Genomic DNA, 222512 nt, shown 5'->3' on the forward strand with positions numbered 1-222512 from the left:
TATCCAGGCCATTCATCAGGGGCAGATCGAGGCCGCCGAATCCATCGGCATGCGCGGCGCCATGATCATGCGCCGGGTGGTCTTGCCCCAGGCCATGCGCATTGCCCTGCCGCCCTACGGCAACACCCTGGTGATGATGCTCAAGGACTCGTCTCTGGTGTCCACCATCACCGTGGCCGAGATGACCCGGGCCGGGCAACTGATCGCGTCCTCGACCTTCGAGAACATGACCGTCTACACCCTGGTGGCCTTGCTCTACCTGGCCTTGAGCCTGCCGCTGTCCTTTGCCCTGCGCCTCCTGGAAGCGCGCATCAGCACCCGGAGAAAGCCATGATCCAGATCAAGGGCGTACATAAGAGCTTTGGCAGCGTGGCGGTGCTCGAAGGCATCGACCTGCAGGTGCAGAGCGGTGAAGTGGTGTGCCTGATCGGTCCCTCGGGGTCCGGCAAGTCGACCCTGCTGCGCTGCATCAACGGTTTGGAAAGCTATGAACGAGGCGACATCCTGGTCAGTGGCGCGCGGGTCGATCGCCATGCCAAGAGCATCCATGAATTGCGCACCCGGGTGGCCATGGTGTTCCAGCGCTTCAACCTGTTCCCCCATCGCACCGCTTTACAGAACGTCACCGAGGGGCCGATCTACGTCAAGAAGCAGGACCCCAAGCAGGCCCGGCTGCGCGCCGAGGCCCTGCTGGAAAAAGTCGGCCTGGGCCATCGCATGCACGCTTATCCGGATGAACTGTCCGGCGGCCAGCAACAGCGGGTGGCCATTGCCCGGGCCCTGGCCATGGACCCGGAAGCGATCCTGTTCGACGAGCCGACCTCGGCCCTGGATCCGGAACTGGTGGGGGAGGTGCTGGCAGTGATGCGCAAGCTGGCCGACGAGGGCATGACCATGATCGTGGTCACCCATGAAATGGGCTTTGCCCAGGACGTGGCGGATCAGGTGTGCTTCCTCCACAGCGGACGCATCGTCGAGGCCGGCCCGGCCCGGACTGTGCTCAGCACCCCGAGCCATCCGCGCACTCAGGATTTCCTGCGACGCCTGCTCAACCAGGGTGCGGAGGTGCAGGCATGAACGCCCCCCACACCTTGGCAATGCCGCCCTCGCTGTGGGCGGCCACGGCCATGCCGGCCGAGCACACCCCGGCGCTGGCCGAGGACCGGGAGGTCGATGTGGCGATTGTCGGTGCCGGCTACACCGGGTTGGTGAGCGCTCTGCGCCTGGCCCAGAGCGGTGCCAGGGTCTGCCTGCTGGATGCCGGCGAGCCCGGCTGGGGCGCCTCCGGGCGCAACGGCGGGCAGGTGATCCCCGGGCTCAAGTTCGACCCCGAGCAGTTGCTGGCCAAGTTCGGCCCGGTGCAGGGCGACGCGCTGATCGAGGCGGTAGGTTCGGCGGCCGATGAAGTGTTCGAGCTGATCAAGGAGCACGGCATTCGCTGCGACGCCACCCGCAAGGGCTGGATCCAGCCGGCGTTTTCCGGCGCCGCGATGCACACCCTTGAGCAGCGCGCCGAGCAGTGGCGCCAGCGCGGCGTGGCCGTGGAGTTGCTGGACAAAGCTGCGGTGAGCCAGCGCATCGGCAGCCCGCAGTACCTGGGCGGCTGGGTCGACCCGCGGGCCGGCAGCCTGCACCCCTTGAATTACGCCCGGGGCCTGGCCCGGGTGGCCCTGGGATTAGGGGTGAGCATTCACGGCCAGAGCCGGGTCCGGCAACTGCAGCGCGATGGCGGGCGATGGACCCTGGAGACCGAGCGCGGCGCCCGGGTGCGAGCCTCGAAGGTGCTGCTGGCGACCAATGGCTACACCGACGACCTGTGGCCGGGGCTGCGCCAGACGGTGATCGCCGCCAACAGTTTCATCATCGCCACCCGGCCGCTGCCTGCCGAGCTGCGCCAGAGCATTTTGCCGGGCGGCGAGGTGTGCTCCGATGCCCGGCGCCTATTGCTGTACTTCAAGCAGGATGCCCAGGGGCGCTTGCTGCTGGGTGGGCGCGGGCCGTTTTCCGAGCCGCGTCGGGATGCCGACTGGAACCACCTGGAGCGCTCGTTGCTGAACCTGTTTCCGCAGCTTGCAGGCATCCCTATCGAGTACCGCTGGAGTGGGCGCGTGGCCCTGACCCCGAGCTTTCTGCCGCAGTTGCACGAGCCTGCGCCCGGGCTGTCGATCCTGCTGGGCTACAACGGTCGTGGGATTGCCTTGTCGACCCTGCTGGGCAAGCACTTGGCGATGCGCCTGGTAGAGGCCGGGCAGGGCTTCCCGTTCCCGGTCACGCCGCTGCGGCCAATTCCGCTGCACGGCTCGCAACGCTTGTACCTGGGCGCCGGCATTGCCTGGTACCGCCTGCTCGATGCCCTGGGCTGATCAGCTCGGGCAGCTCTGCTCGCCGTTGTCCAGGCCTTGCTTGTAGCTCTGGCTGTGGAGGCGGGCCTTGCCGTTGTGCCAGGTCAGGGTCAGCACATACAGCGAGTCGTAGTCGTTGGAGGCCCAGTCTTCGGTGATCGGGCGTTTTTCGCCAACGGCCTGTTCGGCGACCTTGTTGATCAACTCTGGCAAATAGCCGTGGGACCAGGCGGTGTAGATGATCGCGTTGTGATAACGGTCATGCAGCAATTCGTCGGCCAGGTCGCTGGTGTCGTTGGCGGCGAAGTCGATGTTCACCGGCAGGCCGAGCTTGATGGCGCTGGGGCTGATGGTCATCAACGGGCGGATGTAGCTGTAGGAGTTGTCCAGTTCGCCTTCCTCGACATTGCGTGTCGGGTCGGCGGCGAACACGTACTGGGCCTTGCCGAACTTCTCCGGCAGCAGTGAAGCCAGGTCGATGGCCCGGTTCAGCCCCTGGCAATTGAGCTGGCCAAGACCGCCGGCGGGTTTTTCGGCGTGGCGCAGGAACACCAGGGTCTGGGTGCCGTCCGCCGGTTGTGCACGACTGACGCTGGACTCCAAAGACAGGCACAGGGCGCTGGCCAGCAGCAGGGCCGGCAGCAGCAGGTAGGAGCGCTGCTTGAGGCGATGGGCAAGGCGATAGGGCAGGGGCATGGGCGTGTCATTCTTCGAGGCAATGAGTGGCGGCTGACAAACCGGCGTTCCCTGTCATTGAGCCTGTGGGCAGGCTGTGCTTTCTGAGTCCCTGAATGGCGTTTGGTTCGATTGACCGGCAGGTTAACCGCTGCATGTTGCCGATTTAAGAATCCCGGGCGGATAATCCCCAGCCGTTGCCTGCGTGTTGCGCAGTTCCCCTTTGCCTGTCACTGGAAGCCTGTCATGACCGACCTGTCCGCTTTTGCCGTTACCCAGAAATGGCCCGCGAATTACCCAGAGTGGATCCAGCTGTATTCGTTGCCGACCCCCAACGGGGTCAAGGTCTCGATCATGCTCGAAGAGATTGGCCTGCCTTACGAGGCGCACCGGGTGAGTTTCGAGACCCAGGACCAGATGACCCCGGAGTTTCTCTCGGTAAGCCCGAACAACAAGATTCCGGCGATCCTCGATCCCCATGGGCCGGGGGATCAGCCTCTGGCGTTGTTCGAGTCGGGGGCGATCCTGATCTACCTGGCGGACAAGAGCGGGCAGTTGCTGGCCCAGGAATCTGCCGCGCGCTATGAAACCATTCAGTGGCTGATGTTCCAGATGGGCGGCATCGGGCCGATGTTCGGGCAACTGGGGTTCTTCAACAAGTTTGCCGGCAAGGATTACGAGGACAAGCGCCCGCGTGATCGTTATGTGGCGGAGTCCAAGCGTCTGCTGGGGGTGCTGGACAAGCATCTGCAAGGGCGTGAGTGGATCATGGGCGAGCGTTACACCATCGCCGATATCGCCACCTTCCCGTGGATTCGCAACCTGATCGGGTTTTATGAGGCGGGGGAGTTGGTGGGGATTGACGGGTTTCCCGATGTGCAGCGGGTGCTGGCGAAGTTTTTGGCGCGGCCGGCGGTGGTGAGGGGGTTGGAGATTCCCAAGGCTGTTTGATCGAGGGCATGCCCGCTGCTGCGGTAGCCGTTTCTGGCGATTCTGCCTTCGCGGCGGCGGGCGCTACATGTTTTGTATTGGCGGTCAGGGCAGCTTATGGTTGCGCTCTTACCGCGAGTCGCTTCGGGGGGCCAAGTAAGTGAAGGCCTCTGCCCCCGCATCCGCCCCCCCAACCACAGTAAACTCCCCCTCCACCCGCCACCCTGCACAGGACCGCGCATGAGCTCCCTTGATTTCAAACAGGTCGACGTCTTCAGTTCCCAGCCTTTCAAGGGCAACCCCGTGGCCGTGGTGTTCGGCGCCGACGCGCTCGATGACCCGCAGATGGCAACCTTCGCCAACTGGACCAACCTCAGCGAAACCACCTTCATTCTCAACCCCCGGGACCCCCGTGCCGACTACCGCCTGCGGATCTTCACCACCCTCCAGGAGCTGCCTTTCGCCGGCCACCCGACCCTGGGCAGTTGCCATGCCTGGCTGGAATCCGGCGGGGTGCCCCGGGGCGAGGAGATCATCCAGGAATGCGAAGTGGGCCTGGTGCGGATCCGCCGCCAGGGGGATCAACTGGCGTTTCTGGCGCCGCCACTGCTGCGCGCCGGCCCGGTAGACGCCGAGTTGCTGGAGCAGGTACGCCTGGGCCTGGGGCTGGCCCAGGGGGCCATAGTCGCTGCCCAGTGGGTCGACAACGGCGCCGGCTGGCTGGCGGTGATGCTCGGTGAGCGCCAGCAGGTACTCGACCTGCAACCCGACTACCCACAACTCACCGGCCTGGCAGTGGGGGTGATCGCTCCCTGTGACCCGCAGCGTGACGCCACCGACGCCCAGTTCGAAGTGCGGGCCTTTATTGCCGGCGATGGCATGCCCGAAGACCCCGCCACCGGCAGCCTGAATGCCGGCATCGCCCAATGGTTGCTGGGCGCCGGCCTGGCCCCGGACCGCTACAGCGTCAGCCAGGGCCTGAGCATGGGGCGTGCGGGGCGTATCGAGGTGGCGCGGATTGGCGACGAAGTCTGGATCGGCGGCACGGCGCTGACGTGCATCGAAGGACGCTTGGGACATCTCCCGGCTAAGGCTCAAGGAGGCAGCCACCCATCCTCGCCCACTGTGCCGGGCCAGCCATGATCCTGCTGGGCCTTGGTGCCGGCGAAGACGCCGGCCAGCGCAAGCAGGCACCACGCCTGGTCGGTGGGGCTGGGGTGGTGTCCTGCAAGGAGCTGCTGGCCTTGGCCCGGTCACACTGGCCCGTAGGCAAACAGGCGCCGCAAGTGCTGTCGCCTGGGCGCGAAAGAGTGAAGCCCGGCATGCTGCTGACAGGCCTGCTGGGCTGCTTGGTCTTCGTTCCACTGCTCTGTTTTGCAGACACCGCGCCTGTCAAGCAACAGCCCCATGCCGCGGCCTTGCCTGGAAAGCAACCGGGCAGCGAATCCGCAGCCTCTGCGAACCCGGCGCACCCCCCCGGCGCGAAGGCGATTGCCATACAGGCCACGTGCAACCTGCCGCGCACGCCGTCGCCGGGCAAAGTCGTTGAAATATATTGGACCCAGGGCCCGGACGATGAGCCTGTCGTGGGGGGCGAGGCAGACCATTACGTCGACCTCAACCTGATCGTTCGAACCCTGGGCTACCCGTCTGGCGAATGCATCGAGGCGACCATTCAAGCTGAAAACGACGCCGATGAAATTGTCGACACGATCAAGCAAATCGTGCTCAGGGGCCCGGTCGACGACCAAGGCATGGCCTACTTCAAAACACCCCTGAAGAGCTACACCCTCAACCTCCAGGGCAGCGAACCGGAATAGAAGGGGGCAGGGGCCGCTTGCAGCTTGCCGCTGTTCCTCTGCTCCTGTTGCGTCAGATGGTCGCAGGTGCGCCTCGCCGAACGCCTGGAACCACGCAAACACGGGGCTTTGTGGCGATTGTTACGGCTTTGGCAAGGCTCTCTTGAGGCGCACGGGTTTGTACCGCGGCGGCCGGGGGCATAAGCTTTGGGCCTTTTTTCGACATAGCTCGTGTTCGCCCGCGCTCAGCCTTAGGAAAAATCATGTCCAGCCAGTTCCCAGAAGCCCGTCCTCGTCGCCTGCGTCGCTCCGAACAATTGCGCAGCCTGTTCCAGGAAACCGAGTTCACCCTCAACGACCTGGTGCTGCCGATTTTCGTCGAGGAAGAGATCGACGACTTCGTGCCGATCAAGAGCATGCCCGGGGTGATGCGCATTCCCGAGTCGAAGCTGGCCGGGGAGATCGAGCGCTACGCCCGCGCCGGAATCAAGTCGGTGATGACCTTCGGTGTGTCCCACCACCTGGACTGCGACGGTAGCGATACCTGGAAGGAAAACGGCCTGGTCTCGCGGATGTCGCGCATTGCCAAGGACGCTGTGCCGGAAATGATCGTGATGTCCGACACCTGCTTCTGCGAGTACACCGACCACGGCCATTGCGGGGTGATGCACGGCCATGAGGTGGACAACGATCAGACCCTGGCCAACCTCGGCAAGCAGGCGGTCGCCGCGGCTCGCGCTGGCGCCGATGTGATCGCGCCGTCGGCGGCCATGGACGGCCAGGTCCAGGCCATCCGCCGCGCGCTGGACGCCGCCGGGTTCACCCAGACGCCGATCATGGCCTATTCCACCAAGTTCGCCTCGGCGCTCTACGGTCCGTTCCGTGAAGCCGGCGGCAGTGCGCTCAAGGGCGACCGCAAGAGCTACCAGATGAACCCGATGAACCGCCGCGAAGCGGTGCGCGAGTCTCTGCTGGACGAGCAGGAAGGCGCCGACTCGCTGATGGTCAAGCCTGCCGGGGCCTACCTGGACATCATCCGCGACATCCGCGAGGCTTCGCGCCTGCCGGTGGCGGCGTACCAGGTCAGCGGCGAGTACGCGATGATCAAGTTCGGCGCCCAGGCCGGGGCCATCGACGAGCAGCGGGTGGTGCGCGAGAGCCTGGGGTCGATCAAGCGTGCCGGCGCCGACCTGATCTTCACCTACTTCGCCATGGACCTGGCCCTGGCCGGGATCTGATTAGGCCCCGCAGTACCGCCACGAACGTCGTCCGGCGTTCGTGGCTATTGCCAAGACTTCCGCCTCTACATGACAATGCGATTCATTATCAAATATGAATCCTTACTGTCATGCCCGCCGACGACTTATCCCTGCGCTGTGCCGTCACCGACCTCTACACCCATCACCATGGCTGGTTGCAGGGCTGGTTGCGCCAGCGCCTGGGCAATGCCTTCGATGCCGCTGACCTGGCCCAGGACACCTTCGTGCGGGTGCTCAAGGCGCGCAACGCAGTGGAGATCCGTGAGCCGCGGCCCTACCTGTCGCGCATCGCCCGGGGCCTGCTGATCGATCTGTTTCGCCGCCGTTCTCTGGAACAGGCCTACCTCGAAGCCCTGGCCCTGGTGCCCGAGGGCGAGCACCCGTCGCCGGAGGAGCAGAGCGTGCTGTTCCAGGCGCTGATGGAAATCGACCGGCTGCTGGATGGCCTGGGGCCCAAGGTGAAACAGGCTTTCCTGCTGTCCCAGTGCGACGGCCTGACCTACGAGCAGATCGCCGAACGCCTGCAGATTTCCGTGCGCAGCGTGAGCAACTACATGGCCAAGGCTATGGAGCATTGCTGCCTGATGCAGATGCGGATGCAGCTGTCATGAGTTTCGCCGGCCTGCAACTGAGCGTCGGCGAGCGCCAGGCCATCAGCGGCGCGGCCCGTTGGTACGCGCAATTGCGCTCCGGCAGCGCCAGCGAGCAGGAGCAGGCAGCCTGGCGCGAATGGCTGGCCGCCGACCCCTTGCACCGCCAGGCGTGGGAGCGCATGCAGCAACTGGGCGAGCAGATGTCGGCGCTGCCCGGCGGCCTGGCCGGTTCCACCTTGCGCGGGGCAGGGCGCTCGCGCCGCGAGCTGATGCGCAACCTGGTGGTGCTGGCCTCGGCCGGTTCCCTGGGCTGGCTGGGCTGGCGCAGCGACAGCGCCCAGCAACTGCTGGCAGACTACCGGACCCGGATCGGCGAGCGCCGGCAAGTGCGCCTGGCGGACGGCACTTCGCTACTGCTCAATACCAACACCTCGATCAACGTGCAGTTCGACAGCCAGCAACGCAAGGTGCAGCTGTTGTGGGGCGAGATGCTGGTCAGCACCGCTGCCGATTCCTTGCAGCGGCCGTTCCGGGTTTTCACCCGGGACGCCGAGGTGCTGGCCCTGGGCACTCGCTTCGTGCTGCGCAGCGATGAGCGTGAGGAGCAGGTGGCGGTGCTGGAGCACGCGGTGCAGGTCAGCCTGGGCGCAGGCCTTGCGCCGCGTCGGGTCGAGGCCGGCCAGCAATTGGCGTTCAGCGCCGGGGGCTTTGCCGCGCTGCGGCCCAACGATGCCGCAGTGGGTGCCTGGCGCCAGGGCAGCATCATCGCCATCGACCGGCCCCTGGGGGAATTGCTGGCCGACCTGTCGCGCTACCGCCACGGGGTTGTACAGTGCGATCCGCAGATTGCCGGGCTGAAGATTTCCGGGGCCTTCCCCATCGATGACACCGACCGCGCCCTGGCGGCGCTGGAAAGCGGTTTCTCCCTGCAGATCAAGCGCTATACCCGCTACTGGGTACGGGTTTCCGATAGCCGCGTGGGTTGAATCCGCGGGGCGAAAAAAATCAATGGTCTTTGCATGTTTGCCCCTCCTGGTCCGGCTTATCCCCCAGTGGATTCATTTTCGTTAGCGGGGAAGGCAAAGCATGTCTGATGTTCACAAGTCGAAGTTGGCCCAGGCGATCAAGGTCGGGCTTTGGGGCGCACTGGCGGTCTACGGTGCGGCACTGCTGCCGTTGACCGCAGTGGCGGCCAGCGAACAGACCGCGGTGCGCCGCTTCGATATTGCCGCCGGTGACCTGACCGAGGTGCTCAGCCGTTACGCCAGCGCTGCCGGCGCGGCAATTTCCTTCGATGCCCGGCAGACCGCCGGCCTGCGTTCGGCGGGGCTCAAGGGTGAATACGGGGTACAGGAAGGCTTTGCGCGGATTCTCGCCGGCAGCGGCTGGCAGGCCGAGCCGCAGAGCAACGGCAGCTTCGTGCTGCGCCCCGTGCCCCAGGGCAGCGGCGCTTTGGAGTTGGGCACCACCCAGGTGCAGGGCCAGGAGCTGGGGGCCACCACCGAGTATTCTGGTTCCTACACCACCGGCGCTGTCACCATCGGCAAGGGCCAGCACTCGCTCAAGGAAACCCCGCAGTCGGTGACCGTGATCACCCGCAAGATGCTCGATGATCAGAACCTCAACACCATTGACCAGGTGATGGAGAAAACCCCGGGTATCACCCTTTACGACTCGCCCATGGGCGGCAAGTATTTCTACTCCCGGGGCTTTCGCATGACCGGCCAGTACCAGTACGACGGCGTGCCCCTGGACATGGGTAGCAGCTACGTACAGGCCGATAGCTTCAGCAGCGACATGGCCTTCTATGACCGGGTGGAGATCCTGCGTGGCGCCGCCGGCATGCTCAAGGGCGCGGGCGGCACTGCCGGCTCGGTGAACTTCGTGCGCAAGCGCGGCCAGGCCACGCCGCACACTGAACTGACGATGTCCGCCGGCAGCTGGGACAACTACCGGGCCCAGGTGGACACCGGCGGGCCGTTGAACGATGCCGGTACCGTCCGCGGCCGGGCGGTGGTGACCCAGCAGACCCGGCAGTACTTCTACGACCTGGGCGAGCGCAAGGACCAGGTCTACTACGGCGCCCTGGATTTCGACCTCAGCGACGCCACCACCCTGGGCCTGGGCATGGCCTATGAAGACGTCGACTCGCGCCCGTGCTGGGGCGGCCTGCCGCGCTACAGCGACGGCAGCGACCTCAAGCTGGGCCGTTCCACCTGCCTGAACACCGCCTGGAACAACTCGCGCAGCAAGCGCGCGACCTATTTCGCCGACCTGCGCCAGCAACTCAACGACGACTGGGCGCTGAAGGTGGCCGGGGTCTACACCCGCAATACCCAGGACATCGAGTACGCCTTCCCCAGCGGTTCGGTGCCGGTGGGGGCCAGCCGTTCCAGCACCCTGATGCTGGGCAGCATCTACGACTACGACCAGGTGGACTACGGCTTCGATGCCTATGTCGACGGGCACTTCCAGGCCTTTGGCCAGGAGCACGAGCTGACCTTCGGCGCCAACGCCAGCCGCTCGATCAAGGACGACTTCTACGCCGTGGCCGGCTTGCCCCAGCGGCAGAACGTGCTGGACCCCGATCACCACCTGCCCAAGCCGGACGCGGGCCTCTACGAAACCAACGCCACCCGCGGCGGCCCGTCGGACACGCGAATCCAGCAACAGGGCCTGTACTCGACCTTGCGCCTGAAACTTGCCGATCCGCTGACCCTGGTGATGGGCGGCCGGGTCAGTTGGTACAAGTCGCAAAGCGATTCGGTTTCCTACTGGTTCAACACCCGCACCCCGCAACGCACCTCGGCCAAGGAAACCGGCGAGGTCACGCCCTTTGCCGGCCTGCTGTATGACCTCAACGAAAACCTGACGGCCTACGTCAGCTATTCCAGCATCTTCACCCCCCAGGGCAGCTATCAGACCTTGAGTGGTGCGCCGCTCAAGCCGCTGGTGGGCAAGAGCTACGAAGCTGGGATCAAGGGCGAATGGTTAGACGGGCGCCTGAACACCGCCTTCAGCCTGTTCCGCACGATTCAGCAGGACCAGGCCCAGGACGACCCGGCCTGCCCCGACAGCAGTTGCTCGATGAGCTCGGGCAAGGTTCGCGCCCAGGGGTTTGAAGCCGAGGTCAGTGGCGAGCCGGTCGAGCGCCTGCAACTGCTGGCCGGCTACACCTATACCCAGACCAAGACCCTGGAAGACGCCGACAGTGCCACCGACGGCCAGCCGTTCAACTCCTACGTGCCGCGCCATCTGTTGCGGGTGTGGAGCGACTACGCCCTGGACGGCGCGCTGGAGCGCTTCACCCTGGGGGCCGGGGTCAATGCACAGAGCGACAACTACCGGGTCTCGCCCTCCAGCGGCAAACACATTTCCCAGGCCGGCTATGCGATCTGGAACGGCCGCATCGGCTATCGCATCGACGACACCTGGTCCCTGGCGCTGAACGGCAACAACCTGTTCGACAAGCGCTACTACACCACCATCGGCACCGAGAACTTCGGCAACTTCTATGGTGAACCGCGCAACTTCACGCTGTCAGTCAAGGCCAGCTTCTAAATCGGGCTGCAGGCACGCTGCGAGCCAGGGCCGGGATGCTACGGCGCTCAGCCCTGGAGGGGCTGGCCTGCTTGGCCTGCTGGCACCGCTGCTGGTGCCAGCAGGCCAAGCAGGTGCTGCAACTGCGGTGAGTGGTTGTCCTGGCGCCAGTTCAGGTACAGGCCCAGGCTGCTGTCGGTGGTGCCGGCCATGGGCCGCAGCGGACGAAACGCCACCTTGTCCTGCCGCACCGAGCGGGCCATGGATTCAGGCACCAGGGCTACGCCGAAGCCGCAGGCCACCAGGCCGACCAGGGTGTGGATCTGCGCCGCTTCCTGGACCACCCGCGGGATGAAACCGGCATCGGCACACAGGGCCAGCAACTGGTCGTGATAACCGCTGCCCAGGTCCCTGGGGGTAAAGACGAAGTCCTGGGTGGCAAAATCCTTCAGGTCCACCGCACCTGCCTGGGCCCCGGGATGTTCGACGGGCAGGGCCAGGACGATCGGCTCGGCGAGGATGCGCCGGGAAACGATGGTCGGCTCCGGCAGTGGCAGGTGGCGCATCAAGGCGATATCCACTTCACCGCTGAACAGGGCCTGGGCCTGGCTGGCAGACGGCAGTTCCCGCAGCTGCAGGTGGACCTTGGGCCGTTCTTCACGAAACTGCCGCAGGGCGTCCAGCAGCGTCGGGTAGCAGGCGATGGAAATCGAGCTGACCGTCAGCGTGCCGGCCATGCCCAGGCTGACGTTGCGCGCCTGCTCGATGCCTTGCGCCAGGTGCTCCAGGGTGTCTCGGGCGGTCGCCAGGAAGGCCGTGCCGGCCGCGGTCAGCGCGACCCCGCGGCGGTTGCGGTCGAACAGGCCAAAACCGAGCCTTGCCTCCAGCCGGCTGATGGCCTGGCTCAACGGCGGCTGGGCCATGTGCAGCCGCGCAGCGGCCCGGTGAAAGTGCAGCTCTTCAGCGACGACGATGAACTGGCGCAGCAGGCGCGTCTCGACCATGGCGGGGGTCCTTGTCAGTTAGGGCCGAGGCTGGCGGGGTGGCGTGCTCGGGAGCAATGGACTCTAAACCTTTGGGTGCAAGGTTTCACCGGTTTGTGACTGATATTAAAAAGCGCTCACAGCGGCCTCTATTTAGTATTAAGCCAATGACTTTCCTGTTGTTACTCTCTTGCGCAAACGGAGGGTCCAGCATGAATTTCACCGGTAGAACCGCCATCATCACTGGCGCCGCACGGGGCCTGGGCCTGAGTTACGCCAGGGCCCTGGCCGCATGTGGCGCCCAGGTCGTGATCAGTGACCTGGGCACTGATCAGCAGGGAGGCGGTGCCGACCCCGGGGTGGTCGAGGCGGCTGTCCGCACCTTGCGCGCCGAGGGTGCCCGGGTGGTCGGCCACAGTGCCAGCCTGGCCGACGAGGCCGGCTGCCAGGCCCTGGTGGCGCTGGCGCTGGAGTCATTTGGCGGCGTCGACATGCTGATTCACAACGCAGGCTGGGTCGGCTACCAGTCGCTTGAGCAGAGCGATGCCGGGTTTATCCAGAGCATGCTCGACATCAACCTCTACGCGCCGGTGTGGCTGTGCAAGCAGGCCTGGCCGCACCTCAAGCGCTCGCCGGCGCCCCGGGTGCTGCTGACCACCTCGGACCGGGCCCTGTACCTGCGCCATGCCCAACCGGGGTTGCTGGCCTATGCCGCGGGTAAGATGGCCCAGGTCGGCCTGATGAATGCCCTGGGCAAGGAGGGCGCTGAGCACGGGATTCTGGTGAACGCGGTGTCGCCGGTGGCCAAGACCCGCATGTGGGGCGTGACCGAGGCGCCCCAGGAACTCAAGCCGGAATGGGTCACCCCGGGGGTGCTGTTTCTGCTCAGCGAGCTCTGCCATGACAGCGGCTACATCCTGCGGGCCAGCAACGGCCAGTTCAGCGCCACGCGCTTCGAGGAAAACCCCGGCGTCGACTATCCCCGGGACCTGGCGCGGATCAAGGCGGCGACCGTGGCCGAGTTCGCCGAGCGTTGGCCAAGTATCAAGGAGCATTGAAAGGGCTGATCAGGGCCGCAGGTCGCGCTCCTGGAAATAGCGCTCCAGCACCCCAGGGTCGGCCGAACGCTCGGCCAGGGCCACGTAGGTGTCCGGGCGCAGCAGGTAGAAGGCATTGCGCACCAGCCCGGCCGCACCATGGGCCGGGCGCCAGTCGAACACCTGCAATGCCACCCGCTGTTCACTGCACCAGGTGCGCAGGGCGTCGCTGGTGACCCCGTACACGTGCACTTGCCAACCGAGGTGGGCGAGGCTGTCGAAGTTGTCGTGCTCGCCGTCCCGCACCCAGGGCAGGCGGTCGCCACCGTGCACGTGCCCGGCGCTGCCGCCGCTCAGGGGCATGCCCCGGTAGTTGAGGGTGATCTGCGACACGGTGCGAAAGAGAAATTCCCGGGCGCTGTCGAAGGCGGCGATCTTCGGCAGCAGCAGGGGCGCCAGGCGCGTGCGCAACAGGTAGGCCACCGGGCCTTCGGCGGTGGCGAAGCTGAACACCCGGTCAGTGGTGGACACCAGGCGTCGGGCGAACTCCATGCGTTCACTGGCGTAGCTGTCCAGCAGGCTGTCCTCGGCCTTGCGCGCGAGAACGGCGGCGAGCTTCCAGGCCAGGTTGATGGCGTCGCCGATCCCGGTGTTCATGCCCTGGCCGCCGGCGGGGCTGTGCACATGGGCGGCATCGCCGAGCAGAAACACCCGACCCTGGCGAAAATGCTCGGCCACCCGGTGGTGCACCCGGTAGCTGGAGAACCAGTTGACCTGGCTGACCTCGACCTTGAGCTGGCGCATGGCGCGCTGGCTGACGTCTTCGAAGCGCAGGTTTTCCGGGTGCTCGGCCCGCTCGTCGCGCACCGTGCCGATCAGCCGTGCGCGGCCCCTGTCGGCCAGGGGGAAGACCGCGAGAAAATCCGCTTCGTCCAGGTCCACATGCAACTGGCCATCGATGGGCGGGCCGCTGGCCTCGACGTCCGCGACGTAGAACACCTGCTGGTAGGTGCCGCCGGGGAAGCCGGTGCCCAGGGTCTTGCGCACCGTGGAGCGGGCGCCGTCGCAGCCGGCCAGGTAGAACGCCTGGCACAGTTCCTCGCGCCCATCGGCGCCGCGCAGCCGGGCGCTGGTCAGGTTGCCGTGGTCGGTGAAGGCCAGCAGTTCGGTGTTGCGCTCCACCCGGGTGCCGAGCTGCTCCAGGCGCTCGATCAGCAGTTGCTCGTGTTCATCCTGGGGAAAGATCTGCAGGAAAGGGTAGGGCGTCAGGCCTTCGCCGATGGCATTGAACGGCAGGTGCGCGGCGCGCTCGCCCTTGACCCAGAGGTTGACCGCCGGCACATGGTGGCCGCGCTGGACGATGGCCTCGGTCAGGTCCAGCTGGCGGTACAGCTCCAGGGTCCGGGCCTGTACCGCCAGGGCCCGGGAGGTGGTGCCGGGGCCGGCGGTCTTGTCGATGATCCGCACCTTGACCCCTTGCTGGCGCAGCCACAGCGCCAGTACCAGGCCGGTGGGCCCGGCACCGATGATCAGTACGTCGCTGCAGTTCATGTCCTTGCCCTCGATTGCAGATCAATCTCATGCCTCTGGCTGCGGGCCAGGCTGGCGCGGGGGTTCAGCGCTGGGCGAAGGCCAGGTTCAGGCCGAGCCCGGCGAAGCTGGCGGCAAAGCTGCGGCGCAGCCAGTTCTGCACCCGGGGCGATTCGATCACCGCACGGCGGAACAGGTTGGCCAGCAGTCCGTAGAGCACGAACACGCAGAAGGTCATGGCCATGAACACGGCGCTGAGCAGGAGCATCTGCGGGACCGGGTCACTGCCGTCATGGGCGATGAACTGGGGCAGGAAGGCGAGGAAGAAGATCGTCAGCTTGGGGTTGAGGATATTCAGCAGGCAGGCCTTGGTCATCAGCGCGCCGGCGCTGCGGCTGACCGCGTTGCTGTCCACGGCGAAGGCAGAGCGATCGCGCCAGGTGGCGTAGGCCAGGTACAGCAGGTAGGCGACCCCGGCAAACTTCAGGCCCTGGAACGCCAGGGCGCTGGTGTGCAGGATCGCCGACAGGCCGAGGATCGACGCCAGCAGGTGCGGCACTATCCCCGCGGTGCAGCCGATGGCGGTGAACAGGCTGGCGCGCTGCCCGGCCACCAGGGCGGCGGAAATGGTCAGGATTACGCCGCTGCCGGGAATCAGCACGACGATCAGGCTGGTGATCAAGAAGTCCAGGGTCAGCATTGCAAGGCGCTCCAGTCCGAGAGGGCGACCAGTGTAGGCCGGGGAAACCCTCACAGCATAGAAGAGCCGAGGTGCCTGTGTCGGCTTTGCTGCATCGCGGGTTCAGGCCCGGGCGTCCCGCGGGAAGAGCAGGCAGGGGGCATCCCGCGGGCTGCGGGGCGCTGCGATCATGGCGGGGCCCGTTGCTGGAAATCGCTGCGGCTGAACATGGCGGCTATTCTCGGGTCGGATGACCAGCGGCTGAATGCCGTTCGCACGCTGTCTTGCGGCGAGCGGCCGCCGATTGTCTCTGCACCCCAATGGGGTGTCGTCGCTGCCACGCCGTTGCGAGGCGTGAACCAGGACAGGTTTGAACCTTGGCCATTGGGAGCCCTATGTATTTGTGTCGACTGTTGATGATGACCGCGCTGGTGCTCCTGGCCGGTTGTGCCGGCCAACGCGTCAGCCAGGCTCCGCCGGTACCGGCGGCCGAGGTCCAGGCCCGAGTCCTGCGCCTGTTGCCGCCCACGGTGGCCGATCGCCCGGGCTGGGCCCGGGATATCCAGGTGGCCTTCAGTGCCCAGGGCCTGGAGCCGACCCCAGGCAACCTGTGCGCGGTGCTGGCGGTGACCGAGCAAGAGTCGACCTTCCAGGTCGACCCGGTGGTGCCGGGGCTGGGGCGCATTGCCCGGGAAGAGATCGACCGCCGCGCCGCCAAGGTGCATGTGCCGGCGCTGTTGGTGAGCGCGGCGCTGCAGGTGCATGCCAGTGATGGCCAGTCCTACAGCCAGCGCCTGGCCAAGGCCCGCACCGAGAAGGAGTTGAGCGCGATCTTCGATGACTTCATCGGCCAGGTGCCCATGGGCAAGACCCTGTTCGGCGGGTTCAACCCGGTGCACACCGGCGGGCCGATGCAAGTCGGCATCGCGTTCGCCGAGCAGCATGCCGAGGGTTATCCGTACCCGCTGCAGGGGTCGATCCGTCATGAGGTCTTCAGCCGCCGCGGCGGCATGTATTTCGGCATCGCCCATCTGCTGGGGTACCCGGTGAACTACCCGCAGCCGCTGTATCGCTTCGCCGACTTCAACGCCGGCTGGTACGCCAGCCGCAACGCCGCGTTCCAGAGTGCCGTGAGCCGGGTCAGCGGGATTCGCCTGGCGCTGGATGGCGACTTGATCCGCTACGACTCGATCATGCCCGGCAGCACCGAGTTGGCGGTGCGCACCCTGGGCCGGCAACTGGGCCTGCGCAACCCGAGTATTCGCCAGCAGCTGGAGAAGGGCGACAGCCCGGAGTTCGAGGATACGCCACTGTATCGCCAGGTGTTTGCCCTGGCCGACCAGGCCGCAGGCAAGACTGTGCCGCGTCAACAATTGCCCGGCATCGAACTCAAGAGCCCGAAGATCACCCGCCAACTGACCACGGCCTGGTTTGCCAAAAGGGTGGATGAGCGTTACCAGCGCTGCATGGCAAAAAACCAGAAGTGAATCCTGCTGCAGCGCGCAATGAAAAAAGCCCGGTGGCTTGGACCGGGCTTCTTTTCGGCAACGACGCTTGGGTGGCTCATGCGCGGTTTTGCATCAAGCGATCCGAGCCGCCTTCAGCCACGCGACGTTCGATCAGACGATCAGAACCGCCCTCAGCTACGCGACGTTCGATCAGGCGATCAGAACCGCCTTCAGCTACGCGGCGTTCGATCAGGCGATCGGAACCGCCTTCAGCTACGCGACGTTCGATCAGGCGATCGGAACCGCCTTCAGCTACGCGACGTTCGATCAGGCGATCAGAACCGCCTTCGGCCACGCGGCTTTCAATCAGGCGATCCGAGCCGCCTTCGGTGATCACCGGGTAGGCGCTGGTGGCGGCAAATGCGTTGACGGCGAAGGCCGAGAAAACCAGGCTGAGGAAAAGTTGGCGTTTCATGCTGGGGTGCTCCGGGGGTCGCTGTTGTCGGGAATGGAGCCGATCCTACGCCGCGCCAGTTTTTTGAGAACTGCATTGGCTCGATGGTGAATATCGACGTCGCTGATAGCGTCGCCAAGGCCTTTTGCAGAGCCCTTGCGCGCCATCCACCAGGGGTTCGGCGAGGCTTGTCGCAGGCCGGCCGACGAGATCGGCAGCGATACAAAGTCTCCTGCAGCAGGCTTGTCAGCCTGCTGCGGTCCGTGCCAGGATGCGCGATGAATTTTTTCCGCTGCCGTACTCGCCTCCATCATCACCGGACCTCATCCCAGGGGCCGTGGTCGCGTATGCGCATCGAGCCGTCAGTGACCCGCTCCGGCAATCACTGACCGTCGAGACACCACCAAGGCGCCCTGCAAGGCGCCTTTTTTTTGCCTGTCACACACCAGAGGAAACACCCATGACCATGCTTCGTGGCACCCGAATGATCAGCGGCGAACAAGCCGCCACCCTGCGTATCCTGGAAGGAAGGTTCCGGAGCTGGCTTCATCGAAGCGGGCGCTGAAGAAGTCATAGTCCCGGCGCTGTGGGGCCAGGACACCTTTATCGAAAAGGCCGGCGGCAGCGAAGTCATCGGCCAGATGTGGGCCTTCAACGACAAGGCCGGGCGGGCCTGCTGCCTGATCCCGGAAGCCACCGCGCTGTTCCAGGAAACCGCTGCCGAACTGCTCGCCGGGCGCGAACAGGCGAGCTTTTTCTATGTCGCCCGCTGCTACCGCTATGAGCGCCCGCAAGCCGGGCGTTACCGCGAGTTCACCCAGCTGGGCCTGGAGATCCTCGGACCTGATCCGCAGCAGGCGCTGGAGCAGGCGCGGGCGTTGTGTGTCGGTTTTCTCGATGCCCTGGGGCTGGAATACGAGCTCAACCTGGGGGTCAAGCGCGGGCTGACCTACTACCTCAATGGCGAGGGTTTTGAGGCCCGCTGCCCGCAACTCGGAGCGCAGCAGCAAGTGGTGGGGGCCGGCGCCTATCGCCAGGGTGCGGGCTTCGGCATCGGCCTGGAACGCCTGTTGCTGGCGCTGCAAGCCCAGGGCGCCTAGGGCATTGCGCGAGCCCAATAAAAAGCCCGGCTGAATAGCCGGGCTTTTTATTGGTTGCCGATCAGTGGCGGCGACGCACGAACTTGCGCCACAGCCAGACCCACAGCAGGGCCAGGGGGAAGGCCAGGATCACGAAGGGCAGTACATAGCTGCCTTTCTCCAGGGCTTCGGCAGTGCCGTCGGCCATGTTGTCCAGCAGGTTGCTGAAGGCGAGCTTGAGGTTGGAGCCGCGCTCGGCGTTGTCGCTGGGGGTGAAGTTCAGGGTCAGGCGGTTGGTGTCCAGGCGTCGCTGCTGGCCGGCGGCGACCTGGGCCAGGGCCTGCAGTTCGTTTTCGATGACCGCCTGTTCCTTGCTCAGGGCAATCAGGTCGCTGACGCTGATGTCCTTGCGCGCCGCCAGTTCATCCAGGCGTCGCTGCTGGCTCTTGAGTCGTTCCTGCTGGCGCTGCACATCGGCCACGGAGTCGGCCAGGTCTTCGGCGGTGGTGATGCGCTCGCCCAGTTGGGCACCCTCGGCGGCCAGGCCGACCATCGGCTCGACCCCGCTGGGAGCGATGCGCAGGATCACCTGGGCGCGGTAGGGGCCCTGCTCCAGGCGCAGGATGTTGCAGGGGCCGAACTTGGCGCTTTCACAGGCTTGGCGGGTTTGCTCCAGGCGCGGAGCGATCTGTGCGGCGGGCAGCGACAGGCCCAGCTCGTGCTCGTAGGCCAGCAGCGCGCCGGCCTTGCCCTGGGCGCCGCCCATCGCCATGCCAGAGCTGTTGTCATGGCTGGGTGAACAGGCGCCGAGGGCGAGGCTGCCGAGCAGGATGAGGGGCAGCCGGCGTAGCCGCGAGGAGTGATCGTCCTGATACCGCATGGAGGTTCCTTGATTGCATGGGTCTGTGGCTGAATGCCAGGGCGCCTATCTTACCGGGCTTTGGCGCGCCACCCCATGCCGTCTCGGGCTTATTGGCGATAATTTCTCGGGTTGATACTGATGGCTGCGCAGGGCCTGAGGCGCTACACCTCTGCGGGTTGGCATCTGTCATGCCAGTTCATTGCCAGGAGCGTTTCATGGATGTCGTGTCGATCCCCGAAGGCTTTACCCCCTTGTCCCGCAGCAGCCCGCTGCTGGAGCTGATCGGGCCGGTCTATGGCTGCGGCAGTGGCCGTGAACTGCGCCTGGGCCTGCGCGCCGATGCTCGTCACGCCAACGGCCGCGGTACGGTGCACGGCGGCATCATCGCCACCCTGGCGGACATCGGCATGGGCTACGCCATGGCCTTTGCCAGCGACCCGCCGTTGCCGCTGATCACCGCCAGCATGACCCTCGACTACCTGGGCGCGGTGCAGGTGGGGGAGTGGATGGAGGTGCGCCTGGAACATGCCAGGCGCGGCCGGCAGATGGCCTTTGCCACGGTGCTGTTGCAGGTCGGCGAGCGTGAAGTGGCCCGCGCCAGTGGGGTGTTCGCCGTGCCCTTGCCGCGGGACTGAAGCCCGCGCTCACGAGGGATGGAGCTGCTTCCAGTCCAGCCCGAAGCGCGCCAGGTATTTGCGCAGCCGGTCGGCGTCGTTGGGGTTGGACTTGCCCAGGCGCGACACCCCGAACAACCGTCGACCGGCCTGCGACAGGCTGTCGGCGCGGCGGCATTCGGCAAGCACCGCCTTGAGTTGCAGGCGGTCGAACAGGTCCAGTTCCACCTCGTCGCCCAGCAGTGCCTGCAGTTCGTCCTCTTCGTTCTCCAGGCCCCAGGCATGGCGCAGGCGCTGGATCTCTTCCTCGGCCTGGGCCTGGTCGATGCGCCCGCTGTCGGCCAGGGTGGCCATGCGGGTGATGGACGCCGACAGCTCGCGGAAGTTGCCCAGCCACGCCGCCTCGCTGGAGCTGGCGAAGGCCAGGTAGCGGCGACGGGCTTCCAGGTTGAAGCGCACCAGTTGCCCTTGCTCGCGGGCATGGCGCTCCAGCTCGAAATCGATGTTCGGCTCGATGTCTTCGCGGCGTCCTGCAAGCCCCGGCAGGTCGAAGGTCCAGAGGTTGATCCGGGCAAACAGGTCTTCGCGGAACAAGCCCTGGGCAACTCGCCCGCGCAGGTCGCGGTGGGTGCCGGCGATGATCAGGAAGTCGCTCTCGACCTCCTTGTCCGAGCCCATGGGGAAGAAGCGCTTTTCTTCGATGGCCTTGAGCAGCATCGCCTGTTCGTCCAGCCCCAGTTCGCCGATCTCGTCGAGGAACAGCATGCCGCCGTCCGCCGCCCGCAACAGGCCGTCCCGGGCATTCTGCGCACCGGTGAAGGCGCCCTTGATATGCCCGAACAGCGCCGACATGGCGCCGTCGCCCCGCAGGGTGGCGCAGTTGACCTCGACAAAACGCCCCTGCACCTGATGCCGGCCGCGCTTGAGTTCATAGATGCGCCGGGCCAGGAACGACTTGCCGGCCCCGGTGGGGCCGATCAGCAGCATCGGTGCCTTGGAGCGCACGGCGACGCGTTCGATCTGTTCGATGGAGCGGTTGAACGCCGGGTTGCGAGTGGCAATCCCCGACTTGAGGAAGGCCAGGCCTTCCAGGCGCTTGTGGGCAAAGCGCGAGGCGATGCGGTCGTAGCGCGACAGGTCGAGGTCGATCAGCGCGTGGGTACCGGTGGCGTGTTCCCCCGGGTCGCGGCGCCGCGCCGGTGAGGTCTGGATCAGCCGCGCCGGCAGGTAGCGCGCCTCGGTCAGGAGGAACCAGCAGATCTGCGCCACGTGGGTGCCGGTGGTGATGTGCACCAGGTAATCCTCGCGCTCGGTATCGAACGGGTAGGCGCTGGTGAAGTCGTGCAGGGCGCCGTACACCTCCTCGAAATCCCAGGGGTTGTTCAGGCCCATGGGGTGCAGGCGCACCTCGGTCTCCGGCGATACCTGGCGGATGTCATCGGCAATCCGCCCGGCCAGGCTGATGTCCCGGGCGTCGACGCCGTGGATCAGTTCCAGGCGGTGGATCAGCACATCCTGCTGTTGGCACAGGCCGACGCTGGGCCGCCAGTGGCTCCAGCGATTGGCACCCTTGCCGACGCGATCGAGGGTGGCGCCGACAAAACCTATGGCCACCGTGGGCTTGCTCGACATGTTTATACCTGAAGATAAATAGCGATAAGCAAAGATATAAAAATATCGAGGTGCTTGTCTTCAAAACTTGTTCAAGAACAATCGATAAAAAATAAAAACCTTTAAAATCAAATAGTTAATAAATATTTTTGTGAAAAAATAAAACCTGGCACAGCGGCTGCAATGTATCTGGCAACGAACAAGACAACAGAGCGAGACGCCAAGATGGCCAACATCCAGCTGTTCAACAGCCAACAGGCAAAAGCGCCGGCGAGCAACACCCTGAACGCTTCCAAGGCCTCGGCCTATGGCTACAACGCCAAGCATCGCCTGGCCCAGCTGGCGGTCACCGGTTGCCTGAACTCGACCTTCTACACCTCGCCTGAAGGCCAGTTGGAAGCGGTGCTGCAATTGGTCAGCGAACTGGACAGCCGCTTTGTCGCCCAGGCCGCCCGTTACGCTCGGCAGCAAGGCCACATGAAGGACATGCCGGCGCTGCTGCTGGCAGCACTGACGGCGCAACGCTCGTCCCTGGTGCCGGAGCTGTTCGCCCAGGTGGTGGACAACGGCAAGATGCTGCGCAACTTCGTGCAGATCCTGCGCAGCGGCGTAACCGGACGCAAGTCCCTGGGTTCGCAGCCCAAGCGCCTGGTGCAGAGCTGGTTGAACAACGCCACCGAGCGTCAGCTGTTGCAGGCCTCGGTGGGTAACCAGCCGTCCCTGGCGGACGTGGTGAAGATGGTTCACCCCAAGCCAAGTGAGGCCTGGCGCGAAGCCTTCTTTGCCTGGTTGATCGGCAAGCCGGTGGATGTGCAGGCGCTGCCGCAACTGACCCGCGAACTGCTGGCGTTTCGCAGCGGGGCGACACAGGAGGTGCCGCAGGTGCCGTTCCAGTTGCTCGGCAACGAGACACTGAGCGCCGGACAATGGGCCGCACAGGCCCGCAACATGGGTTGGCAGGGGCTGCGCATGAACCTCAACACCCTGGCCCGCCACGGCGCGTTCCAGGTGCCCGGTTGCACCGAGTACGTGGCGGCGCGGCTGGCGGATGCGGGGGAGGTGGCCAAGGCCCGGGTCTACCCGTACCAGTTGCTGGCGGCGTACCGCATGGCGGGCGAGGAGGTGCCGCAGCAGGTCCGCGAGGCGCTGCAGGATGCTTTGGAGCTGTCCCTGGCCAACGTGCCGGCACTGGCAGGCAATGTGGTGGTCTGCCCGGATGTCTCGGGCTCGATGCACAGCCCGGTCACCGGCTATCGCCAGGGCGCCACCACGGCGGTGCGTTGCATCGATGTGGCTGCACTGGTGGCGGCCGCGGTGTTGCGCAAGCAGCCGGCGGCGCGGGTCATGCCGTTCGAGCGGGGAGTGGTGAACATCCACCTCAACCCGCGGGACAGCGTGATGAGCAATGCGCAGAAGCTGGCGAACATCGGCGGGGGCGGTACCAACTGCTCGGCGCCCCTGGCTCAGCTGGCCAACGCCAAGAGCCGCGTGGACACCCTGATCCTGGTCTCGGACAACGAGTCGTGGATCGATGCACGGCGCCATGGGGCCACGGAAACCCTGCGCCAGTGGGAGCGGATCCGCGCCATCAACCCGCAGGCGCGGCTGGTGTGCATCGATATGCAACCCGGGGCCACGACCCAGGCGCCGGACCGCGAGGACATCCTCAACGTCGGCGGCTTCAGTGACGCGGTGTTCGATGTGATCGCGCAGTTCACCGCTGGCAACTACGGTGCGCAGCACTGGGTCAAGGCGATCGAGGCAATGGAGCCCTGATCGGCAGAACAGGAGATAAACCGTGCGCCGGCGAGCCGGCGCACACCACCGATTTTTTGATCATTGGCCCTGAATGCCGCTGTGACTACATCTAAAGGCGTCTCAGCAACTCTTGTCAGGGCCGGTGAGGGCACGAATGCCAGTGGCTGTACATCCTGGTCAAGCCGGTTCGATTCCGGCAATCAGTCACTTCTTTTGTCGTGCCACCCTTTTTGTTTTTTGCGACGAATGCTGATGGAACTACATCCAAGGTTCGAGATGCGGGTTCGATTCCCGCCGGTGCTGGAAAACGGCGCCGTGGTTCAATGGTCAGAACGCGAGTGCATTGTTTCATCGACTCCTTGTCGTCGCCGTTTTTCCCCCGCTTCGGCGGGATGGCAGCGAATGCCACAGGTACTACATCGTGTCGCGGGTTCGAGCCCCGCCAGCCGCAAGGCTGTAGCTCAGTGGGTAGAGCAAATGTGCCTGTTCCCTTGTCGCTGCCCGCAGGCCCGGCCTGCACCGATTGACCCGGCGAATGCCGGTGGAACTACAGGACAGCGTGGTCGCGGGTTCGAGTCCCGTTCACCGCAAGGTGCTAGCTCAGTGGCAGAGCGCGCTGCATGTTCCACCTCCACTTGTCGCCGTCTGTACCGAACACCGCTGTCCCGTAGGAGCTGGCTTGCCAGCGAAGAGGCCCTCCAGATGATTTTCTGCGCCCCGGCTCCTGCACACCCTATTGAACAAGGCCGAATCACCGGCCACAGGAAAAAGAGTCAACGACATGGAACAAAAAACCTACCAACTGCTGGAAGTCGCCAACGGCAAGCCGATCAAGATGTGGACCCAGGGCGTACCGGTGGAAAACGAAGCGCGCCAGCAATTGATGAACACCGCGAAGATGCCGTTCATCTTCAAGCACCTGGCCGTGATGCCCGACGTGCACCTGGGTAAGGGGTCGACCATCGGTAGCGTGATCCCCACGGTGGGCGCGATCATCCCGGCCGCGGTCGGGGTGGATATCGGTTGCGGAATGATCGCCGCCCGTACCTCGCTGACCGCCTCCGACCTGCCGGATAACCTGGCCGGGTTGCGTAGCGCCATCGAGGCGGCGGTGCCTCACGGTCGTACTTCGCCCCGTAGCGGTCGAGATAAGGGGGCCTGGGGTGATGTGCCGCAGCAGACTGACCTGGCCTGGGCGGCCCTGCAGCCACGGTTCAAGGCCATCACCGATAAGTACCCGGCCCTGGCCAACAGCAACAACCGCCAGCACCTGGGAACCCTCGGAGGGGGTAACCACTTCATCGAGGTCTGCCTGGATGAAGCCAACCGGGTCTGGTTCATGCTCCACAGCGGTTCCCGCGGCGTAGGTAACGCCATCGGCAACCTGTTCATTCACCTGGCCCAGGCCGATATGCGTCAACATATCGCCAACTTGCCGGACCGTGACCTGGCCTACTTCGAGGAAGGCAGCCAGCACTTCGATGATTACGTCGAAGCCGTGGCCTGGGCCCAGGATTTTGCCCGGCACAACCGCGAGCTGATGATGCAACTGGTGATCCAGGCCACCCGCAAGGTGATCAGCAAGCCCTTTGAAGTGGCGCTGGAGGCAGTCAACTGCCACCACAACTACGTGCAGAAGGAGCGCCACTTCGGTGAAGAGGTGCTGGTGACCCGCAAGGGGGCAGTGTCGGCGAAGAAGGGCGAGCTGGGGATCATTCCGGGGTCGATGGGGGCCAAGAGCTTCATCGTCCGTGGATTGGGTAACGAGGAGGCGTTCTGCTCCTGCAGCCACGGCGCAGGCCGGGTGATGAGCCGGACCAAGGCCAAGAACACCTTCACCCTGGCCGACCAGATCCGCTCTACCGCCCATGTGGAGTGCCGAAAGGACGAAGCGGTGATCGATGAAATCCCGATGGCCTACAAGGACATCGACCAAGTCATGCACGCCCAGCGCGAGCTGGTGGAAGTGCTGCACACCCTGCGTCAGGTGGTGTGCGTAAAGGGGTAGAACAATGGACGACATGGAAGCCTTGATACCGGTCCCGCTCAGTTGGTATTCCCAGCTGAGCGACTATGAAAGCGGCCGGGTAAGGGAGGTATTGGAAAACCTGGACAGGCACAGTGCCTGGCTGGAGCTGAGCCGCTTCGGCAACGGTTTCGTGCGTCAGGCAGCGGTACGCGGTTTGTCCGCGCAGCCCTCGGCCGAGGCCTTGGCGGCGCTTCTGGAACGCCTCAACGACTGGGTGCCCCAGGTACGCCAGGAGGCGGCCGATGCGGTCGAGGCGTATTGGGCGCCGGAGCACGCCGGGCTGCTGTTGCAGACCCTGGCACCGCTGCTGGCCCTGAGCGGCAAGCAGCGGGCCGACCACGGCGCAACCCTGGAGCGGGCCACCGCGGTGTTGCAGCTGGCCCAGGTGCGCGACGAGGTGCATGGGGCCTTTGGCGTTTGTCGGGGCAAGGCTGCGCGCTTTGTCTTCGAGCTGTTGCTCAAGGGCGTCGAGGACCGGCCGGCGCTGCTGGCCATGGCCCTGCGTCACCCGGAGGTCAGCGTGCGGCAGATGGCGGTGGACGCCTGCGCCGAACTGCCCGACGCGCAGGCGCTGCCCTTGCTGGAAGCGGTAATGCACAGCTGCGGTGCCAGTGTGCGGGTCAAGGCCTTGCGGCTGCTGTTGCCGCGCCTTGCCGATTGTCGCGGGTACCTGGCCCAGGCCCTGCTCGACCCTTCGGGGGCCTTGCGCTGCCTGGCCCACTGGGCCGCGCCGCGCCATGGGCTGGACCCGCGGGAGGTGCTGTTGGCCCGCTTGCAGCAGCCGGCCCCGGGCAACAAGCGCCAGTGGCTGGGGCTGCTGGGGCTGGTCAGGGAGCTGCAGGAACCGCAGGCCGACGCCATGGTGCGCCAGGCCCTGGCCTCGCCGGCGCCGAGTGTGCGCCTGCAGGCCCTGCAAACCCTGGGCGAGCGCGGCATGAGCGAGCAGTTGGTGGCCCTCGACGATCCCTCGGACAAGGTCTTCGACTGCGCCCTGGGCCTGTTGCGCCAGCAGCCCTGGGCGGTGTTCGACGAAGCCCTGGAGTTGCGCCTGGACCAGCAGTGGCATGAGCTGCCGAAGGCGCGGCGTTGGGCCATGCTCGGGCTCAAGCCCAGTTGGCGGCAGTTGGAATACCTGCTGTGGCGCCTGGGGCAGGCAACGGATGAACGTGCCTATTGGCGCGAGGCCCTGGCCCGCTGGTGCGATGCCCGCTACGGCATGTTCGACCCGGTGACCCCCAAGCCGCTGCGCGAGGCCCTGGCGCAACGGGTGAAGGCCCTGGAAGAAACCGGTGAATTACCCGCAGGTTCGCTTACGCGCCTGCTGTGAAGAATGGAGAGAGTGGCCATGCAATCAGCCCTGCTGACACCGATCGAGAATGAACAGGGCCAGGCCTCGCGCCGGCAGATGAAAGAGGCGCTCTGCGTCTTCGACTTCGCTGTGCTGGCCGTAGCACCCCAGGCGACGGTGGACCTCGAGCTGCATCGCCAGGCACTGAGTGTGTTGTTCCGACAGGTGCAGCAAGAACGCAGTGAAGACCCGTGTTATGCCAACGTCGGCCAAGGCCAGCCGATGCGCTGGGAGGTGCAGCGGGCACAACCTCGTGAACTGGATGCCGAGCAAATTCGCCAGTTGACCCTGATCCAGCCTGCGGGCGACGCCATGGGGTTGTACCCGGCCTTCAGCGATCCGCCTTACGGCACGCAGTTTGCCGAGAACGGGGAGCGCCCCGAGGTGATCTTCCGCCAATGGCTGGCGCTGCTGGGGCTGGAGCCCGAGGCCGGGCCGGTGGTGATCGACTGGGTGAGCAACCTGGAGCTGGAGTGGGTGACCGAGGTCCGCGTGGGGCCGGAAATGCCGCCCTGGAGCACGTATTTTGAGGAGGGCCTGGAGTGGTGGGGCGTCTGGTGCCTGAGCATCTGGAACCCCCGGCGCCGGACCCTGGCGGTACTGATGGCCAGTGCCACCGATTGAACAGGATGTTGCACATGTACACCGAAGAAGAGCGTCACCCCCTCAGTTGCGCCATGCGCGAACGGGTACTGGAAGAATTGGCGCGCATCGAGCGCGAACGCAAGGTCAAGGTGCTGTATGCCTGCGAGTCGGGCAGCCGTGCCTGGGGTTTTGCCTCCACCGACAGTGACTACGACGTGCGCTTTGTCTATGTGGAAAAACCCGAGTGGTTCATCCAGGTGGACACCGCGCGCGACGTGATCGAGCGCCCGCTGGACGATGAGCTGGACATCAGCGGTTGGGAATTGCGCAAGACCCTGGGGCTGCTGCGCAAGTCCAACCCGACCTTGCTGGAGTGGCTGGATTCACCCCTGGTGTATCGCAGCGAGCCGGCTGCAGCCGCGCGCTTGCGGGCGCTGGCGGAGGCGTTCTACAGCCCGCCGGCGGCGCGCAATCATTACCTGTCGATGGCCAGGAAGAACTTTCGCGGTTACCTGCAAGGCGACAGCGTGCGGTTCAAGAAGTACTTCTACGTCCTGCGGCCGTTACTGGCGGTGCGTTGGATCGACCAGGGCCGCGGCCGACCGCCGATGACCTTCGCCGAGCTGCTGACCACCGTCGATGATCAGCCCTTGCTGGACGAAGTGGAGGAGCTGCTGGCCCTGAAACGCAGCGCCGATGAGTCGGCCTACGGGCCGCGGCGCCTGGCGCTGCACCGCTTTATCGCCGCCGAGCTGGAGCGCCCGGTGCCGAAGCTGGCGCGCACCCATGAAGACACTGCCGTGCTGGACGCCTACCTGCGGGAAACCGTCCGGCACTACGCTTGAGGAATGTGATGAAACAAGAGGTTATCGAACTGGACGGCGCCATCGGCGGCGGCCAGGTACTGCGCAGCGCCCTGAGCTTGTCGATGCTCACCGGCAAGCCCCTGCGGATCGTCAATATACGCGCCAAGCGCAGCCGTCCGGGGCTGATGCGTCAGCACCTGACTGCGGTGCTGGCGGCGGCCCAGATCTGCGGTGCGCGGACTTCGGGCGCGGAACTGGGCTCCCAGGCCCTGACCTTCGAACCGGGGCCGATCCGTGGCGGCGACTACCGCTTCGCCATCGGCACCGCCGGCAGTTGCACCCTGGTGCTGCAGACCCTGCTGCCGGCGCTGTTGCAGGCGCCGCAGCCCAGCCGCGTGCACATCAGCGGCGGCACCCATAACCCCCTGGCGCCGCCGGTGGACTTCCTCCAGCAGGCCTGGCTGCCGCAACTGCGGCGCATGGGCGGGCAGGTGGAACTGCAACTGCTGCGCCATGGCTTCGTCCCGGCCGGCGGTGGCGAGCTGGAGGCATTTATCCAGCCTTCGACCCTGCGCCCCCTGCACCTTGAGCAGCGCGGCGCCCTGCTCGAACGCCGGGCCTGGGCCCTGAGTGCCGGTTTGCCGGCCCATGTGGCGGAGCGCGAGCTGCGCCGGGTCGGCAACCGCCTGGACTTGCCCTGGGAAAGCCTGAGCCCGGTGCAGTTGGACGAGCAATATGGCCCGGGCAATGTCCTGCTGCTGGAGTTCGTCTTCGAGCACCTGACCGAGTTGTTCAGCGCGTTCGGCCAGAACAGTCTGCGCGCGGAGCATGTCGCCGACCTGGCCATTGACCAGGCCCGGGACTGGCTGGGGTCCACGGCTGCGGTGGCCGAGCACCTGGCGGACCAATTGCTGCTGCCCATGGCCCTGGCCGGCGGCGGCAGTTTCACCACCCTGCGCATGACCGAGCACCTGCAGAGCAATATCGCGGTGATCGAGGCGTTCCTGCCGGTACGCATCGACTGCCGGCCCCTGGCCGACCAGCTGTTGCAGCTGCAGTGCCGAGCGCAGGCCTGAAGGGCGGCGCCAGCCTGAGCGTTTTATCTGCGCTGCCGGGTTGAATGGGCAGGGTGGAAACTGGCAGTCTGCGCGCCCGCATCTACCCTCGCACCTCCAAGGACGGCCGCCATGAACCGCAACAAAGGGCTCGGTGCTCTGAACACCCTGATCCGTGGACTGCAGATACTCCTGGGCCTGGCCAGCTGGCTGGGCGCGGCGCTGATCATCGGCCTGCACCTGCGCTTCGGCCTGCACTCCGACCTGCAGCCATTCCTGTCGATGATCCTCTCCGCTGGCCTGGTGCTGGTGGCCCTGGCCGTGCACGAAGGCGGCCATTACCTGGGGGCCAGGTTCAATGCCATGCCGGTGCTGCTGATGCGTGTCGCGGCGCTGGAGATCCAGGTGCGGCGTCGGGGCTGGCAGGTGCGCTGGTCGCCCCAGCTCAAGAGCCGCCGGCTTGGTGGTTTCGTGATGGCCGCGGCCAATCCCCGGCGTCCGTTGCGCCAGCAAATGCTGTGGATGGTGGCAATGGGGCCTGTGTTCAACCTGCTGGTGGGCATGACCTGCCTGGGGGTTGCCGGGCTCGGCCAGGGCCTGGTGGCGGCCGTTGCCCTGGCGTTTGCCGTGATCAACCTGTGCATGGCACTGGCCAATTTGCTGCCGACCCTGAGTGTGCATGCCAGCGATGGGGCATTGCTGATTGCCTGGTGGCGGCACCGTGACGACCAGGCTGATGCATTGGCCCCGATGCGCCTGCTCGCCCTGACCGCCGCCGGGGTGCCCAGCGAGCAGCTACCGGCTGCCGATATTGCCCTGTTGGCCCAGGGCCCGATGCCCCAGCCGTTGCTGGCCTTCGACTATCGTCTCGGCGCACTGCTGAACCAGGGGGACTGGCAGGCGGCGCTGCAACTGGAGCCGGAGCTGGAAGCGGTGCTGCAAAGCCATCGGCAGTCATTGACCGGCATGAGCACCCTGATCACTCTGCTACGCATCGAGCTGGGTTTTCTCCGCGCCTGCCAGCAGCAGGATGCCAGCTGCCTGTGGAACGACGGGATGGACCGCGACATTGACTGGTTCGCCCCTTGGCTGCGTCCGCGCTGCGAGGCCCTGCGGGCTTTTCTGCGGGGCGATCGGCAGCAGGGCGAAGTGCATCTGCAGCGGGCATTGCAGGCGTCAGAGAACTGCGTGCTGCGCTCACAGCAGCCCAGCGAAGCGCTCCTGGCGCAGTACCTGCGGGCCCTGCCGGTGGCGCCTGGCAGCCGTGCCTGAACCTCTTGCGTGCGGGCCGGTGGTAGAAAACCATCGGCCTTGCGGGCGCAAACCCTTATACTCCCGCGCCTTATTTTCCAGCCAGCAAGAGGAACGCTCCGTGGCCAATGAAACGGATCAGGATTTCTTCAACCGTGCCGACGCCATCATCGAATTGGCCAACACCCATATCGCCGACAGCAGCCGGGGCAAGGCCAGTGCCTCGCTGATGTACGCCAACGCGCGCTTCAGTGCCTGGGTCAGTGCCTGCGGTTGCCGCAATGTCGAAGAGCTGGCCGCGGCCAAGCAGCAGGCGGTGGACTATTTCGTCGAGGAATTTCGCCTGATGCTGGAAGAAAATCTCACCGACTACATCGAAAACTTCGACCTGTACATGGGCAACCAACCGAGCTGAAACAGTCGCCACAGCCCTTCCTCCAGGTGGCCCCGGGCATTGCGTCCGGGCCGCTGGTGTGCCAGCCGTTGGGCGCTTGCCGCGCCCTGAAAATGCCTGCTGTTTATCGCTACGGATGCCCTGTCTGCGCTGTGCAATCGCGCTTTGATCTGAGCACGCCGGAGCCCCTGCAACCGTTGGTCCTGTTGTCTTTGCGCCTTCCCGGGAGCCGATTGTGGCTCGACTACACTGCGCCTGCGGCAGGCTGTCCAGGGCCGCCGGGCCTTTCTGCGGGAAGCTCGGCGGTTCGTTGCCGTACCTCCCGCAGGAGCAAGGAACACAGCCAGTCAACAAGGAGTGCCAACCATGATCGTCATACCACAACGCAATATCGACAACGGTAGCGTCATCTCGCTGCGCGGCGACTCGGGCAACTACATGTCGCGGATGGGCGCCACCGGCCTTGAACTCTCCAAGGGCTCCATCGATCAGTACAGCAAGTTCAAAGTGGTGCTGATACAGATCGGCGGTGAAAAGAAGCTCGCGCTGCAGGGCGATTCCGGCAAGTTCATGTCGCGAATGGGCGCCACGGGGCTGGAACTGTCCAAGGACAGCATCGACCAGTACTGTCAGTTCTCCTACGCCATCGACAACGCCAGCGGGCAGATTTCCCTGCGCGGCGACAACGGCAAGTGGATGTCGCGCATGGGGGAGAAAGGGTTGGAACTGTCCAAGGACGCCATCGATCGCTACAGCCAGTTCCTGCTGGTGCTCGAGGGTTGAAGTCGCCGCGCTGACCCATCAAGCCGCAGGGCGCAGCCGTCCTGTGGCTTGATCGTGATCTTCAGTCCGGGGCTTGCGGTGATCGCGCCACACCCTGGCTTTGCTGCAACAGAAAGTCGATGAACACTCGCACCCGCTGTGGCACATGACGTGCCTCGGGGTAGAGCAGGATAAACGGCCGTGAGCGGCCGCCGAATGCTTGCAGCACCTCCACCAACTCGCCACTGTCGAGCTCGCTCTGCACCGTGAAGCGATAAACCTGCATCAAGCCAACCCCGCTTTTGGCCAGCATCAGCGTGGCCAGGAAGTCTTCCAGGCAACAGAAGCTGCCGTGGGTGTCCAGCTCCAGCGGCTTGCCATCCACCTGAAAAGACCAGGGCACCTTGCGCCCGGTGCTGGGCAGCGCGAACTGAATGCACTGGTGAGCGGCCAGGGCGTCGAGGGTGTCCGGGATGCCGGCCCGCTCCAGGTAGCCCGGGGTCGCCACCACCACCAGCTCGGCATCTTCCAGGCGCCGGGCGATCAGGTTGGAGTCCAGCGGCTCGCGCCCGCGAATCGCCAGGTCGTAGCCGTCCTCGGCGAAATCGATATTGCGGTGGCTCACGTGCAGGTCGACCTGCACCTGGGGGTAGTGCTGGTGGAACAGCGGCAGCAGGGGCATCAGGCGAAAATAGGCATAGGGCGTCGGCAGGCTGATGCGCAACAGGCCGGATGCCACGCTCTGGCCGCCGGTGACCTGGCGCTCGGCCTCCACCAGTTGGGTCAGGGCCTGGCGGCATTCCTGGTAGTAGGCACGCCCGGCGTCGCTCAGGCGCACCTGGCGGGTGGTGCGCACGAACAGGCGTACGCCGAGCCGTTCTTCCAGGCGGCTGATGGCCCGGCTGACCGCCGCCGGGGTGACCCCGGCCGTGGCTGCCGCGGCGGTAAAACTGGCGGTTTCCGCCGCCAGGCAGAACAGCTCGATGCTGCCCAGTTGCAGGTCGTCGAAATGCCGGCTCATGGTGGGCTCATTGATTACATGGGGTATCAATTGAAGTGCCATGGGCCTTATTTTTCAATCATTGATTGCTATTTAAAGTGACGCTCCATCACGGGCCAGCGGCTCGATCAACAGGAGCAAGTGCATGAATACCCCTCGTACCGTCATCGTCACCGGTGCCTCCAGCGGCCTGGGTTTTGCCATCGCCGAGGCCTATCTCAAGCGGGGCGACAACGTGGTAGGCAACGGGCGCAGCCTGGCACGCCTGGAGCAAGCCGCGGCGCGCCTGGGCCATCCGTCGAACCTGCGGCTGGTGGCCGGCGACATCGGCCTGCCGCAAACCAGCCAGCGCCTGTTCGATGAGGCCCTGGCGAGTTTCGGCCAGGTCGACATCCTGATCAGCAACGCCGGGATCTTCATTCCCAAGCCGGTGGGCGATTACACCGAGGAAGATTTTGAGGCGATTGTCAGCACCAACCTCAAGGGCTTCTTCTATCCGGCCCAGGCAGCGGCCCGGCACATGGCGGCCCGGGGCACCGGGCACATTGTCGCGATCACCGCATCGATCGCCCTGCAACCCAATACCCAGGTGCCGGCGCTGTTGCCGGTGCTGGTCAAGGGCGGGCTGAACCAGGCGGTGCGTGCCCTGGCCCTGGAACTGGCGAGCGCCCAGGTGATGGTCAACGGGGTGGCTCCGGGGATCATCGATACGCCTTTGCACCAGGCTGACGAACAGACCCGGGAGGGGCTCAAGACCCTGGCCCCGACCGGTCGCATCGGTACGGCGCAGGATGTGGTGGAGGCGGTGCTGTACCTGACCGACTCGACGTTTGTCACCGGGACGGTGCTGGCGGTGGACGGCGGTTCCGCCAGCGGTGTTTGGTCAGTGTGAACAGGAGCAGGACATGCCCTACGTGAAGATCCAGGTGACCCGGGAAGGGGTCACCGCCGAACACAAGCGGGCCCTGATCGAAGGGGTCACCGAGTTGCTGCAACGGGTGCTGAACAAGCCTCCAGCCTCGACTTTCGTGGTGATCGAGGAGATCCCCACCGACAACTGGGGCGTGGGCGGCGAGACGGTCACCGCGCTGCGCCAGCGCGAACGCGATGGGCAGGGGTGACGGTCGCCCCTGGACGCCGCTCAGGTCCCTTGGGGATGTGAGCGGCGTCACTCTTTTCTCAAGTGAACCGCAGCCGTGGTCGATAACTCCTGAATGCCCATTGATACGGAGTTCGTCATGGCTTTGCTACCGGTTCGTCTGTCTCATCGTTTGACCCTCGGCAGCGTGCTGCTGTTGCTGTTCACGGCGCTGGCGGTATTTGCCGTGATGACCCTGCGGGGACAACCCAGAGTCGTGGAGGCGAGCTCGGCATTGATCGAACAGACCGGCAGCGCCATCGTCCGTCAGCTGGCACTGCAGCTGGCGGGCATCGAAGGCGTGACCGCGAGCATGGCCCACCTGGTGGAAGGCTTGCCCAAGGAGCCGGCGCTGTTCATGGCCACTTTGCCCAAGGTCATCGACCATGAAGGTGACAAGGCGATTGCCGGCGGCGGGATCTGGCCGGAGCCCAATGCGTTCGCCCCCGGCGTCGAGCGCCGCAGTTTCTTCTGGGCCCGCAGCGATGCCGGGCCCCTGGCGTTTTCCGATGACTACAACGCCGCCGGCAGCGCCGGTTATCACCATGAAGCCTGGTACACCGGTGCGCGCAGCAGTGCGGCCGGGCGTTGCCTGTGGTCCGAGGCCTACCAGGACCCGGTGACCCAGGTGCCGATGACCACCTGCAGCGTGCCCTATCGCCAGGACGGCAGCTTTGCCGGGGTCGCCACCATCGACCTGCGCCTGGATGACCTGGCGCGCTTCCTCAAGGAGCAGGGCTCGGTCACCGGCGGGTATGCCTTCGCCCTGGACCAGGCCGGCAACGTTCTGTACTTCCCCGATGCCCAGGCCGGTGGTGCAGGGCAGATGCTCAGCTTCGATACCTTGAGCCAGCAGCAGCCCTGGTTGCGCCCGGTGGCCGAGGCGCTGGCCAAGGCGGCAGCGCCTGGCCAGGTGCGCAGCGTCGACCTGGCAGAAGACGGCCGCTTGCAGGAGGCGGTGCGGGTCAGCCTGTTCAGCATGCCGGGCAGCGGCTGGACCATCGGCCTGGTGACCCCGGAGCAGAAGGTCACCGGCCTGGCCCGGGCCATGACCACCGAGATTCTGCTGTTCCTCTTGCCGTTGCTGGCCTTGCTGCTGTTCTTCGCCTGGCTCGGCGGGCACAAGCTGATCGCCCAACTGGAAGAAACCACCCAGCAGATCGATGCCCTGGGCCGTGGCCAGGCTACCGACAACACCGAGTTGCACGTGGCTCGGGCCGACGAGATCGGCGCCTTGCGCGGTGCGGTCAACCGCTACGCCGGGCAGTTGCGGCAGATGCTGCAGAAGATCGCCAGCGAAGCCCGGCAGTTGCACGGTGAAGCCGGGCGCCTGGGGGAGCTGAGCAGCACCCTGGCCCAGCGCGCCGAGCAGCAGCGTCAGGAAAACACCCAGTTGGCCACGGCCATTACCGAGATGTCCTCCAGTGCCCTGGAAGTGGCGCAGAACACCAACAACTGCGCCGACACCGCCCGCCAGTCGCTGGTGGTGGTGCAGGACGGCCAGCAGAAGGTCAATGCCAACAGCCAGTCGATCCAGCAACTGTCTGCGGAAATGGCCGAGGCCATGGCGGTGATCCAGCGCCTGGAACAGGACAGCCAACAGGTCGGCGCGGTGCTCGACGTGATCAAGGCAATCTCCGAGCAGACCAACCTGCTGGCGCTGAACGCGGCCATCGAAGCGGCCCGGGCCGGTGAGCAGGGCCGCGGTTTTGCGGTGGTGGCGGACGAGGTGCGGACCCTGGCCGGACGTACCCAGACTTCGGCCAACGAGATCAGTGGCATGATCAACGACCTGCAGCAGGCTTCACGCCAGGCGGTGCAGGCGATCCAGGCCGGCGAGGCGCGTACCCGCCAGGCCGTAGGCGAAGCCTCCGGCGCCTCGGATGCACTGTCGAGCACGGTGACCAGCTTCGACGACATCTCCCAGCGCGCGCAGCAGATCGCCGTGGCGGCGCAGCAGCAGAGCCACGTGACCCAGGAAATCAACGAACTGGCGGTGCGTATCCACGGCATCAGCGAAGACAACGCCCGGGACGCCCAGGCCCTGGACAAGGTCAGCGAGGCGATGCAGGCCCTGTCCGGGCGCTTGTCGAACCTGAGCCAGGGCCACAGCTGAGGCCAACCGGCCCGCCCTCCGTGCGGAGGGCGGCCTATGCATTTCCCCGCAGATGCAGCACCAGGTCTGCCGAGTCTTCACTGAGCCGCGGCGGCGCCTGGTGGTGGGCCCTGGGTTGGGCAGTATGCCCGTACTGAGGTTGAACCCTGCTTGCGTGCCTTTGCCGGGTCAGTGCTGAGTGCTCAGCACCAGCAGGAAGTTGCTTGCCAGGCCGATGGCCACCCAGGCAAAGCCTGAAAGGCCCCCCTTGAGCCACTGCTCGGGAGCGATGCGCCGCGCCCGGTAGCGGGCGATCAGGGTGCCGATCAGTGCCCCCGGAAAGTCGAACAGGTAGAACAGCCAGCCCATCACATCCTCTGGTGCGTTGATCCACAGGCACATGAGCTGCAGGTGCGCCGACAGGGCCAGGGCGACCCCGGTGAACAGCGCCAGGCTTGGCCGGGTCAGCAGCAACAGGCCGAGAATCAGGGCCTGGGGCAACCAGTACCAGGCGAAGTTGCTCCAGAAATAATCACTGGGCTCCCAGGCTCGCCCGGCGGCCAGGAGCATGCCCCAGAGCACTGCGACAGCGGCGGGCAGGTGATCACGGGTCAGGGCGGGAATCAGCGTTGGGCGGGTGGGCATGGGGCAGGGCTCGATAGGTGTTGCTGCGGGGTTGAGGTCTGAAGGCTGCTGCCGATCAGTCAAGGCGCCACCAGGCTATAGGTGGCGGGGGAGCGTGCTCCCGTTCAGTCGTGCGGTGGTCAAGCCGAGTGCGGACCTCCTGGCCAGCTCGGGGCCGGCCATTGGCGGTGGCTGCGCCACCTCAGCGGGAGCAGGCTCCCTCGCCACCCGGCATTTTTTGTTTGCCGTTGCGTTTAACGGATCGGCATTGGGGCTGGGGGCCGTCCTGTGGCAGAAAGCGTGTGCCGGCATCAACGGTGGCGGGGTCGGGTTCAACGGTTTTGGCCTTGATCGGCACACAGCTCATACACGCAGCCGCGCAGCCAGCGATGGGCCGGATCGGCCTCCATGCGCGGGTGCCAGAGCATGGATATGGTCATTTCCAGGGGCGCCAGGGGCAGGCTGAAACTGTGCAGGCCGTCTCGCAGGCTGGCGGTGTGGCGCTCGGGCAGCGTGGCGATCAGGTCCGAACCCCGGGCCAGGGCCAGGGCCGCCGAGAAGCCGCCGACCTGGGCGACGATTTGCCGTTCCAGCCCCAGGGCGCTCAAGGCTTCGTCGATGCGTCCAGGGCCCTGGCCCTGGCGCGAGATCAGGATGTGCTGGCCTGCCGCATAGCGTGTCGCGGTGATTTTGCCCCGGCTCAGCGGGTGCCCGGCGCGCACCACGCCAATCATGCGGTCGCGGTACAACGCCCGGGTGCGCAGTTCGGGGCTGGTGTGTTCATCGACCACTGCGGTTTCCAGGTCGACGCTGGCCTCGCGCAAGGGCGCGCTGTCGCGGTTGAGCTTGTTGACGAAATGCACGCGGACCTGGGGCGCCTCGGTGCGCAGGCGTCTGATCAGCGCCGGGCCGAAGTTCTCGACGAAGCCGTCGCGGCTGCGCAGGGTGAAGGTGCGCACCAGGTGTTTGAGGTCGATTTGCTCGGCCGGACGCAGCAGCGCCTGGGCGTTCTCCAGCACAGTGCCGACGCGCTGGCGCAGCTCCAGGGCTCGGGGCGTGGGCACCAGGCCGCGCCCGGCCCGCACCAGCAGCGGGTCGCCGGTGACTTGCCGCAGCCGCGCCAACGCCCGGCTCATGGCCGAGGGGCTCAGTTGCAGGCGCTCGGCGGCCCGCGCCACGCTGCCTTCGCTCAGCAGCACATCGAGGGTCAGCAACAGGTTCAGGTCGGGACTGGTCATGGGCGAAATCTAGCACGGCGACGGCTGAGAAGGCGTTGTTTGCACTGATTAACTGTAAGGCGTGCGTCTTTCGCCAGGTCTGGCGCCTGGCTAGGCTGGCGCCCATTCCTGTATGGAGCCTTGCCCATGACCTCAAGTACCCCGGCCCCGGCCGCTGTCGAACCGCTGCCTGGCCGCGCCCGCTGGGCCCTGGCCAGCCTGTCCCTGGCGATGCTGATGCCGTCCCTGGACACCAGCATTGCCAACGCCGGATTGCCGGTGCTGTCCGAGGCCCTGAAGGCGAGCTTCCAGCAGGTGCAGTGGATCGTCCTGGCCTATCTGCTGGCGGTGACCACGCTGATCGCCAGCGTCGGCCGCCTGGGGGATTTATTGGGGCGGCGGCGCCTGCTGCTGGCCGGCATCGCCTGGTTCAGCGTGGCGTCCCTGGGCTGCGGCCTGGCCCCGAGCCTGGGGTGGCTGCTGGCGGCCCGGGCCCTGCAAGGCGTGGGCGCGGCGCTGATGTTGGCGCTGAGCATCGCCCTGGTGGCGGACAGCGTACCCAAGGCCCGCACCGGCAGTGCCATGGGCCTGCTGGGCACCTTGTCGGCGCTGGGCACCAGCTTCGGGCCGTCCCTGGGGGGCTGGTTGATAAGCAGCCTGGGCTGGCGCTCGATCTTCCTGGTCAACCTGCCCCTGGGGCTCCTGGCCCTGGTGCTGGCCTGGCGCAGCCTGCCGGCCGATGCCCGGCGCGTGGGTTCTGGGCGCCTGGCCTTCGACTACCCCGGCACCTTGCTTCTGGCCCTGGGCCTGGGGGCCTACGCCCTGGCCTTGACCCTGGGGCAGGGCCTGCTGGCCCCCCTGAACCTCGGACTGCTGGGGCTTGCCGGGCTGGCCGGCGGGTTGCTGGTGTGGGTGGAGCGTCGAGTGCCGGCGCCGCTGTTCCAGCCGGCCTTGCTGCGTCAGCGCCAGTTAGGCGCCTGCCTGGCGATGACCCTGCTGGTGTCCACGGTGATCATGTCGACCCTGGTGGTGGGGCCGTTCTACCTGTCCCGCAGCCTGGGGCTCGACCTTCAAACGGTGGGTTTGTGCCTGTCGGTCGGGCCGTTGGTGGCGACCCTCGGCGGCTGGCCGGCGGGGCGCCTGGTGGACCGCTTGGGCGCGCGGCGCATGTCCCGCGGCGGCCTGCTGGGCATGCTGCTCGGCCTGCTGGCCCTGGCGTTGCTGCCCGCCAGCCTGGGCCTGGCAGGCTACCTCGCGCCGCTGGCCCTGGTGACGGCGGGCTACGCGTTGTTCCAGGCGGCCAACAACAGCCTGGTGATGCTCGATGTGGCACCGCAACAACGCGGATTGAGCGCCGGGCTGCTGAGCCTGTCGCGCAACCTCGGCCTGATCAGCGGCACCGCCGCCATGGGCGCGCTGTTCGCCTGGATCAGCAGCGCCAGTGGCATAACCCGGGCCCCGCCCGAGGCGGTCGGCGCCGCCATGCGCGGGACCTATGGCCTGGCCGCGCTGTTGATTGCCCTGGCGCTGATCCTGGCCTTCAGCGACCGGCTGTCAGCATCCGGCGAGCGTCCTTGTGAGCTGCCGCGCCCGGGCTAATCTGCAAGCACCATCACGCAAGGAGCGGTCCCCATGAGCACCCTACGCACCCCGTCGCTAGGCCCGATCGTCGGCCATACCACTGATACCTCCTGCCGCTTATGGATCGCCGCATCGGATGCCCTGGACGAGAAGGGCGTGGCCGAGGACATCCGCACCATCGGGGTGATCGGCGTGGTGGGCAGCAACGGTCGGGTCGCCGGCGAGAACATCTTCTACTTTCGCCTGCGTCGCGAATACCACCGCACCGGCACTTTCAACCTGGGGGTGGACCTCAACCTGTGGCGCAACGAGACCGAGCGCAAGCAACTCAAGCCCTTTGTCCTGACCCCCGCCACCCAGTACCGGGTGCGCATGGCATCGCTGAACGTCGACGATTCTGGCTCCATCGATGACGAGGTGCCCAGCGAGTCGGTGGTGCAACGCTTGCCGGCGGCCTCGGCCTGGGCCAGCGACCTGAATCGCAGCGGCCCGGACAAGGTGTACGTCGAGGCCGAGTTCACCACCCACGCCAGCGCACCTGAAACGGGCAAGCCCCAGCCCCTGAACTTTCTCCTGGGGTCCTGCCGTTATCCGGGGCTGCCGTGGCAACGCAAGGATTCGGATGCGATCTTCGGGCCGATGCTGACGGCCCAGGACGATGTGCAGTTTGTGCTGATGGTCGGCGACCAGATCTACGCCGACGAATTCAACCGCTATGTGCCCATCGGCCGGGCAGACAGCTACAAGGAGTTCGAGGAGCGCTATCACACGGCTTTCGGCTCACCGAACATCAGCCGGCTGTTGGCGCGCAAGCCCACCTACATGATCCTCGACGACCATGAAATCGAGGATAACTGGACCCAGGACCGCATCGGCAAGAGCAGCAAGCGCACGCTGTTCAACTGGGCCATGGGGGCCTACATGAGTTATCAGTGGAGCCACGGCCCGCGCTTCGAAGACAGCTATGTCCAGGGGCGCGAGATGACCGGCAACGATGTCTACCTGAAACATCAGGCCGTCAACCAGCTGTTCTATGATTTTTCCTGTGCCAACTACCCATTCTTCGTCCTCGACACCCGGACCCAGCGCTTTCTCGACGATGTGCCCGGGGCCTTGGCCGACAACCATCTGCTGGGCCGGCCATCGTTACACCCGTCCGAACCGGGCCAGCTCGACCGGCTCTGTGCCTGGCTGCTGCACATGCAGAACGATCGCGGCAACATTCCCAAGTTCATCGTCAGCTCCAGCGTGTTCGTGCCCAATGGCGTGGATACGGCGGGCAAGGGCGAACGCTACGACCGACGCAAGAATGACAGCGACTCCTGGTCGGCATTTCCCACCACCCGCAGCGCGGTGCTGGAAACCATTGCCTTGAACAAGGTGCAGAACGTGGTGTTCCTGTCCGGGGATATTCATTGTTCGAACATTTCCCAGCTGGAGTTCAGCAACGGAGTCCAGGGGATCACGTCCTACGCCGTGACCTCATCGGCCTTCTACTGGCCCTTCTCCTTTGCCGACGGCGATCCGGCCGGCTACGTGCACAACTCCCGCTCGGCGCAGACCCCCGACAGCTTTCCCCTGCAGAATGCCCCGGGCGTGATGGACTACCGCACCTGGGCCTTCACCCAGGCGGACAATTTTGCGCGGATCGAACTGCACCCCGACAGCGCCGAGCTGCTGGTGCAGTTCTACGATGCCGAGGGCGCGCCCCTGGTCACCCGCAAGCAGGACGATACGGTAGACAGCCAGCCCCACAGGCTCAAGCTTGAGCGCTGGTAGCCAGGCGAAAGGCAGGGACTCTGGAGCAGACGCAGGCCAGTCAGGTCTCGACTCTTGCCGCAGTGGCGCAAGCAAGTATGGTCGCCACATCCAGTAAGCCAATGGCCGGGGTCTGGGAGCCCTGGCCTGCTAGGGCTCTATTGCGATAACGGCAGTGCTCCCCGGAGCTTCCGGGCCTTGGCCGTTGCTCTAGTGCTCCACGTAGAGTTCATGCAGGTCCTTTACTCGGCCAAGAAACATCGCCTGGCGAAACAGCATGGAGGTGACAAGCGCCACGGCAATGCAGAAGTACAAGGTCTTGTACTGGGGGATAGGGATGAAGTTCGGCGTCTTGTAGCTTAGTTCGAGGACGGCCAAGGCCACGAAACCGGTCAACAGATTCTGGCACAGCGTGACCTCGGCCATGGCCTTGACCAGGACTTTGCCCGCGCCTTCGTTTGCCTTGGCGACCTGATCGATGTTTTTTGAAACGATCTTCCATTTCCGAGTAAAGGGCAGTGGTTGCCGGCTGTTCAGGCCCAGCAGCTCGGTCATGTTCCTGGTGCAGGTCAACACGGCTATGGACAGCAGGTCCCAGAGCACGGCGAAACCGCTGAAGACGATGCCGGACACGTAGCTCAGGATCACCAGCATAATCAGCAAGGCCCCGGTGATGGCGCTTGGTACATCCTGTTGTTCAACACCCGGCAGGATCGGGTACTTGAATGAGAGGGCGATCCAGAACGCCATGCCCGGGCAGATCCGGGCTATCAGGTCGTAATAGACGCTAGGGACGACGTTCATGATCGACGTGAGGCCGCCGCCACTCTCGCCTTTGCCGCTCTGATTCGCGCTCTTGTCGTTGCTCATTGCACAGTCCTTCGCTGAGAGAAACTCGGTGAGTTAACTCATAGGTGAAGGTTGCTCGACTGTCTACTGCACCGGGAGCATGAGCAGAGCCTGGCCATGCTCCAGGGCAGCGAGGGGGCAAGGGGCGGTTATGCCCTCAGAGCCCCAGCTCCAGGTCCAGCAGGTCGGCCAATGGCTGGCGGCGGCGGATCAACCTAGGCTGGCCGTGTTCGAACAGCACTTCCGGCAGCAGGGGCCGGCTGTTGTAGTTGGAGGACATGCTGGCGCCGTAGGCGCCGGTGTCGTGCAGCACCAGCAGGTCGCCGACCCGCGCCTGGGGCAGCAGGCGCGGGGTCAGGCATTCATCGTCCTGGGTGAAGATGTCGCCGGATTCGCACAGCGGGCCGCCGACCACGGTCGGCTGTTGCGGGCGGTCCACCGGCTGGCCGTTGCCATCCAGCAGGCTCATGCCGTGGTAGGCACCGTACATGGCCGGGCGCATCAGGTCGTTGAAGCCGGTGTCCACCAGTACGAAGTGATGCTGGCCGGCGGTCTTCACCACCCGCACCTCACTCACCAGGCAGCCGGCCTCGGCCAGCAGGAAGCGCCCCGGCTCGATCTCCATGCGCACGCCGTGGCCCAGGTAGGCTTCGATTTCCTGGCGTGCGGTGTTCCAGGCGTTGGCGTAGCGCTGCACGTCCACTGGCTCGTCGCCGTCGCGGTAGGGCGTGGACAGGCCACCACCGATGGAGAAGGCCTCGATGTCGTGGTCCAGGGACTTCACCGCTGCCACCATGGCCGCGCCCACCTGTTCCAGGTGCCCGTAGTCGACCCCGGAGCCGATGTGCATGTGCAGGCCCACCAGGTGCAGGCCGTACTGGCGGATCACTGCCAGGGCTTCGCCAACCTGGTCGTGCCAGATGCCGTGCTTGCTGTTTTCGCCGCCGGTGTTGGTCTTGCGGCTGTGGCCGTGGCCGAAGCCCGGGTTGATGCGCAGCCATACCCGGTGGCCCGGGGACTTTTCTCCCAGTTGGCGGAGCATGTCGATGGAGCCGGCGTTGACCTCTACCTGCAGCTCTACCACCCGTTGCAGGGTTGCGGTGTCGAACAGGTCGCAGGTGAAGACGATGCCCGCATCGACCGGGCTGAAACCGGCCAGCAGGGCCCGCTCGATCTCCCCCAGGGACACGGCGTCGACCCGCACTCCGGCTTCACGGATCAACCGTAGCAGGTGCAGGTTGGACGAGGCTTTCTGCGCGTAGCGCACCACGTCGAAGGCTTGCAGCTGGGCGATGCGCGCCTTGAGGGTGGCGGCGTCATAGCACCACAACGGAGTGCCGTACTGGCGGGCGGCGGCGACAAGCTGTTCGGGGGAGAAGGGGATGGCCATGGTGAATGCAATCTGTGGTCAGTAAGAGAGCGGCCAGCATGCCGATTCTTGGTCATTCAATAAAATATCTATTCTTTGTCGTGTGATTCAGTTTTGATATGGGCTGAGTTCAATTCTGGAGCCTGTCCGTGCAGATTTCCCTGCGCCACATCGAAGTCTTCCGCGCCATCATGCAGGCCGGCAGCGTCACTGGCGCCGCGCGCCTGCTGTTCACCTCCCAGCCCACGGTGAGCCGCGAACTGGCGCGCCTGGAGAGCCTGTCAGGGCTCAAGCTGTTCGACCGCGAGGGCGGGCGCCTACTGCCCACGGCCCAGGCCATGCTGTTGCTGGAAGAGGTGGAGCGGGCCTATGTAGGCCTGGAGCGGATCAACAGCGTGGCCCAGTCGATCCGCCGCTTCGAGCACGGCCAATTGAGCCTGAGCTGCCTGCCGCTGTTTTCCCAGACCTTGCTGCCCCCAGTGTGCAAGGACTTCCAGGCCCGCCACCCGGGGATCGGCCTGAGCATCAGTGCCCAGGAATCGCCGCTGCTGGAAGAGTCCCTGAGTGCCCAGCGCCACGACCTGGGGCTGACCGAAAGCGAGCACCTGCCCCGAGGCACCCAGGGCGAGCTGCTGTTTTGCGCCGACATGGTCTGCATCCTGCCCGAGGGCCATCCGCTGCTGGCCAAGGCGCGGCTGTCGCTGGCGGACTTTGGCAGCCAGAACTTCATCAACCTGTCGGGCCTGGACATCTACCGGCAGACCCTGGACGAGCATTTCCGCCAGGCCGGGGTGGATCGCCGGGTGGTGGTGGAAACCACCAATGCCGCCTCGGTGTGCGCCATGGTCCGCGAGCAGTTGGGCGTGGCGATCATCAACCCGCTGAGCGCCATGGAAGAAGTGGGGCGTGGTTTGGCGATCCGTCCGCTGCAGATGTCGGTGCCCTATCGGGTGATGCTGATCCGCCCGGACTACCGGCCTTCGTCGAGTTTTGTCGAGGGTTTCTGCACGGTGCTGCGCGCCCAGGCCAAGGCGCTGCAGGAGCAGGTCGAGCGGATAGTGCAGGGCGCGCAGGAAGGCAACGCCTGAGCCGGTCTGGCTAATGGGGCCTGCCCCCTGGATTCATTTCGAAGTGCACCGCCTGGCACCGATGATGGAAGCCTTGCGTTCCGGGGAAACATGTCCCTCTCGTATGGCGGCAGACAGTTACAGAGGATGGTCCTGGGTCCGTCCGAGCTTGTGGCAAGCCTCAGGCAGGTCCGGATCGTCGTGACTCAATCCTCTGACTGGTTCTGGAGTTGAATAAAATGCCTATCGCCATTCACGCACGAAACAACACCGCCGCAGCGCAGCAAGTTGCCATCAGGAACACTGCCCAGGGCAACAACCTGGCCAACGTGAACATACCTGCCCAAGGCAACGTGGTCCTTTATGTTCTGCAAGCGGATGCCAACGCCACTCTGTATTTGATCTGCAATGGAGTGACAGCCCAGACCACCCAGCTGAACGTGGTCTATCACGGCTTCAGCAGTGTTGAACAAGACAGTGACTGGCCCCGTCAATGGACGGTCGAGGGCGCGGCAGACGGCGTACAGCTGGACCTGGCGTAACCAGGAACGAGCTTTTCCTGTAGGAGCCAGCTTGCTGGCGAAGGCGATCTCACGGACGCCTTGCCTGTAGGAGCCAGCTTGCTGGCGAAAGCGATCTCTCGGACGCCTTGCCTGTAGGAGCCAGCTTGCTGGTGAAGGCGATCTCACGGACGCCTTGCCTGTAGGAGCCAGCTTGCTGGCGAAAGCGGTCTCTCGGATGCCTTGCCTGTAGGAGCCAGCTTGCTGGCGAAGGCGATCTCACGGACGCCTTCGCTGGCAAGCCAGCTCCTACAGGGGGCGGGTTTTGCAGGTTAGCGTTCGATCGCCAGGGCCACGCCCTGGCCGCCGCCGATGCACAAGGTAGCGAGGCCTTTCTTGGCATCGCGCTTGATCATCTCGTGCAGCAGGGTCACCAGCACCCGGCAGCCCGAGGCGCCGATCGGGTGGCCGATGGCAATCGCGCCGCCATTGACGTTGACCTTGTTCGCGTCCCACTCAAGTTCCTTGGCCACCGACAGCGATTGGGCGGCGAAAGCTTCGTTGGCTTCGATCAGGTCCAGCTGGTCCAGGGTCCAGCCGGCCTTGTCCAGGCAGCGGCGGGTGGCCGAGACCGGGCCGATGCCCATGATCGCCGGGTCGACGCCGGCGTTGGCGTAGGCGGCGATTGTCGCCAGTACCGGCAAGCCCAGGGCCCGGGCCTTGCTGGCGCTCATCAGCATCACCGCGGCGGCGCCGTCGTTCAGCGCCGAGGCGTTGCCGGCGGTGACGCTGCCGTCTTTCTTGAACGCCGGCTTGAGCTTGGCCAGGGCCTCGGCGGTGGTGCCAGGGCGCGGTTGTTCGTCGGTGGCGAAGGTCAGCGGCTCGCCCTTGCGCTGGGGAATCTGGATCGGGGTGATCTCGTCGACAAAGCGCCCGGCCTCGATGGCTGCGGCGGCTTTGTGCTGGGAGGCGGCGGCGAAGGCGTCCTGGGCTTCACGGCTGATGCCGTATTTCTCCACCAGGTTCTCGGCGGTGATGCCCATGTGGTAGTCGTTGAAGGCGTCCCACAGGCCGTCGCTGATCATGCTGTCGACCATCTGGCTGTGGCCCATGCGCAGGCCGGTGCGGGCGCCGGGCAGCACGTAGTTGGACAGGCTCATGTTTTCCTGGCCGCCGGCGATGATCACTTCGGCATCGCCGCAGCGGATCGCCTGGGCGCCCAGGTGCAGGGCCTTGAGGCCAGAGCCGCAGACCTTGTTCAGGGTCATGGCGGGCACGGCGTGGGGCAGGCCGGCCTTGATCGCGGCCTGGCGGGCGGGGTTCTGCCCGGCGCCGGCGGTGAGCACCTGGCCCATGATCACTTCGTCGACCTGGGCCGGGTCGATGCCGGTCTGGGCCAGCAGTTGGCGAATGACCGCGGCGCCCAGGTCAACGGCGGGAATGTTTGCCAGGGAGCCCTGGAAACTGCCCACGGCGGTGCGGGTGGCGGCAACGATGACGACGTCTTGCATGATGGGGCTCCTCAGGCGAACTGCATTTCAGGCACGTGGTCCGGCACGATCAGCTTGCCGGCGGTCTTGCTGACGATTTCCTCGACGCTGACCCCGGGGGCGCGCTCCTTGAGGATGAAGGCGCCGTTCTCGATCTCCAGGTAGGCCAGGTCGGTGAGCACGCGCTTGATGCACTGGGCGCCGGTCAGCGGCAGGCTGCAGCGGCTGAGCAATTTGGATTCGCCGTCTTTCGAGGCGTGGGTCATGGTGACGATGATGTTCTCGGCACCGGCCACCAGGTCCATGGCGCCGCCCATGCCCTTGACCAGCTTGCCGGGGATCATCCACGAGGCGATGTTGCCCTGCACGTCCACTTCGAAGGCACCGAGCACGGTGAGGTCGATGTGGCCGCCGCGGATCATCGCGAAGGATTCGGCAGAGGAGAAGATCGAAGCACCGATGCGCGCGGTGACCGTCTGCTTGCCGGCGTTGATCATGTCGGCGTCGACTTCGTCCTCGGTGGGGAAGGCGCCCATGCCCAGCAGGCCGTTTTCCGATTGCAGCATGACTTCCATGCCGTCGGGGATGTAGTTGGCCACCAGGGTCGGGATGCCGATGCCGAGGTTGACGTAGAAGCCGTCCTGCAGTTCGCGGGCGACGCGCTGAGCCATTTGTTCGCGGGTAAGAGCCATGTTTGTTGTCCTTTTAGTCGGGCTGGGGAAGGGCGATCACTTACGCACGGTGCGCTGTTCGATGCGCTTCTCGAAGGTGCCGCAGATGACCCGGTCGACGTAGATGCCGGGGGTGTGGATCTGCGTCGGGTCCAGTTCGCCCGGCTCGACGATTTCTTCCACTTCGACCACGGTGATCTTGCCGGCGGTGGCCGCCAGGGGGTTGAAGTTCTGCGCGGTGTGGCGGTAGACCACGTTGCCGAAGTGATCGGCCTTCCAGCCTTTGACGATGGCGAAGTCGCCGGTGATGGATTCTTCCATCAGGTAGGTGCGGCCCTTGAATTCACGGGTTTCCTTGCCATCGGCCACCGGGGTGCCAACGCCGGTGGCGGTGAAGAAGGCCGGGATCCCGGCGCCGCCGGCGCGCATTTTTTCCGCCAGGGTGCCTTGAGGGGTCAGGACCACTTCGATCTCGCCGCTGAGCAGCTGCTTTTCGAACAGGGCGTTTTCACCCACGTAGGAGGCGATCACCTTGCTGATCTGGCGGTCTTCCAGGAGCACGCCCAGGCCGAACCCGTCGACCCCGCAGTTGTTGGACACCACGGTCAGGTCACGGGTACCGCGGCGCTTGATCTCGGCGATCAGGTTCTCGGGGATACCGCACAGGCCGAAGCCGCCGGCGATCACGGTCATGCCGTCTTGCAGACCTTCCAGGGCTTCCTCGTAGGACGCCACGCGCTTGTCGAAACCTGCCATTTGCACCTTCCTCTTTCTTGTTCGTAGGCGGCTGGCCAGCCGTTTGTGGGCCAGTGTTGCGCTGCGGGATTGATTTGTTAAGTTGATTTTTAAGGTTGATTGATTGGATAAACAGCATAATTAGCTCCAAGCTCCAAGCTCCAAGCTCCAAGCTCCAAGCTCCAAGCTTGCGGCTTATGGCTTATGGCTTATGGCTTATGGCTTATAGCTTGCCGCTGCTTTCCCGAGGATGACAGATGACGGTTAAACAGATACGGGCATTTCTGGCGGTGGCCCACAGTTTGAGCTTTGCCCTGGCCTGCGAGCGGCTGCACCTGTCACAGTCGGCCCTGAGCCTGACGATCAAGGCGCTGGAGGAAGGCCTTGGCGGGCGCCTGTTCACACGCAATACGCGCAACGTGGCGCTGACCCCGGAAGGCGAGGCCTTGCTGCCTCTGGCGCGGCGCCTGATTGCCGATTGGGACAACGCCGAGGACGAATTGCGCCAGCGTTTCACCCTGCAACGGGGCCGGGTGACCCTGGCGGCGATGCCGTCCTTTGCCGGTAACCTGCTGCCGCCGATCCTCAAGCATTTTCGCGCCCGCTACCCCCAGGTCAACGTCACGGTCAACGACGTGGTCAACGAGCAGGTGCTGGAAATGGTCCGTGACCGCGAGGTGGAGCTGGGGGTGGCGTTCGAGCCCCAGGACAGCACGTCCCTGGTGTTCACCCCGTTGTACATCGACCGCTTTATCGCCGTGGTGCCCAAGGATTCGCCCCTGGCCCAGCGCAGCGAGATCGACTGGCAGGCGCTGTTGCAGGAGCCCTTCATCACCCTGCAGCGACCGTCCACGGTGCGGGTGATGCTCGAAGATCACCTGCGGGCCCGGGGCGTGCAGTTGCCGGTGGAGTTTGAAAGCCATCAGCTGGCGACGGTGGGGCGCATGGTCGCCAGTGGCCTGGGGGTGAGCGCGGTGCCGGCGCTGTGTGCCCAGCAGATGCGCGAGCTGGGCGGGCACTGCCTGACCCTGGGCAAACCGGTGGTGGAGCGGGCCATCGGCGTGTTGACCAAGCCGGGGGAGGAGCTGTCCACCGCGGCCCAGGCGCTGTTCGATATCCTGCGTGAGGAAAACTTCGGCGAGCGCCTGGTGACCGGCTGATTCAGCGCAGCAGGCGTTCGGCCAGCCAAGGCAGTACCTGATCGCAGGGGGCATTGAGCTTGAGCTCCAGCAGTTCGTCGGCGCGGGTCTTGCCGAAGTTGATCGCCAGCAGCGGCTTGCCCTGTTCGGCCACGGCGCGGCACAGGCGAAACGCCGAATAGGCCATCAGCGATGAGCCCACCACCAGCAGGCCTGCGGCTTCGTGCACGGCACTCAGGGCCCGGGCAGCGGTGGCCGGGGCCACGTTCTCGCCGAAGAACACCACGTCGGGTTTCAAGCGCGAGCCGTTGCAGTAGGGGCAATGGGGCACTTGGAAGCGTTCCTCGAAGGCCGGGTCCAGCAGGGTGTCGCCGTCCGGTGCCGGCACCGCGTCGACGCCGGCCAGGTAAGGGTTGTGCGCTTGCAGTTGCTGCTGGATGGCGTCCCGCTGGCTGCGCTGGCCGCAGTCCAGGCACAAGACCCGCTGCAGGCTGCCGTGGAGTTCGATCACCTCCAGGCTGCCGGCTTCGTCGTGCAGGGCGTCGACATTCTGGGTGATCACCCCGGCGATCCGGCCGGCCGCCTGCAACTGTGCCAGGGCCTGGTGCGCGGCATTCGGCCGGGCCTGGCGGATGCGCGGCCAGCCGAGCATGGCCCGCGCCCAGTAGCGGCGACGGGCTTCGGGCTGGCCAAGGAACTCCTGGTACATCATCGGCTGGCGGCCACGGCGCACGCCCTCGTTGTCGCGGTAGTCGGGAATCCCCGAGGGGGTGCTGATGCCGGCTCCGGTGAGGACCATGAAGGGCTGACGACTCAGGGACTCGGCGAGTTGTTCGAGGGCGGCGGCAGGAAGGTCGATCATTGGGAACGGGTTTCCGGTGGCCAAGGGACGAGCATCAGAAATAGCCGCAAAGCCCCGGGCACGCCAGTGTTTTCGATGGTCTTGGCCGATTGCGCCGTTCACCGCCGTGGGCCAAATACCGACTTGGGGGACTTGCCGTAGAACCGGGTAAAGGCCGCGCTGAAGTTGCCGGGATAGCCGTAGCCCACCCGATAGGCCACCTGGGCCACCTGGCAACCGCTTTGCAGCAGGCTGTGGGCCCGGGCCATACGCAGCTCCAGGAGCATGCGCTGGGGCGTGGTGTTGAAGTGCGCGCGCAAGCCCTGCTTGAGCTTGAACTCATTGAGGCCCACGGCCGCGCACAGGTAGGCCACGGTCAGGGGCTGGTGCATCTGCTCGAACATGAGGTCTCGCACCTGCTGCAACTTGTCGATGTCGTCGGCGCTCAAGCGGCAGTTTTCGGCAGTGGGCGCGGGGGCCAGAGCCTGCAGTTGCAGGGACAGCAGGCTGAGGGCATGGATATGTCGTTCAAGGTGCCCGGAATGGTCCTGGCTGGCCGGGCACAGCAAGGCATTGGCGTGGCCGCTGCTGGCCGCCGAGGTGGTTTGCCGGGCCAGTTGGCGCAAGGGGCCGTGGCCCAGCAGTTGCCGGGCCCGTTGTGCCCCGAGGTATTTTTCCAGCAGGCGTTCCCCCACCAGCAGGCGCAGTTGCGACACGGTGCTGGCCGCCTCGTAGCGGCGCTCGCCCTGGCTGGCCGGGAAGGTGGTGACGGTGGTTTGCCCGGCATCGAACGCCAGGGTCGAGCCATCGCTGGCGCAAAAACCCGAGCGGCCCTGCAGCGCCAGGGTGATGACCAGCAAGCGGCCCTCGTGGCAGCTATGGGCCTCTTCCACCAGGGGCCGGTTGGGACGGTAGCGCGAGCGCACCAGGGTCAGGTCCTGATCCAGGCACAGTGTCTCGAAATGGCATTCACCCAAGGCCTGCGGCAACTGCTGGCGGCACCAGCCGCCCGGCATCTGGCTGTGCTGGCGCGGCTGGCTGGCCGGCAGGTGGTAGGTCTGGGAAGGCTTGGAGGAAACGGCCATGTTCAGGCTCCTGGGCTTGGGTGTGCAGCGTTCCGCATGCTAATTGATCCGGATGGCATGCGAACGCACATGATAAGCGTTCTCGTATCTGATTAGTCTGTTTCCCGAGCAAGGATGATCACCGCCAACCGCTGGCGTGCACCTTGCCGGGGAGAAATCATGAATCAACACCCTTTCAACGGCAGTCGCGCCCGCAGCCTCTGGCTACGTACGGTGCTGGTCAGCGCCATGGCCCTGCCGATGCTGATCTTCTACGCCATCGGCACCTTGGGCCCGCTGCTGATCAGTGACCTGGCCATAGCCCCCCATTGGCTGGGCTGGCTGGTGATGAGCGCCTTTGGCCTGGCTGCGTTGCTGTCGCTGTGGGCCGGGCCACTGGTCAGGGCCCTGGGCAGCCGGCGGGCCCTGGCCTTGCTGTTCTGGGCGACCCTGGCAGGTTACGGGCTGTTGCTGACCCTGCCAGGGTTTGCCGGCCTGGTGCTGGCCCTGGCGGTGTGCGGCGTGGCCCAGGCGCTGGCCAACCCGGTGACCAACCTGTTGGTGCTGGAGTGCGTCGAGCCTGCAAACAAGCCGGCAGTGGTGGGCCTGAAGCAATCCGGAGTGCAACTGTCGGCATTGTTCTGCGGCCTGTTGCTGCCGACCCTGGCCGCCGGCCTGGGCTGGCGCGGCGCCCTGGCGATCTTGTTGGTGCCGGCCCTGGCCCTGGCTTTGTGGGGGCCGCGAGTGGCGCCCGTGGCCGCCCCGAGACAGCCCCTGAGCCTGGGGCTGGTCCGTCCGAACAGCCGCCTGATGCTGCTGTTGAGCGTGCAGCTGTGCGTGGGCCTGGTGCTTTCGTCCTTCGTGACCTTTCTTGGGGTGTTCGCCGCCCGCCAGGGCGTATCGAGCGCGGAAGCCGGGGCCATGGTGGCCGGGTTCGGCGCCATGGGCATCCTCGCCCGTACCCTGTTGACCCCCTTGGGCGCCCGGCTGCGGGAGGAAGGCTGGCTGCTGCTCGGCTTGCTGCTGCTGGCCTGCCTGGCCCTGGGGGTGACCGCCCAAGCCACGGCGCAGGCGCACTGGCCCTTGTGGTTCGGTGCCCTGGGCATGGGCCTGACTGCGGTCGCCACCAATGCCATCGCCATGAGCATGTTGCTGCGGGACCCGGCCTTCGGCAGCCCGGCGCCGGCCTCGGGCCTGCTGTCGGCGGGGTTCTTTGCCGGCTTCGCCTTGGGGCCGCTGTTGTTCGGCCTGGTGCAGCAGGCTCAGGGTGGCTTCGCCAACGCCTGGCTGTTGTCCATCGCGGTGTTGCTTTTGGGCTGCGTGTTCAGCCTGCTGCTGTGCAAGGTCCGGCGTGGTGCGGCGGTTGCCAGCGGCGAGCCGGCAGGCGGGGGGTGAGGGCAGGGGGGCTACCTGGGCCAGGCTGAAACCTGGGTTTCAGCCTGGCCCAGCGGGATTAGCTGGAGTGTTCGCTGTCGGCGTCCTGGGCCATTTCCCCGGCACTGTCGTCCTGGCCCGGCAACTCGGTGATCACGCTGAAGTCGCTGACTTCCACCGCCCCCAGGCCGTAGCCCAGCAGGTGGAAGGAAAACGCCTTGCGGGTCTGCGGGTTGTCGAAGCTGAAGTCCATCTGCAGCGGCTGGTCGGGGGTTACCAGCATTTCCTCCGGCAGCCCGAGGGGCACATCCTGTTCCAGCTCCTTGCCCTTGAGCAGGATGTAGGCGTTCTGCTGCGGGTCGGCGGAGCGCACGGTGAAGCGCACCCGGGTCTGGGAACCCTTGGGCATTTCCAGGTACTGGGCACCGATCAGGTTATCGGCCCAGTCGTCCTTGATCTGCGCCTGCAGCGGAATGATCGCCGGGCTGCCGAACTGGTAATGCTGGTTCAGCGGCGACTGCAGCAGGCTGCGGTCCAGGTTCGTGGCCCGGGCGCTGATCTGCCGCGCGCGCACACCGCCGTACTGGCCCTGGAGGCTGGCACTGTCGGCGATGAAGCCAGGGCTGGCGTAGTAACGGCAGCGCTGCTGGAAGTCGCATTCGGTGAAGGTGCCCTGGCCGTCGTGGTAGCGCAGCTTGCCGTTGGTGTAGGACATGATTTCCCGGCCCTGGGCATAGTCGCGATACAGCGAGCGGCCGCTGAGGCTGGCGGGCACCGGCAGGCCGAAGTAGTCCAGCACCGAGGCACTGAGGTCGACGTGGCCGTAGGTCCCGCTCTTGAGATGGGGCAGTTGGGCCTGCTCGGGGGCGAGCATCAGGTTGAAGCCCCAGGACGAAGCCAGGCGCACGCCGTCGATGCCGTGGGACTCGTCGGAGGTGATGATCACCAGGGTGTCCTTCAACACGCCCTTGCGCTCAAGGCCCTTGAGAAACTGGTCGATGGCATCGTCCAGGTAACCCACGGCCGCCTGTTTTGGCGTGTCATAGCGTTCCAGGTATTCCTCGGGGGCCGAGTAGGGCTGGTGGGTGCCCACGGTCAGCAGGGTCAGCATCCAGGGCTTTTTCTTCTGCTTGAGCTGGTCGACGTAAGTCAGCGCGCCCTCGAAGAATGCCTTGTCGTCCTTGCCCCAGGGGAATTCCAGGTAGTTGTCGTTCTTGAACCACTCCAGGCCGTGGGTCGAATCGAAACCGATGTGCGGCATGATCTTGTCTTTGGCCATGAAGCGCAGGCCGGCGCCCTGCAGGTAATGGGTGTTGAAGCCGAACTTGTGCATCTGCGCCGGCAGGCAGGCGGTGTTGCGCTGGCTCTGGGTGAGCATCTCCACACCCTTGGGGGTGCCGTTGTCGAGCTTGTCGTAGTCGCCGCAGAGCATGGCGTACAGGCCGCGAATGGTCTGGTGGCTGTGCAGGACGTAGTCCGGGGTGTTCATCCCGCGCTCGGCCCAGGCGCTGAGCTTGGGCATCAGGTCTTCCTGGTAGCGGCTGTTCAGGGCTTCGCGGTTGGTCCTGATATAGGCCCCGGGAATGCCTTCCAGGGTGATCAGCAGCACGTTGCGCGCCCGGCCTGCGCTTTGCAGCAGCGGCTGGCCTTCAAGGTCGAGGCGCGTCAGGCCGGCCATGGGGGGCGGTACATCGGCGACGTCGCCCGCCAGCCAGTCCTCCACCTGCATCTGCACCTGGCCGGTGGCGGTGGCCAGGGCCTGGTGGGGCAGGTTGAACAACTGCCACTGGTCGGCCTCGCTGGGCTTGAGGTACTGGACGGTGCCGTGGGTCAGCAGTAGCACCACGGGAAGGCTCCAGCTATGGCGCGGCAGGGCCGGGAGGTTCGCGGCGCGGCTGCTGCGCTGGACCACCAGCCACAGTACCAGGCCCAGCAGCAGGGCCAGGCCCAGTTCCGGATGGGCCAGCCCGCCCCCGGTGGAGTTGCCGACAAATTGCGGGTCCACCAGGTAGTGCAGGTCGGCGAGGTTGGGCATGCGGCCCACGGCGCTCACCAACTCGGCACTGACCAGGGTCAGCAGGGCCCAGATCACCAGCACCGGCAGCGCCAGCCACCAGGGGCGGCGGTACAACAGCACGGTCAACAGGCTGGCGCTGGCCAGGTCGGACAGATAACCCAGAGGGTCGGACCAGCCCAGGGCCAGGCGCGCGCCCATGGGCGCCAGCAACAGCAGGCCGAACAGGGCGAACAGAGGAGCAAGAGGGTGTTGTAGGCAACGACGGATCAACTTCACAAATAACCTGCCTGTCATTAAATCTTCACGCAAATGTGCGCGATGTTAACAAGAGCTGGCGCTAAGGCGTTTCTTATTCGTCAATCAAAGGCCTGCTCGGGGGCTTTGCGAACCGCCCAGAGAGGCCGTAAAAACCGTGCAAAGCCCCAGAGCATAAGGCCGACGGCGAGCAGCGGCAGGTTTCGCGTCGCGCGGATTTACTATTTCAGGTTGTTTAAAAAAAACGCCTTGGGTGCTAATGCCGATCAATCAAGGACAGGCACTGATAGGTGTGGCGACGGAGCAAGCTCCCTCGCCACGGGATATTTTTCGTTCCCGCCAGCGCTTAACTGATCGGCCGCCGCCGCGGATGCTTATCGCGACCACTTGATGATCAACCGGGCGAAAAATGCGCCGCTGACGATCACTGCGAACAGCCGCAGGGTCTGCATCGCCAGCACCAGGCCGACGTCCGAATGGGTGTCCACCGCAATGATCGCCATGGCGTCCAGGCCGCCGGGGCTGGTGGCCAGGTACACCGAGAGAAAGTCCTTGTCCATCCACAGGGCCAGCCCCCAGGCGGACAGGGCACAGAGAGCGATCAGCAGCAGGGCGCCGCCGATCATCGCCGGCAGGTGGCCGAACACATAGCTCAGGGTCGGGCGGTCGAAGCGCAGGCCGATATAGCCGCCGATGGCGCCATAGGCACAGGCCAGCAGCCAGGACGGCAGGCTGATCTGCAACAGGCCGCTGACCTGCAGCGCGCCGCCCAGCAGCAGCGGCACCAACAGCGCACCGGCAGGCACCCGCGAACCCAGCAGCACCCCGCAGACGATCGCCACGATGCTCAGGCCAACATTCAGCATGCTCATGCCGTGCAGGGCCATCTGGCTGGCGTGGGCTTCGCTGCCGCTGGCCGGGGCGCCGATCCAGTGGCTGACCAGGGCCCCGACCATCACCACGCACACCACCCGCACGTATTGCAGGGTGGCCACCACCCGCGAGTCGGCGCCGAACTCGTCGGCCATCGACACCATGGCTGAGGCCGCACCGGGCGCGGTGCCCCAGGCCGCGGTGCTGGCGGCAATCCCGCCGAAGCGCACCAGCACCAGACCCACCAAGGCGCTGAGGCTGACGGTGAGCAGGGTGGCCACCAGCATCACGTGCCAGGACTGGAACATGGCCGTCAGTACGCCCAGGGTCATGGAGTGGGCGGCGAGCATGCCCACCGAGCCCTGGCCCAGACGGAACGCCAGGCGTGGCACGCGGATGCTGGCACCGCACACGCCAAACAGGATCGCCGTGAGCATCGGCCCGAGAAACTGCCCGGCGGGAATTTCCAGGTACTTGAGCAACTGGCCGCTGATGCCGGCTAGCACTAGCCAGGCCGGCCATTGCAGCGCCTGGGGCCAGGTATTCAGGGATAGACGAAGCGATGGCGCCACAAGACGACTCTCCAAGGCGCTGGCCACTCCTGTTGCGGGAGCGGTAAACCTGCGCCGAAGCAAATTATTGATAGCGCGATTGATCAAGTCCAGTTTCTAATTGTGATCAATTCATAACTATTGTTGATCGATCATGGACCTGCGCGACCTGACCTATTTCGACACCATCGCCGAGCTTGGCCATCTGGGCCGGGCGGCGCAGAAGCTCAACCGCAGCCAGCCGGCGCTGACCAAGAGCATCCAGCGCCTGGAGGAGTCCTTCGGCACCAAGCTGTTCGAACGTGAAGGCCGGGGCATCAAGCTCACCGCCGTGGGTGAGTTGCTGCAGCGGCGCAGCCGGCAATTGCAGCAGAACATCGCCGAGACCCACCGCGAGGTGCGGGATTTCGCCAGCGGCGTCCTGGGCAATATCCGCCTGGGCTGCGCCGCGAGCATGGCCGAGCACCTGCTGCCGCAGATGACCGCGACCCTGCTGGAGCGCGCCCCGGACATCACCTTGAACCTGGTGATCGGCCAGGACGACCTGCTGCGCGAATCCCTGCGTTCCGGGCGCCTGGACATGGTTATCTGCCCGATGTTCGAGGGCGACCCGCACCTGAGCCACCACACCTTGTTCGAAGACCGGGCGGTGGTGGTGGCCAGCCGCGACCACCCGATATTCGCCACGCCCATGGGCCTGCGCGACCTGTGCGCCTACCGCTGGGTACTGCCGGGCACCCGGGTGTCGGCGCGGCGCTGGATCGACAACGTGTTCCAGAGCCACGAACTGCCGCTGCCCTCGGTGCAGATCGAGACCAACAGCATTTCCCTGCTGCCGCGGCTGATCGCCAAGACCGGGCTGTTGAGCTTCCTGGCCCGGGAAACCCTGGACGACTTCAAGGGCATCGCCCACCTGCGGGAAGTGCCCCTGGCGCAAACCTGCATGCGCCGCAGCATCGTGGTGCTGGTGCGCGCCGAGGGCTACCTGTCGCCGGCGGCTGAGGTCCTGCTGGATCTGCTCAAGAGCAATGGACGGCAATTCTTCACCGCCGCTGATGCCCTGTGAGCCAAGGCATCGGCCAAGGCGATGGGCTGCTCGCCATTCGTTGCCTCGGTAAACCGGCTCTGGCAGATCAGGGCGGTTCGTGGCGCCGGGCATCCATCCCGGCGGGCGTCAGTGGGTATCGATCTGGGCCTGCAATTGGCCACCGACAATGAACACCTCTCGCCACTGCGCTCCGTCGCGGATCACGAACAAGGCATCCATGCCGCGTTCCCGAGCCAGCCGTGGCCCTTCGACTTCACCCAGCACCAGCAGCGCGGTGGCCCAGGCGTCGGCCAGCATGCAACTGCTGGCCACCACGCTGACCGACGCCAGGTGGTTGTCCAGGGGCGCGCCGGTGGCCGGGTCCAGGGTATGGGCGTAGGACTGCCCGGCGATCTCCACCCGTTGCCGGTAGTCGCCGGAGGTGGCGATGGCCGCATTCTCCAGGGTCATCATGCCCATGACCTGGCGTTCGCCTTGCAGGGGCTTTTCCACCGCCACGGTCCAGGGCTGGCCGTTGGGCTTTCTGCCCCGGGCGCGCATTTCACCGTCGATACCCACCAGATAGGCGCGGATGCCCGCGGCTTCCAGGGCGCGGGCCAGTTCATCGACGCCAAAGCCCTTGGCAATGCCGTTGAGGTCCAGGCGCACTTTGCCGCGCTTGCGCAAGCGATGGCGCCGGGGCTCCAGCACCAGGGCTTTGCCGGCCGGGAAGCGAGGTTGCCGGCGCAGTTCACGTAAGGCCGGCAGCTCCAAGGGCCGCAGTGCAGGGCCAAAACCCCAGCCCTGGACCAGATCACCCACGGCGATCTCGAAAGCGCCGCGCGATTGCTCGCTGACCCGCAGCGCCGTGGTGATGACCTTCATCAGCTCCCGGGGCACGCTGATCCAGCGATGCCGGGGCGCGGCGTTGAGACGGTTGAGATCTGAATGGGGTCTCCAGCCCGACATCTGTTGCTCGACCTGCGCCACGCTCTGGGCCAGGCGCTCGGCGATGTCCCCGGCGTCCAGGCCCGGGGCGGCGTAGAAGAGCGCGCTGTAGCGGCTGCCCATGGTCGGGCCGTTGAGGCTGTAGCGCTGCAGGCCAATGGTTTCAGTAGACATCTTCACGGTAACGTCCTTGGGCCTTGAGGGTCAGTACGCTGAGGTTGAGGGGCGCCAGAACTTCGTCCAGGGCCTGGATCACACCCCTGGCCATGTCGCGGCTGCCGCAGACCAGCACCTGGGCGCCTTTTTCCACCAGGCGGCGTACCGCCAGGGCGTCGGTCAGCAGCCGGTCCTGCACGTAGCCGGGTTCCTGGACTTGGGAAAAGGCCGCGCGCAGTGCGGTCAGGCGCTGGTCGGCCAGATAGCCCTTGAGTTCCGGTTCGTAGAGAAAATCCGAGGCCGGGTGACGTCCGCCCCAGTACAGGTGCATGGGCTGGCGGGCGCGGTTGCCGCGGATGAACCCCGCCAGGGGCGCGATTCCGGTGCCGGCGCCGATCAGGATCACCGGTTGCTGGCCCTGGGGTGGGCGAAATTGCGGGTTGGGCTGGATGAAACCCCGAATCAGTGCGCCCTCTGGCAGCGCATGGAGCATGCCCGAGCACAGGCCGCCGGGGTGCTTGCGCACGCAGATCTCCAGCACCCCGTCGCTGCTGCAACTGGCCAGGGAGTAGAAGCGCGGCTGGGCGGTGCCGGGGGGCAGGATGCCCACCAGATCGCCGGCCTGGAATGAAGGCTGGCGCTGGCCGCGGCTGTCGGCAGCCTTGAAGCGCAGGATCCGCGTCGGCGCCTGGACCTGATCGCCGTAGGCCACGGATTCCACCAGTTGCCACTCATGGCTGGGCCGGGCACGGGCCTGATGCTGCAGGTCGAGGGGCAAGCCCAGGGCTCGTCCCAGGGCCTGGCCCCAGCGCTGGAACTCCTGGGGCGACTGGCGATGAATGTTTTCCGGGGGCAGCAGGCGCGGGGCGTCGCTGGCGTCCAGGGCGTTCTGCACCTGGTCGGCAAAGCCGCAGAAACGCGGGAACTGGCGGTCGCCGAAGCCCAGTACGGCACACTGCAGGGTGGGCGCCGGCGGGTGTTGTCGCAGGCGGTCGAGGAAGCTGCTGGCCGAGGCTGGGGCATCGCCGTCGCCGTGGGTCGCCGTGAGGATCAACAGCTGGCGGGCCTTGGGGAAGCCGCTGAACTGGTTCATCGGCGCGCTGTGGACCTGGCGCCCGGCGGCTACCAGTGCCTGGTGTAGGGTCCGGGCAAAACCCCAGGTGCTGTTGCTTTCGCTGCCCACCAGGATCACGCAGTCGGCGCTGTGGGCGGGGCTGTTGTCGTCGAGCGTGGCGGCGTTGCGAGGTCGACGCCACCACAGCCACAGGCCGGTGATGCTCATCAGCGGCACCCCCAGGGCGCACACGCCCAGCAGCAGGCCCAGCCACCACAAGCCTTCTCCGGTGTGCAGTTGATAGATGAAGCTCCAGACCCGCTGCGCATCGGTGTAGGGCTGGAAGGCCAGCAGGCTGCCGCTGGCCGGGTCGACCTGACCTTCGCCGCTGTGGGTGCGCAGGCTGTAGAGGTCCCCGGGGGGGCCCGGGTCGGGGTAGACCAGTTCCTCAAGATCGTTCAGGTCCAGGGCCTGGAGCGCCGCCAGGCGGGCCACCGGCAGGGCCGGCCCGGCGCTGACCTGGATCGGGAAGGGCGGCTCGCTGCGGTCGCCCTCGGCAATCAGGCCGAGGGTGGTGGCCGACAGGTACAGCCCGCTCAGGGCCGACAGCAGCAGGCCGAGGAGCGTCAGGCGCCCGACCTCGGCGTGCCAGCGCTGGCTGAAACTGCCGCGCAACGGCCGCAGCAGCTTGGCCCAGCCACCGGCCCGGCGGGCCAGTAGCGCGGCGCCGGACACCGACAGCAGTAGCATCGCCAGGGCGCCCAGGGCCGACACCAGATGGCCAGGGGTGTCGAGAAACAGCGAGCGGTGCAGCTCCTTGATCCAGCGGGCCAAGGCCGAGGGTGTGTAGGGCCCGAGCACGGCGCCGGTGCGCGGATCGACGCTGCTGGCCAGGGCCTGGCCGTCCTGGTTGTGGTAGACGATCAGCGTGCCCGAGGGGGTGCGGCGCAATTGTTCAATCCCGCTCAGTTGGCCGGCCAGGCGCCCGGCCAGTTGCGCCACCGTGACTTCGCCTGCTGCCGGTGGCGGCGTGCGCAGGCGCTCCAGGGTCGGGTTCAGCGCCAGGGTCGCGCCGCTGATGGCCAGCAACATCACCAGCAGGGCGGCGAGCAATCCGGGAATCGAGTGCAACGAACGCAACATGATCGGGCCTCCTGGCAGGGGTTACAGGTCGTAGCGCAGGGACTGCACATAGGTGCCGCCGCTGGCCGGCTGGCCCGCGCCCTGGAGCGTCAGGGGCAGGATCACGTCGGCGCGGATGTCGCGCTGGTCCTCCACGGCGCTGTCGATGCGGATCTGATAGCCGGCGTCGATCAGGCTGTCCGCCAGTTCGGCGCTGACGGTCAGGCTCTCGCCGCTGCCGACGCTGGCTCCGGTGACGCCGTCGTACTGCGCGCTGCTCATGCCGCCGCCACGGGCCCAGCCCGGCAGGTGCTTGTAGTACTTGGCCTTCTTGCCGGCGACCCAGAGGGTCTTCTGGTAGGCGCCGTTGGCATCGGTGAGGTAGATCGCCAGGTAGGCGCCGCTGCCGCTGTAGGGCTTGAGATGGGTGGTCAGGGTGACTTCACGGGCCTGGGCCAGCGCTGGCAGGGCCAGGGCAGTGGCGAGGCAACCGGCGACGACAAGCTTGTGCATGAGGTGGTCCTTTTCGATGAATGTGGCTGCAGCCTGGACCGCCTAGCTGACAGCAACCTGAAGGGCGTTGAAAAAACTTCACGGCCAGGCGCTGCCCCTTGAATGGGCTTTTGCTGATCTGTCTCCCGTCGCCAGGACCTGGCTCTGGTTACCCTGCCCAGGCCGCTGGTGCTTCAGGCTCCCGTCAGGTTCAGCGGTTAAGGTGCAGCAGCACACAGGTCAGAGGAGAGCGTCGATGCGGGTGTTACTGGTGGAGGATGCGGCAGGGCTGGGGGACGCGGTGCGCGAGCAGATTGCCGACGATGGTCACGCCGTGGATTGGGTGCAGCGCCTGGAACAGGCCCGGGCCAGTGTCGCCAGCACGCCCTACGACCTGATCCTGCTGGACCTGATGCTGCCCGACGGCCGTGGTCTGGAGTTCCTGCGCCAGCGCCGCAGCGCCGGGGATGCGACGCCGGTGATCATCCTCACCGCCCAGGACCAGATATCCGAACGCATCGCCGGGCTCAACGCCGGCGCCGACGACTACCTGGTCAAGCCCTTCGACCTGTTCGAGCTGTCGGCGCGGGTCGCCGCCGTGGCCCGACGCTACAGCGGCAACCCCAACCCGCAGATCCGCCTCGGAGAGCTGCACGTGGACCTGAGCGCCCGCACCGTGCAGCGCGGCGGCAGCAGCATCGACCTGACCGCCCGCGAGTGGGCGGTGTTCGAGGCCTTTGTCCAGCGCCCCAACGCCTTGCTCTCCAAGCCCCAGCTGGAGGAGCGGCTGTATGCGTTCGGCGCGGAAATCGAGAGCAACACCATCGAGGTCTACGTCAGCCGCCTGCGCAAGAAGCTGGGCCGCGAACTGATTGAAACCGTGCGCGGCATGGGCTACCGGCTGATGCCGGCATGAAGCGTCCCATCAGCTTGCACAAACGCCTGAGCCTGGGCCTGACGCTGGGCATGACCCTGCTCTGGCTGGGAGCCACCGCCGGCACCTGGCTGGTGGTCCAGCACGAGCTGGACGAAACCTTCGACAGCGCCCTGGAAGCCACCGCCCAGCGCATCCTGCCCCTGGCCGCGCTGGAGATCGGCAACCGCCGCGGGCCGCGGCGGGCACGGCACGTGGCAACCCTGAAGATGGACAGCGAATACCTGACCTACGTGGTGCGCGACGCCGAAGGACGGATCCTGATGCGCTCCCACGACGCCAAGCTGAAAATCTTCAGCCACCGGCCGAGCCCGGGCTTTACCACCACCGGCCAATACCGCCTGTACAGCGCCAGCGTCGAGTACGGCTCGATTGTCATCGAGATCGCCGAACCCCTGGCCCATCGCCGCGAAGCCTCGCGGGAGGCGTTGCTCGCCATGCTGCTGCCCTTGCTCGGGCTGATTCCCATCAGCCTGCTGGGCACCTGGCTGTTCGTGCGTATCAGCCTGCGCAGCGTGCTGGCCTATCGTCGGGCGGTGGAATCCCGGGGGGTGGGCGATCTGTCACCGATCAAGGTGGCGCACCTGCCGGCGGAAATCGATCCCTTGGCCGAGGCGGTCAATCATCTGCTGGAGCGCCTGCGCAAGGCCCTGGAGTCCGAGCGCAGCTTCACCGCCAACAGCGCCCATGAACTGCGCACCCCGCTGGCGGCGACCCTGGCGCAGATCCAGCGCCTGCGTCAGGCAGCCCCGCAGGGGCCGTTGCAGGTCCGGGCGACGAAGATCGAGGACGGCCTGCGGGAACTGGTCCGGCTTTCGGAAAAGCTCATGCAACTGGCCAAGGCCGAGGGTGGCGGGCTGCTGTCGCAAACCCCCGAGGATCTGATTCCGCTGCTGGCCCATGGCGTAGAGGAATGGCAGCGCGGCGCTGCCTCGCGCCTGCGCTTGCAACTGCCGGAGGCGGCCCGGGTCTGCACCGCCATCGACCCGGACGCCTTTGGCATCCTGCTGCGCAACCTGATCGAGAACGCCTTGAAGTACGGTGATCCGGCGCAGGCGGTGGACATCAGCCTGAGCGCCGACGGTTGTTTGCGGGTGGTCAATGGCGGGCCGCCGGTACCTTTGGCCGTACTGCAGCGCCTGACCGAGCGTTTCGTGCGTGGCAACAGCGAGACCAGCGGCTCCGGCCTGGGGTTGGCGATTGTCCAGAGCATCGTCCATGGAGTGGGTGGCCAGATGCACTTGGCCTCGCCAGCCGCTGGGCGCGACGATGGCTTCGAAGTGCGCGTGCACTTTCCCCAATAGATGCCAACTGCGCATCGCAGATGCTGTCTTGCCAGCGAGGTGTCCGCGAGGGCGATGCAAGGCTCAAGGGCCTCTTCGCCGGCAAGCCGGCTCCTACAGGGAGCTGCACGGTCCATCTGCCTGCTGTAGGAGCTGTCTTGCCAGCGAAGGCGCCCGTCCAGGCGATGCAAGGCTCAAGGGCCTCTTCGCCGGCAAGCCGGCTCCTACAGGGAGCTGCACGGTCTATCTGACTGCTGTAGGAGCTGGCTTGCCAGCGAAGGCGCCCGTCCAGGCGATGCAAGGCTCAAGGGCCTCTTCGCCGGCAAGCCGGCTCCTACGGGGAGCTGCACGGTCTATCTGCCTGCTGTAGGAGCTGGCTTGCCAGCGAAGGCGCCCGCCCAGGCGATGCAAGGCTCAAGGGCCTCTTCGCCGGCAAGCCGGCTCCTACGGGGATCTGCACGGTCTATCTGACTGCTGTAGGAGCTGGCTTGCCAGCGAAGGCGCCCGCGAGGGCGGTGCAGGACTCAAGGGCCTCTTCGCCGGCAAGCCGGCTCCTACGGGGATCTGCACGGTCTATCTGCCTGCTGTAGGAGCTGGCTTGCCAGCGAAGGCGCTCGCCCAGGCGATGCCGGGCTCGCGGGCCTATTCGCCGGCCAGCTGACCAGCCCGCTCCTGCAGGGGCGGGGTTCATTCGCCGCGGATGTACTGCTCCAGCTGGCGGATCAGGTCGGCCTGTTCGGCAATGGCTTCCTTGACCAGGTCGCCGATGGACAGCAAGCCCAGCAACTGGCCGTTCTCCACCACCGGCAGGTGGCGCAGGTGGCTGTCGGTCATGATGCTCATGCAGGTCTCCACGCTCTGGTGGGAGTCCACGGTGATCACCGGCGAGCTCATGATGGCGCTGACCGGGGTGCCCACCGACGACCGCCCGTGGAGCACCAGCTTGCGCGCGTAGTCGCGCTCGCTGATAACCCCGACCACCACGCCATTGTCCAGGACCGGCAGGGCGCCGACGTTTTTCTCGGCCATCACCATCAGCGCCTCCAGGACCATCTGGTGCGGGGCGATGGTGTGCACTTGCTGGTTGTGCTTGGCCTTGAGTTTCAGCAGTTCTGCGACGCTCTTCATGGGGCGCTCCGGTTGTTCTGCGTGGGGCGGCGATGCACCGCCCTGAGGGTTTCTAAAGAATCGTAGAGACTCGAGCAACCGGCAAGGCTGAAAACGGCAGATAAACGGCGAAAAACGTCAGCCAGGGGATTTTTTTCATCACCGCCCCCCATAAGCAAGCCGTCAGTGTCAGTTGAAGCGCTGCAAGGAAAAACTCCCCAGGTCGATTTCGCTGTGGCCATCCACCTGCTGCTGGGCCAGGGCTTCGCCAATCGCTGCCGAATGCTTGAAGCCATGGCCGGAACAGGCGCTGACCACGGTGACGTTGGCCAGGCGCGGGTGGCGGTCGATGATGAAGCCCGAGTCCGGGGTCACGGTGTAGGCGCAGACGCTGGCCTTCACCAGCTCCGGCGCCAGCCCGGCCATATGTGGCGCCACCAGTCCACGGAACAGGTGCAGGGCATCGGCGGCACTGGGTTGCCGGTCGAGGCTGTCCGGCTGGCTGCTGGTGCTGTACTGCTCGGTGGCGATTTTCACGCTGCCTTCCCCGGCAATCGGCGGGAAGCCGTAGCAGGTGTCCAGGTCGTCGGCGCTGTGCAGGATGAAACTCGGCGAACGGGCGGGGTAGTGGTGCGGCTCATCGAGGCGGAACCAGTACAACTGCTGGCGACAGACCTGCAGCAGGGCGTCGAAGGGCGCCCCCAGCAGCTGCGCCGACCACATGCCGGCGCTGACGATGACTCGCCGGGCGCTGATCGACGAACCGGCGCTGATGATCTCCACCCCCTCGGCACCGGACTCGAGCTCTAGCACCGTCTGGCCGGTGATCAGGGTGGCCCCCAGTTGCCGGGCCCGGGTCAGTTGCGCGTCGATGCAGCGTTCCGGGCGGACAAAACCGCCACCGGGTTCGAAATAGCCTCGGGCGCTGTCGTCCAGCGGCGCGAACTGCGGGAAGCGCCGGCGGATCTCGGCGGCGTCCAGCACCTGGTGCTCGATGCCATAGCGCCGGGCCAGCTCGATGCTGTTGTCGGTGAAGTCCCGGGCATCGGCCGGGCGCTGCGGGTCGGTGCTGGCGGTCATCACCAGCACCCCGCACTGTTCGAACAACTGCACATCCAGCTCGGCCTCCAGCTCGCGCCAGATCTGCTGCGAACGGATCGCCAGGGGTACATAAGCCGCGCCTTCACCCACCGCCTGGCGGGTGATGCGGGTGTCGCCATGGCTGGAGCCCTGGTCATGGGGCGGGGCGAAGCGGTCGATGCCCGCCACCTTCACGCCGCGTTTGGCCAGTTGATAGAGGGTGGCGGCGCCCATGGCGCCCAGGCCCACGACGACAACATCGAAATCGGGTGTGTGCACGGCAAGATCCTTGGAAAGGGAGGCTCAGCGGTGATTGATGGTGGCCAGGGTCATGGGCGCGATGATCCGGTGGAACGGCGCCACCGGCAGCATGTACAGGCGCCCCAGGCGGTTGTGCGGGTGGACCACGGTGGACAGCACCACCGGGCGCTTGCCCTCGGCGGTCAGTGGCTGGAGGTTGAGCGACAGGTGCACGTCCAGGTGCTTGTCGCGGTCCACCACCAGCACCTCGTCGGGGCGCTGGGAAACCAGGGTGAAGATGCCGACCCGGTCGCCGGGCTGGTAGTCCTCGTCGGCCCGGGCCAGGTCGATGCGGGTCAGGGGGCCCAGGTCCTTGAGGCCGAACAGCTGCACCACGCGGTTGCGCAGGCCCATCATGCGGTCGATCCAGGCCGGGGTCTGGCTCATCAGGCACAGCAGGTGGCGCATGGCGCTGCGCTCGGGGTCCTCGGCCAGGGTGCGGCGGCAGTCGATGAAGGTCGCCCCCGGGGCCAGGGCGGCGATGCTGGAGTCATGGGGCAACGGGCAAGGCTGAACGGTGGATTTCATCGGTACTGCTCCCTGAAGGCAGGCCGCGCCGGCAGGCTTTCGCGGCCGTGCGGGTGATGGTCCTGATGATCGACGACGGCGGATTATGACCCAGGGCGCGGCGCGGCAGAGGGTTTTTTCGTCCCAGGCGGCGCTTCAGTTCTGCGGCGCTGGCGGGCGCATTTCCAGCCAGCCGATGCTCTGCTTGCCGTAGCCGGTGCTGTCCAGCAGGTGCCGGGCATCGAACCATTGCTGGCCTTCCTGGCTCTGCCATTGTTCGCCCCAGCTGTTGAGCACTTTGAGCCCTTCCTGGCACTGGCCCTGGGGTGTGCACAGGCGGGCATGACCATAGGCCACCAGGCTGTGCTGGTACTGCGCCGGGCATTGTTTCTGCCCGGCGTCGCGGTACAGGCAGACGTTGGCGATGATCACCGGGTTGCCGGCGTCGAGCGCCTGGGTCAGAGCCTGGTACAGGCCGGCGAAGTGCTGCTGCCGGGCGTTCTCCGGCAGGGCGCGGATCTGCATCTTGTCCTTGAATTCGAAGAACGCCCGGCGGCTGGCGCGCCGGCATTCGGGGGGAATGATGATCGCCGCGAAGAAACCGCCGAAGTGCGGTTGGCCCAAGGCCCGGCCGATACCCCCGGCATCCCGGGTGGTGGCATAGATCGCCTTGAGCTGCGCCACCTGGGCATCGCTGGCGCTGCAGTCGGTGCAAGGGGCCTTGAGCCGGTGCTGCTGATAGAAATCGTCCAGTGCGTTGAGCACCGCGCGTTGGGCCTTGATGTCTTCAGCGGTGATGGCGCCGCTGGGTACGAAGCGGTCCTTGAACAGTTTCTCTTCGGAAAAGCACGCTTGGGACACCGCGTGCCCCACCATCAGCGCGGCGGTTTCCAGGGTGTAGAGCGGGTCGCCGCCCTCGTCGATGTCCTCGTAGGAGCCGACGCTGTCCACATCCCCGGTGGGCTTGCGGCCGTAGCGCGCCATGTCCAGGGGCGCCGCCAGCTGGTTCTTGTCGATCCGCGTGCAATCCTCCTTCGCCGCCTGGCACTGGTAATAGTTGAACACCGCCGCGGCGCTGTGGCTGAAGCACAGGCCCAGGCCCTGCTGGGAGGTGGCCGGGGGCAGGTTGCCGATGATGTGCTGGCTGCCCGGGGCCGGCTGGGCGGCAGCCGGCAGGGGCACCAGGGCCAGTACCGGTGGTGCGGCGCTGGCGTGTAGCGGGAACAAGGCCGTAGTCAGCAAAAACGCGCGCAAGCTTGCATGCATATCGAGGGACCGGTTCGGGGTGGTTGAGCGGGGCAGGATCGGGCTTGCTGAATCTAGCCAAAGCCATGGCAACTTGCCATGTGGCGCTTGCCGCGAACGACGGCCGCCGACAAAAAAGGCGCCCGAAGGCGCCAAGGATTCACCCCAACCGAGGGAGCCGGGTGAAGCCGTTCGCAGAAGTGTCGCGGTGGTAAGGCGCGACATGAACGGAAGAGGGGGAGGGCGCCTGCCATGAAGGCGGGCGCCGGGGTGTCATTTGCCCAGCTTGATCCGGGTCCAGCCGCGGTTCATCACCCGCTGGATGGCAATCGGCTGATCGGGCACCGCGTACAGGTTAGCCAGCACGTCCTGGGGCGGGTAGGACGCCGGGTCGTTGCGGATCGCCTCGTCCACCAGCGGCGTGGCTGCCGCGTTGGCGTTGCTGTAGCCCAGGCTGTTGGTGACCTCGGCAATGATGTCCGCGCGCATCAGGAAGTTCATGAACAGGTAGGCGTTGTCGACGTTGGTGGCGTCCTTGGGAATCGCCATCATGTCGTAGAAGCTGCCGGCACCTTCCTTGGGAATGCTGAAGGCGACTTTCTCCTTGTTGCCGGCCTCTTCGGCGCGGGAGCGGGCCTGCAGCACGTCGCCGGAGTAGCCGACGGCCACGCAGATATTGCCGTTGGCCAGGTCCGAGATGTACTTGGAGGAATGGAAGTAGGTCACCGAAGGGCGGATCTTCATGAACAGCTCCTGGGCTTCGAGGATCTGCGCCTTGTCCTTGCTGGTTACCGGGTAGCCCAGGTAGTGCAGGGCCGCCGGCAGCATTTCGGTCGGCGAGTCGAGGAAGCTGATGCCGCAGGCCTTGAGCTTCTCGGCGTTCTCCGGCTTGAACAGCAGGTCCCAGGAGTTGGTCGGTGCGTCCGCGCCCAAGACGGCCTTGACCTTGTCCGGGTTGTAGCCAATGCCGATCGAGCCCCACATATAAGGGAACGCGTGGGCGTTGTCGGGGTCGCTGGCGGAGGCGTTCTTCAGCAGCACCGGGTTGAGGTTCTTCCAGTTCGGCAGCTTGGACTTGTCCAGCTCCTGGTAGACCCCGGCCTTGATCTGCTTGGCCAGAAAGCTGTTGGACGGCACCACGATGTCGTAGCCGGACTTGCCGGTAAGCAGGCGCGCTTCCAGGGTTTCGTTGCTGTCGAAGACGTCGTAGGTGACGTGGATACCGGTCTCGGCCTCGAATTTCTTCAGGGTGTCCGGGGCGATGTAGTCCGACCAGTTGTAGACGCGCAGCACCTTGTCGTTGGCTTGAGCGCCGGTCACCAGTGCGCCCATCAAGGACAGTGAGAGCAGAGTCCTGCCAAGCATTTTCATCACTACAACTCCATTTCTTATTGTGCAGATTGCTGCGTGTGCAACTCGAGGGTTCGGGGTGAGCCTTTTTCGCCAGCAAGCTGGCTCCTACAGGTTTGGGTTATCCGTAGGAGCCAGCTTGCTGGCGAAGAGGCGGTTAGGCCGTCGCAGGTGTTCGTACCTCGGGTTTTTTCGCTGCCGGTGGCTGCCAGGATTCGTTGGCGGTGAATTCCATGGCTTCCTGGATCGCCCGCTTGCGGGCGGCTTCGGCGCGGCGGCCAAAGTACCAGACCAGGAAGGTTACCAGGGACACCGCCAGCAGAATCAGGCTGGCCACGGCGTTGATCTCCGGCTTGACCCCCAGGCGCACCGCCGAGAACACTTCCATCGGCAAGGTGGTGGAACCCGGGCCGGAAACGAAGCTGGCCAGTACCAGGTCATCCAGGGACAGGGCGAAGGACATCATGCCGCCCGCTGCCAGTGACGGCGCGATCATCGGGATGGTGATCAGGAAGAACACCTTGAACGGTCGCGCCCCCAGGTCCATGGCCGCTTCTTCGATGGACAGGTCCAGCTCCCGCAGGCGCGCGGAGACTACCACGGCTACGTAGGCAGCGCAGAATGTGGTGTGGGCGATCCAGATGGTGACGATGCCGCGCTCCATGGGCCAGCCGATCAACTGCGCCATGGCCACGAACAGCAGCAGCAAGGACAGGCCGGTGATCACTTCCGGCATCACCAGCGGTGCGGTGACCAGGCCGCCGAACAGGGTGCGGCCCTTGAAGCGGGTGACCCGGGTCAGCACGAAGGCCGCCAGGGTGCCCAGGGCCACCGCGGCAATGGCGGTGTAGCAGGCGATTTCCAGGGAACGCATCACCGAGCCCATCAGTTGCTGGTTGTCCAGCAGGCCGACGTACCACTTGATCGACCAGCCGCCCCACACCGTCACCAGTTTGGAGGCGTTGAACGAGTAGATCACCAGGATCAGCATCGGCAGGTAGATGAACAGCAGGCCCAGCACCAGCATCAGTTTGGAAAATTCGAAACGCTTCATGCCCGTGCCTCCATCTCTTTGGCCTGGCTGCGGTTGAACAACAAGATCGGAATGATCAGGATCGCCAGCATCACCACCGCCAGGGCCGAGGCCACCGGCCAGTCACGGTTGTTGAAGAATTCCTGCCACAGCACGCGGCCGATCATCAGGGTTTCCGGGCCGCCCAAGAGTTCCGGAATCACGAACTCGCCCACCACCGGGATGAACACCAGCATGCAGCCGGCGATGATGCCGTTCTTGGCCAGGGGCACGGTGATCTTCCAGAAGTTGTTGAAGTTGCTCGAACCCAGGTCCGAGGCCGCTTCCAGCAGGCTCTGGTCGTGCTTGACCAGGTTGGCGTACAGCGGCAGGACCATGAACGGCAGGTAGGCGTAGACCACGCCTATATAGACGGCAGTGTTGGTGTTGAGGATTTCGATCGGCTGCGAGATCAGCCCGGTCCACAGCAGGAATGCATTGAGCAGGCCGTTGTTGCTGAGGATGCCCATCCAGGCGTAGACGCGGATCAGGATCGCGGTCCAGGTCGGCATCATGATCAGCAGCAACAGCACGTTTTGCGCGTCCTTGCCGGTCTTGGAGATGGCGTAGGCCATGGGGAACCCCACCGCCAGGCACATCAGGGTGCTGAGCAGCGCCACCTTCAACGAGCCCAGGTAGGCCGAGAGGTACAGCTCGTCACCGGCCAGCATGGCGTAGTTGCCGAGGTTCAGCAGCAGCTGGAATTTCTGCTCGGCGTAGCTGTAGATTTCGGTGTAGGGCGGGATCGCCAGGGCCGCTTCCGAGAAGCTGATCTTCATCACCAGGAAGAACGGCAGCATGAAGAACAGGAACAGCCAGAGGAACGGAATGCCGATCACCAGCTTGCGGCCGCTGGGCAGCACACGGGTCAAACGCTGATTGAGAGTCATGGCCGAGGTCCTCATGCGCGCAGTACCACGCCGCTGTCGTCTTCCCACCAGACGTAGACTTCGTCATCCCAGGTTGGCCGCGCGCCACGGCGCTCGGCGTTGGCCATGAACGACTGGACGATCTTGCCGCCAGGCAGCTCGACGTAGAACACCGAGTGGCCGCCCAGGTAGGCGATGTCGTGCACCTTGCCCTTGGACCAGTTGTAGCGCGCCTCGGGCTTGAGGGTGGTGACCAGCATCTTTTCCGGGCGAATGGCGTAGGTCACCGACTTGTCCTGCACCGAGGTGCTGACGCCGTGGCCGACGTAGATCTTCTGCTCCAGGTCCGGGCTGTGGATGATCGCGTAGCCTTCCAGGTCTTCGGTGACGGTGCCGTCGAAGGCATTGACGTTGCCGATGAACTCGCACACCAGGCGGCTCACAGGGGCTTCGTAGATGTCCACTGGGCTGCCGGTCTGGGCGATCCAGCCCAGGTGCATGATGGCGATGCGCTGGGCCATGGTCATGGCTTCTTCCTGGTCGTGGGTCACCATCACGCAGGTCACCCCGACCCGCTCGATGATCTCCACCAGCTCCAGTTGCATCTGCGAGCGCAGCTTCTTGTCCAGGGCACCCATGGGTTCGTCCAGCAAGAGCAGTTTCGGGCGCTTGGCCAGGGAGCGGGCCAGGGCCACGCGCTGGCGCTGGCCGCCGGAGAGCTGGTGCGGCTTGCGCTTGGCGTACTGGGTCATGTGCACCAGGCGCAGCATTTCTTCTACCCGGGCATCGATCTCGCTGGCCGGCAGGCGATCCTGCTTGAGGCCAAAGGCAATGTTCTGGGCCACCGTCATGTGGGGAAACAGGGCGTAGGACTGGAACATCATGTTGATCGGCCGCTCATAGGGCGGCATGTCGGTGATGTCCACGCCATCCAGCAGGATGCGGCCTTCGGTGGGCCGTTCGAAGCCGGCGAGCATGCGCAGCAGGGTGGACTTGCCGGAACCGGAGCCGCCCAGCAGGGCGAAGATCTCGCCCTGGTGGATCTCCAGGGACACATCGTCCACGGCCACGGTTTCATCGAACTTCTTGGTCACGCGATCGATCTTCACCAGGACCTTTTGCGGGCTCGGGTTGCCTTCGAGGGCCTTCCGGTAAGTGCTGGAGGCGTTTGCCATGTGAAACTCCCAACAGGTGTCAGCAGCCTGGCCAATTCGGCCGGGCTTAAAGGTTGATTGCCAACCCGCCGGGGCGGGTTGATTCGGCGCTGCCTCCCTGGCGGCCTGACGCTATTTGTTGTTGTGGTCTTGCCGTGTGTTGCTCACGCCGAACGTCGGGCGCGCACAGGCGCGCTCGCCGCGGGGCAGGGCGTGATGAATCGTCTGGGGTGCTGGCTGGCCGGGGCCGGTGGTTCAGCGCCGTTGCGCGGCCCGTTGCCGGCAGGCGTCGCCAAAGGCCTGGAAGATCCGCAGGTAGGCCGGGTTCGACAGCACCTGCCATTCCGGGTGCCATTGCACGCCGAAGGCAAAGGCCTGGCTGTGTTCCACCGACAGCGCCTCGATCAAGCCGTCCGGCGCCACGGCCTCGACCCGCAGGCCCGGGGCCAGGCGGTCGACGCCCTGGCTGTGGATCGAGTTGACCTGGATCTCGCCGGCCAGGCCCATGGCTTCGAACACTCCGCCGGGCTGGATCGCCACCGGGTGCGCCGGGGCGTACTGCACCTCGATGCGTGGGTCGTCGGCTTCGCGGTGGTCCATGTAGCCCGGCAGTTCATGCACCTTCTGGTGCAGGCTGCCGCCGAAGGCCACGTTCATTTCCTGGAAGCCGCGGCAGATGCCGAGCACCGGCACGCCGGCGGCAATCGCCGCGCGCAGCAGGGGCAGGGTGGTGGCATCGCGCTGCGGGTCATGGGCGGTGCCCGGCTCGCTGGGAGTGCCTTGGTAATGGAAGGGGTCGACATTGGACGGCGAGCCGGTAAACAGCAGCCCATCCACTTGCCGCAGCAGATCGTCGATATCGATCAGATCCGCCAGGGAAGGAATGATCAGGGGCAGGCCCTCGGCCGCGACGCTGACAGCACGCAAGTACTTGTCGCCGCTGACGTGGTAGGGGTGCAGGCCGATCTCTTTGACGCACGCAGTAACGCCGATCAATGGCTTGAATGCCATTTTTATCACCTCGAAATTCACGCTGGAACGAGTTTTTCCAGAGCTTATCCTCGTTGATTTTAATTAACAACTTCCATGTAAAAAATTCTAAACGTTATTCGCTTGAAACCCGCAGGCGGCGCGGATTGCGCGGTGTATCGACCTTTCGTGAGGCAAAATAATTGACGAATGGCAGCCTCTGTTGGCTATTGACTCCGGTTTTTCTTTCGGGTTGACTGCTGGCGTGTCACAGCAGTGAACATAATAATTAACACAATAGGTGCATCATGTCGGTCCCCCCGCGTGCCATTCAGCTCAATGAAGCCAATGCCTTCCTGAAAAAACACCCCGAGGTTCTCTACGTCGATCTGCTGATTGCAGACATGAACGGTGTGGTGCGCGGCAAGCGCATCGAGCGCACCGCGCTGCACAAGGTCTATGAGAAGGGCATCAACTTGCCGGCCTCGCTGTTTGCCCTGGATATCAACGGTTCCACGGTGGAAAGCACCGGCCTGGGCCTGGACATCGGCGACGCCGACCGCATCTGTTATCCGATCCCCGGCACCCTGTCCGTCGAGCCTTGGCAGAAGCGTCCCACCGCGCAGTTGCTGATGACCATGCACGAGATCGAAGGCCAGCCGTTCTTCGCCGACCCGCGCGAAGTGCTGCGCCAGGTGGTGAGCAAGTTCGACGCCCTGGGCCTGACCATCTGCGCTGCCTTCGAGCTGGAGTTCTACCTGATCGACCAGGACAACGTGAACGGCCGGCCGCAGTCGCCGCGTTCGCCGATTTCCGGCAAGCGTCCGCAATCGACCCAGGTGTACCTGATCGACGACCTCGACGAATACGTGGACTGCTTGCAGGACATTCTCGAAGGTGCCAAGGAGCAAGGCATCCCGGCCGATGCCATCGTCAAGGAAAGCGCCCCGGCGCAGTTCGAGGTCAACCTGCATCACGTCAGCGACCCGATCAAGGCCTGCGACTACGCGGTGTTGCTCAAGCGCCTGGTGAAGAACATCGCCTACGACCATGAAATGGACACCACCTTCATGGCCAAGCCCTACCCGGGCCAGGCCGGCAACGGCCTGCACGTGCACATCTCGATCCTCGACAAGCAGGGCAACAACATCTTCGCCAGTGAAGACCCGCAAACCAACGAGGCTCTGCGTCACGCCATCGGTGGTGTGCTGGAAACCCTGCCGGAGCAGATGGCGTTCCTGTGCCCCAACGTCAACTCCTACCGCCGCTTCGGCGCACAGTTCTACGTGCCGAATTCGCCAACCTGGGGCATCGACAACCGCACCGTGGCCGTGCGCGTGCCCACCGGGTCCGCCGATGCCGTGCGCATCGAGCACCGAGTGGCCGGCGCCGACGCCAATCCCTATCTGTTGATGGCTTCGGTGTTGTCCGGCATCCATCACGGCCTGACCAACAAGATCGAGCCTGGCCCGGCCATGGAAGGTAACGCCTACGAGCAGAGCGAGCCGAGCCTGCCCACCAACCTGCGGGATGCCCTGCGGGTGCTGGACGACAGTGAGGTGATGGCCAAGTACATCGACCCGATGTACATCGACGTCTTTGTCGCCTGCAAGGAAAGCGAGTTGGCCGAGTTCGAAAACTCCATTTCCGACCTCGAATACAACTGGTACCTGCACACGGTCTGATGATCGTTCCTCAGGGCTGTACGAGAACTTGCCGAGCCGGCCTGCAACCCGGTGCAGGCGGTTTTCGTGCAGACCCTTCCTGCGTGGAGTCGACACCATGAGCAAAACCCGCAGCGACTGGGAGCAGTGCTTCCAGTCCCTCACCCTTGAAGGCCGTGCCTTTATCGACGGCCAGTACTGCGACGCCGCCAGCGGCGCAACGTTTGAGTGCCTGAGTCCGGTGGACGGGCGCTTTCTGACCAAGGTGGCCAGCACCGATCAGGCCGATGCCGACCGGGCCGTTGCCGTGGCGCGCCAGGCGTTCAACTCCGGCGTCTGGTCGGGCAAGGCCCCGGCCGAGCGCAAGCGCATCCTGATTCGTTTTGCGGAACTGATCCTTGAGCACCAGGAAGAGTTGGCGCTTCTGGAAACCCTGGACATGGGCAAGCCGATTGGCGACTCCCTGGCCATCGATATTCCTGCTACCGCCAATGCGATCCGCTGGAACGCCGAGGCTATCGACAAGCTCTACGATGAAGTCGCGGCCACGCCCCACGATCAACTGGGCCTGGTGACCCGCGAGCCGTCTGGCGTAGTGGCGGCCATCGTGCCGTGGAATTTCCCGCTGATCATGGCCAGTTGGAAGTTCGCCCCGGCCCTGGCGGTAGGTAATTCCTTCATCCTCAAGCCGTCGGAAAAGTCGCCGCTGACTGCGATCCGTATCGCCCAGTTGGCCCTGGAGGCCGGCATTCCCAAAGGCGTGTTCAACGTGCTGCCGGGCTACGGTCACACTGTCGGCAAGGCCCTGGCCCTGCATATGGATGTGGACGTGCTGGCCTTTACCGGCTCCACCGCGGTAGGCAAGCAACTGCTGGTGTATTCCGGTGAAAGCAACATGAAGCGGGTGTGGCTGGAAGCCGGTGGCAAAAGCCCCAACGTGGTGTTCGCCGATGCCCCGGACTTGCGTGAAGCAGCAGAAGCCGCCGCCGCGGCCATCGCCTTCAACCAGGGCGAAGTCTGCACCGCCGGCTCGCGCCTGCTGGTGCAACGCTCGATCCGCGAGCAGTTCATTCCGTTGCTGGTGGAGGCCCTCAAGGGCTGGACACCGGGCCACGCCCTCGACCCGCAAACCCGGGTTGGCGCGGTAGTGGATCAGCGTCAGCTGGACAACGTGCTGCGCTATATCGAGATCGGCAAGGAGCAGGGCGGCGAACTGCTGGCCGGTGGTGTGCGCACCCTGGAAAGCACCGGCGGCCTGTATGTCGAGCCGACGATCTTTGACGGCGTGACCAACGCCATGCGTATCGCCCGGGAAGAGATCTTCGGCCCGGTACTGTCGATCATCAGCTTCGACACTGAAGAAGAAGCGTTGCAGATTGCCAACGACAGCATCTTCGGCCTGGCAGCCGGGGTCTGGACCGCCAACCTCAGCCGTGCCCACCGCTTCGCCCGTGGCTTGCGCGCAGGCAGCGTGTGGGTCAACCAATACGACGGCGGTGACATGACCGCACCGTTCGGTGGCTTCAAGCAGTCCGGCAACGGCCGCGACAAGTCGTTGCACGCCTTCGACAAATACACCGAGCTCAAAGCGACCTGGATCAAGCTCTAACTCTTATAACAACAGCGGCGGCGGGCCTGGGCCCGTACCCGCTGGGGAATTTCTCATGCAAACCTACGTGAACAGCTACTACGCCGCGACCCGCAACCAGACCACCGACTACCCGCAGCTCGAAGAGTTGGTGGAGTGCGACGTCTGTGTGATCGGCGCCGGCTACACCGGCCTGTCCTCGGCCTTGTTTCTGGCGGAAGCGGGCTACAGCGTCACCGTGCTCGAAGCGGCCAAGGTCGGCTTCGGCGCCAGCGGGCGCAACGGCGGACAACTGGTCAACTCCTACAGCCGCGACGTGGACGTGATCGAAGAACGCTACGGCGAAAAGAGCGCCGAAGTGCTCGGCAGCATGATCTTCGAAGGCGCCGACATCATCCGTCAGCGCATCCAGCACTATGACATCCAGTGCGACTACCGCCCCGGGGGCATCTTCGCTGCCCTGAACAACAAGCAGCTCAAAGGCCTGGCGGAACAGAAGCGTAACTGGGAGCGCCTGGGCAACAACAATCTGCAGATGCTCGACAAGGCCCAGATCAATCGCGAGGTCGGTACCAAGAACTACATCGGCGGCCTGCTGGACCTGCAGGGTGGGCACATTCACCCGCTGAACCTGGCCTTGGGTGAGGCCAGCGCCATTATCGGGCTGGGCGGCAAAATCTTCGAACAATCGGCGGCGGTGGAAATCACCTACGGCGAACCCAACGTGGTCCGCACCGCCAAGGGTGTGGTCCGCGCCAAATACCTGCTTATTGCCGGTAACGCCTATCTGCAGCAGGACCTGGATCCGCGCGTGACCCGCAAAAGCATGCCTTGCGGCTCGCAGATCGTGGTCACCGAGCAACTGCCAGAATCGCTGGCGCGCAGCCTGATCACCAACAACTATTGCGTGGAAGACTGCAACTACCTGCTGGACTACTTCCGCCTGACCGGCGACAACCGCCTGCTGTATGGTGGTGGAGTGGTCTACGGCGCTCGTGAACCGGATGATATCGAGCAACTGATCCGGCCGAAGATCCTCAAGACCTTCCCTCAGCTCAAGGACGTGAAGGTCGACTACCGCTGGACCGGCAACTTCCTGCTGACCATGTCGCGCATGCCGCAGTTTGGCCGTATCGAAAAGAATGCCTACTACATGCAGGGCTACAGTGGGCACGGCGTGACCTGTTCACACCTGGCGGGCAAGTTGATCGCCGAGATGATTCGTGGCGACGCCGAGCGTTTCGATGCCTTCGCCTCGCTGCCACATATGCCGATGATTGGCGGGCGTACCTTCCAGGCTCCGCTGACCGCCATGGGCGCGGCGTACTACGCTCTGCGTGATCGCTTCGGTATCTGATGGGCATTGTCAGGCGCCTTCTATATAGAGGGCGTCTGATGATGAGCGAGAATGCCGGTACTGTTGCTTGTGGCGAGGGCGCTTGTCCCGCCCTGCGGCACGGCAGTCGTAATCCGGGAGATCGAATCCTGCGGGCGAATCTTGGTCCCCTGGATTGTCAACGCTATGCCCTTCAGCAATAGCAGGTTTCCTCACCTACAACGGGTGATTTTTTGTACCTGTAGCCTCCACCAATCCTGCATAAATTTCACCGCCCATTTCCCTGATCGCCGGTCTTTACAGTAGCTGTGTCAAACATGTTTAAATAGCCGCCGTTTCAGGCTCCAGGGGCAGCCAGTTCGCGATAATCGCGACCCAACCGCCGCAACTTACCCTTAAGTTCCTCTCACATAAGGCTGTTATGGACACGGGCACCCGACTCAAACTCGTTCGCGAAAGCTACAAACTCTCCCAGCGTGAGCTGGCTCGTCGTAGCGGCGTGACCAATGCCACTATCTCCCTGATCGAGCAGAATCGAGTCAGTCCCTCCGTCAGTTCCCTGAAGAAGCTGCTGGAAGGCATCCCCATGTCATTGGCCGACTTCTTCACCTTCGACCAACCGCCTCGCGAGCACCAATATGTGTTCCGGGCCAACGAACAACCGGACCTGGGCCGCGACGGTCTGCGTCTATTAATGGTGGGGGCGCCGGTGGCGAATCGGCAGATGCGCTTTTTGCGCGAGCAATATGCGCCGGGCGCCAGCTCTGGCGAAGAAGCGATTGTGCATGCGGAAGGGGAGGAGTGTGGGCTGGTTACCCGTGGCACCGTGGAGTTGACGGTGGACGGGCAGGTGAGTGTGTTGAACCCGGGGGACGGCTATTACTTTCCGACCACTTTGCCTCATAGCTTTCGCAATATCGGGCAGGATGAAGCTGAGATCATCAGCGCCAACACCCCAGCGAACTTCTAGGACGCAGGGCATCCAGAGTCGCTGCTAGTGGGACCATATAGTAGTCGCCCATGCCTTCTCCCAGATAAGGGCCTCATTTCAGACTCATCGTTTTCTCATTAGTGGTGTTGTTTGCCCGGGTGCTCTCTATTAGCTGGTGGGAGGCTGGGGATTTCGACCAAGGCCTTGCTCTGCGCCAGGGTTCATAGAAAAAACAAATTAAGTGTTGACGACAGATTCTACAGGTCTATAATTCGCCCCACTTCCGGCGCAGTCGAAACGGAAAACTCCTTGAGATTCAACGAGTTACGCAGTTTTCGACAGCGCTTACGCTTCAGTTCATCGAAGCCAGAAGCAGTTAATAAGGCAGTGTGTTTTCGCCCTATTAACGATTCGATCCTCTCGGTCGAAAGCGGTGAAAAAGAGGTGTTGACAGCAGCGTGTAACGCTGTAGAATTCGCCTCCCGCTAACGAGAGATCGGAAGCGCAAGTGGTTGAAGTTGTTAAGGATTTCCAAGCGAAACTTTGAAAACTTCTTAAAAAATCACTTGACAGCAAATGAGGCTGCTGTAGAATGCGCGCCTCGGTTGAGACGAAAGATCTTAACCAACCGCTCTTTAACAACTGAATCAAGCAATTCGTGTGGGTGCTTGTGGAGTCAGACTGATAGTCAAAAAGATTATCAGCATCACAAGTTACTCCGCGAGAAATCAAAGATGTAACCAACGATTGCTGAGCCAAGTTTAGGGTTTTCTCAAAACCCAAAGATGTTTGAACTGAAGAGTTTGATCATGGCTCAGATTGAACGCTGGCGGCAGGCCTAACACATGCAAGTCGAGCGGCAGCACGGGTACTTGTACCTGGTGGCGAGCGGCGGACGGGTGAGTAATGCCTAGGAATCTGCCTAGTAGTGGGGGATAACGTCCGGAAACGGGCGCTAATACCGCATACGTCCTACGGGAGAAAGTGGGGGATCTTCGGACCTCACGCTATTAGATGAGCCTAGGTCGGATTAGCTAGTTGGTGAGGTAATGGCTCACCAAGGCTACGATCCGTAACTGGTCTGAGAGGATGATCAGTCACACTGGAACTGAGACACGGTCCAGACTCCTACGGGAGGCAGCAGTGGGGAATATTGGACAATGGGCGAAAGCCTGATCCAGCCATGCCGCGTGTGTGAAGAAGGTCTTCGGATTGTAAAGCACTTTAAGTTGGGAGGAAGGGCAGTTACCTAATACGTGATTGTTTTGACGTTACCGACAGAATAAGCACCGGCTAACTCTGTGCCAGCAGCCGCGGTAATACAGAGGGTGCAAGCGTTAATCGGAATTACTGGGCGTAAAGCGCGCGTAGGTGGTTTGTTAAGTTGGATGTGAAAGCCCCGGGCTCAACCTGGGAACTGCATCCAAAACTGGCAAGCTAGAGTATGGTAGAGGGTGGTGGAATTTCCTGTGTAGCGGTGAAATGCGTAGATATAGGAAGGAACACCAGTGGCGAAGGCGACCACCTGGACTGATACTGACACTGAGGTGCGAAAGCGTGGGGAGCAAACAGGATTAGATACCCTGGTAGTCCACGCCGTAAACGATGTCAACTAGCCGTTGGGAGCCTTGAGCTCTTAGTGGCGCAGCTAACGCATTAAGTTGACCGCCTGGGGAGTACGGCCGCAAGGTTAAAACTCAAATGAATTGACGGGGGCCCGCACAAGCGGTGGAGCATGTGGTTTAATTCGAAGCAACGCGAAGAACCTTACCAGGCCTTGACATCCAATGAACTTTCTAGAGATAGATTGGTGCCTTCGGGAACATTGAGACAGGTGCTGCATGGCTGTCGTCAGCTCGTGTCGTGAGATGTTGGGTTAAGTCCCGTAACGAGCGCAACCCTTGTCCTTAGTTACCAGCACGTTATGGTGGGCACTCTAAGGAGACTGCCGGTGACAAACCGGAGGAAGGTGGGGATGACGTCAAGTCATCATGGCCCTTACGGCCTGGGCTACACACGTGCTACAATGGTCGGTACAAAGGGTTGCCAAGCCGCGAGGTGGAGCTAATCCCATAAAACCGATCGTAGTCCGGATCGCAGTCTGCAACTCGACTGCGTGAAGTCGGAATCGCTAGTAATCGCGAATCAGAATGTCGCGGTGAATACGTTCCCGGGCCTTGTACACACCGCCCGTCACACCATGGGAGTGGGTTGCACCAGAAGTAGCTAGTCTAACCTTCGGGAGGACGGTTACCACGGTGTGATTCATGACTGGGGTGAAGTCGTAACAAGGTAGCCGTAGGGGAACCTGCGGCTGGATCACCTCCTTAATCGACGACATCAGCTGCTCCATAAGTTCCCACACGAATTGCTTGATTCATTGAAGAAGACGATAGAAGCAGCTTTAAGCTCCAAGCTGATAGCTCCAAGCTAACAGTTACAAGCTCGAAATTGGGTCTGTAGCTCAGTTGGTTAGAGCGCACCCCTGATAAGGGTGAGGTCGGCAGTTCGAATCTGCCCAGACCCACCAATTTTGTTATGGGGCCATAGCTCAGCTGGGAGAGCGCCTGCCTTGCACGCAGGAGGTCAGCGGTTCGATCCCGCTTGGCTCCACCATAAACTGCTTCTGAAAGCTTAGAAATGAGCATTCACTTTGAATGTTGATTTCTAGTCTTTTGATTAGATCGTTCTTTAAAAATTTGGGTATGTGATAGAAAGATAGACTGAACGTTACTTTCACTGGTAACGGATCAGGCTAAGGTAAAATTTGTGAGTTCTCTTTTAATTAAGAATGCAAATTTTCGGCGAATGTCGTCTTCATAGTATAACCAGATTGCTTGGGGTTATATGGTCAAGTGAAGAAGCGCATACGGTGGATGCCTTGGCAGTCAGAGGCGATGAAAGACGTGGTAGCCTGCGAAAAGCTTCGGGGAGTCGGCAAACAGACTTTGATCCGGAGATGTCTGAATGGGGGAACCCAGCCATCATAAGATGGTTATCTTGTACTGAATACATAGGTGCAAGAGGCGAACCAGGGGAACTGAAACATCTAAGTACCCTGAGGAAAAGAAATCAACCGAGATTCCCTTAGTAGTGGCGAGCGAACGGGGACTAGCCCTTAAGTGGCTTTGAGATTAGCGGAACGCTCTGGAAAGTGCGGCCATAGTGGGTGATAGCCCTGTACGCGAAAATCTCTTAGTCATGAAATCGAGTAGGACGGGGCACGAGAAACCTTGTCTGAATATGGGGGGACCATCCTCCAAGGCTAAATACTACTGACTGACCGATAGTGAACTAGTACCGTGAGGGAAAGGCGAAAAGAACCCCGGAGAGGGGAGTGAAATAGATCCTGAAACCGTATGCGTACAAGCAGTGGGAGCAGACTTTGTTCTGTGACTGCGTACCTTTTGTATAATGGGTCAGCGACTTATTTTCAGTGGCGAGCTTAACCGAATAGGGGAGGCGTAGCGAAAGCGAGTCTTAATAGGGCGTCTAGTCGCTGGGAATAGACCCGAAACCGGGCGATCTATCCATGGGCAGGTTGAAGGTTAGGTAACACTGACTGGAGGACCGAACCGACTACCGTTGAAAAGTTAGCGGATGACCTGTGGATCGGAGTGAAAGGCTAATCAAGCTCGGAGATAGCTGGTTCTCCTCGAAAGCTATTTAGGTAGCGCCTCATGTATCACTGTAGGGGGTAGAGCACTGTTTCGGCTAGGGGGTCATCCCGACTTACCAAACCGATGCAAACTCCGAATACCTACAAGTGCCGAGCATGGGAGACACACGGCGGGTGCTAACGTCCGTCGTGAAAAGGGAAACAACCCAGACCGTCAGCTAAGGTCCCAAAGTTATGGTTAAGTGGGAAACGATGTGGGAAGGCTTAGACAGCTAGGAGGTTGGCTTAGAAGCAGCCACCCTTTAAAGAAAGCGTAATAGCTCACTAGTCGAGTCGGCCTGCGCGGAAGATGTAACGGGGCTCAAACCATACACCGAAGCTACGGGTATCACGTAAGTGATGCGGTAGAGGAGCGTTCTGTAAGCCTGTGAAGGTGAGTTGAGAAGCTTGCTGGAGGTATCAGAAGTGCGAATGCTGACATGAGTAACGACAATGGGTGTGAAAAACACCCACGCCGAAAGACCAAGGTTTCCTGCGCAACGTTAATCGACGCAGGGTTAGTCGGTCCCTAAGGCGAGGCTGAAAAGCGTAGTCGATGGAAAACAGGTTAATATTCCTGTACTTCTAGTTATTGCGATGGAGGGACGGAGAAGGCTAGGCCAGCTTGGCGTTGGTTGTCCAAGTTTAAGGTGGTAGGCTGGAATCTTAGGTAAATCCGGGATTCTAAGGCCGAGAGCTGATGACGAGTTACCTTTTAGGTGACGAAGTGGTTGATGCCATGCTTCCAAGAAAAGCTTCTAAGCTTCAGATAACTAGGAACCGTACCCCAAACCGACACAGGTGGTTGGGTAGAGAATACCAAGGCGCTTGAGAGAACTCGGGTGAAGGAACTAGGCAAAATGGCACCGTAACTTCGGGAGAAGGTGCGCCGGTGAGGGTGAAGGACTTGCTCCGTAAGCTCATGCCGGTCGAAGATACCAGGCCGCTGCGACTGTTTATTAAAAACACAGCACTCTGCAAACACGAAAGTGGACGTATAGGGTGTGACGCCTGCCCGGTGCCGGAAGGTTAATTGATGGGGTTAGCTAACGCGAAGCTCTTGATCGAAGCCCCGGTAAACGGCGGCCGTAACTATAACGGTCCTAAGGTAGCGAAATTCCTTGTCGGGTAAGTTCCGACCTGCACGAATGGCGTAACGATGGCGGCGCTGTCTCCACCCGAGACTCAGTGAAATTGAAATCGCTGTGAAGATGCAGTGTATCCGCGGCTAGACGGAAAGACCCCGTGAACCTTTACTATAGCTTTGCACTGGACTTTGAATTTGCTTGTGTAGGATAGGTGGGAGGCTTTGAAGCGTGGACGCCAGTCTGCGTGGAGCCATCCTTGAAATACCACCCTGGCAACTTTGAGGTTCTAACTCAGGTCCGTTATCCGGATCGAGGACAGTGTATGGTGGGTAGTTTGACTGGGGCGGTCTCCTCCTAAAGAGTAACGGAGGAGTACGAAGGTGCGCTCAGACCGGTCGGAAATCGGTCGTAGAGTATAAAGGCAAAAGCGCGCTTGACTGCGAGACAGACACGTCGAGCAGGTACGAAAGTAGGTCTTAGTGATCCGGTGGTTCTGTATGGAAGGGCCATCGCTCAACGGATAAAAGGTACTCCGGGGATAACAGGCTGATACCGCCCAAGAGTTCATATCGACGGCGGTGTTTGGCACCTCGATGTCGGCTCATCACATCCTGGGGCTGAAGCCGGTCCCAAGGGTATGGCTGTTCGCCATTTAAAGTGGTACGCGAGCTGGGTTTAGAACGTCGTGAGACAGTTCGGTCCCTATCTGCCGTGGACGTTTGAGATTTGAGAGGGGCTGCTCCTAGTACGAGAGGACCGGAGTGGACGAACCTCTGGTGTTCCGGTTGTCACGCCAGTGGCATTGCCGGGTAGCTATGTTCGGAAAAGATAACCGCTGAAAGCATCTAAGCGGGAAACTTGCCTCAAGATGAGATCTCACTGGGATCTTGAATCCCCTAAAGGGCCGTCGAAGACTACGACGTTGATAGGTTGGGTGTGTAAGCGCTGTGAGGCGTTGAGCTAACCAATACTAATTGCCCGTGAGGCTTGACCATATAACACCCAAGCAATTTGCTTAGAAGCGAATTGCGGTGTGTGAAGACGAAACGAACCGAAAGTTTGCAAACACACAAAGCTATTACATACCCAATTTGCTGATACGTCGAAAGACGGCTCAGTACCCGAATTTCTTGACGACCATAGAGCGTTGGAACCACCTGATCCCATCCCGAACTCAGAAGTGAAACGATGCATCGCCGATGGTAGTGTGGGGTTTCCCCATGTGAGAGTAGGTCATCGTCAAGATTAAATTCCGAAACCCCAATTGCGAAAGCAGTTGGGGTTTTGTTTTTGCGCGAGATAAAAGCCGCAGGAGATGGATGCCTCGGGTGACACTGTCCGGCTGCCAGCATCCGGTGACAGTGCCAAGGTTTGGGTTTTCTGCAAAAGCTTCTCTGGCAAGCGTCCTCATGCCTCGAGCATGAGGTGCAGGCAGCGGCCTAAGACTGGTCAGGACCCTTCAGTCTTCAAACCCTGGGCCGTCCCTTGCTCCCCCGGGCCACTCATGTACTGGGGCGCTCAGGCTCCTTCAGCCCACGAAGAGCAGGGGGACCTGGGCTAACCCTCTATCCGCGTGGCGACATGCGCCATGCGGCTTTCAGGGCCCTCTCGCCAAGCGCTATTCCACATAGCGCAGCCATAGATAGCTCCGATCGGAAATAGCCTTGGTAACGACTGAAATCAAGGCTTGCCGGTGTTCATCGCCGGTGTTGTAGAGCGCACAAAAGTCAGCCGCCACAGCCTTGGCTACGGATGGCTCGGGAGGTTCTGCACGCAGGAAACCAAGATAAGAGGCGCCCACCCCCATCAATTCATAACCATGGGTGAGAGCAAAATGGCGCGCGACGGCAAAATTTTGCGCGGGGTTGAGGTCGCAACTGAAATAGCCGTTGGGAAAAGCAGCCAGCGCCTGACAGGCATGTTCGACTGGAACCAGAAGTGCCGAGAGGGGCTGGTCGAGCAGTGAAACAGGATTCTCCTGATAATCAATCCACTCTTGAAGAGCTTGCTCATCGAGGGTCAGGCCATGGGCGCAGGCGTCTTCGAACGAGGAGGCTGCGACCAGATCGGTGAAATTGCGCAAGCAGATGGCAAACTCGGCTTTGGTGGTTGGATAACCCAGGTACTCCCCGTCCTCGAAGCATTCGGGAGGCAACCCGACGATGTCCTGATCGGAGGCGTCGTCCAGGCCCAGATTGTTGCGCGCGTGCCCGGAGGTGTAGCGGGCCTGGGACAGGTCATCAAGCGAGATGAGTGGCCTGAAGCCGGGGTGGCTGGCTGCGATCTTCCGATAGGCCTCAATCAGCTCATCCAGGCTGGAAATTGCACTCAGGTTGTACTCATCGCATGTGCCTACGGCTGGGTTTTCAGGCTGTGCGTTCCCGCGAAATTGGATATCCATCAAATTGCTACCTGCTTCAGGTTGATACTGGGGTAAATGAGTAAATCTCAGTAGGGGGGCATGGCCGGATACGACGTAGAAAGCGTTTGCCTTTGACTATTCATCCCTGAGCCGCTCACGAGCGGCCTGCAGAAGATCGGCGTAACGGCCCTCGGGTAGGTTCAGGTGCTTTTCCAATACACAGCACAGGTTCCACAAGGCTCTTTTGTTCTGCTTGATCTTCAAGGGTCAACCGATCGCTGTTGCTGAAGCGGCTGACGAATTCGGACAGCACTATGGCTTCATCCAGAAGTCAGAGGAATGAAGAGCGTGTGATCGGATACTGCAGACATGTCAGTTGTCCTCTGGCGGATAGCGTCCTTCGATGACCGACAGGAGTCAGGCTCGAGCAGGGCGATGGTGAGTCAATCGAACTGGCTGAAGAACTCCCCCGAGATCATTTGCTCCAGAAACGCCTTCTGCTCGGCGGTCACCAGGCTCCTGGGGGTATAGCCATGTTCATCGGGAGGTGCGAGCAAACGGGCCTGGGTTTCCCTGGCGACTAGGGCCAGGGCGGCTTTTTCCGCGTCGGAGATCACTGCGAAATAGGTCTCCAGGGACTCCAGCATGCGCACGGACAAGTCCTGTTCCAGATAGTCCTCATCGGTAAACATCAGGTGCCAGATGTAATCGAATGCCAGGTTGGCCAGGGTTTTCATCGTGTCGGTGTCCTTGCAGGAAAGAGTGGCGGCATGCTCATTGACGGCGCTATCCGTAAGCCACGACATTCTACCTTGAGCCTTTGGCCCAGATCTGGTGAGTGATCATCGATCACGACCCGGTACTGTCTGGGAGGGCATGTCCTCCAAGCCTGCCGGCACCATAGACTTAAGTTATCCTGCTCACCGACATAACCCCTTTGGATGCAGACGATGGACCGTGCAGCGGTGATAACAGTGGACTTGAGCGCCGTGACGAGCTCTCGGCAATTGCATCTGACCTTGAGAGACGCCCTGGATTTTCCCGACTGGTACGGCTGTAACTGGGATGCGTTCTGGGACGCCATCAGTGGGCTGGTCTGCCTGCCTCTTCACATTCAGTTCGTGGGTTGGCCGGCGCTGTGCCAGCGCCTGCCCGAGGATGCGCGCTTGATGACGGAATGCCTGGCCAGGATGACGGTCCAATACCCGGAGTCCGCCGCTGATGTAGGGTTTGACTGAATGCAGGTGTTCCTGCGCCAAGGCAGCCCACCCGACCAGGCCGCAGAAAGATGATTGATAAGCGCACAACAGATCATTCAATGGAGAAGCGATTGAGCATCCAGGACCATCCCGAGGACTACAAGCAATTGCGGCAGGCGGTGGCCTTGCTGGAGTCTCCCTCCTTGACTGCGAGGATCTCCGGCCTGATCGGCTCGCCCATCGAGAGCGCGGTCAAGGCCTTGCCGGCATCGGTCTCGAAGAAGATCAACGGCGCCGTGGTGGCGGCCTTGCATTCCTCCGCCGACGCAGCGTTGTGGAGCCTGGAAAACAGCCCGAAGAAGCAGGCCTCGACCCTGTTGCACAAGGTCTATGCGGCTACCTCGGGTGCGGTAGGTGGGGCCTTTGGTTTTGCCGCTTTGTTTGTCGAACTGCCGATCTCCACCACCATCATGATGCGCTCGGTGGCCGATATTGCCCGCAGTGAAGGTTTCGACCTGGATGACTTCGCCACCAAGCAGGCGTGCATCGAGGTGTTTGCCATGGGCGGCAATACCCAGGCCGATGACGCTACGGAAACCGGCTATTACATTACCCGCAGTTTCACTACCCAGGCCATGCAGCAATTGTCCAAGGAACTGGCGGCCATGGCAGCGAAGCAGGGTGCCGGCGCCGCAGGCAGGCTGTCGCCGGGGCAGGTGGGCAAGTGGCTGGCGCTGCTGATCGAGAAAGTCGCTTCGCGTTTCGGCGTGACCATCTCCAGCAAGTTCGCAGCGCAAGCGGTGCCGGTGATCGGCGCCTTTACCGGCGCCACCATCAATGCACTGTTCACCGACTTCTACCAGGACATGGCCCGCGGGCATTTCATCGTCAAACGCTTGGAGGAGAAGTACGGCTTCGAGCCGATCAAGGACGAGTATGCGCGAATCACCGCCCGGCTGGGTGCCCGTTGAAGTCCTGGGTCCGATGAGCGATTTCCCCCTGCTCGACACCCCGCGCCTGCATCTACGGGAATTGACCCGGGCCGATGTTCCTAAGTTGTTCGCCATTCACTGCGATGCCGAGGCCATGCAGTGGTTCGGCACCGACCCACTGACCGAGTACGCTCAGGCCGAGCAGTTGCTGGCCTTGTTCGCCAGTTGGCGGACCTTGCCCAACCCGGGTATTCGCTGGGGCATCGAGGGCAAAGCGGAGTCCGGGCTGCTGGGTACTTGCGGCTTGTTCAAATGGAACCGCCAGTGGCGCAGTTGCGCCATAGGTTTCGAACTGGCGCCAGCGGCCCAGGGCCAGGGGTTGATGGGCGAGGCGCTGCACGCCTGCGTGCGCTGGGGGTTCGAGCATATGGCGCTGAACCGGATCGAGGCCCAGGTGCATCCGCACAACCTCAAGTCTCTCAGACTGTTGGAGCGAGTGGGGTTTGTCCGGGAAGGTGTATCAAGAGAGGCGGGTTACTGGCTGGGTGCCCATCATGACCTGGTTCAGCTGTCTCTTTTAAAGACCGATGTCACGAATTGATGCCGCGAGCAGCAATCAGGTTTCGCTTTACCCCCAGGCGCTGCACTGGGTGCTCGCGACATCACTCAATGTCCGTCATCCACCGGATCGTGGAGGTTCACGATCGGCCCCAGGCCATGGAATGAGGGAAACACCTGCCTTGAGTCGATCTTCAAACCTTGTGCCTGCGCGCACTCCCGGGTTTGTGTCGAATTCCAGGTACGGCGCTCGCCAGTGTAGGTGTGGATGAGTTCGCTGCTGTCCCAATACAGACGTTGCAACAAGCGCTCGAACTGAGTCAGCCAGTCCTCATCGATAGCGTAGAAATCCTTGAAGTACATGGAAAATTGTATCAAGTGGCCGTAATAGCAATGCTCCCGGGAGTTTGGCAACAGGCTGAACAGCGGCTTGCTGATCATTGCGCCGGTCACCGGCAAGCTGTGCAGGATGGCCTGGTTGTAGGATTGGGCTTCGGGCGAAGCATCGAAGCAGTGAATGAAACCGTAGAGGATGCTGCTCATCGGTGGATTGTTCTCCAGACTCGGCTATCTGCAACTGATAGTTTGGTTTTGCTTGGCCAGCTGTTTGATCGACCGTGCTCCCGCGAGCAACTTCTCAACAGCGCTGGCGTTGGCTGAATACAAGTGAATCAGCGGCGGACGGAAATCATTCAGGGCAACGGCTTCCTTGGTCCACGGGATCCCCTCATAGCCGGTGCCGCACTTCTTCCCAGGTCATGGTCGAGGTTGGCTGCACTGATATTACCGGCCTTCAACCGCGCGACGACTTCATCTGGCCAATAAGTGCGAACCCAGCCTTCAGGGAGGTGCGCCTTTAAGGCAGGTCTTCAGCGTCATGGCAGCGTTTCCCTGTCTCGTCGAGGCGCGGCCGTCACGCCAGTCTTTTGCGCAGAGCCTCGAGCGCGGCCTCGGCGTACCAGACTTCGACGTCAATCTCGATGCCGTTCAGAACCTCGGGAGCCAACTCGATGCGCGTGGCAATGCCCTGGCTGGCGAGCAGTCGTTGTGCTTCCTGGAGGCGCCTGCGGCTGGCCGTCAGCCAATGGGCCTGCTCTCCGGAGAGCAGTGCAAGGGCTTGGGGATAGGTGCATGCAAGCTTGCGTCGCAAGTTGATCAGCGCTGGCTTGTCGTCACGCCCAAAGGCCGGAGCCAGTACATAGACGCTACCGGCAGCAGCCCGCAGGTCATATTTGTCCTGCAGGTACTCCTCAACGCTGGTGCAGTTGGCAACTGTCTCGATGGCGCCGGTTTCGACGTCGACCAGATGGGCGCTGACACCCACATAACAGTACTCGGCCAGCCCGTGTACGACGTAGTCCTCGCTGTTGCAGCAAACGGCCCAGTAGTCGCCTCTGGTGGTCAGGGTGCACGACTGGATAACAAAGCGTTCCTCGACTCCCTCCCGTAGAATGCCGGCGTGGTCGGCCAGGACCCTGGCACATGCTTGTTGCGCGGATAACATCGATCCATGACCTTTTTCAATCGTTGCCGGCCCGAGTATCCAGCGTGATGCGGGATCTGGCGGGAGCGCACCAGCAGGCGTTGTTGAATGCACAACAGGATACCAGTCCATGAGGGACGAGATGAAACCCAACCCTGAACTTCGCTTGTGGGCCGTGCTGCTGTCGGGCGGTCTGGTCTATGCCGGGGCCAAGGGGCTGGTCAACGGCTGGAATGGGACGCAACTCTTTTCCGGGTTTCTGTTCGGCACTCTGATCGCTTTGTGCCTGGGTATTCCCCTGTTGCTGTTGAGCGATCGTCGATGCCCCGGCTTCAGAGGACGGCATGTTCTCAGTGGTCTGATCCAGGCTCTGGTGGCCTGTCTCCTGATACGGGTTTCCACCCTGCAACTGGTGCTGTTGTCGGTGGGAGGAGGGCTGGCCTGGAGCGCGCTGTACAGCCTGCTGGAGAGTGCCGTACAACGGCTTGCGGTATCCGAGCGGCCGAGTGGGTGGCGGTTGCTGGCGCTGCCCCTGGCGGGCGCCCTGACCCTGGGCGGCCTCGCTGCCTTGCTCTATCCCAAGGGCTCGGAAACTGTGGTGGTACTGCTTCTCGGTGCCGCCATCGGGGCCTGGCTGAGCATGTTGGTCTGTTGGCCAGTGCAATGGCTGGTGGAGCGCTGGCTGCGTACTGCCTGGCGCCATGTCATGGGCGGCGGGCTCAGTGGTGGCTTGATCGGCGGGTTGTCGGGGGTGCCCTGGCCTGTGATCAATCCCCAGGGGCCAGGTGCTGGCATGGGCTTCTGGGGGCCGCTGCTGACCCATGGAATCGTGCCCTTTGTGCTGATAGGGTTGCTGGCCGGTGGACTGTTCAGCTTGCTCAATCGGCTGTTCCGGCAACCCGGTGTTGCGGCCGGAAACTAGACGGCAAACCCTTATCCGATGCATGACCCAGGAAGGCGTCTCGAATGAACGATAACCCCATCACCCAGGTTGGTTTCGATGCTGAAATGCTCTGCCTGGAATGGGCTGATGGCCTGCGGCTGCGCCAACCCCTGAAGCGTTTTTCTGCACTGCAGGCAGCCAGCGACCAGCAGCGTGCGGATTGCTTGATCCAGGCCCGGGGGCGCTCGGTGTGCTGGCCGCACCTTGCGCCGGACGGCATCACCCTGGAGGGCCACGACTGGATCTGGGAGCACCTGTGCGAGCAGGCCATGGGGCGCTTGAAGGCCTTGGATTGGGCGCTGGATGCCCTGTGTTCCACGGATCAATCCATCGTTGCCCTGTGGCGCCTGGAGGCGGACGGCTACAACGGCGGTTTCCTGCAGTTCTTCTGCAACTGGGGCGAGCAGACCTGCCAGCTGGCGCTGAATGCCTTGGCGGCCATCGGCGCTCACACCACCCACGAGCTGGTCAGCCGGCAACGGCAGTTGATTGCGCACCTTGAGGATCATCCCGAACTTGAGGGCTTGTGGGACATTCCGGGGCTGTTGAGTGATGAGCAGCATGAGCTGATCAGTGGCGAGCTGGATGAGCAGCTCTGGTCGGCGATGGAAGAGCTGCCGGCGCTGGCGGCGGATTATTTCTATGGGGGCTGAGGGTGAAGCTGGTCTCGGTGGAACCGGCATCCACCTCCAGTTCCGGGACCGATACGCAGATTCGCAATGCACGCGCTGATCAGCCAGAAAGATGGCTTGGCCTTGTCTGTCAGTAGCAAGGCCGGCGAAGCCGATCGCATCCTCAGCGTGCAGTTACAGGGCACCCAGTTCGATGCTGCAATCGTCGTCGGCAATGAGCCGGTGGAAGGGTGTGCCCCATTGCCTGATTTCCTGCGGCTGGCGGCTGATCTGTCTTCTGGTACGCCGCTGCAATGGCGCTCCATGTGCCTGGAGCTGGGGTTCCAGGTGAGTGTCAGCACGTTCGCTGCAGCGCCGCTCATGCTCAGGGTCTTTATGGGGTCGACCTCTGACGATGAGTGCGACTGGCAGGTCAATGCTTCGTTGCTGCTGCGCCCTGTGCAACTGCGTGAGTTTGCCGACGCACTGGAAGGGGCTTGAAACCGGCGGCTTCAGGTTGCCGTCTGCCCAGCCAATTCGAGCAGCCCCGAGACGCGCGGGCACGCGGGGTGTGCCTGAACTGCCCACGGTCCTCCACGGACACTTCAAGCGTTGGCTCCGGGCCCCCGAAGCGTGCTGTAATGCCGCGCCCAATTATGGCCAATGGACTGCAGCTCATGACCCAACCCCGTATTCGCGCCCTGGCGCTGTGCATTTTTCATCAGGCGGGCAAGATCCTGGTCAACCGCTTCCATGATCCGCACACCCAGCAGTCGTTCTTTCGTCCTTTGGGCGGCGGTATCGATTTTGGTGAAAGGAGCGAGCAGGCCATCGTCCGGGAAATACACGAGGAGCTGGGGCTGCCTATCCACCAACTGCGGCTGATCGGCACTCTGGAAAGCCTGTTCGTCTATGCCGGCAAACCCTGCCATGAAATCGTCCAGGTGTATGACGCGCGGTTCGAGGACCCGAGCCTTTATCAGCGATCCCATCTCGATGCCCAGGAAAGCGACGGCGCGCCCTTCACCGCCAGTTGGCATGACAGCAGCAGCTTCACCGCGCAGTCGCCGCTGGTTCCCGAAGGGCTGCAGGACTTGCTCGAACAGTCGGGAATGCTCGGCTGAGGCGCTCGGCGAAAGTGCCCCATGCAACATGACGACGGTCGGCGCCAGTGCCTGTGGGATTGGCGCCGAGAATTCGTCGAGGAGGTTTGCCCGGGGGGTGGCTGAGCGAGCCTGATCAGTGCCCCGGACAAGCCGTCCGGGGCGTAGTGCATCAGAAGTCCCAGCGGGTACTGAGCATGAAGTTGCGGGGTTCACCGTAGGCCGCCGAGTTATAGAAACCGACGTTGGTGTAGTAGGACTTGTCGAAGATATTGTTGACGTTGAGGGTGGCCGAGAGGTTCTTGCTGATCTGGTAGCGGGTCATCAGGTCCACCAGCCAGTAGGCATCCTGGGAGATCTCCTCATTGCGCTGCAGGGGCGAGTTGTAGAGCGAGTTCCAGCCCCGGCTTTGCCAGCGCAGACCGCCGCCGACGGTCAGCTTGTCCAGCTCGCCCTTGAGCTTGTAGCTGGTGTAGAGGTTGACCTGGTCCTCAGGCTCGAAGGTGGAGATCTTCTGGCCGTCATCGTCGCGCACGATCTTGTGGGTATAGCCGGCCTGGACCTGCCAGCCCGGGCTCAGTTCGCCGGACACTTCCAGCTCGTAACCCTTGGTCACCGCCTTGGCGCCCTTGAAGGCATAGTTGTCCGGGGTCGGGGTCTGATTGTTGTAGGCGTCGTCGGGCACCGAACGGTTGGTCTCGTGCACTTCGAAGTAGGCCAGGCTGCTGTTCAGGCGCCCGTCGAGGAATTCGCCCTTCAGGCCCAGTTCGTAGTTCTGTCCTTCGTCCGGCTCCAGCAGCCTGCTGTTGCGATCCTTGTTCCAGCTTTCCTGGGGCATGAAGATATCGGTGTAGCTGGCGTACGCGGTGAAGTAGTGGTTCAGGTCGTAGGTCGCGCCGACGTAGGGGACGAAGCGTCCGGTTTCCTTGTAGGAGGGTGTTAGCCCGGTCAGGTGGTAATTGACCACGCGCCCGCCCAGCAACAGCTTCAGTTCATCGGTCAGGTTCAGTCGGGTGGTCATGTAGGTGCCGGTCTGGCGCACCGTGTCGTCGGTGCGTTGGGCTGGCGCGCCCCAGATCGGCCGCTCGATCTTGCCGTTCCAGTTGTAGAAGTCCACCACATTGCCGTTGGCCCCCGGAAAGTCGGGGCTCCAGTAGCCCTTGCCGGTCCAGCGCGAGGTGCCGATGGAGCCGCCGATCACCAGTTCATGCTCGCGGCCGAACAGGTTGAAAGGTCCACTGGCATAGAGGTCGGCGGAATCGCTGGTGGTGTCTCCGGTGTACTTCTGCGCGTTGATCTTGGCCGTGCCGTCGGTCTGCGGCTCGTCGAACTGGATCGAGCCGAGTTCGGCATGGTAGCTGTTGATCTTGTGGTCCAGTTGCAGCTTGGTGACCCAGCCATCGCCCAGGTCGTGCTCGAGCATGGCGAAGGCGGTGCGCGTGTATTGTTCCCAGCCGCTCCAGGTGGTGCCGTTGTTATAGGCGCGCGACATGCTGTTATGGCCGCCCTGAGCGTTGATCAAGGGGAAGGTGCCCGACCAGCTGGAACCCTTGGGAATGTTGTCCTGATAGTCACCGCCCACCGTCAGCAGGGTGTCGGGGGACAGGTCGAATTCGAGGATGCCGTAGTAGGTCGAGGTCTTGCGTGAGTAGTGATCGAGAAAGGATTTCTTGTCCTGGTAGGCCGCCACCGCCCGGCCGCGGACATTGCCGGTTTCGGTCAGCGGGCCGCTGACATCCAGTTCGTTGCGGTAGTTGTCCCAGGAGCCCACGCCCAGGGTGGCGTGGCCCTGGAAGTCGGCGGTGGGTTTCTTGCGCACCAGGTTGATGGTGGCTCCCAGGGAGCCGGCTCCGGTGAGCAGGCCGGGGGCGCCCTTGAGTACCTCGACCCGGTCATAGATGGCCATGTCGCTGAGGGTGTTGCCTGCCGAATAGGCAACGTTGCGCACGGTGGAGGGGATGCCGTCGTACTGGAAGTTGTTGACCGAAAAACCGCGAGCGTAATAGTTGGTGCGGTCGGTGTCGTAGGCCGACACGGTGATGCCCGGGGTGTGGCGCATGACGTCGTCGACGTTGTTCAGGCCGAAGTCCTCCATGTGCTGGCGGGTGATCACGGTGATGGACTGCGGTGTCTGCCGCGGGCTCAGGACCAGCCGGGTAGCAGTGGCGATGGTGCCCGGGGTGTAGGAGCCGGACCCTTCGGTGACGGTGCCCAACTGGTTACTGATGATTTGCGAGGCCCCCAGGTCCATCGAGCCCTCGGCCTGGGGCTGGCGCACCAGCATCACCCCGTTGGCGCCGTTGGGCTCATACCCCAGCGCGGTTCCGGCGAGCAATCGGGCCAGGGCCTGGGTGGCGCTCATCTGGCCACTGACCCCCGGTGATTCCAGGCCCTGGGCCAGGTCTGCCGAATAGGCGATCTGCAGGCCGCTCTGCACGCTCAGTTGATCCAGGGCATTGGCCAATGGCTGGCGGGCGATGTTGAAACTGTGGGTGTTCTGTACCTGGCTGGAAGCAGTGCCTGATGCGGGCTGGGCAGCCAGGGCCTGGGTACACGCCAGGCAGATGGCCAGGGCCAGCAGGCTGCGGCAAGGAAGCGGGTTGTGGGTTGAAAGGTGCATGCGAGCCCCGTGCTGAATAGGAATTATTTGCAAAAGCAAACACCTTGACGGGTTGGCTGCGACAAAGCCGTAAAACTATTTTTCGGGCCCTTAATGCAGCCCATGACGCTTATCGAACCAGCAGAACGCCTCCCGGCAGCCGGGTTATTCGGGTCTGTGTCACCTTGCTCAGGGCCTGGGCGATCGCCAGCGGATCATCCACCTGGTAGTTGCCGCTGACCCGTTGTCGGGCCGCGTTGTTATCGAGCAGCAGGATGGGCGCCGGGTAGTAGCGACGCAGCTCGCCCAGCACCTGGGCCAGGGGCGCGTCCTGGAACGACAGGCGGCCGCTGGTCCAGGCCATCTGGCGCTCGCCGCCGTCCTGATGCAAGGGTTGCAACTGGCGGTCCGTCAGCTGTTGCCAATTCCCGGCTTGCAGCAGGCTGCTGTCGCCGGTGGCGCTGGTCAGGCGCACCCGGCCTTCGCGCACGGCGACTGTCACCTCGTCGCCGCGTTGGCTGACGCTGAACCGGGTGCCGACCACCGTCACCGTGGCGTGCCCGGCCTCGATGGTCAGTGGCCGGGTCGGGTCATGGAAGGCTTCGACATAGAGCTCGCCGCGCAACAGGCGGATGCGCCGGTGGTGCTTGTCGATATCGGTGCTGATGGCGCTGTGGCTGCCCAGCACGATGTGCGAGCCATCGGCCAGGTCCAGGGGCTCGATCTTGCCGGTCGCGGTCAGGTGATCGGCCTGCAGCCGCAGCGGCAGGTCGGTCATCCAGCCGCCACCGAGCATCAGCAGCAGGGCCGCAGCCACGGCCAGGTAACGCTGGGTGGCACGACGACGAGGCCGTGCGACCATGGCGGGAGGCAACTCCAGGTCGCTTGCCAGGTCCTGCAGGGCCTGTTCGAACGCGCGGTCGTTCCATAGGTTTTCCATGGCCTGGTAGGCGTTGGCATGCTCCGGGTCGGCGTTGCGCCACTGCTCGAAGCGCTGGCGCAGACAGGGATCGTGCTCAAGCGCCTGGCGTTGGCTGAACCAGTCGCTCGCCTGTTCTTGTGCGCATTGTTGGGCGCTGGCATGGCGCGGGCGTTCAGTCATGGGATCTGTCGGTCAGTGGCTTTGATGCAGGCATTGAGAGCGGTGCGCAGGTCTTTTTCCACCGTGCTCAGGGACACTTGCAAGCGTTGGGCGATTTCGCCTTGGGAAAGCCCCTGCAGTTTATGCAAAACCAGGATCTGTTGCTGACGTTTGGGCAAGGTCGCCAGGACCTGCCCAAACCGCTGCAACTGCTGCTGGTCCTGGGCCTGGGTTTCCGGGCCGGGTGCCGGGGTTGCCACTTCACTGGCCTGGTTGTCATCCCCCAACTGGCACTCGAAGCGCCGTTTGCTGCGCTGGCTGCGCAGGTGATCGAAGGCCAGGTACTGGGCGGTCTGATAGAGAAAGGGTCGCAGGTGCTCGATAGGCCGGGCATGCAAGGCCTTGGCGACTCGCAGGTAGGTTTCTTGAGCCAGGTCCTCGGCCAGGCTGGCGCAGCCCACCACCCGTGACAGCATGCGGATCAGCGCACCACGCTGGCCGATGAACAGCGTGCTGAGCTTGTGTTGGTTGTCCCCTGTATCCATACCGACGCTCCCCACTGCCTGGATTCGGTAGCCGCGTGAATGGGCGGGTATTTTAATGAGAATTCATATCAATACCAGTTATTTCAGAGGGCCGACGCCAGGCTTGCAGCGCTGCCGGAAACGGCTCCCTTCATCGGGAGCAAGAGGGCATCGGCGGTTTGCAGGCGCCCAGTGCTGGAGGTGCATGCCAGTGTTCTTGAGCGCCAGCTCCACGTGCGGTGATTGGTCAGGCAGGTAGAGGAGGGCCCGCCACCTGCCAGAACGCCTTGAGGCCAGCATTGCTGCTGATGATGCGACGGTTGAAGGGCGCCGCTGATGGGCCGCCTGCCCCGGGAATGATTGGCGCCGGGCGCTGTCGACTCAACAAGGCTCCCTGGCGAATCGTTCGCCCCAGTCAGCGCCAGCGTGCCCACCTGAATCGGTTCAATATCTGTTCGCGCACGCTAGCCTGTGGCGGCCAGAGGGGCAGCAAGACTCACTGGGAAGGTTCGAATATGCGCTTCATTTCAAGCGTCACCTGCCTGATGCTGCTGGTACTTGTCGGTCGGGCCTGGGCCGTGGATCCGCAACCGGCGGTGCAAGCGGCCCAGGACAAGGCCCAGGCTCTGGAGCAAAAGGCCGCGGACAGGCAAAGTCCGAAAGCGGCCCCCCAGGCCGCGGCCATCACCAAGACCGAAGTCCAGGCGGTGGATCCCGCAGGCCAGGCACCGGTGGACGATGCCATCACCTGCCTGTCACGGACGATCTACTGGGAAGCCAAGGGCGGTGAATCCGCCGACATGGAAGCCGTGGCCAATGTGGTCTTGAACCGCCTGGGGCACGAGGGTTTTCCCGGGACCCTGTGCGAGGTGGTCAAGCAAGGCTCGGAAAAGAGCCCTTGCCAGTTTTCCTGGTGGTGCGACGGCCGTCCTGACCAGGTCGAGGAAGAAGGGCGCTACGGCATCGCCAAGGAAATCGCCCGCAAGGCCTTGAACCAGCAACTCCAGGACCGCACCCAAGGCGCGCTGTATTTCCACGATCGCAGTGTGTCGCCGGACTGGGCCAAGGCCTATATCAAGACCACCGAGATCGGCAGTTTCCTGTTCTACAAGCCCAGGGACGTGGCTGCTCGATAGCCGCACCGAGAGGGTTTTTCCCGAGGTTCAGCCCTGAGGTTCCAGCCGTTGCCAGCGCCGGGCGAGGATGACCAGCCTGTGGCGGACGGATTGTGCGAGTTTTTTTTGCGAAGCCAGGCGCAGCAGGGTGTCCCGCAGCGCAGGATCCAGTGGAAAGCCGTCTTCCAGCCAGCGTGTGGCGCATTGCGCCCAATAGGCGGAGTCGGATTCCAGGGCGGTCAACAGCAGCTCGCGCAAGGCGATTGGCTCGGGTACCGGGGCTTCGATTCGGTTAACGAGCCCTGCGAGGTACCGGTCCTGGCTGCTCACGACCGCCTGATAGGGCTGCTCGAGCAGCGGCAGTAGCCATACGTAGCTGAACGGTTGGGTCATCTTGTTACCGGGAATCTCCATGTTCACTGGCACGCCTATCGAGGGGCAGTGCTCATTGCACCTGCGGGTGCTGGTCGGTAATGGCATGCCAGTCGGCTTTCATGGCTACGCAAAGGTGCTTCTGTTTGGGGGGGCAAAATGGCGTGTCCAGAGAAGCAATGGCGATGGAGATCCAATCGCGGAACTCGCCCTGGGCATCCCACCAGAACAGTGAGGAACCACAGGAGGAGCAGAACTGGCGGAGTACGCCGGGTGAAGATTCATACTTCTTGAGCAGGGCTTGGGGGTCACTGATGCCGAGGGTTGAGCGAGGTACGCTGGCATAGGTGGCGAAGGCCGCCCCATGGCTTTTCCGGCATTTGCTGCAGTGGCAGTGGGTCACGGCTTTGAGCGGGCCGCAGACCTGGTAAGTCACCGCGCCGCACAGGCAACTGCCTTGATGTTGGTTATCCATGCTGATGGTTTCCGCAGATTCAGGGGCAGCATTGCCGCGCAGGAAGGAAGCCTTTATAAACGGCCTGCTACTGTAGCGCCACAGTGACAGCAGTGGCGGTCCGGCCCCCTGGCTGCAAGGAGCGACATAGTGAGCCCATCACCTTACCCTCTCAACACTCCTGATCCTGCCTTTTCCATTTTCGCCGGCATTCGCCTGTTCCGCCTCGAGCGACAGCAAAGGGGGCCGGACCACCAACCAGCTCCAGGCCGGGGATTCCTGGTTCGGATTCCTGGCACGGCAAGGCGCAGGGGAACACCATGATGCAGTCATTGGAACACCGGATCCCGCCACCCATTGTCACCCTGGTGTTCGGGGTATTGATGGGCCTGGCCGGCCGCTGGACACCAAGCCTCGACCTGACCTTGGGCACGCGCTGGCTGCTGACGCTGCCGGTGTTCTGTGTGGGGCTGTTCCTGGTCCTGGCGGGTGGCATCTCTTTCCGGCGGGCCAGGACCACCGTCAACCCGCTGCAGCCGGAGCGCGCCTCGGCACTGGTCACTTCGGGCATCTACCGGCATACCCGCAACCCGATGTACGCAGGCTTTGCCCTGTTCCTGCTGGCCTGGAGCCTGTACCTGGCCTCGCCCCTGGCGCTGCTGGGGGTAGCGGGTTTCGTCCTGTACATCAACAGGTTCCAGATCATGCCCGAGGAGCGGGCCCTGGCCGGTTTGTTTGCCGAGGATTTCAGTGCCTATGCAGCACGGGTCAGGCGCTGGTTGTGAGCGACCTGGCAGGGGGCGGCAAGGCGCAGCCAGGGTGGCTGGGTGGTGGACTTTCTTCCCGGCCAATTCCTGCGGGTTTGCCACCCAGCGGTTGATGATGGGGGCGATCTCCTTGATCACCCATCAATTACCGAGGATGCCAGCATGGCCAAGCACGACGATGACAACCGAGCCAATCAATTGAACCCGGAGCACGATGCCTATTGGAGCTCCCGGGGCGACGACGAGCGCCCTGACGACTGGGACCATCGCGAGGAGGATGAATGACATGGCCGCGAATCAGAAGAACCCCAAGGATGCCCGTGGCGATATTCGCAACGCCAACAAGGGCAGTCCAGGCACCAACCGCATCTATGACCAGGCCCAGGGCAACCGGGGCAAGCAGTTGAACCCCAATCAGGTGCACCAGCAGTCCAAGGGTTAGTCATTGCAGGGCCGGCGCTGGGCCGGCCCTCATGATTCGGGCAGAGGAACGCCGAGGAGCTGTCGGGCCCGGCGGTACTCTTGCCCATAGCAAGCGAAGACCTGGCTGATCTGGCTGTCCGGAAGGCCTGCGCGAGTCATTTCCTGTTGCAGGAAACGGCAGGTTTCGGCGAAATGCAGCATGTGCGCCAGGCTGTCGACCAGCGGATCATCCTCAGTTGTTTCCAGGCCGCGCACGGCACCGGCCGCCAGGCTGACGGCTTGTGCCAGCGAACGCACATTGGCGGGTTGCGGCCGGCCCTTGGTGCCGCTGATCCAATCGCGAAGCGAGCGCTGCTTGGAGGCCAGGTCGAGGATCTGGCCCTTGTGGTACTGGTGTTGCGCCCAGAGCTGGCCGAGGGCGGCGCAACTGCTGACATTGCTGGGGCTGCGACAGAGCCTGGCAAAATGCTCCAGGCAATCGCCGAGCGGATTGCTCCATTGCTGTGGCTGGGGCCCGACCCTGGGCAGGAACTGCTCCATGAGCAGTGGGTCCTGGAAACCATCCTGTGCAAGCAGTTGCCAGTTGATCAGGCTGCCATCGACCACCAGCCAGGCGGCAAAGCGCAGCAGCACCGAGACACAATCCGCGATTCTGCAGTGGTGGAGCGTCGTGTGCTTGAGCAGCGCGTCGTCATCTTCCGTGGTGGCCAGCAAGGCCAGGAGTCGCTCGGGTGTACCGGGGCATCCCAGTTCGCGAGCCAGCGTGGACTCGGCCAGCAAGGCAACCCGCGCCCGGAGGGAGCCGGCGATGGGCAGTTGCCTGCAAACCAGGTCCCATTCGTCCTGCAGCCTGGCTTTCCAGTACGTCGTGCATTGCGCGTGGGCGAACAGTGATCCGGCGAGCATTCCCGACCATTCGACATAAGGGCGCCACAGCACGTCCTTGGCGAGCGCGTCCTCAAGTACCGGCTGCATGCTGGGGCGGCTGCGCAGCATTCTCAGCAGTTTGCCCAACTGGCTGGGGCGCATCTGCATGGCTGACGGCGGGCGCTGAAACCATTTGCTGAACGTTTTCCAGGTCAGCCAGCCGGGGTGCTGAGCCTGCTCGTACAGGTGCTTCTGCGCGTTGGGCATGTGCATCAGTTCGAAGACCGTGGCCAGGGGCAAGAAGTACAGGCAGCCCTCGCGGTACAGGATCGAACGGGTGTCGTCGAAGGGCAGCAGGTTGGATTCCATTCCAAGATCCTGATCGGTCGAGGCGCTCCGGCAACCCGGCTCATGTTTCAGGCAAGGGCTGAGGGCCGGATCCGGTGCTGGTTTCTGGGCCCTCACCGGGGAGCATGGAGGGCACTGTCGGAACGTTGCTTGAGGTTGACGCCGGCTCAGGCTGCCACTTGCGCCTGAAGTTGCAGTTGCCCGTCCACATCCTGGACCAGGCCGCAGGTCACGAACAACGGCACCAGCACCTTGTGCAGTTCCGGCTCGACGAACTCCTTGACGGTGTCCAGTTCCAGGTTGCCGCTGGCCGGCAATTCGGCCTTGGTGTAGGACAGCCAGGCCTTCTTCAGGGCCAGCAGCACATCGCTGCCGGCAGTGGAGGCAAAGCGGCGGTTGGCCACGCGGCCGGCGAAGTTGAAGGTGTGCGGGTACTGGTAGCCGGTTTCGTCACCCTGGCTGGCGACGCAGCGACCGCAGCGGCAGGGGCCGTCGATGAAGGCGGCGCGCAGGTAGTTGTTGAAGTCGACGATGGGCTTGAGTGCCAGGCGCTTGTCGACTTCGAACAGGTCGCCGGTCATTTTTGCTTCACTGCTCAAGGTCATTTTCCTCAGGGTCAGGCGGTGTATTTTCACAGGGCCGCACCATAACAGCCAGAGGGGGGGCAGGGGTACTTTTCTGCGCCTGGAAGGCTGGCGGGACGGGCATCGGGCCAGGGCCGCGCTCTGCTAGGATCAGTCCCTTGCGCGCACCGGTTAACCGAGCGCGGGTTTCCCCTGTCAATCATCCTTCGAGGAATCAGCATGTCGATCTACGCCGTGACCGTCCCCTGTTTTGCCCAGATGTTGCGCGCCTTGAGCACCCTGTTGGCCAAGGGCGAGGAGCGGGCCCGGGAGTTGGGTTTCGACCCGCAAAACCTGCTGGATGCGCGCTTGGCGCCAGACATGCACAACCTGGCCGCCCAGGTGCGTTTCACTTGTACCCAGGCACGGGAAGCGGTCCAGCGTCTCAGCGGCCAACCGGTCACGACGCTGGCGGCGCCGGCCAGCATGGCTGAGGCCAAGGTGCTGATCGAGAGCACCCTGACCTTTCTTGCCGCGGCGGATCGGCGGCTGATCGACAGCAGCGACCGGCGAGCGGTGGCCATCGAGTTGCCCAACGCTATCGTCTTCGACATGACCGGAGAGGAATACGCGCTGAACTGGGCCACGCCGCAGTTCTATTTCCACCTGGTCACGGCCTACAACATCCTGCGACACAACGGCGTGCCCCTGGGCAAGGCCGAGTATGTGCAGCACATGTTTGCCTATATGCGTCAGCCGCAGGGCTGATGGGGCCGGGTATCGGTTGCTGGCATGACGGTAGCCCGTGATCGCGGCAGAGAGGGCGGCCGCTCAGAGTCTCTGGTAGATCACTTCATAGTCACTGCCCAGTTCGACCTCCAGTAGCTGGACAAGAGCAAGCGCGGCGTGGTCGAAATGCGCTTGCTCCTGCGCCGTCCACGGGCTGGGCGCCAGCGGGTCGGCCCAGTCCAGGGCACTGTCATGCCACTGCGACAAGGCATTGAGCTGCTCCAGTATTGTCGGGTCGATGGGCAGTTGTTCCTCGACCGGCCCAGGCCGTAAACAGGCCCGGGCCAAATCGTTGGCGCTCCAGAGTGTTCCGCCTCCCCACTCGAACAGCAGGTGAAGGCGCTTTTTCTCGATCATCGGCTTATCCCTGTGTAGGCGACGGCAATAGGCCGCGGGGGAGTGGATCGTAGCCGTTCTACCGGTCCGGGAAACAGCAGGGCAGCTTGAGAAAAGGCCTCGCTCATCAATACTCAAGTGGCAACCATCCAGCGAGGGCGGCTACCGGTCATGTCTCAGTTGAAGAGTGATGCCACAGAGGTCGGGAGCGCCGCCACGGCCGGCGCGCAGATTGATGCCAAGATCGCCGGGCTCGGCGATTGGCGAGGCGAAATGCTTGGGCGAATCAGGGCGCTGATCCACCAGGCCGATCCTGACGTACTGGAAGCAGTGAAGTGGCGCGGCGTGCCGGTGTGGTCCCATGCCGGCATTCTCTGCACCGGCGAGACTTACAAGTCGGTGGTGAAAATGACCTTTGCCAAGGGCGCCGCCCTGGCGGACCCGAGTGGCCTGTTCAATGCCAGCCTGGAGGGTAATACCCGCCGCGCCATCGACTGGCATGCCGGCCAGCATATTGATGAGCCCGCCTTGCTGGCGCTGATCCGTGCTGCCGTGATCCTCAATACCTCGGCGCCGGCCAAGGCCCGGGGTTGATCACTTCGAGCCTCTCGCCAGGTAGCCCAGGAGGGGCATCACCCGGCGTTGCAGGTCCTGTGTGTCCAGTTCGTCCTGCCCGTGACATCGATCAGGCCATGGGGCCTGGCGAGCGCACCCGCTCCGGCCTGCGGCTAGAGCGTCGGCCGCTGAAGGTGCAGCCATTCCTGCACCGCCGGCCGTTGCCACTGGCGCCGGGCGTACTCCACCAGGGCTGGCGGCATGGGATCGCCGTTGAGGATCAGCCGGTTGAGCATCAAGGCCAGGTCGAGATCGGCGATGGACCACTGGCCGAACAGGTAGGGGCGGCCGTCCGCCAACAACTCCTGGGCAGCGGCGATCAGCTTGCGCGCCGCCGACTCGGCCGCCGGCGACAGGGCGGCGCCCTTGCAGCCGTAGAACACCACCAGGGTCGAGCGCTCCTGGCGAATCGGCAGCAGGTCGCTGCGCAGCCAGGCCTGGACCTGGCGCGCCTTGGCCCGCTGCCGCGGGTCGGCCGGGTAGACCGGTGTGTCGGGGAACAGCTGTTCCAGGTATTCGGCGATGGCCGAGGATTCCGACAAGGCAAAACCGTCCAGCACCAGGGTCGGCACCCGTTGGGTCTGGGACAGCCGGGCGTAGTCCCGGGTCTGGTTCTCACCGGCATCGAGGTCTAGGGTCAGCAGTTCGAAGTCGATGGCTTTTTCCCGCAGCACCACGAACACCGACAGGGCGTAGGGGCTGGTGAACTGGGCGTCGACATACAGGCATGGGCGGGAAGGGGGCACGGCATGATCTCCGGTGGTGAAGTGGACACGCTAAGAGATCTGCGGTGAGAAATAAAATGCGCGATTTTTATCCCGGCATTCCTTGCTGGAATACTGGAGTGGATCGAGAATCAGGTCCCGCCGATCGCCAGGATGCTGGGCGGGCAGGACGTGTCGAGCAGATACCCACGCCGTATTCGCCAGGAGCCATCAGTGCCGTTGTTTGAAACCCCACGCCTCATCGCCCGCCCGTTGTCACGGGACGACCTGCCGGCGTTGACCGCCATCCTCAGCGATCCGCAGGTGATGGAGTATTCCTTGCGCGGGGTCTGTGATGAGCAGGCGACCCTGCAGTTCATCGAATGGTGCCTGCAGTGCTACACCGAGCTTGGCATCGGGCCCTGGGCTCTGGTGGAGAAGGGCAGTGGCGAGCTGGTGGGCTTCTGCGGCGTCAGCCCGGAGCAGGTGGGTGAGGTCCAGGAGGCCAACCTGGGGTATCGACTGGCCACTCGATTCTGGAATCGGGGGCTGGCCTCGGAAGCTGCCCGTGGGGTGTTGCAGTGGGTGTTTTGCCAGCATCAATTGGCCTCGGTGGTGGTCATCATCGAGCCGGCCCACGGTGCGTCCTTGCGGGTGGCCGAGAAAGCCGGGTTCAGCGAGTTCCAGTTGCTGAGGTTGCATGATCGTCCCGTACGCTTGTACCGCCTGACGAGCCATCAGTGGCAGGCACTTTGCCTTATCGAATAAGGCAAAGTGCTGGCCCCGCAGTTCCTCAGATCTCGCCAAAATCACTTTATTTTCAGGTGGTTAGGTGACCGCAAAATGCGCCATGTATTGATTACGCTGACTTCGTTTGCCTTGCTGGGCGGGGCGGGAGCGGCCCAGGCCCGGGAACTGCTGGCCAATGATCGCTATGTTTGCAGTTGGGGCGCGGGGACGGCAGCCAGGGCTCAGGAGCTGAAACTGTCCGGGGTGTCGCTGTATGCGGCGCGGCAGAAGATCCAGACCTACAAGTTCAGCAAGGGCTGGATGCGCATGATGGCCCTGGGCATCACTGAGCAGACCTACGACAGCGGCTCGCGAATGCGCCCTGAAGCCTTGCGCAAAAGCTTTTACGATGACTGCGTTCGGTACAAGTTGGCCCGCCGATAACCCAGGTGAATCCCCAGGCCTTGCCATGCTGATTTCATGCGCCAGGCACGGCTCGCTGGCCGCCGGGCCTTGCCTGGCTGGCCAATCCGCCGGTGGGTTGTGCCCAGGTCACAGGTCAGCAGGTCGTTGGCCAGGGCTTCACCCAGCCTCCCGCGGAACTCCCGTTTGGCCTCACGCCGCAACGGCAGCACATCCTCCGCGCGCTTGAGCTGGCGCCAGCCCGAGCGGGTTGAACCCATGGCCTGGACTGCCTTGGGGTAGCGGATATCGACCCTGCGATCATGAGTAAAATTTGTAGTGATCAGGATTAAATTGAGTTTGTCTCACCTGCGACCTGCTGTCGACAATGGCCTCCATCAAACAGCTTGGAGTGTCTTGTCATGGCTTTGGCCCATTCCCTTGGATTTCCGCGCATCGGCCGCGACCGCGAACTGAAAAAAGCGCAAGAGGCCTTCTGGAAAGGCGAGCTCGACGAAGCCGGCCTGCGGGCCGTTGGCCGCGACCTGCGCCAGGCTCACTGGGAACTGCAGAAGAAGGCCGGGATCGAGCTGTTGCCAGTGGGCGATTTCGCCTGGTACGACCAGGTCCTGACCCACTCGCTGATGTTCGGCGTAATCCCCGAGCGTTTCCGCCCTCATGATGGCAAGGCTTCCCTGCAGACTCTGTTCGCCATGGCCCGTGGGGGCAGCGATAGTTGTTGCGGCGGTGCCCACGCCGAGGAAATGACCAAGTGGTTCGACACCAACTATCACTACCTGGTGCCGGAGTTCAGCGCCGACCAGCAGTTCCACCTGGGCTGGGAGCAACTGTTCGAAGAAGTCGAGGAGGCCCGCGACCTGGGGCACTCGATCAAGCCCGTGGTGATCGGCCCGCTGACCTACCTGTGGCTGGGCAAGGCCAAGGGCGCCGAGTTCGACAAACTGGAACTGCTGGACCGCTTGTTGCCGCTCTACGGCCAGATCTTCCAGCGCCTGGCGGAGCAGGGCGTGGAGTGGGTGCAGATCGACGAGCCGATCCTGGTGCTGGACTTGCCCCAGGAATGGAAGAACGCCTTTGAGCGTGCCTACAACCAGATCCAGCGCGAGCCGTTGAAGAAACTGCTGGCCACCTACTTCGGCGGCCTGGAAGAAAACCTCGGCCTGGCGGCGAACCTGCCGGTGGATGGCCTGCACATCGACCTGGTGCGCGCCCCCGATCAGTACCCGACCATTCTCGACCGCCTGCCGGCCTACAAGGTTCTTTCCCTGGGGGTGGTCAACGGCCGCAACGTTTGGCGCTGCGACCTGGACAAAGCCCTGGCCACTCTGCGGCACGCCCATGCACGCCTGGGTGATCGCCTGTGGGTCGCGCCGTCCTGCTCGCTGCTGCACTGTCCGGTGGACCTGGCCCGTGAAGACCAGCTGGACGCCGAACTCAAGAGCTGGCTGGCCTTTGCCGTACAGAAGTGCGAAGAGGTGGCGATCCTCGCCCGCGCGGTGAGCGAGCCCGAGGCAGCCCCTGTACTCGAGGCCCTGGCGCAAAGCCGTGCGGTGCAGGCCGGGCGTGCCGCCTCGTCACGTATTCACAAGCCCGCGGTGCAGGCCCGCGTGGCGGCCATCACCGCCCGGGACAGCCAGCGCCAGTCGCCGTTTGCCCAGCGGATCGCCCGGCAGCGCGCCGGCCTCGACCTGCCGCTGTTCCCCACCACCACCATCGGCTCGTTCCCGCAGACTGCTTCCATTCGCCTGGCACGCCAGTCGTTCAGGCACGGCAAATTGAGCGCGGCCGAGTACACCGAAGCCATGCAGAGCGAGATCCGACACGCGGTGCAAGTGCAGGAGCGCCTGGGCCTGGACGTGCTGGTGCACGGTGAAGCCGAGCGCAACGACATGGTCGAATACTTCGCCGAGCAGTTGGACGGCTATGCCTTCACCCGGTTTGGCTGGGTGCAGAGCTACGGTTCCCGTTGCGTGAAACCTGCGCTGATCTTCGGCGACCTGAGCCGCCCCAGGGCCATGACCGTGGAGTGGATCCGCTACGCCCAGCGCCTGACCGACAAGGTGATGAAGGGCATGCTCACCGGCCCGGTTACCCTGCTGATGTGGTCCTTCCCCCGTGAAGACGTGAGCCGTGAACTACAGGCCCGTCAATTGGCCCTGGCCATGCGTGACGAAGTGCTGGACCTGGAAGCCGCCGGCATCAAGATCGTGCAGATCGACGAAGCCGCGTTCCGTGAAGGCCTGCCCCTGCGCCGCGCCCACTGGCCGCATTACCTGGGCTGGGCTACCGAGGTGTTTCGCCTGTGCGCCTCTGGCGTGCGTGACGAAACCCAGATCCATACCCACATGTGCTACAGCGAGTTCAACGATGTGATCGAGTCCATCGCCGCCATGGATGCGGACGTCATCACCATCGAGACGTCCCGTTCCGACATGGAGTTGCTGGATGCCTTCGAAGCCTTCGCCTACCCGAACGAGATCGGCCCGGGCGTCTACGACATCCACTCGCCACGGGTGCCGGATGCCTCGGAGATGGCCAGCCTGCTGCGCAAGGCTGCTCAGCGCGTGCCTGCCGAGCGCTTGTGGGTCAACCCGGACTGCGGCCTGAAGACCCGCGGCTGGGCGGAAACCGAAGCGGCCCTGGTGCACATGGTCAGCGCCGCCCGGCAGCTGCGTAAAGAACAGGCCTGAACCTTGGCGGCCCATGGCACGCCAGCCGCAGCCCTTGAGGGCGCGGCTGGCTTTTTCATTCAGCGGATTCCATCAGGGCGCCTGCTCATGGTCCCAGTCAAAAGGCCGCCACTGAACTTGCCCGAGAATGCCGGCCCTCTGCTCCTGTGTTCCCCGCCAGGGGAGGTGATGGAGGCCGTCAGCTTATGAGGCCAGAAGCGGCGCAAGGGCCGTGGGCGTGCTGCGGATGATCGAGATTGGCCAACGGGAGAAGTTCAACCCTCAGGGGCACCGTGGCTGCGGCCATTTCCTGCGCTGCACCAAGCATCAGAGTCAGGCGTTGGGGGGGGGAACTCATCCGTAGCGGCGACCAGCATTACCCCGACGAGGCGTGATCTGTACTGCGGATCGCCCCATCTGATCCGTATTTTTCTCGCTCATCTGCCTCTGTAATCAGAACAGCCAAGGTTCGAAAATGGCGCGCCCGGCCGGCCTTCCTCCGAAGACCGCCTGCGCTGCACCGCACCCCTAATGTTCAGGAGGCCTGATGACTAAGATGGCGTTTTTCTTGTTTGGATTTTTAGCCTTGACCATCGCGATCGGTGCGCTTGCGACTATTTCTCCGACCTAGACCCGGGACTGCTTGCGGTTCCTGCTTCACTTCCTTGTCACCCTCAGTGGCAGAGCCGATGAACTCTGCCGCTGCCTTCGGTTTCACTTGGCAAACCGGCGCGCCCCGGCCACGCACAGGATCACCGCCACGGTGACCCCAAGCATGCCCAGGCTCACCTGCTCATGCAGCAGGCCGGCCGCCAGGGCCAGGCCGAAAAACGGCTGCAGCAACTGCAGTTGGCCGACGGCGGCGATCCCACCCTGGGCCAGCCCGCGGTACCAGAAGACAAACCCGATCAACATGCTGAACAGCGAGACATAGCCCAGGCTGAACCACGCCGGCAGGCTGATGCCGCTGAACGAGGCGGGGGCGCTCCACAGGCTCAGCACAATCATCAGTGGCAACGACAGCACCAGGGCCCAGGAAATCACCTGCCAACCGCCCAGGGTCCGTGACAGTCTGGCGCCTTCGGCATACCCCAGGCCGCAGACCAGTACCGCCAGGAGCATCAGCAGATCGCCTTCGGGGGATGCGCTAAGGCCCTGGGCAACGGCGTAGCCGATCACCAGCAGGCTGCCCAGCACCGAGAACAGCCAGAACACCGGGCGCGGCCGTTCACCGCCGCGCCACACGCCGAAGACGGCGGTGGCCAGGGGCAGCAGGCCGAGAAACACGATGGAGTGGGCCGAGGTCACGTATCGCAGGGCCAGGGCGGTCAGCAGGGGAAAGCCCAGGACCACGCCGATGGCGACGATAGCCAGGGGCAGCAACTGGGCCTTGGTCGGCCGTCGTTCCTTGAACAGCAGCAGGATGCACAGTGCCAGGAGCCCGGCGAGGGTGGCCCGAGCCACGGTGAGAAACAGCGGGTCGAACTCCAGCACCGCGACGCGAGTCGCCGGCAGGGAGCCACTGAAGATCAGCACCCCGATAAAGCCGTTGAGCCAGCCACTGGCAGTCTTTTCCAGCGCTGGGGATTGCAGGTTCGGTGTCCGTTCCATTCAAGGGGCTCGCTAGGGTTGGCAGGGGCAAGCCCACGGCAGCGTCGGCCGGGCTTGCGTTGCGCCCATCCTAGGATCGAAAATCAGCACAATCAAAAAATTGTCATGGATACAGTCCCGATGGCCCGTGCCCGCTACAAGCAACTGGTGGATGCCTTTGCCGCCGATATCCGCAGTGGGGTGCTGGCTCCTGGCACTCGCCTGCCCACTCACCGCGAGTTGGCGGCCCAGGAGCGCCTGGCGCTGGTGACCGCCTCGCGGGTGTATGCCGAACTGGAGGCCATGGGCCTGATCAGCGGTGAAACCGGTCGTGGCACCTTTGTCCGGGAAACGGCCTTGCCACCGGGCCAGGGCGTCGACCAGCAGGCCGTGGCGGCCGGCACCCTGGACTTGAACTTCAACTACCCGGCCGTGCCCGGGCAGGCTGAATTGCTCAGGGGCGCATTGCGCCAGCTGGCATCGGCCGGTGACCTGGAAGCCCTGCTGCGCTACCAGCCCCATGCTGGCCGCAGCCACGAGCGGGCCACGGTGGCGCGGCACCTGGCTTGCCGCGGGCTGGCGGTGACCGGTGAGCAGGTGCTGATAGTCAGTGGTGCCCAGCATGGCCTGGCGACCACCTTGATGGCCTTGCTCAAACCCGGTGACGTCGTGGCCACCGACGCCTTGACCTACCCCGGCTTCAAGGTGACGGCGGACGCCCAGGGCCTGGAGTTGCAGGCCATTGCCCTGACGGCCCAAGGGCCGGACCTCGATGCCCTGGAGCGCCTGTGCCAGCGCCGGCGGGTACGGGCGGTGTACGCCATGCCGACCGTGCACAACCCCATGGGCTGGGTGCTGGACCTGGCCTGGCGCGAGCGCCTGGTGGCGATCGCCCGCAAACATGGGTTGCTGATCATCGAAGATGCGGCCTACGCCTTCCTCGCCGACAACCCGCCCGTGCCCCTGGCAGCTTTGGCAGCGGAAATCACCGTCTACGTCTCCGGTTTTTCCAAGAGCGTGGCCACCGGGTTGCGGGTGGGTTATGTGGTGGCGCCGCCGGCCTGGGTGGCGTCGATCGAACGGGCGATCCGCTGCACCACCTGGAACACTCCGGGGGTGATGACCGCCATGGCCTGTGCCTGGATCGACGACGGTACCGTGGCGCGCCTGGAGCAGGAGAAACGCGACGATGCCAGGCAGCGCCAGGCCCTGGCCCGCGAGATGCTGGAAGGGTTGGAATACATCGGCCATCCCGACGCCTACTTCCTCTGGCTGCCCTTGCCCGAGGAAGTGCGCGCCGACCAGGTGGCCATGGCGCTATTGCACGAACAGGTCTCGGTCTCTACCGCAGGCCCCTTTGCCTGTGCTGCCCCGGTGCCCCATGCGATCCGCCTGGCCCTGGGCTCGGTGACCCTGGAAGAGCTGCGCACCGCCCTGAGCAAAGTCCGCCAGGTGATCGCCCACTACGCGTATTGACCACAGCCGCAAGTGGCAAGCTCCACGCTTGCCGCTGTCCCTATAGCTTGAACTGGGTAACCAGGCCGTTGAGGTCCACTGCCAGGCGTGACAGCTCCTGGCTGGCGGCGTTGCTCTGGTTGGCCCCGGCCGAGGTCTGGGTCGACAGGTCGCGGATGTTGATCAGGTTGCGGTCCACTTCCCGGGCCACCTGGGCCTGCTCTTCGCTGGCGCTGGCGATGACCAGGTTGCGTTCGTTGATCATGGTGATGGCCTGGGTGATCTGGTCCAGGGCCAGGCCCGAGGCACGGGCGGCTTCCAGGGTCAGGTGGGCGCGTTCGTTGCTGGTGCGCATGGCACTGACCGCACCCTCGGTGCCTTCCTCGATGGTGTTGATCATGCTTTCGATTTCCTGGGTCGACTGCTGGGTGCGATGGGCCAGGGCCCGCACCTCGTCGGCGACCACGGCAAAACCTCGCCCGGCGTCCCCGGCACGGGCTGCTTCGATGGCGGCATTGAGCGCCAGCAGGTTGGTCTGCTCGGCAATCGAACGGATCACTTCCAGGACCTGGCCGATGTTGCGCACATCCACCGCCAGATGCTCGACCCGCTCACAGGTCTGGGTCACGTCCTCGGCCAGTTGGCCAATGGAGTCGACAGTGTGCTGTACCTGCTCGCGGCCGTGATGGGCGGTGCGGTCGGTTTCCTGGGAGGCTTCGGAAGTGCTCACGGCGTTGCGTGCCACTTCTTCCACGGCGGCGGTCATTTCGTTGACCGCGGTGGCGGCCTGTTCCACTTCGTTGCTTTGCTGGTGCAGGGTCTGGCTCGAATGCTCGGTGACCGCGTGCAGTTCCTCGGCGGCCGAAGCCAACTGGTTGGAGGAATCGGCGATGCGCTGCAGGGTGCCGCGCAGGCTGGCCTGCATGGTTTGCAGGGCGTGCAGCAGGCGCGCCGGTTCATCCTTGCCGCTGATCGCGATGCTCTGGCCGAGGTCGCCGCTGGCGATGGTTTCGGCCACGGCCACGGCTTGCCCCAGCGGTCGCACGATGCTGCGGGTCAGGAGAATCGCCAGGGCCACGGTCAGGGCCACCACCACCAGCATGATCAACAGGACCATGCCGATCGCGCTCTGGAACACCTGGTTGCTCTGGGCCGCTGCGGCGACGCCGCCACGGGTGTTGACGTCGATGATAGTCAGCAATTCCTTGAGCATGGCATCGGCATTGGCCAGGAACGGACCACCGTCGACGATATCGATCGCCGCTTCCTTGTGGCCCTGGCGCATCAGTTCGACGATCCGGTGCTGGTCCTTGAGGTACAGCGCCTTGGCGCTGACAAAGCGCTCGTAGGCGGCGCGCTCGTCTTCGACGTTGATCAGTTTTTCGTAGGTTTGCTGTTGTTCGTCCTGCTGCTGGTCGAGCTCGGTGAGGCGCGAAAGCAGGGCCTGCACGTCATTGCTATCGCGTACCACCAGCATGCGCAGGGTCAGGGTGCGGATCTGGGTGCTGGTCAGGGCCAGGGCATTGGCGGCGACGATGGAAGGCTGCCAGTTCTGGTCGACCTCAAGGGATTGCTGGTTCATGCGTTGCATTTCCAGCAGGGAGAAACCTCCCAGGGCCAGGGCCAGCAGGGCGATCAGGGCAAAGCTGAACCCTGCACGGCGGGAAATGTTCATCGTTCTCAAGAGCATGATGGTGTTCCTTGTGGCGGCAAAAAGTACAACCGGCGAAGCAAGTCGCGGTTTGCATCGGTGCGGTGCGCGGTGGAGCAGGCTCCACGGCACCGTCGGCTTTTTGCACACAAGGCAGGCGGCTGGCGCATCTGAGCGGCGCCTTTGTCCGTGCTTTCCAGGGTTGGCAGGTTGCACGACCTGCCTGGAAAACCCGCCGATGATAGCACGGTGACATCTATCGCGGGCGCCTGGCCCGCGGCTTTCAGTGGCCTTCGGTCTGAAGAAAGCCTTCGATGGAGCGCGCGCTGGTCACCGGGTCGACCTGCATGAAGCAGTGCTGGCCGTCGAGTACCTGGGTGCTCAGGTGCCGATTGAGCGTTGCCCAGCGCTGGGCCGAACGGGCCACGTAGGGGTAGCTGTCGCGGCCGTGGATCACCAGGCTCGGGGTCTGTATCTGGCGCAGCGAACGCCACAGGCGGCGGGGAAAGGAGCTGAAGATGTCCACCTCGCGCTCGGGGGCGCATTTGAGCGCCACGCCTTCGGCGGTGTCCTTCAACCCGTGTTCGACATAGGCCTCCAGGGCCTCGTCACTCCAGCCCTTGAAGATCCCCCGGTTGGCCAGCGCGGCCTTGGCCGAGGCGCGGTCCGGCCAGCGCTGGCGGCGGGCAGCGGCCTTGCGCGCCAGGCTGTGGCGGCGGTTCAGGCCCAGGGCCGAAAGCAGCTTGAGCGAGCCGATCATCGACGGGCTGAAGATCACTGGGTCGAGCATCACCGCCTTGCGAAACAGCTGCGGTCGTTCGGCCACGATCAGGCAGGTGAGCACCCCGCCAAAACTGTGGCCGACCGCGTAGCGGGGCACCTCGCCGTAGGCTCCGAGCCCGGCCTCGAAGGCCTCGGCCGCCAGTTCCGCGGTCCGGTTCCAGCCCAGGAACGGGCCGCCGTGGTCCGTGTCGCCGTGGCCCTGCACGTCGCTGAGCCACAGGTCGAAGGACTCGGCCAACAGCGCCAGCATCGGTCGATAGGCCATGGAGCAGAAGCCGTTGCCGTGGAGAAAGTGCAGCAGCGGCTTGCCCGAAGGCGCGGAGCGCAGGCCGCGCAGGGTAAAGCCTTCGGGGCAGGGATAGGACCAGGGGAGCAACTGCATGGGGCCTCGGGATGACGGGTGAGCACAGCCGGGCATTGTCGATGGGATGGCCCTCGAGTCAAGGGCCGATCCTGACCGACTCCAGCACTAGCAGGTGGTGAGCTGGCGAAACGACAGGCTGATGCGCTCGCCCGCGCCCGGCGCCTTGGGAATGGCGTGCAGCCAGTGTTTTTGCAGTTCGTCCGACATGTGCAGCAGGGAGCCGCTGGCCAGGCTGTAGTCGAAGGTCGCGCCGCTTTCCTTGTGGCGAAAGACCATGGTCCGGGCATGCCCCAGGGAAACGATCACCACGCCGGTGCCGGTCACCAACTGTTCATTGGCGTCGGAATGAAAGCCCATGGAGGATTGGCCGTCGGGGTAGCAGTTGAGCAGGCAGTTGTTGGGACGAAAGCCCAGTCGCTGCTCGATGGGCCCGCACAGCTGTTGCAGAAGCTCGGGCATCGGCACGGCAGGGTAGGTGATCTGCGAATAATCGTAGGGCGCGCCGAAGCTTGCGGTCTTGCGCGCACGCATGCGCTCGTCCCACAGCACAGAATCCTTGAGCTGGCTGAACAGCCGGTGGGGGTCGGCGATGAAGTCGGGAATGAAGTCGATCTCGGGTGGAGTCATGGGTGCGCTGCCAGTGTGTGAAGGTGAGCGGCTGCCAGGGGGCAGGGCCCATCCTTATCGGTCCTTGATGGGGTGCTGGAGGGTGCCGCCTGCAGCCGACTGGATGAAGTGCGCGGCCTTTTCCGCCAGCGCCGCTTGCGAGGCGCGGATGATCAGTATCAGGGGCACCAGGGACAGTGGGTCGATGTCCAGGCGTTGCTCGCTGGCATCGCGCAGTCTCAGGGTCAGTTCGGTCCACTGCTCATCGTCGGGAGTTCGGCTGTCACCATCGGAATCGACATTGCAGCCTGTGCCCCATAAGTGCTCGGCAACCCGGTAGTAGGCCGGGCGTGGTCCGGGATCATGGAGGAGCAGGCTGTGCTGTATAGACATGGCGTCCGGCTTGGGCGAGGTGGCGTTCCAGGCTGGTAACGGTATCTCGCCACCGGCGCTCGATGCAACCCGCGAGAGGGCTGGCGCCGGGGTGTCAGCGCGGCCTGTCAGCCGCCATTGGCATTGAGGATGCTCGCCACCTGGCGGGGTTGGCAGTTGAGGTAGGGCGAGGACTTGAGCCAGCGCTGGTCCGGGTACCAGGAAAACATGAACTGGCCATCCTTGAGCTTGTCTATCACCTGGCGCGCGACTTGCGGGCGCACGGCCGGGCAGCCCTGGCTGCGGCCGATGCGGCCCTGGCGTTGGCTCCACAACGGGTTCACGTAGTCGGCGGCATGGATCACGATGTCGCGATCGCGGGCGCGGTCGTTGAAGCCGGGCTCCAGGCCGTCCATGCGCAAGGAGTAGCCGTGGCTGCCTTCGTAGCTTTCCTGGGTGCGGAACAGGCCCAGGCTGGACTGGTAGCTGCCCAGGCGGTTGGAGAACTGGGTGGCGAAGTTTTCCCCGGACTTCTGCCCGTGGGCCACCAGGTCGCGCAGCACCAGCTTCTTGCTGCGCAGGTCGAAGATCCACAGGCGTCGGGCGGTGGAAGGTTGCGAGTAATCGATTACCGCCAGGTGCCGGGCTTGCCGGGCGCCGCTGTTGACCGCGCACTGCATGGCGTTCAAGGCGCTTTTCAGGGCCAGGGGATTGAGTTCCGGGGCGGCGTGGGCGAGGCTGGCGTACAGCGCGGGGCTGGTGGCAGGGTGGGGTTTGCTGGCGGCGAAGGAAGGACTGCAAATGGCGCCCAGGGCAAGGGCCGCCAGGCAGAATCGGCACAAGAAGGTCAACATGTATAAAGCATCCCCATGGTCACTTCAGCTCCTGACGTCCTGTCGTTATCCCGGCAGTCTGGTCTATATGTTTATCACCCAGGCTTGATTGTTTTCCGCATCTGCCATAACGCTTGGCCGTCAAACCGACGGCCACGGATTGGAGTAAAGCAGTTGTTCAAAAAACACGCATGTTACTTGAGCCTGTGCCTGCTCGCTGCGCCACTGGTCGCGCTGGCCGAAGAGCCGCCCTTGCAGTCGGCGAGCCCCTTGCAGTTGGCATTGAGCCAACTGGCCCAGGCATGTCCGGCCCTGGCTCCGCGCCTGGACCCGCCCACCCAGCAGCAGTTGCAGGCGTTCTATCGCCAGCATGGCGAGCAGCCAGCCTGGGCCGTCGACGGGCGCCTGGCCAGCTTGCAGGCGCAGTTGGCGCAACTGGTCGATGACGGCCTGGACCCGGGGCATTACCACTTGCCGGCAAGCACCCCGGCAGGGGATGGCCTGTGCGCCGATATCGATATCAGCCACCAGTACCTGAAAGCCCTGCAGGACCTGCATTACGGGCGCCTCTCACAAACCCGCTTCGAGCCCGTGTGGCGAGCCCAGCCGCTGCCGGAGGATCGCCAGGCGACCTTGCTGGCGATCGCGGTGCCTGGGCTTGAAAACATCGCCGGGGCCTTTGAGCGGGCGCGTCCCCAGCTTGCCCAGTACCACAACCTGCGCCAGGCCTATGCCCAGCAACGCCAGCAGCCATTGCCCCAGTGGCAGGCGGTAGGGAGTGGGCCCCTGCTGCGCCCGGACATGCAGGACAAGCGCGTGCCGGAACTGGCCGAGCGTCTCTACCACGGAGGTTACCTGCAGAGCCCGGCGGTCAACCCGGACAATGCCTACAGTGGTGACCTGGTGAGTGCGGTGAAGCACTTCCAGCTCAGCCACTCGCTGCAGGCCGACGGTGTGGTCGGCGCGGGCACCTTGAAGGAGATGAACATCAGCCCGGCCCAGCGCCGCGAGCAGTTGCGGGTCAACCTCGAGCGCCTGCGCTGGCTGGCCCAGGATTTCGAGCCGAACCTGGTGCTGGTCAACGTCGCTGCGGCGCAGTTGACCTTCTACCAGCATGACGCCGTGGTCTGGCAGACCCGCACCCAGGTCGGCCGCGCCGAGCGCCAGACGCCGTTGCTGAAATCCCAGGTCACGCGCCTGACCCTGAACCCGACCTGGACCGTGCCGCCGACCATCCTCAAGGAGGACAAGCTGCCGGAAATCCGCCGTGACCAGGGCTTTCTCAACCGCCAGAACCTGCAGGTGCTGGACGCCAACGGCCAGCCCCTGGCCCCCGAGGACATCGATTGGGACCGCCCGGGCAATATCCTCCTGCGCCAGGGTGCGGGGCCGCGCAACCCCCTGGGCCGCATCGCCATCCGTTTTCCCAACCCGTTCTCGGTGTACCTGCACGACACGCCGAGCCAGGCGTTGTTCAGCAAGGGGCCGCGGGCCTTCAGCTCCGGTTGCGTGCGGGTCGAGCAGGCGTTGCAGCTGCGGGACTGGCTGCTGACCCCGGCGGAGCGGCTGCGTACCAATGATCTGCTGGCCACCGGCCTGACCCATGAGTTCCGCCTGGCCAAGCCGGTGCCGATCCTGCTGAGCTACTGGACGGTGCAGGCCGACAGCCATGGGCAGCTGTTGTATGCGCCGGATATCTACAGTCATGACGGGGTGCTGGCGGCGGCGTTGGGCAGCAAGATCTAAGCAACTGGCGGCTGCGAGGAGGGCGGCTGTCGCGGTTGTGCGCAGCGGTCATTTTGAGCGCTGCGCCCCGGAGCGCCGGCCAATTGAGCGGGAGCAGGCTCCCGCGCCACACAGCGCTTTGATTGTGGCGCAACAACGGCGCTCGGGACGCAGTTCCGGCGGGTAGGACAACGCCGCTTTCCCGGCATCGGGAAGCGGCGTTTTCAGTGGCGGCTCAGGGGTGGGCCGGGGTCATTTTGTCGTAGATCACATCCAGCGCCGGGCCCAGGTCACCGTCGCCCTGGGCCACCGCCTTGATGCCCGCAGGCGCCGGCAGGGAGGGGTCGCCATGCATGCCGAACGGCGGCGGCAGCTGCGCCAGCTTGGCTGGGCGTTCGTAGATCACCCGGCCCTCCTTGACGGTCTTGAGCACCTGGATTTCGTTCAGGGTCGCGGGCGCCACGGTCAGCGGGTTGGCCGAAAGCACCACGAAGTCCGCCAGCTTGCCCGGGGTGATGGAGCCTTTGCGGTCTTCCTCGAAGTGCTGGTAGGCCGACCACAGGGTCATGGCCTTCAGCGCCTGCAGCGGTGTCACCCGCTGGTCCGGCCCCAGCACGTAGCCGCTGCGGGTGGTGCGGTTGACTGTGGCCGCCAGCACTCGCATCGAGTCCGGCAGGGCTACCGGGGCATCGTGGTGAGTGGTGAACTTCAGGCCCTCCTTGAGCACCCACTGGGTGGGCGAGATGTTCTCGGCACGCTCGGGGCCGAGCACCGATTGCCGGTGCCAGTCGCCCCAGTAGTAGGTGTGCATGGGGAACAGCGACGGGAAGATCTTCAGTTGCTTGAGCTCGGCCACCTGATCCTGGCGCAGGGTCTGGCCGTGGATCATCACCGGGCGCACATCGACCCCGGGGTAGGCTTTTTCCGCGGCTTTGATGGAGGTCAGCAACTGCTCGATGGCGCGGTCGCCGTTGGTGTGGGAAAGGATCTGCCAGCGGTTGGCCAAGGCCTCCTTGTAGATCGCCAGCGCTTCGTCGTCCTTGACCACGCCGTAGCCGGCATAGCTGGCGTCCTGGCCCTGGGGCGGCTTGAAGTAGGGCTGGCTGAGCCAGGCGGTCTTGCCCTGGGGCGAGCCGTCGAGGGTCAGCTTGACCCCGCCGATGCGAAAGTGCCGGTCATAGACCACTGGCTGGTTGGTCGGGTGATACCAGGGCGCAACCAGCAGTTCCTTGGTGCCCTGGGTGAGGATGTCGGGGTAGGAGACGATGTCCGCCAGCAGCTTGCCGTCGCTGGCGGCCTTGATTGCAGTGCGCACCTGGTCCGGGGAGGAGCGGCCGTCCTGCAGGGTGGTGTAGCCATAGCTGATGTACAGCTTCTGTCCGGCGCTGAGCATGTCCACGGCCTGGTCGGCGGTCAGCTTGGGGAAGATCTTCACCAGGGCCATGAAGAAGGCATTTTCCTCCAGCACCCCGTTGGGTTCCTGGCTGCCCTCGACCCGCCGGATCACCCCGCCATCCGGGTTGGGCGTCGACGCGTTGATCCCCGCCAGCACCAGGGCCTTGCTGTTGAGCACCCCCAGGTGCGAGGACTGGTGGACGATGGCGATCGGCATGTCCTTGTTCACAGCGTCCAGGTCAGCCTTGGTGGGGTGGCGCTGTTCCTGGAGCTGGGAGTCGTCGTAGCCAAAACCGAACAGCACGCCGAACTGCGCCGGGATCGGCGACTGCTGCTCGAAGCTGCGCAGGGTCTGCTGGAGCTCGGGGATGTTGCTGTTGGCACCGTCCGGCGGAGGCAGCAGGTTGGCGCTGGCAGCCTGGAAACCCACCATCGACACATGCCCGTGGGGGTCGATGAACCCCGGCAGCAGGGTCGAGCCCTTGAGGTCGAGCATGCGCGTGGTCGGCCCCTGGTTCTTGAGAACCTGCTGGCGGTCGCCGACGGCGAGGATCTTGCCGTCCTTCACCGCCACCGCCTGGGCGTTGGGCTGGCGGTCGTCGATGGTGATGATCGGGCCGTTGAACCAGATGGCGTCGGCCACCGGCGGCGTGGCCGCCAGGGCACTGGCACTGGCGAGCTGGAGCGCTGCCACGAGCAGCGCGAAGGAGGTCTTTTGCATGTGCGTTCTTCCTTGAAGCGGGCAGGAGCGCACTAGCCTAGCCGCAAAGCGCCGCCGCGGGCGAGTGGCTTGAGGTATGGTGTGCGGCCTTTTAGCTGCGACTCAAGGCTTGTCATGCCATTCAACAAACGCCAGCAGGCGGCCACGGAGCGCCTGCTGGCCGCCACCCTGACCGAGGCCTGCGAAGCGGCCAAGGCCGAAATCGTCGGTTTTTCCTGGTTGACCCACGAGGTGGACTACGCCGCCTTTGCGGCGAGCCTGGTGGTGGTCTGGGTCTTCGACACCCAGGCCCACAAGGAGCAGGCGCTGGCGGCCGGGCAGGGCGCGCGGATGCTCGAACTGACGGCCCGGGCCCTGGAAGAGGCCGATGTTCACCTCGACTCCCTGGAAACCCGTGTGTTCTTCGACAGCGAAGAGCAGTGCCGGCGGATCAATGCTGGCGATTGGGCGCAGCGCCTGAAGCGTCTGCGCCCGGGCCGGGGTTGAGCGATGGCCAAGGAAATCGACAACCCCTGCATCGCCCTGTGCCGGCTCAGTGGCGACCTGTGCCTGAGTTGCGGGCGCAGCAAGGACGACATCCGCAAATGGAAGCGCATGAAGCGCCCGGAAAAGATGGCCGCCGTGCAGCGGGCCAGCACCCGGCTCAAGGCCTTGCAGAAAAACAAGGGCTGATCAGGTATCGCTCTGGAATTGGCCGGGGCCCAGGCGCCGTACGCTCAGCCAGAAGTCTTCCTCAGGTTCGTATTCGGCCAGAGACAGACGGTGCGCCTGTCCCAGCTCGTCTTCCACCATCAGGCTGGCCTCCCAGTCGAAATCCGGGTTCTGGGAAATGGTGTAGGACGGGTCAGGGCTGTTGATCCCGAAGTGAATCGAATAGACCTCCAGTGGCGGGCACGACAGAAGGCCTTGGGCATACAGCTGCCAGACCTTGCGTATGCCGGGCACGCACAGGCGCTCGGCAAAGGCCAGGGCCTGGGGGATGTCGTCCCAGGCGCCCTGCACCCCGTGCTGCGCGACCGCGAGCCGGCGCTGGGGCGGTTCGTTGCTGGGGTGCTGGACGTAGACCAGGCGGCTGCCGAACTGCAATTCGCATTGCAGCACGCCGGCAGCGATTTCCCAGTGGCCCAGCAGCGATTCCTTGAGCAGATCTATTTGCATCGCGTCTGAGGTTCAGGCCGTTTGCCGGCGCATGGCCAGGATGGTGGTGCCGAAGAAAATAAAGGTGGAGCCCACCACCCGGTTGACCCACTTGGACAGGGCTGGCCGGGTCAGCACGCCCTTGGCCCGGGAGGCCAGCACCGCGTAGACGCTGAGGGAGGTCAGCGACAGCGCCATGAAGATCAGGGTCAGGATGAAGAACTGTGGTAGCAGCGCGGCGTGCTGGTCGATGAACTGGGGGAACAGGGCGGTGAAGAAGATGGTTGCCTTGGGGTTGGTGGCGGCGGTCAGGAAGGCCGACTTGAACAGCTTCAGGCGCGGCGGCTTGCCAACCTGGGTGCTGTCTGCGCTGGCTTCGCTCAGCAGTTGGCTCTTGCTGAACAGCTGCTTGGCACCGAGGTAGAACAGGTAGCCGGCACCGACGATCTTCACCGCGTTGAAAATCCATTCGGAACTGGCAATCAGCGCCCCGAGGCCGAGCATGGCCGCGGCAGACATGCAGAACAGCCCGCTGATATTGCCCAGGGATGACCAGATAGTGGACTTGGCGCCGTAGGCCACGCTGTTGTGCAGCGCCACCAGGGTCGCCGGGCCGGGGCTGGCGATGGCGATGGCTGCCACCAGGGTGTAGGTCAGTATCGAGTGAGCATCCATGGTCCGGACTCGTCTTGCAGAAAAAGGGGGCTTGATTCTATCGGGGCGAGGGCAAGCTGTATGCCAGAAATTGACGGCTTTATCGAAGGGCGCGAACGGCGCAGGCCAGCGCCTTCGAGGCGCATCGGTGCCCATTGTCAACCATTGCTGCAATCGATAGTTATCATCAAAAAGTGCAGGTTCCGTTTTTTCGGCAAAGGAGGAAGATAGCGCTTACACCGTGCTTGCTGCAGAAGGAAACACCCGATGAAAATCTCGACTCTAGTGACCCTTGTGGTGCTTTTGATCGCGGCAACCGGGGCTTCTGCGGCGACCCTCGCCACTGACGACGCCTCCTGCCACTTCCTGCCCATGGCCGACAGCAGCGCCGACCTGCAACACGCGCAGTCGGTAGGCGTGCTGTACAGCGAAAACACCATCAGCACCCTGCAATACCTGGAGCACTACCATTCGGTGGCGCTCAACGGGGCGAAGAATGCCGGCCTCGATCCGCGCATCAGCCAAGCCTTCGTCAACAGCTCGGACCCGAAGCGGGCAATCGACTGGCTGCTGGCTTCGCTGCAGCAGCATTTCGGCTCGGTGACCGTCTATGACAGCCTTGACGCGGTGGTCCAGGCCCACCCCGATGTGGTGGTGATGCTCGACACCTACAACCAACTGGTGACCAAGCGCAACAGCAAGGTCGAGGCGCGCTTCATCGCCAAGTTCTATGACGCCAACCTGCAGTACATCGGCCAGGCCGCCGGGATCCAGACCAAGGAACTGCCGTCGGTCTGGGTACGGGGCAAGGCGGCGCCGGAGATCGCCGCGCAGATCAACCAGCAGACCGAGTTGCAGGTCGATGCCCTGAAGCAGTTCGACGCATCGCTCAAGGCCCTGGTGAGCCAGGGCGAAGCGGGGCAGATGGCGGCCAACCAATGAGCTGCAGCCAGGCCTGATGAAAAAAGCCCCGAAGATTCGGGGCTTTTGCGTGGTGCCTGGCGGAATCCGCCTGTGACGCGCTCCCTAGGCCGAGGCCTGACCCCCCGCGACCAATAACCCTATGCCCAGGTACCAGCCCCAGAGAAAGGGCCGGGCTTGCGAGTCTTTCCTGGCGCAGGCGTACACCAAGAAGGAAATGAACAGGCTGAGGCTGGCATTGCCCAAGGAATGCTTCAGGGCCACGCAGACAATCGCGAACTGCATCGCCACCCTAAGTGCCAGCCCTGACAGGATCAGCACAATCACCATTGAGTCGTCTCGCTATCGAATGAAGGTCGGTCGCCTCCTTTGGCGCGCCGCGGCCCGGATGCGGGCCGCGGTGCGCCAGAGGGAGCGGTGTGACGGGATATCGACAGGGCGGTGCAAAACACTGGGCAAAGGCGCCGCCACCGTCCCTTCATTCACGTGCGAGCGGGCAACTGCGGGTGTCAGGCGCCGCTGCCCAGGGACGCCATGTCGATCACGAAGCGGTAGCGCACATCGGCCCGTTCCATGCGTTCGAAGGCTTGGTTGATGTCCTGCATGGCGATCATTTCGCAATCCGGGAGGATGTTCTTGCGCGCGCAGAAGTCGAGCATTTCCTGGGTCTGGGCGATGCCGCCGATGGGTGAGCCGGCCAGCCGGCGCCGGCCCAGGAGCATGGGCAGGGTCAGTTGTTCGTCGATCGGCCCGACCTGGCCGACGATCACCAGGGTGCAGTCGATGTCCAGCAGGGGCATGTAGGGCGAGACATCGTGGCGCACCGGAATGGTGTCGATGATCAGGTCGAAGCTCGACTGGGCGCGGGCCATGGCCTGCGGGTCGCTGGACACCAGCAGTGCATCGGCGCCCAGGGCCAGGGCGTCGGCGCGCTTGTCGGCGCTGCGGCTGAGCACCGTGACCTTGGCTCCCATGCCCACCGCCAGCTTGACCGCCATGTGCCCCAGGCCACCGAGGCCGATGACCCCGACCCGGCTGCCAGGCCCGACATTCCAGGTGCGCAGCGGCGAATAGGTGGTGATGCCGGCGCACAGCAGCGGCGCGGCCTTGGCCAGGTCCAGGCCCTCGGGCACCCGCAGGACGAACTCCTCGCGCACCACCAGGTGCTTGGCGTAGCCGCCGTAGGTCACCTCGCGGGTGATGCGGTCCAGGCCGTTGTAGGTCTGGGTATTGTGCTCGCGGCACATCTGTTCTTCGCCCTTGCGGCACTGGTCGCACACCTGGCAGGAGTCCACCATGCAGCCGACGGCGACGCCGTCGCCGACCTTGTACTGCTTGACCTCGGGGCCGACGGCGGTGACCCGGCCGACGATCTCGTGGCCCGGGACCATGGGGTAGCGGCTGGCGCCCCAGTCGTTGCGCGCTTGGTGCAGGTCGGAGTGGCAGACCCCGCAATAGAGGATTTCCATCGCCACATCGTTGGCGCGCAGGGCGCGACGCTGGAAGGTGAAAGGCGCCAGGGGAACCCCGGCGGACTGCGCTGCGTAACCGAAGGTTTGCATGATCAGCGTTCCTGTGTGAGGGCGTACGAATGATCCGAAGGCAGGGCTACAAGCATAGAAGCCCCAGGCGCACCGTGAGGGCGGCCGACCGATGGTGGTGCGGGCCAAACGGCGTCGCACCGCTGAGGTCGGGGCGAGTGAGTGTCGCTCCTTTGTTGCCGTGGGTGCCCGGTTGCCGCTTCGGGACGTGGCTGCCACGCCCCGGGCACGGGCTCAGGGGGCGCCGAACATCGCGGTCCAGTAAATGCCGGCATCGCTTTTCGGGTCCACCGCGTAGCCCGCGCCCAGCTCGCTGTAGGCCGGGTTCATCAGGTTGGCGCAATGGCCGGGGCTGGCCAGCCAGCCGTCCACCACCTTGCGCACCGTGTCCTGGCCGGCGGCGATATTCTCGCCCACCTGCTGGCCGGCATAGCCTGCCAGTTCCGCGCGGTCACCTGGGGTGCGGCCGTCGTGGTCCTTGTGGTCGAAGTAGTTCTGGTTGGCCATGGCCCGGCTGTGCTCCTCGGCGGTGCTGCCCAGGGTGGCGTTCCAGGCCAGGGGCGCGGTGGCGGCGAAACTCTGGCCACCGCACTGGCGGGGTTGGCCGCGGGCACTGTTGATCTGCGCGAGCAGTTGCTGGCCCTCGGCCTGCCAGTCCCCCAGGCGTGCGGACAACAGCGGCCGGGCGAGCACGATGCGCCACTGGTTGGCCTGACGATTGACACCGATATCGACGAACTGCGGGTCCAGCACCACCTGGCAGAAGCTCTCGCGCACCGCCTGCATCGCCGCCTGGGCATCCCGGGGGCCGGACAGGCTGATGGCCTGCACGTTGACCATGGGGTAGGCCGCTCGGGCCAGGGCTTGCTGCAGGTCGCCGACGTTGTCCACCGGCAGCACCAGGCGTGGATCGCTGGCCAGTGGCGGCAGCTCCGAGGAGGCCTGGTTGGCGCAGCGTTGCGGTTGGCTGCGGTAGGCGTTGATCGACTCGATCAGTTGCGACTGGTCGTCGGCCAGGGCGCCGGTGGCCGCCAACAAGCCGAGGGCCAGGGCTGCGGCGGGCAAGAGCAGTGAGCGCATGGGCATGCAAGTCTCCCGGGAAATGGACAGCGCCCATGATGCACCCGGCGCCGAGGCTTTTCACCCGCTGGCGGATGAAATCGGCGTTAACCGCGATGCCTCAATAGAAGTCGAAGTACAGCGCCCACTCGCCGCTCTCGCGATGCTTCCAGAACATCAGGCTGCCGTTGTGGACCACATTGAGGTTGATCTTGGCATCGGAGGAAATCTGCAGCACGAACTCGAAGCCGTCGCCTGGATCGATCCCCGACTGGCAGAAGGACGGGTAGCCCCCCAGCTTATGTTCGTAGCAGTGCTCCACCAGGTCGTAGTAGCACTCGATGGTGCCGGCCTGTTCCAGCGCGACGATTTCCCGTTCCAGATCCTCGGGCACGCCACCGCCGTCCCACAGCGGAAAGTCGGCGGGTACTGCCTCGGGCTTGAGCGGGAAGGGCTTGAGAAAGGCCCCGGTGGCGGTCAGTTCCTTGCGCACCAGCACGTCCTCGGCACGGTATTCGCGGATCAGCCAGCGCTCGCCCATGGGTTCCAGGGGCTCGGGAAAGGGGTTGGCGACGAACACCGTGAGCACCCGCACGCCTTCCAGCAGCGGGTTGTGAAAGGGCAGCGCCGGCAGATAGAACTGGGCGAACGGCAGCAGGGTTTCCCCGGCGCTGTTGCGTGGCAGTTCTTCATCCTCGCGAAACAGAAAGACCCGGCCCAGCCAGCTTTCCTCGTCGCTGTAGGTTGGGCGGAAACCGCCGGCGGTGAACTTCAACGCCGGCTTGGCCAGGCGGTGCTGGATGTCCTGAATGTCCATGGTCAGGGGCAGGTTCCTGTTCAAGAGTGGGGATAGAAGGTGCGCGTCAGGGCGCGGAATCTAGCAGAGCGTGCCCGTGCCTTGCGACTCCCGGGCACCTCTGCTTGCGGTGGCTGCAGGTCTCAGGCGTCTCTACCGTGAGCCGCTGCCGCGAGTTGCGAGGTATCGACCCGCACGAACACCGAGTCGCCAATGGCGGTCAGCACGTCGCCGGCGTACACCTCGCAGATCACCTGGCTCTTGCGGCCCACTTCACCCTCGACCCTGGCGCGCAGGGTCAGGGGCACGCCCATGGGTGTGGGCTTGATGAACTTGATGCCCAGGTTGCCGGTGACGCAGTCGATGCGTGGCAGGCTGCCGGGCTCGCGCTGTTCGTTGCGGTAGTGGTAGGCCATGGCGGTCCAGTTGGAGTGGCAGTCCACCAGCATGGCGATCAGGCCGCCGTAGACCAGGTCCGGCCAGCCACAGTATTTGGATTCCGGCAGGTGCTCGGCGACCACGTGCACGCCGTCCTCGTGCCAGTGGCTCTTGATGTGCAGGCCGTGATGGTTGCTGCTGCCGCAACCGAAACAGATGCCTTCGGGGGCGGTGGTGTCTTGCAGGGAAGTGGGGTGCATGGGTGTTCCTTGTTGTTCTTGGGTTCAGAGCGTGTTGCGGTTCAGGGTGTTTGTCAGCGGGGTAATGCCCGGAACTGGCCGGGCTCCTTCGGTACTTTTGCGTACCTGACTGCACCGGCCTCCGACAGCTGCTTCACCGCGCTGTTCTCCAGCAGCAACGCGGTCATGGGGTTGATGATGCAGCGCCGAACATCAGCGAGGCTATTGATATCGGTCAGGCGCAGGCTGTAGCACCAGTAGCCATCTGGCCAGCGCAGTAGTCGCTGGTTTTCCAGGTCCGGCTCGTCACTGTCCTCGACATCCAGTGGAAATATCATGTGGATGATGTCGAAATCGATGGGGGCGTTGAATCGGCCGATGTGTATCAGGGGTTCGTGATTATCGAGGGCATCGACTCCCATGCCGGTAAGGCTGATTTGCACGATCAGGTAGTCGCTAACGGAGCGCTTGGGTTTGATGACCAGGGGCAATGAACTGGAGATATCTGTGATTACCCAGCCATGGTCATCTTCGGCATTGACCTGAAGCCACTCGCCGCCTGCGCGGTAGCGCCGGGCGATTTCCGAAGTTAGCAGCAGGCGGCTGACTTCCTCTCTGATCAGTTGCGCCAGACGGTCGCATTCGGCGCCAAGTTTGCTGACGAACGCGATGTTTTCGCTGATCGCCTTGCCGAGGTCGGACATCATGGTCATGGCATGGAGCTCCAGATAAAGGCAGAAGAGTGCTGGGTGGATGGCAGCGGGGCAGGCGGTTTGAGTGTGGCGAAGCCGTTTACTGGGGTCCAGAAAACCGTAGGGCTGTTGATGGGGGGAGGAGCACTGAGTTGGGTAAACCCCTGGAAACGCTTGATCCCCAGTTGCTCGAGAAAACGGCAGACCTGGATCGACCAGCGCTGCAGCAGCACCGCTTCGGGACCTGTGAGGTTGCGCAATACGCTGAGAATCGAAGTCCACGACCGTAGCAGAAGCCGCCCATTCCAGATGTCCTGTTCGCTCAGGGCGTTCAGGCCGGCGCTGAGTTCCGGGGCGATAAACAGGTGATACGCCTCATCACGCTCGCAGGGCGAGAGGAACTCCTGCCACTGTCGATGCAACTGATCATCACCGCTCAGGCGTGCATTCCATTTGAACTCCACTAGAAGCAGGCGCCGTTCCCCGCTGGGCCAGTGCAGTTCGACAAACAGGTCCGGCTCGATGCCTCGGCGTGGCCAGAAGTGCATACGCGCCCGGTCGACAGGGCCGGCAGGGAAGGGCAGCGTTGGGTACTGCCCGCCTTGTTCGACCACGGCACTCCAGAATGCACCGATGGCTTGGGCAGGTAGATAGTCCAGCGGCCCCATGATCAAAGCGGTGATTTCATCTTCTTCACAGACTCTGGTTTCGCCTTCATCCCGGTGTCCGAGGTAACGTTTGAACAGGCGGCTTTTTCCGTGGCAAAAGGCGTGCAGCATTCCATTGGCTTCTATGAGTTTTATCGAGCGCCATAATGGCGTTTTGGTTTGGTGCTGGCTAGAACACAAAGGTTTTTTTGCCCGCCCGATAAGGCTTGGCACCAGGTTGATCACGCTCTAGGCGCCTGGCCCCGATGCTTCTTTGGGGCCGGTGCCAGTCTTTCAGGGCATTGCTCAAGCCAGCGTCGCTGTGACGCATTGCCTGCGGCGGGAGTCGTAGAAAATCGCGGCTTTGCACAAGGCCCAGGCAGTGGTTCCAGCCAAGACAGGCTGATGCCGTAATGATATTCTTGCGCTGAATCGGTTCATCGTTTGTGCAAAAATACCTTCCCTGTGCTTTGCTTCAAATGGCCTGATCGGGTCCTTTGCAAGCGTGCGGGAGTGTCTTGGCAAGCCCGTCGAGCTTGATGTCAGGCAGTGTTCGTTGACCGTTTCTGGTCAGCCCCGACCCTTTTTCTCCTGCTGGCCCCTGTGACAACGGGCGCCATCGTTGTGCGTCCAGCGACGCCGGCGCAGGGGCAGGATTGGGGCCGAACGGCCTGTGGGTTGCGTCCCGTGACGTGCCCTGAGAAACACGTGTCACTCAAGTAGCTGAAGCCAAAAACGATAAGAAGTCAGCGCCGGAGCGATATAAAACTGAGGTCGAGCCAGTCTCGTCGGCCTTGTGTGCCCACCCTCCAGTTCTTTTGAATGGGCGAGTCCAGGATTCATCCGGGGCCGTGCAGGATCGAGGATGGGGCGGCGGATGGCGTTCTATCGTAGGTACTAAACAATGTTTAAGAAGGTGAACACGGCCCTGATCGGGCTGGCGATGTCCATAGGCCTCACGACCGCGCACGCGGCTGAGCCCAAGAAAGTGGATGTACTGCTGATTGGCGGCGGCATCATGAGTTCGACCCTCGGGGTCTGGCTCAACGAGCTGCAACCGGATTGGTCGATGGAGATGGTCGAGCGCCTGGATGGCGTCGCAGAAGAAAGCTCCAACGGCTGGAACAACGCCGGTACCGGTCACTCTGCCCTGGCTGAGCTGAACTACACCCCGGAAGGCAAGGACGGCAAGATCGAGATCGCCAAGGCCATCGAGATCAACGAAGCGTTCCAGATCTCCCGGCAGTTCTGGTCCTGGCAGGTCAAGAACGGCGTCCTGAAGAACCCGCGTTCGTTCATCAACTCCACGCCGCACATGAGCTTCGTCTGGGGCGATGACAACATCAAGTTCCTCAAGGCCCGTTACGAAGCCCTGCAAGCCAGCCCGCTGTTCAGCGGCATGCAGTACTCCGAAGACGCCGAGCAGATCAAGAAGTGGGTTCCATTGATGATGGAAGGCCGCGATCCTGCGCAGAAGATCGCCGCCACCTGGTCGCCGATCGGCACCGACGTCAACTTCGGCGAGATCACCCGCCAGTTCGTCGCGCACCTGCAGGCCCAGCCTAACTTCGACCTGAAGCTGTCCAGCGAAGTGCAGGCGATCGAGCGCAACACCGATGGCTCGTGGCGCGTGACCTACAAGAACCTCAAAGACGGTTCGAAAACCGAGACCGACGCCAAGTTCGTGTTCATCGGCGCCGGCGGCGGTGCCCTGCACCTGCTGCAGAAGTCGGGCATTCCCGAGGCCAACGAATACGCCGGCTTCCCGGTGGGCGGCTCGTTCCTGGTGACCGACAACGCCAGCGTGGCCGAGCAGCACCTGGCCAAGGCCTACGGCAAGGCTTCGGTTGGCGCGCCACCGATGTCGGTTCCGCACCTGGACACCCGTGTGCTGGACGGCAAGCGAGTGATCCTGTTTGGCCCATTCGCCACCTTCTCCACCAAGTTCCTCAAGGAAGGTTCGTACTTCGACCTGCTGACCAGCACCACCACCCACAACTTCTGGCCGATGACCAAAGTGGGCATCGAGCAGTACCCGCTGGTGGAGTACCTGGCTGGCCAATTGATGCTGTCGGATGACGACCGCTTCGCCGCACTGAAGGAATACTTCCCCAACGCCAAGCAAGAAGACTGGCGCCTGTGGCAGGCCGGTCAGCGCGTGCAGATCATCAAGCGTGACGAAGAGAAGGGCGGCGTGCTGAAACTGGGCACCGAGATCGTCGCTTCCGAAGACGGCAGCATCGCCGGCCTGCTGGGCGCCTCCCCAGGTGCCTCGACCGCCGCGCCGATCATGCTCAGCGTGCTGCAGAAGGTCTTCAAGGACCAGGTAGCGACCCCGGCCTGGCAGGAGAAGCTGAAGCAGATCGTGCCGAGCTACGGTACGGCCCTGAACGACAGCCCTGAGCGTGTGGCCAAAGAATGGGCCTACACCGCTGAAGTACTGCAACTGACCCCGCCACCGCCGGTCAAGGGCGCGGCGCCTCAGGCTCCGGCCAGCCTGGCCAAACCAGAGAGCAACCCAGCGGCCGACATGGCGCTGTAAGCCTCGGCCCCGCCCGCGTTCGTCGGGCGGGGCAGCGCGGATGCCCTCGTGCATCCGCCCCTCGCTTGGGTAGCGGCGGCAGCTTTGCTGCGGTCGCTACTGGCTGGCCTAGCCAGCGCTTCCCTGAAGATGCATCCCCCGTTTTTTCGACAGTGCCAGCGTTCAGTTCGGCGCGCTTGTCATGCGCCTGTGCCTCCCGTGACGGGTTATCATGGCGGCGCCCGCAGCCCTCGGGCACGCCTCAATCCTCGGAGTCACCGCCTCGATGTCCAGCATCACCCTGTTCCAAGCCCCGCCGCCCGAAGCCATCCAGAGCCAGATCCAGCAGATGGTGGTGGATTACATCACCGACATCAGCGCGGTGGCCATTGCCCCGAGCAACCCGCTGTACAACCTGTACCAGTACGGCGTTGGTTTTGAGGTGCACCTGTACCTGCAGGCCATGGACGGTTCCCGGGGGATTCCGGTGGAGTTGGTGGTCGCCAGCGACAGTCAGGACCCGGAGCAGGTGTTGGGTTTTGTGCTGTACCTGCCATTCAAGGACGACCCCCAGGCCTGCGCCGTGGCCTATATGGCGGTGCTGCAAGGTCGGCGGCGCCAGGGGATTGCCCGGCAAATGCTGGAGACGATGCTGGCGCGCTACCCGCATGCGGAGCTCGCCTGCAATGTGGCCAAGGTCGATTGTTTCGAGGCCCTGGGCTTCCAACTGCTGGGCGCCCGCGGCCCGCAAGTGCTGATGAACACCCGCGACCACGGCAGCGACGGCCTGCTGGCGGTGCTGGATGTGGCGCCGATCTACCAATCGGTGGAAGTACGGCAGATCCACACCTACCTGCTGGCCCAGCATGGGCGCAAGGCGATGCTGGAAGCGGAGAAGAAACGCGACCGGCAGCTGGACCAGATGACCCGCCAGGCCCAGGCGCTGGTGCGCGAGCGCCTCGGAGAAGCGGCCTTGTACAGCTCACGGGCGCCGCAGTTGATCAACTGATCGGGCTGCTTGTTTTTGCCTGATTGTCTGTGTAGTTTTGCGAAAAAACGCAATAGCGGGCATAAACATGCAAAGTCAACACCCGATAGCCGAGCTGCCATCCTTGCGTCGGCAAAAAATCCTTCTGCTGCTGGAGCGCGACGGCAAGGTCATGGCGGCCGAGCTGAGCCGGCATTTCGCGGTCTCCGACGACACCATCCGCCGCGACCTGGCGGAGCTGGATGCCGGTGGCCTGGTGCAGCGGGTCCACGGTGGTGCGCTGCCGCGGCCCAAGGACAGCGGCAAGGACTATTTCACCCGGGTAGGTGAAACCAGCGAGGCGAAAGTGCGCCTGGCGCAGTTCGCCGTGCAGTGGGTGCGGGAGGGGCAGACAGTGATGTTCGATTCCGGCTCCACCACCCTGCACATCGCCCAGTCGCTGCCGGCGGGCATCAGCCTGACTGCCGTCACCGCCTCGCCGATGATTGCCGTGGCCCTGGCCGAATACCCCAAGGTCAAGGTGATACTCGCCGGCGGCCAGCTCAACCCGGCAACCCTGTCCGCCAGCGGCCATGAGGCACTGCGGATGATTCAGGGGATCAAGGCCGACCTGCTGTTCACCGGGGTCTGCGCGATCCACCCGGAGATCGGCATCAGCTCCCTGCATTTCGACGAGGTGCCGATCAAGCAGGCAATGTTCGACAGTGCCAGCGAGGTCATCGCCGTGACCACCGCCGACAAGCTCGGGGCCATGGAGCCCTTCGTCGTGGTGCCCTGCAACCGCTTGCACCGGCTGATTACCGAGCAGGAGGTGATCTCCGGGGATATCGAGGATTACCGTCGGCAGGGAGTCGAGGTGCTGCAGATCTGAATGTCAGGCACCAGTCTCGGAGAGTGCAGGAGGTCAGTGGGGTCCGCAGGCTCTCCTTGAACGCGGCATTTCAGTTCAAGACAAAGCCGTTGCAATCCAATTCATCGTTCCACTGATGGATGCCTGTAAGGCGCAGAATTTCTTCGAGCAGTTGCGGGTTTTCATCATTCAACTTCTCGTAGCTGCGTAACAGCGCCCAGACACAAGTAGGCTCTTGCAACGGGTGGATCATGAAGAGAATGCCTTTGATATTTTCGAACTCGCGCAAGATTCCTTCTTTGTCCAGTTTGCCGAGTACAAAGGGCTTGCCTTCGAATTCAGAATGGCCTTGTACAAGCATTTCGGGGTGTCCGAAAGCGAGCGCCCAGAGTTGACCGGTGACTGAAGTGGGGTATTGGCCATCGAGATCAGGATAGGAAGGGCGCAGTATCCGGGGGTGGCTTTCGATCGGGTGCAGCATGCAAAGATTCAGTACGAGGAATGTATTTGGATTGGCGAACTGATCTGTCTTGAAATTTTGTCGAGCCTTTTCAATCATTACCCGTGTGGCGTGCAATAAGTCTGGGCAGCCATGATCCTGTTCCCCATAGGATGCGATCTCGGTTGTTGCGCAAGCGACTCTCTTGCCTGCATGCAACTGCCTTTCCAGATCGAGTTGAGTCAGCAGAGAGTCGGCAATGGTTTTGGCCACTCCTAGGTCGCCTGTCGCGACAGAAAGCGTCTTGACTTCAAAGAAAGCTTCGCCGGGATGTGAGCACAATTCGAAGTCTGGGGTTCTTTTGCCGTTCTGTTCGGAGACGCGCTTGAGGTTCAGCTCTGCCTGAGTGCAGAGCAACCAGAAATGTGCCTCACCCAATAGTTGTGCAAATTTGTTGGTGAGGTGCGGTTCCAGCTCGAAATGAGGCTTGGACAGGAGTTCGTCCAGTTGCATGACATATTCAGTGAGTGCTGGATTGTCTTGGTAGGCCTGATCAAGTTCTGCCAAGGCTGGTTGTAGTCGTTCTAGATAGTGATTGTCTGCAATACCCTTCGAGCTCTGTAGTGCATTGATCAATTTTTGGGATAGCACTTTTGATTCTCCTTGTGATTGCCAATAAGGGGCTTGCCATGCCTTCAGCCGGGGTTTTGCAAGACAGGTGCCGGAGCCTTCAGGGCAGCATTATCCTTCTGGCAGGCCAGTGTCTTGGTGAGCTGAAGCAGTAGTTAACTAAATTGCAGAGTCTGGGAAGGCTTGTAGAGCCATCCACTGTCCGATGTTCCGTAAGCGCGTGGTGAAACCGTCACAGGCTAATGTCTTTGCTTCGGCTATTTGCCAGAACTCGCCGATGGGCCCTCGCATCTCGGGATGGCGCTGCACAAACAGCCACACATGCTCATCCAGGCTCTGGGGCCAGCTTGGCTCCTGCTCCTGGCGCAGCAGGTTGGTGGCGCGTATGAGTTTGCGTGATGCCTCCCGTTGCAGGCGCAGGATCTCAGCGGGCTGCTGTTCGTGGTCGAGGTGCATGGCGTAGTCGTTCAGCACTGCGAGAAAGTCGCCGTTCACCGCCAGGGCAATGTCCCGGCTGGGCCTGAAAGGTGCAAAGCGCGAGCGCAGGTCTTCGCCCCACAGGCAGCGGCAATGGTGCTTGAGCCAATAGCCCCAGCTGTCGAGGTTCTGGGTTGCCAGCACCTGTTCAAGGTGGCCGATATCGAAATCGATCTTCGACACTAAAGGGTGCCGCGCTTGCAGCGTCTGGCGCAGGTTTTCCAAATGCAGGAGCTGGGCGGTGTCGGCGGGATCTTGCAGAACCAGGCACAGGTCGAGGTCGGAGGCCCCGAGGGTGGCCGTGCCACGGGCGACGCTGCCGTACAGGTAGAGGCTGTGCAGCGGTGGGCTGGCGGGAGCGCAGAGGGCGGTACGCAGCTCGTCGAGCAGGGCGCGGTATTCGGATTGCAAGGGTGGTTCGGCGGGAAGGCTGATCAAGCCGTCGGCATCGACGCCGAATGCGCTATTGGGTGACATGGGGTGGCCTGTGATGCGAGTTTAGCGGCCACCTTAGCAGAGTCTCCCCAGGCCGCTGCAGCGGCCTGGGAAGGGAGCCGCCAACCTCAGTTCTTGAATGCCGAGTGCTTGCGGCCCTGGTCGCACAGGGCGAACACCACCACCAGCACCGCGGCGACGGCGAGGATGATCACCACGCCATCGGTGGAGTGGGTGGCCGAGGCGGTCACCAGGGACAGGGCGCCCAGCGGCGCCAGGCCGCCGGCGATGGCGGTGCCGATCTCGCGCCCGGTGCCGAAGCCCGAGGAGCGGGTCGCGGTGGGGAACTGGCGGCTGAGAAACGAACCCTGGGGCGCGAACATCATGGGCGCCAGGATGCCGGTGCCGACACCGATGGCGATATAGATCATCAAGCTTTCGCCGGTGTTGAGCAGGGCCAGGAACGGGTAGGCGAACAGCAGCGAGAACACGCCGCCGAGTACCAGCACGGTCCTGCTGCTCCACTTGTCGCAGAGCCAGCCGAAGAACGGCACGGCAACGATGGCGATCAGGCTGGCGATGGTCACCGACAGCGAGGTGACGTGTACGTCCACGCCCTTGTACTGGGTCAGGTACGCCAGGGAGAAGGTCTTGAAGATGTAGCTCAGGGCGTTGTAGCCGATGGCCACGAAGAACACCACGCCCAGGCCCTTGAGGTCATTTTTCAGCAGCGCCTTGAGGGGCGAGGCCTGGACCTTGGGCGCGTCCTTCTTCAGTTCCTTGAACTCCGGGGTTTCCGGGATGCTGTTGCGCACCCAGAGGCCGACGCCCACCAGCACGATGCTGCAGACGAAGGGGATGCGCCAGCCACCGGCCAGCAGGAACTCGTTGCCGTTGATGGTCAGCAGGTAAATGGTCAGCGACGACAGCAGCAGGCCCAGGTTCAGCCCCAGTGCCGGCCAGGCGCCCTGGCTGCCGCGCTTGCCTTCGCTGGCATGTTCATAGGAGGTGACCGCCGCGCCCGAGAGCTCGGCACCGGCCCCCAGGCCCTGGATGATGCGGATGGCCACCAGCAGGATCGGCGCCCAGATGCCGATCGAGGCGTAGCTGGGGATCAGGCCGATCAGTGTGGTGCACACGCCCATCAGGCAGAAGGTCAGCACCAGGACCTGCTTGCGGCCGAACTTGTCCCCCAGGTAGCCGAACAGGATGCCGCCGAAGGGCCGGGCGATAAAGCCGATGGCGAAGGTGGAGAAGGCCATCAGGGTGGCGGTCTTCGGGTCGCTGTTGTCGAAGAAGATCTTCGAGAAGACGATGGCCGCCATGGTGGCGTAGAGGTAGAAGTCGTACCACTCCAGCATCGAGCCGAAGATGGTCGCCGCCGCGACCTTGCGCAGGCGCTTCTTGGTTTGTTGTGGGGTTTCCGCTGCAGTACTGCCGGTTTCAACTGCGGTCATTCTGTACATCCTCTTGGATCATTGTATTTATTGTCGAGTTGACGCGAGCCATGTCCAGCGCGCCGAAAAAGGCGTTGCCGGAGGTGTTGCGGCGGCACGCAGCCCTGCTGGCTGTGCTTGGGCACAGGGCAAGAACGGCATGGCGCGGGGTGTTTCAATCCGCCTGGAAGATCCGGTCGGCAATCATCGAACCAATGGGAATTGCCGAGGTGGCGGCGGGTGAAGGCGCGTTGCAGACGTGCAACATGCGCGGGGTTTCGGCGAACAGGAAGTCGTGCACCAGGCTGCCGTCGCGCATCACCGCCTGGGCGCGGATCCCCGCTTCGTAGGGCAGCAGGTCGTCGACCTCCAGGGACGGGCAGTACTTGCGGCATTGCTCCAGGTAGCCGGACTTGAACAGCGAGTTCTTCATCTCGGTGGTGCCGGAGCCGAGGTTCTGCCAGATGGTTTTCCAGAACCCGGGGAAGCTGGCGTACTGCGCCACATCGCGCCAGTTGATCGAGAACTTCTTGTAGTTCTCACGGCCCAGGCCCAGTACCGCGTTGGGCCCCACGGTGACGCTGCCGTCGATCATGCGGGTCAGGTGCACCCCGAGAAACGGCAGCTCGGGGTCGGGAATCGGGTAGATCAGGTGATTGACGATGTCGTTCTTCGACGCCGGCAGACGGAAGTATTCGCCACGGAAGGGGATGATCTGGTGGTCGATGCTGATCCCGGCCAGGGTCGCCAGGCGGTCCGATTGCAGTCCGGCGCAGGCCACCAGCTTCTTCGCCCGCCAGCTGCCGCCGTGGGTGCTGACGGTGACGCTGTCGGCGCTTTCCTGGATCGCGGTCACGGTCTGGCTGAGGCAGATTTCGCCACCGTCGCGGCGGATCACCCGGGCCATGGTGTCGCAGACTTCGCGGTAGTCGACGATGCCGGTGGCGTCGAGGAACAGCCCGCCAAGGCCGACGATGTTCGGTTCACGCTGGCGCAGTTGCTCGGCGTCCAGGCGCTCGACCTTCAGGCCGTTCTGCTGCGAGCGCTGGTACAGGGCCTCCATGCGTTGCACTTCCAGGGCGTTGGACGCCACCAGCACCTTGCCGCAGACCTCGAACTTGATCCCGTGCTCGCTGCAGAACTGCTTGGTGGCCTCGGCGCCACGCTTGCACAAGTCAGCCTTGAGGCTGCCGGGCGCGTAGTAGATCCCGGCATGGATCACCCCGCTGTTGTGCCCGGTCTGGTGTTTGGCCAGCACGGTTTCCTTTTCCAGGATCACCAGCGACGCGCCGGGCTGGCGCTTTAGGATCTCCATCGCGGTGGCCAGTCCGACGATGCCGCCGCCGATGATGCAAAAGTCATAGATCATTGTTCTGGGTACCTTGGATCACTTGTTTCAGGTCTGGTTATCAGGTTGTCAGACTAACTAATCCGACAAAACTCTACAGGCTTGCGCCGGCTGTCAAACGTGCAGCGTGAGGCGTGAATTTTCTAGCAATGGTTAATCGGTAGTCGGCAGTTCCAGGCCCAGGCGCTTGGCCGATGCGCGCAAGTGGGCATCGGCGCAGGCTGCGGCCGCTTGCCGGTTGCCATCGGCGATGGCCTGGTACAGCGCCTGATGTTCCTGGATGGCATCCGCCGAACCGCCTACCTGGGGCAGTGCGGAGTTTTCCCAGGCGGTCTTGCGGGCACTGGCCAGCTGGCTGCCGAGAAAATCATGGAAAGCCACGAAATAGTCATTCTTGCTGGCTTCGGCGATGGCCCGGTGGAACTCCACATCGGCCAGGGCGGCGGTTTCCAGGTCGCTGCGCTGGTCGTGCATTTCCTGCAGGGCTCGTTGCATGCGCTGCAGGTCAGCGGCGTCGCGGCGCTGGGCGGCGATCGACGCGGCCTGGGTCTCGATCCACAGGCGCATTTCGAACATTTGCGCCAGATCCGCCAGACGGCCTCGGGTTTGCGGAAAACGGAAGACGGTGCCGGCCGGGGTCTTGGAAATGTACGAGCCCAGGCCACGACGGGCGATCAGCACGCCGTCGGCCTTGAGCTGGGCAATGGCTTCGCGAATCACCGAGCGGCTGACGTTCAACTGCTCGGCCAGCTGCTGCTCGGTAGGCAGGCGCGATTCGGGGGCCAGGCGGCCGGAATCGATCTCGGTGCGGATCGCATTGACCACCCGCACAACGAGAGAGTCGGGTCGCTGGAGTTCAAGCATGGGAGGGTAAAGCCTTGGTAGTCAGGTTGTCAGACAATAGCCGTTGGGATTTTTCGCTGTCAAGAAAAACCCACACCGGGCAGGCCTGGGAGGGGGCTGACAAGCTCGGGTTCAGGCGGTCAGGGGGCAGCTGAAAATCAGGTCGTCGAACACTTCGCCACCTCTCTGGAATGCTCGTTCATCACAGTGCTGGAAGACAAAACCGCAGCGCTCCAGGACCTGGCACGACGCTGCATTGCCGTCGGTGACCGTGGCCACCAGGCGCTTGATACCCAGGCTGTGGCGGGCGTACTCCATCAGCGTGCGCAGGGATTCCGTGGCCAGGCCCTTGCCTTGATGAGCGGGGGCCAGCAGGTAGCCGACTTCGGCTTCGGCGCTGGGCCGGTCGCTGACCCGCAGGCCGGTGAAGCCCAGTTCTTCGCCGCTGTGGCGGTCGCGGATCACCAGGCACAGCCAATGGCTCGCATCCATGTCCCAGTGGGGCAGGCGCGAGGTGAAACGCTCCTCGATCTGCGCCCGGGAGAGCGGATCGCAGACATAGCGGAGGTTTTCCGGGTCGCTGTGCAGGGCCAGAAACAGGTCCCAGTCATGGGCGTTCAAGGGGCGCAGGTGAAGGCGAGGGGAATGCAGTTCCAGCATGGGGGCTCCAGATCCGTTGGCAGCAAAGACCTGGGCCACTTTACCGGAGAAAAGTCTGACCTCTGCGGTACTTTTTTCGCATAAGATCCTCGGCCTGGGTTTTCAGGGATAGGGCAGGTAAGCGTGAACTGGGACGATCTGCGGTTTTTCATAGCCGTCGCCAATGCCAGCAACATCACCGACGCCGGGCAGGCGCTGAAGGTGTCGGCCTCGACGGTTTCGCGCAAGATCCTGATGCTGGAGCAGGCCTTGAACAGCGTGCTGTTTCTCAAGACCACCCAGGGCTATTTCCTCACCGAGGCCGGCCAGGCCCTGCTGCCCATGGCCCTGGAGGCCGAGGAGCGCTTCCGGCTGATGGAGCGCCAACTGTCCCGGCCTGGAGCGCGCATGGCGGGGGTGGTGCGCATCGACTGCCCGGAACTGATGGGCAGCCACCTGATCATTCCCGCGCTTGCGCCGTTTCGCTTGCAGCATCCACAGATCCGCTTCGATTTCGTCAATGCGGCGCGCTCGGTCAAGCTCACCCAGAGTCACAGCGACCTGCTACTGCGCCTGCAACGGCCGGAAGCCGGCAACTTCACCCTGCGCCGGGTCGGCGAGTTGACCCAGGCGCTGTTCTGTTCCCCGGGTTACGCCGCTGCCCATGGCTGCCCCGAAAAGCCGGCGGACTTGCGCCAGCATTCGCTGATCGGCTGGAACCAGACCCTGGCCCACATGCCCCTGGCCCGCTGGCTGGATCAGCTCAGCGGCGACCAGCCGCTGTGGATGCGCACCGGCAACCTGGAGGCGCAACTCAAGGCGGTGCAGGCGGGGCTGGGGATTGCCGCCTTGCCGGCGTACATCGCAGAGCCTCTGGGCCTGCACCGGGTGTTGCCCCAGACTCCGCCCCACCGTGCGGATATCTGGCTGCTGCGCAACCTGGCGACCCAGGGCCAGGAGCGGGTCGAACGGGTGGTGGAGTTTCTCTGCGACTTGCTGGCGCGCCATGGGTTGTGCGGGGAGTGAGTGTTGCGCGTTTGCGGCTAGGCAGTGCCGTTGCGCAGGAAGATCCAGATTGCCACCGCCATCAGCATCACGCCGAACAGGGCATTCTGGGCCAGCAGCAGCCTGGGTCGGGCCCGCAGCAGGACCTGCAGGCTTGAGCCCAGGCAGGCCCAGAGCAGATGACCGAACAGGTTCACCGCGATCAGTGCGGCGCTGAGCGTCAGCACCACGGTGCTGCCCACGTCCGTTTCCGGGCTGAAGGTGGAGAACATCACCAGCAACATGACCAGGCCCTGCACATTGCCCAGTTGCAGCACCACGCCGTCACGAAACTGCAGGGTCACGGCCCGTTCGCCAGGCTTGCGCAGGGGCCGCAGCAACAGGCGCAGGCCCAGCCAGAAAATGTACAGGCTGCCGGCGACCCGCAGCCCCCACAGCAGTTGCGGCTGGTTCGCCAGGCTGTGATACAGCCCCAGCCCCACCAGCAAGGCCAGCAGGAAATAGGTCAGGTCGAGCCCGAGGATAAAACGCAGTGAACGACGCACACCGCTCTGGGCGCCGGAGCTGGCCACCATCAGGTTGCCGGGGCCGGCGCTCAGGGCCATGGGCAGCATGGTCGACAGCCACAGCGGCCAGTTGATGTCGTGGACAGGGGGCACGGACGGCTCCTCAATGGCGGTGCGGATTGCACCGGCGCCAGCTTAAGGCGTCGCCGTGGTTCGGGTTACCGGCAAAAATCGAAAATGGTTTTGCATCGGGCCCGGTAGTGCGGGTGCAGGTGTTCTAGTTCTCTTGAGCGTGCAGCGCCGCCTGTAACCACTGGCTGAAACTGCAGGTCAGGGCGCTGCCTTCGCTGTCCCGATGAATCAGCCAGGACCAGGTCGGGCCGCGTACGCTCTGCTCGCACAGCGGCGCCAGTTGCCCCTCGTTGCGCGCCTGCTCGGCCAGCAACTGGCTGACCAGGGCAATCCCATGGCCAGCGCAGGCGGCGTCCAGCAGCAACCCGGGGTCGGAAAAATTCAACCCGCTACTGCCCTGGCCAATGTCCGCGCCGCCTTCTACCACCCAGTGGCTCCAGTCCATTTCCCGTTCGCCGTGCAAGGTGGTGCGGCATTCCCGTGGCTGTTCCAGCAGGCGCGGGTGGCAGGCCGGGTAGAGGCGGTCGCTGTAGAGCTCCAGGTAGCTGCATTCGGCCTGGGCGCTGAGGTCGTCGCGAATCGTCAGGTCGATGGTCTGGGTGCTCATGTCCGGCGGCTCGAAGGAGGTGAACAGCCAGAGGTCGACCTCCGGGTGCAGGCGATGGAACTCGCCCAGGCGCGGCAGCAGCCAGTGGCGGGCGAACGCCGGGGTGGTGTTGACCACCAGTTGGTTGGGCTTGCGGTACTGCTCCAGGCGACGGATGCCCACCGCCAGTTGCTGCAGCAGCGACTGGGTGGTGCTGCGCAGGTCATGCCCGGCATCGGTGAGGCTGACGCTGCGCCCGGTGCGGAAGAACAGCGGCTGTTCGAGGAAGGTTTCCAGGCTGCGGATCTGCTGGCTGATGGCCGACTGGGTGAGGTGCAGTTCTTCGGCGGCCTTGTGGAAACTGCCCAGGCGCGCGGCAGCTTCGAAGCCGCGCAAGGCATTCAGAGGTGGCCAGTGTTTCAACATGATTGATAAGTCCAGCTGATCAGTAATGGGCTAAATCTATCGTTTGTTGCGGCTTTTTCAAAGCCATAGCATGGGCGCTATCGAACATTGGTGTTTTGTTGGCTGATAACAAAACCTTAACTGAGAGGTGCAATGCCCATGCTGCGCAATGACAATCAACATAACGGCTGGTCCATGCCCGCGGAGTGGGCCGTGCACGCCGCCACCTGGATGGTCTGGCCACACAACCAGGCGCTCTGGGAGTCCGGCTGGGGCGTGACCCTGGCTCAGGTGCAGGAAGACTTCGCCCGGGTGGTCAATGCCATTGCGCGCTTCGAGCCGGTGAAACTGGTGGTCGACCCTGCGGCCCTGGAGAGCGCTCGTGCCCTGTGCGGGGCCAATGTCGAGTTGATCCCCCTGGCGGTGAACGACAGCTGGTGCCGCGACTCCGGGCCGAGTTTCATCGCGCATCCGCAGCAGGGGCTGGCGGGCGTCAGCTGGCGCTTCAATGCCTGGGGCGGCAAGTCGGCCCACGATCTGGATGAAAGCCTGGCCCGCCGAGTGCTCAACTCCCTCGACCTGGAATGCTTCGGCACGCCCCTGGCCAACGAGGGCGGGGCAATTCATGTGGACGGTGACGGCACCCTGATCACCACCGAATCGGTGCTGCTCAACCCCAACCGCAACCCGGGCCTTTGCAAGGCCGAGATCGAGGAGATTTTCAGCCGCCTGCTGGGGGTGAAGAAAACCATCTGGCTGCCGGGCGATCCGGATCACGTCACTGGCGACATGACCGACGGCCATGTCGACGGCATCTGCGCCTTTGCCCGTCCCGGAGTGCTGCTGGTGGATGCCACCCGCGATTCGGACTCGGTGTACGCCGAAGTGGTGCGCGAGAACCGTCGTGCCCTGCAACTGGCGCGGGACGCCCGGGGCCGCAGTTTTGAAATGCTCGAACTGTTCGAGGCCAGCGAGGCGGTGGACACCCAGGCCGAAGTGTTCTGCGCGTCCTACACCAACTTTTATATCGTCAATGGCGCAATCATCATGCCGGCCTATGGCATCGCCGCCGACCGCGAGGCGGCCGAGGTGCTGGCCCTGGCGTTCCCGGGGCGTGAAGTGGTGCCGGTGCGGATCAATCACCTGGCCCATGGCGGCGGCGGGGTGCATTGCATCACCCAGCAGCAGCCGGCCTGGCCGGTAAAGGGCTGAACCATGACGATCCTGACCGTTGCCACTACCCAGATGCCCTGCAGCTGGAACCTCGAACAGAACCTCGACCAGGCCGAACAACTGGTGCGCCAGGCGGCGGCCGAGGGCGCCCAGGTGATCCTGTTGCAGGAGCTGTTCGCCACCCCGTACTTCTGCATCGAGCAGCACCACAAGCACCAGGAGCTGGCCGAGGAATACGCCCACAGCCGGGTGCTCAAGCGCTTTGCCGCCCTGGCCGGGGAGCTGGGGGTGGTGCTGCCCCTGAGCTGGTACGAGCGGGCCGGCAATGCCTGCTTCAACTCCCTGAGCGTGGCCGATGCCGATGGCCGTCTGCTCGGGGTCTACCGCAAGACCCACATCCCCAACGCCATCGGTTACCAGGAGAAGGAGTACTTCAGCCCCGGTGACACGGGCTTTCGGGTCTGGGACAGCGCCTTCGGCCGCCTGGGGATCGGTATCTGCTGGGACCAGTGGTTCCCCGAGACCGCCCGCTGCCTGGCGTTGCAGGGGGCCGAGGTGCTGCTGTTCCCGACCGCCATCGGCTCCGAGCCCGGCGCCGCCGACCTGGATTCCCGTGATCACTGGCAGATGACCATGCGCGGCCATGCGGCTGCCAACCTGCTGCCGGTGGTGGCCGCCAACCGCGTCGGCCGTGAAGTGGCGACTACCGACCCGGCGTTGCAGATGAGCTTTTATGGCTCGTCCTTCATCTGCAACCACAAGGGGCGCCTGCTGGCTGAAGCCGATCGCCAGACCCCGGGCGTGCTGCTGCACGGCCTGGACCTGGCGGCGATGCGCGAGGAGCGCCTGACCTGGGGCATCTACCGCGACCGCCGCCCCGACATGTACGGCGCGTTGCTGAGCCTGGACGGCCGTCACCTGGACCCACGCTGGACCCACCAAGGGGTTTGACATGCACATCACTCACCCATGCTTGCTGGCCTCGTTCGGGTTGCTGCTCGGCAGTGCACTGTCGTCGGCCCAGGCCGATGATCAGACCCTGCGCCTGTACAACTGGGCGGATTACTTCGCCGAGGACACCCTGGCCAAGTTCACCGCTGAAACCGGGATCAAGGTGATCTACGACGTGATGGACGGCAGCGAGGTGCTGGAAGCCAAGTTGATGACCGGCGGCAGTGGCTACGACCTGATCTTCCCGGGGGACACCGTGGCCGAGCGGCTGATGCGGGCCGGCAGCCTGCAGGCCCTGGACCCGACGAAGATCGCCGCCCTGGCGGACATCGAGCCCGGCCTGCAGCAACTGCGCAGCCACTACCCCCACGCCAGCCAGGCCACCGTGCCCTATACCTGGGGCACCATCGGCCTGACCTACAACGCCCAGCAGATCGCCCAGCGCCTGCCGAATGCCCCGGTCAACAGCCTGGACCTGTTGTTCAAGCCGGAGCTGGCGGCGAAGTTTGCCGACTGCGGCATCTCGATGATCGACTCCCCCGACGAGGTGCTGGCGGTGGTCCTCAACTACCTGGGACGCGAGCCGCGCAGCGCCAAGCCCGAGGACCTGGCGGCGGCCAGTGAACTGCTGCTCAAGGTGCGCCCCTACATCCGCAAGTTCCAGTCCCAACCGGTGACCGACCTGGTCAATGGCAACCTGTGCCTGTCCCTGGGCTACAGCGGCGACATGACCCAGGCCCAGCGCACCGCCGATGCGGCAGGCAAGCAGGTCGACTTCGAGTACCGCGTACCGCGCGAGGGCACCACGGTGTGGATGGACAACATGGCGATCCCCAAGGATGCGCGGCACCCGGAGTACGCTTACGCCTTCATCAACTTCGTCATGCGCCCGCAGAACATGGCGGCCATCAGCAACTTCACCGGCTACCCCACGGCCAACGCCAAGGCGCGGCCGGATGTCGATCCGCAGATGCGCAACAACCCGGATATCTACCTGGACGCGGCAACCTATGAGCGGCTGATTCCCGGCAAGGATATTCCCCAGGCCGACATGCGCGCGCGCATGCGCACCTGGACCAAGTTCAAGACCGCGGCGGTCAAGTAGCCGCGGGCCATATCCCCGCCGGTCGTCGATTGATGGCCCGCGGGCTTTCACCACTCTGTACTAACGTATCTACAGCCCTTTTCGAGAGTAAGACCGATGCCCACCCGACGTGTATTCATCAAGCAGGCCTCACTGTTGGCCGGTTTCGGCGCCATGGCGTCCCTGGGCCTGGGGCTCGACGCCAGCCGGGCCCGAGCCCAGGAGCAGGAAGGCTGGTACCTGCCCGACGAGGGCGACCGCCACCGCCAGGCCTATATCGCCTTCGGCGCCCAGGACGCCATCTGGGAAGACTTCACCGGCGATGTACAAGAAGCCCTCGGGCGCATTGCCCGGGCGATCGCCGCCTATGAACCCTTGACCGTGTTCTGCCGTGCTTCCGAGCGCGACCTGGCAGAGGAGCTGTGCGGCAGCCGCAACGTCAGCTACGTGGTCACCGAGCTGGACGACATCTGGATGCGCGACATCGGCGCCAACTTCGTCGTCGATGGCCAGGGTGGGCTGGGCGCGGTGGATTTCAACTTCAATGGCTGGGGCAACAAGCAGCGCCATGCCAAGGATGCGCGCCTGGCCCGGCGCATGGCCGATTCCGCCGAAGCGCTCTACCTGCGCAGCGAACTGGTGGGCGAGGGCGGCGGCATCGAGGTGGATGGCCACGGCACCGGGATCATGACCGAGAGCAGCTGGATCAACGGCAACCGCAACCCCGGCTGGAGCAAGGCCGAGGTCGAAGCAGAGCTCAAGGCCCGCCTCGGGCTGCGCAAGATCATCTGGCTGCCGGGGATCAAGGGCAAGGACATCACCGATGCCCACGTCGACTTCTATGCGCGCTTCATCGAACCCGGGGTGGTGCTGGCCAACCTCGACAACGACCCGGACTCCTATGACCACGCCGTGACCCTCAAGCACCTGGAGATCCTGCGCAACGCCACCGATGCCGACGGGCGCAAGCTGCAGGTGCACACCGTGTCGCCGCCACTGAACCCGCGCAAGAGTCGTTTCAGCCGTGGCAATGACGATTTCGCCGCCGGCTACATCAACTATTTCGTGATCAATGGGGCGGTGATCTCCCCGCAGTTCGGCGACTCGGCCGCCGACACCAAGGCCCTCAACCTGCTCAGCAGCCTGTACCCCGGGCGCAAGGTGATCCAACTGGACATCGACGCCATCGCTGCCGGTGGCGGCGGCATCCACTGCGTGACCCATCACCAGCCCGAGGTGTGAGGTTCGCTGGGGCTCGTAAAGTGGTCTGCTGATGAGGCTTGAACTGGCCTGATCAAACCTGCCATTGAGCCCCTAAGCTGGCGCTCTTCACCACCCGGGACCTGATGCCTGGTGTGGGTTTTCAAAGGAGAGTGCAATGAGTGATCAACAACACGCAGTGAGCATACGGCCGATTCAGCCTGGGGATTACCAGCAGTGGTTGCAGCTGTGGCTGGCGTACCAGGACTTCTATCAAGTGACGCTGGATGAGCAGGTCAGCGTGCTTGCTTTCGAACGGTTTTGCGATCCCCGGGAACCGGTGTTTTCAGCGGTGGCGGTGCAGGGCGATGAACTGATTGGTTTCGTCAACTCGGTGCTGCACCGTTCGACCTGGGCGCTAACCGACTTCTGTTACCTGGAGGACCTGTATGTAGCCCCATCGGTGCGGGGCAGTGGTGCGGGAAAACGGTTGATCGAGTGGGTGCAGGCCTTTGCCCGGGAACAGCGCTGTGGGCGCTTGTACTGGCACACACAGGAGAGCAACAAGCGCGCCCAGCGGCTGTATGACTGGGTGGCGCACAAGCCCGGGGTTATCGAGTATCGGATGGCGCTGTGAGGGAAGGGGGGCTTTGGGCTTTTTGGGGGGGGCACATGCCCCTCCTACAGGGAACTGCACGGCCTATCTGCCTGCTGTAGGAGCTGGCTTGCCAGCGAAGGCGTCGGCCCAGGCGCTGCATGCCTTGCGGGCCTCTTCGCCGGCAAGCCGGCTCCTACAGGGAACTGCACGGCCTATCTGCCTGCTGTAGGAGCTGGCTTGCCAGCGAAGGCGTCGGCTCAGGCACTGCATGACTTGCGGGCCTCTTCGCCGGCAAGCCGGCTCCTACAGGGAACTGCACGGCCTATCTGCCTGCTGTAGGAGCTGGCTTGCCAGCGAAGGCTTCGGCCCAGGCGCTGCATGACTTGCGGGCCTCTTCGCCGGCAAGCCGGCTCCTACGGACAGGGCGTAAAATGCCCCACTCGCCAACCCCCCAATCCGCTATTGCCCTTGACGAAACACCAGCGCCTTGAGCCCGCACTGCGGATCGGCATCGGGAAACTCCGGCGGGTTCTCCAGCCGCTGTTCAAAGCGCAACCCCGGCGCCGCCTCGGCCATCCCCTCCAGCAGAAACTCCACGGCAAACGCCGGGTCGTTCATGCAGGCCAGCACGCAGCCATTGGCCGTCAACAGCTCCGGCAGGCGCCGCAGCACCCGCGCATAGTCCTTGCTCAGCACAAAGCTGCCTTTCTGGAACGACGGTGGGTCGATGATCACCAGGTCATAAGGGCCGCCTTGCTTGACCTTGCTCCAGGACTTGAACAGGTCATGGCCGAGAAAGCTCACTCGGCTGGTGTCATGGCCATTGAGCCGATGATTGTCGCGGCCGCGGCTCAGGGCTGCCCGGGACATGTCCAGGTTGACCACCTTCTCGGCGCCGCCCTCGATCGCCGCCACCGAGAAGCCGCAGGTGTAGGCGAACAGGTTGAGCACGTTCTGGCCCTGGGCCTGGGCCCGGACCCAGTTGCGCCCGTAGCGCATGTCGAGGAACAGCCCGTTGTTCTGCTTGCTGCCCAGGTCCACCTGGTAGCGCAGGCCTTCCTCGGTGATGGTGCAGAAGTCCACCGCCTGCCCCAGCAGCCATTCGCCATGGCTGTCGGGCAGGTAGCGGTGTTGCAGCATCAGGCTGCGGGCGCCGCTGGCGTGCCATTGTGCGGTATCGCCCAGGGCGACCAGCAGCTGCTTGAGGGCCGCGAGCTGCTCGGCTTCCGGGGCCTTGAACAGCGACACCAGCAACACCCCTTGCAGCCAGTCCACGGTCAGTTGCTCCAGCCCCGGCCAGCAGCGCCCGCGCCCATGGAACAGGCGCCGGGTTTCGCTGGGGGCCGTAGCCAGGGCGGTGAGCAGGTGCTGGTTGAGGGTGGCGAGAGCTAGAGGTGTCATCGGTGGGGCCGGCAATTTTCGGGGGCGGCATTTAACCACAATTGCCGGCGGCCGGCGTTCAGTCGATGTACTGCGGTCGCCCCATGGCGCGCCATTGCGCAAGGCGCTTGTCCATCACCGCTGCCAGCCGGTCATAGTTGCTCCAGCTGTTTTCCACCCGGTAGATGGTGCCAGGCTCGGGGGCCAGGATCTGTTCGTAGTCGCTGGAAAACCGACCGCTGTCCCGTCCCTTGTAGTAGGCCAGGGCGAAGGCATTGCCTTCGTCGTTGAAATCACCCTCGCTGAGCTTTTCATCCAGTATCCGCAACAGGAACTCACGGCCATCGAGGGTGCGGGCGTGGACTTGCCCGATCTCCTCTTCGACATCGTCCAGCAGTTCCTCGCTGGCAAAGTCGTTGATCAGCATCCAGGCCAGGAACAGGCCGATATGGGTGGCCCCGGCGCTGGTGGGCAGGTCGGCGGGGAAGTCGCCGCCGTAGTGCCAGCAGGCATCGTCGTATTTCATTTGTGCAGGTCCTGAAAGGAGAGAGGGGCGTGCAAGTGGCAGGCGGGTCACAGAATGGCGTGGGTCCATCGCGGGGTGCCGGCCAGGCGACGCTTGACGCTGTCGATGCGCCATTGCCCCGCGACCCGCTTGACCAGGAAGCGATGCTCGTAGCACAGCGCCCGGGAGGCCGGATCACGCACCAGCACTTCGGCCTGGGCGGGCTTGAGCAACTGGCAGCCCAGAAGTTCGTCGGCCGCGGAGTAGGTGGTGGGGTAGCCGTAGGAGGCTCGGGGGTAGGCCCGCGGCCGCAGGGTGCAGAAACGCTCCAGGAGCTGTTGCGGTTCGGCCCAGAAGGCGGCGTCGACAGCCTCGTGGCCCAGGGCATTGCCCCGTTGTTCCCAAGCCTCCAGGGCCAGGGTATAGGCCCGCACCTGGGTGACCGGATCGCCACTGTTGTCATTGCCTGGTGCCAGCGGCGGCCAGGGCAGGGAGGGGGGCGGTGCGGACGCTGGCGGCGCCCCGGCACCGGCCTGCGCCAGCCATTGCATGATCTGGGTATGGCCCTTCTCTTCGGCCAGGGACCAGGCATTGCGCTGCTGGAAGTCCAGGGGCAGGGGATCGGCGCCGGCTTTGAGCAGCAAGCTCACCATTGCCTCGTGCCCGGCCTGGGCGGCGTTCATCAGCGCAGTGCGTTGCAGTTCGGGGCTGGCGTGTTCGAGCGCGGCGCCATGGGCGATCAGCAACTCGGCGATGGCGGTATCGCCATGGCTGGCGGCCCAGGCCAGGGGGCTGTAGCCCAGGGCCTTGCAGGGTTGCTGGACATTCGCGCCACGGGCCAGCAGCAGCGTCACGGCCGGCCGGTGCCCGGCGATAGTGGCGGCCAGAAGGGCCGTGCGGCCAGTGCCCTTGTGCTGCCATTCAAGGTCCGCACCGGCATCAAGGAGGCGTTCGAGGGCCACGAGATCGCCGCGTGCGGCGGCTTTTTCCAGTAGGTGAGACAAGGTCGAGAATCCGTTCGGTCAGGGTAGAAACGCCGCGGCATGGTAACGCTCCAGGCGCCGTTGTTGCCATGCCCGGTATGCTCATCGCTGCCGTTCTGGCAGGCCAGTCGCGCTGGGCTACGCGGTGATAGGGGACGCCGGGTACGGCCCGGGCCATTTCAGGCGTCGCAGGCGAGGGCTGGGGGGGAGGCGCTCAATGACCGGCAGCGCCGACCCGGCCACCTGAGGAATCCTCAGGCGGGTGGGGGGTTCATGGACGCCTTCCGAAGGCTTGCGTAGGATGGCGCGTTCGCGCTCTACGCCGTTGCAGCCTCCCTTGCCAACAGGAGTCCATGATGTTCAAGGCCATTGTGATCGACAAAGACCCCGAAGGTTATCGTGCCCGACTGACCGAGCTGGACGAGGGCCGGCTGCCCGCGGGTGATGTCAGCGTGCGGGTCGCCTACAGCACCCTGAACTACAAGGATGGCTTGGCGATCACCGGCAAGAGCCCGGTGGTGCGCCAGTTTCCCATGGTCCCCGGGATCGACCTGGCGGGCACGGTGGAGTCCAGCAGTCACCCGCGTTTTCGCCCTGGCGAGCAGGTGCTGCTCAATGGCTGGGGCGTGGGTGAAAGCCATTGGGGCGGCCTGGCGCAGAAGGCCCGCTTGCAGGGTGACTGGCTGATCCACCTGCCCGAGGCCTTCACCCCGCGCCAGGCCATGGCCATCGGCACCGCCGGCTATACCGCCATGCTGTGCCTGATCGCCCTGGAACGTAACGGCCTGGAGCCCGGGCGTGGCGAGGTGCTGGTGACTGGCGCCAGCGGTGGCGTCGGCAGCTTTGCCATCAGCCTGCTGTCGCGCCTGGGCTATTCGGTGATCGCCGCCACCGGGCGCCCGGAAGAGGCCGACTACCTCAAGGGGCTGGGGGCGTCGAGCATCATCGAGCGAGGGGAACTGTCCCAGCCGGGACGCCCCCTGGCCAAGGAACGCTGGGTGGCGGCCATCGATTCGGTGGGCAGCCATACCCTGGCCAACGTTTGCGCCGGCACGGCCGCCGATGGTCTGGTGGCCGCTTGCGGGCTGGCCCAGGGCATGGACTTTCCGGCCTCGGTGGCGCCGTTCATCCTGCGTGGGGTGAGCCTGCTGGGGATCAACAGCGTCACTCGGCCCTACCATGAACGGGTGCATGCCTGGGAGCGCCTGGCCGCCGAGGTGGACCTGGCGCACCTGGAGCTGATCACCCGTGAAGTGGGCCTGGAACAGGTGCCGGCGGTGGCCCGGGAACTGCTCGACGGCAAGGTCCGCGGGCGGGTGGTGGTCAACCTCAACCGTTGATGTAAACCCGGGTAGGTCGCGCTTGCCGCTGTGGCTGGCGCGACGGTTGAACCGCTGAACCTATAACAGCCGGTCGCCATACTCTCCAGGGCCCCGTGGCCCTCCGTGCTCCTGATCCGAGGTTGCCCGCTCCATGTCGATTCCCGCCCAGCGTCCGCTCTGGCAGGTGTACCTGATCTTCCTGCTGCCCATGGTGTTGTCGAACTTCCTGCAGTCGTTCTCCGGCACCCTCAACGGTATCTACATCGGCCAGTTGCTCGGCACCCAGGCCCTGGCGGCGGTGTCGGGGATGTTTCCCATCGTGTTCTTCTTCATTGCCCTGGTGATCGGCCTCGGGGCCGGGGCCTCGGTGCTGATCGGCCAGGCCTGGGGCGCCAGGGAGCTGGGCACGGTCAAGGCCGTGGCCGGCACGACCCTGTTGCTCGGCGCCCTGATCGGGTTGTCGGGAGCGCTGCTGGGCATCCTCTTCGCGCGGCCGGCGCTGCAGGGCCTGGGCACGCCCGCCGACGTGCTGGACGACGCGGTGGGGTATGCCCAGGTGATGATGCTGATCATGCCGCTACTGCTGGTGTTCGTGCTCTTTACCCAGTTGCTGCGGGGCGTCAGCGACACCCTGTCGCCACTGTTGGCGCTGATGGTCTCGACCCTGGCGGGGCTGCTGCTGACCCCGGCGCTGATTCGCGGCTGGCTGGGCCTGCCGCCCATGGGCATCCAGAGCGCGGCGTATGCCGGGCTGGTGGGCAACATCCTGGCCATGGGGTTTCTGGTCTGGCGCCTGCGTGGCCGCGAGCACCCGCTGGCGCCGGACCGGGCGCTGTTCGCGGCGATGAAGCTGAGCCCGGCGATCCTTGCCAAGGTGCTGCGCATCGGCCTGCCCACCGGGCTGCAGATGGTGGTGATCTCGCTGTCCGAGCTGGTGATCCTGGCCCTGGTCAACCGCCACGGCTCCCAGGCGACCGCGGCCTATGGCGCGGTGACCCAGATCGTCAACTATGTGCAGTTTCCGGCGCTGTCGATCGCCATCACGGCCTCGATCCTCGGTGCCCAGGCCATCGGTGCCGGGCGCTTGGAACGCATCACCCCGATCCTGCGCACGGGGCTGGCGATCAACCTGTGCCTGACGGGGGCCCTGGTGCTGCTGGGCTACCTGATCTCGCACTGGCTGCTGGGGCTGTTCATCATCGATCCGGCGGCCCTGGTGAACGCCGAGCACCTGTTGCACATCATGCTCTGGAGCCTCCTGGTGTTCGGCTTCCAGGCGGTGGTGGGCGGCATCATGCGCGCCAGTGGCACAGTGCTGGTGCCGGTGGCGATCTCGATCTTCTGCATCATCGGGGTCCAGGTGCCGGCAGCCTACCTGCTGGATGCGCACTACGGCCTGCAAGGGGTGTGGATGGCGTTCCCGGTGGCCTACTTGAGCATGCTGGCGCTGCAGGTCTGCTACTTCAAGCTGGTGTGGCGCCACAAACAGATCCAGCGCCTGATCTGATCTGTGCTTCAGCGCGCCTAGGCACTGCGCCACGAGCGCAGTGCCAGGGGCCCGATCTGCTTTCCGGGACACCGGGGGCGAGGCTCAGCACGCTCCTGAGAGGGGCCCAACAGAAAGGGTGACGGTACGGTTTTGGAAGCGCGGTCTATAGCGATTTGCGCATGAGGCCGGTGCCGGTTCATCAGGTTCGTGGCACGGCGCTGCACCTGGCGGGCATCCCTCGGGTTGCCGAGTCGATGGGGGCAACTGAACAGACGAGGTCGCAGACACCGGCTGCACGGTTGTCATTGAGGGGCACAGAAAGAGAACACGAGAAACTCGGGCGCAGCCTAGGCGAGGCGACTCGATACTCAGGGGCATGGAACTCTCAACTTGCCGCAGTATCGCGGCAAGTTGGTTGGCGTGTGTCCGGAGAACTCGACTGCGCTTCTAGAGAGCCGACTTGCAGCGCAAACCTGCCCTGAAATGGTCGTTCAACGGAGCCTTACAAACTGAATGACAGGGCGGAAAAAACCATGCCTCCGCTGCCGGCCCATCCCATGCAGAACTGATCTTTCTCGGCGTTGCCCTGGCTCACCGCATCGAAGATTCCATAAGGAATCGATGCGGTAATGATGTTGCCTGTCTTATGTCCGACGTGATGCAGTTTCTTTTCAATGCCGATAAGTTCGCCAATGTGTTCCCACATGTTGGGTGAACCGGTATGAATGAATACTTTGTGAATGTCGGAAGCAGGTGCCTTGTGCATGTTGAATACTTTTATCGCTTCGTTCCTGCCATCTTCATGCAGCGCCGCGGCGTAGGAGTTGAACTGGTATTGGCCACCTGTCGGTGAAATGCGCGCCATATCATCCTCATTGCAGAACTGCTTCCAGTCCGGCAGGGAAATGGTCGACAAGTCGCTCAGGTCAGGCCTGTTGATATAAGAGAACTTGAAGTTTCCAGGTGCCTGATTGCTGAGTATGGTGACGGTTACCGCCTCGCCAATGGTAAAGCTTGGGAACTTGTATGCCAGTTCCGATGGAGACTGCAAAGTAAAGTTCTTGGGCATCACCGGTCCGCCGTCAGACATGCCGAATTCCATGTTGACGATGGCCGCGTAGCGTATCTCGCCTGCTTCCATCTTGCTGTTGATGACATCCATGGCCGTTACCCAGCCGTTGCAGGCGTCGACCACGTCAAAGTTTCTGCAGTTCAGGCCCAGGGCCTTGCAGATGAAGGTGCTATTGGCTGGCTCAATGAACCCGCGTGTCACATTGGGGTAGATCAGCAAGTCCAGGTCGGCCTTGCTGATGTTGGCCTGTGCCAAGGCGGAATCAAATGCAGCTTCCATCAGTTCCATCGGCTTTTCACCGGCACCTAGCCAGTGCCGTGTTTCGATTCCGCTTTTATCCAGTAACTTGCCTATGGTCTTCAAGGTTTTTGGCAAGTCATCCTCAAAAGTATTTCTCGAATGCTCCTCGACCAAGTTGAGAACATCCTGGTTTGTAACGATTCGCGAAGGAAGAATTCCTGAAAGTCCTGCAATTTTCATACGACATCCTTGTTTGCGTTGTGTATCCGTGGTGAAGGTTTTACCAGTGGTGCAGTGCTGATTAGTTGCTTTGAAGAACGCTGTGGTGTTGCTGGAAGGCGCTTGTTGTCGAGACTGTGGAAAGTCTTTTTAGTTGGCTTGGTTAGTGGTGGAACATATTTCTAGCACAGCAAATCAGGAAAACAAGCCAGGCGCTGAAATTTATTTTTTTATGATTTTTAGAGTGTCTTAATAGTAATGCTTTGATTGGGTTTTAATAAAGAATTGAAACTTTTGATCATGTGTTATTAGTTGTGGTTAGTTCGTGACTTGCATCAATAGCTGCTCGGCAAGTTCGTTGTTTACGCAGTGTCTGGGTGGCTGTTTTCCGCCTGTTGTCCATGAATCATGGGTCGCCAATCCTGCACGGCCAGGGAGCACAGCCCACGCCGTTTGCAGGCTCGAGCCGGTGCAGGGCGACAGTGGTTCTGACCACCCAGATCGTACCGGCAGGACTGTTCGCCACACGGCGGTGGCTGGCCTGAGCTCGGCTTTCAATGCTTCTGGGCCCACGCCGGTGGCGGGCGGCGCCAGCCTTGCACCACGATGTACAGCAGCGGGCCGATGGAGACGAAGATCGCCGTCAGCAGCAGGTAGGGCAGCACCGAGGCGATCGAGCGCCCGCAGTGGCGGGCGTCCTGCAGCATCCAGGCCGAGGCCAGCAGCGCCATCAGGTACAGGTCGATTACCACTTGCGCGGTGTCGGGCCGCGACAGCAGTTGCAGGCCGAACTGCAGCAGGGACTGCTCGGCCTGGAACAGGGTGAACAGGGTGTAGCCGCTGAAGACCAGCAGGGCCAGGAGTGCCGGGTAGGGACGGTGCATGGGACGGTACTCCATCAGCAAGGGTGTGGGTGGCTGGCCTGGCGGCCCAGGTCGAGCATCAGGTACAGCAGGCCGGCAGCGCCGCAGGCGAAGATCAGGCCCTGGGACCAGGGCGAGTCGAACAGATACAGCGGGTGTTGCCGCAGGTTGTAATGCAGCCCTGCATGGACCACGGCGAACCCTGCCAGCAATCGCTGGCTGTTGCGGCGCAGGGCAGGGCGCGAATGCCCGGTGAGCCAGATCAACGCGGCAACCAGGGGCACGTGCAGGGCAATGAACAGCGCCTGGCCGAGCCTTGGGTCGAGGTCGCGCAAGCCATACAGCAGGCGCCATTCGGACTGGGCTACGGCGTCCAGTTCATGACCGGCGAACAGGGCCACGCACAGCACCCAGAGTGTCTTTCTCACGATGAAACTCCTTGAACAACGACAGGCAAACAGGCTAAGTGGCAAGCCCGTCGCTACTCAATGACCCCACAGGTCATAGACAGGCCGCCAGCCGATCCTGTCAGCTGCACCCGGTACGACGATCACCTTCAAGGAGCGAGCAGTGATGAACCCACAGACAGCGGCTCCGGCCACAGGCCGGTTGATCCGTGAAGCCCGGGCCGAGGATGTGCCGGCCATGCTCGGTTTCGATGCCTATGCCGATGCCCACCCCGAACGCGGCCAGGCCCTGCGCCGGGCGGTCGAGCAAGGGCAGTGCTGGGTCGAGGTGGAGTCCGGCCGGGCGCTCGGCTACCTGTTGCTCAATCATGATTTCTTCGACCAGGGGTTCGTCTCCCTGGTGGTGGTGGCGCCTGATCAGCAGCGCCGGGGCGTGGCCCTGCGGCTGCTGGCAGCGGCGCAGCAGGCCTGCAGGACGACCAAGCTGTTCATCTCCACCAACCGCTCCAACCAGGCGGCCCGGGGGTTGATTGCCAAGGCCGGCTTCGTGCCCAGCGGGGTGGTGGAGAACCTCGACCATGACGATCCCGAACTGATCTATTTCAAGCCTGTCGGCTGATCGCCGAGGCCGCACAACCGTCTCCATAGGATGCCCCCGAGCCATGTTGCCACCCCATGCCCCCGCCGCCGTCGACTCGCCTACCGTGGGCCTGCTGTTGCGTCAGCTACGCCAGCAGGGGCGCTTGAGCCAGTTGGAGCTGGCCTTGCAGGCCGGCATGTCGCAACGCCACCTGAGTTGTGTCGAGACCGGTCGTGCGCAGCCCAGTCCCGAGCTGTTGCACCGCCTGCTGAGCACCCTGGACACCCCGTTGCCAACCCGCAATCGGGTGTTTCTCGCTGCCGGCTACGCGCCGCGCTACGCCGCCCTGGGGTTGAACGATCCGGGCCTGGAACCGGTACGGATGGCCCTGATGCACCTGCTCCAGGCCAACAATCCGGCGCCGGCCATCGTGATTGACAGCCACTGGCAGGTACTGGTGGCCAACCGTGCAACCCAGGCGTTGTTTCAACTGTTGGGCCTGCCGTTGCAGGCGCTCGAACAGGGCTTCAACCTGCTGGCGACCCTGCTGGCGCCCGGCGGTTTCGGGGACTGCCTGGTCAACGCGCAAGAGATCCGCCAGGTGGCCTGGCAGCGGGCCGCGCAGGAGGCCGCGGTGGACCCGGAGCTTGCGGCGCTGCTGGCCAGCCTGCCGTTTCCCGGGGAATCGGCAGGGGCCCCGGACCTGACGACTCCGTTGCTGCTGACCCGGGTTCGCGGGCCCCAGGGCGAGCTGCGTTTTCTCTCCACCTTCACCACCTTCGGCATGCCCCAGGACATCACCGTGGCGTCATTGCGCATCGAGCACCTGATCCCTGCCGACGAGTCCACTTGGCAAGCCTTGACCCAGGCCTGCGAAGGTCTCGCGGCAAGTACTCCGGGCTAGATCGCCAGGGCTCGGGCCGGCAGCCCGGAGCCCATGTCCGAGGCGGGCAGCGCGCCACCCAGGACCATGCGGGTCAGGGTCGTGGCAACAGCCTGGAAGTCCTTGGCGCTGGGGCCGTCGTTGTGCTCCATCAGGGCGATCTGCCAGCCGAGGGTCGGGTAGATCTGGGTCGCTGCACCGATGAACAGCAGCAGGTGTTGCGGATCGACGGCGGCGATCAGCCCGCGTTCGGCCCAACGGCGCAAGCAGGCTATTTCACTGCGGTTCTGTGCCTCCAGGCTCTCGCGCCAGGCCGCTGGCAGCTGTTGCCCGCCATGCAGCAGTTCGCTGCAGAGAATCTTCGAACGCAACGGATAGCCCTGGACGATCTGCACCCGTGCCTCGATGTAGGCCGCCAGCGCCTGTCGCGGCTCGGCCTCCTCGTGCAACAGCCGCGAAGCCTGTTGCAAGGGTTCCATCAAGGGCAGCAGGACCTCGGCGTAGAGGTTTTCCTTGGTGTGGAAGTAGTAGTAGAGATTGGCCTTGGGCACCCCGGCGCGCAGGGCGATGTCCAGGGTCTGGCAGGCGCTGAAACCCTTGGCGGCGAATTCATTGCGGGCGGCGTCGAGAATCAGCTGGCGGTGGCGCAGCCGGGAGTGGCGTTCCCGGCCTGCCGGCGTTGCGGTCAGGGGGCGTGCCGAACCGGCGTCGACGGCGGGCGAGGGCAGGCTGGCCATGGTGGATGAAGGGCGATGCATGGGACAGTCTCGTGGGGCGGATTCGCAATATACAAAAGTATATAGCGAAACGCCTGGGTCACGCTCGGCTGCACGTCGAGGTGCTGAGCCCGGCGATTCGGAGATAAGGGCGCAAGGTGCAACCGGGGCTGACTGGCCGTCCCGGTTGCTGGGCCTGGATCAGGCGCTGCGCGAGCGGATCCAGCGCCAGGCCAGGTAGCCGTAGACCGACAGGTTGACCAGCAGCACCAGGGCCCCCAGCCACAGCTGGATACCTGGTGTCAGCCCGGCAGGGTAGATCAGCGGGATCAGATAGTGCTCGATGAACCCGGCGCCGTAGCCGTCCTGCCCGGCGGCGTGGCGCAGCAGGTTTTCCCAGCGGGTCAGCGGGCATTCCAGGTGCAGCACCTCCACGGCCACGCCCCAGGCGGCAGCGGGCAGGTGCAGCAGCATCAGCCGGGGATGGCGCAGTACCAGCAGGCCCCCCAGCAGCACGAAGACGATGAATGACAGGTGAAACAGCACCAGGCTGTCAGCGGCAATGCGGTAGAGCATGAAGGTTCCTTGTGGGGGAGACGGGTCCGTGGCGCAGGCGCCCCGCGCAATATACCGATGGCGCGGGCAGCGTGGTGGGGATTTGCGTTACGCCGGCCGGGGATTTTCCCAAGGGCCAGGGGACGCTACCTATACTGCTGGAAGTCCTGGCGGCCGCTGTCGCCGACACTGCCCTTCAGGGAGGGAAATGCCTTGTGCCTGCAGGCGCTGCGCTCCCGCTGCCCTTGCTCCCCTGGCTGAGTCGGGGGCTGCTGTGCCTGGCGCTCATCGCCATGGCCGGTTGTGCCAGCCGGGCCCCTGAGCAACCGGTGGCGGCTCCGGTCGCTCCAGGTACCTGGCAACAGGTGGATGGCGAGTTGCTGGAGGCTTGCCGCTCTGCCACCGCGCAGGTCGAGGTCTATGCCCGGGGTTCCATGGAGCACTGGCGCACCCGGATCTATGAGCAAACCGACGAGGCCTTCATTCCCTGGTTCACCGGCTACTGGACCCAGGAATGGCTGTCGCTCAAGGTCGGCTGGTATTCCCTCAACAGCCGCGGCGATGCCGACCCGTCCTCCAGGCGCCTGGCCGCCTACCTGCAGGAGCAGTATCAACAGCGGGTCCTGGCACCGGTGGCCCTGGAGATCGATGCCGACGACATCACCGGCGAGGCCATGGAATTCTATGTGCAGCTGCTGCGCCGGCAGGTGGCGGTCATCACTGCGCGTCATCAACTGCCGGCGCCGCAGTTGCAGCAGCACCTTGGGCGGATCACCGCCATCGATCTCGGTCCGCAGGCCGGGCAGCGGGCCTCGCTGCAGCAGTTGATCCAGGTGCAGCCCATCGCCCGGTTGCCAGCTTATGGGCCGCTGTTGCAGCAGATCCACGGGGCACCCGCGAGCGAGGGGGATGCAACGTCGGGCATTGCCCAGGTGGCCCTGGTGACCAGCGACAAGCTCCAGGCCCAGTTCGCCGGCCGCAGTGTGGCCGGTGCGGTGGCGGCGGCCGTGGGCCGGGTGGCCGGCACCCTGCTTTCGGTGGGGGTGGCGGGCGTACGGGCCTTGGTGCACGACAATGACCGCGAGGCGCTGCAGGAGCAGACGCGCCGCGACCTGGGCAAGGCCTTCGACCAGGTATGGCTCAGGCAACTGCACGACCCCGAGCACGGGGTCATGGCCGGGGTCTACTACCTCGGTCGGCAGATCGAGGGCCAGTTGCAAGCGGCGCAACCTGCGGTAGGGCTGGACAGCGGCACGGGCTTTAGTCCCTGAACCAGTTGCGCTTCCCCCTCAGGCGTGGCGTGTGGCAGCAGCTGCGGTCCTGGCGTGGGGAGGCTGTTCCAGTGTCACTTCATAGGCGCTGATGCCTGCCGCATGGCGCCCGACAATGTAGCCGAAGGTCATGGCCGGCCCCAGGTTGATGCCGCCGGACGGGTAGAACCCGCCCATGACACTGGCCATGTCGGTGCCCGCCGCATACAGCCCGGGGATCGCCGTGCCCGACGCATCCAGTACCTGGGCCTGAGGGTTGGTCCTGAGCCCGGCAAAGGTGCCGAAGCTGCCGGGCAGGACTTTAACCCCGTAGAACGGTCCCTGTTCGATCGGCGCCACGCACGGATTCGGGCCCGGGTACAGCGGGTCGCCCTGCTTGCGGTTGTAGGCGGTCGAGCCCCGGCCGAACTCGGGGTCCTGGCCTTGCCGGGCCTGCTGATTGAAGCCCTGCACCGTGTGCGCCAGGCCTTGCGGGTCGATGCCGCAGCGCCGCGCCAGGGCCTCGATGGAGTCGGCCCGCTGCAAGTAGCCGCTGCGCACCAGCGGGCCCACCGGCAAAGGGAAGGGGCGAGCGTAGCCCAAGCCGTAGCGGCGCTGGAAACGGTGGTCGCAGATCAGCCATGAGGCCACTTCCTGCCCCGCGGGCACGGCCTCGACCATGGCCGCAGTGTAATCGTAGTAGCCGTCGGCTTCGTTGACGAAACGCTTGCCGCTGGCCAGGACGCCGATCAGCCCGGGCTTGGCCCGGTCGATGATATGGGGAAAATGCCCGACACTGCCGTCGGCATGCTGCACCCGCGACACCGGGGCCCAGGCCACCGGGCTGGCAAGATCGCGGGACAGCACTGCGCCGGCGGACTCACCAAGGCGGATACCGTCTCCCGAGCAGCTCGACGGTGGCAGCGCCAGGTGCTCATCGGGCCCTGGCGCTCGGGGAAACAGGGCCTGGCGCCGTACCGGGTCATGGGCAAAACCGCCGCTGGCCAGCACCACGCCACGGCGCGCGCGGATTTCCCGAGCCCCCTGGGGCGTGTCGACCAGGGCGCCATGCACCCGCTGAGCATCCTGCAGCAGTGAACGCGCCGGCGCCGATTCCAGCAGTTGTACCCCCAGCATCTCGGCGGATTTTGCCAGCCGGCCGATCAGCGCCACGCCGTTCACCAGGTGCATGGCCCGGCCGTGCAGCGCCAGGTCCCGCAGGTGACGGAGAAAACGCTTGCCGACATGCGCCAGGGACTTGAACGAGCGGGTCATGCTGAGAAAGGCCCCGAGGTCGGCTCCGGCCATGATCGGCATGCCCATGAACGAGGTTTCCCGCAGGGTCCTGCGCAGGCGTGCCAGCAACGGGCCGATGTGCCGGGCGTCATAGGGCGCGGCAATGACCTGGTGACCCTCGACGCCGGCGCCGGGCACCCGGCCATGGATGTCTGGAATGCCGTTGCCGTCAACAAACTGCAGGGCCGTGTGCTGCTCGAAGAACGCCACCATCTGCGGTCCGTTGTCGAGAAAGGCGTCGATCAGCGGCGCGTCGTAGCGCGCGCCCAATTCATGCCGCAGGTAGGTGCGCGGTTGCTCTGGGTCTTCATGGATGCCGGCACGACGGGCCAGGGGGTTGCCTGGCACCCACATCCAGCCGCCGGACCAGGCGCTGGCCCCGCCGAACGTCGCGTCCTTTTCCACCACTATTACCTTGAGACCGTGCCAGGCAGCGGTTACGGCGCAGGCCAGGCCGGCGGCGCCGGAGCCGATCACCAGCAGGTCACAGTCCAAAGGAGGCAGGGTTGCAGCGGGGACTTCGCTCACGATGACGGGCCTTTTTCGATAGAAATGAATAAATGGAATTCGGTTCCATTTTTTTGAAAAACTATTCCACAGTGCTCGGGAGGCTGTCAAACTCGATGTGCCCAGCCCTGTGCAACGCCCGTGGAACAGGGTTGCAGGGGCATGCTGAGGACGATTCTGGCCGCCCGGCAGGGCGCAGCTCAGGCCAGGGCCTGGGCGCCAGTCAGGGGGTGGGGGCTGCAGAGGCAGGGGAGACAGGAGCCGCGCATTGCTTGTTCGTTGCATGCTGCTTTGCGCCGGTAACGGCTGGCACCTGTGGGCACTGTCGCCGGGTGCTGCGCGTTTTTTATAGGGCCCCGCTCAACGGGGTCGAGGCATGCTCGGGAGCTGTGCCTGTCCTGCCCTCTAGGAAATGCTTGTGCCTCTAGCCAAAGGTGAAGTACCGACGCAAAGCGCCCCGGTAGAGCCGGTGAGGCGGGCGCCTGCCAGCACCGGGGCGGCGCAGCGACGCCAATGGCCGGCGCGTTGTGTTCAGGGGCATTGGGGATTCAGGGAATGCGCCTGCTGCACGCTCGAGCGCGAGCCAGTTCCCTCGCCACGCTGTGCGGCGGGCAAAAAAAACGCCGCGCTCCCGGGAGGGCAACGCGGCGTCGTTCAACGCTTGACGGGGCGCCGGATCAGCTCACCACGCGGTAGCAGGGCACATAGGCCGCGCCACCCGGCAGCTTCATGCGGTGCTGGGCGACGAAGGCTTTGAGCAACTCGTCCAGCGGCTGCATGATCGCCGGGTCGCCGTGGATGCTGTACGGCCCTTGCTGTTCGATCAGGCGGATGCCCTGGTCCTTGACGTTGCCGGCGACGATGCCGGAGAACGCCCGGCGCAGGTTGGCCGCCAGTTCGTGGGGCGGCAGGGCATGGCTCAGTTGCAGGTTGGCCATGTTCTCGTGGGTCGGGTCGAACGGGTGCTGGAAGCCCTCGTCGATCTTTAGCAGCCAGTTGAAGTGGAAGGCGTCGTTGCGCTCGCGGCGGAACTGCTTGACGGTCTTCAGGCCCTCGGTCATCTGCCGCGCCACTTCGGCCGGGTTGTCGATGATGATCTGGTAGTGCTTGCGCGCCGCTTCGCCCAGGGTGGCGACGACAAAGGCGTTGAGCTGCTCCAGGTAGGGCGCTGCGCTCCTGGGGCCGGTGAGGATCACCGGGAACGGCAGGTCCTGGTTGTCCGGGTGCATCAGGATGCCCAGCAGGTAGAGGAACTCTTCTGCAGTGCCGGCGCCGCCGGGGAAGATGATGATGCCGTGGCCGACACGGACGAAGGCCTCCAGGCGCTTCTCGATGTCCGGCAGGATCACCAGTTCGTTGACGATGGGGTTCGGCGCCTCGGCGGCGATGATCCCGGGCTCGGTCAGGCCCAGGTAGCGGCCGCCGCTCATGCGTTGCTTGGCGTGGGCGATGGTCGCGCCCTTCATCGGGCCCTTCATCACGCCCGGGCCGCAGCCGGTGCAGATATCCAGTTTGCGCAGGCCCAGCTCGTGGCCGACCTTCTTGGTGTACTTGTATTCCTCGGTGTTGATCGAGTGGCCGCCCCAGCACACGACCATTTTCGGTTCCACGCCGGGGCGCAGGGTGCGGGCGTTGCGCAGCAGGTGGAAGACGTAGTCGGTGAGGCCCTGGGAGCTGTCCAGGTCAATGCGCTGGCTGCCCAGTTCGTTCTCGGTGTAGACGATGTCGCGCAGGGCGCTGAAGAGCATTTCCCGGGTGCTGGCGATCATCTCGCCGTCGACGAAGGCATCGGCCGGCGCGTTCAGCAGTTCCAGGCGCACGCCTCGGTCCTGCTGGTGAATGCGTACTTCGAAATCGTGGTAGGCGTCGAGGATGGTCTTGGCGTTATCGACGTGGGCGCCGGTGTTGAGAATGGCCAGGGCGCACTGGCGGAACAGGGTATAGATGCTGCCGGAGCCGGCGGCACTGAGTTGTTGCACTTCGCGTTGCGAGAGCGTCTCCAGGCTGCCTTTCGGGCTGACCGAAGCATTGATCACGTGTCTTTGCGGCATTAATGAATTCCTGAAAGCGAAGCCACCGCGACGCAGGCGGGCAGTGGCGAAAAAAGAGCAGGGCAGTGAATGGGACCGCCGATGGAGGCTGTTTACTCCTGGGGTCGAGTGAGAGAGTAAAGCGGATTTGCCGATCCTGCGCTGGCTGAATCTAACTCATTGCGGCCGGCCCTGGGGGCAAAAAATGTTGCACCGAGCCCCTGGCCCAAATCTGCGGGCCGTCCCGGGCATTGCCCGGGGGCTGCAGTTGCTGCTCAGAAAGTCGCGGCTGGCCCGGGCCTGAATCGCCATCCGGCCCGGCGCGAAGCCGGGCAGGGTACACGGATGCTAGAGCACGCTGCCCCGCGCCGGATCGACCAAGGGCGAGGCCCCGGCTTGTGCCAGGCGCTGCTGCAGGGCCTGATAGTCGTGGGCCTGGCCCCAGGCATGTTCGTCCAGGGTCACGCCGACCAATTGCAGGAACTCGAAGCGTCCGCTCGGCAGTTGCCAGGGGCCGGCAAACCCGGGTGCGGGAATGAACAGCAGGGCTTGCAGCAGGCTGTCGCCCCCGGTGATCGGCTGCCCGGTGCGCATCCGGTCCCAGGGGCCCAGGGGATGTTGCCCGGCAAAACGCTCGGCGGCCAGCAGCAACTGGTAGGCGCAGAAGTTGCGCAGCAGGCGCAAGGCCCAGGGCGATTGCTCGGGGGTTTCCAGCAACAGTTCCAGGCCCAGGCCGGAGTCGCCGTCCGGTTCGGGCTGCTCATCTTCCCAGGCGTTGGACAGCCCCGAGGTGACGTACAGCCAACTGCTGCGGCCGGCGTTGGGCGGCGACTCGAACACGCCGTGGGTCAACCAGCGCGGATCGACCTCGCTCTGGGCGAAGACCTGGCTGAACAGCGTCATGTCCAGGGGGTAGATGCCGGGCCCGAGGTCGCCGAACAGCTTCGGGTAGAGTTGTTCTTCACGTTGCGCCCAGGCGGCTTCAAGCCATGAGGCGCCAGTAGGGTGTGACATCTGCAGGCTTCCTTGAAAGAGGCAGGCGGCTCGGCTTGAGCCGCCCTGGAGTCAGGCAAAGGCGCGGCGGACAAGTTCCGGCAGCAGCTCACCGGCCTTGCCTGTAAGGCTGTATTCCTCGGGGGCGCTGCAGGCCTGGGGCTGGGGGTTGATGTGCAGCACACAGGCGCCCTGTCGCAGGGCCCGCAGGGGAATCTGCGCCGCCGGTTGCACCAGCCCCGAGGTGCCCACCGATAGCAGCAGGTCGCATTCATCGGCCGCCTTGAACGCATCCTTGAGGGCCTGCTGTGGCAGGGCTTCACCGAACCACACCACCCCGGGACGGATCTTGCCGTTGCAGCCGCTGCAGCGTGGCGGTTCCAGGCTGGCCCCCTGTTCCGGCAGCTCCGGCACCGGCAGTTGGCCGTTGAACGGGCGATTGCAGGCAAAGCATTTGGGCGTGTGCAGGCTGCCGTGCAGATGCAGGACTTCGGAGCTGCCTGCGCGCTCGTGCAGATCATCGACATTCTGCGTGACCAGGGTCAGGCGTGGCACCCGCCGGGCCAGTTCGGCGATGGCCAGGTGCGCGGGGTTGGGCTGGGCCTCGAGTACCTTCAGGCGCCGCCATTCGTACCAGCCCCAGACCAGCGCCGGGTCTTCGCGAAAGGCCTGGGGGGTGGCCAGGCGTGCCGGATCGAAGTGTTCCCACAAACCGCTCAAGGCATCGCGAAAGGTCGGGATGCCACTTTCCGCCGAGACGCCGGCGCCGGTGAACACCAGCAGGTGCCGGGCCTGGGCCAGGCGTTGGGGATCGAACTCCATGAACCGTGTGTCTCCATGGTCGAGGGCTGTGGGCAGATGATTATCCGGACTCTGTTCGGACCTGTCCGAAAAACTCGTCGCAAGGCGTTCTGAAAGTGAATTAATCCGTCCGGCACCGCTCATAACTCTTGTCAGCGGTCCGGTCCGTATCCAGTTCATCCTCCCAGGGAGTGCCCACCCCATGAATCCAGCGTCGCCAGCCCAGCAGGGCGCCTCACCCCGATTGATCCTGGTGGTGGAGGACGAGCCTACGGTGCTGGGTTTTCTGTGCGAGATCCTGGAGGACGAGGGCTTTACCACCCACGCTTGCGAGCGCGCCGACCAGGCCTGGGCCTTTCTGCAGAAACGTGCCGCGGACGTGGCCATGCTGCTGACCGACATCACCATGCCCGGCACCCTCAATGGCGCCAGCCTGAGCAACCTGTGCCACGAGCACTGGCCGTGGATACCGATCCTGGTGATGTCGGGATTCGAGACCCCGGAGAGTTCCGGGGTGCGTTATCCGGTGAGCTTTATCCGCAAGCCCTGGACCATCGGCCAGATCCTCGACTGCGTGGAAGGCGCGCTGCAGTCGGCCCAGGGTTGACGCTTTGCGCCCCAACCCGGCCGATCGCTAGGGTTACTCCTTGACGCTCATGAACTCACGGGCCCAGACGATGTAGTCCTCGGGCAGGGTGTAGGTGTGAGCCAGTTCGGTGGCGCTCAGGTCCGAGGCCTGGGTGAAGATCTGCCGCTGTTCCCGCAGGCAGTCGTAGGTGGCCTTGATCGCGGCAAAGTAGGCGGCGTGGCCGTCGACCGCAATTTTCACCCCCAGCTCGGCCAGGCGCGCATCGTCGCGCAGTGCCGGGTTGCCGTAGGTCACCAGCATCAGTGGCACGCTCAGGTGCTCGCTGATCTGTTCCAGCTGTTCGAAATCGCGAATGCCGACCATGCAGATCGCATCGGCGCCGGCCCGCTCGTACTGCTGGGTGCGGTTGATGATTTCCTGCACCGGGAGGATCCCGGCGTTGGTCCGGGCGATGATCGCCAGTTCCGAGTCGATCCGGGCTTCCAGGGCTGCGCGGATCTTGCCGACGCCTTCGGCGACGGAAATCAGGTCGGTGGATTTGCGCCCGAACTGCGCCGGCAGCAGGGTGTCCTCGATGGTCAGCGCGGCGATGCCGGCGCGTTCCAGTTCAACCACGGTGCGCATCACGTTGAGGGCGTTGCCGTAGCCGTGGTCGGCGTCGGCGATCACCGGCAGCTGGGCCACGCGGCCGATGCGGGTGGCCTGTTCGGCGAACTCACTGAGGGTGATCAAGGCGAAGTCGGGGGCTGCGAGAACCTGCAGCGAGGCCACGGAGCCGCCGAGGATGCCGACTTCAAAACCCAGGTCGGCGGCGATACGGGCAGACATCGGGTCAAACACGGAAGCGGTGTGGTAGCAGGAGTTGGAAGCGATCAGTTCACGGAAACCGCGGCGCAAATCTTGATGGGAAAGCCTGGACATAACAGCTCCGAGATAGGATCGAGAGATCGACCTTGAGGTCGAGTCAAATTTTGCAATCAGTTCCCTTGGCGAGCCGGGGAAAGAGCGGCTCACAGCGAAACGTTAGTTGGGCAGATGAAGATGAAACAAGGTGGGTAGCAAGGCGTCTTTGTCCCGCTCGGTTGCGCGAACCGGCGAGTTTGTTATGCGAGGCCGACATAGCAGGACGAGGCTATCACGCCCCGAGGCCCTAGTTGATGAGGATTTTGCATAGCATTATGCCGGACCGGCATTGGCTTTTTTTTCTAACCAGATGTTTCCGAGATTCACTACAGAACTTTCCGCAGGTTTCGCGACCCGCCGGCCAAGAGCCCGGGCACTTGTCGATCCCGGGCAAATCAACCAAGCTGCCGCGCCTCGGATTGCGGCTTTTCAGTGGCGCGACGGTTTTTGTTCAAGGATGCAGGCAATGGCGCTCAAGGTGTTGGTGGTCGGTGGTTATGGCAATTTTGGCAGCATTATCTGCCGCTATCTGACCCATATGCCCGGGTTGCACCTGGTGATTTCCGGGCGCGACCCCCTGAAGCTGGCGGCCAAGGTCGCCGCCCTGCAGGCCGAGGGCGCGACCTCCTGCGAGGGCTGGTGCGGCGATGCCATGGGCCCGCAATGGGCGCCGGCGTTGCAGAGCCTGGGCATCGACTGGGTGATCCACACCGGCGGGCCGTTCCAGGGCCAGTCCTATGCAGTGGCCCGGGGCTGCATCGAAGCCGGAGTCAATTATTGCGACCTGGCCGACTGCCGCCAGTTCGTGCGCGGCATCGACGTGCTGGATGCCCAGGCGCGGGCCGCCGGGGTGACGATCCTCAGTGGCTGCAGTTCGGTGCCGACCCTGTCGTCGGCGATCATCGATGAGCATCGCGGGCGTTTCTCCCGCATCGAGCGCATCGAGCACGGCATTTCCTCCTCGGCGAAGATGCCCGGGCTGTCGACCATCCAGGGCGTGCTGGCCTACGCCGGGCGGCCCATCCTGCAACTCAAGGATGGCCGGCCCGCTGCGGTGATCGGCTGGCAGGGCCTGACCCTGCGCACCCTGCCCAGGCTGGGTACACGCCTGCTGGCCAACGTCGATGTGCCGGACCTGGACCTGTTCGCCGCGCGCTACGGCGCCCACACCCTGAGCTTCAAGGCCGGTGCCGGGCTCAAGGTCGCCGGGTTGGCCAATGCCCTGCTGGCGCAGCTGGTGAAGGTCGGCCTGATCCGCGATCCGGCACCCTGGGCGGCGCGCCTGCACCGCTGCGGCACCTGGTTCGAGGCATTCGGCGACGGCCTCAGCGCCATGTATGTCGATGTCCACGGCCTGGGGCTGGATGGCCAGCCGCTGTCGATGACTGCGCAGCTCACCGGCAGCCACGACCACGGGCCGGAGATTCCCAGCTGCGCGGCGGTGGCGGTGGTGCGCAAGGTGCTTGCGGGCCATGTGCCGGCGCCGGGGGCCCGGGCCTGTGTCGGTGAGGTCAGCCTCGACGAGTACCTGCAGGCGATCAACGATCCGGACCACCTGCAGATCCAGGTTTGGTTTTCCCGCGAGAGCGCCTGAAGCCCTCTACCACTGCAGGGGCTGGGCGAAGTCCTTCCAGAACAGCCAGCGCTCCACCTCATGGTGCTCGCCGGTGCCGATCTGCCAGTCCGGGCGAGCGGTGTCCAGGGCGATCCTGACGATGATCCCGGCATAGGTCGCGGCCACCAGGGTCTTGCCGTCGGGGCTGATGTCCATGGCGCTGAAGCTCGAACCGACATAGTGCTGCCAGCGGTCCTCGCCGGTTTCGCTGAAGGCCCGCAGGTAGCCGTAGGCATCGCCGATGATGAACTCGTCGCCCCGGGACGTGGCGGCGTACACCCGGGCGCCGTCCTGCAGCACCGGGGTGCGCGGGTCGTCGCTGTAGAAATCGGTGGACAGCCCCGGCAGGTCGGCCACCGCCACCCCCAGGCTGGCACCGTTATAGAAGTGGCAGGCATTGAGCAGCAGGCGATCGCCGCGCCGGTTGAAACAGGCGAAGTGCGGGTACTCGCTGCCCGGGCCGATCTGTGCCACCAGTCGCAGTTGGGCGTCGTACACCAGGTGCGAGCCGCACTGTTCGCCTACGGCGATCCACTGGCCGTCCGGGGACACCGCGCCGTGCTCCATGCACAGGCCGATGTTCAGGTCATCGGCGACCACGCCGTCCTTCAGGTCCTGCTCTATGTCTTCCAGGCGCCGCAGCAGCCGGGTGGCGCCTTCGGCGTGCAGCACGAAGATGCCGTCGGCGCTTACCAGCAACACCCGGCGACCATCGGGGAAGGGGATCAGCGCGCTGGGGTTGGGGCGTTCACGAGCTTCCAGTTCCAGGCCTTCGGGCAGGCCGGCCAGCGGGTCTGGCCAGGCCAGGCTGGCCACCTGCGGGCCGTTCCAGCCATCGGTGACCTGGATTCCTTCGGCCCGGCCCCAGGCGAAATAGCGCCGCTGCGGGCACACACCAAAAAACTCCACCTGCTCCAGCACCTGGCTCTGGCCGTCAGCGATATGCACCACGGAACCGGCCTGGTAGGGCGCGCCGATGCGTGCCAGCAGGCTGCCGTCGTCGAGCAGGGCCAGGGCCGGGATCATCTGTCCCTGTTGATCCAGGAGTGGCGACAGCGGGAAGTGCGCCGGCGGCCAGTCCTGGCGAAAGGCTGCCCGCCGGGCCGGGTCGTGGCCGCCCCGGTTGCTTTCTTCCAGGGCGGCCTGCCAGGCCTCCAGCAGCTTCTCGGTGCGCGGCATGTAGGGTTCTTTCAGGCCTTTCCAGCCTTCGCGGTTGCCGGCCTCGACGTAGCGATTGACGCCTTTGGCATAGATCATCACGGCGCGATGCCATTGTTGTTGCGGGGACAGTGGGGGGCTCGAATCGGCCATCTGCGCAGGACTCCTTGTAGCGTCAGAGAGGGGCAGTGCGGCCCCTGGATGGACCGCAAAGGGCCGCAGTCTATCCCGTCGCAGGGATTCGATGCACCCCGCCCGCGGCTCAGGGCGCGTAGGTGCTCACGCAATTGCGCCCGGCGTGCTTGGAGGCATACAGCGCCTGGTCGGCCCATTCGATCAGGCAGCGATGATCCCGCGATGGCCGATCGAGGCAGGCGATGCCCAGGCTGATGGTGAAGGCGATGGCCTGGTCGTTGTGCAGGACCCTCTGGGCTTGCACTGACTGGCGCAGGCGCTCGGCCAGGGTGCGGGCCCCGGCGAGGTCGGTGTGGGGCAGCAGGATGGCGAACTCTTCGCCGCCATAGCGCCCGGCCACGTCGCTGTCGCGCACGTGCTCGTGGATCAGCTCCGACAGGCGCTTGATCACCGCATCGCCGGCCTGGTGGCCGTAGCGGTCGTTGATCGACTTGAAGTGGTCGATGTCCAGCATCAGCAGGGCGATGCCATGGCCGTGGCGGCTGTACTCGAACTGCAGGCGCTGTTCCCAGTGGCCGCGGTTGTACAGCTGGGTCAGGTGATCGGTGCGCGACAGGTGCTGCAGCTGCTGGTTGGCCTTCTGCAGTGCCAGGCTGTTGATCGCCACATCGGTGAGGTCATAGATCACCAGGCACACATGATGGATCTCGCTGTTGGCGGAGCGCAGCGGAAGCAGCGTGGTGTTCTGGTACATGAACTCGCCCTGGCCGGTGATCGGCTGGTAGTTCTTGAAGCGCACCAGGTACGGCCGCTGTTTCCAGATGGTGAAGGCTGGCGTGCCGAGGGCTACCACACGCCCGACCTTGCGGCTGAACCAGGGCCGCTCGACTTCGGGGAACAGCTCGAAGAACGAGCAGTCGATGGCCTGTTTCGACGGCACCCCGGAGCGGTTTTCCATGAAGCTGTTCCACACCTGGACCCGGCACTCGAGGTCGAGCACCACGATCCCCACGTCGATGCTCTGGACCACCGCCAGCAACCAGTGCAACTCACTGAAATCCATTCGTCTGGGCATGGCTCAATTCATCAGGTAGGCGAGTTTCTGTTCCAGCAAGGCCATGGAACCCTCGGTGAACAACAGCAACAGGTCAAAGTGAATGTTCTGCTCCTCCAGGCTGTAGCTGATCTCCACCGCCTGGGTGGTTTTCCAGCGTTGCTGGTTGAGCACGATCAACTCGTCGATGCTGGTGTGCTCCCCCAGGACCTGGGGATGGCCGACGGAGAAGAACACGTCCAACTGGTCGGCGATGCTGCTCAGGCAAGCGCCGATCAGCACGCTGGACAGGTCGATCAGCACTTCCATTTCCTGGTAGGGATCGGTGCCTTGCTCCATCAACTGGGCGATGTCGGCCACCTCCGAGTCGTAGAACATCAGCAGCGCCTCGCCGGCGATGCCGCTGCCGATGTAGCTCTGGCAGATGGCGGTCAGTTGCCGGGCGCGATTGGCGTCGGCCAGGAGCATCTGCAACTCGCCGGCTTCCAGCACATTGACGTGGGGAATGGGCAAGTGCACGAAGACGTCCAGGACCCTGGCGATCAGCGCCGCGGCGTAGCCCATGGAGACATTCACGGTTTCCCGGAAGGCATCGCGAAAGCTCACCAGCGGGGCCGGCGACAGGTGCGGGGTGAGCGGTGAGTCGGCGCTGTCCAGCAGTTGCAGTTGGTTGAGCAACTCACGCAGTTGCTGCGGATCGAAGGGCTTCTTGAGGAAGGCCCGGGCCCCGAGCTCGCGGGTGCGGCGCACGGCTTCTTCCTGCACGTCGCCGGAGATGACGATGATCTGCGCGTCGATGCCTTCTTCCTGCACCGCGCTCAACACCTGGTAGCCGTCCATCACCGGCATGGTCAGGTCCAGCAGCGCCACCTTTCCCAATCCGCGGCGCAGGGCTTCAAGGCCCTCCCGCCCGTTGCTGGCCTGGGTCACGGACACCCGCCACTCGCTGGGCAGGGTACGCAGTACCTGCTTTCTGGCCATGCTCGAGTCATCGCAGACGAGAAGGGGAATCATCGGGATCGGACGCTCATTCGAAAAAATCCGTAGTGGGATAGTGTTCGGGAATGTAACGAGTTGCCGGTGTGATAATTATCTTGTAACAGGCTGTCCGTGCCGCGCCGCACTATAGTTCGACGGGCAATCAAAGAACAAGTAGTTCGGTGTCGTGAATATTTGTTTCAGGTCAATATTCGAACAAGTTCGATATGCCCTGTGCTACTTCGTGGTCCGGATAAGTATTCGCTACTGTGTCGCCGGTTGTTCTCGGTGGGCTCCGAGCCTGGGTTAGCTTACCCGGGCAAAGGAGGGCGAGGGCTATAGACTGCGGTTCTGGCTTATTGCCTGCCTGTTTTCTGGCGTTCAAAAAATGACGCGCTGTACATTCAACTCCATTGTTGGAAGTTGTAATTGTCCAGTCGCTTCGTGGCCGGTGCGGACATATCGAGAGTGTTGGCAAGTATCACTTCAATGGCAGTGTTGCAAGTTGACCACCAGTGATCTTGCGTTGACGATGATTGTCTTTTGCAATATTCACTCAACTATAAAACTGTGCACTCGGTGGCAATTGGCACTCGCTGCATCAGTGTCTTCCAGGCACTAGGGAGTGCTACCCGTTGCGCTGTTGACAGGTCGAGTCGCCTGGATCCCGTGAGCGATCCCAGTGATGGTTTGCCGTGAGGCCGAGCATGGGAACCCTGGACCTGCGCGGCTGTTCCAGCGGCGGAATCCGGGCTAAATGCAACAAAACCTTGCTGCGAACAGTTCGCGGGTCGCCGCGCAAATGGCTGCAGCCCTTGTCGGGTGCGGCGTGGGCAGGTGGGGAGGGAAGCGGCGCGGTCGCGGCCAAAAAAATGTCAGATTTTGAGTCCCGGCCTGGACCTTTTCTCGCAATGCGCAATCATTACAGCGTGGAAAACATAAGGAGAGACGCATGTTCATTCGGTCATTGACCCTCGCTACTCTGCTGGCTGTTGCCGGTCCCATCCTGGCTGCCGATAACGATGGCCCCTTGACCCAGGACCTGGGCAAGTCCCGGCCGCTGATCGTGATCGCCCCCAGCACCGTGGACCCGACCCTGGTGAGCCTGAAGAAGTCCCTGGACGAACCGGCCACCCGTCAAGCCTTCAACGAACGCAACATGGTCCTGTACACGGTGATCAACACCATCGGCCAGCGCGACGGCAAGGACATCGACCCGCAATCCACCATGGCCCTGATCCGCAGCCTCAAACTGGGGGCGAGCGGCCAGACCAAGGTGATCCTGGTGGGCAAGGACGGCGAGAAGAAGCTCGAGCACTCCGGGGCCATCGAGCTCAAGGAAGTGTTCGCTGCCGTCGACCAACTGCCGGCCACCGAGAAGCAGGCCGCCGCCCCAGCCCCGGCCCCCGAGCCGGAAGCCAAGCCGGCCAATGCCAAGGCCGGCAAAGCGGCCAAGCCGGCTGCCGCGCCCAAGGCCCTGGACGACTGAACAGGCTTGCCGGGGGCGGGCCTGGCCCGTGCCCCGGTGGTCTGTCCGCGGGGCGGACGGCCTGGCTCACAGCTGGTTCAGGGTCTGGCACAGGCCGTGAACGATCATTTCCACTTCCGACTCGTCGATCACCAGCGGTGGCAGCAGGCGGATGGTCCTGCCCCGGGTGACGTTGATCAGCAGGCCGTGGTCCCGGGCGGCGATCTGCACCAGGCCACTGGCCGGGCTGGCCAGGTCGATGCCGATCATCAGTCCCAGGCCGCGAATCTGCAGCACCCCGGGATGCCCCTTGAGTTCTTCGCCCAGCCGCCGCAGGAGCAGCGCACCCTGACGCTCGGCGTTGGCCAGCAGGCCTTGCTCCTCGATGATCTCCAGCACCGTGCAGGCCACCCGGCAGGCCAGGGGATTGCCACCAAAGGTGCTGCCGTGGCTGCCCGGGGTGAACAACTGGGCGGCCTTGCCCCGGGCCAGGCAGGCGCCGATAGGGATGCCGTTGCCCAGGCCCTTGGCCAGGGTCATCACGTCCGGCACCACGCCTTCGTGCTGGCAGGCGAACCAGCGACCACTGCGACCGATGCCGCTCTGGATCTCGTCGAGCATCAGCAGCCAGTTGCGCCGGGTGCAGAGTTCACGCAGGGCTTTGAGGTAGCCCGCGGGTGCCAGCTGGATGCCGCTCTCGCCCTGGACCGGTTCCATCAGCACCGCGCTGATCCGTGGGCCATGCTCGGCAGCGGCGGCCTCCAGGGCCGCCAGGTCACCGAACGGCACCTTGAGGAAATCCCCCGGCAACTGACCGTAGGCCAGGCGCACCGCCGGCCCGTCGCTGGCCGACAGGGTGCCCAGGGTACGACCGTGGAACCCGTTCTCCATGACCACCACCAGCGGTTGCTCGATGCCCTTGTGCCAGCCGTGAAGGCGCGCCAGCTTGAGCGCGGTTTCGTTGGCCTCGGCCCCGGAGTTGTTGAAGAAGGCCCGGTCCATGCCGGCCAGGGCCGTCAGCCTGGCCGCCAGTTGCTGCTGCCAGTCGATGTTGTACAGGTTGGAGGTGTGCAGCAGCAGGCCGGCCTGTTCGCTGATGGCGCTGACCAGCCGGGGGTGGGAATGGCCGACTCCGGTCACCGCCACGCCGGCGATGGCGTCCAGGTATTCGCGGCCGGCCTGGTCCCAGAGTCGGGTGCCCAGGCCCTTGCAAAAGCTCAGGGACAGGGGCTGGTAGGTGCTCATCAGGCAGGCGGCGCTCATGGCGGGTAACTCCATCTCGGGTGGGTGTGGCGCCAGTATCGTTAGCCACCGGAGCTAGATAAACTCGTCATTTCTTTAATCATCTTCAAGTCAGGGTTGATAATGGATCTGTTCCAGGCGATGTCGGTGTACGTCAAGGTGGTGGAGGCGGGCAACATGACCGCGGCGGCCCGTGAATGCGGCCTGTCCACCACCATGGTGGGCAATCACCTCAAGGCCCTGGAGCAGCGCCTGGGGCTGCGCCTGCTCAACCGCACCACCCGCCGCCAGCGCCTGACCGAGTTCGGTACCGAGTACTACCAGCGCTGCCTGGCGGTGCTGGGGTTGGTGGCGGATTCCGAGCGCTTGGCGGAGCAGGTCCAGGACCAGCCTTCCGGCACCTTGCGCATCACTGCGCCCTTGACCTTCGGCACCGAGCGCCTGGCCCCGGCCCTGAGCGAATTCCTCCAGCGCTGCCCCCTGGTCAAGGTGGAGCTGACCCTGGCCAACCAGCGCTTCGACCTGAGCGACGGTACCTTCGATGTGGCCATCCGCCTGGGTAGCCTGGACACCGCCTCGCTGATCGCCCGGCCCCTGCAGGACTACACCCTGACCATCTGCGCAGCGCCGGCCTACCTGGAACGGTGTGGCACTCCTCAAGTGCCGGACGACCTGCGCCAGCACAACTGCCTGGCGTTCGCCTATCCGGCTGGTGACGAGTGGAGTTCCACGGCCACCCAATGGCCTCTGCGCGGGCCCGAGGGCGACCTGCTGATTCCGGTGTCCGGTTCATTGCTGACCAACACCTCGTCCGGCCTGCACCGCGCAGCGCGAGGCGGCCTGGGGCTGGTGATGATGCCCGACGCACTGGTGGAGGAGGACCTGCAACAGGGACGGCTGGTGCCGGTGCTGCAGGACTACCAGTTGCCCCTGCGGGCGATGCACTTGTTGTATGCCCAGGACCGTTACCGCCTGCCCAAGCTGCGCAGCTTCGTCGATTTCGCCCTGGAGAAATGGGGCCGGCCAGAGGTCGACAGAACCTAGGCCGACTCGCTGGCCAGCAGCATCAGCGCCGCCGACAGGGTGTGCCCATCGGTGATCTTGCCGGCGGCAACCATCGCCAGCAGCTCCTGGCGGCTGACCCACAGCAGCGCGTCGACTTCGCCATCGGTAGCGGCGCCATCCTGCTCGGCGATCTGCACCTGGCACACCGCGACCGCGCTGGCGATCAGCGAAGTATTGCTGTGCAGCAGCCCCAGCTGGCGTACCGCCGTGGCCTGCCAGCCGGTCTCTTCCAGCAATTCCCGAGCGGCGGCCGCGCAGGGCGTTTCCCCGGCGTCGATGGCGCCTCGGGGAAACTCGATGGACTGGCCGCCGATGGCCCGGCGCCTGAGGTCCACCAGCATCAGCCGGCCATCGGCCAGGGTCGGCACGGCCACTACACCGTTCACCGCCTGGGCTTCCTTGATGATGAAATAGCCCTGTTCGCGGACCACCTTGAAGTAGGGGGTTTCCAGCAGGCACTGGTTGTCGGGGATGGAACTCATGGGGGGTATCACTCCAGAAAACAACGATCGAACAAGTACAGTTCGCCAGGCTTGAGGTGTTCCACGGTGGCCTGTGGCCGGCCGCCGTCGCCGCTTTTCTTGCGCCCGGTTTCACGCAGGTAGGCGGCCTCGGTCATCTTCAGCAGGCGCTGGCGGATGCTGGTCTTGAGCACCGGCCGCTGCAGCACCAGGGAGAAGATGTTCACCGCTTCCGGGGCGCTGAACTCGTTGCCGAGAAACATCAGCGGCAGGCTGCTGTACAGGGATTTGGACAGCAATCGCTCATGGGCCTGGGCCACCAGGCTGTTGTGGTCGAAGGGCAGCTTGAAGGCACCGCTGGCGACCTCGGCGAGGGCGAAGAACCCCTGCTGCGCGGCAGGCTCCACGGGGTCGCTGACAATCCCCAGGTAGAAGGTCGAGGACGACCAGCAACGGGGGTCGCGAAAGGCGTCGCCAACTGTGCCCACCTGTTCCATCCAGGCCACCGGCAGGTCGACCTTGGCCGAGCGCCGCAGACGCTCCACGGCATCGTTCAGGCTGCGGTCCTCGACATCGCCGTTGACCACGATGCCCGGCAACGCCCAGTGCCCGGCGAAGGGTTCGGTGTCCCGTTGGTGCAGCAGGATTTCCAGCTCGCCGCGCTCGCGGTTGTAGCGCAGCAGGCACAGGTCGATGGTGTGCAGGTAGGCGCTGGGGAGGGGAGGACGGTGGTGCATATCAATTTCCGTGGACGGCGTAGAGGCCGTAGTTTAGCGGATTCATCCCCGGAGCCAGCCATTGACTGGGCGGTGTTTCGCCGCGGGCCAGGCATTGGCGCAGGACGCTGCTGCGCACCCCGGGCTGTTCTGCGATGCACAGGATGGAGAAGCGCCGCAGCAGCTCTTCGCCGCGATGGAACCTGGGCAGTTGCTGAGCCACGTCGTTGCCCACCACCAGGGCGATGCGCTTGCCATCCAGGGCCAGGTCGTCCGCCAGGCGTTGCAGCAGGGTGTAGCTGTAGACCGGGCCGGGATCGGCCAGGGCCAGTTGCTGTTCCAGGCGGCTCACCGCCAGTTCCGCCGGACTCTCGGGTTGCAGGTGGGCGGTGATGGCCTGCAACCAGCGGGTTCTTTGCCTGAAATCGGCCATCTGTTTGCCATCCGGATGGCGGAAGCTGGGGACCACCAGCACTCGCCGGGCATGCCGGGCGGCTTCGAGCATCACCCGGGCATGGCCGGCATGGGGCGGGTTGAAGGCACCGCCGTAAAGCGCCAGTTCAAACATCGGCTTTCTCTCTATTAGTACACGACATGTACCTTATCATCGGTTTTGTGTCTGGGGAATAACCTTGTTCATATTCCTATTTGGTTGGGGTTGTTGTTTAAGCCGATAAAAAACTTGGTGGATGGCTTGCACTGAAAGTACATGACGTGTACCTTTTGTTCCATGCAGAGGAGAGAACCCCCATGAACAGTCCCGTGATGAAGACCGCTTCCTTCGATGTCGATGCGCAAAAAAGCTTCACCCCGCTGTGCCCGGACGAGTTGCCGGTGGCCGAGGGCGAGCGCATCGGTGGCGAGCTGAATTTCATGGCGACCCTGGCCAGCCTGCGCATCGGCAGCAAGGACGCCCACAGCCCCCAGGCGCCCTGGGTGGTGGCCGAGCACCAGCAGATGCTCCAGCCCACCGGCCTGGAACACGCCGACCTGACCTGGGTCAGCCACTGCGTACCGGGCACCGAAGGTTTCACCTTGCTGGACGAGCTGCCTACGCCCTATGACTACGACTACTTCGTATGGAAGGGCGTGGAGCCGGACCTGCACCCCTACGGCGCTTGCTACCACGACCTGCACGGCAAGCTGTCCACCGGGGTCATCGAGTACCTCAACAGCCAGGGCGTGCAACGGGTGATCGTCGGCGGCCTGGCCCTGGACTTCTGCGTCAAGACCACCGCCCTGCAACTGGCCGCCGCCGGTTTCAAGGTAATCCTGCACCTGCCGGCCTGCCGTGCCATCAGCGAGGCAGGCGCCACCCAGGCCATACAGGACATGCAGCAAGCGGGCATCGCGGTCGCCGCGACTCGTGAAGAAACCGCCAGATTGGCCAGCGTTTAAGGAAAGCCCCATGGAAAGTGCATTCGATCGCAACAACGGTGTCATCCAGAGCTTGCTGGACACCGACTACTACACCTTCACCATGATGCAGGCGGTACTGCACCAGCACCCCAATGTCGATGTCGAGTACCAGTTCATCGTCCGTTCCAAAGAGTCCCTGGTGCACCTGATCCCACAGATCCGCCAAGAGCTGGAGAAACTGGCCAATCTGCAGATGCGCGAGGGCGAGCAGCGCTTCCTGTTCAACCGCAAGTTCCGCGAGTACCTGACCCCGGACTTCGAACAGTTCCTCGGCCTGTTCCGCTTCAATCTGCGCTACATCCACGTGAGCACGATCGACGGCCAGTTGAGCATCCGCGTCCGCGGGCCGATGTTGCACTGCATCATGTTCGAGCAGCCGGTGCTGGCCATGGTCAGCGAGTTGCGCAACCGCGATAAATACCCCGATGTGGAGCTGGCAGACGTGACCCGCCGGCTCTACCAGAAATTCGAATGGCTGGAGAAAAACGCCAGCCGGGAAGAGCTCGCCGAGTTCCGCGTCTCGGACTTTTCCACCCGTCGGCGCCTGTCGTTCAAGGCCCAGCGCGAAGTGGTGAAGATCATGCGCAGCGATTTCCCCGGGGTCTTCGTCGGCACCAGCAACGCCCACCTGGCCTATGAGTTCGACCTGCCGCTGATCGGCACCATGGCCCACCAATGGCTGATGGTGCACCAGCAACTGGGACGCCTGCGGGAAAGCCAGAACGCCGCGCTGGAGAACTGGGTTCGCGAATACCGCGGCCGCCTGGGCATCGCCCTGACCGATTGCATCAGCACCGACTTTTTTCTTAAGGACTTCGACCTGTACTTCGCCAAGCTGTACGACGGCCTGCGCCAGGATTCCGGGGACCCGATCCAATGGGCCGACAAGGTCCTGGGCCGCTACCGCGAGCTGGGCATCGACCCCAGGACCAAGGACCTGATGTTCTCCGACGGCCTGAACTTCGAGAAATGCCTGCCGATCCTGCGCCACGTGCGCGGCCAGGCGAAGTTCGGTTTCGGCATGGGCACCAGCCTGGCCTGCGATGTCGAAGGCGTCGAGCCGCTGAGCATCGTGATGAAACTGGTGCAGGTGCATGGCGAGCCGGTGGTGAAGTTCTCCGACGACCCGATCAAGAACGTCTGCGAAGACCCATCGTTCCTCAAGTACGCGGCCCAAGTGTTCAACGTCAACCTTGCCCACTCGCCCCTGGAGGCCTGATATGAGCAGTCAAACCCAAGCGCGCATTGCCCGGGAACTGGGTATCGACCGGCAACTGGTGCCGGGCGGCGAGGGCGCGGAGATCGCCCGGCGCATCGACTTCATCAAGCAGGTACTGGAGGACTCGGGCTGCCAGACCCTGGTGTTGGGCATCAGCGGCGGCGTCGATTCACTGACAGTCGGGCGTCTGTGCCAACTGGCGGTGGAACAGTGGCGGGAGGCAGGACGGGAGGCGCAATTTATAGCGGTGCGCTTGCCCTACAGGATCCAGGCCGACGAACAAGACGCCCAGGCGTCCCTGGATTTCATCGGCCCGGACCAGATCACCACCAGCAACATTGGCGACTGCGTCGATGGGCTGATGGCCCAGGTACGGATCGACGGCCTGCAACCTTCGGCAGCCCTGACGGATTTTGCCAAGGGCAACGTCAAGGCCCGGGCGCGGATGCTGGCCCAGTACGCGATTGCCAACTTCAGCAACGGCCTGGTGGTGGGCACTGACCATGGCGCCGAGGCACTGATGGGATTCTTCACCAAGTACGGTGATGGCGCCTGCGACCTGGCACCGCTCTCGGGGCTGACCAAGAGCCAGGTGCGGATGCTCGCCGATGCCCTGGGCGCTCCCGCACACCTGGTACGCAAGGCGCCCACGGCGGACCTTGAAGAGCTGGCTCCGGGCAAGCTGGACGAAGACGCCTATGGTTGCAGCTACGAAGAAATCGACGCCTACCTGATGGGCCAACCGGTGCCCGATAGCGTGCGGCAACTGATTGAAAGCGCCTACCGGCGCACCGCCCACAAACGCGCCTTGCCACGTACTCCCGCCTGACCCGACGCCTTCGCCGGCAAGCCGGCTCCTACCCCGTTACCCCCAGTCTGCAGGGGCTGACTTGCCAGCGAATGAGGCCCGCAAGAGCGCCTTCGCCGGCAAGCCGGCTCCTACCCCGTCACCCCAGCTTGCAGGGGCTGACTTGCCAGCGAATGAGGCCCGCAAGGGTGCCTTCGCCGGCAAGCCGGCTCCTACCCCGTCACCCCAGCTTGCAGGGGCTGACTTGCCAGCGAATGAGGCCCGCAAGGGTGCCTTCGCCGGCAAGCCGGCTCCTACCCCGTCACCCCCAGCTTGCAGGCGCTGGCTTGCCAGCGAATGAAGTCCGTTAGAGCGCCTTTGCCGGCAAGCTGGCTCCTGCTTCATTACCCCCAGCCCTGTAGGCGCTCTGCCAACCCCGGCACAAGCCCTTCAGTCCGGCCATTTCCTCAAGCTCGCCCGGCACTCTTCAAGCAGCTCGGGCATATGTTCGCGCACGTCCTGCCAACCCAGCATGCCCAGCAACTCACGCGCCTCTTGGCGCAGGGGCAGCCATTGCGGGTGTTTGAAGCCGTTGTCCTCCAGCGTCACCCCGTAGGCCTCTCGGCACAGCGCTTCACAGCCGCTCAACAGGGCCTGCAGGCGCGGATGCAGAGTGGGCGCCAGGTACGCCGGAAAGTGCTTCACGAAGCCCTCGAGATAATCCAGGTGGTTGGACCACAGGCCACACTCGGCGCAGCAACCGACCTCCGTGCGCTGGCGGTCGGCCTCCGCGGCCAGGAACTCCAGGGCCGGGCCCAGCTCTCCCAGCAGGATGATCTTTCGGTACTGGTCCTGGCCGTACCAGGTCCAGACATTCGAGGCCAGGGGGGCGCTGCAGTGGGACGGTGTTTCACTCATGCTGGCTGTCTTTCTCTTGCGTCGCCGGCACAGGCTCCCAGCCCTCGGGCCAGCGGTCGCTGAACGAATGGCTGTCCGGCATCAGGGCCGGGTCGCGGTTTTCGTCGAAGCAGCCCAGGAGCAGGGCAATGGTCGGCTGATCGTCGATGGCCCCCAGGGAGCTGCCGCATTCCCGGCAGAACGCCCGGCTTGAATAGTCCGACGATCTGAAGGTCGCAGGGACGCCTGCGGGGCCGGTCCAGCGCACCTGGGTGCTGGGGAACTCGACCCAGGCCAGGGTCAATGCACCGCTGTGCCGCTGGCACAGTGTGCAGGAGCAGGTATGGGGATTGGCGGCCGGGCCCCGGGCCTCGAAGCGGACCTGCCCGCACAGGCAGCCGCCCTGGTACAACAGGTGGTTCATGGCTGATTCTCTGAACATGCGGCGCGGGTGGCCGGTGGGCGAATCTACCACGTCTGGCGTGTTTTCAAGGCACGGCAAGTCGCTGATCGAATGCGGTGGCCGCAGATTCAGGTGTAATCCACCGACTCTCTTCGGAGGGCTTTTTTTGCCCCGAACTGCGGCCCGGATCGCTTTCGCGGGGCAAGGGGCGAGTCAGCCTGGCGGGGTTACTGAGCGAACCCCGGGGCTGCCTCAGCGCAGTTTCTCCAGCATCTGGTAGTACCACATGCCGGCCGCCAGCATCGGGTTGCCCAGCAGGTCGCCGAAGGGCACGCGGATGTGCTGGCAGGCGGCGAAGGTGTCGTAGTGACCGAGGTGCCCGGTCAAGGCCTCGGCCATGATCTCGCCCATGATGTGGCTGGTGGCGACGCCATGGCCGGAGTAGCCCTGGCAGTACCAGACGTTGTCCGAGAGCTTGCCCAGTTGCGGGATGCGGTTGATCACGATGCCCATGGCGCAGCTCCACTGGAAGTCGATGGCCACGCCCTGGAGCGCCGGGAAGGTGCGCTCGATGCACGGGCGCAGCTCGCCGGCGATATCCCGGGAATCCTTGCCGCTGTAGTTGGCGCCACCGCCGAACAGCAGGCGGCCGTCGGCGGTCATGCGGTAGTAGTCGAGGACGAAGCGGCAATCGTAGACCGCCAGGTCCTCGGGGTTCAGGCGCTTGGCCAGGTCACCCAGCGGCTCGGTGGTGACGATGCCGCCCATGGCCGGGAAGATCTTGCCCTTGAGTTTCGCCGGCTCCAGCTTGTGGTAGACATCGCCGGCCAGCAGCACCTGGTTGGCGTCGATGCGCCCCTGGGCGGTGATCACCGCCGGACGCTCGCCGTGGACAATCTGCAGCACCTCGCTGTGTTCGAAGATCAGCGTGCCCAGGCTCTCGGCGGCGCGGGCCTCGCCGAGGCACAGGTTCAATGGATGCAGGTGCAGGTTGCGGGTGTTCTTGATCGCGCCGTGGTACAGGTCGCTTTCCAGCAGGCCACGCACCTGGGCCCGGTCCAGCAGGCTGACCTCGTCGCCCATGCCGCGGCGCACGGCCTCTTCGTAGTCGGCACGCAGGCCCGGCAAGTGGCTGGGCTTGTAGGCGGCATGCAAGTGGCCGTGCTTGAGGTCGCAGGCAATGGCGTATTTCTCCACTCGCTGCTGGATGATCCGGTGCCCGCGCCAGCGCAGTTGCCAGATGAAGTCATCGACTTCCTCGCCCAGGCTGTCGCGCATCTGCTTGCGCATCGCGGCATCGCCGGACAGGCTGCCGGTCACTTGCCCGCCGTTGCGCCCGGTGGCGCCCCAACCGATCTTGTGGCTTTCGACAAGGGCCACTTTCAGGCCGCGCTCGGCCAGCTCCACGGCGGTGGCGACGCCGGTGAAACCGCCGCCGATGATCACCACATCCACTTGATGGGTGCCTTGCAGGGTCGGGTAGTGAGTTTCCTGGTTCAGGGTGGCGCTGTAATAGCTGGGGCAGCGCTCGGCTGCCGGGGTCCGCGGATCGAAGGCGGCGGTCATGGTTGGATCCTCGTGAAAAAGTGAGCCGGGCCGCTGCGAGCAGGCAGCGGCCAGGGCCTGGAAATCTGGCGCTGGGCCGGCGGGCTCGGCGCTGCTTGAGCGCCCTTGAGCCGCGCACGGCAGATCGGTAACGGGGCCTCAGGCCTGGGTCAGGTACCAGCGCCAGTCCTGTTCACCGACTTCGGCCATGAACTGGCGGTACTCGGCGCGCTTGACCGCCAGGTACACGCCGAGGAACTCGCAGCCCAGGGCATCCCGGGCCCAGGCCGACTGCTCCAGGGCGACCAATGAGGTCAGCCAGTCGGTGGGCAGCAGTTCGCTGGCTTGGGCGTAGCCGTTGCCTTGGACCGGCTCGCCCGGGTCGAGGTGTTCGCGCAGGCCGCGATGGATCCCGGCGAGGATCGCCGCCGCGGCGAGATAGGGGTTGGCGTCAGCGCCGCAGATCCGGTGTTCGATGTGTCGGCTGTTGGCTGGACCGCCCGGTACCCGCAGGCTCACGGTGCGGTTGTCGACCCCCCAGGTGGGGGCCAGGGGCGCATAGCTGTTGCTCTGGAAGCGTCGGTAGGAGTTGGCGTTGGGGCAGAACAGCAACAGTGACTCCAGGAGCGAGGCAAGCATGCCGCCCACCGCTTCGCGCAGCAGCGGGGTGCCGGCGGGGTCTTCGGCGGCGAACAGGTTGCGGCCTTCGGCATCGGCGATGCTCACGTGCATGTGCATGCCGGTGCCCGCCAGGTGATCGAAGGGCTTGGCCATGAAGGTCGCCTGCATCCCGTGCCTGTGGGCCACGGCCTTGACCAGGCGCTTGTAGCGCACGGCCTGGTCCATGGCCGCCAGGGCGTCGCCGTGCTCCAGGGTGATTTCCACCTGCCCGGGGGCGTACTCGGAGATCGCCGTGCGTGCCGGAATGCCTTGCAGTTTGCAGGCCGCATAGAGGTCGGCGAGGAACGGCTCGATCTGCTCCAGTTCGCGCAGCCCATAGACCTGGGTGGTCCGTGGCCGGCCGCCATCGGCATCCAGGGCCGGTTGCGGGTGGCCTTGGGCGTCCCGTTTGCTGTCCAGCAGGTAGAACTCCAGCTCGCAGGCCATCACCGGGTGGTAGCCCTCGGCCTTGAGCCCGTCGATGACCTTGATCAACAGGTGGCGCGGGTCGGCGATGCTGGCGGGCAGGCCCTCTTGCGGGTGCATGCTGACCTGCACGGCTGCGGTGGGAATCTGCCGCCAGGGCAGGCGCACCAGGCTGCCCTCCAGGGGATAGGCACGGCAGTCGATATCGCCGACATCCCACACCAGCCCGGAGTTTTCCACGTCGTCGCCGTTGAGGGTCAGGCCGAGGATGGTGCTGGGCAGGGGCCTGCCGCTTTGGTACACCGCCAGCAGTTCTTCGCGGTGCAGCAGCTTGCCCCGGGGCACGCCGTTGGCGTCGAGGATGAACAGCTCGATCATGTCGATATCGGGGTTGGCGGCAAGGAAACGATGGGCTTCGTCGAGGGGAGCAAAATTCATGGATGACTCGCTTGCGCCGTTCAGGGCGCGCAGGTTTTCAGGTCCTGCAACGACGCCGCGCAGGGCTCGGTTGCAAGGGCAGAAAGCAGCTCGGGGAGCGACACGCCCGGGGGCGTGCGATCAGACCGTAGGCGAGTGATCCGGAGGGCGTGAGGAGTGGCGCAGGCGCGAGCGGCAGAGGGCCATGGGCAGGTTGACCAGGAGTTTCATGGGCAGCACCTGTCCGCCAGGGGCAAACCGATAACGCCGGGGCGCTCCTCATGAACCTCATGAGGCGGCTGGAGAAGGGCAAGCAAGGGCCGCAAGCACCGAGCGTCGACAGCACCACCGCTGCCACTGATGGGCGCGGAAGCTAATCTGTCGAATCCGTGAAACGGGCTCAGGTGAGGCATCGGCCAGGTGATCTCGCTGTCGAGTTCGTTGTGATTATTCTGGGCATGAACCGAGTGCCGAGGGGGCGGATAACGGGATCCGCGGCCCGGGGCGGATCAATACTGCAAGAATCCACTCGCCAATGTAAGGGGGGGAGAGGCCTCGATATCCCGTTCACGGGGTTGCTCTTTGGAGGAAGAACCCCGTGCCAGAGCCTCGCGAGAGGTCAACTCCCGGTGTGTAATTTATTTTACAGAAGGGCTTGCCGGGGTCAGTAGATGCCCGGCAGCAAGCGCCAGCTGCGGGCGCAGTACGCCTGGTAGTCGTTGCCGAAATGCCTCAGCAGCAATGCCTCTTCGGAACGGATCCTTGCGATCAGCGGGATCAGCGTCAGGGCCGCCAGCAACAGTCCCAGCCCCGAGCGAAACGCCAGGGCCCAGCCCACGGCATTCACCAGCAGGCCCAGGTAGCTGGGGTTGCGCAGATGCCGGTACAGGCCCTCGGTGACCAGGCGGTGGCCGGACTGGATCGCCACCAGGCCGCTGAAGCGCCGGCCAAGGATGAACACCGGCCACAGGCGCAGCACGCCACCGGCGATGAACAGCAGGGCGCCGAGCCAGCGCAAGCCCTCAGCGCCGAAGGTCCAGAACTCCACGCGATCGCTATAGGCCGGAAGGAAACCGCTCAACAGACCGATCACCCCGAACACCGGCAGCACCCAGCGGTTGCCCTGGTCTTCCTGTTCGCCGCTGCTCAGGTTGACTTCGCTGTACAGCGAAGCGACCACCATCAGCAGGGTGGCGAGGGCGATCAGGGTCAATGGTGGATGGCTGAAGAACCTGGCGAAACCGCCACTGCCGTAGATCGCCAGGCCCAGGTAGGCCAGGGCGCCGAGCAGGCTGGAGACGGCCAGTTGGGGAGAGATTTTCATGATCAGTGCGCACCTGTCGGGGACCTTCCTTGAGTGTAGGAGACCCGCTGCGCGCAGCGGCGGTCGTTGGTCCGCCAGGGCCGCGGGTGGTTTCAGGCCGGGGCCTGGTCACTGAGCTGGCTGACCAGGAAATCGATGAAGGCGCGGGTCTTCTGCGGTACCCGCCGCGCCGTGGGGTAGACCACGTTGATGCTGATGGGCGGCGCTTGCCATTCACCGAGCACCGGCACCAGGCGCCCGGCGGCCAGGGCCTCCTCGACGATGAAGTCCGGCAGCAGGGCGATGCCCATGCCGGCCTCGGCGGCCTGGGCCAGCAGGTCGCCATTGTTGGCGTGCAAGGGGCCGGTGACGTGCACCCGCTGCAGGTCGTTGCCGTTGCTCAATTGCAGGCTGACACCGCTTTGCAGGTAGCCGTAGTTGAGGCACTGGTGGCCGCTCAGGTCCTTGGGATGGCGAGGCATACCGGCCCGTTCCAGGTAGCCGGGGGAGGCCACCATGATCCGTGGCGCCGGTGCCAACTGGCGGGCCACCATGGACGAATCCACCAGGCTGGCGATGCGCAGGGTCACGTCGAAGCCGCCGCGCACCGGGTCCACCTGCTGGTCGCTGAGCACCAGTTGCAGCTCGATCAGCGGGTGTCGCTCATGGAACAGCGGCACCAGTGGCCCAAGCCGGCGCAGGCCGAAGGACATGGGGGCGTTGACCCGCAATACCCCGCGCAACTCGGCGACGCCGTCCCGGGCGCGCTGTTCGGCTTCGTCCACCGTCGCCAGCACCTCGCGGGCGGTCTCGTAGTACTCGGCGCCAGCGGCGGTCAGGTGCAGGCTGCGGGTGGTGCGTTGCAGCAACTGCACACCGATGGCTTCTTCCAGGGCCTGGATCTGCTTGCTGACCTTGGAGCGCGGCACGTCCATCGCTCGTGCGGCGGCAGCAAAGCCGTTCGCGTCGACAGTGACGACGAAGGCGCGCATGCATTCGATACGGTCCATTATTGTCCCTTTTTTGGAATCAATGATTCTCGATTTTAGGGAATTGTCCCTTTTTCAGCCAGCCCCTAAATTAGCCACCAAGCCGGGCACACCAGGGCGCCGCCGGCGCCATCAGCCGGTCATGTTCAAACCTCACTCTCTGACTGCAAAAGGAACTCGCCATGTCCATTCGTGAACTGCTGAACCCCAGCAACTCCGCCCTGATTCTCATCGATCACCAGCCGCAGATGTCCTTCGGCGTGCAGTCGATCGATCGCCAGACCCTGAAGAACAACACCGTGGCCCTGGCCAAGACGGCAAGGATCTTCAACGTGCCGACTCTTTTCACCTCGGTGGAAACCGAGAGCTTCAGCGGCTACATCTGGCCGGAACTGCTGGCGGTGTTTCCGGACCAGCAGTCCATCGAGCGCACGTCGATGAACTCCTGGGAAGACCGCAAGCTGGTGGCGGCAGTCAAGGCCACCGGGCGCAAGAAACTGATCATGGCGGCGCTGTGGACCGAGGTCTGCCTGACTTTCCCGGCCCTGGAAGCCCTGGCTGAAGGCTATGAGGTGTACATCGTCACCGACGCTTCTGGTGGCACCACCCAGGAAGCCCATGACATGTCTGTGCAGCGCATGATCCAGGCCGGCGCGGTGCCGGTGACCTGGCAGCAGGTGCTGCTCGAATACCAGCGTGACTGGGCCCACAAGGACACCTACGACGCGGTGATGGACCTGGTGCGTGAGCACAGCGGCGCCTACGGCATGGGCGTGGACTACGCCTACACCATGGTGCACAAGGCGCCCCAGCGTCAGCTGTAACCAAGGAGTTCGTCGGCCCAGGGGGCATTCGACCCCTTCGCCAGCGGGCCAGCTTCTACGCTTGCCCAAGGTTGCACAGTTCCGGATGCCATGGGTGTCCGGTGTTCCTCCCTCGAACCCAAGGACACTTGCAATGAGCACCTTCATCACCCGCGACGGCACCGAACTCTATTACAAGGACTGGGGCCGCGGTCAGCCCGTGGTCTTCAGCCATGGCTGGCCGCTGAGTGCCGACAGCTGGGAGGCGCAGATGCTGTTCCTGGCTGACCACGGCTACCGGGTCATCGCCCACGACCGCCGCGGTCACGGGCGTTCCAGCCAGCCCTGGGACGGCAACGACATGGACACCTACGCCGACGATCTGGCGCAGCTGATCGAGCACCTGGACCTGCAGCAGGCGGTACTTTTGGGCTTCTCCACCGGCGGCGGCGAAGTGGCGCGCTACATCGGTCGCCATGGCACCGCGCGCCTGGCCAAGGCCGGGCTGATCTCGGCGGTGCCACCGCTGATGCTCAAGACCGCGGCCAACCCCGGGGGCCTGCCGCTGGAGGTGTTCGACGGCATCCGCGCCGGCGCCGTGGCCGACCGCTCGCAGCTGTACAAGGACATCGCCAGTGGTCCGTTCTTCGGCTTCAACCGGCCGGGGGCCAAGGTGTCCCAGGGCATGATCGACAGCTTCTGGCTGCAGGGCATGCAGGCCGGGCACAAGAATGCCTACGACTGCATCCGGGCGTTCTCCGAGACCGACTTCACCGAAGACCTGAAGCAGTTCGACATCCCGACCCTGGTGGTGCATGGCGACGACGACCAGATCGTACCGATCGACGCCGCGGGCCGGGCTTCGGCCAAGCTGATCGCCAATGCTCGGCTGGTGGTCTATGCCGGTGCACCACACGGCCTGACCGACACCCATAAAGAGTTGCTCAACGCCGACCTGCTGGCGTTCATCCAGCAGGGCTGAGCTTGACTGTGTAGCGTCGGTGCTGCCGGGCCGCGCCCGACGCGATCCTCCTTCCCGCACTGTGGAGCCCTTGATGAATATCGAACTCACCGACGGTGTCGTGACCTTGCTGGTACGCCACCGGATCCAGAAAGGCCGCGACCAGGAGTATGAAACCTGGTTGCGCCAGATCATCGCCAAGGCCCGCAGCTACCCGGGGCACCTGGGGATCGACGTGGTCCGCGGCCACAGCGGCGGCCTCGGGCTGTTCACCAGCGTCCTGCGCTTTGCCAGCACCGAACAGCTGCAGCACTGGCTGGACTCCGCTGACCGCCGCGAACTGGTGCAGCAGGCCCAGCACTTGTTGGCCGACGGTGACCAGACCGAAATCAACGCCGACCGCGAGTTCTGGTTCACCCCCCAGGACAGCGGTGCGCCGACCCCGCCACCGCGCTGGAAACAAGCCTGCGTGACGTTCCTGGTGATCCTGCCGCTGAGCTTTCTGGTGCCGCAGTTGTGGAAGCCCGTGTTCACCCTGTTGCCCTGGCTGGGCACCTATGTGCCGGCCACGGTGCTGATCACCCTGAGCATCGTGCTGCTGGTGGTCTATGTCTTCATGCCCCGGGTCACCCGCCTGTTCAGCCGCTGGTTGCAACCGCGCGGCGCGGCCTGATACCCCTTGTGACCTTTATCCGGAGTAGTGCCATGAATACCAACGCAATTGCCGATCTGATCCTGTTCAACGGCCGCCTGCACACCGTGGACCGGGCCAAACCCCGGGCCAGTGCCGTGGCCATCAAGGACGGGCGCTTCATCGCCGTGGGCAACGACACCGAGGCCATGGCCCTGCGGGGCAGCGCGACCCAGGTCATCGATCTTCAGGGACGCACCGTGATCCCGGGGCTCAACGACTCTCACCTGCACCTGATCCGCGGCGGCCTCAACTACAACCTGGAGCTGCGCTGGGAAGGCGTGCCCTCCCTGGTGGATGCCCTGCGCCTGCTCAAGGACCAGGCCCAGCGCACCCCGGCGCCGCAGTGGGTGCGGGTGGTGGGCGGCTGGAACGAATTCCAGTTCGCCGAGAAACGCCTGCCGACCCTGGAAGAACTGAACCAGGCCGCGCCCGACACCCCGGTGTTCGTCCTGTACCTGTATGACCGTGCCTTGCTCAACCGCGCCGCGCTGCGAGTGGTGGGCTACGACCGCAACACTCCGAACCCGCCCGGTGGCGAGATCGTGCGCGACGCCAATGGCAACCCCACCGGCATGCTGATCGCCCGGCCCAATGCGATGATCCTGTACTCGACCCTGGCCAAGGGCCCCAAGCTGCCCCTGGATTACCAGGTCAACTCCACGCGCCAGTTCATGCGTGAACTCAATCGCCTGGGGGTCACCAGCGCCATCGATGCCGGTGGCGGTTTCCAGAACTACCCGGACGACTACCAGGTGATCAACGAGCTGGCGGCCAAGCAGCAACTGACCGTGCGCATCGCCTATAACCTGTTTACCCAGAAGCCCAAGGAAGAACTGGCGGACTTCAAGAACTGGACCAGCAGCGTCACCTACGGCCAGGGCGACGATTTCCTGCGGCACAACGGGGCAGGGGAGATGCTGGTGTTTTCCGCCGCCGATTTCGAGGACTTCCTCGAACCGCGCCCGGACCTGCCCCAGACCATGGAGCAGGAACTGGAGCCGGTGGTGCGCCACCTGGTGGAACAGCGCTGGCCATTCCGCCTGCACGCCACCTATGACGAATCCATCAGTCGCATGCTCGATGTGTTCGAGAAAGTCGACCGCGATATCCCGTTCAACGGCCTGCCGTGGTTCTTCGACCACGCGGAAACCATCAGCCCGAAAAACATCGAGCGGGTACGGGCCCTGGGTGGCGGCATCGCGATCCAGGACCGCATGGCCTTCCAGGGCGAATACTTCGTCGAGCGCTACGGCGCCAAGGCCGCCGAGATGACCCCACCGATCCAGCGCATGCTCGCCGAAGGCATTCCGGTGGGCGCCGGCACCGACGCCACCCGGGTCTCCAGCTACAACCCCTGGACCTCGCTGTACTGGATGGTCAGCGGCCGTACCGTCGGCGGCCTGGAGCTGTATCCCCAGGGCTTGAGCCGCGACACCGCGCTGGAACTCTACACCCACGGCAGCGCCTGGTTCTCCTCGGAACAGGGCAAGAAAGGCCAGATCAAGGTTGGCCAACTGGCGGACCTGGTGGCCCTCTCGGCGGACTACTTCAGCGTCGAGGAAGAGGCGATCAAGTGGATCGAGTCCCTGCTCACAGTGGTGGACGGCAAGGTGGTGCATGGGGCAGGGGAGTTCGACAAACTGGCCCCGCCGACCTTGCCGGTGACCCCCGACTGGTCGCCGGTGGTCAAGGTCCCGGGGCACTGGAAGCCTGCATCGCCACTGCTCAAACAGGTGCACCACTGCAGCGGGCCTTGTGCCGTGCACGCCCATGGCCATGAGCGGGCCCGTCAATCATCGGTGCCGGTGAGCGACTTCCAGGGCTTTTGGGGGTCGTTTGGTTGTTCGTGCTTTGCCTTCTGATACAACATCCAGCCCTTGCAGGAGCTGGTTCGCCGGCTCCTGCTGATCTCCCGTTACTGTGGTTGCGATGCCCCTCATTACCGAGAGATATCGACACTTCTCTTAACTGTTCAGAAAAGTCCTACATCCTCGATGGCCGGAGCGGTCCTAATATCGGCGTCCGTTGCCCCTGCCTTCCATCGGCAAGGCTTCAGGCAAATTGATGCCTGAATAGCGGCGCATGGGTATCGCGCTTCTTGCTCAGATCCTGTTGTCGTTTCCAGGCGCGAACCTGTTGTTCGTCACCCAGAGCATGAGGTTGCGCGGTGCCTTGCCCGGTTTCCCTTGGCGGCTCGCTTCTTCCCCATCTCCTTAAAGTTGTCCGCAGACAAGTGCCTTGCCCATTGTCCGGGTGAGCCCTTGTGCCGATCAGCGCGCGTTTTGCTTTGCGCTCCTGACCTGAGAAACACGACATGGATGTTCGTCAGTTTGCCTTTCTGGCCCGCCAACCTTCTGCCACCCTGCAAGCGCGGGAGTCGTTTTGGGGGCTGCCCAAGCGGGGCCTGGCGTTCGTCCTGGCCAACATGATGTTCTGGCAGCCTGTGGTGGCGATGGCCGATGGCATCGTGGTCAACGGCGGTGGCACCACACTGGGCCAGGCCGGCAATGGCGTGCCCATCGTCAACATCGCCGCGCCCAATGGCAGCGGCCTGTCCCACAACCAGTTCAGCGACTACAACGTCGGCCAGCAGGGGGTGATCCTCAACAACGCCACCGGCCGTACCCAGCAAACCCAACTGGGCGGGATCATCCTCGGCAACTCCAACCTGGGCGGGCGCTCGGCCAATATCATCCTCAACGAAGTCAACGGCGGCAGCCCCAGCCAGCTCAAGGGCTACACCGAAGTGGCCGGGCAGTCGGCCCATGTGATCGTCGCCAACCCCTATGGCGTGACCTGCAACGGCTGCGGCTTCATCAACACCCCGAAAGCCACCCTGACCACCGGCAAGCCGGTGATCGACAACGGCCAGATCCAGCGTTATCAGGTGGACCAGGGCAGCGTCGCCATCGAAGGCGCGGGGCTCAATGCGAGCAACGTCGACCAGTTCGAAATCATCACCCGCAGCGCCAGGATCAACGCCGAGATCCAGGCCCAGCACCTGGCGCTGATCGCCGGGGCCAACGACGTCGACGCCAAGACCCTGAGCGCCACGGCACGCACCGCCAACCCGGCAGACGCACCGCAACTGGCCATCGACAGTAGCGCCCTGGGCGGCATGTACGCCGGGGCGATCAAGCTGGTGGGCACCGAGGCTGGGGTTGGGGTCAAGCTCGACGGCAAGCTGATCGCCAGCGGTGGCGACATCCAGCTCGATGCCAACGGCCAGTTGCGCATGGCGGACGCGAGCGCCGAGAAGGGCGCGGTGGCGATCAAGGCCGGCAGCCTCGATGCCCAGGGAGTGGTCTACGCCGGCAGCGATCTCAAGGTGCAGACCCGGGGCGACCTGAGCAACCGCAGCACCCTGGCGGCGGCCAACAGCATCAATCTGGGCAGCGGCGGGCAACTGAACAACCACGGCATCATCGAAGCCGGGGTCAACCTCGACAACAGCCGCAACCCGAACGGCGATGTCACGCTGACGGCGCAAAACCTGAACAACAGTGACAAGAGCGTGGTAGCCAGCCGTGATCTGACGGTCACGGCAACCCGGAGCCTGGACAACCAGGGCGGCACCCTGAGCGGACAGCGCCAGGTGACGGTCAGTGCCGGGACTCTGGATAACAGTCATCAGGGCAAGCTGCTGAGCGCCGAGCGCCTGCAACTCAATGCCGATCTGGTGCGCAACGGCCAGGGCGGCCTGATCAAGAGCCAGCATGCCCTCCAAGCCACACTGGGCCACCTGGGCAATAGCGGCGGCGAGCTGTCGAGCCAGGGCCGCAGCACCCTGGTGCTGGCCGGCATGGACAACCTCAGCGGCGTGGTACTGGCGCAACAGGCCCTGAAGATCACCGGCAGCGCCGAGCTGGACAACCAGGGCGGCCTGCTCTCGGGCTGGCAGGGCCTGACCCTCAATGGCATCGGCCTGAACAACAGCAACAAGGGCACCGTCTCCAGCCTCAAGGGCGGTGTCGACATCACCCTCAACGACGCCTTGAACAACAGCCAGGGCGGTGCCCTGGTCAGCCAGCAAACCCTGGACGTCAAGGCCGCCAGCCTCGACAACAGCCACCAGGGGGTGATCTCCAGCGCCGGTGAGCAAAGCCTCAAACTGCGCGACCGGCTGGACAACAGCCAGGGCGGCTCCATCGACAGCGGCGCGACCCTGACCTTGCAGGCCATGACCCTGGGCAACCAGGGCGGCACGCTCAACGCTGCCGGCGATCTGCAGTTTATCGGTCGCGACCTGGACAACAGCCACGGCACCTTCAGCGGCGAGCAGGGCGCCACCCTCGACCTGCTGGGACACTTGATCAATAACCAGGGCACCCTGTCTGCTGCTGGCCCCTTGCTGCTCAAGCGCAGCACTAAGGTTGAGAACCAGGGAGGCGAACTCTCCAGCCAGCAGTGGCTGCGGCTGTTCACCGAAGAGTTGGACAACCGGCAGAAGGGCCGGGTAGCGGCCAATGATTCGGTGTTGATCAGCGCCAGTGGTGAGGTGCAAAACAGCGATGGCGGCGAGATCCTCAGCCGCGAAGCCGACCTGCAACTCAATGCCGAGCGCCTGGATAATGCCAAGGGCCTGTTGCAGGCCAAGACCAGCCTGGGCCTTGAAGTTTCCGTAACTGCCGACAACCAGGGCGGGCAGGTCATTGCCCAGCAGGGCGAGCTGACGCTCAAGGCGGCCAACCTCGACAACAGGGCCGGCAAGGTGTCTGCCCTCAACGGCGGCGCCATCCTGGAAACCGCCGCCAATGGCCGCCTCGACAACCGCGACGGCGCGCTCTTCGCCCAGCAGGCGTTGCATATCAGCGCCAAGGACCTGGACAACCGCGCCGGCCAGATCAGCGCCCGGCAGATCGAGCTGGAGCTGGGGGGCGCCCTGGACAACCGCCAGGGCCTGATCGAAAGCCGCAGCACCCTGGCCACCACCGCCGCCAGCCTGGACAACCAGCGTGGGCAACTGCGAGCCCTGGGCCTGGCCAGCAAGACCCGGTTCAGCATCGCAGGCACCTTCGACAACCGCGATGGCTCTCTGGAAACCGCCAACCATGACCTGGGCTTCGACGCCGGCGGCTTCAACAACCGTGGCGGCAGCCTGCTGCATAGCGGCAGCGGGGTGTTCGGCATTTCCATGGCCAACCTCGAAGACGTCGGCGGCCGCCTGAAGACCGCCGGCCAGCTGACTCTTGAGGCCGAGCGTTGGACCAACAGCAGCTCGATCCAGGCCGACCAGTTGCGAGTCAAGGTCGACCACCTGACCCAGACCGCCGATGGCCAGCTCCTGGCAAGCACCGGCCTGACCGGCAGCGGCAGCCACTGGAGCAACGACGGCCTGATCGGCAGCGACGCCGCGCTCAACTTCGACCTGAGCGGCAACTACAGCGGCAAGGGCCGCCTGAGCAGCCTCGGGCAACTGGACCTGCACGCTGCCCAACTGGACCTGGCAGACAGCGCCAGCATCGCCGGCGGTGCCAACAGTACCCTGCAGATCGATGGCGCGCTGAACAGCGCCGGGCGCATCACCGCCAGCCAGAAATTGCAGCTCAACGCCGCCAGCATCCACAACCTCGGCACCCTGGGCAGCGGCGCAGACCTGAACCTCACTGCCGCCACCCTGGTCAACGACCACGGCCTGATCTCCAGCGGCGGCAATCTGCAGCTGCTGACCACAAGCTTCACCAACCGCTACGCCCAGGTGTACAGCCTGGGCACCGTGCTGATCGCCAAGGACGACCAGCAAACCCGCGCCGACCTGCTGGACAACCGCTCCGGGGATATCGAAAGCCTGGGCAAGCTGACCATCGCCGCCAGCACCCTCAACAACGTCATGGACGTGCTGCAGTACACCGAACACGAAAAGAGCGCGGCCAGCATCACCCGCCTGTCCTGCGCCCTGATCCCCGGCGCCGGCTGCGACGACCGCGGCGGCGGCCGCATCAACGGCCTGTGGGAAGTGGCCGAAACCGATCGCCTGCGAGTGACCGACAGCAGCGCCGCCGCCAGCCTCAACAGCGGCGCCGACCTGCAGATCGACACCCAGACCCTGACCAACACCAGCAGCCTGATCACCGCGGCCGGCGACATCAACATCAAGGCCCAGACCGTCCACAACCAGGGCTTGCAGCCCCAGGAAATCACCACCCTGCGGCGCTACTGGAGCTTCGTCAACGAAACCGGCACCGCCGCTGCCCGCGCCGCCGCGTTCAATGCCCGCAACAACCCGACGCCTTCGAGCAGCTTCGCCTCCGACCTTAGCGCCTTCATTGCCTGGACCGGGGTGATGCTGTCCTCCAGCAGCAAGGTGGTGGACGGCGACCAATCCTTCGCCGCCACCATCCAGGCCGGTGGCAAGGTCAACCTCAAGACCGACCAGACCCTCGACAACAGCGTGATCCGCTCCTTCTACGAGTACGTCGGCGCCGGCAAGACCCTGACCGACACCGGCGTCGGCAACGGTTACTCGACGCCGATCCGGATCAACCCACAACTGCCCCCGGAGCTGGCCCAGCAACAGGTCAACCCCCTGGAGCTGCCGGGCTTCAGCCTGCCCACCGGCGGCAACGGCCTGTTCCGCCTCAGCGGCCAGGGTAGCGCCTTGGCCCAGGCCCCGACGCCTGCGCAGATCGCCGGCCTGCCGGACGCCGCGAGCCTGTCCCGGCCGCACAAGTACCTGATCGAAACCAACCCGGCGCTGACCAGCCTCAAGCAGTTCATGAGCTCGGACTACCTGCTGTCCAACCTCGGCTACAACCCGGACGACAGTGCCAAGCGCCTGGGAGATGGTTTCTACGAACAGAAACTGATCCAGCAAGCCATGGTCGCTCGCACCGGCCAACGCTTTATCGACGGCCAGGACAGCAACGAAAAGCTTTTCAAGCACCTGATGGACAACGCGCTCCAGAGCAAGCAACAGCTTGACCTGTCGGTGGGCGTAACCCTGACCGCCGAACAAGTCGCCGCCCTGACCCACGACATCGTCTGGCTGGAAAACCATGAACTGAATGGTGAACAGGTACTGGTGCCGGTGCTGTACCTGGCCCAGGCCAACAACCGCCTGGCGCCCAACGGCTCCCTGATCGCGGGCAAGGACGTGAGCCTGATTGCCGGCAAGGACTTGAGCAACGTCGGCACCCTGCGCGCGGCCAATGACCTGTCGGCGGTGGCGGGGGATAGCCTGGTCAATAGTGGGTTGGCGGAGGCGGGCAAGGGCCTGAATCTGACGGCGGGCAAGGATCTGCTGAACAAGGCCGGTGGCGTTATCGCAGGGCGCGATGTGGCCTTGACGGCAACTGATGGGGACGTGGTTAACGAGCGCACTTTGACTCGCCATCAGAGCTCCACTTCCATCAGTAATGAGCAGCGCGATTTTGTTGATAGTGCAGCGCGTATCGAGGCCGCCAACAATCTGACCCTGACTGCAAGCCGGGACCTGAAAAATACCGGTAGCGCATTGACCGCAGGCGGTGATGCGCTGCTCAGCGCTGGGCGTGACCTGTCCATTACGTCCACCGAACAGGCGAACAGCAGCAATGGCCAGTTCAAGAAAGGTCTCTGGACGCGTAGTCAGACCACACAAAATGCCAGTGACGTCCAGATAGCTGGCAGTCTGAAAGCAACAGCAGGTCAAGACATTCAAGTTGTGGCGAGCAAGGTTGCTGCCCAGCAAAGCTTGTCGATGGTTGCAGCGCGAGATGTGACCATCGAGTCTGCGGCCAATGCGGGTCATAGCTCGTTCAAAACCAGTAACGGTAGAAGTTCTGACGATCAGGTTCGCCAGCAGTCTTCACGCATAGAGGCGGGTGGTGACCTGTCGATCAAGGCAGGTCAGGACCTGACCTTGGTAGCCAGCCAGGTGAAGGGCGAGCAAAACGTCGCCCTGGATGCCGCTCGCGATCTCAATGTGCTGTCCGCAAAGGATGAAACTGCCTCTTTCATGTCCAAGAAGGGCAAAGGCTCCTTTGGTCAGAGCAGCAGCAAACAGCAGGAGAGCTACCACAGCACCAACGTCGCCTCGGTGGTGGAAGCCGGTAAAGACCTGACCCTCAACACCAGCAAGAAAGCCGATGGCGGCATGAGCATCAACGGTGGCCGCGACATCACGCTGATTGGCAGCCAGCTCAAGGCGGGTGCAGACCTGATGGTCGGCGCTACCGGCGACGTGGCGATCCTCTCAGGAGTCGAAGAGCACGGCTCCTACAGCAAGAAGACCAAGTCCGGTTTCCTCGGTCTGTCGAAAAGCGGCAAGAGTCAGCTGCAAACCACCGCGACCCAGGTAGGAAGTCAACTGGACGCCGGCAACGACGTAGTAGTGGCCGCCGGTAACGACATCCGCCTGCGGGCCAGCGAAGCCACGGCCGGTAACGATGTCGAACTGCGCGCCGGGCTGGTCAAGGACACGGGTGATATCAACCTGGTCTCGGCCAATGACACGGCCTACAGCCGCAGCGAGCAGTACAAGAGAAAGGTCGGGCTCTCGACCTCGGGAGCCAGCGTTTCCTTTGCCTCGGCCAAGGAGTCCGGGCGTCAGGCTCAGAGCAGTACCAGCGTGGGCAGCCAGGTACTGGCTGATCGCGATGCGACCTTGAAGGCCGAACGCGATATCAACGTGGTAGGCAGCGGCATCAGCGCCGGACGCAATGTCAGTCTTGACGCCGGGCGCGACGTCAACGTGGTCGCGGCGCAAAACAGCTCGGCGGAGCTGGACTGGAAAAAGAGCAAGCAAGTCGGCGTAGGCGTCAGCAGTGACGACAATGGCGTCAGCTTCTTCGCCGGTGCCGAACGCAACAAGGAAAAGAACCGCGTCGAACAACAGACTGCCGCCGCCAGCCAGATCAGCGCCGGTGAAGACCTGTCGATCAACGCCAAGCGCGACATCAATCAAGTCGGCTCCGACCTGCGCGCCGATCACGACATCAACCTGGTGGCCGGCCGCGACATCAAGATCGACGCGGCCCAGGAAGTACGGGTAACCGAGCAGCAGCGTGAAAGCGAGCGCAATGGCCTGGGCGTCACCCTCAACCACAACTATGGCAAGACCAAGGACGCGGTCAATGGTGCTGGCGACGGCGAGAACAACGTCAGCAAGGCTTCCAGCAGTCTCAAGGCCATCGACTCGGTCAGCCAGTTCCTCGCAGGCCCGACGGCGGACGTCAAGCTGGGCAACAGCAAGCAGAGCAGTAGCCAGGAGATTGTCGAGCAGGGGAATCGCTCATCGACCCTGCACGCCGGCAACGATCTGAACCTCACGGCCAATAACGACGTGACCGTCAAGGGCGGCCAGTTGGGCGCCGGACGCGATATCAACGTCATCGGGCGCGACGTCACTCTGGATGTGGCCAAAGGCAGTATCAGTGAGGAAACCCGCAACAGTGAAAGCTGGGGCGGTATTCATGGCGGCACCAGCGGCGGTTTCAAGATTGGTGTTGGCGGCAGTTTTGGCACTGCCAACGGCGAGAGCAGCCAGGGCTCCTCCACCGTTACCCAGCTTGATGCAGGGCGCGATATCAACCTCAAAGCCAGCAATGACCTGACCCTGACCGGGACCCAGGCTCAGGCCGGACGCAATATCGATCTGGACGCTGGCAACGACCTGAACATTCGTGCCGCGCAGAACGACCACAGCAGCGAGAACAACCGCAACAGCGGCGGTGGGGAAATGGGCTTCACCTTTGGCTCGGAAGGCGTGGGCGTCTACGCCAGCGTCAGCATGGGCAAGGGCAATCTGGAGCGTGAGGGCGAGCGCCAGCAAGAGGCCTATCTCTATGCCGGGGACCGTCTGGGCTTCACCAGTGGCAAGGACACCAACATTTCTGGTGCCAACCTGCGTGGTGATGAGGTGATCGGGCGTGTCGGGGGGGACCTGAACGTCGCTTCGGTTGCCGATACCGGCAAGGTCAAGGGCAAGGAATTCGACATCAGCGTCACCGCCACCTTTGGTCCTGCCCCAGGGCTCAGTGGTTCGGTCGGTTACGGCCAGACCACCGGCAAGACCGACTGGGTTGAAGAACAAACCCGCATCACCGGCAAGAACAAGGTCGATATCCGCACTGAAAACCACACTCAGATCGACGGTGCGCTGATCGCCGCCGACAACGGCAACCTCAAGTTGGACACCAGCACCCTGGGCTTCAGCGATATGGCTGGCAAGGATAAGGAGCACGGTTATTACCTGAACGTCGGCGGCACCTACAGCTCCGGTAGTGGCACCACCCAAGACAGCAGCCAGGTGGGTAAAGGCAAGGAGGGCGAAACCGGCTGGAGCGTCAGCGGCTGGGACTACCAGAAAGACCGCGAGCAGATCGTGCGTGCCACCGTTGGAGCGGGCGAGATCGTGGTGCGCAAGGACGCCGAGACCGGAGCCGATTCAACCGCCGGGCTGAACCGGGATGTGAGCAAGGCGTATGAGATCACCAAGGATGAAGAGTCGCGTACGGATTTGTATGCGAGTAGTTCTTCGCTGGGAGCGGTGGCGAGTCCTAAGCAGACGTATGCAGCTTGGAAGAAGAACGTTGAGCTGTATGGGGAGAACAGTCGGGACGCGATCTTAAAACTTGATGAGCTCGTGGCCAGTATGGTCGTGCTGATGACCGCGGGAAGTGATATCGAGTTTGCTTCAAAGCACGTGAATAACGTGCTGGTGATTCGTGAGAATGCCCGCAAACTGGTCAGCAAGGATGAGAACAAGCGCGCGGAGGGCATGGACTATCTGATCCGCTCGCAAGTCGGTGAAGCGAATGGAGATGCCGCTAAATTTTTTGTCGCCCGGATGAAGGATGTCGCTCGTGAAAGTCCGGAAAAGTCACTTGAGCTAGCAGAGATGCTGGCAGGTCTGAGGAGCCCTTCCAGTGGCTCACTTCAGCTAGTACAAGGGCTAGGCGCCGGATTGTATGGAGCCCTGGCAACGGCGTTGCTCTATCAAGCCTCAACACCAGACAACCAGGACAAAATGCGCAGCGCGGTCAACTCTGTGGTGGAGAGTGTCAGCAGTAGTGCAAGCGCAAAAGCAGAAGAGGCGCAGAGGCAGCTAACGATTGCGATGGCTGTATGGAAATTGACCACTCAGATGGTGTTTCCAATTCATCTGCTTGATGATGAAAATCGAAAGCTGGTCAATCCGATTGTTGATATGTCAGGCGGGAATCCCTCCAGTGGGGGTTACGCTGAAGGTGGTGGGGTTGTTACTACGCCTCATACTGGCGGCACTCAGCTGGATGGGTGGCAGACGGATGGGGCTTATGTCACTCCGGAGCACAAGCTGAATCCGGGGCTTGTATATTCTGAAGAAGTTATAATATTTAGAGGGTTAGATCAGAATCGACCTTTGCGAGATCTAACGCATCAGGAGCTTGATAGGCTATTCTCTGGGACTGGTTTTGTACTGTCTAATCATGCGATAACGAGATTGAAGGATTCACGTACAAAGGCAATTGGTTTTGAAACACTGAATGATATTTCGAAGATTTTTAATAAAGGATCAAAGTTTGACGCAGGAAGAGGTGAAGTAGGATTTTCATATAAAGGGCTGGAGGTGATTATAAATCCAGAAACCAATAAAATTGTGACCTTTAGGCCTGAAAAAAATCGGATTGTAAAATGATTGATATCTGTGATGAGAATAAAAGATTTTCATTGGAAGTGTGCTCTTATGAGTTTCCTTCCGCATCTGATTCGGACGATGCAAATTGGCTGCTGGTCGAAGTGCAGGTGGAGGACGGAGAAGGTGTTAGTTGGAGTGCAAAAGAGGCATGTTTAAGGACCTTTGAGTTAGTTGAACTTCTCGATTGGTTTCGGAGTGTTTTGGTCGGAAGGCTTGAAAAAGGAATATACTTCACAGAAGGCGAGTTAGCGTTTTCTTATCTGGCTGATAAAATTTTGTGTGTGTCTTTGGATTTCGGATTTCACCCCAAAGGATTGGACTATGTATATGGTGTTGATTGTGAGAAGTTGGTAAAGTTTTCTATCGATCAAAAAACTATTTCTGGTGTTATTAAAGGGTTGGAGCTTTCGGTCTCAAAATTTCCGATTAGGTAATTTCTCGCTACTTGATGGTTAGTGTTCTGAGCGTGTAATTCGTTTTCTGATCCGCTCGCAAGTCGGTGAAGCGAATGGAGATGCCGCTAAGTTCTTTGTCGCCCGGATGAAGGATATCGCTCGTGAAAGTCCGGAAAAGTCACTTGAGCTAGCAGAGATGCTGGCAGGTCTGAGGAGCCCTTCCAGTGGCTCACTTCTGCTAGTACAAGGGCTAGGCGCCGGATTGTATGGAGCCCTGGCAACGGCGTTGCTCTATCAAGCCTCAACACCAGACAACCAGGACAAAATGCGCAGCGCGGTCAACTCTGTGGTGGAGAGTGTCAGCAGTAGTGCAAGCGCAAAAGCAGAAGAGGTATAGAGGCAACTAACGATTGCGATGGCTGTATGGAAGTTGACCACTCAGATGGTGTTTCCAATCCATCTGCTTGATGATGAAAATCGAAAGCTGGTTAGCCCGATTGTTGAGACGTCAGGCAAGAATCCTACCAGTGGCGTTTACGCTGAAGAAGATGGGGTTGTCACTACACCTCGTACTGGCGGGATGCAGCTGGATGGGGGGCAGACGGTTGGGGCTTCTGTTACTCCGGAGCACAAGCTGAATCCGGGGGGATGTCTAATTCATCTAGCACTTCTGAGGGGCGTGTACTGACAGGTCCCTCGGTTGAAAACTTGCGACGTCATGGTTTTAAGGATCTTAAACAGGTTGATGATGTGATTAACAATGCAGCACATAAAGTCAATCAAAGTGATGGTGCTGTTGTTTTTGTTCAGAAAGCGGTAGCTGGTAGTAAGGAAAAGTATAGTTTGGTTGTTGAGGGGGAAGAGGGTATTGTTACTGATATGCGTAATTTTGATAGGCTTGATGTTCAGAAGATGGCCCGAAACCAAGGCTGGGAAAATTTTCCTTTTTAAGTGAGGAAGTGGCGTGAGGATTGAACTTAAATCCGAAGCAGGGGTGCTGAGGTTTCTTGTCAAAAGTAAAGAGGCTAAGAATTGTTTTTTGATTTGATGTTGTCTGTGATTGGAATGATAAATTTTCTGGTTGTTTAGCAGATAGATTTTTTGTAGTTTGAATTTTAGCGATATAAAAAGACTTATAGAGTATTTTGATAGGCATAAAGTCTCAGTGCTCGCCGATAAGGTTGATGGGTCATTGGTTTTTATGCCGTTGGAAAATGATTTTTAAATAAAATTTATGGCTGGAGAGGCTGAAAGCTTGGAGGAGGGATGTTTTTTGATTGGATTTTTATTTAATTTTGGAGGAAGGGATGAAGATTCTTCAAATGTGTATTTCGGATTTGAAGCTAGTATTGAATTTTCAGCAGTAGATGATTTTTGTAGCTCTTTGAGGGGGGTGATCCCTGATAAGTAGAGTAGTAGATGCGGAGTGTTTGACGAAACACTGAAGGTACTGAGCGATCTGGGAGAGCATCATCCGGTAAAGGATGCAGTTCTAGGCTCTATCACCAAAGAGAGCAAGTAAGTCTTTGAACGACAGGTATCCGATCAATCGCAAGAGAAAAAGGGCGACTTTCAAGCCGCCCTTTTTGCTTACTGAAGCACCTGTTCCTGCATTCGCTTTGTCGTCACATCCATCAAGTCGTACCCCTCCATTTTTCGCCACCTCACACCCTCACCCGCGGAGCCCTCAGCTGCTCTCGCGCAAAGGTGCTTTCATACGCCCGACAAACCCTCAGTACCTGATCATCAGCGAAGCGCGCTGCCACCACTTGCAGGCCGATGGGCAAACCCTGCTCCGAGAAGCCGCAAGGCAGGGAGGCTGCGGGTTGCTGCGTCAGGTTGAACGGGTAGCTGAACGGCGACCAATGCAGCCAGTCGTCGAGGCCGGAGCCGGGCGGGGTGTCGTGCCCGGCTTCGAAGGCGGTGATGGGCAGCATCGGGCACACCAGCAGGTCGTAGCGCTGGTGAAAGGCGTTCATCCGGGCCATCAGGGCGGCCCGGGCTTCCTGGGCGGCGGTGAAGTCGGCCAGGGTGGTGTGCCGGCATTGCTCGGTGAAGCGCAGCAGGCCGGGGTCGAGCAGGGCCTTGTGCGCCGGGGTCAGGTGGCTGGCCAGGCTTGCGGCTCCGGCGTTGATCACGGTCCTGAACAGTTCCAGTGGGTTGTCGAAGCCCGGGTCGACGGCTTCGACCCGGGCGCCGAGTTGTTCCAGGCGGGCTACCGCTTGGGCGACTACTCGAGCCACTTGCGGGTCGACCTGGACGTAGCCGAAGTTTGCGCTGTAGGCGATGCGCAGGCCCTTGAGGTCGGTGCTTTCGGGCAGCCACGGGGTGTGGCGCGGGGCGCCCAGCAGTGGGTCGCGCGGGTCGGGCTGGGCGAGGGTGTGCAGGAACAGCACGGCATCGTCGACGCTACGGGTCATGGGCCCCAGGTGCGACACCAGGGTGGTGGCGCTGGCCGGCCATTGCGGGATGTAGCCGAAGGTCGGCTTGAAGCCGAAGGTGCCGGTGAAGCTGCTGGGGATGCGGATCGAGCCGCCGGCGTCGCTGCCCTGGTGCAGTACGCCGAGGTTCAGTGCGGCGGCCACCGCGGCGCCGCCGGAGGAGCCGCCGCAGGTCATGCGGGTGTCCCAGGGGTTGCGGGTGATGCCGTACAACGGGCTGTCGGTCACGCCCTTCCAGCCGAATTCCGGGCTGGTGGTCTTGCCCAGTATCACGGCTCCGGCGTCGCGCATAAAGGTGGTGACGGGCGCGTCGACCTCCCAGGGGCCTTCGGCGGCAATGGTCAGCGAGGCTTTGCGGGTCGGCATGCCACGGGTCGGAGTCAGTTCCTTGATCGAGGTGGGCAAGCCATCCAGGGCGCCGCAGGGCTGGCCCTTGAACCAGCGTTGTTCGGCGCAGCGGGCAGCTTGCAGAGCGCCTTGCGGGTCGGTGTAGCAATAGGCGTTGACCAACGGGTTGAAGCGCTCGATGCGTGCCAGGGCATCTTCGGTGACGTCCACCGGCGACAGGCGCCGGGCACGGTAGTGAGCCAGCAGTTCGACGGCGCTCATGTCGGCAATGGCAGTGGCTTGAGTCATGGCAGTGATCCTGGTTAAGAAGCTCCGAGCGGGCCGCGCGACGCAAGGGCGGCGCGGCTGCTGCAGGGACGAGGTGATTGGCGCTGGCGCGGGGCCACGCGCCACTGGCTGCGGGGGTGTTGCCTGGGGCGGTCAGCGCAGGTAGGCCTGCACCAGCTCGACCCAGCAGGCGGCGCCCAGTGGAATCAGTTCGTCGTTGAAGTCGTAGTGATCGTTGTGCACCGAGCAGCCGTTGAACTCCCCGGTGCCGTTGCCCAGGCCGAAGTAGCAGCCGGGCACTTCCTGCAGCATCCAGGCAAAGTCTTCGCTGCCCATGGCCTTGAATGACACCTGCTCCATCACGTTGTCGGCACCCAGGGCCCGATGTGCGGCCTCGAACATTTGCCGGGTCTCGGCGGGGGTGTTGACCAGCACCGGGGCCAGCAGTTGGTAGTCGATGTCGGCGCTGACGCCGAACGAGGCGGCCTGGCCCTGGACGATGCTGCGGATCCGCTGTTCGACCTGTTGGCGAATCTGCGGGTCGAGGGTGCGCACGCTCAGTTCCAGCATCGCCGTCTCCGGGATGATGTTGGTGGCGGTGCCGGCCTGCACTTTGCCGATGCTGACCACCACTGCGTCGCTGGCGCTGACGTTGCGCGAGACCACGGTCTGCAACGCGCCGATGATGCTGCCCAGGGCCGGGATCGGATCGAGGGTGCGCTCCGGCATGGCGCCGTGCCCGCCGCGGCCTTTGAGGGTGATGCACACCCGCTCGGACGAGGCCATGACCCCGCCGCTCTTGATGATCGCGTAGCCCACCGGGAACCCCGGCATGTTGTGGAAGGCGTACACCGCATCACAGGGAAAGCGCCGGAACAGGCCGTCCTCCATCATGCTCCTGGCGCCGGTCAGGCCTTCTTCATCGGGCTGGAAGATCAGGTTCAGGGTGCCGTTGAAGTCACTGTGCAAGGCCAGTTGCTCGGCCGCCGCCAGCAGGGTCGCGGTGTGTCCGTCGTGGCCGCAGGCGTGCATCAGCCCGGCGTGTCGGCTGGCCCAGGGCAGGCCGTTTTTTTCCTCGATCGGCAGGGCATCCATGTCGGCCCGCAGGCCCAGGGTCTTGCCGCCCTGGCCACGGCGCAGGACCCCCACCACGCCATGGCCACCGACCCCGGTGTGCACTTGGTAGCCCCATTCTTCAAGCAGGCGGATGACCAGGGCCGAGGTGTCCAGGGTGGCCTGTCCCAGTTCGGGGTGGGCGTGGATGTCGCGGCGAATCGTCACGAAGCGCTCGGCGCTGGCTTGCAGTCGATGTGGCAGGTTGTCGGGGCTCACGGCAGTTTCCTTGTTGGCAGGTATGGGAGTGGACAGCGAACCGGCTCAGGGGCGGCCGGGGTGTTCCGGGTAGTACCGCAGGGCCAGGCCGCTGAGGAGGATGGCGCCACACAGGTACCAGGCCGGCACCAGCGGGCTGCCGGTGAGGGCGATCAACCCGGTGACGATCAGCGGCGAGAAGCCGCCGAACAGGGTCACGCCGAAGCTGTAGATGATCGACAGCCCGGTCACGCGCTCGTCGCGGGCAAAGGCTTCCATCAACAGCGCCAGGCCGGCGCCACCGCTGATGGCCATCGGCAGGATCAGCAGCGCCACCGCCACCAGGCAGAGCAACGTGCTGTGCTGGCCGAGCAGCATGAAGGCCGGGTAGGTGACGATGATCTGCACCCCGCATAGCCAGTACAGCAAGGGCTTGCGCCGTGGCATGCGGTCGGCGAAGCGCGAGGCGAAGGGCGGCACCACGGCCAGCAGGACGCAGGCGAAGGCCACCAGCGAAAAGGCGAAGCTGCTGCTGTAGTTCAAGGTCCGGGTGAGGTAGGTGGGCATGTAGAACACCACCATGTAGGAGCTGACTGTCGAGCTGGCCATGAGCAGGATGCCCAGCCCCAGGGTTCGGGCGTGGCGGCGCAACAGGTCGCGAAAGGGCGTCGGCCGGTCGGGGTTGTGGTGGGTTTCATCCAGGTGCTTGCGGATGTACCAGCCCACCGGGCCGATCAGCAGGCCGATGATGAAGGGCATGCGCCAACCCCAGCCGTGCAGGGCCTGTTCCGACAGCAGGCTGGTCAGCAGCAGCCCGGAGAGTGCACCGAGCAATGCTGCGGCGCCCTGGCTTGCGCCTTGCCAGCAGACCATGAAACAGCGGTTATCGGTACGTCCGGATTCCATGAGGAAGGCCGAGGCGGCACCGACTTCACCGCCGGCAGAAAAACCCTGCAGCAGCCGGCCGAACACCAGCAGCAAGGTGGCGAAGAGGCCGATGCTGGAGTAGGTCGGGGTGAAGGCGATGATCCCGGTGCCCAGGGTCATCAGGGCGATGGTCAGGGTCAGGGCCTGCTTGCGCCCGTAGCGATCCGCCACCCGGCCGATCACGATTGCCCCCAGGGGGCGCACCAGAAAGCCCAGGGCGAAGGTCACCAGCGACATCATCAGCGAGGCCAGGGGGGAGTCGGCGGGGAAGAACAGCTGGCCGATGATCACTGCAAAAAAGCTGTAGACGGTGAAGTCGTACATCTCCAGGGCATTGCCCAGGGACGAGGCGACCACCACTCGGCGCATCTTGCTGCGGTCCGCCGAGGCGGTTTCGGCTGGCGTGTAGTCGAGCGCAAGCGAGGAAACGGGTGTGCTTTTCATGGCATTTTCCAAAGAGTGGCAGGTGGTGCTTGGCATCGCTGATCAACCGTGCAGGGGCGTAGCCGTACCCTGTTCAACGCTGCCGCGGGTTCCTGCTAGGTGTCAGCAGGAGCCCGCGCTGCGGGCGAATCCGTGGCGCTTAGCGCACCCCGCTCTGGCGCAGGGCGTTCGGCGTGAACTCGGCCTCCAGCGCCTTGACCCCGAACTGGTAGCTGCTCTTCTCTTCGTTTTTCAGCCCCAGCACCAGGTAACGGCCGCTGACCAGGTCATTCAGGGTCTCGGCGGTGTACCAGGGCACCTGGCTGTTGTAGTACGACAGCTGGTGGGCCTCGGCCAGGCGCCACAGGGTATTGCGCCCGTCGTAATGATCGATCACCGCGGCCTGCCAGGAGTCCTCGTCGATGTAGAAGTCGCGCTTGGCGTACACATGGCGCTGGCCGGGCTTCAGGGTCGCCACCACATGCCAGACCCGATGCAGTTCATAGCGCGCCAGGTCCTGGTTGATGTGCCCGGCCTGGGTGATCTCGGCGTATTTGAGCTTGGGCGAATCGAGCAGGTAGCTGTTGTAGGGAATGAACAGCTCCTGCTTGCCCAGCAACTGCCAGTCGTAGCGATCTGGCGCGCCGTTGAACAGGTCGTAGTTGTCCACCACGCGCTGGCCGTCGGTGCTGGCGGCCGGGCCGTCATAGGCAACCTGCGGTGCGCGCCGCACCCGGCGCTGGCCGGCGTTGTAGATCCACGCCTGGCGCGGTTCCTTGACCTGGTCGAGGGTCTCGTGGACCAGCTCGACGTTGCCCGCCAGGCGGGCCGGCGCCACCACCGTCTGCTTGTTGTAGAACAGCACGTTGCTCGGCTTGGCCGGGTCGTAGTCAGCAAGGCTCTCACGCAGCACGTACTGGTGGGCATAGGTGACCGGCGTGGCGACCCCACGAACATCCGGCACGATCTGCACCATCAGCCGCTTCACGCTGTCACCACGGTAGCGAGTGATGTGGTTCCAGATCACCTCCAGGCCGTTGCTCGGAATCGGGAAGGGAAAGGCCTTGGTGAAGTTCTCCAGGCCGTTGCCGCCGGCGATCAATCGAGTGTTCACCGCGTTGCGCCGTGCCGCTTCAACAATGCTCGGCGGCACGCTGGCGCTGCGGTGCGTGGGGAAGACGTTCATCTGGTAGTCGGGGTAGCGCTTGAACATCGCCACCTGGCCGGGGGACAGGCGATCCTGGTACTGCGCCAGGTTCTGCCCGGTGATGCTGAACAACGGGCGCTCGCCGGCATAGGGATTGGCCAGAAACCCCGCGCTGTCGACCGCGCCGGCATCCTTCGCCAGGCCGCCGGTCCAGGCCGGGATGGTGCCCTGGGCATTGCCTGCGCGCTCGGCGCCGAGCGGGGTCAGGGTGGTTTCCAGTTGCTTGGCCGTATCGGGCGAGACCGCCGCCATGGCCGAAGTGCAGAGCAGCAGTGCCAACGCACCGCCGTGGATAAAGGCTGTCGAACCTGTCATGTCACGCTTCCCGTTCAGTGGGCTGATTTGGCTTAAAAGCTCACGCCGACGCTGAGGGCGACAAAGTCGCGATCGGTCGAGGTGTTGTAGCGGCCACCGAAGAAGTCGGTGTAAGAGAGGCTGGCGGTGTAAGTGTTGCTGAGGTCCGCATCCAGGCCGAGGCTGATGGCCTTGCTGCCCTGGTTGAAGTTGGGCCCGTAGCCATGCACGTCATGGGACCAGGACAGGTTAGGCTTGAGGTTCACCCCGGCGATCAGGTTCTGGTAGTCGAGCAGGGCACGGGTTCGGTAGCCCCAGGAGTTGGCGGTGTAGAAACCCTGGTTGTTGCAGTTCTGCGGGTTGACCGGGTTGGCCATGACCACACAGTTGCGGTTGTCCGGCAGTTCGCCGTTGCCGAAGAGGCTGTCGCGGCCGAAGCGCAGGGTGTTGCTGCCCAGGTCCCCCAGGTGGTTGTAGCCGACCTCGGCAATCAGGGTCAGGCGCTCGGCGGCCCAGATCTGATCGAGGAAGTGGGTGAAGGTCATCTGCGCCTGGCTCACCGGTTTGCGCACATAGCCGTGGAAGCTTTCGCCCGCCACGGGCCGGGCGTGGCCGCTGGTGAAGATCGGCGCGCCAAGGTCGGCGGCCATCGGTCCGGCAAGGGCGGCGATGGTCACGTCGCTGCCATTGAGGGACAACGGCATGTTGGGTCGGTAACTGAGTTCACCGGACACCGCAGTGCTGCCCAGGGTGGTGGAGAAACTCAGGCCGTAGAGGCGGATGTCTTCCGGGTACTCGATGAAATATTCGGCGCTGGCCGCCCGGGTTCCCGGCTTGACCGCGAAAGGCGCGCTGCCCACCGTGCCGCCGACGAAGGGCGCGCGGCTGTGGTAGTTCATCCCGTACAGGCCGAACTCGGTGTTGTTCAGCGCCTCGACCTGCCAGCGCAGGGCCACGCCGAATTGCCCGCTGTCCCGGGCGTCGCGGTCGCCGCCACGGGTGAAGTGGTACTGGCCGTTGGGGTCCCAGGGTGGCGAGAAGCCCATGCGGGTGTTGCAGCCGTCGGCCATCACGTCGGAGCCGAAGAAGGTGCCGCAGTTGTCGAGCACCGTCTGGTCCCATTCCAGCTGGTAGAAGAACTCGGCGGAGAGGCTGGTGCTCAGCCCCTGAGACAGGAACAGCATGTTCACCGGGATCAGCCCTTCCTTGATCTCGGCCCCGGGCCTGCGGAACGCCGCGACATCGCTCGGGTTGATCACGTTGATGCCGTTGCCGATGAAGGTGCTCTCGCCCCAGCTGACCACCTGCTTGCCCAGGCGCGCATTGCCCGGTTGCTCGGCGATGAAATAGTTGTGGTAGACGAAGGCGTCCAGCAGTTGCGCACCCGAGGACTTGGCGGCCTCCTTGCGCTGGCGGTCGCTGATGGGAAGGTAGCGCCGGCTTTCATCCTTGAGTTCGAAGTCGTACCAGTACTTGCCCCGCAGGAACAGGCCGCTGTCGCCGTAGCTCAGTTGCAGGTCGTGGATGCCCTTGAAGATCTTCGAGAAGGTCTCGCCGCGACGAAAGTTCAGGCGTCCATCGTCGGCGCTCTGGCTGGATCCATGCCCACCGTTCCAGGTGCCGATGAAGCCCCGGTCCGGGTTGCGTAGTGCCCAGCTGCTGCCGATGGACAGCGTCGAATCGAACTGGCCCTGGACCTCGCCGATATCGAAGGCCGCGGCCTGGCCCTCGGTGCTGGCGGCCAGGGCGATGACGGCGCCGAGGGTCAGAGGACGCAAGCGATCAAGCTGGAATTGGTGTGCCACAGAACTTCCCCATCGTTATTTTTATTGGAGGCAGTACGCGGTGCCTGCCGGGCGATGCTGGTGCTGGTGCTGGTGCTGGTGCTGGTGCTGGAGAATCTTCTGGGAGCGTGTTAAGAGTGTCCAATGCAAAGGTTGGGAAGGATTGATGCAGTGAGCGACTTAATCGACTTGAAGCGTGTGCGTCACCTGGTGTACCTGAGCGAGGAGTTGCACTTCTCCCGTGCGGCGGCCCGGGCCAACCTGTCGCAGACGGCCTTCAGCCGCAGCATCCAGTCCCTGGAGGCCGACCTAGGGGTGCGCCTGTTCGATCGGGATACGCGCACGGTGATCCTCACGGCCGCCGGCCAGCAGTTGATTGGCCGTGCCCATGAGCTGCTCGGGTGCGCGCGGAAGCTGGTGGCCCAGGCCAGCGATATCGCTGGGGCCGAGGGCGGTGAGCTGAGCTTTGGCATCAGCCCGATGGCCTCGACCCTCAACACCGTCGAGATGCTCATCGGGTTGCGCAAGAAAATTCCCCGGCTGGTGCTCAATGTCCAGGTTGGCTATTGGGACCAGCTGTGCCACCTGCTGGAAACCGAACAGCTGGATTTCGTCGTGGCCAGCATCAAGGCCGGCCAGGAGTTCGACCCGCGGTTCTCGATCATCCACCTGCCGTCCCAGCCAGCGTCGGTGTTCTGCCGCTGCGACCATCCCCTGGCCCGGCAGGACGGCCCCATCCAGCGTGCGCAGATCCTCGACTATCAGTGGAGCGGGGTGGTGCCCTCCAACGAGGCGTCGGTGTACGCCTTGTTCGATTTGCCCCCCGGGACCCTGCTGCCCTGGAGCCTGAGCTCCAACGACCTGAACCTGCTGCGCGAAACCACCCTGAGCAGCGATTCGTTGCTGCTGACCTGGCGCTCCTGGCTCGACCGGGACCTGCGCGAGGGCCTGCTGGTGGACCTGATGCCGCGCATCCAGCCGCCCTGGCCGGCGGAACTGCTGACCATCAACAATGCGCTGATGGCCCATGCCGGGCGCACCCTGTCGCCGATTGCCCAGCAGGCGGTGGACATGATCGTCGCCGGGGTTGCGCCTCCGGCGAGTGCCTCGGGCTAGCCGGGAGGCAGGTCGAAGCGGCCTTGCCAGCAACGTGACACAAGGGCAGCTGCCACAGGCCTCGGCAGCTGGGGCCCGCCCCGAGGCGAAAGCCCCAGGGCGCGGTTCTCAGGGTTGCAACAGCAGCTGTTGCCGGCGGGCGCTGGGGCTCTGGTCGAACCAGCGATAGCAGGCCCGGGTCAGGGAACTGGGGTCGCCGTAGCCCAGCAGGAACGCCACTTCGGTCAGGGGAATCTGCGGGTGCGGCAGCAGTGCATCGAGCCGTTTGCGGCGCAGGTCATCGATGATCTGCTCCACCCGCAGTCCTTGTAGCAGCAGGCGCCGCTGGAGCATGTGCCGGGGCATGCCCAGTTGCCTGGCCAAGGTCGGCAGGTTGCAGGTGCCTGTCATCAGCAGGCGTTCTGCCAGGGTCTCCACCTGGCGTCCCAGGTCCAGCGGGTGGCGCTGGATCAGTTGGCGCACCAGGCGTTCGCTGGCCTCGAGTATTGCCTGGCTGGGGGCCGCCAGCGAGGTGTCGAGCAGGGCCGCGGGAAACACCAGGGCGCTGTCGGCCTGGGCGACCTCGACCTGACAGCCGTACCGTGCGCGATAGGCCTCGGCACTGAGGCCGCCCTCATGCTGCAAGCGCAGGCGCCAGTCCGCGCCGGCACTGCCGGTCACCTGCCGCAGGAAGGCGATGGCAATGCCGTAGACCAGCTCGGTCAGTTGCCGGTCGCCCGAGCGGCTGACGCTGGGGTCATGCTGCAGGCGCCAGACCGCCTGCCCGCTCTCGACGGCCAGGCTCACCTGCAGCCCGGGGGAATGGTAGGGCATGTAGCGCGCCACCTGCTGCAAGGCATCGGCGAGATGGCTGGCGTGCTGCACGATCAAGGCCACCGGGCCAAGGATCGAAATGTCCTGCAGGCTCGCCAGGCGTGCGCCGAAGTCGGGCAGGGCCAGGCGCTGGGCAGCCAGCTCCAGCAACCGCGCGACCTGCTCTAGGGGCAGGCAGAAGTGGCTGTCTTGGAGTTGGGCCGAGGTCAGGCCGAGCGCGGCCAAAAGGCTTTGCGGGCTCCCGCCATGCTGCTCCACCAACCGCGTGAAACCGGTCAGGGCAGAGGCCCTGACCAGGAATGAAGTACGGGTCATTTTGTTCCCGGATGCCAAGTGGTCGTTACCAGATGCCAAGTAATGTAGTGCGCCCCGTGCCAGCATCTCAAGACAAGAACAACCATGAGTCGAGGTCACGCCATGCTACGCAACTATCAGGACATCCTGGACATCGAGGCCGGCCCCCAGCCTTTTGCCGAGATCGGCAGCACCTACGGGCTGCTCGAGCGCAGTGCACGCCAGTGGCCCGAGGCCCCGGCCCTGAGTTTCTTCCTGCGGGTCGAGGATCAGGCTTCACCCGTGCGCTGGAGCTATGCCCGGCTGTTCGCCGACATCACCCGCGCGGCCAACCTGCTGCGCCGCCTGGGCGTGCAGCGCAACGATGTGGTGGCTCTGATCCTGCCGAACCTGCCGCAAGCCCATATCGCGATGTGGGGCGCCCAGACCGCGGGCATCGCCTTCGCGGTCAACTCGCTGCTCGATGGCCCGCAGATCGCCGAATTGCTGCGAGTGGCCAAGGCCCGTTGGGTGATCACCGTCTGCCCCGGGCCGGATCAGGAGATCGGCCTGCGGGTCGAGCGGGCCATTCGCGACGTGCAGGGCCTGCAGGGCGTGCTGGCCATCGACCCGCTGCAGCACCTGCCCGGCGGCGGGCCGGAACAGGAGCTGCCGACGGCACTGGCGGGGGTGCCGCTGCTGGATTTTGACGTCGAGCTTGCTCGGGAGCCGCAGCAGTGCCTGCAGTTCGCGCCACCGAGCCAGGACGATGTGGCGGCCTACTACTGCACCGGCGGCACCACCGGCCTGCCGAAGATCGCCTGCCACAGCCAGCGCAACGAGGTGCTGTTCTGCGGGCAACTGGATGCGGTGATCGGCGAGCCGATCCTGCGCCAGGGGCACACGGTACTCACCGCGTTGCCGCTGTTCCACATCAATGCGCTGGTGGGCACGGGCCTTGCGGTGTTTGCCCAGGGCGGGCATGTGCTGCTGGCGCCTCCGATGGGGTTTCGCACCCCGGGGCTGATTCCGCGGTTCTGGGAGATCGTCGAGACCCACCGGGTCAGCAGCTATTCGGCGGTGCCGACGGTCTATGCCGGCCTGCTGCAGGTGCCCAGCGGCGCTCATGACCTGAGTTCGCTGACGGCAGCGGTCTGCGGCGCGGCACCGATGCCCCGGGAGCTGTTGCGCAAGTTCGAACAGCAGAGCGGCCAGCGGGTGCTCGAAGGCTATGGCCTGACCGAGGGCACCTGTGCCTCGTCGATCAACCCTGCGGACGGCGAGTCGCGCATCGGCTCCATCGGCCTGCGCCTGCCGTGGCAGGACATGCGGGTAATGATCCTCGATGAACAGGGCGCCTGGCGGCGCGAGGCCGGGGTGGATGAAGAGGGCGTGATCTGCATCAGCGGCCCCAACGTCTTCATCGGTTACCTGGAGCCCGAGCACAATGAGTCGGTCTGGTTCACCACCGATAGTGGTGCCGCGGGCGCCGGGCAGCGCTGGTTCAACACCGGCGATCTGGGCCGCTGCGACGCCGATGGCTACTTCTGGCTCACCGGCCGCAAGAAGGAGCTGATCATCCGTGGTGGTCACAACATTGATCCGAAAAGCATCGAAGAGGTCATGGTCGGCCACCCGCAAGTCGCTCTTTGCGCCGCCGTCGGCCGGCCCGATGCCCATGCCGGGGAAGTGCCGGTGGCCTATGTCCAGGTGCGTGCCGGGAGCACGGTCGGCAGCGCCGAACTGCTGGACTACGCCAGCCGCCATATCACCGAGCGTGCCGCGTTGCCCAAGGCCGTGGTGCTGATGGAGGCCCTGCCGTTGACGGGAGTAGGCAAGATCTTCAAACCGGCGCTGGTCATGGCCGAGGTCGAGGCCGTGGTGCGCCAGGAAGCGGCCTTGCTGGACATCCAGCTGGAGGACCTGAAGGTCGAGCAGGTGGCCAACCAGGGCCTGCTGGCGAGTTACCGCTGCGCTGCAGGCGCCGAGCAGTTGGCGCAGGTGCTGGGGCGTTATACCTTCGCCAGCCGGGCGCTATAGCAACGCTGCCGGAAAACGGCGCCTCGCCGCGGGCTTGGCCGACGAGGGCGCTCTGCCAGAGCGTCCTGGTCGATGCGCGAGGCTCCGCAGGCCGTGCAGTTGGCCCCTAAGGATCGACCGAGGCGGTCTGGTGCCGTACCACAGGCGGTGCAAGGCTGGCTGGCAGGCAGGTTTGCGCTTCGCCCCGTTCGACGATCTTCATCGCCCGGACGTTGCAGCCCAGGCTCGAGCAGATGTAGTCGAACGCCTTGACCGGGTCGCAGGTCGTGCCGCAGGTAAAGATATCGAGAAACAGCGCTCCGTGCTCGGGGTAGGTATGGAAGGAGGCGTGTGACTCTTCGAGCATCACCAGAACTGTCGCACCTTGTGGTTCGAAGCGTTTGGTCAGCGTGCCGCAGACCGTCGCGCCGGCTTCGGCGGAGGCTGCACACAGCAGCCGGGTCAAGGCATCCAGGTCATTGAGCTTTTCCGGGGCGATCTGATAGAGCTCGCCCAGCGTGTGCCTTCCAAAAAAAGCATTGGCGTTCGGGTTCATAGGACTTCCCTGTTTCGACACCCGTACGGATGGCGCGGGTCGGTGAGTGAAAGGCTGCGCAGGCCAGATTGCAGGCGTCGATGATGGGGGAGCCAGGGCAGGGTTTCCAGGCAAATTGCCGGAGGGTTATTTGAGTATGTAAGAGGTTGATTCAAATTGTTTCGGGGCCCTGTTGGCGCAGGCAGGACCTTGGCGCGGCACCGCGCAACGGCGTATGCCCCAGGTAACGCCGCGACCGGCCTCGGCAAGGGGCCACAGGAAACCGAGCCATTGATTCATCGCCTCAATGGCAGGCTCATCTATCGCAACTCGCAGGCGTCAGAGTACTGTCCCGGTCCGCACACTGCGTGTTCACGCCTTGCTGGAAATATCGATTCATACTCGGATTGATTTTGTTACAAGTCTGAAATTCTTTTCCGGGTTTTTTGTTTTGGGTCAGTGTTAGTTTGTTTTGGCTGCTGTTCTGGCTGTGGCCGGCAGTTGCGAGTCTTGAACTTAATACGTGAATTTAAGTTGCGTCGGAATGGCGCCTCTGGCGAGTTGCGCCTGTTATAAGTGCAATTCTGCAGTCTCGATAAAAGTTCATTCAGTTGAATTCCAGTGTTGGAGGGGTGTGATCATGGAAGATCAGAAGTTGAAGTTGTTGGTCTTCGGTGTCGACGGGGCGTCCCATGAGGTACTCCAGCAGTTGATGGCTCGGGGGCTGTTGCCGAACTTCAGTGCCCTGCGTCGGCGTGCCTCCCATGGGGTGCTGCAGTCGACCTTCCCGCCGCACACCGCACCAGGCTGGGCCTCAATGTTTACCGGGGTTTCTCCGGGAGAACACGGGATCTACCAGTTCTGGTCGACCCAGTCTGCGGACTATCGTTTCCGAGCAATGAACGCGGCCGACTACGGGCGTGAACCCTGCTGGCTGACCCTTGAGCGCCAAGGCTTGAAAGTCGGTGCCTACAACATTCCCATGACTCATCCGCCGGCAGACTTGCAAGACGGCTATATGATCAGTTGGCCATTGGCGAAGACCCTGAGATATACCTCGCCCGCCAATTTGATGCATGAGTTGATGCAAGCGGGCCTGCACTATCATTCAGATATTGTCACTATGTATCGCGGCCAGGAAGATTACTGCCAACAGGCGCGGCAGTTTATCAGGGGGCGTGCCGATACTTGCTGTTTCCTGCAGCGCACTCGGCCGGTAGATGCACTGTTTGTAGTCTTCACTGAAGTTGATCGTGTCAGTCATTATTATTGGGGCGACAACTCGGCACCAAGTACTGCGGTGGAACAGTGTTACATCGATATCGATCAGGCGCTGGGCACTGTGTTGACCCTGGCCGACGATGACACCCTGGTGGTGGTGGCTTCCGACCATGGCTTTGGGCGGTGTGAAGCGGACTTCAGCGTCCACGAGTTCCTCGAACAACAGGGCCTGCTGGCGACCCGCTATGAACTCCAGGACTCGGGTGCCGAGGCGTCCCACGACGATCCGGGGGCACGTTCCTGGTTCGATGCCCCCGGCAGCTACCGGCGAGTGGTCGATTGGTCGCGCACCGAGTTCTACATGCCCACCCCTGGCTGCTTCGGCGTCAACGCCAATCTGCTGGGGCGCGAAGCCCAGGGGGTACTGCGCGCCGAGCAGTTGCCAGAGGCCGAGGCACGCCTGCGCACAGCCCTGGCGCAGGTGCTCGATGAACAGGGCCAGCCCTGGTTCAGCCTGGTCAAGGCCGAGCAGGTATATGCCGGCGCACGCCTGCAGGACGCTCCCGACTACCTGTTGATCCCCAGGGATTTCAGCGTCATGCCGACCCCGGCGCTCACCGGGCAAGTCTGGAGCACGCCGACCCAGCGCGGTGTGCACCGTCCTGACGGCATCGTGTTTATCCGTGGTTCGACCTTTCCCGAAGATACCGCGCTGCAAGCGCGGATCGAAGACATCTACCCGACGATCCTGGCCCACCTGGGGCTGCCGGTGCCTGAAGGGCTGGAAGGCCACTGGCTGGTGGAACCGCCTCATGAGCCCCGCCGCGAGCCTGGCCGCCAAGGCTGCGGAGGGCAGCGAATGAGTGAAGAAGAACAGCGCTTCATGGACAGCCAATTACAACAAATTGGGTATTTTTAATGGAAACCGTGCAGTTCACCAACGCCGCCGACGGCTTGATTCCCCTGGCCAACCTGGCTGACCCGATCGACGTGCCAGTGGCCAATCCGTTGCAGTCCAGTGTCGACTTTCGCCAGCCTCAGCCGATGCGCGTGTGCTTTCCGGTGTTGCTCGATGGCGACCTGGTCATGAGTTCCGAACACCTGGGGGTCAGTTACCTGGTGTCGATCCTGCGGGACCTGGGGGCCGAGTGCCTGGTGGTCGAGGTCAAGTCGATCCAGCACGGGGACGAGATCGCCATCGCTGAGGTGGTGGCCTTCAAGCCCGATCTCATCGGCTTCTCCCTGACCACGGTCACCGTCAGCCATGCCACCGCTTTCGGTTCGGCGCTGCGTGCGGCCCTGCCCGAACAGGTGGCGTTCCTGGCCGGCGGCCCGCTGGCCACCTTCCTGGGCTCCAAGTTGCTGAGCAACCCCAACTGGAGTTTCCTTGACGCGCTGGTGCGCGGCGAGGGCGACGTGCCGCTGGTGCGTTACGTCGAGGCCTTCTGGGATCACGGCGACTACGCCCGGGTCCCGAGCCTGAGTTGGCGCGAGGAGGGCGGGTTCGTCATCGACAACCCCATTGGCAAGCCGGTGCCGGAGCTCGACATGCTGCCCGAGCCGGCACGGGACCAGTTCGAACTCAACAGTGGCAAGCTGCCCTATCTGCGCCTGGCCACCACCCGTGGCTGCACCGCGCGCTGCACCTTCTGCAACGCGCCCCATGCCGGCAACAAGATCAACCCCGGCAAGCTCTGGCGGGCCAGGACCCCGGACAACATCGTCGACGAAATCGAGCGGCTTTATCACAAGTACAACTTCAACACCTTCGACTTCGTCGACTCGACCTTCGAGGATCCGGGCGGTGCGCCGTTCGCCAAGCAGCGGATCGCCGATATCGCCCAGGGCGTGCTCGATCGTGGCCTGAAGATCTATTACAACTGCTGCATGCAGGCCAAGAACTGGCACCCCGAAGACCAGCCGCTGCTGGACCTGCTGTATCGCTCGGGCCTGGAGAAGGTCCTGATCGGCATCGAGTCGGGGTCACAGATCGGCCTGGACCGCTGGAAGAAGAAGTCCACGGTCGAGGACAACAAGCGGGCCATCGAACTGGTGCGCGGCGCCGGCATCTACGTGGCCTTCGGATTCATTGCCTATCACCCCTGGTCGACCTTCCAGGAGATTCGCGACAACAACCTCTTCCTGCGTGAGTACATGGGCTACAACCTGCGCCGCTATACCGTGCGCCTGGAGCTCTATCCCGGCGCCGAGGCGGTCGAGACCCTGCGTGGCGAGGGCAAGCTGCATGATGATTTCGATGTATCGCTCAATGCCCTGAGCTACGACTTCGAAGACCCGCGGGTGCGCCAGTTGTCGACCATCAGCGCCTTGCTCTACGGCGAGAAGTACGCCTCGGAAATGGTCATCGAAAAGGAACCGGCGGTGTTCGAGTTCGAGACCTACGACATCGTCATGCACACCTTCATGTCCCGCTTGCGGCGTGCGGTTATCGGCGACTTGCGGGGGACGGCGATCCTCGAAGCGGGCGAAGCCAAGGCCGCCGAACTGCGCCGGCTCATGAGCGACTTCAACTACGCGCTGATTTCCGAGATGACCGACCTGGCCGAGCTGGGAACCCTTGACGACGCCTATGCCCATGAGCGGCGCCCCGAGGTCGAGCAGTTCTATCGGGTCAAGCTCGGCGAGCTGCGCCAGGTCCAGTTGGGCATCAGCATGCAACTCCACCGCGCCGGGCTGAGCCTGCGCGACATCCAGTTCAGCAAAGGGGCTTGAGCCATGACGAATGCCGAACCGGTGAACTTCCTCGGTCACAGCCAGTTGCTAGGCAACGACCTGGTGATCAACGAAGACTCCTGCAACCTGGGGTGCACCTACTGCCTGACCGGACAGAGCAACATGAAATCGTCCCATGAAGGCAAGCTGATCTTTCAACCACCGGTGCATGACGTCTACAGCGAAGACAGCGACCTGGGGCGGCGCCTGCAGACCATCGTCGAGCGGGTCAACCGCACCTTCAAGCCACCGCTGCTGAAACTCACTGGCGGCGAGATCTTCATCATCAAGGGCATCATGAGCTTCATCGAGACCATGTCTCCCTTGCATGAAGTGCTGATCGTCCAGACCAACGGCCTGCCGCTGACCCGGGACAAGGTCCGGCGCCTGGCGCAACTGGGCAATGTCGTGGTGCAGATCTCCCTCGACAGCAGCAACTACCAGGGCAACAGCTACCGGGTCCTGTCGCCGCGCATCCACGAGATGATCATGGAGCGCATCGCGATGGTCATCGAGGCCGGCCTGCCGCTGGAAATCTATGGCGTGCTCAATGACCGCAGCGCGCCGTATCTGCGCGAGTTCGTGGAGTGGTGCTCCGGGTTTGCGGACAATCCGCCGCAGCTGTTTCCGTTCCCCGTCCGGGGCCCGGACAGCGAGACCTTCAAGGTCCGCCCCGAGCAGTATTCCTTCATCGACGAGCTGTTCGAACTGCGTGAGCGCTACCCGCAGATCCTGCCCCCCAAGGCCTACCTGGACCGCCTCAGTTCGTTCTATCACCAGGGCCGGCGCACCTGGCGCTGCCACCTGCCGCGCCTGGTGCTGTCGACCTTCAGCGACGGCGTCGCCACCCCCTGCCCGAACATCTGGTTCCACAACATGGGCAATGTGCTGGAACGGGACTGGAACAAGGCCCTGGCGCCGGTGAACCGCTCGCCGTTCTATCAGTTGCTGCTCGCCGAGCGACCACGGCTGGATGCCTGCAAGGGCTGCTTCACCCCCTGGGACACCCTGAGCCTGTATTTCGAGGACGCCATCAGCCTGGACGAGTTGTGCCGCGCGCCGTCCTACGCTCCACCGGCCGTCAGGACCCTGCTCGAGCAAGCCAAGGAAGCGTATCGACATGGCGCCTGAGTCACGGATCGACGACAGCTGGTTTGCCGAACTGAGCAGCGCTGCGCTGCTGACTTCGCTGCCGCCAGCCCGACGCAGCCAGTGGGCCCGGCAGCTTGGGGAACTGGCGGGCAGCGGCCAGCAACGCCTGCTGCTGGTGTTCGACAGTAGCCTCGAGCATGCCGCGCTGTTGCTGATGCTGCTGGAGCAGGGGTTGTCGCCGCTGCTGGTGGCCAGCGATGCCAAGCCCCAGGAGTTGCGGCGGTATGCCGCCAAGGGCGCGATCACCCACAGCGTGCAGCTGGAGCAGGGTGAACTGCGGGTGACGGTGCTTGAACCGGGTGCTGCTGCGCCTGAGGGCCAGGCCGCGCAGCCACAGAGGCGTGGCATCTACCTGCTGACGTCGGGAACCACCGGCGAACCGTCGCTGGTTTTCCGCGACCTGCAGAGCTGGCGCGACGAAGGCCTGCGGTACTGCCGACTGTTGCAACTGAGCCGCGAGGATCGGGTGCTGTTCATCGCCCCGGTGTACCACGCCTATGCACTGGGCTGGCTGTGGGGAGCGCTGCTGGCCGGGGCCCAGGTGGAAATCTGCAAGCCTACGGAGCTGGGGGCGGCGCTGCAGGCGTTGCGCCTGCGCGCCAGTCATTGCGTGGTCACGCCATTGCTGGCGACCTTGATGGCCCAGCGGGTTGGCCAAGGTGAGCGCCCGGCCCAGCTCAAGGTGGTGATGTCCGGTGCCGGGCCGGTGGATGCAAGCATCGATGGGCAATTTCGCCAGGCGTTCGGCCTGGGCCTGTCGCGCAACTATGGCAGCACGCAAAGCGGTGCGCTGTTTGCTGGCGTGGCGCCGTTGCCCGCGTTGTCGATCGGCCAGCCCATGCCGGGCATCGAGGTCCTCGAACCGGGGGCGCCGGGACAGCCGTTTGCACTCAAGGTGCGGCTCGAGGATGGGCGGATCTACGACACTGGCGACATCGCCGAGCAGAGCCCGGCCGGCTACAGCATCGTCGGTCGCGAAAGTACGGCGATCCGTCGGGGCGAGCGCTGGATCTCGCCTTTCGAGATCGAGTCGGTGCTTGCCAGCCACCCCGACGTAGTCGATTGTTCGGTGCGGGCGGTGAAGTCGGCCCAGTCCGGCAACGACCATATTTTTGCCTTCGTGGTCTGGAGTGCCGAGCGGCCCTGGAACCCCGGGCTCCTGCGCGAGCATTGCCAGGAGAACCTGGCGGCGGCCAAGGTGCCCGATCGCTTTGAGCGCACGGCATTGATCGCTCGCAGCAGCAACGGCAAGCCGCTGCTCAGTCGCCGTTACCGCCCGGCCGCCAGCCGGGTATTGCTGGACGCGGCCCACGCCTACAAGCGCTCGCAACTGCTGCTGGCCCTGTGGGAGTGCGGCGCCTTGCAACTCAGCGCCCAGGGCCTGAGCGTCGACCAGATTGCCCAGCGAACCGGGCTGCATGCGCAGACCCTGGCGGTGGCCTTCGACACGGCCCAGGCCAACGGCCTGGTACAGGAGGCGGCGGGGCCCCAGGTGCAGCCACAGGAGCTTGAGGCCCTGGCTCCGGTGCTCGACCTGGAAGCATTCAACAACCGGCACTGGAACCGCCTCGACGAGCTGCTGGCGGTGCTGCATGACGGCCTCGACCGGCGCGCCTTCGAGCAGAGTCCCAAGCAGCCGCAATTGCAGCGCCGCTACCAGCGCGCAGTGTCCGGGGCGGACAAGCAACTGGCCGCGCAACTGACCTGGCGCAAGGCCTTGCAGCACACCGCGGGCGCTCTGCGCCTGCTCGACATCTGCGCCACCGGCGCGGTGTACACCCAGGCCTTGCTGGGCCGCCGACGCCTGGACTGCAACGCCAGCCGGATCGTGCAACTGGGGGGGCTCAATCCTCCGGCAGCGGATATTCCGGTGGACAGCCGGGAAACCTTGGCCGAGCTCGATGAATGCCTGTTCGACGTCATCGTGCTCGACAACACCTTGCACCAGCCCTGCGTGGCCCAGGCCTTGCCTGCCTTGCTGGAGCGCCTGGGAGCAGGGGGGCGGTTGATCATCGACGAGATTTTCTTTTGCGACACGGCCTCGGCGGCCGTCGGCGTGGACTGGCTGACCCATGGTGGCTGCCAGTACCCGAGGCAGGCCGAGGTGGTTGCGGCGCTGGCGCGCCTGGGGTTCGTCGGCGAGGAAGTCTGGCGCCGCGAATCGACGATTTATCAATGCACGATGTTATTCAGCAGGAGCTAAAAAATGACCGATACCGACCGCTTGATCAAAGTGTTCTCCAGCACCGTGGGCCGTGAACTGAGCCGCGAGGACCTCGCGGGTGGCGACCTGATCGGCACCCTGGGGCTGAACTCGATCGACGCCTTGCAGTTGCTGATCCAGGTGGAAACCGAGTTCGGCTTCTCCATCGAGGACAACGAGCTGTCCATTGAACTGGTGAACTCGCTGGAGCGCCTGGAAGCCTTTGTCGCCGACAAGACCCAGGCTCGGGTCGTCTGAGGGCGATGACGGCATGTGTCTCTTTGCCAAGGTCGGCTGCGCGGTTTCCAGCGCACGCCGACGTGGGCGGCCCGGCACCCGCCGAGGCCCCCGGAAGAATCGAACGACGAGGGAATTCGTGTGAACGATGCAAAAAAGACTGAGGCGGTGTTTGCCAATCGTCCCGGCACCGACGCCCAGTTGCCCTGGCTCAACCAGCTCAACCGCCAGCGCCTGGCTGGACCTGCGATGGAGAACAATCGCTGGCTGACCGCCGGCGAGGCTCCGGCGACGCTCTGCGTGCACGCCGGCACCTATGAGGACCCGGTGACCGGGGCCGTGGGCACGCCGATATTTCCCAGCACCACCTTCCGCTTCAGCCAGACCACCTACGAATCGTTCCTGGAAGGCTACATCCGTGACATTCCCACCTACAGTCGCTACGGCAACCCGGGGCAATGGTCGGTGCAGTTGAAAGTGGCGGCCATGGAGGGCGCGCAAAGTGCCCTGGTCCTGTCGTCGGGCATGGCCGCGATTGCTTCGACCCTGTTCGCCCTGACCAACCGCAACGGCCACATCATTTCTTCCTACGATCTGTACGGTGGCAGCTACAGCCTGCTGCACGCGGACATCAGCCAGGCCGGGCGCTCGGTGAGCTATGTCGACCCGCTGGACCTGGACGAGATCCGCCGGGCGATCCGCCCGCAGACCCAGATCATGTTCTTCGAACTGCTGTCCAACCCGCTGATGAAGGCCATCGATCTGCTGGCCATTGCCGACTTGTGCAAGCAGCAGAACATTCTCCTGGTGGTGGACAACACCTTCCTTTCACCGATCAGTTGCCGCCCCCTGGAGTGGGGCGCCGACATCGTCATCCACTCGGCGACCAAGTACCTCAACGGCCACAGTGATGCCACCTGTGGCGCGGTCGCGGGCAGCCGCAAGCTGGTGGACCGGATCTGGGCCCAACTGCTGCGTTTTGGCGGCAACTTGGACCCCTTCGTGTGCTTTCTCCTGGAGCGGGGCATGAAGACCCTGGCAGTGCGCATGCAGGCTCATGCCGCGGGAGCCAGGCAGGTGACGCGCTTTCTCGAGCGCCACCCGCGGGTGACCGCGGTGCATTCGGTGTACGCCGAGGAGTATGCCCACCCCCATCTGTACCAGTACGCCGGCCAGGCCACCTGCGGCATGCTCGGTTTTGAACTGCAGGGCGGGGATCCGGCGGCCCTGGAGTTGCTGGAGCACCTCAAGTTGATCACCTGTGCCACCAGCCTGGGCGGTGTCGAGTCCCTGGTGAGCCTGCCGTTCAATACCTCCCACAGCGGCTTGACCCTCGAACAGCAGAAAAAGATCGGGCTCAATCCCGGGCTGGTGCGGCTTTCAGTGGGAATCGAGGACCCCAATGACCTGTGTGCCGATCTCGAGCAGGCCTTGCGCCAGGTCTACCAAGGAGGGCGTCAGCCATGAGAAACGGAATGAACATCTCGGGCTTCAGCGAGATCGTCCACGAGATCCAGCAAGAGCCGGCCCAGGCGATCTTCCGTTACGCCGCCTATGCGCACTGTTCGCCTGCCGCCGGCATGCTCGCGGGGGTGGCGCCGGCGGTGATCGGCCTGTTGCGCGCGCCTCGGCATTTCGAGGTGCCGATCCAGCCCAGCCCGGCGCTGCACTGCCACGGCCTGCTGGACCCGGCCTGGCCGCAGGAACTGGCCTTGGCGGCGCTTTCGGGGTGTTTCCTGGTGTCCGCGGTGTCGGGGTTTTCCGCGCGACGGACCACGGTCGATCATCTGTCCATGACCACCAGTGCAGTCCTGCAGGAGGCAGGTGCCGCCGCTCCCCAGGTGCGCTACGACATCCGTTCGGGAACCGACAAGAAAATCAGCGAGGCGCTGGAAGTGATCGAGGCGGTGAAGACCCACAGCCCCAATCACCAGACCTTCGTCCAGGCCCTGGGCCTGTCGGCGCGCCTGGTGGATGCCGAGGGCGCAGGTCCCTGGCAACGGTTTTGCCCCCTCGACCAGGCGCCCCGGGGGGCTGCGCAGTCTCAGGGCCAGGCCCTGTCCCTGGATTGCCAATGGCTCTATGGCACTCAGCTGCGGGCTGATTTCGTCCACCAGGATCCCCGGGACCTGCGGAGCTTTCCCATCGACCAGCCCAAGCAGCTGGCGGGTATCGACTGGGGCCCCAATCCCCAGGAATACCTGCTGATGGCGATTGCCGCCGATGTCCTGGCGCAGCTCAACCGACGCCAGCAGTTGCCCGGCGCGGTACGCCTGG

198 protein-coding genes, 2 tRNA genes, 3 rRNA genes and 3 pseudogenes (2 of these 206 running past the window's edge) are annotated in these 222512 nt (G+C 64.0%); 103 read left to right on the forward strand and 103 right to left on the reverse strand.

All coding sequences use genetic code 11. The features are described from left to right. The 3 genes in view from ACZ5BO_RS13600 to ACZ5BO_RS13610 are tightly spaced (each overlapping or abutting the next) and all read left to right on the forward strand, a layout consistent with a single transcriptional unit that may run on beyond the window. Nucleotides 1-334, forward strand: the 3' portion of a protein-coding gene (locus ACZ5BO_RS13600) for an amino acid ABC transporter permease (protein ID WP_464700374.1). 323 nt of this gene lie to the left of the window's left edge; the window shows 334 of its 657 coding nt (coding positions 324-657); the start codon falls outside the window, past its left edge; the stop codon is at nucleotides 332-334. Continuing rightward, nucleotides 331-1077, forward strand: a complete 747-nt coding sequence (locus ACZ5BO_RS13605) for an amino acid ABC transporter ATP-binding protein (protein WP_025130704.1) — start codon at nucleotides 331-333, stop codon at nucleotides 1075-1077. The genes ACZ5BO_RS13600 and ACZ5BO_RS13605 overlap by 4 nt, the downstream gene beginning before the upstream one ends. Further along, entirely contained in the window at nucleotides 1074-2363 is a 1290-nt protein-coding gene (locus ACZ5BO_RS13610) for an NAD(P)/FAD-dependent oxidoreductase (protein WP_464700376.1), read from the forward strand. Before ACZ5BO_RS13605 ends, ACZ5BO_RS13610 begins: the two co-directional genes overlap by 4 nt. On the opposite strand, the gene ACZ5BO_RS13615 is transcribed toward ACZ5BO_RS13610, so the two are convergent. Further along, nucleotides 2364-3038: a hypothetical protein gene (locus ACZ5BO_RS13615; protein ID WP_025130706.1), complete on the reverse strand. Its 675-nt coding sequence runs from the start codon at nucleotides 3036-3038 to the stop codon at nucleotides 2364-2366. 225 nt (nucleotides 3039-3263) lie between these two features. Between ACZ5BO_RS13615 and ACZ5BO_RS13620 the strand changes: the two genes are divergently transcribed. From ACZ5BO_RS13620 to ACZ5BO_RS13650, 7 genes are all read left to right on the forward strand, one after another. Then, nucleotides 3264-3968: a glutathione S-transferase N-terminal domain-containing protein gene (locus ACZ5BO_RS13620; protein WP_025130707.1), complete on the forward strand. Its 705-nt coding sequence runs from the start codon at nucleotides 3264-3266 to the stop codon at nucleotides 3966-3968. A 219-nt stretch (nucleotides 3969-4187) separates the two neighbouring features. Then, a complete protein-coding gene (locus tag ACZ5BO_RS13625) occupies nucleotides 4188-5090 on the forward strand; it encodes a PhzF family phenazine biosynthesis protein (RefSeq protein WP_025130708.1) in 903 nt (300 codons plus the stop codon). Next, the gene (locus tag ACZ5BO_RS13630) at nucleotides 5087-5767 is read left to right on the forward strand and encodes a hypothetical protein (RefSeq protein WP_464700379.1); all 681 of its coding nucleotides are present in this window, start codon (nucleotides 5087-5089) and stop codon (nucleotides 5765-5767) included. The genes ACZ5BO_RS13625 and ACZ5BO_RS13630 overlap by 4 nt, the downstream gene beginning before the upstream one ends. 242 nt (nucleotides 5768-6009) lie before the next feature. Beyond that, nucleotides 6010-6984 (forward strand): porphobilinogen synthase, encoded by a 975-nt coding sequence (hemB, locus tag ACZ5BO_RS13635; protein WP_025130710.1) that lies wholly within the window; start codon nucleotides 6010-6012, stop codon nucleotides 6982-6984. 110 nt (nucleotides 6985-7094) lie between these two features. Further along, the gene (locus tag ACZ5BO_RS13640) at nucleotides 7095-7616 is read left to right on the forward strand and encodes a sigma-70 family RNA polymerase sigma factor (RefSeq protein ID WP_015635079.1); all 522 of its coding nucleotides are present in this window, start codon (nucleotides 7095-7097) and stop codon (nucleotides 7614-7616) included. Continuing rightward, nucleotides 7613-8584 (forward strand): FecR family protein, encoded by a 972-nt coding sequence (locus ACZ5BO_RS13645; protein WP_464700382.1) that lies wholly within the window; start codon nucleotides 7613-7615, stop codon nucleotides 8582-8584. Before ACZ5BO_RS13640 ends, ACZ5BO_RS13645 begins: the two co-directional genes overlap by 4 nt. A 100-nt stretch (nucleotides 8585-8684) precedes the next feature. Beyond that, nucleotides 8685-11159, forward strand: a complete 2475-nt coding sequence (locus tag ACZ5BO_RS13650; protein WP_464700384.1) for a TonB-dependent siderophore receptor — start codon at nucleotides 8685-8687, stop codon at nucleotides 11157-11159. A 47-nt stretch (nucleotides 11160-11206) separates the two neighbouring features. Here ACZ5BO_RS13650 and ACZ5BO_RS13655 read toward each other — a convergent pair whose 3' ends face one another. Continuing rightward, a complete protein-coding gene (locus tag ACZ5BO_RS13655) occupies nucleotides 11207-12142 on the reverse strand; it encodes a LysR substrate-binding domain-containing protein (protein ID WP_464700386.1) in 936 nt (311 codons plus the stop codon). A gap of 191 nt (nucleotides 12143-12333) precedes the next feature. Between ACZ5BO_RS13655 and ACZ5BO_RS13660 the strand changes: the two genes are divergently transcribed. After that, on the forward strand, nucleotides 12334-13179 hold the full coding sequence (locus tag ACZ5BO_RS13660; RefSeq protein WP_464700388.1) for an SDR family NAD(P)-dependent oxidoreductase: 846 nt from the start codon (nucleotides 12334-12336) through the stop codon (nucleotides 13177-13179). A 9-nt stretch (nucleotides 13180-13188) separates the two neighbouring features. Here ACZ5BO_RS13660 and ACZ5BO_RS13665 read toward each other — a convergent pair whose 3' ends face one another. Together ACZ5BO_RS13665 and ACZ5BO_RS13670 are read right to left on the reverse strand one after the other, a co-directional pair. Further along, nucleotides 13189-14709: an FAD-dependent oxidoreductase gene (locus ACZ5BO_RS13665; RefSeq protein ID WP_464700390.1), complete on the reverse strand. Its 1521-nt coding sequence runs from the start codon at nucleotides 14707-14709 to the stop codon at nucleotides 13189-13191. Between the two features lie 64 nt (nucleotides 14710-14773). After that, nucleotides 14774-15388, reverse strand: a complete 615-nt coding sequence (locus tag ACZ5BO_RS13670; RefSeq protein WP_025130716.1) for a LysE family translocator — start codon at nucleotides 15386-15388, stop codon at nucleotides 14774-14776. A gap of 374 nt (nucleotides 15389-15762) precedes the next feature. On the opposite strand from ACZ5BO_RS13670, the gene ACZ5BO_RS13675 reads away from it, so the two are divergent. Then, complete coding sequence (locus ACZ5BO_RS13675; protein WP_464700392.1) at nucleotides 15763-16854, forward strand: DUF1615 domain-containing protein; 1092 nt, start codon at nucleotides 15763-15765, stop codon at nucleotides 16852-16854. Between the two features lie 76 nt (nucleotides 16855-16930). Here ACZ5BO_RS13675 and ACZ5BO_RS13680 read toward each other — a convergent pair whose 3' ends face one another. Both ACZ5BO_RS13680 and ACZ5BO_RS13685 read right to left on the reverse strand, forming a co-directional pair. Next, nucleotides 16931-17290: a hypothetical protein gene (locus tag ACZ5BO_RS13680; protein WP_464700394.1), complete on the reverse strand. Its 360-nt coding sequence runs from the start codon at nucleotides 17288-17290 to the stop codon at nucleotides 16931-16933. Next, nucleotides 17287-17583 carry a hypothetical protein gene (locus ACZ5BO_RS13685; RefSeq protein WP_157838123.1) on the reverse strand — a complete coding sequence of 99 codons (297 nt, stop codon included), beginning with the start codon at nucleotides 17581-17583 and terminating at the stop codon, nucleotides 17287-17289. The genes ACZ5BO_RS13680 and ACZ5BO_RS13685 overlap by 4 nt, the downstream gene beginning before the upstream one ends. Nucleotides 17584-17817: 234 nt before the next feature. On the opposite strand from ACZ5BO_RS13685, the gene ACZ5BO_RS13690 reads away from it, so the two are divergent. Next, the gene (locus ACZ5BO_RS13690; protein WP_029978618.1) at nucleotides 17818-18369 is read left to right on the forward strand and encodes an ATP phosphoribosyltransferase regulatory subunit; all 552 of its coding nucleotides are present in this window, start codon (nucleotides 17818-17820) and stop codon (nucleotides 18367-18369) included. Between the two features lie 61 nt (nucleotides 18370-18430). On the opposite strand, the gene ACZ5BO_RS13695 is transcribed toward ACZ5BO_RS13690, so the two are convergent. Continuing rightward, on the reverse strand, nucleotides 18431-19228 hold the full coding sequence (locus ACZ5BO_RS13695) for a DUF4349 domain-containing protein (RefSeq protein WP_025130720.1): 798 nt from the start codon (nucleotides 19226-19228) through the stop codon (nucleotides 18431-18433). Between the two features lie 197 nt (nucleotides 19229-19425). Here ACZ5BO_RS13695 and ACZ5BO_RS13700 point away from each other — a divergent pair, with 197 nt between their 5' ends. Next, on the forward strand, nucleotides 19426-19845 hold the full coding sequence (locus tag ACZ5BO_RS13700; protein ID WP_464700397.1) for a PaaI family thioesterase: 420 nt from the start codon (nucleotides 19426-19428) through the stop codon (nucleotides 19843-19845). 9 nt (nucleotides 19846-19854) lie between these two features. Here the strand turns inward: ACZ5BO_RS13700 and rtcR are convergent, their stop codons facing one another. Next, nucleotides 19855-21456, reverse strand: a complete 1602-nt coding sequence (gene rtcR / locus ACZ5BO_RS13705) for an RNA repair transcriptional activator RtcR (protein WP_464700399.1) — start codon at nucleotides 21454-21456, stop codon at nucleotides 19855-19857. A gap of 204 nt (nucleotides 21457-21660) precedes the next feature. Between rtcR and ACZ5BO_RS13710 the strand changes: the two genes are divergently transcribed. The 9 genes from ACZ5BO_RS13710 (at nucleotide 21661) to ACZ5BO_RS13750 (ending at nucleotide 31444) form a co-directional block, all read left to right on the forward strand. Beyond that, nucleotides 21661-23211, forward strand: coding sequence for a TROVE domain-containing protein (locus tag ACZ5BO_RS13710; RefSeq protein WP_025130723.1), 1551 nt, complete (start codon nucleotides 21661-21663; stop codon nucleotides 23209-23211). Nucleotides 23212-23974: 763 nt separating this feature from the next. Beyond that, nucleotides 23975-25201: an RtcB family protein gene (locus ACZ5BO_RS13715; RefSeq protein ID WP_464700401.1), complete on the forward strand. Its 1227-nt coding sequence runs from the start codon at nucleotides 23975-23977 to the stop codon at nucleotides 25199-25201. Nucleotides 25202-25205: 4 nt separating this feature from the next. Further along, nucleotides 25206-26549, forward strand: coding sequence for a HEAT repeat domain-containing protein (locus ACZ5BO_RS13720; RefSeq protein WP_464700403.1), 1344 nt, complete (start codon nucleotides 25206-25208; stop codon nucleotides 26547-26549). Nucleotides 26550-26567: 18 nt separating this feature from the next. Further along, the gene (locus ACZ5BO_RS13725; RefSeq protein ID WP_464700405.1) at nucleotides 26568-27194 is read left to right on the forward strand and encodes a hypothetical protein; all 627 of its coding nucleotides are present in this window, start codon (nucleotides 26568-26570) and stop codon (nucleotides 27192-27194) included. 14 nt (nucleotides 27195-27208) lie between these two features. After that, nucleotides 27209-28000, forward strand: coding sequence for a nucleotidyltransferase domain-containing protein (locus ACZ5BO_RS13730; protein WP_464700407.1), 792 nt, complete (start codon nucleotides 27209-27211; stop codon nucleotides 27998-28000). Nucleotides 28001-28008: 8 nt separating this feature from the next. Next, on the forward strand, nucleotides 28009-29037 hold the full coding sequence (gene rtcA, locus ACZ5BO_RS13735; RefSeq protein ID WP_464700409.1) for an RNA 3'-terminal phosphate cyclase: 1029 nt from the start codon (nucleotides 28009-28011) through the stop codon (nucleotides 29035-29037). Between the two features lie 111 nt (nucleotides 29038-29148). After that, a complete protein-coding gene (locus tag ACZ5BO_RS13740) occupies nucleotides 29149-30288 on the forward strand; it encodes a M50 family metallopeptidase (protein WP_464700411.1) in 1140 nt (379 codons plus the stop codon). 100 nt (nucleotides 30289-30388) lie between these two features. Beyond that, nucleotides 30389-30682, forward strand: coding sequence for a DUF3144 domain-containing protein (locus ACZ5BO_RS13745; RefSeq protein ID WP_025130730.1), 294 nt, complete (start codon nucleotides 30389-30391; stop codon nucleotides 30680-30682). Between the two features lie 345 nt (nucleotides 30683-31027). Further along, a complete protein-coding gene (locus tag ACZ5BO_RS13750; protein ID WP_464700414.1) occupies nucleotides 31028-31444 on the forward strand; it encodes a fascin domain-containing protein in 417 nt (138 codons plus the stop codon). A 61-nt stretch (nucleotides 31445-31505) separates the two neighbouring features. Here the strand turns inward: ACZ5BO_RS13750 and ACZ5BO_RS13755 are convergent, their stop codons facing one another. Continuing rightward, a complete protein-coding gene (locus tag ACZ5BO_RS13755) occupies nucleotides 31506-32444 on the reverse strand; it encodes a LysR family transcriptional regulator (protein ID WP_464700416.1) in 939 nt (312 codons plus the stop codon). A 124-nt stretch (nucleotides 32445-32568) separates the two neighbouring features. Between ACZ5BO_RS13755 and ACZ5BO_RS13760 the strand changes: the two genes are divergently transcribed. From ACZ5BO_RS13760 to ACZ5BO_RS13775, 4 genes and pseudogenes are all read left to right on the forward strand, one after another. Continuing rightward, the gene (locus tag ACZ5BO_RS13760; protein WP_025130733.1) at nucleotides 32569-33315 is read left to right on the forward strand and encodes an SDR family NAD(P)-dependent oxidoreductase; all 747 of its coding nucleotides are present in this window, start codon (nucleotides 32569-32571) and stop codon (nucleotides 33313-33315) included. Nucleotides 33316-33328: 13 nt separating this feature from the next. After that, nucleotides 33329-33544 carry a tautomerase family protein gene (locus tag ACZ5BO_RS13765; RefSeq protein ID WP_464700418.1) on the forward strand — a complete coding sequence of 72 codons (216 nt, stop codon included), beginning with the start codon at nucleotides 33329-33331 and terminating at the stop codon, nucleotides 33542-33544. A gap of 375 nt (nucleotides 33545-33919) precedes the next feature. Continuing rightward, a pseudogene (locus tag ACZ5BO_RS13770) lies at nucleotides 33920-34555 on the forward strand (cache domain-containing protein); the annotation flags it as partial. Nucleotides 34556-35137: 582 nt separating this feature from the next. Further along, nucleotides 35138-35677, forward strand: a pseudogene (locus ACZ5BO_RS13775) (methyl-accepting chemotaxis protein); the annotation flags it as partial. 168 nt (nucleotides 35678-35845) lie between these two features. Here ACZ5BO_RS13775 and ACZ5BO_RS13780 read toward each other — a convergent pair. Together ACZ5BO_RS13780 and ACZ5BO_RS13785 are read right to left on the reverse strand one after the other, a co-directional pair. Beyond that, the gene (locus ACZ5BO_RS13780) at nucleotides 35846-36301 is read right to left on the reverse strand and encodes a hypothetical protein (protein ID WP_025130736.1); all 456 of its coding nucleotides are present in this window, start codon (nucleotides 36299-36301) and stop codon (nucleotides 35846-35848) included. A gap of 311 nt (nucleotides 36302-36612) precedes the next feature. Then, the gene (locus ACZ5BO_RS13785; protein WP_464700420.1) at nucleotides 36613-37518 is read right to left on the reverse strand and encodes a LysR family transcriptional regulator; all 906 of its coding nucleotides are present in this window, start codon (nucleotides 37516-37518) and stop codon (nucleotides 36613-36615) included. A gap of 126 nt (nucleotides 37519-37644) precedes the next feature. Between ACZ5BO_RS13785 and ACZ5BO_RS13790 the strand changes: the two genes are divergently transcribed. Continuing rightward, nucleotides 37645-39096: an MFS transporter gene (locus ACZ5BO_RS13790; protein ID WP_464700422.1), complete on the forward strand. Its 1452-nt coding sequence runs from the start codon at nucleotides 37645-37647 to the stop codon at nucleotides 39094-39096. A 33-nt stretch (nucleotides 39097-39129) separates the two neighbouring features. Then, a complete protein-coding gene (locus tag ACZ5BO_RS13795) occupies nucleotides 39130-40857 on the forward strand; it encodes an alkaline phosphatase D family protein (protein ID WP_464700424.1) in 1728 nt (575 codons plus the stop codon). 189 nt (nucleotides 40858-41046) lie between these two features. Here ACZ5BO_RS13795 and ACZ5BO_RS13800 read toward each other — a convergent pair whose 3' ends face one another. Next, nucleotides 41047-41706: a hypothetical protein gene (locus ACZ5BO_RS13800; protein WP_464700426.1), complete on the reverse strand. Its 660-nt coding sequence runs from the start codon at nucleotides 41704-41706 to the stop codon at nucleotides 41047-41049. Nucleotides 41707-41842: 136 nt separating this feature from the next. Then, the gene (gene lysA, locus ACZ5BO_RS13805) at nucleotides 41843-43075 is read right to left on the reverse strand and encodes a diaminopimelate decarboxylase (protein WP_025130741.1); all 1233 of its coding nucleotides are present in this window, start codon (nucleotides 43073-43075) and stop codon (nucleotides 41843-41845) included. 128 nt (nucleotides 43076-43203) lie between these two features. Here lysA and ACZ5BO_RS13810 point away from each other — a divergent pair, with 128 nt between their 5' ends. After that, complete coding sequence (locus tag ACZ5BO_RS13810; RefSeq protein WP_464700428.1) at nucleotides 43204-44142, forward strand: LysR family transcriptional regulator; 939 nt, start codon at nucleotides 43204-43206, stop codon at nucleotides 44140-44142. A gap of 218 nt (nucleotides 44143-44360) precedes the next feature. Continuing rightward, nucleotides 44361-44663 (forward strand): hypothetical protein, encoded by a 303-nt coding sequence (locus ACZ5BO_RS13815; protein WP_464700430.1) that lies wholly within the window; start codon nucleotides 44361-44363, stop codon nucleotides 44661-44663. Nucleotides 44664-44953: 290 nt separating this feature from the next. On the opposite strand, the gene ACZ5BO_RS13820 is transcribed toward ACZ5BO_RS13815, so the two are convergent. Genes ACZ5BO_RS13820 through ACZ5BO_RS13830 form a run of 3 tightly spaced genes read right to left on the reverse strand, consistent with a single transcriptional unit; the run spans nucleotide 44954 to nucleotide 47538 of the window. Next, on the reverse strand, nucleotides 44954-46132 hold the full coding sequence (locus ACZ5BO_RS13820) for an acetyl-CoA C-acetyltransferase (RefSeq protein WP_464700432.1): 1179 nt from the start codon (nucleotides 46130-46132) through the stop codon (nucleotides 44954-44956). An 11-nt stretch (nucleotides 46133-46143) separates the two neighbouring features. Beyond that, complete coding sequence (locus tag ACZ5BO_RS13825) at nucleotides 46144-46803, reverse strand: CoA transferase subunit B (RefSeq protein WP_011060620.1); 660 nt, start codon at nucleotides 46801-46803, stop codon at nucleotides 46144-46146. Nucleotides 46804-46839: 36 nt separating this feature from the next. Continuing rightward, complete coding sequence (locus ACZ5BO_RS13830) at nucleotides 46840-47538, reverse strand: CoA transferase subunit A (protein WP_011060621.1); 699 nt, start codon at nucleotides 47536-47538, stop codon at nucleotides 46840-46842. Between the two features lie 236 nt (nucleotides 47539-47774). On the opposite strand from ACZ5BO_RS13830, the gene ACZ5BO_RS13835 reads away from it, so the two are divergent. Beyond that, nucleotides 47775-48677: a LysR substrate-binding domain-containing protein gene (locus tag ACZ5BO_RS13835; protein ID WP_464700435.1), complete on the forward strand. Its 903-nt coding sequence runs from the start codon at nucleotides 47775-47777 to the stop codon at nucleotides 48675-48677. Nucleotide 48678: 1 nt separating this feature from the next. On the opposite strand, the gene ACZ5BO_RS13840 is transcribed toward ACZ5BO_RS13835, so the two are convergent. Beyond that, complete coding sequence (locus ACZ5BO_RS13840) at nucleotides 48679-49518, reverse strand: NAD-dependent protein deacetylase (protein ID WP_464700437.1); 840 nt, start codon at nucleotides 49516-49518, stop codon at nucleotides 48679-48681. Between the two features lie 98 nt (nucleotides 49519-49616). After that, nucleotides 49617-50582, reverse strand: coding sequence for a helix-turn-helix transcriptional regulator (locus ACZ5BO_RS13845; protein WP_464700439.1), 966 nt, complete (start codon nucleotides 50580-50582; stop codon nucleotides 49617-49619). A 159-nt stretch (nucleotides 50583-50741) separates the two neighbouring features. Between ACZ5BO_RS13845 and ACZ5BO_RS13850 the strand changes: the two genes are divergently transcribed. Next, complete coding sequence (locus ACZ5BO_RS13850) at nucleotides 50742-51956, forward strand: MFS transporter (protein ID WP_025132440.1); 1215 nt, start codon at nucleotides 50742-50744, stop codon at nucleotides 51954-51956. A 58-nt stretch (nucleotides 51957-52014) separates the two neighbouring features. Here the strand turns inward: ACZ5BO_RS13850 and ACZ5BO_RS13855 are convergent, their stop codons facing one another. Both ACZ5BO_RS13855 and ACZ5BO_RS13860 read right to left on the reverse strand, forming a co-directional pair. Beyond that, on the reverse strand, nucleotides 52015-54246 hold the full coding sequence (locus tag ACZ5BO_RS13855) for an LTA synthase family protein (RefSeq protein ID WP_464700442.1): 2232 nt from the start codon (nucleotides 54244-54246) through the stop codon (nucleotides 52015-52017). A gap of 335 nt (nucleotides 54247-54581) precedes the next feature. After that, nucleotides 54582-55652 (reverse strand): AbrB family transcriptional regulator, encoded by a 1071-nt coding sequence (locus ACZ5BO_RS13860; RefSeq protein WP_464701258.1) that lies wholly within the window; start codon nucleotides 55650-55652, stop codon nucleotides 54582-54584. A gap of 133 nt (nucleotides 55653-55785) precedes the next feature. On the opposite strand from ACZ5BO_RS13860, the gene ACZ5BO_RS13865 reads away from it, so the two are divergent. After that, nucleotides 55786-56697, forward strand: coding sequence for a LysR family transcriptional regulator (locus tag ACZ5BO_RS13865; protein ID WP_464700444.1), 912 nt, complete (start codon nucleotides 55786-55788; stop codon nucleotides 56695-56697). Nucleotides 56698-56805: 108 nt separating this feature from the next. Here ACZ5BO_RS13865 and ACZ5BO_RS13870 read toward each other — a convergent pair whose 3' ends face one another. The 3 genes from ACZ5BO_RS13870 to ACZ5BO_RS13880 are packed head-to-tail and all read right to left on the reverse strand — an operon-like array spanning nucleotide 56806 to nucleotide 60451. Then, the gene (locus ACZ5BO_RS13870) at nucleotides 56806-57780 is read right to left on the reverse strand and encodes an FAD:protein FMN transferase (protein WP_464701260.1); all 975 of its coding nucleotides are present in this window, start codon (nucleotides 57778-57780) and stop codon (nucleotides 56806-56808) included. Further along, on the reverse strand, nucleotides 57770-59959 hold the full coding sequence (locus tag ACZ5BO_RS13875; RefSeq protein ID WP_464700446.1) for a PepSY domain-containing protein: 2190 nt from the start codon (nucleotides 59957-59959) through the stop codon (nucleotides 57770-57772). The genes ACZ5BO_RS13870 and ACZ5BO_RS13875 overlap by 11 nt, the downstream gene beginning before the upstream one ends. A 21-nt stretch (nucleotides 59960-59980) precedes the next feature. Further along, on the reverse strand, nucleotides 59981-60451 hold the full coding sequence (locus ACZ5BO_RS13880) for a DUF2271 domain-containing protein (protein ID WP_025132446.1): 471 nt from the start codon (nucleotides 60449-60451) through the stop codon (nucleotides 59981-59983). A 235-nt stretch (nucleotides 60452-60686) separates the two neighbouring features. On the opposite strand from ACZ5BO_RS13880, the gene ACZ5BO_RS13885 reads away from it, so the two are divergent. Continuing rightward, a complete protein-coding gene (locus tag ACZ5BO_RS13885) occupies nucleotides 60687-61346 on the forward strand; it encodes a response regulator transcription factor (RefSeq protein WP_464700448.1) in 660 nt (219 codons plus the stop codon). Beyond that, nucleotides 61343-62668, forward strand: a complete 1326-nt coding sequence (locus ACZ5BO_RS13890) for an ATP-binding protein (protein WP_464700450.1) — start codon at nucleotides 61343-61345, stop codon at nucleotides 62666-62668. Before ACZ5BO_RS13885 ends, ACZ5BO_RS13890 begins: the two co-directional genes overlap by 4 nt. Before the next feature lie 666 nt (nucleotides 62669-63334). Here the strand turns inward: ACZ5BO_RS13890 and ACZ5BO_RS13895 are convergent. From ACZ5BO_RS13895 to ACZ5BO_RS13935, 9 genes are all read right to left on the reverse strand, one after another. Further along, nucleotides 63335-63775 carry a CBS domain-containing protein gene (locus ACZ5BO_RS13895; protein WP_025132449.1) on the reverse strand — a complete coding sequence of 147 codons (441 nt, stop codon included), beginning with the start codon at nucleotides 63773-63775 and terminating at the stop codon, nucleotides 63335-63337. Between the two features lie 168 nt (nucleotides 63776-63943). Then, entirely contained in the window at nucleotides 63944-65113 is a 1170-nt protein-coding gene (gene solA, locus ACZ5BO_RS13900; protein ID WP_464700453.1) for an N-methyl-L-tryptophan oxidase, read from the reverse strand. Nucleotides 65114-65137: 24 nt separating this feature from the next. Beyond that, nucleotides 65138-65662 (reverse strand): DUF2867 domain-containing protein, encoded by a 525-nt coding sequence (locus ACZ5BO_RS13905; protein WP_464700455.1) that lies wholly within the window; start codon nucleotides 65660-65662, stop codon nucleotides 65138-65140. 135 nt (nucleotides 65663-65797) lie between these two features. Continuing rightward, nucleotides 65798-66895, reverse strand: coding sequence for a hypothetical protein (locus ACZ5BO_RS13910; protein WP_464700457.1), 1098 nt, complete (start codon nucleotides 66893-66895; stop codon nucleotides 65798-65800). A gap of 264 nt (nucleotides 66896-67159) precedes the next feature. Next, nucleotides 67160-68257: a polyamine ABC transporter substrate-binding protein gene (locus tag ACZ5BO_RS13915; RefSeq protein ID WP_464700459.1), complete on the reverse strand. Its 1098-nt coding sequence runs from the start codon at nucleotides 68255-68257 to the stop codon at nucleotides 67160-67162. A gap of 136 nt (nucleotides 68258-68393) precedes the next feature. Beyond that, nucleotides 68394-69290: an ABC transporter permease subunit gene (locus ACZ5BO_RS13920; RefSeq protein WP_025132454.1), complete on the reverse strand. Its 897-nt coding sequence runs from the start codon at nucleotides 69288-69290 to the stop codon at nucleotides 68394-68396. Further along, complete coding sequence (locus ACZ5BO_RS13925; RefSeq protein WP_177330344.1) at nucleotides 69287-70168, reverse strand: ABC transporter permease subunit; 882 nt, start codon at nucleotides 70166-70168, stop codon at nucleotides 69287-69289. The genes ACZ5BO_RS13920 and ACZ5BO_RS13925 overlap by 4 nt, the downstream gene beginning before the upstream one ends. 41 nt (nucleotides 70169-70209) lie before the next feature. Next, the gene (potA, locus tag ACZ5BO_RS13930; protein WP_025132456.1) at nucleotides 70210-71352 is read right to left on the reverse strand and encodes a polyamine ABC transporter ATP-binding protein; all 1143 of its coding nucleotides are present in this window, start codon (nucleotides 71350-71352) and stop codon (nucleotides 70210-70212) included. A gap of 234 nt (nucleotides 71353-71586) precedes the next feature. Beyond that, entirely contained in the window at nucleotides 71587-72342 is a 756-nt protein-coding gene (locus ACZ5BO_RS13935; RefSeq protein ID WP_464700461.1) for a gamma-glutamyl-gamma-aminobutyrate hydrolase family protein, read from the reverse strand. A 266-nt stretch (nucleotides 72343-72608) separates the two neighbouring features. Here ACZ5BO_RS13935 and ACZ5BO_RS13940 point away from each other — a divergent pair, with 266 nt between their 5' ends. The 9 genes from ACZ5BO_RS13940 (at nucleotide 72609) to rrf (ending at nucleotide 83810) form a co-directional block, all read left to right on the forward strand. Continuing rightward, a complete protein-coding gene (locus tag ACZ5BO_RS13940; protein ID WP_025132458.1) occupies nucleotides 72609-73985 on the forward strand; it encodes a glutamine synthetase family protein in 1377 nt (458 codons plus the stop codon). A 97-nt stretch (nucleotides 73986-74082) separates the two neighbouring features. Beyond that, nucleotides 74083-75573 carry an aldehyde dehydrogenase gene (locus tag ACZ5BO_RS13945; protein WP_464700463.1) on the forward strand — a complete coding sequence of 497 codons (1491 nt, stop codon included), beginning with the start codon at nucleotides 74083-74085 and terminating at the stop codon, nucleotides 75571-75573. Between the two features lie 55 nt (nucleotides 75574-75628). Next, entirely contained in the window at nucleotides 75629-76909 is a 1281-nt protein-coding gene (locus tag ACZ5BO_RS13950; protein ID WP_464700465.1) for an NAD(P)/FAD-dependent oxidoreductase, read from the forward strand. Nucleotides 76910-77309: 400 nt separating this feature from the next. Then, nucleotides 77310-77858: a cupin domain-containing protein gene (locus ACZ5BO_RS13955; protein ID WP_025132461.1), complete on the forward strand. Its 549-nt coding sequence runs from the start codon at nucleotides 77310-77312 to the stop codon at nucleotides 77856-77858. Nucleotides 77859-78610: 752 nt separating this feature from the next. Beyond that, nucleotides 78611-80149: ribosomal RNA gene (locus tag ACZ5BO_RS13960) — 16S ribosomal RNA — on the forward strand. A gap of 123 nt (nucleotides 80150-80272) precedes the next feature. Next, nucleotides 80273-80349 (forward strand) — tRNA-Ile (locus tag ACZ5BO_RS13965). A gap of 10 nt (nucleotides 80350-80359) precedes the next feature. Next, nucleotides 80360-80435, forward strand: a tRNA-Ala gene (locus ACZ5BO_RS13970). A 233-nt stretch (nucleotides 80436-80668) separates the two neighbouring features. After that, nucleotides 80669-83560, forward strand: a 23S ribosomal RNA gene (locus ACZ5BO_RS13975). A gap of 134 nt (nucleotides 83561-83694) precedes the next feature. Beyond that, a 5S ribosomal RNA gene (rrf, locus tag ACZ5BO_RS13980) occupies nucleotides 83695-83810 on the forward strand. Together the 16S, 23S and 5S rRNA genes with 2 tRNA genes alongside form the textbook arrangement of a ribosomal RNA operon. Before the next feature lie 373 nt (nucleotides 83811-84183). On the opposite strand, the gene ACZ5BO_RS13985 is transcribed toward rrf, so the two are convergent. Continuing rightward, nucleotides 84184-84966, reverse strand: a complete 783-nt coding sequence (locus ACZ5BO_RS13985) for a hypothetical protein (RefSeq protein ID WP_464700468.1) — start codon at nucleotides 84964-84966, stop codon at nucleotides 84184-84186. 404 nt (nucleotides 84967-85370) lie between these two features. Further along, a complete protein-coding gene (locus ACZ5BO_RS13990) occupies nucleotides 85371-85664 on the reverse strand; it encodes a hypothetical protein (protein ID WP_025131402.1) in 294 nt (97 codons plus the stop codon). Between the two features lie 213 nt (nucleotides 85665-85877). On the opposite strand from ACZ5BO_RS13990, the gene ACZ5BO_RS13995 reads away from it, so the two are divergent. The 3 genes from ACZ5BO_RS13995 (at nucleotide 85878) to ACZ5BO_RS14005 (ending at nucleotide 87659) form a co-directional block, all read left to right on the forward strand. Then, entirely contained in the window at nucleotides 85878-86165 is a 288-nt protein-coding gene (locus ACZ5BO_RS13995) for a barstar family protein (protein WP_025131401.1), read from the forward strand. An 80-nt stretch (nucleotides 86166-86245) separates the two neighbouring features. Next, nucleotides 86246-87097: an EcsC family protein gene (locus tag ACZ5BO_RS14000; protein ID WP_464700470.1), complete on the forward strand. Its 852-nt coding sequence runs from the start codon at nucleotides 86246-86248 to the stop codon at nucleotides 87095-87097. A 13-nt stretch (nucleotides 87098-87110) separates the two neighbouring features. Further along, nucleotides 87111-87659: a GNAT family N-acetyltransferase gene (locus ACZ5BO_RS14005; protein WP_464701262.1), complete on the forward strand. Its 549-nt coding sequence runs from the start codon at nucleotides 87111-87113 to the stop codon at nucleotides 87657-87659. Between the two features lie 65 nt (nucleotides 87660-87724). Here the strand turns inward: ACZ5BO_RS14005 and ACZ5BO_RS14010 are convergent, their stop codons facing one another. Together ACZ5BO_RS14010 and ACZ5BO_RS14015 are read right to left on the reverse strand one after the other, a co-directional pair. After that, on the reverse strand, nucleotides 87725-88159 hold the full coding sequence (locus ACZ5BO_RS14010) for a hypothetical protein (protein WP_464700472.1): 435 nt from the start codon (nucleotides 88157-88159) through the stop codon (nucleotides 87725-87727). A 370-nt stretch (nucleotides 88160-88529) separates the two neighbouring features. Next, the gene (locus ACZ5BO_RS14015; RefSeq protein WP_464700474.1) at nucleotides 88530-89120 is read right to left on the reverse strand and encodes a hypothetical protein; all 591 of its coding nucleotides are present in this window, start codon (nucleotides 89118-89120) and stop codon (nucleotides 88530-88532) included. 121 nt (nucleotides 89121-89241) lie between these two features. Between ACZ5BO_RS14015 and ACZ5BO_RS14020 the strand changes: the two genes are divergently transcribed. The 4 genes from ACZ5BO_RS14020 to ACZ5BO_RS14035 all read left to right on the forward strand — a co-directional run bounded on the left by ACZ5BO_RS14020 (nucleotide 89242) and on the right by ACZ5BO_RS14035 (nucleotide 91777). Further along, nucleotides 89242-90021, forward strand: coding sequence for a hypothetical protein (locus ACZ5BO_RS14020; RefSeq protein ID WP_464700476.1), 780 nt, complete (start codon nucleotides 89242-89244; stop codon nucleotides 90019-90021). A 44-nt stretch (nucleotides 90022-90065) separates the two neighbouring features. Continuing rightward, nucleotides 90066-90695 carry a DMP19 family protein gene (locus ACZ5BO_RS14025; protein WP_464700478.1) on the forward strand — a complete coding sequence of 210 codons (630 nt, stop codon included), beginning with the start codon at nucleotides 90066-90068 and terminating at the stop codon, nucleotides 90693-90695. A gap of 66 nt (nucleotides 90696-90761) precedes the next feature. Continuing rightward, nucleotides 90762-91154, forward strand: coding sequence for a hypothetical protein (locus tag ACZ5BO_RS14030; protein ID WP_464700480.1), 393 nt, complete (start codon nucleotides 90762-90764; stop codon nucleotides 91152-91154). 176 nt (nucleotides 91155-91330) lie between these two features. Next, on the forward strand, nucleotides 91331-91777 hold the full coding sequence (locus tag ACZ5BO_RS14035; RefSeq protein WP_464700482.1) for an NUDIX hydrolase: 447 nt from the start codon (nucleotides 91331-91333) through the stop codon (nucleotides 91775-91777). 151 nt (nucleotides 91778-91928) lie between these two features. Here ACZ5BO_RS14035 and ACZ5BO_RS14040 read toward each other — a convergent pair whose 3' ends face one another. The 3 genes from ACZ5BO_RS14040 to ACZ5BO_RS14050 all read right to left on the reverse strand — a co-directional run bounded on the left by ACZ5BO_RS14040 (nucleotide 91929) and on the right by ACZ5BO_RS14050 (nucleotide 95981). Beyond that, entirely contained in the window at nucleotides 91929-94376 is a 2448-nt protein-coding gene (locus tag ACZ5BO_RS14040) for a TonB-dependent siderophore receptor (protein WP_464700484.1), read from the reverse strand. Nucleotides 94377-94485: 109 nt separating this feature from the next. After that, nucleotides 94486-95457: a FecR family protein gene (locus ACZ5BO_RS14045; RefSeq protein ID WP_464700486.1), complete on the reverse strand. Its 972-nt coding sequence runs from the start codon at nucleotides 95455-95457 to the stop codon at nucleotides 94486-94488. Next, nucleotides 95454-95981 (reverse strand): RNA polymerase sigma factor, encoded by a 528-nt coding sequence (locus ACZ5BO_RS14050; RefSeq protein WP_025131390.1) that lies wholly within the window; start codon nucleotides 95979-95981, stop codon nucleotides 95454-95456. The genes ACZ5BO_RS14045 and ACZ5BO_RS14050 overlap by 4 nt, the downstream gene beginning before the upstream one ends. Nucleotides 95982-96475: 494 nt before the next feature. On the opposite strand from ACZ5BO_RS14050, the gene ACZ5BO_RS14055 reads away from it, so the two are divergent. Next, nucleotides 96476-97096, forward strand: a complete 621-nt coding sequence (locus ACZ5BO_RS14055; RefSeq protein WP_025131388.1) for a cell wall hydrolase — start codon at nucleotides 96476-96478, stop codon at nucleotides 97094-97096. Between the two features lie 27 nt (nucleotides 97097-97123). On the opposite strand, the gene ACZ5BO_RS14060 is transcribed toward ACZ5BO_RS14055, so the two are convergent. Together ACZ5BO_RS14060 and ACZ5BO_RS14065 are read right to left on the reverse strand one after the other, a co-directional pair. Further along, complete coding sequence (locus ACZ5BO_RS14060; protein ID WP_464701264.1) at nucleotides 97124-97489, reverse strand: hypothetical protein; 366 nt, start codon at nucleotides 97487-97489, stop codon at nucleotides 97124-97126. A gap of 31 nt (nucleotides 97490-97520) precedes the next feature. Next, a complete protein-coding gene (locus ACZ5BO_RS14065; RefSeq protein WP_464700489.1) occupies nucleotides 97521-97922 on the reverse strand; it encodes a GFA family protein in 402 nt (133 codons plus the stop codon). A 302-nt stretch (nucleotides 97923-98224) separates the two neighbouring features. On the opposite strand from ACZ5BO_RS14065, the gene ACZ5BO_RS14070 reads away from it, so the two are divergent. From ACZ5BO_RS14070 to ACZ5BO_RS14080, 3 genes are all read left to right on the forward strand, one after another. Beyond that, on the forward strand, nucleotides 98225-98686 hold the full coding sequence (locus ACZ5BO_RS14070) for a methyltransferase family protein (RefSeq protein ID WP_464701266.1): 462 nt from the start codon (nucleotides 98225-98227) through the stop codon (nucleotides 98684-98686). Nucleotides 98687-98830: 144 nt separating this feature from the next. Next, on the forward strand, nucleotides 98831-98953 hold the full coding sequence (locus ACZ5BO_RS14075; RefSeq protein WP_256245063.1) for a hypothetical protein: 123 nt from the start codon (nucleotides 98831-98833) through the stop codon (nucleotides 98951-98953). A 1-nt stretch (nucleotide 98954) separates the two neighbouring features. Continuing rightward, on the forward strand, nucleotides 98955-99110 hold the full coding sequence (locus ACZ5BO_RS14080; RefSeq protein WP_177330322.1) for a hypothetical protein: 156 nt from the start codon (nucleotides 98955-98957) through the stop codon (nucleotides 99108-99110). A 29-nt stretch (nucleotides 99111-99139) separates the two neighbouring features. On the opposite strand, the gene ACZ5BO_RS14085 is transcribed toward ACZ5BO_RS14080, so the two are convergent. Next, nucleotides 99140-100327 (reverse strand): hypothetical protein, encoded by a 1188-nt coding sequence (locus ACZ5BO_RS14085; protein ID WP_464700492.1) that lies wholly within the window; start codon nucleotides 100325-100327, stop codon nucleotides 99140-99142. 146 nt (nucleotides 100328-100473) lie between these two features. Beyond that, nucleotides 100474-100911 (reverse strand): hypothetical protein, encoded by a 438-nt coding sequence (locus ACZ5BO_RS14090; RefSeq protein ID WP_464701268.1) that lies wholly within the window; start codon nucleotides 100909-100911, stop codon nucleotides 100474-100476. Nucleotides 100912-101109: 198 nt separating this feature from the next. Between ACZ5BO_RS14090 and ACZ5BO_RS14095 the strand changes: the two genes are divergently transcribed. Then, the gene (locus ACZ5BO_RS14095; protein ID WP_464700493.1) at nucleotides 101110-101637 is read left to right on the forward strand and encodes a DUF1993 domain-containing protein; all 528 of its coding nucleotides are present in this window, start codon (nucleotides 101110-101112) and stop codon (nucleotides 101635-101637) included. Between the two features lie 63 nt (nucleotides 101638-101700). On the opposite strand, the gene ACZ5BO_RS14100 is transcribed toward ACZ5BO_RS14095, so the two are convergent. After that, entirely contained in the window at nucleotides 101701-102015 is a 315-nt protein-coding gene (locus tag ACZ5BO_RS14100; RefSeq protein WP_464700495.1) for a hypothetical protein, read from the reverse strand. Between the two features lie 150 nt (nucleotides 102016-102165). Here ACZ5BO_RS14100 and ACZ5BO_RS14105 point away from each other — a divergent pair, with 150 nt between their 5' ends. After that, nucleotides 102166-102588, forward strand: a complete 423-nt coding sequence (locus tag ACZ5BO_RS14105; protein WP_025131380.1) for a DUF1801 domain-containing protein — start codon at nucleotides 102166-102168, stop codon at nucleotides 102586-102588. Between the two features lie 134 nt (nucleotides 102589-102722). On the opposite strand, the gene yfcF is transcribed toward ACZ5BO_RS14105, so the two are convergent. Beyond that, nucleotides 102723-103355 (reverse strand): glutathione transferase, encoded by a 633-nt coding sequence (yfcF, locus tag ACZ5BO_RS14110; RefSeq protein WP_464700498.1) that lies wholly within the window; start codon nucleotides 103353-103355, stop codon nucleotides 102723-102725. Between the two features lie 192 nt (nucleotides 103356-103547). On the opposite strand from yfcF, the gene ACZ5BO_RS14115 reads away from it, so the two are divergent. The 3 genes from ACZ5BO_RS14115 (at nucleotide 103548) to metE (ending at nucleotide 107155) form a co-directional block, all read left to right on the forward strand. Then, entirely contained in the window at nucleotides 103548-104081 is a 534-nt protein-coding gene (locus ACZ5BO_RS14115; RefSeq protein ID WP_464700500.1) for a GNAT family N-acetyltransferase, read from the forward strand. A gap of 75 nt (nucleotides 104082-104156) precedes the next feature. Next, the gene (locus tag ACZ5BO_RS14120) at nucleotides 104157-104486 is read left to right on the forward strand and encodes a hypothetical protein (protein WP_464700502.1); all 330 of its coding nucleotides are present in this window, start codon (nucleotides 104157-104159) and stop codon (nucleotides 104484-104486) included. A gap of 380 nt (nucleotides 104487-104866) precedes the next feature. Beyond that, nucleotides 104867-107155, forward strand: coding sequence for a 5-methyltetrahydropteroyltriglutamate--homocysteine S-methyltransferase (metE, locus tag ACZ5BO_RS14125; RefSeq protein ID WP_464700504.1), 2289 nt, complete (start codon nucleotides 104867-104869; stop codon nucleotides 107153-107155). A gap of 693 nt (nucleotides 107156-107848) precedes the next feature. On the opposite strand, the gene ACZ5BO_RS14130 is transcribed toward metE, so the two are convergent. Further along, on the reverse strand, nucleotides 107849-108745 hold the full coding sequence (locus ACZ5BO_RS14130) for a DMT family transporter (RefSeq protein WP_464700506.1): 897 nt from the start codon (nucleotides 108743-108745) through the stop codon (nucleotides 107849-107851). Between the two features lie 120 nt (nucleotides 108746-108865). On the opposite strand from ACZ5BO_RS14130, the gene ACZ5BO_RS14135 reads away from it, so the two are divergent. Further along, entirely contained in the window at nucleotides 108866-110200 is a 1335-nt protein-coding gene (locus ACZ5BO_RS14135) for an aminotransferase-like domain-containing protein (RefSeq protein WP_025131373.1), read from the forward strand. A gap of 40 nt (nucleotides 110201-110240) precedes the next feature. On the opposite strand, the gene ACZ5BO_RS14140 is transcribed toward ACZ5BO_RS14135, so the two are convergent. From ACZ5BO_RS14140 to ACZ5BO_RS14165, 6 genes and pseudogenes are all read right to left on the reverse strand, one after another. Then, entirely contained in the window at nucleotides 110241-111104 is an 864-nt protein-coding gene (locus ACZ5BO_RS14140; RefSeq protein ID WP_371261358.1) for a methyl-accepting chemotaxis protein, read from the reverse strand. Continuing rightward, a pseudogene (locus ACZ5BO_RS14145) lies at nucleotides 111099-111869 on the reverse strand (MCP four helix bundle domain-containing protein); the annotation flags it as partial. The pseudogene ACZ5BO_RS14145 and the gene ACZ5BO_RS14140, both read right to left, overlap by 6 nt. 244 nt (nucleotides 111870-112113) lie before the next feature. Then, entirely contained in the window at nucleotides 112114-112995 is an 882-nt protein-coding gene (locus ACZ5BO_RS14150) for an alpha/beta fold hydrolase (protein WP_025131371.1), read from the reverse strand. A gap of 87 nt (nucleotides 112996-113082) precedes the next feature. Beyond that, nucleotides 113083-113604 (reverse strand): alpha-ketoglutarate-dependent dioxygenase AlkB family protein, encoded by a 522-nt coding sequence (locus ACZ5BO_RS14155; RefSeq protein WP_025131370.1) that lies wholly within the window; start codon nucleotides 113602-113604, stop codon nucleotides 113083-113085. 54 nt (nucleotides 113605-113658) lie between these two features. Continuing rightward, on the reverse strand, nucleotides 113659-113976 hold the full coding sequence (locus tag ACZ5BO_RS14160; protein WP_464700509.1) for a hypothetical protein: 318 nt from the start codon (nucleotides 113974-113976) through the stop codon (nucleotides 113659-113661). A gap of 107 nt (nucleotides 113977-114083) precedes the next feature. After that, entirely contained in the window at nucleotides 114084-114809 is a 726-nt protein-coding gene (locus ACZ5BO_RS14165; protein WP_025131368.1) for a murein L,D-transpeptidase catalytic domain family protein, read from the reverse strand. 153 nt (nucleotides 114810-114962) lie between these two features. Between ACZ5BO_RS14165 and ACZ5BO_RS14170 the strand changes: the two genes are divergently transcribed. Further along, a complete protein-coding gene (locus tag ACZ5BO_RS14170; RefSeq protein ID WP_464700511.1) occupies nucleotides 114963-116534 on the forward strand; it encodes a L,D-transpeptidase family protein in 1572 nt (523 codons plus the stop codon). A gap of 214 nt (nucleotides 116535-116748) precedes the next feature. On the opposite strand, the gene ACZ5BO_RS14175 is transcribed toward ACZ5BO_RS14170, so the two are convergent. Then, on the reverse strand, nucleotides 116749-118629 hold the full coding sequence (locus ACZ5BO_RS14175; protein WP_464700513.1) for an amidohydrolase: 1881 nt from the start codon (nucleotides 118627-118629) through the stop codon (nucleotides 116749-116751). A 114-nt stretch (nucleotides 118630-118743) separates the two neighbouring features. On the opposite strand from ACZ5BO_RS14175, the gene ACZ5BO_RS14180 reads away from it, so the two are divergent. Then, a complete protein-coding gene (locus tag ACZ5BO_RS14180) occupies nucleotides 118744-119115 on the forward strand; it encodes a hypothetical protein (RefSeq protein ID WP_025131365.1) in 372 nt (123 codons plus the stop codon). 3 nt (nucleotides 119116-119118) lie between these two features. Beyond that, nucleotides 119119-119301 (forward strand): DUF1289 domain-containing protein, encoded by a 183-nt coding sequence (locus ACZ5BO_RS14185; protein WP_025131364.1) that lies wholly within the window; start codon nucleotides 119119-119121, stop codon nucleotides 119299-119301. Here the strand turns inward: ACZ5BO_RS14185 and ACZ5BO_RS14190 are convergent, their stop codons facing one another. Next, complete coding sequence (locus tag ACZ5BO_RS14190) at nucleotides 119302-119787, reverse strand: hypothetical protein (protein WP_464700515.1); 486 nt, start codon at nucleotides 119785-119787, stop codon at nucleotides 119302-119304. It lies immediately after the preceding gene. A gap of 12 nt (nucleotides 119788-119799) precedes the next feature. After that, nucleotides 119800-120441 carry a LysE family translocator gene (locus ACZ5BO_RS14195; protein ID WP_464700517.1) on the reverse strand — a complete coding sequence of 214 codons (642 nt, stop codon included), beginning with the start codon at nucleotides 120439-120441 and terminating at the stop codon, nucleotides 119800-119802. A 246-nt stretch (nucleotides 120442-120687) separates the two neighbouring features. On the opposite strand from ACZ5BO_RS14195, the gene ACZ5BO_RS14200 reads away from it, so the two are divergent. Further along, nucleotides 120688-121362 (forward strand): ATPase, encoded by a 675-nt coding sequence (locus ACZ5BO_RS14200; RefSeq protein ID WP_464700519.1) that lies wholly within the window; start codon nucleotides 120688-120690, stop codon nucleotides 121360-121362. 84 nt (nucleotides 121363-121446) lie between these two features. Here ACZ5BO_RS14200 and ACZ5BO_RS14205 read toward each other — a convergent pair whose 3' ends face one another. From ACZ5BO_RS14205 to ACZ5BO_RS14235, 7 genes are all read right to left on the reverse strand, one after another. After that, nucleotides 121447-121671, reverse strand: a complete 225-nt coding sequence (locus ACZ5BO_RS14205; RefSeq protein WP_464700521.1) for a hypothetical protein — start codon at nucleotides 121669-121671, stop codon at nucleotides 121447-121449. A 179-nt stretch (nucleotides 121672-121850) separates the two neighbouring features. Next, nucleotides 121851-122903, reverse strand: a complete 1053-nt coding sequence (locus ACZ5BO_RS14210; RefSeq protein ID WP_464700523.1) for an NAD(P)-dependent alcohol dehydrogenase — start codon at nucleotides 122901-122903, stop codon at nucleotides 121851-121853. Nucleotides 122904-123116: 213 nt separating this feature from the next. Beyond that, complete coding sequence (locus tag ACZ5BO_RS14215; RefSeq protein WP_464701271.1) at nucleotides 123117-123962, reverse strand: CAP domain-containing protein; 846 nt, start codon at nucleotides 123960-123962, stop codon at nucleotides 123117-123119. Between the two features lie 100 nt (nucleotides 123963-124062). Beyond that, nucleotides 124063-124758, reverse strand: coding sequence for a YwqG family protein (locus ACZ5BO_RS14220; protein ID WP_025131358.1), 696 nt, complete (start codon nucleotides 124756-124758; stop codon nucleotides 124063-124065). Nucleotides 124759-124880: 122 nt separating this feature from the next. Next, complete coding sequence (locus tag ACZ5BO_RS14225; RefSeq protein WP_025131355.1) at nucleotides 124881-125375, reverse strand: PaaI family thioesterase; 495 nt, start codon at nucleotides 125373-125375, stop codon at nucleotides 124881-124883. 53 nt (nucleotides 125376-125428) lie between these two features. Then, nucleotides 125429-126067 (reverse strand): hypothetical protein, encoded by a 639-nt coding sequence (locus ACZ5BO_RS14230; RefSeq protein ID WP_464700526.1) that lies wholly within the window; start codon nucleotides 126065-126067, stop codon nucleotides 125429-125431. Further along, complete coding sequence (locus tag ACZ5BO_RS14235; RefSeq protein ID WP_464700528.1) at nucleotides 126064-126939, reverse strand: hypothetical protein; 876 nt, start codon at nucleotides 126937-126939, stop codon at nucleotides 126064-126066. Before ACZ5BO_RS14235 ends, ACZ5BO_RS14230 begins: the two co-directional genes overlap by 4 nt. Nucleotides 126940-127597: 658 nt before the next feature. Here ACZ5BO_RS14235 and mqo point away from each other — a divergent pair. From mqo to ACZ5BO_RS14250, 3 genes are all read left to right on the forward strand, one after another. After that, entirely contained in the window at nucleotides 127598-129235 is a 1638-nt protein-coding gene (gene mqo / locus ACZ5BO_RS14240; RefSeq protein WP_025131352.1) for a malate dehydrogenase (quinone), read from the forward strand. A gap of 265 nt (nucleotides 129236-129500) precedes the next feature. Next, complete coding sequence (locus tag ACZ5BO_RS14245; RefSeq protein WP_464700530.1) at nucleotides 129501-130223, forward strand: GNAT family N-acetyltransferase; 723 nt, start codon at nucleotides 129501-129503, stop codon at nucleotides 130221-130223. 67 nt (nucleotides 130224-130290) lie between these two features. After that, nucleotides 130291-131073 (forward strand): DeoR/GlpR family DNA-binding transcription regulator, encoded by a 783-nt coding sequence (locus ACZ5BO_RS14250; protein WP_464700532.1) that lies wholly within the window; start codon nucleotides 130291-130293, stop codon nucleotides 131071-131073. Nucleotides 131074-131143: 70 nt separating this feature from the next. Here ACZ5BO_RS14250 and ACZ5BO_RS14255 read toward each other — a convergent pair whose 3' ends face one another. The 6 genes from ACZ5BO_RS14255 to ACZ5BO_RS14280 all read right to left on the reverse strand — a co-directional run bounded on the left by ACZ5BO_RS14255 (nucleotide 131144) and on the right by ACZ5BO_RS14280 (nucleotide 137320). Next, nucleotides 131144-132142, reverse strand: a complete 999-nt coding sequence (locus ACZ5BO_RS14255; protein WP_464700534.1) for a hypothetical protein — start codon at nucleotides 132140-132142, stop codon at nucleotides 131144-131146. 138 nt (nucleotides 132143-132280) lie between these two features. Then, nucleotides 132281-133075, reverse strand: a complete 795-nt coding sequence (locus ACZ5BO_RS14260; protein ID WP_464700536.1) for a nucleotidyltransferase domain-containing protein — start codon at nucleotides 133073-133075, stop codon at nucleotides 132281-132283. 86 nt (nucleotides 133076-133161) lie between these two features. Further along, a complete protein-coding gene (locus tag ACZ5BO_RS14265) occupies nucleotides 133162-134490 on the reverse strand; it encodes an MFS transporter (protein ID WP_464700538.1) in 1329 nt (442 codons plus the stop codon). A 154-nt stretch (nucleotides 134491-134644) separates the two neighbouring features. Beyond that, nucleotides 134645-135838: an L-2-hydroxyglutarate oxidase gene (lhgO, locus tag ACZ5BO_RS14270; protein ID WP_025131347.1), complete on the reverse strand. Its 1194-nt coding sequence runs from the start codon at nucleotides 135836-135838 to the stop codon at nucleotides 134645-134647. Between the two features lie 132 nt (nucleotides 135839-135970). Continuing rightward, complete coding sequence (locus ACZ5BO_RS14275; RefSeq protein WP_025131346.1) at nucleotides 135971-136681, reverse strand: FadR/GntR family transcriptional regulator; 711 nt, start codon at nucleotides 136679-136681, stop codon at nucleotides 135971-135973. Between the two features lie 111 nt (nucleotides 136682-136792). Then, nucleotides 136793-137320 (reverse strand): GNAT family N-acetyltransferase, encoded by a 528-nt coding sequence (locus ACZ5BO_RS14280; RefSeq protein WP_025131345.1) that lies wholly within the window; start codon nucleotides 137318-137320, stop codon nucleotides 136793-136795. A 123-nt stretch (nucleotides 137321-137443) separates the two neighbouring features. Here ACZ5BO_RS14280 and ACZ5BO_RS14285 point away from each other — a divergent pair, with 123 nt between their 5' ends. Then, entirely contained in the window at nucleotides 137444-138325 is an 882-nt protein-coding gene (locus ACZ5BO_RS14285) for a LysR family transcriptional regulator (RefSeq protein ID WP_464700541.1), read from the forward strand. A gap of 17 nt (nucleotides 138326-138342) precedes the next feature. Here the strand turns inward: ACZ5BO_RS14285 and ACZ5BO_RS14290 are convergent, their stop codons facing one another. Together ACZ5BO_RS14290 and ACZ5BO_RS14295 are read right to left on the reverse strand one after the other, a co-directional pair. Next, nucleotides 138343-138963: a LysE family translocator gene (locus tag ACZ5BO_RS14290; protein WP_464700543.1), complete on the reverse strand. Its 621-nt coding sequence runs from the start codon at nucleotides 138961-138963 to the stop codon at nucleotides 138343-138345. Between the two features lie 124 nt (nucleotides 138964-139087). Next, nucleotides 139088-139954, reverse strand: a complete 867-nt coding sequence (locus ACZ5BO_RS14295; RefSeq protein WP_464700545.1) for a LysR family transcriptional regulator — start codon at nucleotides 139952-139954, stop codon at nucleotides 139088-139090. A 138-nt stretch (nucleotides 139955-140092) separates the two neighbouring features. Between ACZ5BO_RS14295 and ACZ5BO_RS14300 the strand changes: the two genes are divergently transcribed. From ACZ5BO_RS14300 to ACZ5BO_RS14320, 5 genes are all read left to right on the forward strand, one after another. Next, nucleotides 140093-141145, forward strand: coding sequence for an agmatine deiminase family protein (locus ACZ5BO_RS14300; protein ID WP_025131341.1), 1053 nt, complete (start codon nucleotides 140093-140095; stop codon nucleotides 141143-141145). 3 nt (nucleotides 141146-141148) lie between these two features. Then, nucleotides 141149-142057: an N-carbamoylputrescine amidase gene (aguB, locus tag ACZ5BO_RS14305; protein ID WP_464700547.1), complete on the forward strand. Its 909-nt coding sequence runs from the start codon at nucleotides 141149-141151 to the stop codon at nucleotides 142055-142057. Between the two features lies 1 nt (nucleotide 142058). Then, nucleotides 142059-143162 carry an extracellular solute-binding protein gene (locus tag ACZ5BO_RS14310; RefSeq protein ID WP_025131339.1) on the forward strand — a complete coding sequence of 368 codons (1104 nt, stop codon included), beginning with the start codon at nucleotides 142059-142061 and terminating at the stop codon, nucleotides 143160-143162. A gap of 96 nt (nucleotides 143163-143258) precedes the next feature. Then, complete coding sequence (locus tag ACZ5BO_RS14315; RefSeq protein WP_464700550.1) at nucleotides 143259-144383, forward strand: agmatine deiminase family protein; 1125 nt, start codon at nucleotides 143259-143261, stop codon at nucleotides 144381-144383. A 136-nt stretch (nucleotides 144384-144519) separates the two neighbouring features. Beyond that, on the forward strand, nucleotides 144520-144978 hold the full coding sequence (locus ACZ5BO_RS14320) for an N-acetyltransferase family protein (protein WP_464700552.1): 459 nt from the start codon (nucleotides 144520-144522) through the stop codon (nucleotides 144976-144978). A gap of 420 nt (nucleotides 144979-145398) precedes the next feature. Here the strand turns inward: ACZ5BO_RS14320 and ACZ5BO_RS14325 are convergent, their stop codons facing one another. Genes ACZ5BO_RS14325 through ACZ5BO_RS14335 form a run of 3 tightly spaced genes read right to left on the reverse strand, consistent with a single transcriptional unit; the run spans nucleotide 145399 to nucleotide 147828 of the window. Beyond that, nucleotides 145399-146340, reverse strand: a complete 942-nt coding sequence (locus ACZ5BO_RS14325) for a class I SAM-dependent methyltransferase (protein WP_464700554.1) — start codon at nucleotides 146338-146340, stop codon at nucleotides 145399-145401. A gap of 58 nt (nucleotides 146341-146398) precedes the next feature. Then, nucleotides 146399-146845, reverse strand: a complete 447-nt coding sequence (locus tag ACZ5BO_RS14330) for a DUF7832 domain-containing protein (RefSeq protein WP_464700556.1) — start codon at nucleotides 146843-146845, stop codon at nucleotides 146399-146401. Between the two features lie 47 nt (nucleotides 146846-146892). Continuing rightward, nucleotides 146893-147828: an ankyrin repeat domain-containing protein gene (locus tag ACZ5BO_RS14335; RefSeq protein ID WP_464700558.1), complete on the reverse strand. Its 936-nt coding sequence runs from the start codon at nucleotides 147826-147828 to the stop codon at nucleotides 146893-146895. Between the two features lie 335 nt (nucleotides 147829-148163). Here ACZ5BO_RS14335 and acuI point away from each other — a divergent pair, with 335 nt between their 5' ends. Together acuI and ACZ5BO_RS14345 are read left to right on the forward strand one after the other, a co-directional pair. Continuing rightward, the gene (gene acuI, locus ACZ5BO_RS14340) at nucleotides 148164-149147 is read left to right on the forward strand and encodes an acrylyl-CoA reductase (NADPH) (protein ID WP_464700560.1); all 984 of its coding nucleotides are present in this window, start codon (nucleotides 148164-148166) and stop codon (nucleotides 149145-149147) included. Nucleotides 149148-149280: 133 nt separating this feature from the next. Continuing rightward, complete coding sequence (locus ACZ5BO_RS14345; protein ID WP_464700562.1) at nucleotides 149281-150636, forward strand: MATE family efflux transporter; 1356 nt, start codon at nucleotides 149281-149283, stop codon at nucleotides 150634-150636. Between the two features lie 484 nt (nucleotides 150637-151120). Here ACZ5BO_RS14345 and ACZ5BO_RS14350 read toward each other — a convergent pair whose 3' ends face one another. From ACZ5BO_RS14350 to ACZ5BO_RS14360, 3 genes are all read right to left on the reverse strand, one after another. Next, a complete protein-coding gene (locus tag ACZ5BO_RS14350; protein ID WP_464700564.1) occupies nucleotides 151121-152170 on the reverse strand; it encodes a 3-oxoacyl-[acyl-carrier-protein] synthase III C-terminal domain-containing protein in 1050 nt (349 codons plus the stop codon). 533 nt (nucleotides 152171-152703) lie between these two features. Further along, nucleotides 152704-153033 (reverse strand): DUF2834 domain-containing protein, encoded by a 330-nt coding sequence (locus tag ACZ5BO_RS14355; protein ID WP_464700566.1) that lies wholly within the window; start codon nucleotides 153031-153033, stop codon nucleotides 152704-152706. Between the two features lie 14 nt (nucleotides 153034-153047). Next, a complete protein-coding gene (locus ACZ5BO_RS14360; protein WP_025131329.1) occupies nucleotides 153048-153440 on the reverse strand; it encodes a DUF6713 family protein in 393 nt (130 codons plus the stop codon). 145 nt (nucleotides 153441-153585) lie between these two features. Between ACZ5BO_RS14360 and ACZ5BO_RS14365 the strand changes: the two genes are divergently transcribed. Beyond that, a complete protein-coding gene (locus ACZ5BO_RS14365) occupies nucleotides 153586-154038 on the forward strand; it encodes an N-acetyltransferase family protein (protein WP_464700568.1) in 453 nt (150 codons plus the stop codon). Nucleotides 154039-154081: 43 nt separating this feature from the next. After that, on the forward strand, nucleotides 154082-154903 hold the full coding sequence (locus ACZ5BO_RS14370; RefSeq protein WP_464700570.1) for a helix-turn-helix domain-containing protein: 822 nt from the start codon (nucleotides 154082-154084) through the stop codon (nucleotides 154901-154903). On the opposite strand, the gene ACZ5BO_RS14375 is transcribed toward ACZ5BO_RS14370, so the two are convergent. Then, on the reverse strand, nucleotides 154900-155640 hold the full coding sequence (locus ACZ5BO_RS14375) for a TetR/AcrR family transcriptional regulator (protein ID WP_025131326.1): 741 nt from the start codon (nucleotides 155638-155640) through the stop codon (nucleotides 154900-154902). The two genes, ACZ5BO_RS14370 and ACZ5BO_RS14375, sit on opposite strands and share 4 nt — an antisense overlap. 159 nt (nucleotides 155641-155799) lie before the next feature. Then, nucleotides 155800-156174, reverse strand: a complete 375-nt coding sequence (locus ACZ5BO_RS14380; RefSeq protein WP_464700573.1) for a DUF2784 domain-containing protein — start codon at nucleotides 156172-156174, stop codon at nucleotides 155800-155802. 272 nt (nucleotides 156175-156446) lie between these two features. On the opposite strand from ACZ5BO_RS14380, the gene ACZ5BO_RS14385 reads away from it, so the two are divergent. After that, entirely contained in the window at nucleotides 156447-157424 is a 978-nt protein-coding gene (locus tag ACZ5BO_RS14385; protein ID WP_464701273.1) for a hypothetical protein, read from the forward strand. An 18-nt stretch (nucleotides 157425-157442) separates the two neighbouring features. Here ACZ5BO_RS14385 and ACZ5BO_RS14390 read toward each other — a convergent pair whose 3' ends face one another. The 4 genes from ACZ5BO_RS14390 to ACZ5BO_RS14405 form a co-directional block, all read right to left on the reverse strand. Further along, nucleotides 157443-159227 carry an FAD-dependent oxidoreductase gene (locus tag ACZ5BO_RS14390; protein WP_464700575.1) on the reverse strand — a complete coding sequence of 595 codons (1785 nt, stop codon included), beginning with the start codon at nucleotides 159225-159227 and terminating at the stop codon, nucleotides 157443-157445. A gap of 656 nt (nucleotides 159228-159883) precedes the next feature. Next, on the reverse strand, nucleotides 159884-161257 hold the full coding sequence (gene ppnN / locus ACZ5BO_RS14395; RefSeq protein ID WP_025131322.1) for a nucleotide 5'-monophosphate nucleosidase PpnN: 1374 nt from the start codon (nucleotides 161255-161257) through the stop codon (nucleotides 159884-159886). A gap of 327 nt (nucleotides 161258-161584) precedes the next feature. Then, nucleotides 161585-162250, reverse strand: coding sequence for a suppressor of fused domain protein (locus ACZ5BO_RS14400; protein WP_464700577.1), 666 nt, complete (start codon nucleotides 162248-162250; stop codon nucleotides 161585-161587). Nucleotides 162251-162301: 51 nt separating this feature from the next. Then, nucleotides 162302-163051, reverse strand: coding sequence for an SIR2 family NAD-dependent protein deacylase (locus ACZ5BO_RS14405; RefSeq protein ID WP_464700579.1), 750 nt, complete (start codon nucleotides 163049-163051; stop codon nucleotides 162302-162304). Nucleotides 163052-163232: 181 nt separating this feature from the next. Between ACZ5BO_RS14405 and ACZ5BO_RS14410 the strand changes: the two genes are divergently transcribed. Further along, a complete protein-coding gene (locus tag ACZ5BO_RS14410; protein WP_464700581.1) occupies nucleotides 163233-163637 on the forward strand; it encodes a response regulator in 405 nt (134 codons plus the stop codon). Nucleotides 163638-163670: 33 nt separating this feature from the next. Here ACZ5BO_RS14410 and ACZ5BO_RS14415 read toward each other — a convergent pair whose 3' ends face one another. Beyond that, entirely contained in the window at nucleotides 163671-164540 is an 870-nt protein-coding gene (locus ACZ5BO_RS14415; protein ID WP_464700583.1) for an isocitrate lyase/PEP mutase family protein, read from the reverse strand. A gap of 448 nt (nucleotides 164541-164988) precedes the next feature. On the opposite strand from ACZ5BO_RS14415, the gene ACZ5BO_RS14420 reads away from it, so the two are divergent. Beyond that, nucleotides 164989-166116: a saccharopine dehydrogenase family protein gene (locus tag ACZ5BO_RS14420; protein WP_464700585.1), complete on the forward strand. Its 1128-nt coding sequence runs from the start codon at nucleotides 164989-164991 to the stop codon at nucleotides 166114-166116. 6 nt (nucleotides 166117-166122) lie between these two features. Here ACZ5BO_RS14420 and ACZ5BO_RS14425 read toward each other — a convergent pair whose 3' ends face one another. The 3 genes from ACZ5BO_RS14425 to ACZ5BO_RS14435 form a co-directional block, all read right to left on the reverse strand. Then, nucleotides 166123-167448, reverse strand: coding sequence for a hypothetical protein (locus ACZ5BO_RS14425; RefSeq protein WP_464700587.1), 1326 nt, complete (start codon nucleotides 167446-167448; stop codon nucleotides 166123-166125). Between the two features lie 109 nt (nucleotides 167449-167557). After that, nucleotides 167558-168505 (reverse strand): sensor domain-containing diguanylate cyclase, encoded by a 948-nt coding sequence (locus tag ACZ5BO_RS14430; RefSeq protein WP_025131313.1) that lies wholly within the window; start codon nucleotides 168503-168505, stop codon nucleotides 167558-167560. Between the two features lie 3 nt (nucleotides 168506-168508). Further along, nucleotides 168509-169498, reverse strand: a complete 990-nt coding sequence (locus ACZ5BO_RS14435) for a response regulator (protein ID WP_025131312.1) — start codon at nucleotides 169496-169498, stop codon at nucleotides 168509-168511. A 916-nt stretch (nucleotides 169499-170414) separates the two neighbouring features. On the opposite strand from ACZ5BO_RS14435, the gene ACZ5BO_RS14440 reads away from it, so the two are divergent. After that, entirely contained in the window at nucleotides 170415-170951 is a 537-nt protein-coding gene (locus ACZ5BO_RS14440; RefSeq protein WP_464700590.1) for a DUF4174 domain-containing protein, read from the forward strand. A 66-nt stretch (nucleotides 170952-171017) separates the two neighbouring features. On the opposite strand, the gene ACZ5BO_RS14445 is transcribed toward ACZ5BO_RS14440, so the two are convergent. Beyond that, nucleotides 171018-172193: an aspartate aminotransferase family protein gene (locus tag ACZ5BO_RS14445; RefSeq protein WP_025131310.1), complete on the reverse strand. Its 1176-nt coding sequence runs from the start codon at nucleotides 172191-172193 to the stop codon at nucleotides 171018-171020. A 102-nt stretch (nucleotides 172194-172295) separates the two neighbouring features. Here ACZ5BO_RS14445 and ACZ5BO_RS14450 point away from each other — a divergent pair, with 102 nt between their 5' ends. Continuing rightward, a complete protein-coding gene (locus ACZ5BO_RS14450) occupies nucleotides 172296-173216 on the forward strand; it encodes a LysR family transcriptional regulator (RefSeq protein WP_025131309.1) in 921 nt (306 codons plus the stop codon). Here the strand turns inward: ACZ5BO_RS14450 and ACZ5BO_RS14455 are convergent. The 3 genes from ACZ5BO_RS14455 to ACZ5BO_RS14465 are packed head-to-tail and all read right to left on the reverse strand — an operon-like array spanning nucleotide 173213 to nucleotide 174982. Continuing rightward, the gene (locus ACZ5BO_RS14455) at nucleotides 173213-173719 is read right to left on the reverse strand and encodes an NUDIX hydrolase (RefSeq protein WP_025131308.1); all 507 of its coding nucleotides are present in this window, start codon (nucleotides 173717-173719) and stop codon (nucleotides 173213-173215) included. The genes ACZ5BO_RS14450 and ACZ5BO_RS14455 overlap by 4 nt on opposite strands. Nucleotides 173720-173727: 8 nt before the next feature. Then, on the reverse strand, nucleotides 173728-174435 hold the full coding sequence (locus tag ACZ5BO_RS14460) for an NUDIX hydrolase (RefSeq protein ID WP_464700593.1): 708 nt from the start codon (nucleotides 174433-174435) through the stop codon (nucleotides 173728-173730). A 1-nt stretch (nucleotide 174436) separates the two neighbouring features. Next, the gene (locus ACZ5BO_RS14465; RefSeq protein ID WP_464700595.1) at nucleotides 174437-174982 is read right to left on the reverse strand and encodes an adenylyltransferase/cytidyltransferase family protein; all 546 of its coding nucleotides are present in this window, start codon (nucleotides 174980-174982) and stop codon (nucleotides 174437-174439) included. Between the two features lie 182 nt (nucleotides 174983-175164). Between ACZ5BO_RS14465 and ACZ5BO_RS14470 the strand changes: the two genes are divergently transcribed. The 3 genes from ACZ5BO_RS14470 to nadE are packed head-to-tail and all read left to right on the forward strand — an operon-like array spanning nucleotide 175165 to nucleotide 177881. Next, a complete protein-coding gene (locus ACZ5BO_RS14470; RefSeq protein WP_025131305.1) occupies nucleotides 175165-175812 on the forward strand; it encodes a nicotinamidase in 648 nt (215 codons plus the stop codon). A 10-nt stretch (nucleotides 175813-175822) separates the two neighbouring features. After that, on the forward strand, nucleotides 175823-177052 hold the full coding sequence (gene pncB / locus ACZ5BO_RS14475; protein WP_464700598.1) for a nicotinate phosphoribosyltransferase: 1230 nt from the start codon (nucleotides 175823-175825) through the stop codon (nucleotides 177050-177052). A gap of 1 nt (nucleotide 177053) precedes the next feature. Further along, a complete protein-coding gene (gene nadE / locus ACZ5BO_RS14480; protein ID WP_464700600.1) occupies nucleotides 177054-177881 on the forward strand; it encodes an ammonia-dependent NAD(+) synthetase in 828 nt (275 codons plus the stop codon). Between the two features lie 408 nt (nucleotides 177882-178289). Here the strand turns inward: nadE and ACZ5BO_RS14485 are convergent, their stop codons facing one another. The 6 genes from ACZ5BO_RS14485 to ACZ5BO_RS14510 all read right to left on the reverse strand — a co-directional run bounded on the left by ACZ5BO_RS14485 (nucleotide 178290) and on the right by ACZ5BO_RS14510 (nucleotide 184500). Beyond that, nucleotides 178290-178757 (reverse strand): hypothetical protein, encoded by a 468-nt coding sequence (locus tag ACZ5BO_RS14485; RefSeq protein ID WP_025131303.1) that lies wholly within the window; start codon nucleotides 178755-178757, stop codon nucleotides 178290-178292. Further along, nucleotides 178750-179160, reverse strand: coding sequence for a GFA family protein (locus ACZ5BO_RS14490; RefSeq protein ID WP_025131302.1), 411 nt, complete (start codon nucleotides 179158-179160; stop codon nucleotides 178750-178752). Before ACZ5BO_RS14490 ends, ACZ5BO_RS14485 begins: the two co-directional genes overlap by 8 nt. Before the next feature lie 231 nt (nucleotides 179161-179391). Then, nucleotides 179392-180705: an NAD(P)/FAD-dependent oxidoreductase gene (locus ACZ5BO_RS14495; RefSeq protein ID WP_464700603.1), complete on the reverse strand. Its 1314-nt coding sequence runs from the start codon at nucleotides 180703-180705 to the stop codon at nucleotides 179392-179394. A gap of 138 nt (nucleotides 180706-180843) precedes the next feature. After that, nucleotides 180844-182208 carry a glutamine synthetase family protein gene (locus tag ACZ5BO_RS14500; protein WP_464700605.1) on the reverse strand — a complete coding sequence of 455 codons (1365 nt, stop codon included), beginning with the start codon at nucleotides 182206-182208 and terminating at the stop codon, nucleotides 180844-180846. Nucleotides 182209-182851: 643 nt separating this feature from the next. Further along, the gene (locus ACZ5BO_RS14505) at nucleotides 182852-183511 is read right to left on the reverse strand and encodes a methyltransferase family protein (RefSeq protein WP_464700607.1); all 660 of its coding nucleotides are present in this window, start codon (nucleotides 183509-183511) and stop codon (nucleotides 182852-182854) included. A 92-nt stretch (nucleotides 183512-183603) separates the two neighbouring features. Further along, nucleotides 183604-184500 (reverse strand): LysR family transcriptional regulator, encoded by an 897-nt coding sequence (locus ACZ5BO_RS14510; RefSeq protein WP_464700609.1) that lies wholly within the window; start codon nucleotides 184498-184500, stop codon nucleotides 183604-183606. A 161-nt stretch (nucleotides 184501-184661) separates the two neighbouring features. Between ACZ5BO_RS14510 and ACZ5BO_RS14515 the strand changes: the two genes are divergently transcribed. From ACZ5BO_RS14515 to ACZ5BO_RS14545, 7 genes are all read left to right on the forward strand, one after another. Then, the gene (locus ACZ5BO_RS14515) at nucleotides 184662-185303 is read left to right on the forward strand and encodes a hydrolase (protein ID WP_464700611.1); all 642 of its coding nucleotides are present in this window, start codon (nucleotides 184662-184664) and stop codon (nucleotides 185301-185303) included. Nucleotides 185304-185436: 133 nt separating this feature from the next. After that, on the forward strand, nucleotides 185437-186264 hold the full coding sequence (locus tag ACZ5BO_RS14520) for an alpha/beta fold hydrolase (protein ID WP_025131296.1): 828 nt from the start codon (nucleotides 185437-185439) through the stop codon (nucleotides 186262-186264). A gap of 73 nt (nucleotides 186265-186337) precedes the next feature. Continuing rightward, nucleotides 186338-186916, forward strand: a complete 579-nt coding sequence (locus ACZ5BO_RS14525; protein WP_464700613.1) for an antibiotic biosynthesis monooxygenase — start codon at nucleotides 186338-186340, stop codon at nucleotides 186914-186916. A 32-nt stretch (nucleotides 186917-186948) separates the two neighbouring features. Next, a complete protein-coding gene (locus ACZ5BO_RS14530) occupies nucleotides 186949-188799 on the forward strand; it encodes an amidohydrolase (protein WP_464700615.1) in 1851 nt (616 codons plus the stop codon). A gap of 452 nt (nucleotides 188800-189251) precedes the next feature. Further along, complete coding sequence (locus ACZ5BO_RS14535) at nucleotides 189252-198536, forward strand: hemagglutinin repeat-containing protein (protein ID WP_464700617.1); 9285 nt, start codon at nucleotides 189252-189254, stop codon at nucleotides 198534-198536. Beyond that, a complete protein-coding gene (locus ACZ5BO_RS14540) occupies nucleotides 198533-198970 on the forward strand; it encodes a WapI family immunity protein (protein ID WP_464700619.1) in 438 nt (145 codons plus the stop codon). Before ACZ5BO_RS14535 ends, ACZ5BO_RS14540 begins: the two co-directional genes overlap by 4 nt. Before the next feature lie 609 nt (nucleotides 198971-199579). Beyond that, nucleotides 199580-199882, forward strand: coding sequence for a hypothetical protein (locus ACZ5BO_RS14545; protein WP_464700621.1), 303 nt, complete (start codon nucleotides 199580-199582; stop codon nucleotides 199880-199882). A gap of 713 nt (nucleotides 199883-200595) precedes the next feature. On the opposite strand, the gene ACZ5BO_RS14550 is transcribed toward ACZ5BO_RS14545, so the two are convergent. From ACZ5BO_RS14550 to ACZ5BO_RS14570, 5 genes are all read right to left on the reverse strand, one after another. Continuing rightward, a complete protein-coding gene (locus ACZ5BO_RS14550) occupies nucleotides 200596-202008 on the reverse strand; it encodes an amidase (RefSeq protein ID WP_464700623.1) in 1413 nt (470 codons plus the stop codon). 132 nt (nucleotides 202009-202140) lie between these two features. Continuing rightward, entirely contained in the window at nucleotides 202141-203319 is a 1179-nt protein-coding gene (locus tag ACZ5BO_RS14555; protein ID WP_464700625.1) for a M20 aminoacylase family protein, read from the reverse strand. Between the two features lie 45 nt (nucleotides 203320-203364). Further along, on the reverse strand, nucleotides 203365-204669 hold the full coding sequence (locus ACZ5BO_RS14560; RefSeq protein ID WP_025128008.1) for an MFS transporter: 1305 nt from the start codon (nucleotides 204667-204669) through the stop codon (nucleotides 203365-203367). A 139-nt stretch (nucleotides 204670-204808) separates the two neighbouring features. Beyond that, nucleotides 204809-206170 (reverse strand): DUF1329 domain-containing protein, encoded by a 1362-nt coding sequence (locus tag ACZ5BO_RS14565; protein ID WP_025128009.1) that lies wholly within the window; start codon nucleotides 206168-206170, stop codon nucleotides 204809-204811. Between the two features lie 32 nt (nucleotides 206171-206202). Next, nucleotides 206203-207954 carry a DUF1302 domain-containing protein gene (locus tag ACZ5BO_RS14570; protein ID WP_464700627.1) on the reverse strand — a complete coding sequence of 584 codons (1752 nt, stop codon included), beginning with the start codon at nucleotides 207952-207954 and terminating at the stop codon, nucleotides 206203-206205. Nucleotides 207955-208104: 150 nt separating this feature from the next. Here ACZ5BO_RS14570 and ACZ5BO_RS14575 point away from each other — a divergent pair, with 150 nt between their 5' ends. Beyond that, complete coding sequence (locus ACZ5BO_RS14575; RefSeq protein WP_025128011.1) at nucleotides 208105-209049, forward strand: LysR family transcriptional regulator; 945 nt, start codon at nucleotides 208105-208107, stop codon at nucleotides 209047-209049. Between the two features lie 108 nt (nucleotides 209050-209157). On the opposite strand, the gene ACZ5BO_RS14580 is transcribed toward ACZ5BO_RS14575, so the two are convergent. Next, on the reverse strand, nucleotides 209158-210177 hold the full coding sequence (locus ACZ5BO_RS14580) for an AraC family transcriptional regulator (RefSeq protein WP_081818625.1): 1020 nt from the start codon (nucleotides 210175-210177) through the stop codon (nucleotides 209158-209160). 84 nt (nucleotides 210178-210261) lie between these two features. On the opposite strand from ACZ5BO_RS14580, the gene ACZ5BO_RS14585 reads away from it, so the two are divergent. Continuing rightward, entirely contained in the window at nucleotides 210262-212175 is a 1914-nt protein-coding gene (locus ACZ5BO_RS14585; RefSeq protein WP_464700629.1) for an acyl-CoA synthetase, read from the forward strand. A gap of 106 nt (nucleotides 212176-212281) precedes the next feature. On the opposite strand, the gene speD is transcribed toward ACZ5BO_RS14585, so the two are convergent. Beyond that, nucleotides 212282-212710, reverse strand: a complete 429-nt coding sequence (gene speD / locus ACZ5BO_RS14590) for an adenosylmethionine decarboxylase (RefSeq protein WP_464700631.1) — start codon at nucleotides 212708-212710, stop codon at nucleotides 212282-212284. A 619-nt stretch (nucleotides 212711-213329) separates the two neighbouring features. On the opposite strand from speD, the gene ACZ5BO_RS14595 reads away from it, so the two are divergent. The 7 genes from ACZ5BO_RS14595 to ACZ5BO_RS14625 form a co-directional block, all read left to right on the forward strand. Further along, nucleotides 213330-214829: an alkaline phosphatase family protein gene (locus ACZ5BO_RS14595; protein ID WP_464700633.1), complete on the forward strand. Its 1500-nt coding sequence runs from the start codon at nucleotides 213330-213332 to the stop codon at nucleotides 214827-214829. Next, nucleotides 214829-216643 carry a B12-binding domain-containing radical SAM protein gene (locus ACZ5BO_RS14600; RefSeq protein ID WP_464700635.1) on the forward strand — a complete coding sequence of 605 codons (1815 nt, stop codon included), beginning with the start codon at nucleotides 214829-214831 and terminating at the stop codon, nucleotides 216641-216643. The genes ACZ5BO_RS14595 and ACZ5BO_RS14600 overlap by 1 nt, the downstream gene beginning before the upstream one ends. A gap of 3 nt (nucleotides 216644-216646) precedes the next feature. Beyond that, nucleotides 216647-217774: a radical SAM protein gene (locus ACZ5BO_RS14605; RefSeq protein WP_464700637.1), complete on the forward strand. Its 1128-nt coding sequence runs from the start codon at nucleotides 216647-216649 to the stop codon at nucleotides 217772-217774. Further along, on the forward strand, nucleotides 217764-219998 hold the full coding sequence (locus ACZ5BO_RS14610) for an ANL family adenylate-forming protein (protein WP_464700639.1): 2235 nt from the start codon (nucleotides 217764-217766) through the stop codon (nucleotides 219996-219998). Before ACZ5BO_RS14605 ends, ACZ5BO_RS14610 begins: the two co-directional genes overlap by 11 nt. A 3-nt stretch (nucleotides 219999-220001) precedes the next feature. Next, nucleotides 220002-220256, forward strand: coding sequence for an acyl carrier protein (locus tag ACZ5BO_RS14615; RefSeq protein WP_025128019.1), 255 nt, complete (start codon nucleotides 220002-220004; stop codon nucleotides 220254-220256). A 120-nt stretch (nucleotides 220257-220376) separates the two neighbouring features. Then, the gene (locus tag ACZ5BO_RS14620) at nucleotides 220377-221702 is read left to right on the forward strand and encodes a trans-sulfuration enzyme family protein (protein WP_025128020.1); all 1326 of its coding nucleotides are present in this window, start codon (nucleotides 220377-220379) and stop codon (nucleotides 221700-221702) included. Further along, nucleotides 221699-222512 carry the 5' portion of an OsmC family protein gene (locus ACZ5BO_RS14625; protein WP_081818627.1) on the forward strand. The gene runs 251 nt beyond the window's last position, so 814 of the gene's 1065 nt are visible here — the first part of the coding sequence; it begins with the start codon at nucleotides 221699-221701; its stop codon lies off the right edge, out of view. The genes ACZ5BO_RS14620 and ACZ5BO_RS14625 overlap by 4 nt, the downstream gene beginning before the upstream one ends.

The organism is Pseudomonas sp. FFPRI_1 (assembly GCF_055384485.1).

What these genes read in the sequence shown, in the direction of transcription:
- ACZ5BO_RS14090 (WP_464701268.1), bottom strand. Translation starts at nt 100,911, where the DNA reads ATGACCTTGAGCAGTGAAGCAAAAATGACCGGCGACCTGTTCGAAGTC.
- ACZ5BO_RS14010 (WP_464700472.1), bottom strand. Translation starts at nt 88,159, where the DNA reads ATGAGCAGCATCCTCTACGGTTTCATTCACTGCTTCGATGCTTCGCCC.
- ACZ5BO_RS13730 (WP_464700407.1), top strand. Translation starts at nt 27,209, where the DNA reads ATGTACACCGAAGAAGAGCGTCACCCCCTCAGTTGCGCCATGCGCGAA.
- ACZ5BO_RS14260 (WP_464700536.1), bottom strand. Translation starts at nt 133,075, where the DNA reads ATGTCACCCAATAGCGCATTCGGCGTCGATGCCGACGGCTTGATCAGC.
- ACZ5BO_RS13885 (WP_464700448.1), top strand. Translation starts at nt 60,687, where the DNA reads ATGCGGGTGTTACTGGTGGAGGATGCGGCAGGGCTGGGGGACGCGGTG.
- ACZ5BO_RS13785 (WP_464700420.1), bottom strand. Translation starts at nt 37,518, where the DNA reads ATGACCAGTCCCGACCTGAACCTGTTGCTGACCCTCGATGTGCTGCTG.
- ACZ5BO_RS14465 (WP_464700595.1), bottom strand. Translation starts at nt 174,982, where the DNA reads ATGTTTGAACTGGCGCTTTACGGCGGTGCCTTCAACCCGCCCCATGCC.
- ACZ5BO_RS14300 (WP_025131341.1), top strand. Translation starts at nt 140,093, where the DNA reads ATGCTGCGCAATGACAATCAACATAACGGCTGGTCCATGCCCGCGGAG.
- ACZ5BO_RS14045 (WP_464700486.1), bottom strand. Translation starts at nt 95,457, where the DNA reads ATGACTGAACGCCCGCGCCATGCCAGCGCCCAACAATGCGCACAAGAA.
- ACZ5BO_RS13740 (WP_464700411.1), top strand. Translation starts at nt 29,149, where the DNA reads ATGAACCGCAACAAAGGGCTCGGTGCTCTGAACACCCTGATCCGTGGA.
- ACZ5BO_RS14055 (WP_025131388.1), top strand. Translation starts at nt 96,476, where the DNA reads ATGCGCTTCATTTCAAGCGTCACCTGCCTGATGCTGCTGGTACTTGTC.
- ACZ5BO_RS13660 (WP_464700388.1), top strand. Translation starts at nt 12,334, where the DNA reads ATGAATTTCACCGGTAGAACCGCCATCATCACTGGCGCCGCACGGGGC.
- ACZ5BO_RS13670 (WP_025130716.1), bottom strand. Translation starts at nt 15,388, where the DNA reads ATGCTGACCCTGGACTTCTTGATCACCAGCCTGATCGTCGTGCTGATT.
- ACZ5BO_RS14540 (WP_464700619.1), top strand. Translation starts at nt 198,533, where the DNA reads ATGATTGATATCTGTGATGAGAATAAAAGATTTTCATTGGAAGTGTGC.
- ACZ5BO_RS14195 (WP_464700517.1), bottom strand. Translation starts at nt 120,441, where the DNA reads ATGGATGCTCACTCGATACTGACCTACACCCTGGTGGCAGCCATCGCC.
- ACZ5BO_RS13795 (WP_464700424.1), top strand. Translation starts at nt 39,130, where the DNA reads ATGAGCACCCTACGCACCCCGTCGCTAGGCCCGATCGTCGGCCATACC.
- ACZ5BO_RS14515 (WP_464700611.1), top strand. Translation starts at nt 184,662, where the DNA reads ATGTCCATTCGTGAACTGCTGAACCCCAGCAACTCCGCCCTGATTCTC.
- ACZ5BO_RS14490 (WP_025131302.1), bottom strand. Translation starts at nt 179,160, where the DNA reads ATGAACCACCTGTTGTACCAGGGCGGCTGCCTGTGCGGGCAGGTCCGC.
- ACZ5BO_RS13940 (WP_025132458.1), top strand. Translation starts at nt 72,609, where the DNA reads ATGTCGGTCCCCCCGCGTGCCATTCAGCTCAATGAAGCCAATGCCTTC.
- rtcA (WP_464700409.1), top strand. Translation starts at nt 28,009, where the DNA reads ATGAAACAAGAGGTTATCGAACTGGACGGCGCCATCGGCGGCGGCCAG.
- ACZ5BO_RS14275 (WP_025131346.1), bottom strand. Translation starts at nt 136,681, where the DNA reads ATGCTTGAACTCCAGCGACCCGACTCTCTCGTTGTGCGGGTGGTCAAT.
- ACZ5BO_RS13800 (WP_464700426.1), bottom strand. Translation starts at nt 41,706, where the DNA reads ATGAGCAACGACAAGAGCGCGAATCAGAGCGGCAAAGGCGAGAGTGGC.
- ACZ5BO_RS14015 (WP_464700474.1), bottom strand. Translation starts at nt 89,120, where the DNA reads ATGTTATCCGCGCAACAAGCATGTGCCAGGGTCCTGGCCGACCACGCC.
- ACZ5BO_RS14375 (WP_025131326.1), bottom strand. Translation starts at nt 155,640, where the DNA reads ATGCATCGCCCTTCATCCACCATGGCCAGCCTGCCCTCGCCCGCCGTC.
- ACZ5BO_RS13675 (WP_464700392.1), top strand. Translation starts at nt 15,763, where the DNA reads ATGTATTTGTGTCGACTGTTGATGATGACCGCGCTGGTGCTCCTGGCC.
- ACZ5BO_RS14530 (WP_464700615.1), top strand. Translation starts at nt 186,949, where the DNA reads ATGAATACCAACGCAATTGCCGATCTGATCCTGTTCAACGGCCGCCTG.
- mqo (WP_025131352.1), top strand. Translation starts at nt 127,598, where the DNA reads ATGTTTAAGAAGGTGAACACGGCCCTGATCGGGCTGGCGATGTCCATA.
- ACZ5BO_RS13715 (WP_464700401.1), top strand. Translation starts at nt 23,975, where the DNA reads ATGGAACAAAAAACCTACCAACTGCTGGAAGTCGCCAACGGCAAGCCG.
- ACZ5BO_RS14175 (WP_464700513.1), bottom strand. Translation starts at nt 118,629, where the DNA reads ATGCAAAAGACCTCCTTCGCGCTGCTCGTGGCAGCGCTCCAGCTCGCC.
- lhgO (WP_025131347.1), bottom strand. Translation starts at nt 135,838, where the DNA reads ATGATCTATGACTTTTGCATCATCGGCGGCGGCATCGTCGGACTGGCC.
- ACZ5BO_RS14200 (WP_464700519.1), top strand. Translation starts at nt 120,688, where the DNA reads ATGAAAATCTCGACTCTAGTGACCCTTGTGGTGCTTTTGATCGCGGCA.
- ACZ5BO_RS13650 (WP_464700384.1), top strand. Translation starts at nt 8,685, where the DNA reads ATGTCTGATGTTCACAAGTCGAAGTTGGCCCAGGCGATCAAGGTCGGG.
- nadE (WP_464700600.1), top strand. Translation starts at nt 177,054, where the DNA reads ATGAGCAGTCAAACCCAAGCGCGCATTGCCCGGGAACTGGGTATCGAC.
- aguB (WP_464700547.1), top strand. Translation starts at nt 141,149, where the DNA reads ATGACGATCCTGACCGTTGCCACTACCCAGATGCCCTGCAGCTGGAAC.
- ACZ5BO_RS13935 (WP_464700461.1), bottom strand. Translation starts at nt 72,342, where the DNA reads ATGGCATTCAAGCCATTGATCGGCGTTACTGCGTGCGTCAAAGAGATC.
- ACZ5BO_RS13695 (WP_025130720.1), bottom strand. Translation starts at nt 19,228, where the DNA reads ATGCGGTATCAGGACGATCACTCCTCGCGGCTACGCCGGCTGCCCCTC.
- ACZ5BO_RS14205 (WP_464700521.1), bottom strand. Translation starts at nt 121,671, where the DNA reads ATGGTGATTGTGCTGATCCTGTCAGGGCTGGCACTTAGGGTGGCGATG.
- ACZ5BO_RS13755 (WP_464700416.1), bottom strand. Translation starts at nt 32,444, where the DNA reads ATGAGCCGGCATTTCGACGACCTGCAACTGGGCAGCATCGAGCTGTTC.
- ACZ5BO_RS13850 (WP_025132440.1), top strand. Translation starts at nt 50,742, where the DNA reads ATGAATCAACACCCTTTCAACGGCAGTCGCGCCCGCAGCCTCTGGCTA.
- ACZ5BO_RS13750 (WP_464700414.1), top strand. Translation starts at nt 31,028, where the DNA reads ATGATCGTCATACCACAACGCAATATCGACAACGGTAGCGTCATCTCG.
- ACZ5BO_RS13920 (WP_025132454.1), bottom strand. Translation starts at nt 69,290, where the DNA reads ATGAAGCGTTTCGAATTTTCCAAACTGATGCTGGTGCTGGGCCTGCTG.
- ACZ5BO_RS14380 (WP_464700573.1), bottom strand. Translation starts at nt 156,174, where the DNA reads ATGCTCTACCGCATTGCCGCTGACAGCCTGGTGCTGTTTCACCTGTCA.
- ACZ5BO_RS14210 (WP_464700523.1), bottom strand. Translation starts at nt 122,903, where the DNA reads ATGCAAACCTTCGGTTACGCAGCGCAGTCCGCCGGGGTTCCCCTGGCG.
- ACZ5BO_RS14615 (WP_025128019.1), top strand. Translation starts at nt 220,002, where the DNA reads ATGACCGATACCGACCGCTTGATCAAAGTGTTCTCCAGCACCGTGGGC.
- ACZ5BO_RS13865 (WP_464700444.1), top strand. Translation starts at nt 55,786, where the DNA reads ATGGACCTGCGCGACCTGACCTATTTCGACACCATCGCCGAGCTTGGC.
- acuI (WP_464700560.1), top strand. Translation starts at nt 148,164, where the DNA reads ATGTTCAAGGCCATTGTGATCGACAAAGACCCCGAAGGTTATCGTGCC.
- ACZ5BO_RS14050 (WP_025131390.1), bottom strand. Translation starts at nt 95,981, where the DNA reads ATGGATACAGGGGACAACCAACACAAGCTCAGCACGCTGTTCATCGGC.
- ACZ5BO_RS14455 (WP_025131308.1), bottom strand. Translation starts at nt 173,719, where the DNA reads ATGAGTTCCATCCCCGACAACCAGTGCCTGCTGGAAACCCCCTACTTC.
- ACZ5BO_RS14135 (WP_025131373.1), top strand. Translation starts at nt 108,866, where the DNA reads ATGGCCCGTGCCCGCTACAAGCAACTGGTGGATGCCTTTGCCGCCGAT.
- ACZ5BO_RS14280 (WP_025131345.1), bottom strand. Translation starts at nt 137,320, where the DNA reads ATGCTGGAACTGCATTCCCCTCGCCTTCACCTGCGCCCCTTGAACGCC.
- ACZ5BO_RS14400 (WP_464700577.1), bottom strand. Translation starts at nt 162,250, where the DNA reads ATGTCACACCCTACTGGCGCCTCATGGCTTGAAGCCGCCTGGGCGCAA.
- ACZ5BO_RS14080 (WP_177330322.1), top strand. Translation starts at nt 98,955, where the DNA reads ATGGCCGCGAATCAGAAGAACCCCAAGGATGCCCGTGGCGATATTCGC.
- ACZ5BO_RS14355 (WP_464700566.1), bottom strand. Translation starts at nt 153,033, where the DNA reads ATGCACCGTCCCTACCCGGCACTCCTGGCCCTGCTGGTCTTCAGCGGC.
- lysA (WP_025130741.1), bottom strand. Translation starts at nt 43,075, where the DNA reads ATGGCCATCCCCTTCTCCCCCGAACAGCTTGTCGCCGCCGCCCGCCAG.
- ACZ5BO_RS14035 (WP_464700482.1), top strand. Translation starts at nt 91,331, where the DNA reads ATGACCCAACCCCGTATTCGCGCCCTGGCGCTGTGCATTTTTCATCAG.
- ACZ5BO_RS14510 (WP_464700609.1), bottom strand. Translation starts at nt 184,500, where the DNA reads ATGGACCGTATCGAATGCATGCGCGCCTTCGTCGTCACTGTCGACGCG.
- ACZ5BO_RS14460 (WP_464700593.1), bottom strand. Translation starts at nt 174,435, where the DNA reads ATGCACCACCGTCCTCCCCTCCCCAGCGCCTACCTGCACACCATCGAC.
- ACZ5BO_RS14500 (WP_464700605.1), bottom strand. Translation starts at nt 182,208, where the DNA reads ATGAATTTTGCTCCCCTCGACGAAGCCCATCGTTTCCTTGCCGCCAAC.
- ACZ5BO_RS13820 (WP_464700432.1), bottom strand. Translation starts at nt 46,132, where the DNA reads ATGCAAGACGTCGTCATCGTTGCCGCCACCCGCACCGCCGTGGGCAGT.
- ACZ5BO_RS13905 (WP_464700455.1), bottom strand. Translation starts at nt 65,662, where the DNA reads ATGAAATCCACCGTTCAGCCTTGCCCGTTGCCCCATGACTCCAGCATC.
- ACZ5BO_RS14310 (WP_025131339.1), top strand. Translation starts at nt 142,059, where the DNA reads ATGCACATCACTCACCCATGCTTGCTGGCCTCGTTCGGGTTGCTGCTC.
- ACZ5BO_RS14420 (WP_464700585.1), top strand. Translation starts at nt 164,989, where the DNA reads ATGGCGCTCAAGGTGTTGGTGGTCGGTGGTTATGGCAATTTTGGCAGC.
- ACZ5BO_RS13615 (WP_025130706.1), bottom strand. Translation starts at nt 3,038, where the DNA reads ATGCCCCTGCCCTATCGCCTTGCCCATCGCCTCAAGCAGCGCTCCTAC.
- ACZ5BO_RS14000 (WP_464700470.1), top strand. Translation starts at nt 86,246, where the DNA reads ATGGAGAAGCGATTGAGCATCCAGGACCATCCCGAGGACTACAAGCAA.
- ACZ5BO_RS13855 (WP_464700442.1), bottom strand. Translation starts at nt 54,246, where the DNA reads ATGACAGGCAGGTTATTTGTGAAGTTGATCCGTCGTTGCCTACAACAC.
- ACZ5BO_RS14365 (WP_464700568.1), top strand. Translation starts at nt 153,586, where the DNA reads ATGAACCCACAGACAGCGGCTCCGGCCACAGGCCGGTTGATCCGTGAA.
- hemB (WP_025130710.1), top strand. Translation starts at nt 6,010, where the DNA reads ATGTCCAGCCAGTTCCCAGAAGCCCGTCCTCGTCGCCTGCGTCGCTCC.
- ACZ5BO_RS14450 (WP_025131309.1), top strand. Translation starts at nt 172,296, where the DNA reads ATGGATCTGTTCCAGGCGATGTCGGTGTACGTCAAGGTGGTGGAGGCG.
- ACZ5BO_RS13990 (WP_025131402.1), bottom strand. Translation starts at nt 85,664, where the DNA reads ATGAAAACCCTGGCCAACCTGGCATTCGATTACATCTGGCACCTGATG.
- ACZ5BO_RS14315 (WP_464700550.1), top strand. Translation starts at nt 143,259, where the DNA reads ATGCCCACCCGACGTGTATTCATCAAGCAGGCCTCACTGTTGGCCGGT.
- ACZ5BO_RS13645 (WP_464700382.1), top strand. Translation starts at nt 7,613, where the DNA reads ATGAGTTTCGCCGGCCTGCAACTGAGCGTCGGCGAGCGCCAGGCCATC.
- ACZ5BO_RS13685 (WP_157838123.1), bottom strand. Translation starts at nt 17,583, where the DNA reads ATGATGGAGGCGAGTACGGCAGCGGAAAAAATTCATCGCGCATCCTGG.
- ACZ5BO_RS14065 (WP_464700489.1), bottom strand. Translation starts at nt 97,922, where the DNA reads ATGGATAACCAACATCAAGGCAGTTGCCTGTGCGGCGCGGTGACTTAC.
- ACZ5BO_RS13605 (WP_025130704.1), top strand. Translation starts at nt 331, where the DNA reads ATGATCCAGATCAAGGGCGTACATAAGAGCTTTGGCAGCGTGGCGGTG.
- ACZ5BO_RS13725 (WP_464700405.1), top strand. Translation starts at nt 26,568, where the DNA reads ATGCAATCAGCCCTGCTGACACCGATCGAGAATGAACAGGGCCAGGCC.
- ACZ5BO_RS13995 (WP_025131401.1), top strand. Translation starts at nt 85,878, where the DNA reads ATGGACCGTGCAGCGGTGATAACAGTGGACTTGAGCGCCGTGACGAGC.
- ACZ5BO_RS13815 (WP_464700430.1), top strand. Translation starts at nt 44,361, where the DNA reads ATGCCTATCGCCATTCACGCACGAAACAACACCGCCGCAGCGCAGCAA.
- ACZ5BO_RS14505 (WP_464700607.1), bottom strand. Translation starts at nt 183,511, where the DNA reads ATGAAAATCTCTCCCCAACTGGCCGTCTCCAGCCTGCTCGGCGCCCTG.
- ACZ5BO_RS13640 (WP_015635079.1), top strand. Translation starts at nt 7,095, where the DNA reads ATGCCCGCCGACGACTTATCCCTGCGCTGTGCCGTCACCGACCTCTAC.
- ACZ5BO_RS13665 (WP_464700390.1), bottom strand. Translation starts at nt 14,709, where the DNA reads ATGAACTGCAGCGACGTACTGATCATCGGTGCCGGGCCCACCGGCCTG.
- ACZ5BO_RS13875 (WP_464700446.1), bottom strand. Translation starts at nt 59,959, where the DNA reads ATGTTGCGTTCGTTGCACTCGATTCCCGGATTGCTCGCCGCCCTGCTG.
- ACZ5BO_RS14445 (WP_025131310.1), bottom strand. Translation starts at nt 172,193, where the DNA reads ATGAGCGCCGCCTGCCTGATGAGCACCTACCAGCCCCTGTCCCTGAGC.
- ACZ5BO_RS14585 (WP_464700629.1), top strand. Translation starts at nt 210,262, where the DNA reads ATGAGTCGAGGTCACGCCATGCTACGCAACTATCAGGACATCCTGGAC.
- ACZ5BO_RS14075 (WP_256245063.1), top strand. Translation starts at nt 98,831, where the DNA reads ATGGCCAAGCACGACGATGACAACCGAGCCAATCAATTGAACCCGGAG.
- ACZ5BO_RS13895 (WP_025132449.1), bottom strand. Translation starts at nt 63,775, where the DNA reads ATGAAGAGCGTCGCAGAACTGCTGAAACTCAAGGCCAAGCACAACCAG.
- ACZ5BO_RS13880 (WP_025132446.1), bottom strand. Translation starts at nt 60,451, where the DNA reads ATGCACAAGCTTGTCGTCGCCGGTTGCCTCGCCACTGCCCTGGCCCTG.
- ACZ5BO_RS14190 (WP_464700515.1), bottom strand. Translation starts at nt 119,787, where the DNA reads ATGCAAATAGATCTGCTCAAGGAATCGCTGCTGGGCCACTGGGAAATC.
- ACZ5BO_RS13845 (WP_464700439.1), bottom strand. Translation starts at nt 50,582, where the DNA reads ATGGCCGTTTCCTCCAAGCCTTCCCAGACCTACCACCTGCCGGCCAGC.
- ACZ5BO_RS14100 (WP_464700495.1), bottom strand. Translation starts at nt 102,015, where the DNA reads ATGATCGAGAAAAAGCGCCTTCACCTGCTGTTCGAGTGGGGAGGCGGA.
- ACZ5BO_RS14495 (WP_464700603.1), bottom strand. Translation starts at nt 180,705, where the DNA reads ATGACCGCCGCCTTCGATCCGCGGACCCCGGCAGCCGAGCGCTGCCCC.
- ACZ5BO_RS13985 (WP_464700468.1), bottom strand. Translation starts at nt 84,966, where the DNA reads ATGGATATCCAATTTCGCGGGAACGCACAGCCTGAAAACCCAGCCGTA.
- speD (WP_464700631.1), bottom strand. Translation starts at nt 212,710, where the DNA reads ATGAACCCGAACGCCAATGCTTTTTTTGGAAGGCACACGCTGGGCGAG.
- ACZ5BO_RS13710 (WP_025130723.1), top strand. Translation starts at nt 21,661, where the DNA reads ATGGCCAACATCCAGCTGTTCAACAGCCAACAGGCAAAAGCGCCGGCG.
- ACZ5BO_RS14415 (WP_464700583.1), bottom strand. Translation starts at nt 164,540, where the DNA reads ATGTCCAGGCTTTCCCATCAAGATTTGCGCCGCGGTTTCCGTGAACTG.
- ACZ5BO_RS14435 (WP_025131312.1), bottom strand. Translation starts at nt 169,498, where the DNA reads ATGATTCCCCTTCTCGTCTGCGATGACTCGAGCATGGCCAGAAAGCAG.
- ACZ5BO_RS14580 (WP_081818625.1), bottom strand. Translation starts at nt 210,177, where the DNA reads ATGACCCGTACTTCATTCCTGGTCAGGGCCTCTGCCCTGACCGGTTTC.
- ACZ5BO_RS14095 (WP_464700493.1), top strand. Translation starts at nt 101,110, where the DNA reads ATGTCGATCTACGCCGTGACCGTCCCCTGTTTTGCCCAGATGTTGCGC.
- ACZ5BO_RS13620 (WP_025130707.1), top strand. Translation starts at nt 3,264, where the DNA reads ATGACCGACCTGTCCGCTTTTGCCGTTACCCAGAAATGGCCCGCGAAT.
- ACZ5BO_RS13825 (WP_011060620.1), bottom strand. Translation starts at nt 46,803, where the DNA reads ATGGCTCTTACCCGCGAACAAATGGCTCAGCGCGTCGCCCGCGAACTG.
- ACZ5BO_RS14220 (WP_025131358.1), bottom strand. Translation starts at nt 124,758, where the DNA reads ATGGACATTCAGGACATCCAGCACCGCCTGGCCAAGCCGGCGTTGAAG.
- ACZ5BO_RS14350 (WP_464700564.1), bottom strand. Translation starts at nt 152,170, where the DNA reads ATGAAAATTGCAGGACTTTCAGGAATTCTTCCTTCGCGAATCGTTACA.
- ACZ5BO_RS14550 (WP_464700623.1), bottom strand. Translation starts at nt 202,008, where the DNA reads ATGACTCAAGCCACTGCCATTGCCGACATGAGCGCCGTCGAACTGCTG.
- rtcR (WP_464700399.1), bottom strand. Translation starts at nt 21,456, where the DNA reads ATGTCGAGCAAGCCCACGGTGGCCATAGGTTTTGTCGGCGCCACCCTC.
- ACZ5BO_RS14525 (WP_464700613.1), top strand. Translation starts at nt 186,338, where the DNA reads ATGAATATCGAACTCACCGACGGTGTCGTGACCTTGCTGGTACGCCAC.
- ACZ5BO_RS14410 (WP_464700581.1), top strand. Translation starts at nt 163,233, where the DNA reads ATGAATCCAGCGTCGCCAGCCCAGCAGGGCGCCTCACCCCGATTGATC.
- ACZ5BO_RS14325 (WP_464700554.1), bottom strand. Translation starts at nt 146,340, where the DNA reads ATGACACCTCTAGCTCTCGCCACCCTCAACCAGCACCTGCTCACCGCC.
- ACZ5BO_RS14405 (WP_464700579.1), bottom strand. Translation starts at nt 163,051, where the DNA reads ATGGAGTTCGATCCCCAACGCCTGGCCCAGGCCCGGCACCTGCTGGTG.
- ACZ5BO_RS14430 (WP_025131313.1), bottom strand. Translation starts at nt 168,505, where the DNA reads ATGCCCAGACGAATGGATTTCAGTGAGTTGCACTGGTTGCTGGCGGTG.
- ACZ5BO_RS14180 (WP_025131365.1), top strand. Translation starts at nt 118,744, where the DNA reads ATGCCATTCAACAAACGCCAGCAGGCGGCCACGGAGCGCCTGCTGGCC.
- ACZ5BO_RS14155 (WP_025131370.1), bottom strand. Translation starts at nt 113,604, where the DNA reads ATGACTCCACCCGAGATCGACTTCATTCCCGACTTCATCGCCGACCCC.
- ACZ5BO_RS13625 (WP_025130708.1), top strand. Translation starts at nt 4,188, where the DNA reads ATGAGCTCCCTTGATTTCAAACAGGTCGACGTCTTCAGTTCCCAGCCT.
- ACZ5BO_RS14030 (WP_464700480.1), top strand. Translation starts at nt 90,762, where the DNA reads ATGCACGCGCTGATCAGCCAGAAAGATGGCTTGGCCTTGTCTGTCAGT.
- ACZ5BO_RS14215 (WP_464701271.1), bottom strand. Translation starts at nt 123,962, where the DNA reads ATGCGCTCACTGCTCTTGCCCGCCGCAGCCCTGGCCCTCGGCTTGTTG.
- ACZ5BO_RS14005 (WP_464701262.1), top strand. Translation starts at nt 87,111, where the DNA reads ATGAGCGATTTCCCCCTGCTCGACACCCCGCGCCTGCATCTACGGGAA.
- ACZ5BO_RS14470 (WP_025131305.1), top strand. Translation starts at nt 175,165, where the DNA reads ATGAACAGTCCCGTGATGAAGACCGCTTCCTTCGATGTCGATGCGCAA.
- potA (WP_025132456.1), bottom strand. Translation starts at nt 71,352, where the DNA reads ATGGCAAACGCCTCCAGCACTTACCGGAAGGCCCTCGAAGGCAACCCG.
- ACZ5BO_RS14185 (WP_025131364.1), top strand. Translation starts at nt 119,119, where the DNA reads ATGGCCAAGGAAATCGACAACCCCTGCATCGCCCTGTGCCGGCTCAGT.
- ACZ5BO_RS13720 (WP_464700403.1), top strand. Translation starts at nt 25,206, where the DNA reads ATGGACGACATGGAAGCCTTGATACCGGTCCCGCTCAGTTGGTATTCC.
- ACZ5BO_RS14370 (WP_464700570.1), top strand. Translation starts at nt 154,082, where the DNA reads ATGTTGCCACCCCATGCCCCCGCCGCCGTCGACTCGCCTACCGTGGGC.
- ACZ5BO_RS14595 (WP_464700633.1), top strand. Translation starts at nt 213,330, where the DNA reads ATGGAAGATCAGAAGTTGAAGTTGTTGGTCTTCGGTGTCGACGGGGCG.
- ACZ5BO_RS13630 (WP_464700379.1), top strand. Translation starts at nt 5,087, where the DNA reads ATGATCCTGCTGGGCCTTGGTGCCGGCGAAGACGCCGGCCAGCGCAAG.
- ACZ5BO_RS14150 (WP_025131371.1), bottom strand. Translation starts at nt 112,995, where the DNA reads ATGCAGTTGCTCCCCTGGTCCTATCCCTGCCCCGAAGGCTTTACCCTG.
- ACZ5BO_RS14545 (WP_464700621.1), top strand. Translation starts at nt 199,580, where the DNA reads ATGTCTAATTCATCTAGCACTTCTGAGGGGCGTGTACTGACAGGTCCC.
- ACZ5BO_RS14250 (WP_464700532.1), top strand. Translation starts at nt 130,291, where the DNA reads ATGCAAAGTCAACACCCGATAGCCGAGCTGCCATCCTTGCGTCGGCAA.
- ACZ5BO_RS14140 (WP_371261358.1), bottom strand. Translation starts at nt 111,104, where the DNA reads ATGCAGGCCAGCCTGCGCGGCACCCTGCAGCGCATCGCCGATTCCTCC.
- ACZ5BO_RS14560 (WP_025128008.1), bottom strand. Translation starts at nt 204,669, where the DNA reads ATGAAAAGCACACCCGTTTCCTCGCTTGCGCTCGACTACACGCCAGCC.
- ACZ5BO_RS14060 (WP_464701264.1), bottom strand. Translation starts at nt 97,489, where the DNA reads ATGGAGATTCCCGGTAACAAGATGACCCAACCGTTCAGCTACGTATGG.
- ACZ5BO_RS14535 (WP_464700617.1), top strand. Translation starts at nt 189,252, where the DNA reads ATGGATGTTCGTCAGTTTGCCTTTCTGGCCCGCCAACCTTCTGCCACC.
- ACZ5BO_RS13955 (WP_025132461.1), top strand. Translation starts at nt 77,310, where the DNA reads ATGGACACGGGCACCCGACTCAAACTCGTTCGCGAAAGCTACAAACTC.
- ACZ5BO_RS14070 (WP_464701266.1), top strand. Translation starts at nt 98,225, where the DNA reads ATGCAGTCATTGGAACACCGGATCCCGCCACCCATTGTCACCCTGGTG.
- ACZ5BO_RS14605 (WP_464700637.1), top strand. Translation starts at nt 216,647, where the DNA reads ATGACGAATGCCGAACCGGTGAACTTCCTCGGTCACAGCCAGTTGCTA.
- ACZ5BO_RS13870 (WP_464701260.1), bottom strand. Translation starts at nt 57,780, where the DNA reads ATGTCTACTGAAACCATTGGCCTGCAGCGCTACAGCCTCAACGGCCCG.
- ACZ5BO_RS14130 (WP_464700506.1), bottom strand. Translation starts at nt 108,745, where the DNA reads ATGGAACGGACACCGAACCTGCAATCCCCAGCGCTGGAAAAGACTGCC.
- ACZ5BO_RS13760 (WP_025130733.1), top strand. Translation starts at nt 32,569, where the DNA reads ATGAATACCCCTCGTACCGTCATCGTCACCGGTGCCTCCAGCGGCCTG.
- ACZ5BO_RS13610 (WP_464700376.1), top strand. Translation starts at nt 1,074, where the DNA reads ATGAACGCCCCCCACACCTTGGCAATGCCGCCCTCGCTGTGGGCGGCC.
- ACZ5BO_RS13790 (WP_464700422.1), top strand. Translation starts at nt 37,645, where the DNA reads ATGACCTCAAGTACCCCGGCCCCGGCCGCTGTCGAACCGCTGCCTGGC.
- ACZ5BO_RS13950 (WP_464700465.1), top strand. Translation starts at nt 75,629, where the DNA reads ATGCAAACCTACGTGAACAGCTACTACGCCGCGACCCGCAACCAGACC.
- ACZ5BO_RS13915 (WP_464700459.1), bottom strand. Translation starts at nt 68,257, where the DNA reads ATGAAAATGCTTGGCAGGACTCTGCTCTCACTGTCCTTGATGGGCGCA.
- ppnN (WP_025131322.1), bottom strand. Translation starts at nt 161,257, where the DNA reads ATGCCGCAAAGACACGTGATCAATGCTTCGGTCAGCCCGAAAGGCAGC.
- ACZ5BO_RS14330 (WP_464700556.1), bottom strand. Translation starts at nt 146,845, where the DNA reads ATGAAATACGACGATGCCTGCTGGCACTACGGCGGCGACTTCCCCGCC.
- ACZ5BO_RS14385 (WP_464701273.1), top strand. Translation starts at nt 156,447, where the DNA reads ATGGCCGGTTGTGCCAGCCGGGCCCCTGAGCAACCGGTGGCGGCTCCG.
- ACZ5BO_RS14085 (WP_464700492.1), bottom strand. Translation starts at nt 100,327, where the DNA reads ATGGAATCCAACCTGCTGCCCTTCGACGACACCCGTTCGATCCTGTAC.
- ACZ5BO_RS14105 (WP_025131380.1), top strand. Translation starts at nt 102,166, where the DNA reads ATGTCTCAGTTGAAGAGTGATGCCACAGAGGTCGGGAGCGCCGCCACG.
- ACZ5BO_RS13890 (WP_464700450.1), top strand. Translation starts at nt 61,343, where the DNA reads ATGAAGCGTCCCATCAGCTTGCACAAACGCCTGAGCCTGGGCCTGACG.
- ACZ5BO_RS14320 (WP_464700552.1), top strand. Translation starts at nt 144,520, where the DNA reads ATGAGTGATCAACAACACGCAGTGAGCATACGGCCGATTCAGCCTGGG.
- pncB (WP_464700598.1), top strand. Translation starts at nt 175,823, where the DNA reads ATGGAAAGTGCATTCGATCGCAACAACGGTGTCATCCAGAGCTTGCTG.
- ACZ5BO_RS14160 (WP_464700509.1), bottom strand. Translation starts at nt 113,976, where the DNA reads ATGTCTATACAGCACAGCCTGCTCCTCCATGATCCCGGACCACGCCCG.
- ACZ5BO_RS14345 (WP_464700562.1), top strand. Translation starts at nt 149,281, where the DNA reads ATGTCGATTCCCGCCCAGCGTCCGCTCTGGCAGGTGTACCTGATCTTC.
- ACZ5BO_RS13830 (WP_011060621.1), bottom strand. Translation starts at nt 47,538, where the DNA reads ATGGCAGGTTTCGACAAGCGCGTGGCGTCCTACGAGGAAGCCCTGGAA.
- ACZ5BO_RS14040 (WP_464700484.1), bottom strand. Translation starts at nt 94,376, where the DNA reads ATGCACCTTTCAACCCACAACCCGCTTCCTTGCCGCAGCCTGCTGGCC.
- ACZ5BO_RS13765 (WP_464700418.1), top strand. Translation starts at nt 33,329, where the DNA reads ATGCCCTACGTGAAGATCCAGGTGACCCGGGAAGGGGTCACCGCCGAA.
- ACZ5BO_RS14245 (WP_464700530.1), top strand. Translation starts at nt 129,501, where the DNA reads ATGTCCAGCATCACCCTGTTCCAAGCCCCGCCGCCCGAAGCCATCCAG.
- ACZ5BO_RS14520 (WP_025131296.1), top strand. Translation starts at nt 185,437, where the DNA reads ATGAGCACCTTCATCACCCGCGACGGCACCGAACTCTATTACAAGGAC.
- ACZ5BO_RS14610 (WP_464700639.1), top strand. Translation starts at nt 217,764, where the DNA reads ATGGCGCCTGAGTCACGGATCGACGACAGCTGGTTTGCCGAACTGAGC.
- ACZ5BO_RS14265 (WP_464700538.1), bottom strand. Translation starts at nt 134,490, where the DNA reads ATGACCGCAGTTGAAACCGGCAGTACTGCAGCGGAAACCCCACAACAA.
- ACZ5BO_RS13835 (WP_464700435.1), top strand. Translation starts at nt 47,775, where the DNA reads ATGACGGTTAAACAGATACGGGCATTTCTGGCGGTGGCCCACAGTTTG.
- ACZ5BO_RS14165 (WP_025131368.1), bottom strand. Translation starts at nt 114,809, where the DNA reads ATGTTGACCTTCTTGTGCCGATTCTGCCTGGCGGCCCTTGCCCTGGGC.
- ACZ5BO_RS14295 (WP_464700545.1), bottom strand. Translation starts at nt 139,954, where the DNA reads ATGTTGAAACACTGGCCACCTCTGAATGCCTTGCGCGGCTTCGAAGCT.
- ACZ5BO_RS14440 (WP_464700590.1), top strand. Translation starts at nt 170,415, where the DNA reads ATGTTCATTCGGTCATTGACCCTCGCTACTCTGCTGGCTGTTGCCGGT.
- ACZ5BO_RS14230 (WP_464700526.1), bottom strand. Translation starts at nt 126,067, where the DNA reads ATGACCATGATGTCCGACCTCGGCAAGGCGATCAGCGAAAACATCGCG.
- ACZ5BO_RS13945 (WP_464700463.1), top strand. Translation starts at nt 74,083, where the DNA reads ATGAGCAAAACCCGCAGCGACTGGGAGCAGTGCTTCCAGTCCCTCACC.
- ACZ5BO_RS14225 (WP_025131355.1), bottom strand. Translation starts at nt 125,375, where the DNA reads ATGCACCCCACTTCCCTGCAAGACACCACCGCCCCCGAAGGCATCTGT.
- ACZ5BO_RS14425 (WP_464700587.1), bottom strand. Translation starts at nt 167,448, where the DNA reads ATGGCCGATTCGAGCCCCCCACTGTCCCCGCAACAACAATGGCATCGC.
- ACZ5BO_RS13780 (WP_025130736.1), bottom strand. Translation starts at nt 36,301, where the DNA reads ATGCCCACCCGCCCAACGCTGATTCCCGCCCTGACCCGTGATCACCTG.
- ACZ5BO_RS14565 (WP_025128009.1), bottom strand. Translation starts at nt 206,170, where the DNA reads ATGACAGGTTCGACAGCCTTTATCCACGGCGGTGCGTTGGCACTGCTG.
- ACZ5BO_RS14120 (WP_464700502.1), top strand. Translation starts at nt 104,157, where the DNA reads ATGCGCCATGTATTGATTACGCTGACTTCGTTTGCCTTGCTGGGCGGG.
- metE (WP_464700504.1), top strand. Translation starts at nt 104,867, where the DNA reads ATGGCTTTGGCCCATTCCCTTGGATTTCCGCGCATCGGCCGCGACCGC.
- ACZ5BO_RS13655 (WP_464700386.1), bottom strand. Translation starts at nt 12,142, where the DNA reads ATGGTCGAGACGCGCCTGCTGCGCCAGTTCATCGTCGTCGCTGAAGAG.
- ACZ5BO_RS14025 (WP_464700478.1), top strand. Translation starts at nt 90,066, where the DNA reads ATGAACGATAACCCCATCACCCAGGTTGGTTTCGATGCTGAAATGCTC.
- ACZ5BO_RS13840 (WP_464700437.1), bottom strand. Translation starts at nt 49,518, where the DNA reads ATGATCGACCTTCCTGCCGCCGCCCTCGAACAACTCGCCGAGTCCCTG.
- ACZ5BO_RS13700 (WP_464700397.1), top strand. Translation starts at nt 19,426, where the DNA reads ATGGATGTCGTGTCGATCCCCGAAGGCTTTACCCCCTTGTCCCGCAGC.
- ACZ5BO_RS13680 (WP_464700394.1), bottom strand. Translation starts at nt 17,290, where the DNA reads ATGAAACGCCAACTTTTCCTCAGCCTGGTTTTCTCGGCCTTCGCCGTC.
- ACZ5BO_RS14020 (WP_464700476.1), top strand. Translation starts at nt 89,242, where the DNA reads ATGAAACCCAACCCTGAACTTCGCTTGTGGGCCGTGCTGCTGTCGGGC.
- ACZ5BO_RS14600 (WP_464700635.1), top strand. Translation starts at nt 214,829, where the DNA reads ATGGAAACCGTGCAGTTCACCAACGCCGCCGACGGCTTGATTCCCCTG.
- ACZ5BO_RS14485 (WP_025131303.1), bottom strand. Translation starts at nt 178,757, where the DNA reads ATGAGTGAAACACCGTCCCACTGCAGCGCCCCCCTGGCCTCGAATGTC.